General features: G+C 67.7%; 221 protein-coding genes, 1 tRNA gene and 2 other RNA genes (2 of these 224 cut by a window edge). 100 read left to right on the plus strand and 124 right to left on the minus strand.

Features of this window, described 5'->3' with window-relative positions:
* Together ASE95_RS01405 and ASE95_RS01410 are read left to right on the plus strand one after the other, a co-directional pair.
* On the plus strand, window positions 1-90 hold the final stretch of the coding sequence (locus tag ASE95_RS01405; RefSeq protein ID WP_056630433.1) for a hypothetical protein. Its footprint begins 144 nt before the window's first position; 90 of the gene's 234 nt are visible here — the last part of the coding sequence; its start codon lies beyond the left edge, outside the window; its stop codon occupies window positions 88-90.
* Between the two features lie 190 nt (window positions 91-280).
* Window positions 281-700: a SufE family protein gene (locus tag ASE95_RS01410; protein ID WP_056630435.1), complete on the plus strand. Its 420-nt coding sequence runs from the start codon at window positions 281-283 to the stop codon at window positions 698-700.
* A gap of 188 nt (window positions 701-888) precedes the next feature.
* Here ASE95_RS01410 and ASE95_RS01415 read toward each other — a convergent pair whose 3' ends face one another.
* From ASE95_RS01415 to ASE95_RS01425, 3 genes are all read right to left on the minus strand, one after another.
* Entirely contained in the window at window positions 889-2196 is a 1308-nt protein-coding gene (locus tag ASE95_RS01415) for a sensor histidine kinase (protein WP_056630438.1), read from the minus strand.
* A gap of 58 nt (window positions 2197-2254) precedes the next feature.
* Window positions 2255-2920, minus strand: a complete 666-nt coding sequence (locus ASE95_RS01420) for a response regulator transcription factor (protein ID WP_022686661.1) — start codon at window positions 2918-2920, stop codon at window positions 2255-2257.
* Window positions 2921-3036: 116 nt separating this feature from the next.
* The gene (locus tag ASE95_RS01425; protein ID WP_235528121.1) at window positions 3037-3330 is read right to left on the minus strand and encodes a hypothetical protein; all 294 of its coding nucleotides are present in this window, start codon (window positions 3328-3330) and stop codon (window positions 3037-3039) included.
* Window positions 3331-3445: 115 nt separating this feature from the next.
* Between ASE95_RS01425 and ASE95_RS01430 the strand changes: the two genes are divergently transcribed.
* The gene (locus tag ASE95_RS01430) at window positions 3446-5227 is read left to right on the plus strand and encodes an ABC-F family ATP-binding cassette domain-containing protein (protein ID WP_056630444.1); all 1782 of its coding nucleotides are present in this window, start codon (window positions 3446-3448) and stop codon (window positions 5225-5227) included.
* A 67-nt stretch (window positions 5228-5294) separates the two neighbouring features.
* On the plus strand, window positions 5295-6746 hold the full coding sequence (locus ASE95_RS01435) for a globin-coupled sensor protein (RefSeq protein WP_056630448.1): 1452 nt from the start codon (window positions 5295-5297) through the stop codon (window positions 6744-6746).
* Between the two features lie 37 nt (window positions 6747-6783).
* On the opposite strand, the gene ASE95_RS01440 is transcribed toward ASE95_RS01435, so the two are convergent.
* Complete coding sequence (locus ASE95_RS01440; RefSeq protein WP_056630451.1) at window positions 6784-7596, minus strand: ATP-binding protein; 813 nt, start codon at window positions 7594-7596, stop codon at window positions 6784-6786.
* Window positions 7597-7723: 127 nt separating this feature from the next.
* Here ASE95_RS01440 and ASE95_RS01445 point away from each other — a divergent pair, with 127 nt between their 5' ends.
* Window positions 7724-8764, plus strand: a complete 1041-nt coding sequence (locus ASE95_RS01445; RefSeq protein WP_082449434.1) for a mannose-1-phosphate guanylyltransferase/mannose-6-phosphate isomerase — start codon at window positions 7724-7726, stop codon at window positions 8762-8764.
* Window positions 8765-8814: 50 nt separating this feature from the next.
* Here ASE95_RS01445 and ASE95_RS01450 read toward each other — a convergent pair whose 3' ends face one another.
* From ASE95_RS01450 to ASE95_RS01470, 5 genes are all read right to left on the minus strand, one after another.
* The gene (locus ASE95_RS01450; protein WP_056630453.1) at window positions 8815-9267 is read right to left on the minus strand and encodes a DUF3429 domain-containing protein; all 453 of its coding nucleotides are present in this window, start codon (window positions 9265-9267) and stop codon (window positions 8815-8817) included.
* 25 nt (window positions 9268-9292) lie between these two features.
* The gene (locus tag ASE95_RS01455; RefSeq protein WP_056630456.1) at window positions 9293-9856 is read right to left on the minus strand and encodes a Uma2 family endonuclease; all 564 of its coding nucleotides are present in this window, start codon (window positions 9854-9856) and stop codon (window positions 9293-9295) included.
* Window positions 9857-10054: 198 nt separating this feature from the next.
* Complete coding sequence (gene groL / locus ASE95_RS01460; RefSeq protein WP_056630458.1) at window positions 10055-11698, minus strand: chaperonin GroEL; 1644 nt, start codon at window positions 11696-11698, stop codon at window positions 10055-10057.
* A 97-nt stretch (window positions 11699-11795) separates the two neighbouring features.
* Window positions 11796-12083 (minus strand): co-chaperone GroES, encoded by a 288-nt coding sequence (groES, locus tag ASE95_RS01465; protein WP_056630460.1) that lies wholly within the window; start codon window positions 12081-12083, stop codon window positions 11796-11798.
* 131 nt (window positions 12084-12214) lie between these two features.
* A complete protein-coding gene (locus ASE95_RS01470) occupies window positions 12215-13618 on the minus strand; it encodes an MATE family efflux transporter (protein WP_156347841.1) in 1404 nt (467 codons plus the stop codon).
* Window positions 13619-13750: 132 nt separating this feature from the next.
* Here ASE95_RS01470 and sppA point away from each other — a divergent pair, with 132 nt between their 5' ends.
* Window positions 13751-15619, plus strand: a complete 1869-nt coding sequence (sppA, locus tag ASE95_RS01475; RefSeq protein WP_056630463.1) for a signal peptide peptidase SppA — start codon at window positions 13751-13753, stop codon at window positions 15617-15619.
* Window positions 15619-16197 (plus strand): GNAT family N-acetyltransferase, encoded by a 579-nt coding sequence (locus ASE95_RS01480; RefSeq protein WP_056632925.1) that lies wholly within the window; start codon window positions 15619-15621, stop codon window positions 16195-16197. The genes sppA and ASE95_RS01480 overlap by 1 nt, the downstream gene beginning before the upstream one ends.
* Before the next feature lie 53 nt (window positions 16198-16250).
* On the opposite strand, the gene egtD is transcribed toward ASE95_RS01480, so the two are convergent.
* The 5 genes from egtD to gluQRS form a co-directional block, all read right to left on the minus strand.
* Window positions 16251-17228 carry an L-histidine N(alpha)-methyltransferase gene (egtD, locus tag ASE95_RS01485; protein ID WP_056630466.1) on the minus strand — a complete coding sequence of 326 codons (978 nt, stop codon included), beginning with the start codon at window positions 17226-17228 and terminating at the stop codon, window positions 16251-16253.
* The gene (gene egtB, locus ASE95_RS01490) at window positions 17228-18487 is read right to left on the minus strand and encodes an ergothioneine biosynthesis protein EgtB (protein ID WP_056630469.1); all 1260 of its coding nucleotides are present in this window, start codon (window positions 18485-18487) and stop codon (window positions 17228-17230) included. The genes egtD and egtB overlap by 1 nt, the downstream gene beginning before the upstream one ends.
* 53 nt (window positions 18488-18540) lie before the next feature.
* Entirely contained in the window at window positions 18541-19098 is a 558-nt protein-coding gene (locus ASE95_RS01495; RefSeq protein WP_056630472.1) for a cob(I)yrinic acid a,c-diamide adenosyltransferase, read from the minus strand.
* Window positions 19098-19331, minus strand: coding sequence for a twin transmembrane helix small protein (locus tag ASE95_RS01500; protein WP_056630475.1), 234 nt, complete (start codon window positions 19329-19331; stop codon window positions 19098-19100). The genes ASE95_RS01495 and ASE95_RS01500 overlap by 1 nt, the downstream gene beginning before the upstream one ends.
* A gap of 83 nt (window positions 19332-19414) precedes the next feature.
* Window positions 19415-20293: a tRNA glutamyl-Q(34) synthetase GluQRS gene (gene gluQRS, locus ASE95_RS01505; protein ID WP_056632929.1), complete on the minus strand. Its 879-nt coding sequence runs from the start codon at window positions 20291-20293 to the stop codon at window positions 19415-19417.
* Between the two features lie 75 nt (window positions 20294-20368).
* On the opposite strand from gluQRS, the gene ASE95_RS01510 reads away from it, so the two are divergent.
* The 3 genes from ASE95_RS01510 to ASE95_RS01520 all read left to right on the plus strand — a co-directional run bounded on the left by ASE95_RS01510 (window position 20369) and on the right by ASE95_RS01520 (window position 23550).
* Window positions 20369-22429, plus strand: coding sequence for a S9 family peptidase (locus ASE95_RS01510; protein ID WP_056630476.1), 2061 nt, complete (start codon window positions 20369-20371; stop codon window positions 22427-22429).
* 171 nt (window positions 22430-22600) lie between these two features.
* The gene (locus ASE95_RS01515) at window positions 22601-23164 is read left to right on the plus strand and encodes a DedA family protein (RefSeq protein WP_056630479.1); all 564 of its coding nucleotides are present in this window, start codon (window positions 22601-22603) and stop codon (window positions 23162-23164) included.
* Window positions 23161-23550, plus strand: a complete 390-nt coding sequence (locus tag ASE95_RS01520) for an acyl-CoA thioesterase (RefSeq protein ID WP_056630482.1) — start codon at window positions 23161-23163, stop codon at window positions 23548-23550. Before ASE95_RS01515 ends, ASE95_RS01520 begins: the two co-directional genes overlap by 4 nt.
* A 419-nt stretch (window positions 23551-23969) precedes the next feature.
* Here ASE95_RS01520 and tal read toward each other — a convergent pair whose 3' ends face one another.
* From tal to ASE95_RS01550, 6 genes are all read right to left on the minus strand, one after another.
* Complete coding sequence (gene tal, locus ASE95_RS01525) at window positions 23970-25079, minus strand: transaldolase (RefSeq protein ID WP_056630484.1); 1110 nt, start codon at window positions 25077-25079, stop codon at window positions 23970-23972.
* A 105-nt stretch (window positions 25080-25184) separates the two neighbouring features.
* Window positions 25185-27254, minus strand: a complete 2070-nt coding sequence (tkt, locus tag ASE95_RS01530) for a transketolase (protein WP_056630487.1) — start codon at window positions 27252-27254, stop codon at window positions 25185-25187.
* 68 nt (window positions 27255-27322) lie between these two features.
* On the minus strand, window positions 27323-27994 hold the full coding sequence (gene rpiA / locus ASE95_RS01535) for a ribose-5-phosphate isomerase RpiA (RefSeq protein WP_056630491.1): 672 nt from the start codon (window positions 27992-27994) through the stop codon (window positions 27323-27325).
* Between the two features lie 637 nt (window positions 27995-28631).
* Complete coding sequence (locus ASE95_RS01540; RefSeq protein ID WP_082449817.1) at window positions 28632-29495, minus strand: sterol desaturase family protein; 864 nt, start codon at window positions 29493-29495, stop codon at window positions 28632-28634.
* A 115-nt stretch (window positions 29496-29610) separates the two neighbouring features.
* The gene (locus ASE95_RS01545) at window positions 29611-30414 is read right to left on the minus strand and encodes a PEPxxWA-CTERM sorting domain-containing protein (protein ID WP_162234651.1); all 804 of its coding nucleotides are present in this window, start codon (window positions 30412-30414) and stop codon (window positions 29611-29613) included.
* A gap of 308 nt (window positions 30415-30722) precedes the next feature.
* Window positions 30723-31163, minus strand: coding sequence for a hypothetical protein (locus ASE95_RS01550; RefSeq protein WP_162234652.1), 441 nt, complete (start codon window positions 31161-31163; stop codon window positions 30723-30725).
* 155 nt (window positions 31164-31318) lie between these two features.
* Here ASE95_RS01550 and uvrA point away from each other — a divergent pair, with 155 nt between their 5' ends.
* On the plus strand, window positions 31319-34222 hold the full coding sequence (uvrA, locus tag ASE95_RS01555; RefSeq protein ID WP_056630504.1) for an excinuclease ABC subunit UvrA: 2904 nt from the start codon (window positions 31319-31321) through the stop codon (window positions 34220-34222).
* Entirely contained in the window at window positions 34219-34767 is a 549-nt protein-coding gene (locus tag ASE95_RS01560) for a hypothetical protein (RefSeq protein ID WP_056630507.1), read from the plus strand. Before uvrA ends, ASE95_RS01560 begins: the two co-directional genes overlap by 4 nt.
* A 246-nt stretch (window positions 34768-35013) precedes the next feature.
* On the opposite strand, the gene ASE95_RS17165 is transcribed toward ASE95_RS01560, so the two are convergent.
* Window positions 35014-35685, minus strand: coding sequence for a hypothetical protein (locus ASE95_RS17165; protein WP_200918716.1), 672 nt, complete (start codon window positions 35683-35685; stop codon window positions 35014-35016).
* Window positions 35686-35906: 221 nt separating this feature from the next.
* Here ASE95_RS17165 and ASE95_RS01565 point away from each other — a divergent pair, with 221 nt between their 5' ends.
* Entirely contained in the window at window positions 35907-37064 is a 1158-nt protein-coding gene (locus ASE95_RS01565) for a hypothetical protein (protein WP_056630510.1), read from the plus strand.
* 1 nt (window position 37065) lies between these two features.
* Window positions 37066-37503, plus strand: a complete 438-nt coding sequence (locus ASE95_RS01570; RefSeq protein WP_056630511.1) for a DUF3597 domain-containing protein — start codon at window positions 37066-37068, stop codon at window positions 37501-37503.
* A gap of 23 nt (window positions 37504-37526) precedes the next feature.
* Here the strand turns inward: ASE95_RS01570 and ASE95_RS01575 are convergent, their stop codons facing one another.
* Window positions 37527-38234: a glutathione S-transferase gene (locus tag ASE95_RS01575; protein WP_056630514.1), complete on the minus strand. Its 708-nt coding sequence runs from the start codon at window positions 38232-38234 to the stop codon at window positions 37527-37529.
* Window positions 38231-38515 (minus strand): BolA family protein, encoded by a 285-nt coding sequence (locus tag ASE95_RS01580; RefSeq protein WP_056630518.1) that lies wholly within the window; start codon window positions 38513-38515, stop codon window positions 38231-38233. The genes ASE95_RS01575 and ASE95_RS01580 overlap by 4 nt, the downstream gene beginning before the upstream one ends.
* A gap of 47 nt (window positions 38516-38562) precedes the next feature.
* Here ASE95_RS01580 and ASE95_RS01585 point away from each other — a divergent pair, with 47 nt between their 5' ends.
* Complete coding sequence (locus tag ASE95_RS01585) at window positions 38563-39156, plus strand: J domain-containing protein (protein ID WP_056630520.1); 594 nt, start codon at window positions 38563-38565, stop codon at window positions 39154-39156.
* Window positions 39157-39200: 44 nt separating this feature from the next.
* Here the strand turns inward: ASE95_RS01585 and ASE95_RS01590 are convergent, their stop codons facing one another.
* The 4 genes from ASE95_RS01590 to sdhC form a co-directional block, all read right to left on the minus strand.
* On the minus strand, window positions 39201-39770 hold the full coding sequence (locus tag ASE95_RS01590; RefSeq protein ID WP_056630523.1) for a ClpP family protease: 570 nt from the start codon (window positions 39768-39770) through the stop codon (window positions 39201-39203).
* A 66-nt stretch (window positions 39771-39836) separates the two neighbouring features.
* On the minus strand, window positions 39837-41642 hold the full coding sequence (sdhA, locus tag ASE95_RS01595; RefSeq protein WP_056630525.1) for a succinate dehydrogenase flavoprotein subunit: 1806 nt from the start codon (window positions 41640-41642) through the stop codon (window positions 39837-39839).
* On the minus strand, window positions 41642-42019 hold the full coding sequence (gene sdhD / locus ASE95_RS01600) for a succinate dehydrogenase, hydrophobic membrane anchor protein (RefSeq protein WP_056630528.1): 378 nt from the start codon (window positions 42017-42019) through the stop codon (window positions 41642-41644). Before sdhD ends, sdhA begins: the two co-directional genes overlap by 1 nt.
* Window positions 42019-42444, minus strand: coding sequence for a succinate dehydrogenase, cytochrome b556 subunit (sdhC, locus tag ASE95_RS01605; RefSeq protein ID WP_056630531.1), 426 nt, complete (start codon window positions 42442-42444; stop codon window positions 42019-42021). Before sdhC ends, sdhD begins: the two co-directional genes overlap by 1 nt.
* Window positions 42445-42626: 182 nt before the next feature.
* On the opposite strand from sdhC, the gene ASE95_RS01610 reads away from it, so the two are divergent.
* The 4 genes from ASE95_RS01610 (at window position 42627) to ASE95_RS01625 (ending at window position 46408) form a co-directional block, all read left to right on the plus strand.
* The gene (locus ASE95_RS01610; protein WP_235528122.1) at window positions 42627-43982 is read left to right on the plus strand and encodes a methyl-accepting chemotaxis protein; all 1356 of its coding nucleotides are present in this window, start codon (window positions 42627-42629) and stop codon (window positions 43980-43982) included.
* 107 nt (window positions 43983-44089) lie between these two features.
* Window positions 44090-44788: an SDR family NAD(P)-dependent oxidoreductase gene (locus tag ASE95_RS01615; RefSeq protein ID WP_056630534.1), complete on the plus strand. Its 699-nt coding sequence runs from the start codon at window positions 44090-44092 to the stop codon at window positions 44786-44788.
* Window positions 44778-45722: a 50S ribosomal protein L11 methyltransferase gene (locus ASE95_RS01620; RefSeq protein WP_056630537.1), complete on the plus strand. Its 945-nt coding sequence runs from the start codon at window positions 44778-44780 to the stop codon at window positions 45720-45722. The genes ASE95_RS01615 and ASE95_RS01620 overlap by 11 nt, the downstream gene beginning before the upstream one ends.
* On the plus strand, window positions 45704-46408 hold the full coding sequence (locus ASE95_RS01625) for a TIGR02117 family protein (protein ID WP_082449439.1): 705 nt from the start codon (window positions 45704-45706) through the stop codon (window positions 46406-46408). The genes ASE95_RS01620 and ASE95_RS01625 overlap by 19 nt, the downstream gene beginning before the upstream one ends.
* Window positions 46409-46411: 3 nt before the next feature.
* Here the strand turns inward: ASE95_RS01625 and ASE95_RS01630 are convergent, their stop codons facing one another.
* On the minus strand, window positions 46412-46771 hold the full coding sequence (locus ASE95_RS01630; RefSeq protein WP_056630544.1) for a hypothetical protein: 360 nt from the start codon (window positions 46769-46771) through the stop codon (window positions 46412-46414).
* A gap of 45 nt (window positions 46772-46816) precedes the next feature.
* Window positions 46817-47227 (minus strand): hypothetical protein, encoded by a 411-nt coding sequence (locus ASE95_RS01635; RefSeq protein ID WP_235528123.1) that lies wholly within the window; start codon window positions 47225-47227, stop codon window positions 46817-46819.
* 90 nt (window positions 47228-47317) lie between these two features.
* On the opposite strand from ASE95_RS01635, the gene ASE95_RS01640 reads away from it, so the two are divergent.
* Window positions 47318-48220, plus strand: coding sequence for a pirin family protein (locus tag ASE95_RS01640; protein ID WP_056630548.1), 903 nt, complete (start codon window positions 47318-47320; stop codon window positions 48218-48220).
* Here ASE95_RS01640 and ASE95_RS01645 read toward each other — a convergent pair.
* Both ASE95_RS01645 and nusB read right to left on the minus strand, forming a co-directional pair.
* A complete protein-coding gene (locus ASE95_RS01645) occupies window positions 48207-48386 on the minus strand; it encodes a DUF4169 family protein (RefSeq protein ID WP_056630551.1) in 180 nt (59 codons plus the stop codon). The two genes, ASE95_RS01640 and ASE95_RS01645, sit on opposite strands and share 14 nt — an antisense overlap.
* 2 nt (window positions 48387-48388) lie before the next feature.
* Window positions 48389-48844, minus strand: coding sequence for a transcription antitermination factor NusB (gene nusB / locus ASE95_RS01650; RefSeq protein WP_056630554.1), 456 nt, complete (start codon window positions 48842-48844; stop codon window positions 48389-48391).
* A gap of 136 nt (window positions 48845-48980) precedes the next feature.
* Between nusB and ASE95_RS01655 the strand changes: the two genes are divergently transcribed.
* Window positions 48981-49496 carry a YciE/YciF ferroxidase family protein gene (locus tag ASE95_RS01655; protein WP_056630557.1) on the plus strand — a complete coding sequence of 172 codons (516 nt, stop codon included), beginning with the start codon at window positions 48981-48983 and terminating at the stop codon, window positions 49494-49496.
* A 62-nt stretch (window positions 49497-49558) separates the two neighbouring features.
* On the opposite strand, the gene hisD is transcribed toward ASE95_RS01655, so the two are convergent.
* Together hisD and hisG are read right to left on the minus strand one after the other, a co-directional pair.
* A complete protein-coding gene (hisD, locus tag ASE95_RS01660; protein ID WP_056630560.1) occupies window positions 49559-50854 on the minus strand; it encodes a histidinol dehydrogenase in 1296 nt (431 codons plus the stop codon).
* Window positions 50851-51510: an ATP phosphoribosyltransferase gene (hisG, locus tag ASE95_RS01665; protein WP_056630564.1), complete on the minus strand. Its 660-nt coding sequence runs from the start codon at window positions 51508-51510 to the stop codon at window positions 50851-50853. The genes hisD and hisG overlap by 4 nt, the downstream gene beginning before the upstream one ends.
* 46 nt (window positions 51511-51556) lie before the next feature.
* Here hisG and ASE95_RS01670 point away from each other — a divergent pair, with 46 nt between their 5' ends.
* From ASE95_RS01670 to ASE95_RS01685, 4 genes are all read left to right on the plus strand, one after another.
* Window positions 51557-52618 (plus strand): DUF2332 domain-containing protein, encoded by a 1062-nt coding sequence (locus ASE95_RS01670; RefSeq protein WP_056630567.1) that lies wholly within the window; start codon window positions 51557-51559, stop codon window positions 52616-52618.
* 51 nt (window positions 52619-52669) lie between these two features.
* Window positions 52670-53548 (plus strand): thiamine-phosphate kinase, encoded by an 879-nt coding sequence (gene thiL / locus ASE95_RS01675; RefSeq protein ID WP_056630570.1) that lies wholly within the window; start codon window positions 52670-52672, stop codon window positions 53546-53548.
* A gap of 79 nt (window positions 53549-53627) precedes the next feature.
* The gene (locus tag ASE95_RS01680; protein ID WP_056632939.1) at window positions 53628-55814 is read left to right on the plus strand and encodes a sodium-translocating pyrophosphatase; all 2187 of its coding nucleotides are present in this window, start codon (window positions 53628-53630) and stop codon (window positions 55812-55814) included.
* A gap of 180 nt (window positions 55815-55994) precedes the next feature.
* Window positions 55995-57602, plus strand: coding sequence for a DNA methyltransferase (locus ASE95_RS01685; protein ID WP_056630573.1), 1608 nt, complete (start codon window positions 55995-55997; stop codon window positions 57600-57602).
* A 160-nt stretch (window positions 57603-57762) separates the two neighbouring features.
* On the opposite strand, the gene ASE95_RS01690 is transcribed toward ASE95_RS01685, so the two are convergent.
* The 8 genes from ASE95_RS01690 to ASE95_RS01720 form a co-directional block, all read right to left on the minus strand.
* The gene (locus ASE95_RS01690; protein ID WP_056630576.1) at window positions 57763-58005 is read right to left on the minus strand and encodes a hypothetical protein; all 243 of its coding nucleotides are present in this window, start codon (window positions 58003-58005) and stop codon (window positions 57763-57765) included.
* 83 nt (window positions 58006-58088) lie between these two features.
* Window positions 58089-58412, minus strand: a complete 324-nt coding sequence (locus ASE95_RS01695; RefSeq protein WP_056630578.1) for a YbaB/EbfC family nucleoid-associated protein — start codon at window positions 58410-58412, stop codon at window positions 58089-58091.
* Window positions 58409-60037 carry a DNA polymerase III subunit gamma/tau gene (locus tag ASE95_RS01700; protein WP_056630580.1) on the minus strand — a complete coding sequence of 543 codons (1629 nt, stop codon included), beginning with the start codon at window positions 60035-60037 and terminating at the stop codon, window positions 58409-58411. The genes ASE95_RS01695 and ASE95_RS01700 overlap by 4 nt, the downstream gene beginning before the upstream one ends.
* Window positions 60038-60429: 392 nt before the next feature.
* Window positions 60430-60523, minus strand: an RNA gene (ffs, locus tag ASE95_RS17170) — signal recognition particle sRNA small type.
* Between the two features lie 38 nt (window positions 60524-60561).
* A complete protein-coding gene (locus tag ASE95_RS01705) occupies window positions 60562-60888 on the minus strand; it encodes a hypothetical protein (protein WP_056630583.1) in 327 nt (108 codons plus the stop codon).
* Between the two features lie 69 nt (window positions 60889-60957).
* Window positions 60958-61245 (minus strand): 2Fe-2S iron-sulfur cluster-binding protein, encoded by a 288-nt coding sequence (locus ASE95_RS01710; RefSeq protein WP_056630586.1) that lies wholly within the window; start codon window positions 61243-61245, stop codon window positions 60958-60960.
* Complete coding sequence (locus ASE95_RS01715; protein ID WP_056632943.1) at window positions 61242-62321, minus strand: cysteine desulfurase family protein; 1080 nt, start codon at window positions 62319-62321, stop codon at window positions 61242-61244. Before ASE95_RS01715 ends, ASE95_RS01710 begins: the two co-directional genes overlap by 4 nt.
* Window positions 62318-63382 (minus strand): cysteine desulfurase family protein, encoded by a 1065-nt coding sequence (locus ASE95_RS01720; protein WP_056630589.1) that lies wholly within the window; start codon window positions 63380-63382, stop codon window positions 62318-62320. Before ASE95_RS01720 ends, ASE95_RS01715 begins: the two co-directional genes overlap by 4 nt.
* A gap of 73 nt (window positions 63383-63455) precedes the next feature.
* On the opposite strand from ASE95_RS01720, the gene ASE95_RS01725 reads away from it, so the two are divergent.
* Complete coding sequence (locus ASE95_RS01725; protein ID WP_056630591.1) at window positions 63456-64112, plus strand: alpha/beta hydrolase; 657 nt, start codon at window positions 63456-63458, stop codon at window positions 64110-64112.
* 479 nt (window positions 64113-64591) lie between these two features.
* Here ASE95_RS01725 and ASE95_RS01730 read toward each other — a convergent pair whose 3' ends face one another.
* Window positions 64592-64771 (minus strand): hypothetical protein, encoded by a 180-nt coding sequence (locus tag ASE95_RS01730; protein ID WP_056630594.1) that lies wholly within the window; start codon window positions 64769-64771, stop codon window positions 64592-64594.
* The gene (locus ASE95_RS01735) at window positions 64768-65730 is read right to left on the minus strand and encodes a threonine ammonia-lyase (protein ID WP_056630597.1); all 963 of its coding nucleotides are present in this window, start codon (window positions 65728-65730) and stop codon (window positions 64768-64770) included. Before ASE95_RS01735 ends, ASE95_RS01730 begins: the two co-directional genes overlap by 4 nt.
* 149 nt (window positions 65731-65879) lie before the next feature.
* Between ASE95_RS01735 and ASE95_RS01740 the strand changes: the two genes are divergently transcribed.
* From ASE95_RS01740 to ASE95_RS01755, 4 genes are all read left to right on the plus strand, one after another.
* Window positions 65880-67112, plus strand: a complete 1233-nt coding sequence (locus ASE95_RS01740; protein ID WP_056630601.1) for a type III PLP-dependent enzyme — start codon at window positions 65880-65882, stop codon at window positions 67110-67112.
* 109 nt (window positions 67113-67221) lie between these two features.
* On the plus strand, window positions 67222-68277 hold the full coding sequence (locus ASE95_RS01745; RefSeq protein WP_056630604.1) for a 1,9-bis(guanidino)-5-aza-nonane synthase: 1056 nt from the start codon (window positions 67222-67224) through the stop codon (window positions 68275-68277).
* Between the two features lie 62 nt (window positions 68278-68339).
* Complete coding sequence (locus tag ASE95_RS01750) at window positions 68340-68765, plus strand: MAPEG family protein (protein ID WP_056630607.1); 426 nt, start codon at window positions 68340-68342, stop codon at window positions 68763-68765.
* Between the two features lie 119 nt (window positions 68766-68884).
* A complete protein-coding gene (locus ASE95_RS01755) occupies window positions 68885-69838 on the plus strand; it encodes an alpha/beta hydrolase (protein WP_056630610.1) in 954 nt (317 codons plus the stop codon).
* Here ASE95_RS01755 and ASE95_RS01760 read toward each other — a convergent pair.
* Window positions 69819-71540 carry an asparagine synthetase B family protein gene (locus ASE95_RS01760; RefSeq protein ID WP_056630613.1) on the minus strand — a complete coding sequence of 574 codons (1722 nt, stop codon included), beginning with the start codon at window positions 71538-71540 and terminating at the stop codon, window positions 69819-69821. The two genes, ASE95_RS01755 and ASE95_RS01760, sit on opposite strands and share 20 nt — an antisense overlap.
* Window positions 71541-71639: 99 nt before the next feature.
* Window positions 71640-72710, minus strand: coding sequence for a LacI family DNA-binding transcriptional regulator (locus tag ASE95_RS01765; RefSeq protein WP_056630616.1), 1071 nt, complete (start codon window positions 72708-72710; stop codon window positions 71640-71642).
* A gap of 114 nt (window positions 72711-72824) precedes the next feature.
* Here ASE95_RS01765 and ASE95_RS01770 point away from each other — a divergent pair, with 114 nt between their 5' ends.
* Genes ASE95_RS01770 through ASE95_RS01780 form a run of 3 tightly spaced genes read left to right on the plus strand, consistent with a single transcriptional unit; the run spans window position 72825 to window position 77366 of the window.
* Window positions 72825-73820: an alpha/beta hydrolase gene (locus ASE95_RS01770; protein WP_235528124.1), complete on the plus strand. Its 996-nt coding sequence runs from the start codon at window positions 72825-72827 to the stop codon at window positions 73818-73820.
* The gene (locus ASE95_RS01775; RefSeq protein ID WP_327196690.1) at window positions 73817-75880 is read left to right on the plus strand and encodes a TonB-dependent receptor; all 2064 of its coding nucleotides are present in this window, start codon (window positions 73817-73819) and stop codon (window positions 75878-75880) included. Before ASE95_RS01770 ends, ASE95_RS01775 begins: the two co-directional genes overlap by 4 nt.
* Before the next feature lie 37 nt (window positions 75881-75917).
* Window positions 75918-77366, plus strand: a complete 1449-nt coding sequence (locus ASE95_RS01780; RefSeq protein WP_056630621.1) for a flavin-containing monooxygenase — start codon at window positions 75918-75920, stop codon at window positions 77364-77366.
* 410 nt (window positions 77367-77776) lie between these two features.
* Here the strand turns inward: ASE95_RS01780 and glmS are convergent, their stop codons facing one another.
* Both glmS and glmU read right to left on the minus strand, forming a co-directional pair.
* Window positions 77777-79600, minus strand: a complete 1824-nt coding sequence (gene glmS / locus ASE95_RS01785) for a glutamine--fructose-6-phosphate transaminase (isomerizing) (protein ID WP_056630624.1) — start codon at window positions 79598-79600, stop codon at window positions 77777-77779.
* Between the two features lies 1 nt (window position 79601).
* Window positions 79602-80948: a bifunctional UDP-N-acetylglucosamine diphosphorylase/glucosamine-1-phosphate N-acetyltransferase GlmU gene (glmU, locus tag ASE95_RS01790; RefSeq protein ID WP_056632948.1), complete on the minus strand. Its 1347-nt coding sequence runs from the start codon at window positions 80946-80948 to the stop codon at window positions 79602-79604.
* A gap of 61 nt (window positions 80949-81009) precedes the next feature.
* Here glmU and ASE95_RS01795 point away from each other — a divergent pair, with 61 nt between their 5' ends.
* The 11 genes from ASE95_RS01795 (at window position 81010) to ASE95_RS01845 (ending at window position 90861) form a co-directional block, all read left to right on the plus strand.
* On the plus strand, window positions 81010-81681 hold the full coding sequence (locus ASE95_RS01795; RefSeq protein WP_056630627.1) for an HAD-IA family hydrolase: 672 nt from the start codon (window positions 81010-81012) through the stop codon (window positions 81679-81681).
* Window positions 81678-82028 carry a hypothetical protein gene (locus ASE95_RS01800; protein ID WP_056630630.1) on the plus strand — a complete coding sequence of 117 codons (351 nt, stop codon included), beginning with the start codon at window positions 81678-81680 and terminating at the stop codon, window positions 82026-82028. The genes ASE95_RS01795 and ASE95_RS01800 overlap by 4 nt, the downstream gene beginning before the upstream one ends.
* A gap of 58 nt (window positions 82029-82086) precedes the next feature.
* Window positions 82087-83304: an ATP-binding protein gene (locus ASE95_RS01805; protein ID WP_056630633.1), complete on the plus strand. Its 1218-nt coding sequence runs from the start codon at window positions 82087-82089 to the stop codon at window positions 83302-83304.
* A gap of 73 nt (window positions 83305-83377) precedes the next feature.
* On the plus strand, window positions 83378-84442 hold the full coding sequence (locus ASE95_RS01810; protein WP_056630636.1) for a substrate-binding domain-containing protein: 1065 nt from the start codon (window positions 83378-83380) through the stop codon (window positions 84440-84442).
* Window positions 84442-85818: a phosphate ABC transporter permease subunit PstC gene (pstC, locus tag ASE95_RS01815; protein WP_056630639.1), complete on the plus strand. Its 1377-nt coding sequence runs from the start codon at window positions 84442-84444 to the stop codon at window positions 85816-85818. Before ASE95_RS01810 ends, pstC begins: the two co-directional genes overlap by 1 nt.
* A 61-nt stretch (window positions 85819-85879) precedes the next feature.
* Window positions 85880-87088 carry a phosphate ABC transporter permease PstA gene (pstA, locus tag ASE95_RS01820; RefSeq protein ID WP_082449941.1) on the plus strand — a complete coding sequence of 403 codons (1209 nt, stop codon included), beginning with the start codon at window positions 85880-85882 and terminating at the stop codon, window positions 87086-87088.
* Entirely contained in the window at window positions 87088-87855 is a 768-nt protein-coding gene (pstB, locus tag ASE95_RS01825; protein WP_056630643.1) for a phosphate ABC transporter ATP-binding protein PstB, read from the plus strand. Before pstA ends, pstB begins: the two co-directional genes overlap by 1 nt.
* Before the next feature lie 11 nt (window positions 87856-87866).
* Window positions 87867-88553, plus strand: coding sequence for a phosphate signaling complex protein PhoU (phoU, locus tag ASE95_RS01830; protein WP_056630645.1), 687 nt, complete (start codon window positions 87867-87869; stop codon window positions 88551-88553).
* The gene (gene phoB / locus ASE95_RS01835) at window positions 88553-89245 is read left to right on the plus strand and encodes a phosphate regulon transcriptional regulator PhoB (RefSeq protein WP_056630647.1); all 693 of its coding nucleotides are present in this window, start codon (window positions 88553-88555) and stop codon (window positions 89243-89245) included. The genes phoU and phoB overlap by 1 nt, the downstream gene beginning before the upstream one ends.
* Before the next feature lie 120 nt (window positions 89246-89365).
* Window positions 89366-89872, plus strand: coding sequence for a hypothetical protein (locus ASE95_RS01840; RefSeq protein ID WP_082449947.1), 507 nt, complete (start codon window positions 89366-89368; stop codon window positions 89870-89872).
* Window positions 89873-89958: 86 nt separating this feature from the next.
* Entirely contained in the window at window positions 89959-90861 is a 903-nt protein-coding gene (locus ASE95_RS01845; RefSeq protein ID WP_056630653.1) for an SDR family NAD(P)-dependent oxidoreductase, read from the plus strand.
* Window positions 90862-90989: 128 nt separating this feature from the next.
* On the opposite strand, the gene ASE95_RS01850 is transcribed toward ASE95_RS01845, so the two are convergent.
* Window positions 90990-91331, minus strand: coding sequence for a DUF2794 domain-containing protein (locus ASE95_RS01850; protein ID WP_056630655.1), 342 nt, complete (start codon window positions 91329-91331; stop codon window positions 90990-90992).
* Window positions 91331-92023 (minus strand): serine O-acetyltransferase EpsC, encoded by a 693-nt coding sequence (epsC, locus tag ASE95_RS01855; protein ID WP_056630658.1) that lies wholly within the window; start codon window positions 92021-92023, stop codon window positions 91331-91333. Before epsC ends, ASE95_RS01850 begins: the two co-directional genes overlap by 1 nt.
* Before the next feature lie 157 nt (window positions 92024-92180).
* Between epsC and ASE95_RS01860 the strand changes: the two genes are divergently transcribed.
* Window positions 92181-92951: a sulfite exporter TauE/SafE family protein gene (locus tag ASE95_RS01860; protein WP_056632950.1), complete on the plus strand. Its 771-nt coding sequence runs from the start codon at window positions 92181-92183 to the stop codon at window positions 92949-92951.
* A 20-nt stretch (window positions 92952-92971) separates the two neighbouring features.
* On the opposite strand, the gene ASE95_RS01865 is transcribed toward ASE95_RS01860, so the two are convergent.
* Complete coding sequence (locus ASE95_RS01865) at window positions 92972-93493, minus strand: carboxymuconolactone decarboxylase family protein (RefSeq protein WP_056630663.1); 522 nt, start codon at window positions 93491-93493, stop codon at window positions 92972-92974.
* A 176-nt stretch (window positions 93494-93669) separates the two neighbouring features.
* A complete protein-coding gene (locus tag ASE95_RS01870; RefSeq protein WP_056630667.1) occupies window positions 93670-94215 on the minus strand; it encodes a peroxiredoxin in 546 nt (181 codons plus the stop codon).
* Between the two features lie 148 nt (window positions 94216-94363).
* Between ASE95_RS01870 and ASE95_RS01875 the strand changes: the two genes are divergently transcribed.
* Together ASE95_RS01875 and ASE95_RS01880 are read left to right on the plus strand one after the other, a co-directional pair.
* A complete protein-coding gene (locus ASE95_RS01875) occupies window positions 94364-95266 on the plus strand; it encodes a hydrogen peroxide-inducible genes activator (RefSeq protein ID WP_056630671.1) in 903 nt (300 codons plus the stop codon).
* 104 nt (window positions 95267-95370) lie between these two features.
* Complete coding sequence (locus ASE95_RS01880) at window positions 95371-96042, plus strand: energy transducer TonB (protein WP_156347843.1); 672 nt, start codon at window positions 95371-95373, stop codon at window positions 96040-96042.
* A 40-nt stretch (window positions 96043-96082) separates the two neighbouring features.
* Here ASE95_RS01880 and ASE95_RS01885 read toward each other — a convergent pair whose 3' ends face one another.
* The 3 genes from ASE95_RS01885 to pgsA are packed head-to-tail and all read right to left on the minus strand — an operon-like array spanning window position 96083 to window position 97357.
* Window positions 96083-96514, minus strand: a complete 432-nt coding sequence (locus tag ASE95_RS01885; RefSeq protein WP_056630675.1) for a molybdenum cofactor biosynthesis protein MoaE — start codon at window positions 96512-96514, stop codon at window positions 96083-96085.
* Window positions 96511-96768, minus strand: coding sequence for a molybdopterin converting factor subunit 1 (gene moaD / locus ASE95_RS01890; RefSeq protein WP_082449443.1), 258 nt, complete (start codon window positions 96766-96768; stop codon window positions 96511-96513). Before moaD ends, ASE95_RS01885 begins: the two co-directional genes overlap by 4 nt.
* Window positions 96769-96790: 22 nt before the next feature.
* The gene (pgsA, locus tag ASE95_RS01895; protein ID WP_056630678.1) at window positions 96791-97357 is read right to left on the minus strand and encodes a CDP-diacylglycerol--glycerol-3-phosphate 3-phosphatidyltransferase; all 567 of its coding nucleotides are present in this window, start codon (window positions 97355-97357) and stop codon (window positions 96791-96793) included.
* Between the two features lie 129 nt (window positions 97358-97486).
* On the opposite strand from pgsA, the gene ASE95_RS01900 reads away from it, so the two are divergent.
* The gene (locus ASE95_RS01900; RefSeq protein ID WP_056630681.1) at window positions 97487-98782 is read left to right on the plus strand and encodes an MFS transporter; all 1296 of its coding nucleotides are present in this window, start codon (window positions 97487-97489) and stop codon (window positions 98780-98782) included.
* A gap of 3 nt (window positions 98783-98785) precedes the next feature.
* Here the strand turns inward: ASE95_RS01900 and ASE95_RS17915 are convergent, their stop codons facing one another.
* A complete protein-coding gene (locus tag ASE95_RS17915) occupies window positions 98786-98950 on the minus strand; it encodes a hypothetical protein (protein ID WP_162234649.1) in 165 nt (54 codons plus the stop codon).
* A 98-nt stretch (window positions 98951-99048) separates the two neighbouring features.
* Here ASE95_RS17915 and ASE95_RS01910 point away from each other — a divergent pair, with 98 nt between their 5' ends.
* Together ASE95_RS01910 and ASE95_RS01915 are read left to right on the plus strand one after the other, a co-directional pair.
* The gene (locus tag ASE95_RS01910; RefSeq protein ID WP_056632956.1) at window positions 99049-99573 is read left to right on the plus strand and encodes a gamma carbonic anhydrase family protein; all 525 of its coding nucleotides are present in this window, start codon (window positions 99049-99051) and stop codon (window positions 99571-99573) included.
* A 103-nt stretch (window positions 99574-99676) separates the two neighbouring features.
* Complete coding sequence (locus ASE95_RS01915; RefSeq protein ID WP_056630686.1) at window positions 99677-100630, plus strand: NAD(P)H-dependent flavin oxidoreductase; 954 nt, start codon at window positions 99677-99679, stop codon at window positions 100628-100630.
* Between the two features lie 241 nt (window positions 100631-100871).
* Here the strand turns inward: ASE95_RS01915 and ASE95_RS01920 are convergent, their stop codons facing one another.
* Together ASE95_RS01920 and ASE95_RS01925 are read right to left on the minus strand one after the other, a co-directional pair.
* Window positions 100872-101333 (minus strand): DUF1465 family protein, encoded by a 462-nt coding sequence (locus tag ASE95_RS01920; RefSeq protein WP_056630689.1) that lies wholly within the window; start codon window positions 101331-101333, stop codon window positions 100872-100874.
* A gap of 102 nt (window positions 101334-101435) precedes the next feature.
* Entirely contained in the window at window positions 101436-101645 is a 210-nt protein-coding gene (locus tag ASE95_RS01925) for a DUF465 domain-containing protein (protein ID WP_056630695.1), read from the minus strand.
* A gap of 179 nt (window positions 101646-101824) precedes the next feature.
* Here ASE95_RS01925 and ASE95_RS17175 point away from each other — a divergent pair, with 179 nt between their 5' ends.
* Complete coding sequence (locus ASE95_RS17175; RefSeq protein ID WP_082449445.1) at window positions 101825-101983, plus strand: YdcH family protein; 159 nt, start codon at window positions 101825-101827, stop codon at window positions 101981-101983.
* A 47-nt stretch (window positions 101984-102030) separates the two neighbouring features.
* Here the strand turns inward: ASE95_RS17175 and ASE95_RS01930 are convergent, their stop codons facing one another.
* From ASE95_RS01930 to ASE95_RS01940, 3 genes are read right to left on the minus strand one after another with little or no spacing between them, the layout of a single operon-like run.
* The gene (locus ASE95_RS01930) at window positions 102031-102465 is read right to left on the minus strand and encodes a hypothetical protein (RefSeq protein ID WP_056630697.1); all 435 of its coding nucleotides are present in this window, start codon (window positions 102463-102465) and stop codon (window positions 102031-102033) included.
* A complete protein-coding gene (locus tag ASE95_RS01935) occupies window positions 102462-103175 on the minus strand; it encodes a prepilin peptidase (protein ID WP_235528125.1) in 714 nt (237 codons plus the stop codon). Before ASE95_RS01935 ends, ASE95_RS01930 begins: the two co-directional genes overlap by 4 nt.
* Window positions 103176-103208: 33 nt before the next feature.
* On the minus strand, window positions 103209-103457 hold the full coding sequence (locus tag ASE95_RS01940) for a hypothetical protein (protein WP_022686768.1): 249 nt from the start codon (window positions 103455-103457) through the stop codon (window positions 103209-103211).
* Between the two features lie 79 nt (window positions 103458-103536).
* On the opposite strand from ASE95_RS01940, the gene ASE95_RS01945 reads away from it, so the two are divergent.
* Window positions 103537-104724: a thiolase family protein gene (locus ASE95_RS01945; RefSeq protein ID WP_056630702.1), complete on the plus strand. Its 1188-nt coding sequence runs from the start codon at window positions 103537-103539 to the stop codon at window positions 104722-104724.
* A gap of 323 nt (window positions 104725-105047) precedes the next feature.
* A complete protein-coding gene (locus tag ASE95_RS01950; protein ID WP_200918717.1) occupies window positions 105048-106682 on the plus strand; it encodes a Na+/H+ antiporter in 1635 nt (544 codons plus the stop codon).
* A 321-nt stretch (window positions 106683-107003) separates the two neighbouring features.
* On the opposite strand, the gene ASE95_RS01955 is transcribed toward ASE95_RS01950, so the two are convergent.
* Genes ASE95_RS01955 through ASE95_RS01975 form a run of 5 tightly spaced genes read right to left on the minus strand, consistent with a single transcriptional unit; the run spans window position 107004 to window position 111456 of the window.
* The gene (locus tag ASE95_RS01955) at window positions 107004-107366 is read right to left on the minus strand and encodes an L-rhamnose mutarotase (protein ID WP_056630705.1); all 363 of its coding nucleotides are present in this window, start codon (window positions 107364-107366) and stop codon (window positions 107004-107006) included.
* Complete coding sequence (locus tag ASE95_RS01960) at window positions 107363-108208, minus strand: fumarylacetoacetate hydrolase family protein (protein ID WP_056630708.1); 846 nt, start codon at window positions 108206-108208, stop codon at window positions 107363-107365. Before ASE95_RS01960 ends, ASE95_RS01955 begins: the two co-directional genes overlap by 4 nt.
* 10 nt (window positions 108209-108218) lie before the next feature.
* Window positions 108219-108950 (minus strand): SDR family oxidoreductase, encoded by a 732-nt coding sequence (locus ASE95_RS01965; protein WP_056630711.1) that lies wholly within the window; start codon window positions 108948-108950, stop codon window positions 108219-108221.
* Complete coding sequence (locus ASE95_RS01970) at window positions 108950-110155, minus strand: UxaA family hydrolase (protein ID WP_056630715.1); 1206 nt, start codon at window positions 110153-110155, stop codon at window positions 108950-108952. The genes ASE95_RS01965 and ASE95_RS01970 overlap by 1 nt, the downstream gene beginning before the upstream one ends.
* Complete coding sequence (locus ASE95_RS01975; protein ID WP_235528126.1) at window positions 110152-111456, minus strand: aldo/keto reductase; 1305 nt, start codon at window positions 111454-111456, stop codon at window positions 110152-110154. The genes ASE95_RS01970 and ASE95_RS01975 overlap by 4 nt, the downstream gene beginning before the upstream one ends.
* A gap of 157 nt (window positions 111457-111613) precedes the next feature.
* Here ASE95_RS01975 and ASE95_RS01980 point away from each other — a divergent pair, with 157 nt between their 5' ends.
* Window positions 111614-112369: an IclR family transcriptional regulator gene (locus ASE95_RS01980; RefSeq protein WP_056630719.1), complete on the plus strand. Its 756-nt coding sequence runs from the start codon at window positions 111614-111616 to the stop codon at window positions 112367-112369.
* 31 nt (window positions 112370-112400) lie between these two features.
* Here ASE95_RS01980 and ASE95_RS01985 read toward each other — a convergent pair whose 3' ends face one another.
* Window positions 112401-113714, minus strand: coding sequence for a sugar porter family MFS transporter (locus tag ASE95_RS01985; protein WP_056630724.1), 1314 nt, complete (start codon window positions 113712-113714; stop codon window positions 112401-112403).
* Between the two features lie 153 nt (window positions 113715-113867).
* Between ASE95_RS01985 and ASE95_RS01990 the strand changes: the two genes are divergently transcribed.
* The 4 genes from ASE95_RS01990 to ASE95_RS02005 all read left to right on the plus strand — a co-directional run bounded on the left by ASE95_RS01990 (window position 113868) and on the right by ASE95_RS02005 (window position 118837).
* Window positions 113868-117131, plus strand: coding sequence for a glycoside hydrolase family 2 TIM barrel-domain containing protein (locus ASE95_RS01990; RefSeq protein WP_056630729.1), 3264 nt, complete (start codon window positions 113868-113870; stop codon window positions 117129-117131).
* Between the two features lie 59 nt (window positions 117132-117190).
* Window positions 117191-117685, plus strand: coding sequence for a YbaN family protein (locus tag ASE95_RS01995; RefSeq protein WP_443025403.1), 495 nt, complete (start codon window positions 117191-117193; stop codon window positions 117683-117685).
* Entirely contained in the window at window positions 117670-118014 is a 345-nt protein-coding gene (locus ASE95_RS02000) for an HNH endonuclease (RefSeq protein ID WP_156347844.1), read from the plus strand. Before ASE95_RS01995 ends, ASE95_RS02000 begins: the two co-directional genes overlap by 16 nt.
* Before the next feature lie 226 nt (window positions 118015-118240).
* A complete protein-coding gene (locus ASE95_RS02005; RefSeq protein ID WP_056630736.1) occupies window positions 118241-118837 on the plus strand; it encodes a hypothetical protein in 597 nt (198 codons plus the stop codon).
* A 368-nt stretch (window positions 118838-119205) separates the two neighbouring features.
* Here the strand turns inward: ASE95_RS02005 and rnc are convergent, their stop codons facing one another.
* Complete coding sequence (gene rnc, locus ASE95_RS02010) at window positions 119206-119913, minus strand: ribonuclease III (protein ID WP_056632966.1); 708 nt, start codon at window positions 119911-119913, stop codon at window positions 119206-119208.
* 2 nt (window positions 119914-119915) lie between these two features.
* Window positions 119916-120731 (minus strand): signal peptidase I, encoded by an 816-nt coding sequence (gene lepB / locus ASE95_RS02015; protein WP_056630739.1) that lies wholly within the window; start codon window positions 120729-120731, stop codon window positions 119916-119918.
* A gap of 95 nt (window positions 120732-120826) precedes the next feature.
* On the opposite strand from lepB, the gene pgi reads away from it, so the two are divergent.
* The 4 genes from pgi to gorA all read left to right on the plus strand — a co-directional run bounded on the left by pgi (window position 120827) and on the right by gorA (window position 124485).
* Entirely contained in the window at window positions 120827-122317 is a 1491-nt protein-coding gene (gene pgi / locus ASE95_RS02020) for a glucose-6-phosphate isomerase (RefSeq protein ID WP_056630742.1), read from the plus strand.
* Window positions 122318-122361: 44 nt separating this feature from the next.
* Window positions 122362-122571, plus strand: a complete 210-nt coding sequence (locus ASE95_RS02025) for a type II toxin-antitoxin system VapB family antitoxin (RefSeq protein ID WP_056630745.1) — start codon at window positions 122362-122364, stop codon at window positions 122569-122571.
* Entirely contained in the window at window positions 122568-122969 is a 402-nt protein-coding gene (gene vapC, locus ASE95_RS02030) for a type II toxin-antitoxin system VapC family toxin (protein WP_056630749.1), read from the plus strand. The genes ASE95_RS02025 and vapC overlap by 4 nt, the downstream gene beginning before the upstream one ends.
* 166 nt (window positions 122970-123135) lie before the next feature.
* On the plus strand, window positions 123136-124485 hold the full coding sequence (gene gorA / locus ASE95_RS02035) for a glutathione-disulfide reductase (RefSeq protein ID WP_056630752.1): 1350 nt from the start codon (window positions 123136-123138) through the stop codon (window positions 124483-124485).
* 3 nt (window positions 124486-124488) lie between these two features.
* On the opposite strand, the gene ASE95_RS02040 is transcribed toward gorA, so the two are convergent.
* The 5 genes from ASE95_RS02040 to ASE95_RS02060 all read right to left on the minus strand — a co-directional run bounded on the left by ASE95_RS02040 (window position 124489) and on the right by ASE95_RS02060 (window position 129489).
* The gene (locus ASE95_RS02040; RefSeq protein ID WP_056630755.1) at window positions 124489-124929 is read right to left on the minus strand and encodes a hotdog fold thioesterase; all 441 of its coding nucleotides are present in this window, start codon (window positions 124927-124929) and stop codon (window positions 124489-124491) included.
* The gene (locus tag ASE95_RS02045; RefSeq protein WP_056630758.1) at window positions 124926-125387 is read right to left on the minus strand and encodes a hypothetical protein; all 462 of its coding nucleotides are present in this window, start codon (window positions 125385-125387) and stop codon (window positions 124926-124928) included. Before ASE95_RS02045 ends, ASE95_RS02040 begins: the two co-directional genes overlap by 4 nt.
* A 24-nt stretch (window positions 125388-125411) precedes the next feature.
* Window positions 125412-125852, minus strand: coding sequence for a copper chaperone PCu(A)C (locus tag ASE95_RS02050; protein ID WP_056630763.1), 441 nt, complete (start codon window positions 125850-125852; stop codon window positions 125412-125414).
* A 148-nt stretch (window positions 125853-126000) separates the two neighbouring features.
* On the minus strand, window positions 126001-128415 hold the full coding sequence (gene hrpB, locus ASE95_RS02055; protein WP_056630766.1) for an ATP-dependent helicase HrpB: 2415 nt from the start codon (window positions 128413-128415) through the stop codon (window positions 126001-126003).
* 81 nt (window positions 128416-128496) lie between these two features.
* Window positions 128497-129489, minus strand: a complete 993-nt coding sequence (locus ASE95_RS02060) for an adenosine kinase (RefSeq protein WP_056630769.1) — start codon at window positions 129487-129489, stop codon at window positions 128497-128499.
* Between the two features lie 88 nt (window positions 129490-129577).
* Here ASE95_RS02060 and ASE95_RS02065 point away from each other — a divergent pair, with 88 nt between their 5' ends.
* From ASE95_RS02065 to ASE95_RS02075, 3 genes are all read left to right on the plus strand, one after another.
* Window positions 129578-130246, plus strand: coding sequence for an EI24 domain-containing protein (locus tag ASE95_RS02065; protein ID WP_056630772.1), 669 nt, complete (start codon window positions 129578-129580; stop codon window positions 130244-130246).
* Window positions 130243-130614 carry a hypothetical protein gene (locus ASE95_RS02070; RefSeq protein WP_056630774.1) on the plus strand — a complete coding sequence of 124 codons (372 nt, stop codon included), beginning with the start codon at window positions 130243-130245 and terminating at the stop codon, window positions 130612-130614. Before ASE95_RS02065 ends, ASE95_RS02070 begins: the two co-directional genes overlap by 4 nt.
* Window positions 130615-130683: 69 nt before the next feature.
* A complete protein-coding gene (locus ASE95_RS02075; RefSeq protein ID WP_056630777.1) occupies window positions 130684-131985 on the plus strand; it encodes a cation:proton antiporter in 1302 nt (433 codons plus the stop codon).
* 7 nt (window positions 131986-131992) lie between these two features.
* Here the strand turns inward: ASE95_RS02075 and ASE95_RS02080 are convergent, their stop codons facing one another.
* From ASE95_RS02080 to ASE95_RS17500, 3 genes are read right to left on the minus strand one after another with little or no spacing between them, the layout of a single operon-like run.
* Entirely contained in the window at window positions 131993-132286 is a 294-nt protein-coding gene (locus tag ASE95_RS02080; RefSeq protein ID WP_056630780.1) for a hypothetical protein, read from the minus strand.
* On the minus strand, window positions 132279-133823 hold the full coding sequence (locus ASE95_RS02085; protein ID WP_056630783.1) for a PepSY-associated TM helix domain-containing protein: 1545 nt from the start codon (window positions 133821-133823) through the stop codon (window positions 132279-132281). Before ASE95_RS02085 ends, ASE95_RS02080 begins: the two co-directional genes overlap by 8 nt.
* A gap of 20 nt (window positions 133824-133843) precedes the next feature.
* Window positions 133844-134032, minus strand: a complete 189-nt coding sequence (locus ASE95_RS17500; protein ID WP_200918718.1) for a hypothetical protein — start codon at window positions 134030-134032, stop codon at window positions 133844-133846.
* Window positions 134033-134803: 771 nt separating this feature from the next.
* Here ASE95_RS17500 and ASE95_RS02095 point away from each other — a divergent pair.
* The 9 genes from ASE95_RS02095 (at window position 134804) to ASE95_RS02135 (ending at window position 148733) form a co-directional block, all read left to right on the plus strand.
* Window positions 134804-136576, plus strand: a complete 1773-nt coding sequence (locus tag ASE95_RS02095; protein ID WP_235528128.1) for a type I secretion system permease/ATPase — start codon at window positions 134804-134806, stop codon at window positions 136574-136576.
* A 3-nt stretch (window positions 136577-136579) separates the two neighbouring features.
* A complete protein-coding gene (locus ASE95_RS02100) occupies window positions 136580-137932 on the plus strand; it encodes an HlyD family type I secretion periplasmic adaptor subunit (RefSeq protein ID WP_056630791.1) in 1353 nt (450 codons plus the stop codon).
* A gap of 529 nt (window positions 137933-138461) precedes the next feature.
* Window positions 138462-139421 (plus strand): ABC transporter ATP-binding protein, encoded by a 960-nt coding sequence (locus ASE95_RS02105; RefSeq protein WP_056630794.1) that lies wholly within the window; start codon window positions 138462-138464, stop codon window positions 139419-139421.
* Entirely contained in the window at window positions 139418-140638 is a 1221-nt protein-coding gene (locus ASE95_RS02110; protein ID WP_056630797.1) for an ABC transporter permease, read from the plus strand. Before ASE95_RS02105 ends, ASE95_RS02110 begins: the two co-directional genes overlap by 4 nt.
* 166 nt (window positions 140639-140804) lie before the next feature.
* Entirely contained in the window at window positions 140805-144206 is a 3402-nt protein-coding gene (locus ASE95_RS02115) for a TonB-dependent receptor (RefSeq protein ID WP_056630799.1), read from the plus strand.
* 94 nt (window positions 144207-144300) lie between these two features.
* A complete protein-coding gene (locus ASE95_RS02120; RefSeq protein ID WP_056630804.1) occupies window positions 144301-145452 on the plus strand; it encodes a sensor histidine kinase in 1152 nt (383 codons plus the stop codon).
* Window positions 145452-146252, plus strand: coding sequence for a LytR/AlgR family response regulator transcription factor (locus ASE95_RS02125; protein WP_056630806.1), 801 nt, complete (start codon window positions 145452-145454; stop codon window positions 146250-146252). The genes ASE95_RS02120 and ASE95_RS02125 overlap by 1 nt, the downstream gene beginning before the upstream one ends.
* A complete protein-coding gene (gene trhO / locus ASE95_RS02130; protein WP_056630811.1) occupies window positions 146252-147163 on the plus strand; it encodes an oxygen-dependent tRNA uridine(34) hydroxylase TrhO in 912 nt (303 codons plus the stop codon). Before ASE95_RS02125 ends, trhO begins: the two co-directional genes overlap by 1 nt.
* A 481-nt stretch (window positions 147164-147644) precedes the next feature.
* Window positions 147645-148733, plus strand: coding sequence for an AI-2E family transporter (locus ASE95_RS02135; protein ID WP_056630814.1), 1089 nt, complete (start codon window positions 147645-147647; stop codon window positions 148731-148733).
* Between the two features lie 163 nt (window positions 148734-148896).
* Here the strand turns inward: ASE95_RS02135 and ASE95_RS02140 are convergent, their stop codons facing one another.
* Window positions 148897-149625: a hypothetical protein gene (locus tag ASE95_RS02140; RefSeq protein ID WP_156347845.1), complete on the minus strand. Its 729-nt coding sequence runs from the start codon at window positions 149623-149625 to the stop codon at window positions 148897-148899.
* A gap of 282 nt (window positions 149626-149907) precedes the next feature.
* Between ASE95_RS02140 and ASE95_RS02145 the strand changes: the two genes are divergently transcribed.
* Window positions 149908-151776, plus strand: coding sequence for an ABC-F family ATP-binding cassette domain-containing protein (locus tag ASE95_RS02145; protein WP_056630820.1), 1869 nt, complete (start codon window positions 149908-149910; stop codon window positions 151774-151776).
* Between the two features lie 80 nt (window positions 151777-151856).
* Here the strand turns inward: ASE95_RS02145 and ASE95_RS02150 are convergent, their stop codons facing one another.
* Both ASE95_RS02150 and ASE95_RS02155 read right to left on the minus strand, forming a co-directional pair.
* The gene (locus ASE95_RS02150) at window positions 151857-152141 is read right to left on the minus strand and encodes a DUF3297 family protein (protein WP_056630823.1); all 285 of its coding nucleotides are present in this window, start codon (window positions 152139-152141) and stop codon (window positions 151857-151859) included.
* 78 nt (window positions 152142-152219) lie between these two features.
* Window positions 152220-152600, minus strand: coding sequence for a hypothetical protein (locus ASE95_RS02155; protein ID WP_235528130.1), 381 nt, complete (start codon window positions 152598-152600; stop codon window positions 152220-152222).
* Between the two features lie 298 nt (window positions 152601-152898).
* On the opposite strand from ASE95_RS02155, the gene ASE95_RS02160 reads away from it, so the two are divergent.
* Entirely contained in the window at window positions 152899-155223 is a 2325-nt protein-coding gene (locus tag ASE95_RS02160) for a TonB-dependent receptor (RefSeq protein ID WP_056630826.1), read from the plus strand.
* 71 nt (window positions 155224-155294) lie between these two features.
* Here ASE95_RS02160 and ASE95_RS02165 read toward each other — a convergent pair whose 3' ends face one another.
* The 5 genes from ASE95_RS02165 to ASE95_RS02185 all read right to left on the minus strand — a co-directional run bounded on the left by ASE95_RS02165 (window position 155295) and on the right by ASE95_RS02185 (window position 159667).
* Complete coding sequence (locus ASE95_RS02165; RefSeq protein ID WP_056630829.1) at window positions 155295-155990, minus strand: HAD family hydrolase; 696 nt, start codon at window positions 155988-155990, stop codon at window positions 155295-155297.
* An 18-nt stretch (window positions 155991-156008) separates the two neighbouring features.
* Window positions 156009-156731 carry a hypothetical protein gene (locus ASE95_RS02170; RefSeq protein WP_156347846.1) on the minus strand — a complete coding sequence of 241 codons (723 nt, stop codon included), beginning with the start codon at window positions 156729-156731 and terminating at the stop codon, window positions 156009-156011.
* 480 nt (window positions 156732-157211) lie between these two features.
* Window positions 157212-159035 (minus strand): translational GTPase TypA, encoded by a 1824-nt coding sequence (gene typA, locus ASE95_RS02175; RefSeq protein ID WP_056630832.1) that lies wholly within the window; start codon window positions 159033-159035, stop codon window positions 157212-157214.
* Between the two features lie 152 nt (window positions 159036-159187).
* Window positions 159188-159358, minus strand: a complete 171-nt coding sequence (locus tag ASE95_RS02180; protein ID WP_056630835.1) for a metallothionein — start codon at window positions 159356-159358, stop codon at window positions 159188-159190.
* Window positions 159359-159361: 3 nt separating this feature from the next.
* The gene (locus tag ASE95_RS02185) at window positions 159362-159667 is read right to left on the minus strand and encodes an ArsR/SmtB family transcription factor (protein WP_056632974.1); all 306 of its coding nucleotides are present in this window, start codon (window positions 159665-159667) and stop codon (window positions 159362-159364) included.
* Between the two features lie 188 nt (window positions 159668-159855).
* Between ASE95_RS02185 and ASE95_RS02190 the strand changes: the two genes are divergently transcribed.
* Both ASE95_RS02190 and ASE95_RS02195 read left to right on the plus strand, forming a co-directional pair.
* Window positions 159856-161061: a toxic anion resistance protein gene (locus ASE95_RS02190; RefSeq protein WP_056632976.1), complete on the plus strand. Its 1206-nt coding sequence runs from the start codon at window positions 159856-159858 to the stop codon at window positions 161059-161061.
* Window positions 161058-161771 (plus strand): hypothetical protein, encoded by a 714-nt coding sequence (locus tag ASE95_RS02195; RefSeq protein ID WP_056630839.1) that lies wholly within the window; start codon window positions 161058-161060, stop codon window positions 161769-161771. Before ASE95_RS02190 ends, ASE95_RS02195 begins: the two co-directional genes overlap by 4 nt.
* 21 nt (window positions 161772-161792) lie before the next feature.
* On the opposite strand, the gene ASE95_RS02200 is transcribed toward ASE95_RS02195, so the two are convergent.
* The gene (locus ASE95_RS02200) at window positions 161793-162518 is read right to left on the minus strand and encodes an FkbM family methyltransferase (RefSeq protein WP_056630840.1); all 726 of its coding nucleotides are present in this window, start codon (window positions 162516-162518) and stop codon (window positions 161793-161795) included.
* Window positions 162519-162831: 313 nt separating this feature from the next.
* Between ASE95_RS02200 and ASE95_RS02205 the strand changes: the two genes are divergently transcribed.
* Window positions 162832-162907: transfer RNA gene (locus ASE95_RS02205), tRNA-Val, on the plus strand.
* A 21-nt stretch (window positions 162908-162928) separates the two neighbouring features.
* Here ASE95_RS02205 and ASE95_RS02210 read toward each other — a convergent pair.
* The 6 genes from ASE95_RS02210 to ASE95_RS17180 all read right to left on the minus strand — a co-directional run bounded on the left by ASE95_RS02210 (window position 162929) and on the right by ASE95_RS17180 (window position 167499).
* Window positions 162929-163849 carry a winged helix DNA-binding protein gene (locus ASE95_RS02210; protein WP_056630844.1) on the minus strand — a complete coding sequence of 307 codons (921 nt, stop codon included), beginning with the start codon at window positions 163847-163849 and terminating at the stop codon, window positions 162929-162931.
* A 3-nt stretch (window positions 163850-163852) separates the two neighbouring features.
* Window positions 163853-165346 (minus strand): NAD(P)(+) transhydrogenase (Re/Si-specific) subunit beta, encoded by a 1494-nt coding sequence (locus tag ASE95_RS02215; protein WP_056630848.1) that lies wholly within the window; start codon window positions 165344-165346, stop codon window positions 163853-163855.
* A gap of 99 nt (window positions 165347-165445) precedes the next feature.
* Window positions 165446-165742 (minus strand): NAD(P) transhydrogenase subunit alpha, encoded by a 297-nt coding sequence (locus tag ASE95_RS02220; protein ID WP_056630851.1) that lies wholly within the window; start codon window positions 165740-165742, stop codon window positions 165446-165448.
* A gap of 20 nt (window positions 165743-165762) precedes the next feature.
* Window positions 165763-166251 carry a hypothetical protein gene (locus tag ASE95_RS02225; protein ID WP_056630854.1) on the minus strand — a complete coding sequence of 163 codons (489 nt, stop codon included), beginning with the start codon at window positions 166249-166251 and terminating at the stop codon, window positions 165763-165765.
* Window positions 166248-167369 (minus strand): NAD(P) transhydrogenase subunit alpha, encoded by a 1122-nt coding sequence (locus tag ASE95_RS02230; protein ID WP_056630856.1) that lies wholly within the window; start codon window positions 167367-167369, stop codon window positions 166248-166250. The genes ASE95_RS02225 and ASE95_RS02230 overlap by 4 nt, the downstream gene beginning before the upstream one ends.
* Window positions 167370-167376: 7 nt before the next feature.
* The gene (locus ASE95_RS17180; protein WP_082449453.1) at window positions 167377-167499 is read right to left on the minus strand and encodes an aa3-type cytochrome c oxidase subunit IV; all 123 of its coding nucleotides are present in this window, start codon (window positions 167497-167499) and stop codon (window positions 167377-167379) included.
* A gap of 155 nt (window positions 167500-167654) precedes the next feature.
* On the opposite strand from ASE95_RS17180, the gene ASE95_RS02235 reads away from it, so the two are divergent.
* Together ASE95_RS02235 and ASE95_RS02240 are read left to right on the plus strand one after the other, a co-directional pair.
* Window positions 167655-169064 (plus strand): sigma-54-dependent transcriptional regulator, encoded by a 1410-nt coding sequence (locus tag ASE95_RS02235; RefSeq protein ID WP_056632977.1) that lies wholly within the window; start codon window positions 167655-167657, stop codon window positions 169062-169064.
* Window positions 169065-169083: 19 nt separating this feature from the next.
* The gene (locus tag ASE95_RS02240) at window positions 169084-169839 is read left to right on the plus strand and encodes an SDR family NAD(P)-dependent oxidoreductase (RefSeq protein WP_056630859.1); all 756 of its coding nucleotides are present in this window, start codon (window positions 169084-169086) and stop codon (window positions 169837-169839) included.
* A 58-nt stretch (window positions 169840-169897) separates the two neighbouring features.
* Here ASE95_RS02240 and ASE95_RS02245 read toward each other — a convergent pair whose 3' ends face one another.
* Both ASE95_RS02245 and folP read right to left on the minus strand, forming a co-directional pair.
* The gene (locus ASE95_RS02245; RefSeq protein ID WP_056630863.1) at window positions 169898-170785 is read right to left on the minus strand and encodes a bestrophin family protein; all 888 of its coding nucleotides are present in this window, start codon (window positions 170783-170785) and stop codon (window positions 169898-169900) included.
* A gap of 40 nt (window positions 170786-170825) precedes the next feature.
* A complete protein-coding gene (gene folP / locus ASE95_RS02250; protein ID WP_056630866.1) occupies window positions 170826-171884 on the minus strand; it encodes a dihydropteroate synthase in 1059 nt (352 codons plus the stop codon).
* Between the two features lie 239 nt (window positions 171885-172123).
* On the opposite strand from folP, the gene ASE95_RS02255 reads away from it, so the two are divergent.
* Window positions 172124-172363 carry a hypothetical protein gene (locus tag ASE95_RS02255; RefSeq protein ID WP_056630868.1) on the plus strand — a complete coding sequence of 80 codons (240 nt, stop codon included), beginning with the start codon at window positions 172124-172126 and terminating at the stop codon, window positions 172361-172363.
* 72 nt (window positions 172364-172435) lie between these two features.
* On the opposite strand, the gene mdoH is transcribed toward ASE95_RS02255, so the two are convergent.
* The 3 genes from mdoH to ASE95_RS02270 form a co-directional block, all read right to left on the minus strand.
* On the minus strand, window positions 172436-174238 hold the full coding sequence (gene mdoH, locus ASE95_RS02260; protein WP_082449455.1) for a glucans biosynthesis glucosyltransferase MdoH: 1803 nt from the start codon (window positions 174236-174238) through the stop codon (window positions 172436-172438).
* Window positions 174235-175698: a glucan biosynthesis protein gene (locus ASE95_RS02265; RefSeq protein WP_235528131.1), complete on the minus strand. Its 1464-nt coding sequence runs from the start codon at window positions 175696-175698 to the stop codon at window positions 174235-174237. Before ASE95_RS02265 ends, mdoH begins: the two co-directional genes overlap by 4 nt.
* Before the next feature lie 102 nt (window positions 175699-175800).
* Complete coding sequence (locus ASE95_RS02270) at window positions 175801-176595, minus strand: thymidylate synthase (RefSeq protein WP_082449951.1); 795 nt, start codon at window positions 176593-176595, stop codon at window positions 175801-175803.
* 83 nt (window positions 176596-176678) lie between these two features.
* On the opposite strand from ASE95_RS02270, the gene ASE95_RS02275 reads away from it, so the two are divergent.
* Window positions 176679-176912 (plus strand): hypothetical protein, encoded by a 234-nt coding sequence (locus ASE95_RS02275; RefSeq protein ID WP_056630875.1) that lies wholly within the window; start codon window positions 176679-176681, stop codon window positions 176910-176912.
* A 110-nt stretch (window positions 176913-177022) separates the two neighbouring features.
* On the opposite strand, the gene ASE95_RS02280 is transcribed toward ASE95_RS02275, so the two are convergent.
* From ASE95_RS02280 to ASE95_RS02300, 5 genes are all read right to left on the minus strand, one after another.
* On the minus strand, window positions 177023-177748 hold the full coding sequence (locus ASE95_RS02280) for a class I SAM-dependent methyltransferase (protein WP_235528133.1): 726 nt from the start codon (window positions 177746-177748) through the stop codon (window positions 177023-177025).
* Window positions 177749-178876 carry a peptide chain release factor 2 gene (prfB, locus tag ASE95_RS02285; protein ID WP_056632984.1) on the minus strand — a complete coding sequence of 376 codons (1128 nt, stop codon included), beginning with the start codon at window positions 178874-178876 and terminating at the stop codon, window positions 177749-177751.
* Between the two features lie 121 nt (window positions 178877-178997).
* Window positions 178998-181490, minus strand: a complete 2493-nt coding sequence (locus tag ASE95_RS02290; protein ID WP_056630877.1) for a penicillin-binding protein 1A — start codon at window positions 181488-181490, stop codon at window positions 178998-179000.
* 144 nt (window positions 181491-181634) lie between these two features.
* Window positions 181635-181955, minus strand: coding sequence for a DMT family transporter (locus ASE95_RS02295; RefSeq protein WP_056630879.1), 321 nt, complete (start codon window positions 181953-181955; stop codon window positions 181635-181637).
* 128 nt (window positions 181956-182083) lie between these two features.
* On the minus strand, window positions 182084-183013 hold the full coding sequence (locus ASE95_RS02300; RefSeq protein ID WP_082449457.1) for an N-acetylmuramoyl-L-alanine amidase: 930 nt from the start codon (window positions 183011-183013) through the stop codon (window positions 182084-182086).
* Between the two features lie 425 nt (window positions 183014-183438).
* On the opposite strand from ASE95_RS02300, the gene ASE95_RS02310 reads away from it, so the two are divergent.
* The 3 genes from ASE95_RS02310 to ASE95_RS02320 all read left to right on the plus strand — a co-directional run bounded on the left by ASE95_RS02310 (window position 183439) and on the right by ASE95_RS02320 (window position 188470).
* Window positions 183439-186282 (plus strand): Rne/Rng family ribonuclease, encoded by a 2844-nt coding sequence (locus tag ASE95_RS02310; RefSeq protein WP_056632986.1) that lies wholly within the window; start codon window positions 183439-183441, stop codon window positions 186280-186282.
* Between the two features lie 131 nt (window positions 186283-186413).
* A complete protein-coding gene (locus tag ASE95_RS02315) occupies window positions 186414-187763 on the plus strand; it encodes a M48 family metalloprotease (protein WP_056630885.1) in 1350 nt (449 codons plus the stop codon).
* Window positions 187760-188470, plus strand: coding sequence for a DsbA family protein (locus tag ASE95_RS02320; RefSeq protein WP_235528134.1), 711 nt, complete (start codon window positions 187760-187762; stop codon window positions 188468-188470). The genes ASE95_RS02315 and ASE95_RS02320 overlap by 4 nt, the downstream gene beginning before the upstream one ends.
* A gap of 171 nt (window positions 188471-188641) precedes the next feature.
* On the opposite strand, the gene ASE95_RS17505 is transcribed toward ASE95_RS02320, so the two are convergent.
* From ASE95_RS17505 to ASE95_RS02335, 4 genes are all read right to left on the minus strand, one after another.
* Entirely contained in the window at window positions 188642-188794 is a 153-nt protein-coding gene (locus ASE95_RS17505) for a hypothetical protein (RefSeq protein ID WP_156347847.1), read from the minus strand.
* 560 nt (window positions 188795-189354) lie between these two features.
* Window positions 189355-190245 (minus strand): NAD(+) diphosphatase, encoded by an 891-nt coding sequence (gene nudC / locus ASE95_RS02325; protein ID WP_056632992.1) that lies wholly within the window; start codon window positions 190243-190245, stop codon window positions 189355-189357.
* Window positions 190242-191570 (minus strand): serine hydrolase domain-containing protein, encoded by a 1329-nt coding sequence (locus ASE95_RS02330; RefSeq protein ID WP_056630888.1) that lies wholly within the window; start codon window positions 191568-191570, stop codon window positions 190242-190244. The genes nudC and ASE95_RS02330 overlap by 4 nt, the downstream gene beginning before the upstream one ends.
* Window positions 191567-192607, minus strand: coding sequence for an A/G-specific adenine glycosylase (locus ASE95_RS02335; RefSeq protein ID WP_056630891.1), 1041 nt, complete (start codon window positions 192605-192607; stop codon window positions 191567-191569). The genes ASE95_RS02330 and ASE95_RS02335 overlap by 4 nt, the downstream gene beginning before the upstream one ends.
* 26 nt (window positions 192608-192633) lie before the next feature.
* Here ASE95_RS02335 and ASE95_RS02340 point away from each other — a divergent pair, with 26 nt between their 5' ends.
* The 4 genes from ASE95_RS02340 (at window position 192634) to ASE95_RS02355 (ending at window position 198076) form a co-directional block, all read left to right on the plus strand.
* Window positions 192634-193149: a DUF721 domain-containing protein gene (locus ASE95_RS02340; protein WP_235528135.1), complete on the plus strand. Its 516-nt coding sequence runs from the start codon at window positions 192634-192636 to the stop codon at window positions 193147-193149.
* Complete coding sequence (locus tag ASE95_RS02345) at window positions 193146-193814, plus strand: thioredoxin domain-containing protein (RefSeq protein ID WP_056630897.1); 669 nt, start codon at window positions 193146-193148, stop codon at window positions 193812-193814. Before ASE95_RS02340 ends, ASE95_RS02345 begins: the two co-directional genes overlap by 4 nt.
* Before the next feature lie 20 nt (window positions 193815-193834).
* Window positions 193835-194590, plus strand: a complete 756-nt coding sequence (locus ASE95_RS02350) for a thioredoxin domain-containing protein (RefSeq protein WP_235528136.1) — start codon at window positions 193835-193837, stop codon at window positions 194588-194590.
* Between the two features lie 93 nt (window positions 194591-194683).
* Window positions 194684-198076, plus strand: coding sequence for a chromosome segregation SMC family protein (locus ASE95_RS02355; protein ID WP_056630909.1), 3393 nt, complete (start codon window positions 194684-194686; stop codon window positions 198074-198076).
* Here ASE95_RS02355 and ASE95_RS02360 read toward each other — a convergent pair.
* Complete coding sequence (locus ASE95_RS02360; protein ID WP_235528137.1) at window positions 198021-199262, minus strand: hypothetical protein; 1242 nt, start codon at window positions 199260-199262, stop codon at window positions 198021-198023. The two genes, ASE95_RS02355 and ASE95_RS02360, sit on opposite strands and share 56 nt — an antisense overlap.
* A gap of 65 nt (window positions 199263-199327) precedes the next feature.
* Here ASE95_RS02360 and ASE95_RS02365 point away from each other — a divergent pair, with 65 nt between their 5' ends.
* From ASE95_RS02365 to ASE95_RS02375, 3 genes are all read left to right on the plus strand, one after another.
* Window positions 199328-200581 (plus strand): putative DNA modification/repair radical SAM protein, encoded by a 1254-nt coding sequence (locus ASE95_RS02365; protein WP_056630911.1) that lies wholly within the window; start codon window positions 199328-199330, stop codon window positions 200579-200581.
* Between the two features lie 62 nt (window positions 200582-200643).
* Window positions 200644-201129 carry a hemerythrin domain-containing protein gene (locus tag ASE95_RS02370; RefSeq protein WP_056630914.1) on the plus strand — a complete coding sequence of 162 codons (486 nt, stop codon included), beginning with the start codon at window positions 200644-200646 and terminating at the stop codon, window positions 201127-201129.
* Between the two features lie 9 nt (window positions 201130-201138).
* On the plus strand, window positions 201139-202536 hold the full coding sequence (locus ASE95_RS02375; protein ID WP_056630916.1) for a UdgX family uracil-DNA binding protein: 1398 nt from the start codon (window positions 201139-201141) through the stop codon (window positions 202534-202536).
* Window positions 202537-202557: 21 nt separating this feature from the next.
* Here the strand turns inward: ASE95_RS02375 and ASE95_RS02380 are convergent, their stop codons facing one another.
* The gene (locus ASE95_RS02380) at window positions 202558-203352 is read right to left on the minus strand and encodes an aldo/keto reductase (protein WP_056630918.1); all 795 of its coding nucleotides are present in this window, start codon (window positions 203350-203352) and stop codon (window positions 202558-202560) included.
* 82 nt (window positions 203353-203434) lie between these two features.
* Here ASE95_RS02380 and ASE95_RS02385 point away from each other — a divergent pair, with 82 nt between their 5' ends.
* On the plus strand, window positions 203435-204067 hold the full coding sequence (locus ASE95_RS02385) for a DedA family protein (protein WP_056630921.1): 633 nt from the start codon (window positions 203435-203437) through the stop codon (window positions 204065-204067).
* A 6-nt stretch (window positions 204068-204073) separates the two neighbouring features.
* Here the strand turns inward: ASE95_RS02385 and ASE95_RS02390 are convergent, their stop codons facing one another.
* From ASE95_RS02390 to ASE95_RS02430, 9 genes are all read right to left on the minus strand, one after another.
* Window positions 204074-204532, minus strand: coding sequence for a hypothetical protein (locus tag ASE95_RS02390; RefSeq protein ID WP_056630923.1), 459 nt, complete (start codon window positions 204530-204532; stop codon window positions 204074-204076).
* An 8-nt stretch (window positions 204533-204540) separates the two neighbouring features.
* Window positions 204541-205074: a demethoxyubiquinone hydroxylase family protein gene (locus ASE95_RS02395; RefSeq protein WP_056630926.1), complete on the minus strand. Its 534-nt coding sequence runs from the start codon at window positions 205072-205074 to the stop codon at window positions 204541-204543.
* Window positions 205071-205553 (minus strand): disulfide bond formation protein B, encoded by a 483-nt coding sequence (locus tag ASE95_RS02400; RefSeq protein WP_056630929.1) that lies wholly within the window; start codon window positions 205551-205553, stop codon window positions 205071-205073. The genes ASE95_RS02395 and ASE95_RS02400 overlap by 4 nt, the downstream gene beginning before the upstream one ends.
* A gap of 4 nt (window positions 205554-205557) precedes the next feature.
* Window positions 205558-206940, minus strand: coding sequence for a S41 family peptidase (locus ASE95_RS02405; protein WP_056630932.1), 1383 nt, complete (start codon window positions 206938-206940; stop codon window positions 205558-205560).
* A gap of 105 nt (window positions 206941-207045) precedes the next feature.
* Window positions 207046-208125: a murein hydrolase activator EnvC family protein gene (locus ASE95_RS02410; protein ID WP_056630934.1), complete on the minus strand. Its 1080-nt coding sequence runs from the start codon at window positions 208123-208125 to the stop codon at window positions 207046-207048.
* Window positions 208125-208550 carry a 23S rRNA (pseudouridine(1915)-N(3))-methyltransferase RlmH gene (locus tag ASE95_RS02415; protein WP_056630936.1) on the minus strand — a complete coding sequence of 142 codons (426 nt, stop codon included), beginning with the start codon at window positions 208548-208550 and terminating at the stop codon, window positions 208125-208127. The genes ASE95_RS02410 and ASE95_RS02415 overlap by 1 nt, the downstream gene beginning before the upstream one ends.
* 52 nt (window positions 208551-208602) lie before the next feature.
* Window positions 208603-209004: a ribosome silencing factor gene (gene rsfS, locus ASE95_RS02420; RefSeq protein WP_056630939.1), complete on the minus strand. Its 402-nt coding sequence runs from the start codon at window positions 209002-209004 to the stop codon at window positions 208603-208605.
* A gap of 2 nt (window positions 209005-209006) precedes the next feature.
* Complete coding sequence (locus ASE95_RS02425; RefSeq protein ID WP_056630942.1) at window positions 209007-209687, minus strand: nicotinate-nucleotide adenylyltransferase; 681 nt, start codon at window positions 209685-209687, stop codon at window positions 209007-209009.
* Entirely contained in the window at window positions 209651-210913 is a 1263-nt protein-coding gene (locus ASE95_RS02430) for a glutamate-5-semialdehyde dehydrogenase (RefSeq protein ID WP_056632998.1), read from the minus strand. Before ASE95_RS02430 ends, ASE95_RS02425 begins: the two co-directional genes overlap by 37 nt.
* 84 nt (window positions 210914-210997) lie before the next feature.
* Between ASE95_RS02430 and msrB the strand changes: the two genes are divergently transcribed.
* On the plus strand, window positions 210998-211489 hold the full coding sequence (gene msrB / locus ASE95_RS02435) for a peptide-methionine (R)-S-oxide reductase MsrB (RefSeq protein ID WP_056630945.1): 492 nt from the start codon (window positions 210998-211000) through the stop codon (window positions 211487-211489).
* Window positions 211490-211533: 44 nt separating this feature from the next.
* Here msrB and ASE95_RS02440 read toward each other — a convergent pair whose 3' ends face one another.
* Complete coding sequence (locus tag ASE95_RS02440) at window positions 211534-212034, minus strand: CHAP domain-containing protein (RefSeq protein ID WP_200918720.1); 501 nt, start codon at window positions 212032-212034, stop codon at window positions 211534-211536.
* Between the two features lie 414 nt (window positions 212035-212448).
* On the opposite strand from ASE95_RS02440, the gene ASE95_RS02445 reads away from it, so the two are divergent.
* The 3 genes from ASE95_RS02445 to ASE95_RS17985 are packed head-to-tail and all read left to right on the plus strand — an operon-like array spanning window position 212449 to window position 214618.
* Window positions 212449-213594 (plus strand): acyl-CoA dehydrogenase family protein, encoded by a 1146-nt coding sequence (locus ASE95_RS02445; protein ID WP_056630951.1) that lies wholly within the window; start codon window positions 212449-212451, stop codon window positions 213592-213594.
* Between the two features lie 16 nt (window positions 213595-213610).
* Window positions 213611-214399 (plus strand): SDR family oxidoreductase, encoded by a 789-nt coding sequence (locus ASE95_RS02450; protein ID WP_056633001.1) that lies wholly within the window; start codon window positions 213611-213613, stop codon window positions 214397-214399.
* 54 nt (window positions 214400-214453) lie between these two features.
* Window positions 214454-214618 carry a hypothetical protein gene (locus ASE95_RS17985; protein ID WP_200918721.1) on the plus strand — a complete coding sequence of 55 codons (165 nt, stop codon included), beginning with the start codon at window positions 214454-214456 and terminating at the stop codon, window positions 214616-214618.
* A 267-nt stretch (window positions 214619-214885) separates the two neighbouring features.
* Here the strand turns inward: ASE95_RS17985 and ssrA are convergent.
* Window positions 214886-215262, minus strand: a transfer-messenger RNA (tmRNA) gene (ssrA, locus tag ASE95_RS17185).
* Between the two features lie 44 nt (window positions 215263-215306).
* Here ssrA and ASE95_RS02455 point away from each other — a divergent pair.
* Window positions 215307-215738: an RrF2 family transcriptional regulator gene (locus tag ASE95_RS02455; protein ID WP_056630954.1), complete on the plus strand. Its 432-nt coding sequence runs from the start codon at window positions 215307-215309 to the stop codon at window positions 215736-215738.
* A gap of 40 nt (window positions 215739-215778) precedes the next feature.
* Window positions 215779-217935 carry an NAD-dependent DNA ligase LigA gene (gene ligA / locus ASE95_RS02460; RefSeq protein ID WP_056630957.1) on the plus strand — a complete coding sequence of 719 codons (2157 nt, stop codon included), beginning with the start codon at window positions 215779-215781 and terminating at the stop codon, window positions 217933-217935.
* A 126-nt stretch (window positions 217936-218061) separates the two neighbouring features.
* Here the strand turns inward: ligA and ASE95_RS02465 are convergent, their stop codons facing one another.
* The 6 genes from ASE95_RS02465 to ptsP all read right to left on the minus strand — a co-directional run.
* Entirely contained in the window at window positions 218062-219318 is a 1257-nt protein-coding gene (locus tag ASE95_RS02465) for an MFS transporter (RefSeq protein ID WP_056630961.1), read from the minus strand.
* Window positions 219319-219446: 128 nt separating this feature from the next.
* Window positions 219447-221429, minus strand: a complete 1983-nt coding sequence (gene ftsH, locus ASE95_RS02470; RefSeq protein ID WP_056630964.1) for an ATP-dependent zinc metalloprotease FtsH — start codon at window positions 221427-221429, stop codon at window positions 219447-219449.
* Between the two features lie 64 nt (window positions 221430-221493).
* Window positions 221494-222522, minus strand: a complete 1029-nt coding sequence (gene tilS / locus ASE95_RS02475; RefSeq protein ID WP_235528139.1) for a tRNA lysidine(34) synthetase TilS — start codon at window positions 222520-222522, stop codon at window positions 221494-221496.
* The gene (locus tag ASE95_RS02480; RefSeq protein ID WP_235528140.1) at window positions 222500-223375 is read right to left on the minus strand and encodes a hypothetical protein; all 876 of its coding nucleotides are present in this window, start codon (window positions 223373-223375) and stop codon (window positions 222500-222502) included. The genes tilS and ASE95_RS02480 overlap by 23 nt, the downstream gene beginning before the upstream one ends.
* 76 nt (window positions 223376-223451) lie before the next feature.
* Window positions 223452-224300 carry a helix-turn-helix domain-containing protein gene (locus tag ASE95_RS02485; RefSeq protein WP_056630970.1) on the minus strand — a complete coding sequence of 283 codons (849 nt, stop codon included), beginning with the start codon at window positions 224298-224300 and terminating at the stop codon, window positions 223452-223454.
* A 111-nt stretch (window positions 224301-224411) separates the two neighbouring features.
* A protein-coding gene (gene ptsP / locus ASE95_RS02490) for a phosphoenolpyruvate--protein phosphotransferase (protein ID WP_056630973.1) crosses the window boundary here: on the minus strand, window positions 224412-225354 show its 3' portion. It continues 1325 nt past the right edge of the window; the window shows 943 of its 2268 coding nt (coding positions 1326-2268); the start codon falls outside the window, past its right edge — the gene reads right to left on this strand; its stop codon occupies window positions 224412-224414.

The raw sequence follows: 225354 nt of genomic DNA on the forward strand, positions 1-225354 counted from the left end.
GTGCCCGGCGCCGGCGCGCGGATCGAGATCGCCGACCTAAAGGAACGCATCCGCAAGCTTGAGGCGATCGCCGCCGGCGTCGATCTGTGAGCGACCGCGCGGACACGCCGACGGCAACCCGCACTTCGCGGGCCGCCGGTCGCTCCCCGCCCGACGATCCGAACGACATCGTGACGGTGAGGCGTGGAAACGGTATGGCGCACCGCGCGCCGTCCCGGCCCGCTTCCGCGACGACTTTGCGTGGTTGCGGCGATGGCGCGGGAACGGTAGCTCGCGCGTCATGACCGACACCGCTGCAACGCTCGACGATGTCCGCGAGGAATATGCCTTTCTCGAAGGCGACGATCGCTACCGCCTGCTCGTCGATCTCGGCCGTGCGCTGGAACCGATGCCCGACGCGCTCAAGACCGATGCGACGCTGGTGCGCGGCTGCTCCGCCTCGGTCTGGGTCTACCCCGCGGTTCGGGACGATGGCCGGCTGCATTTCCTGGCCGATAGCAACGCCCACATCACCAAGGGGATCATCGCGCTGGTGCTGCTCACCGTCCAGGACCGCACCCCCGGCGAGATCCTCTCCACCGATATCGAGCGCGAACTCTCCGCCTTCAACCTCAAGGCGCAGCTCAGTTCCAACCGGACGCAGGGCATTCCCAACATGATCGCGCTGATCCGCGAAACCGCCGCCCGCTACGCTGCATAGTCTCGCTTGTTACGACCAGGGCCGACCGACATTCAGCCGTATCGCCCCGCAAGCGCCGTCGTTGCGCGCGCGGCCAAAGAGTCCAGCGCGTCGCGCGGAACGCTGTATTGCTTCGCGAAGCTGGAATGGGGAGCGATCCGGCACCCGTAAAAGGCTGAATGTCGATCCGGCCCGGGAAGGAAGCCGCCTCACCCCGCCATCGGCAGCCGCAGCCGCACCAGCAATCCGCCCAGATCCTCGCTTTCTTCCAGCGTGACCGTCCCGTCGTAGATTTCCGCCACGTCGCGCACGATCGCCAGCCCCAGTCCGGTGCCGGGCTTGCCGGTATCCAGCCGCACGCCGCGGTCGAAGATGCGGATGCGGTCCGCCTCCGGTATGCCCAGCCCGTCGTCCTCGACCAGTATCTCGACGAAGCCGGCCTGCGCGCCGACCGTCACGAACACGCTGCCCCCGCCGTATTTGGCGGCGTTCTCGACCAGATTGCCCATGATCTCGTCCAGATCCTGCCGCTCGATATGCGCCACCAGATCCTTCGGCCCCGACATGTCGATGCGCACATGCTGGTACAGCCGCTGCACCGCACGCTCGACCGACTCGACGCTCGGCCATACGTCGGCGCGACTGTGCGCGGAGCCGCGCCGCCCCACCGCGCGTGCGCGCGCCAGATGATGGTCGACCTGCCGCCGCATCGTCCGCGCCTCGCGGATCACCGTGTCGGCCAGATCGTCGGCGTGCGCGGTGGCGGCGTTCATGATGACGGTCAGCGGCGTCTTCAACGCGTGCGCCAGATTGCCGGCGTGCCGCCGCGCTTCCTCGGCCTGCGTCTCGTTATGCGCGACCAGTCCGTTCAGTTCCTCGACCATCGGCAGCAATTCCAGCGGCATCGCCCCGCTGATCCGGTCCGAACGCCCGGCGCGCATCTTCGCAATCTCCAGGCGCAGGCGGCGCAACGGCAGCAATCCGTAGAACGTCTGCAACGCCGCGAGGATAATCAGCCCCAGCCCCAGCAGCACGAAGCTGCGCACCAGCGTGCGGCGCAGCACCGCGATCTGCGCGTCCAGCGACTCGCGGCTGCTCGCCACCTGAAACCGCCAGCGGATCTTCGATCCCGGCAGCGTCACGTCGCGCTCGACCACGCGCAGCTTCTCGTCACGAAATTGCGTGCTGTCGTAAGTGTGCACGCCGCGATCGGTATGCGGCGCGCCATAGGCCAGCTCGCGGTCCCATAGCGAGCGCGAGGGAAACGCCTCCTGCCCTGGCGACGACACTTGCCAGTACAATCCCGAATAGGGCTCCAGAAAGCGCTGGTCGGCCGGCTCGCGGCTGAACCGCACCTCGCCCAGCGGGTCGATCTCCGCCGACACCAATAACGATTGTAGCACATATTCCAGCTGGTCGTCGGCATTGCCGGTCACCGCGCCCACCAGCACGCGATCGAGCGCGAACCCGCCGCCGACCAGCAGCGCGGAAATCCACGCGAAGGCGATCAGGATCATTCGCCGCGAGATCGACCCGCGGGCGCGTGGCTGGGCGGCGACCGTGTCGGTCACGGGTTCAGGCGTCCGGATCTTCCAGGCTGTAGCCCAGGCCACGGATCGTGGTGATGACGTCCTGGCCCAGCTTCTTGCGGATTCGCGTCACGAACACTTCGATCGTATTGGAATCGCGATCGAAATCCTGATCGTAGATATGCTCGATCAACTCGGTGCGACTGACGACCTTGCCCTTGTGGTGCAACAGGTAGCTGAGCAGCTTGTATTCCTGCGCGGTCAGCTTCACCGGCTCGCCCGCCCGCGTCACCTTGCCCGAACGGGTGTCCAGTCGCACGTCACCGGCGATCAGCTCGGAAGAGGCATTGCCAGATGCGCGGCGGATCAGCGCGCGCAGGCGGGCGATCAGCTCCTCGGTCTGGAACGGCTTGGCGACATAATCGTCCGCGCCCGCATCCAGCCCGGCGACCTTGTCGGACCAGCTGTCACGCGCGGTCAGCACCAGGACCGGAGTCACCTTGCCTTCCTTGCGCCAGCGGTCGAGCACGGTCAAACCGTCGATCTCCGGCAAGCCGAGGTCGAGCACGATCGCATCGTAATTTTCGGTGGAGCCGAGGAAATGCCCCTCCTCGCCGTCGGTGGCGAGATCAATGGCGTAACCGGCACCCTCCAGCGTGGATTTCAGCTGTTGCCCGAGATTGGGCTCATCTTCGACGATCAGCACGCGCATCGGTGGCAGGGCTCCTTGGAGAAAACGTGAACGCCGCGGCGCTAGCACGAAAGCCGGCGATTATGGAATGATGCCTGTCACCGCCCTGAACGATTCGGGACGGTAACGAGCCGGGGTCAGCGTCCGGTACGGCCCAGCACCTGCCCGGTACGCCCGTCGACGTCGACCCAGATGACCGCGCCGTCGCGCAGGAACTTCAGCGTGTAGATCCCGCTCGGCATCTCGAGGTCGAAACCGATATATTGTGCGTCGCGCATCGTCGGCACGACCCGCTTCTCGATCTCGGGCAACGGCAGCAGCCGGCCTTGCCGTCGCGCCTGCAACGCCACGGCGCCGTCGCGTACCTGCTCGGGCATCGGTTGGGCCAGCGCGGGCGCGGCCATTCCGCTCAGGAGGAGCAAGGGAACCATTCTCACCTGTGCTGGCATAGCGGGCGCGGATTGAACAGCCTGTGAATGAAGCGATATCGCAAGGCCGTTCTGGCGCAACTTGCCCGCGCCGCTCCGGTTCCCTAGGTCGCGTGCCATGGCCGCACCTGTATTGTCGTATGAAGACCTCGGACTCGTTCAAGGATCCGGGTGGCTGTTCCGCCACCTGAACCTGTATGTCGGGGAACGTGACCGGCTGGCGTTGATCGGCCGCAACGGCGCGGGCAAATCCACCTTGCTGCGGCTGATCGCGGGCGCGATCGAGGCGGACGAGGGGCGGCGCACGATCGTGCCGGGCACCCGCGTGGTGATGCTGGAACAGGATCCGGACCTCACCGGCTTCGCCACGCTGCAGGATTACGTGCTGGCCGGCGAACATGCTCCCGCCGGGTATGAGGCGGATGCGATCGCCGACCAGCTCGGCATCGACCTGTCGCGCGAATCGTCGTCGGCGTCGGGTGGGGAGCGCCGCCGCGCCGCGATCGTCCGCGCGCTGGCGATGGACCCCGACGTGCTGCTGCTCGACGAGCCGACCAACCATCTCGACATCGCCGCCATCGAGTGGCTGGAGGATTGGCTGAAGCGCTTCACCGGCGCGTTCGTGGTCATCAGCCACGATCGCACCTTCCTCACCCGCCTGACGAAGCAGACATTGTGGCTCGACCGCGGCGAATTGCGCCGTGCCGAGGTCGGCTTCGGCGGGTTCGACGCATGGACCGAACAGGTCTATGCCGAGGAGGAGCGCAATGCCGCACGCCTCGATGCCAAGCTGAAGATCGAGGAACACTGGCTGCAACGCGGCGTCACCGGCCGTCGCCGCCGCAACCAGGGGCGTCTGTCCAAGCTGAAGGAGATGCGCGCCGAACGCGCGGCGATGATGGGGCCGCAGGGTGCGGCCGCGTTGCAGGTCGCCAGCGACGACGTGAAGACGAAGGTGGTGATCGACGTCGAGCATGTGACCAAGGCGTACGGCGATCGCACGATCATCGCCGACCTGACGTTGCGCGTCGCGCGCGGTGACCGGATCGGCATCGTCGGGCGCAACGGCGCGGGCAAGACGACGCTGCTGAAGTTGCTGACCGGCGAACTGGCCCCGGACGCCGGCACGGTGAAGCGCGCGCGCACGCTGGACGGTATCGTCATCGACCAGCAGCGCAGCCTGATGGCCCCGCAGAAGACCGTGCGCGACGTGCTGGCCGATGGCGGCGAGTGGATCGACGTGCTGGGATCGCGCAAGCACATCCACGGTTACCTCAAGGAGTTCCTGTTCGATCCGTCGCTGACCGAGGCGAAGGTCGGCACGCTGTCGGGCGGTGAGCGGTCGCGGCTGCTGCTCGCGCGTGAATTCGCCCGCGAATCGAATCTGCTGATCCTCGACGAGCCGACCAACGACCTCGACCTCGAAACGCTCGACCTGTTGCAGGAGGTGATCGCCGATTACGGCGGTACCGTGCTGATCGTCAGCCACGATCGCGATTTCCTCGACCGCACCGTCACCGTCACGCTCGGGCTCGACGGCACCGGTCATGTCGACGTCGTCGCCGGCGGCTATGAGGATTGGGAGCGGCAGCGCCGCCCGCGCACGGCGTCGGCGAAGAAGGCGGCTCCGAAAGCCGCCGCGCCGCCGCCTCCCCCGCCGACCCGCGTGAAGCTGACCTACAAGGACCAGCGCGACTACGATCTGCTGCCCAGGCGCATCGAGGAGATCGATGCCGCGATCGCCGCGGACGAAGCCGCGATGGCCGATCCTGGCCTCTATGCGCGCGACCCGGCGGCCTTCGACCGGCTTGGCCGCAACGTCGCCGCACTGCGCGAGGAGAAGGACGCCGCCGAGATGCGCTGGCTGGAACTAGCTGAAATAATAGAACGATCTTCGTGATTTGGGTGATCTTACTTACGGCGTCTTAACCGCTTTCGATTACCGCTGCCCGCAAGGAGAACAAGCGGTGAGCGGATCGGGTAACATCGACTTTGAACAACGGCTGGCGGCGTTCGGCTACGACGATCGCAGCTACGCGACCTTCCCCGTGGTCAGGCGCGCGATCGAACGCCATGCTCCCACCGCGCTCGTCGCCTTGTATCGCCACATCGCCGCCACGCCGCAGATCAACGCGATGTTCCAGTCGCAGGCGCGGATGGACCATGCACGCGACAAGCAGCTGGAACATTGGCGCAAGCTGTTCTCGGGGCCGATCGACCGCAGCTACGCCACCGCCGCTTCGCACATCGGGCAGATCCACGCGCGGATCGGGCTGGCGCCCACCTGGTACATCAGCGGCTATGCCCGGATGCTGGAACATGTCCTGCCCCGGGTGGTGCTCGGCCGGCTGTCGTGGCCGTTCGGCGCGCGCCGCCGGGCGCGCGCCGCGACCGCGCTGGTCAAGGGGTCGCTGATCGACATGGATATCGCGCTGGCCGCCTATTTCGAGGCCGAGCAGGCAGGCCGCCGTGCCGTCATCGAACGATGCGGACAGGTCTTCGATCGCATGGCACAGGGCGACCTTACCGCCACGCTCGACGGGTTGCCCGGCGAATATCAGGCGCTGGCCGACAGTTTCGAGGCGATGCGTACGCAGATGGCGACCACGCTGGGCGTCGTCACCCGTTCGAGCCAGCAGATCCACAGCGGCTCGGGCAATATCCGCGAGGCATCGGACGACCTGTCGCAGCGCACCGAGCAACAGGCCGCCAGTCTTGAGGAAACCGCCGCGGCGATGGACGAGATCGTCACCACCGTCCGCCAGACCGCCGAGGGCGCATCGCAGGCCAACCGGATCGTCGGCGAGGCGCGCGGCGAGGCGGAGGAATCCGGGCAGATCGTCCGCCGCGCGGTGGAGGCGATGGGCGGCATCGAACGCGCATCGGCGGAAATCAGCGAGATCATCACCGTCATCGACGGCATCTCGTTCCAGACCAATCTGCTCGCGCTGAACGCCGGGGTCGAGGCGGCCCGCGCCGGCGAAGCGGGCCGCGGCTTCGCGGTCGTCGCGTCCGAAGTGCGCGCGCTGGCGCAGCGTTCGGCCGACGCGGCCAAGGACGTGAAGACCCGCATCATGGCCTCCTCCGATCAGGTCGGCATCGGGGTCGATCTGGTCAACGACGCGGGCAAGGCGCTGGAGCGGATCATCGTTCGCATCGGGGAGATCAGCACATTGGTCTCCAGCATCGCGGCCTCCGCCGGCCAGCAGTCGGTCGGGCTACAACAAGTCAACACCGCGGTGTCGGAGATGGACGCGGTGACGCAGCGAAACGCCGCGATGGTCGAGCAGGTCACCGCCGCCGCACGCTCGCTCGCCGCCGAAGCGGAGACGCTGGACAGCGAAGTGGCCCGCTTCCGGCTGGACGCCAGCGGCTCCAATCCGGTCCACCGCCTGCAACGCCGCCTCACCGCCGCCTGATCCGGCGCACCGGTCGTGGTCACGCGAGGGGAAGGCGTTACGCCAGCGCCTTCCCCTCGCGGCCGGCCAGTTCGACCACATATTGCCACGCCACCCGTCCCGACCGGCTGCCCCGCCGCGTCGCCCATTGCACCGCATCGCCGGCATCGAACGGCAGCGCATGGCGCTCGGCATAGCCGCGCACAATCGCCAGATAGGCATCCTGATCGACGACGTGGAAGCCAAGGCTCAGCCCGAAACGATCGGCGAGCGCCATCTGATCGTCCACAGAATCGCGTGGGTTTATCGCGCTGCCCTGCTCGGCGATGTCGCGCGTCACCAGATGGCGGCGATTGGACGTGACGATCAGCCGCGCGTTGCCGGGCCGGGCCTCCGCCCCGCCCTCCAGCAGCGATCGCAGCACCCGCGCGTCGGCCGCCGCATCGAAGCCGAGGTCGTCGAGGAAGATCGCATAGGCGCGCGGCTGCCCCGCCACCGCATCGAACAGCCGGGGCAAAGTGTCGAGCCGGTCGGCCGCCACCTCGACCAGCGCCAGCGCGCCGCCGGCCGCCTGCACTGCGCCGGTCGCCGCCTTCACCAGCGCCGACTTGCCGGTTCCGCGCGCGCCCCACAGCAACGCGTCCTGCGCAGCATGGCCCGCCGCCAGCCGGGTCAGATTGCCGAACAACGCCGCTTTCTGCGCCTCCACCCCGTGGAGCAGGTCGAGCGGCAACGGCCGGAAGTCGCGCGCGGCGACCAGCACGGCGTCGCGCCATACATACGCGGGGTGCGCCAGCGGGTCGGCGGCGACGGGCGGCGGTGGGGCCAGCCGCTCCAGCGCGGCGGCGATCCGGGTCAGGCGATCGGTCATCGCGATTCCGGCTAACCCCCCGATCTCGTTGCCGCAACGCAATAACGCCGATAAGGGAGCCTTGCGCCATTCGGAATGTTGTCGCGTAACGGGCGGTATATCGCCTTGTGGGGGAACAGGAGCGTCAATGACCGAAATCGTGCCGGTGATCCTTTCGGGCGGGTCGGGTACCCGTTTGTGGCCGATGTCGCGGCCCGAAAAGCCCAAGCAGATGCTGGCGCTGACCGCCAGCGACACGATGCTTCAGTTGACGGCGGCGCGCGCGCACGGCGACGCCTTTGCCGCACCGATCGTCGTCGCCAATGCCGCGCACGCCGATGCGGTCGAGCAGCAGCTTGGCGCGATCGGCACCGCGCCCAGCGCATTGATCCTCGAACCGGCCGGGCGCAACACCGCGCCGGCCATCGCGCTGGCGGCGCTCAGCGCCGGTGAAAGCCAGGCGATGCTGGTCATGCCCTCGGATCACGTCATCGCCGATCGCGATGCCTTCCACGCCGCGATCCACGCCGCGCTGCCGCTGGTCGAACAGGGCTGGCTCGTCACCTTCGGCATCACGCCCGACGCGCCGGAAACCGGCTATGGCTATATCAAGGTCGGTGACGAACTCGCGCCGGGTATCCACCGCGTCGCGCGCTTCGTCGAGAAACCGCCGCGCGACCTTGCCGAATCGATGATCGCGTCGGGCGATCATGCGTGGAACGGCGGCATCTTCCTGTTCCGCGCCGACGCATATCTCGCCGCGCTCGACCAGTTCGCGCCCGCGATCGCCGCTGCGGCACGTCATGCCCATGCCGGTGCCCGGCGCGAGGGCGTGCGCGTCTATCCCGATGCCGCCGCCTTCGCCGCATCGCCGTCCGATTCGATCGATTATGCGGTGATGGAGAAGGCCGATCGTGTCGCGGTGGTGCCCGTCACGATGGGGTGGAGCGACGTCGGCAGCTGGGACGCACTGCATGCGATCAGCGACCGGGATGACGGCGGCAATGTCGTCGCGGGCGACGTGGTGATGCTCGACAGCCGCAATTGCCTGGTGCGCAGCGACGGTGCGCGGATCGCCATGGTCGGCGTGGAGGATCTGATCGTCGTGTCCAGCGGCAATGACATCCTGATCCTGCCGCGCGGCCGCAGCCAGGACGTGAAGCTGCTGCTCGACGCGATGAAGAACTGATCGTCGACCGGGAGGACGCGCGTAGCGTCGCCCGGTCGAACCGCGACAGGTCATCCGATCATCAACCGCGCCCAGCACGCCGCCAGCCCTGCGCAGCCCAGCAGTAGCTGTGGGGGTCTCAGCCGGGCGAAATGCGCGGGCGCATTGCCCGCCAGCGCCGCCCGGCGGTCGAGCAACGCGGCCAGTGCGTAGCCGACCGCCAGCAACGCCAGCGCGGTCGGCGCGAACGGCACCACCAACGCCAGCCCGGCGATCGTGACATAGGCGACCGCCGCGGCGATCTCGATTGCCGTCGATGCGCGCGGCGTGGCGAAGCCGAACCCGCGCCGCACGCCGCCGATGAACGACAGGATCAACGCGCCCCAGACGATCGCCAGTCGCACCACCAGCATCCCCCACACCGCCGGCAGCGCCCAGGCACCGATGCCGGCGGCGATGAGCGGAATCATCGGCCCATAGCCGAAGATGATGCTGTCCTTCGGGATATGCGTGCGCTGGTCCATGCGGCCCGAACGCACAGGTCGCGGTTCAGTCGCGCGCGAAGATCTCGATATGCGAGATCGTCAGCTTGAACGACGGCAACGCCACGTCGTGCGGCTGCGCGAACGGATCGTCGCGCCACGACGTCGGTCCCAGCCGCTGGACGACTCTGGTCAGTTCGTTCTCCGGATCGACGAACACGATCGTGTCGACCGAAGGAAGCGCGCGATACTCATCCAGTTTGGCGCCCTCATCCACTTTCGCGGTGGCGGCGGACAAAACCTCGAAGATGACGACAGGATCGTCGAACACGCGCTGCTTCTCGCGCTCCGCCGCCGCCGGGTTGCCGCAGAAAACGGTGACGTCGGGACAGCGCATCGATTCATCCGACAGGCGAACGCCCGTGTCGGAATTATAGGCGCGGCAGCCGGAACCCCGCAGCCGTTGCCCGAGATAGATCAGGATGTTCGTCGACACCCGCGCATGCGCCGGCGTGCCGCCGCTCATCATCCGGATCATGCCGTCCACCAACTCGAACTTCCGGTCCGAACCGAAATCGATGCCGAGGAACTGCTCGACGGTGATGGGCTCATAGAGCGGATCGTCTCGCATCGCTGTGGTATGGCGCTTCGCCGGACGCAAACAAAGGGCCGGCGGCATGCGCCACCGGCCCTTTGATTCCGGGTGACCAACCACGACGAAGCCGCCGCGATCGATCTTCCCGACGCTTGGATCTGGCGGACCGGCATCACCGATCCGCCGGCCTTCCGCCTTCGTGTCGGGCGCCGCCTTGGCCGCGCCCGTCCGAAATCAGAAGTCCATGCCGCCCATGCCGCCCATGCCGCCGCCGGCGGGCATGGCCGGAGCCTTGTCCTCGGGCAGTTCGGCAACGGTCGCCTCGGTCGTGATCAGCAGACCGGCCACCGAAGCGGCGTTCTGCAGCGCGGTGCGCACGACCTTGGTCGGGTCGATCACGCCGGCCTGGACCAGGTTCTCGTACGTGTCGGTCGCGGCGTTGAAGCCCATCGCCGGATCGTTGCCGTCCAGCAGCTTGCCCGACACCACCGCACCGTCATGACCGGCATTCTGCGCGATCTGGCGGACCAGCGAGGTCAGCGACTTGCGGACGATGTCGACGCCGCGCGTCTGGTCGTCGTTCTCGCCGGTGACGCCGTCCAGCGCCTTGGACGCGTACAGCAACGCGGTGCCGCCGCCCGGGACGATGCCTTCCTCGACCGCGGCGCGGGTCGCATGCAGCGCGTCGTCGACGCGATCCTTGCGCTCCTTCACCTCGACCTCGGTCGACCCGCCGACCTTGATGACCGCGACGCCGCCAGCCAGCTTGGCCAGACGCTCCTGCAGCTTCTCACGGTCGTAGTCCGAGGTGGTCACCTCGATCTGCTGCCGGATCGCTTCGGTGCGGCCCTTGATCGCATCCGCGTCACCCGCGCCGTCGACGACGATGGTGTTGTCCTTGTCGATCGTCACGCGCTTGGCGGTGCCCAGCATGCCGAGCGTCACGGTCTCCAGCTTGATGCCGAGATCCTCGGAGATCACCTCGCCCTTGGTCAGGATCGCGATGTCTTCCAGCATCGCCTTGCGACGATCGCCGAAGCCCGGTGCCTTGACCGCTGCGACCTTCAGGCCGCCGCGCAGCTTGTTGACGACCAGCGTGGCCAGCGCCTCACCCTCGATGTCCTCGGCGATGATCAGCAGCGGACGGCCCGACTGCACCACCGCCTCGAGGATCGGCAGCATCGCCTGCAGCGACGACAGCTTCTTCTCGTGGATCAGGATGTACGGGTCGTTCAGCTCGACCTGCATCTTCTCCGGGTTGGTGATGAAGTATGGCGACAGATAGCCGCGGTCGAACTGCATGCCCTCGACGACGTCCAGCTCGAATTCGAGACCCTTGGCCTCCTCGACGGTGATGACGCCTTCCTTGCCGACCTTCTCCATCGCCTCGGCGATCTTCTCGCCGACTTCACGGTCGCCGTTGGCCGAGATGATGCCGACCTGCGCGACTTCCTGCGAACCGGAAACGGGCTTGGACTTCGCCTGGATGTCGGCGACGACCTTGATCACTGCCAGATCGATGCCGCGCTTCAGGTCCATCGGGTTCATGCCCGCTGCGACCGACTTCATGCCCTCGCGCACGATCGCCTGCGCCAGGACGGTCGCGGTGGTCGTGCCGTCGCCGGCGATGTCGTTGGTCTTCGAGGCCACTTCGCGCACCATCTGCGCGCCCATGTTCTCGAACTTGTCCTTCAGCTCGATTTCCTTGGCGACCGACACACCGTCCTTGGTGATGCGGGGCGCGCCGAAGCTCTTGTCGATCACGACGTTGCGGCCCTTCGGCCCCAGCGTGACCTTGACCGCGTCGGCCAGGATGTCGACACCGCGCAGAATGCGCTCACGCGCGTCGCGGCCGAATTTTACTTCCTTGGCTGCCATGTGGCTACCCTTTCTCTATATCCGTCGTTCCAGCGAACGCTGGACGACTTGAATTGCCGGCTGATCCCGGCACGCGCCGGGACGAGGGAACCGATCCTCAGGCGATGATGCCGAGGATGTCCGATTCCTTCATGATGAGCAGGTCTTCGCCGTTCACCTTGACCTCAGTGCCCGACCACTTGCCGAACAGGATGCGGTCTCCGGCCTTGACGTCCAGCGGCGACAGCTCGCCCTTGTCGTTCTTGGCACCGGCGCCGGCGGCGACGACCTCGCCCTCCTGCGGCTTTTCCTTGGCGGTGTCGGGGATGATGATCCCACCGGCCGTCTTCTCTTCCGCCTCGACGCGGCGGACGAGGACACGGTCGTGCAACGGACGAAAGTTCATTGCTCTGAACCCTTCTTGAGGCTTGTGACAAATTTTTGGCACTCGAACATGTCGAGTGCCAGCCACACGCATATGTGGACGTGCCCCGCGCCCGTCAACGGGTGGCGGCGCGATTTTTCGGGAACCCGTCGTCAGTCCGTGCGTGGCATCAGGTGAAGCCGGTCGCGCGCCGACCATCGCCACAGCAACAGGGCGGAGACGACGCCCAGCCCCACGGCCAGCCCCCACCAGATCCCCGCCGCGCCATAACCCATCCCGAACCCGAACAGCACGGCGGTGCCGAACCCCGCGCCCCAATATCCCGACACCTGGATCAGCATCGGCACGCGGGTGTCCTGCACGCCGCGCAGCACGCCCGCCGCCACCGCCTGCGCGCCGTCGACCAGCTGGAAGATCGCGGCGATCCCCAGCAACTGCACCGCCATCGCCGCAACCGCCGTGTCGCGCGCCGGGTCGACATAGACGCGCACCAGCCAGTGCGGCACCGCCCAGAACACGAACGCGCTCAGCACCATCACTGCGATGCCGCACAGGATCGCGACATTGCCCGCACGGCGAATCCACGCCCGGTCGCCCGCGCCATAGGCGAAGCCGACGCGGATCGTCCCGGCCTGCGCCAGCCCGAACGGGATCTGGAATGCGATCGCGGCAATGTTCAGCGCGACCGCATGCGCGTCGATCGCGGTGACCGAGATCAGCCCCATCAACAGCCCCGCACCGCCGAACAGCCCGCCCTCCGCCATCCAGCCGAGCGCGATCGGCGAGCCGAGCCGCGCGATCTCCACCATCCGCGACCATTCGGCGCGCCACCATTTGCCCAGCAGCCGGAACCGCCGCAGCTTGCGGTCGCGCAGCAGGATCACGAAGTACGCGGCGAACGTCGCCACCGACGTCACCACGCTGGCCAGCGCCGACCCCTCCAGCCCCAGCGCTGGGAAGCCGGCATTGCCGAACACCAGGCACCAATTGGCGAACGCCGCGATGCCCAGCGCCAGTCCGGTCACCACCAACGCCCAGCCCGGCCGCCCCAGCGCGGCGGCGGTCAGCCGGATCAGCGCCGCCAGCACCGCGGGCAACACCGCCAGCGACAGGATGCGGCAGAACGCACCCGCGCGCGCCGCCACCACGGCCTCCTGCCCCGCCAGCCGCAGCAACGGCGCGGCGAGATTCAGCACGATCATCACCGCCGCCGACCCCAGCACCGCCAGCCACATCGCCATCCGGAACGACCGGCGTACCTGCCGCACCGCGCCCGCGCGCCGGCCCAGCGACGCGGCGATCAACGGCTCGGCCGCGCCGACCAGCCCGATCAACCCGAACGCGAGGATGTTGAACAGGAAGACGCCCAGCGTGGCGGCGGCGAATTCGGTCGGTCCCAGCCGGGCGACGAACACCACGTCGATCGCGAACACCGCCATCTGCAACAGGTTCGCGCCGATCAACGGTGCGGCCAGCGCCGCCAGCGCGCGCAGCTCGGCGCGCCACGTCGGCGGCGGCGCTTCGGTCAGCGGCGCGATAGCGGCGGGTGCGTGCATGATCGGCCTCTAGCCGAGCCGTTTCGCGATGGCGAGCATGACGACGCGCCGACGTTTACCACCAAACCGTATTGCGGTGGTCATACACGCGGCGCTACGGTCGCCCGACGTAAGGCGAAGGTGGCATTGACGATGAAGCTGGTACGTGGCGCGTGGAAGCTGCTGGTCGGGATCAAGGACGCGCTGGTGCTCGTCGCGATGCTGCTGTTCTTCGCGGCGATCTTCGCCGCGCTTAACGCGCGTCAGCGCCCGGCGACGATCGGCGACGGTGCGCTGGTTCTCGAACTCGACGGCCCGATCGTCGAACAGCCGGAGGAAGTGCCGCTCACCGCGCTGCTCAGCGGGCAGCGGATCGGCAAGCAATACCGGCTGCGTGACGTCCTCCGCGCGATCGACACCGCGCGCGACGACGACCGTGTGAAGGCGATCGTCGTCGATCTCGACCGGTTCGGCGGCGGCTATCCGGCGGTGCTGGGCGAAGTGCAGGCCGCGTTGCTGCGTGCGCGGACCGCGGGCAAGCCGGTGCTGGTCTACGCCACCGCCTATACCGATGGCGCATACCGGATCGCCTCGGCGGGGAGCGAGATCTGGACGAACACGCTCGGCGGCACGATGTTCGCCGGCCCCGGCGGGAACCAGTTGTTCTACAAGGGGCTGATCGACAAGCTCGGCATCAACGCGCACGTCTACCGCGTCGGCAAGTTCAAGTCGGCGGTCGAACCCTATACCCGCACCGATCAAAGCCCCGCCGCCCGCGAAGCGTCGCAGGCGCTTTACGGCGCGCTGTTCGATCAATGGCGCGAGGCGGTGTCCACCGCCCGCCCCAGAGCGCAGCTCGCCTCGTGGCTGACGAACCCGGCGCAACTGATCGCGCAGGCGCGCGGCGACGTGTCGCGCGCCAATCTCGCTACCGGGCTGGTCGACAAGCTGGGCGACCGCGTCGCCTTCAATCGTCGCGTCGCGCAACTGGCGGGCGGCGACGAGAAAAAGCCCGCCGGCTGGTTCAGGACGATCGGCTACGACGCCTATGTCGCCGCCAACCCGGTGCCCGCCAAGGGCAAGATCGGCGTGCTGACCATCGCCGGTGAGATCGTCGACGGAGAGGGCGGCCCCGGCAAGGCGGCGGGCGATACCGTGTCGAAGCTGCTCTACGACGGTCTGGCCGAAAACGACCTGAAGGCGCTGGTCGTCCGGGTCGACTCGCCCGGCGGCTCGGTGATGGCGTCGGAGAAGATCCGGCTGGCGATCATGGAGGCCAAGCGGCGCGGCCTTCCGATCGTCGTTTCGATGGGCGGATTGGCGGCGTCGGGCGGTTACTGGGTGTCGACCCCGGCGGACGTGATCTTCGCCGAACCCGGCACGATCACCGGCTCGATCGGCATCTTCGGGATCATCCCGACGTTCGAGAACACGCTGGCCAAGATCGGCCTGTCCACCGACGGGGTGAAGACCACGCCACTATCCGGTCAGCCCGACGTGCTGGGCGGTACCACGCCCGCGCTGGATTCGATCGTCCAGGCCGGGATCGAGCACGGCTATCTCCAGTTCCTGACCCGCGTTTCGCAGTCGCGCAAGCTGCCGATCGCCCGCGTCGACGAAATCGGGCAGGGCCGCGTGTGGATCGGCGGGGTCGCGCACCAGCTGAAGCTGGTCGACCGCTTCGGCGGACTGGACGATGCGCTGCGCGAGGCGGCGAAGCGCGCCAAGCTCGACGATGCGCAGCCGGTATGGCTGGAAAAGAAGCCTGGCTTCACCGCGCAGATCGCGCAGCAGATCAGCAACCAGGACGACGACGATGCCGGTGCCCCTGCCGACGCGCTGTCGCGGCTGACGTGGCAGCGGCAGCAGGCGTTCGCCGCTGCGCTGGGTGATGCGAAACGCATGCTGACCGGCGCGGCGGTGCGCGTGCAATGCCTCGAATGCGTCGGGCTCGGCCCGATCGCGGCTCGGGCGGAGGATCGCAACCTGTGGCAGATGGTCGTCGCGCGGGTGGGCCTGTGATGCCGCAGGGACCGATCACGATCCGCGGCGCCGCCGCCGCCGATGCCGCGGCCATCGCCGCCATCTATGCGCCGTTCGTGCTGTCGGGCACCGTGTCGTTCGAAAACGAAGCCCCGGACGCGGCGGCGATGCGCGACCGGATCGCCGCGTCGGACGGCTTTTACCCGTGGCTGGTCGCGACGTCCGGCGACGACGGGGATGGCGCAGGCGTGCTCGCCTATGCCTATGCCACCCGCTTCCGCGATCGCCCCGCCTATCGCTACGTCGTCGAAACCTCGATCTACGTCGCGGGCGCGACGCATGGTCAGGGCGTGGGTCGGCTGCTGTACGAGGCGCTGGTCGACACGCTGCGCGCGCAGGGCTTTACGCAGGCGATCGGCGTCATCGCATTGCCCAATGACGGATCGATCACCCTGCACGAAGCAGTCGGCTTCCGCCGCGCGGGCGTTTACCGGGAAGTCGGCTACAAACAGGGCCGCTGGATCGACGTCGGCTTCTGGCAGTGCGAACTGAACCCGTCAGCGATCCCGCCGCTCGAACCGAAGCCGTTCAGCCTGATCGGTGTGCGCCGGGACTAGGGGTGCATCGACGAACGGTGCCTCACGGGTGCCGGATTGTTCGCCGCTAACGCCTAAGGCGCAGGCCGCTCGGGCTGCGCCTCCGCCAGGATCACCGCGAACCGTCCTTCGGCATCGGTCCACTCGCGCACCGGCGTCCATCCGCCCGCCCGCAACAGGATGCGTGCGTCGCGTTCGCCATATTTGTGGCTGTTCTCGGTATGGATCGACTCGCCTGCCGCGATCTCGAACGATCGTCCCTCCACGGTGAAGGCGACGTCGCGCGTCGCGACCAGATGCATCTCGATCCGTGCGCGGTCGTCGTTCCACCGCGCCTCGTGCGTGAACGCCTCGACCGGGATCGTCGCGTCCAGTTCGCGGTTGATCCGCTCCAGCAGGTTGCGGTTGAACGCTGCGGTCACGCCGGCTGCATCGTCATAGGCCGGCACCAGCACCGCCGGGTCCTTGATCCGGTCCATCCCGATCAACAGCATCGCTCCCTCCGCCAGCGACACGCGCATCGCCCGCAACAGGTCGACCGCCGCCAGCGGCGTCAAATTGCCGATCGTCGAGCCCGGGAAGAAGCCAAGCTTGGGCGCACCGGCGATCGCGTGCGGCAGGGTCAACGGACGGGTGAAGTCCGCCTCGAACGGCAACACCAGCAAATCGGGGAACGCGTCCGACAGGTCGCGCGCGGACTGGCGCAGGAACTCACCCGAAATGTCGATGGGCACATAGGACGACGGCTTCACGCCGCGCAGCAGCAGGGGAGTCTTGGTCGACGATCCCGATCCGAACTCCACCACCGCGCGGCCGGCGCCGGTCATCTCCTGCAGATCGGGGCACAACGTGGCCAGCAACGCGGTTTCGGTGCGCGTCGGATAATATTCGGGCAGGTCGGTGATCTGCTCGAACAATTGCGACCCGCGATGGTCGTAGAACCACCGCGCCGGGATGGCGCGCGGGCGGCGTTCCAGCCCGGCCAGCACGTCGGCACGGAACTGCGGATCGGCCAGCGTCGCCTGGCCGTCCTCGGCTTCGGGTTTCAGCATTACAGGTCCTTTGCCAGCCGCACGCCGGTGAATTGCCAGCGCTGGTGAGGGTAGAAGAAATTGCGGTAACTGGCGCGCGCATGGCCGCGCGGCGTCGCGCAGCTGCCACCGCGCAGCACGAACTGCCCGTTCATGAACTTGCCGTTATACTCGCCCACCGCTCCCTCGACCGCGCGGAAGCCGGGGTACGGACGGTATGCCGATCCGGTCCATTCCCACACGTCACCGAAGAATGCCGGGCCGCCGGTCGCCGGTCGCGGCTCCACCGCGCCGCCAGCGTCCAGCTGGTTGCCGCCCGCAGCATCATGCGCGGCGGCGGCGGCTTCCCACTCGAACTCGGTGGGCAGACGCACCCCTGCCCAGCTGGCATAGGCATCCGCCTCGTAGAAGCTGACATGCGTCACGGGCGCGGCGGGATCGACGGCGCGTCGCCCGTCCAGTCCGAAACGGGTCCACATGCCGTCCCGCTCCTCCCAGTAAAGCGGCGCAGCGACCGCCTCGCGCTGCACCCATGCCCAGCCGTCGGCCAGCCACAGCCGCGCGTCGCGATAGCCGCCATCGGCGATGAACCCCGCCCACTCGCCGTTGGTCACCGTACGGTCGGCGATCGCATGGGCAGGTAGCAACGCACGGTGACGCGGACCTTCGCAGTCGAACGCGAACCCGTCGCCGTCATGCCCCGTCTCGACCACGCGCTCCACGCTGTCGATCCACCCGATCGGGCCAGGCATCGCCACGGGCACCTTGCGCGCCGCCGGCCAGATCGCCGGCTCCAGCGGGTTTTCCGAAAACAGGTGCAGCACGTCGGTGACCAGCAATTCCTGATGCTGCTCCTCGTGATGGCAACCCAGCGCGACCAGTTCCCGCGCGGCCCCCGGCAATGTATCCAGCGCCGCCAGCACCGCGGCATCCACCGCCCGTCGATAGTCGAGCACTTCGTCCAGCGTCGGGCGGGTCACCATGCCGCGGCGTCCACGCGCATGCCGCCGCCCTTCCGCCTCGTAATAGCTGTTGAACAGGAACGGGAAGCGTTCGTCGTGCAGCCGGTACGACGCAACGTGATCGCGCAGCACGAACGTTTCGAAGAACCACGTCGTATGCGCCAGATGCCATTTCGCCGGGGAGGCATCCTCCATCGACTGCACCGTCGCATCGGCGTCGGACAGCGGGGCGACCAGCGCCTCGCTCAACCCCCGGACCTGCATGTAGCGCGCGGCCAGCGGTGTGTGCCCGGCGTCGGGCCGGGGGCGGGGTTCCATGGTCATACTCCTGCAGCCACCCGGGAGATCGGGCGTGCACGGGACCGACTATGTTACCGGTTTGCCCCTGCGACCCACAGAACGTCTCCACCTGCGTTAAGGTTCACGGCCCGGCAGGCGACGAACAGAAAATCGGACAGCCTGTTCAGATACATCGACGCCTGCGGATTGGCATGCGGGGCCAGCGCCACCGCCGATCGCTCCGCCCGGCGCACGATCGCGCGCGCCAGATGCAGCGACGCCGCCGCGCCCCCGGGCAATACGAAGCTGGTCAGCGGCGGCACGTGCGCGTTCAGCGCGTCGATCTCCGCCTCGATCCGCGCCACCTGCGCGGGCACGATGCGCAGCGTCATCTCGCCGGGCGCATAATCGTCGCCCGGGGTGGCGAGGTCGGCGCCCAGATCGAACAGGTCGTTCTGCACCCGCGTCAGCTGCGCCACGAGCGCCGGGTCGTCCAGCGTGGCGATCGCCACCCCGATCGCGCTGTTCGCCTCGTCGACGTCGCCGATCGCCTGCACCCGCGCGTCGGTCTTCGCGATGCGGCTGCCGTCGCTCAGCCCGGTCGTCCCGGCGTCGCCGGTTCGCGTGTAGATGCGGTTCAGCTTGACCATCAGGTCCGCCCGGCGGCGAACAGGATCACGACGACGATCAACACCGCCAGCGCCTGATAGAAGATGCGCATCTGCATCATCCGGTTGGATTTCAGCTGCGCCGCGCTCGGCCCCTCGCTCTCGCCGCGCACGTCCGCCGAGGCGGATTGGAGGAAGGCGATGATACCGCGCACCAGCGCGACGACCGTGGCGATCATCGCCGCGACCAGCAGAATGACGAGGAAGGTGTTCATCAAGCGAAGCTAGGGCGCGCACCCGCAAACGGCAATGGCCGTCGTCACCAGGCGTCGCGCCTTTGACGCCGGCACGCGCGCCGTCATGCCGGCACCTCTGGCACGCGCCCGGCGCGCGTCTCTGGCACGCGCCCCGCGCGCACCTCTGGCACGCGCCCCGCGCGCAACGCCGCCGCCACCGCCGCCCCGTCCACCCCGGCCGCGCGCATCGCCGCCAGCGTCGGCGCGCCGTGCCGCTTGGCCAGCCGCTGCCCGTCGGCCCCGGTCAGCAGGTCGTGGTGCCACCATTGCGGTACGGGCAGGTTCAGCAGCGCCTGCAACACCCGATGCACGTGCGTCGCCTCGAACAGGTCGACGCCGCGCACCACGTCGGTCACGCCCTGCGCCGCATCGTCGACCGTCACCGCCAGATGGTAGCTTGCCGGCGCATCCTTGCGCGCCAGCACTACATCGCCCTGCGCGAGCGCCGCATTGGCGACGCGCCCCCCGTGATCGGTCCACGACAGGTCGTCCCCCGTCGCGGTCGCCCGTGCCACCGCCGCCGCCATGTCGAGCCGCCAGCAATGCGGCGCGTCCCGCGCGGCTGCCCCCCGGCACGTGCCCGGATAGGCCGCGACCGCACCATGCGGTGCGCTCAGCGCGTCGGCGATCTCAGCGCGCGTGCAATAACAACGGTATAGCAGCCCCATCGACCGCAACCGCGCTAGCGCCGCGCCATAAAGGTCGAGCCGAGCCGACTGGAACGCCACCTCGTCGTCCCACGTCAGTCCCAGCCATATCAGATCGTCGATGATCGTCGCGACATGCCCGGCGCGGCTGCGTGTGCCGTCGATATCCTCGATCCGCACCAGAAAGCGCCCGCCGGCCGCCCGCGCGAGATCGTGCGCGCGGATCGCCGAAAAGGCATGGCCCATGTGCAGCCGCCCGGTCGGCGACGGCGCGAAACGCGTGACGACGCTCATCCCGCTCTTGTGCGCCGCCGCCGCCGCGCCGACAAGAGGGTGACGGATGGCGATCCCGCGCGTTAGGAGGGGCGCATGACCGATATGAAGCCGCCCGTCGCCGCCACCCGCCCGCATTCCTTCACGATGCACGGCATCACCATCGACGATCCATGGGCGTGGCTGAAGGACCCCGAATATCCCGACGTCACCGATAAGGACGTGCTGGCCTATCTCGCGGAGGAAAACGCCTATTTCGAAGCGCAGATGGCGCCGCACCAGCCGCTGGTCGACCGCCTCTACGAAGAGATGAAGTCCCGCATCAAGGAGGATGAGAGCAGCGTCCCGCAGAAGGATGGCGACCATCTGTACTGGACCGCGTTCGAGACGGGTGGGCAATATCGCAAATGGTGGCGCAGGCCGGTTGCCGGCGGACCCGACGAACTGCTGCTCGACGAACCCGCGCTGGCGGAGGGCAAGGAATATTTCCGCCTCGGCGCGTTCGCGGTATCCAACGATTCGCGATTGCTCGCTTATGCCATCGACGACAACGGGTCCGAACGCTTCACCATCCACGTCAAGGACCTGACCACCGGGGCGCTGCTGCCCGATACGATTCCGGGCATGCTGTCCGACATCGTCTGGGCCGGGGACGACAGCGGGTTCCTCTACGGCCTCGCCAACAAGGAATGGCGCACCGACAATGCGCGTTTCCACCGGCTCGGCACCGATCCCGCCGACGACGTCGAACTCTTTCACGAGGATGACGAGGGCTACCGCGTGGCGGTCGGCGAAACCAGCGATCGCCGCTGGATCGTCATCGGCACCGGCGATCACGTCACCAGCGAGATCCGCCTGCTCCCCGCCGCCGATCCCTTCGCCGAGCCGATCCTGATCGCTCCGCGACAGGCCGGCCGCGAATATGACGTCGACATCCACGGCGACACCCTGTTCATCCACACCAACGACACCGATCCGATGTGGCGGCTGGTCACCGCGCCGATCACCGCGCCGGGCGAATGGACCGAGCGGATCGCCCCCTCGCCGCATTTCTACATGACCGGCGTCGAGTGCTTCCGCGACTTCTTCATCGTCGAGGGGCGGGAGGATGGGCTCGATCAGGTCGAGCTCCATGCCTACGACGGCACGTCACCGCCCCGCCGCATCACCTTCCCGGAAGCGAGCTATACCGCAGGTATTGGGGATAATCCCGAATATGATCAAACGGTTCTGCGTCTCGGCTACGAGTCGATGGTAACGCCTGGCACCGTCTACGACTATGACACCGCCACCGGCGAACTCACGACGCTGAAGGTTCAGGAGATCCCCTGCGGCTATGACGCGGCACGTTACGCGACCGAGCGGCTGAAGATCACGGCGCGGGACGGCACGCAGGTGCCGGTGTCGATCGTCTACCCGCACGATTTCCCGCGTGACGGCTCACGCCCGTTGTTCCTCTACGCGTACGGTGCCTACGGCCACGCGATCCCGCCGGGGTTCTCGACCGGTCGGCTCAGCCTGCTCGATCGCGGCTTCGCCTATGCTATCGCGCATATCCGCGGCGGCGACGATCTGGGCCAGCAATGGTATCACGACGGCAAACTCGCAAAGCGCACGAATACTTTCAATGACTTCGTGGATGTTGCGAAGGAATTGGTCGAACAGGGCTGGACCAGCGCGGGGCGTATTGCGATCGCGGGGCGCTCGGCGGGCGGCGAATTGATGGGTGCGGTCGTCAACTCCGATCCGGGCCTGTGGGGCGCGGTGATCGCCGACGTGCCGTTCGTGGACGTCCTCAACACCATGCTGGACGATACGCTGCCGCTCACCCCTGGCGAGTGGCCGGAATGGGGCAACCCGATCGAGGATCGCGCCGCCTTCGAGCTGATTCATGGGTATTCGCCATACGACAATGTAAAGGCTCAGGAATATCCGCCGCTTTTCATCTCGGGCGGGCTGAACGATCCCCGGGTGACCTATTGGGAGCCGGCGAAATGGGCGGCAAAGCTGCGCGCGACCAAGACGGACGCCAACATCCTGTTGCTGAAGACCAACATGGGTGCCGGGCATGGCGGAAAGTCGGGTCGGTTCGAAAGCTTGCGGGAGGGGGCGGAAGAACACGCCTTCGTGCTGTGGCAACTCGGTGTGGAGGGATGACCGGCGTCGGCGAGCCGGCGGGATCTGCCATCCGGTACGCCGCAACGGTCACACATCGACGCTCCGCCGGCACGTCGCCACCACTGTCGGCGCACGTCCCGGCATGACCCCGGCCGCGCATCCTTCGGCGTTCGGGACGGTGCGCGGTTTCGTCACCGCAACCGGTCGCGCATGACGATCGAGGCGATCGTCGCGCGCTACGGCCTCGCCGCGGTGTTCGCGGGGGCCGCGCTGGAGGGCGAGGCGGCGGTCATCGCCGCCGGCATCCTCGCGCATCGCGATCTCCTGTCGCTGCCGCTGGCGATGGTCGCCGCCGCGCTCGGATCGTTCGCCGCCGATCAGGCGTGGTTCCATGCCGGTCGCCGTTTCCGAAACCACCGCCGTGTCGCGGCGTTTCGCGCCAAACCCGCATTCGCCCGCGCGGTGGCCGCCTTCGAACGCCATCCGATCGGCTTCATCTTCGCCTTTCGCTTCCTTTACGGGCTGCGCACGATCAGCCCGATCGCGATCGGCTCGACCCAGGTGTCGCCGCGCCTCTACGCGATCGTCAACATCGCCTCCGCCGCATGTTGGGCGACGTTGTTCACAACGATCGGCTATGTCTTCGGGGAGGGGTTCGAGTCGCTGCTCGGGCGCTTGCGCAGCAACCATCACCTTTGGTGGCTGGTCGGCGGGTTGCTCGTCGCCGGTCTCGCCTTCGCGGGCTGGCGCTGGTACAGGAACACCCGCGCATGACGTTCACCCACGCCTTCACCGCCCTGCCCGCGGACATCGACGAACTGGGCCACGTCAACAATGCGGTATGGGTGCGCTGGATACAGGATCTGTCGGTGGCGCACTGGACGGCGATCGCTCCCGCCGACCATCAGGCCGCCTATGTCTGGGTCGTGACCCGCCACATCATCGACTATCGCGGCAACGTCGTCGAAGGGGAGACCGTCACCGGTGAGACCTGGGTGCCCGATGCCCCGCGCGGCGCACGGTTCGATCGCCATTTCCGCTTCGTCGGCACCGATGGCCGCGCCCGTGTCGAGGGTGTCACCACCTGGGCGCTGCTCGACCGCGCCACCGGCCGCCTGCTCCGCATCACCCCCGCCATCGCCGCCCCGTTCCTCGCCTGACGCCACGACCTCGCCCGCGTCGATAATCGTCCAGGCTCGATCGACGTTCAGCGTTGTACGGGTGCCCGATCGCCCGTCGTTGCAGATCGTTCATCTGTTCGGCCTGACCGCGCGCTCACGATAGGTCAAACCCGCTCCATCCACCCGTCCTCGCGAGCGTAGCGAAGCAACGACGGCGCTTCAGGGGATGGCTGCATGGCGCTTTGCCCGGGGGGGAGCGAAGCCTTGGAGGCTCCTCACGCACGCGCGGTGTCCTCGACAGCATCATCAGATATGCGCCCAACCTACTGATCGATAGTCGTTTCTGCCATGGCATTCGCTCACACAGCGCGGCTGCGCCCGAGCCTCACCGGCCGCAGACACGAAAAGGGGCGGACGCCGTCCCCGGCTCCGCCCCTTCCGCCACTTCGCGTCAGGCGTTACGCGTTCGCCGGCTGCCGCTCCGAAATTACTTTCAGAAGGTCGTCGAACGATTTGGAAAAGCTGGCTACGCCCTCATCGACCAGCGTCTTCGTCACCCCGTCCAGGTCGAGCCCGAGCCGACCCTGCGCCTCGATCACGCGCCGCGCCTCCTCGACGTCACGGGTCAGCGTCTGCGCCACCGTGCCGCGTTCACGAAACGCGTCCATCGTCTTGGGCGGCATCGTGTTGACCGTCTCCGGCCCGATCAGCTCGTCGACATACAGCGTGTCGCGATAATCGGGGTTCTTGGTGCCCGTCGATGCCCACAATAGCCGCTGCGGCTGCGCGCCCTTCGCCGCCAGCTTCTGCCAGCGATCCGATGCGATGAACTCCTGATACCAGGCATAGGCCAGCTTGGCGTTGGCGATCGCCACCTTGCCCTTCAGCGCCTTGGCCTCCTCGCCGCCGGTCCCGGCATCGATGGCGTCGTCGATCTTGGCATCGATGCGGCTGATGAAGAAGCTCGCCACGCTGGCGATCCGCGCGATCGGCATATCCTTCGACACCCGCTCCTCCAGCCCCTCGACATAGGCGAGCGCGACCTGCTTGTACGCATCGACCCCGAACAGCAGCGTCACGTTGACGTTGATGCCCTTGGCGATCGTGTCACGAATCGCGCGCACGCCGTCGTCGGTGCCGGGGATCTTGATCATCAGGTTCGGCCGGTCGACCGCATCCCACAGCCGCGCCGCTTCCTCGGCGGTCTCGGGACCCTTCAGCGCGAGGTACGGCGACACTTCCAGGCTGACATAGCCGTCCCTGGCGTCCAGCCGGTCGTACACCGGGCGCAGCGTGTCGCAGGCCGCCTGGATGTCCTTCACCGCCTGCGCCTCGTACCGCGCCATCGGCTCGGCACCCGGCGTCGCCTCGTCGAACGCCGCGAAGCCCGCGTCATAGGCGTCGCCCGCGCCCATCGCCTTTTCGAAGATCGTCGGGTTGGAGGTAACGCCGGTCAGGCCGTCCTCGTCGACCAGCTTCTGCAAACCGCCCTGTTCCAGGAACTTGCGGTCGACGAAGTCCAGCCATACCGCGGTGCCGGCCTTGCTGAGTTCCTGTAGCTTGCTCATCCCGATCTCCAAACCCGTCTTCCCCGCATCAGCAGGGGTTCATGTCTCTCGCCCTCATGCGGCGTCGCCGACCGATATAGGGATCGGCCGACGACATCGCGACCGTCAGCCGATCGTTTCGCGCGCCACCTTCACGACATTCTCGACCGTGAAGCCGAACTTGTCCTGCAATTTGGCCAGCGGGGCCGATGCGCCGAACGTCGACATCGTGATCTGCCGTCCCTCGAAACCGACGTAGCGGTCCCAGCCGAGCGAGCCGGCCATCTCGATGGCGACGCGCGCCTTCACCGCGGCGGGCAGCACGCTTTCCTTGTACGCCGCGTCCTGCAATTCGTAACGGTACCAGCTCGGCATCGACACGACCCGCGCCTTCACGCCGCTCGCCACCAGCTGCTCGTACGCCTCAACCGCCAGCGACACTTCGGAACCGGTCGCGATCAGGATCACGTCCGGCGTCTCCTCACCGCCCGCCAGCACGTAGCCGCCCTTCTCGACGCCGTCCGCGCTCGCATATTTCGTCCGATCCAGCGTCGGCAGTGCCTGCCGCGACAACACCAGCGCCGCCGGCGTGCTCGCATCCTTCATCACCGCACGCCACGCCGCGGCGACCTCGTTCGCGTCGCCCGGCCGGAACATGTCCAGCCCAGGGATCGCGCGCAGCGTCGCCAGATGCTCGATCGGCTGGTGGGTCGGCCCGTCTTCGCCGACGCCGATCGAATCGTGCGTGAACACCCACACCGCGCCGATCTCCATGATCGCCGAGAGCCGCACCGGCGCGCGCATATAATCGAGGAATACCAGGAAGGTGGAGCCATACGCACGGACATGCGACAGCGCCATGCCGTTCACCACCGCGCCCATGCCGTGTTCGCGCACGCCGAAGTGGAAGTTCGTGCCGCCGTAGTTCGACGCCTCGAACGACGGCGCACCCTTGATGTCGGTCTTCGTCGACGGCGCGAGGTCCGCCGATCCGCCGAGCAGCCACGGCACCTTCTTGACGATCGCGTTCAACACCTTGCCGCCCGCGTCGCGGCTGGCGACACCCTTGGCGTCGGCCTCGAACGTCGGGATCTCGCTATCCCAGCCCTCGGGCAGCTGGTCCTTGAGCAACAGATCCAGTTCGCCGGCCAGATCAGGGTGTTCGCCGCGATACTTCTCGAACGTCGCCACCCATTCGTCGCGCAGCTTGCCGCCGCGCTCCTTCACCGACTTGCCGAACGCGTCCTTCACGCCCTCGGGCACGAAGAAATCCTCGTTCGGCCAGCCATAGGCTTCCTTGGTCTTCGCGATGTTCTCCGCGCCCAGCGGTTCGCCATGCGCCTTCTCGCTGCCGGCGCGCGGGCTGCCCCAGCCGATCACCGAGCGGACGACGATGAACGTCGGGCGCTCCTGCTCTTCACGGAACGCCTGCAATGCGGCCTTCAACGCACCGACATCGTTGGCATCGTCCACGTGGATCACGTTCCAGCCATACGCCTCGAAGCGCTTGCCGACGTCCTCGTCGAACGCCAGATCCGTGCCGCCCTCGATCGAGATGTGATTGCTGTCGTAGATCCAGCACAGGTTGCTGAGCTTCAGATGCCCGGCCAGCGACGCCGCCTCGGCGGAGACGCCCTCCATCATGTCGCCGTCACCGCACAAAGTGTAGACGTCGTGATCGAACAGCGCGAAGCCCGGCCGGTTGTAGCGTGCCGCCAGCCAGCGCTCGGCGATCGCCATGCCGACCGAATTGCCGCAACCCGCGCCCAGCGGCCCGGTCGTCGTCTCGACGCCGGTGGTGTGGCGATATTCGGGGTGGCCCGGCGTCTTCGATGACAGCTGCCGGAACTGCTTGATATCGTCCAGCGACATCGCGGGCTTGCCGCTTTTCTCGCCATCGGCGCCGATCTCCTCGACCCCGGCGAGATACAGCAGCGAGTATAGCAGCATCGAGGCGTGGCCGACCGACAGCACGAAGCGGTCGCGGTTCGGCCAGTCGGCATGCGCGGGGTCGTAGCGCAGGAATTGCGTCCAGATCGTCCAGCCGACCGGGGCCAGCGCCATCGGCGTGCCGGGGTGGCCCGAATTGGCCTTCTGTACCGCGTCCATGGACAGGGTGCGGATCGTGTCGATTTGCAGCCGCTCCGGGCTGCCGTCCTCATGGATGCCGGTGGGCGACGTGGCGATATCGGTCATGCAGGCCTCGTGTCGGGGGTCAGCGGTCGAACGCACCGGCGCGGTGCCGGTTGCCGAGTCCCGTCTCCTTAACCGCTCGCCTCCCCGCGTTCCAGCCGCGTAACGATTCCATCCGCTGCGATATAAGCCGCATTGACTTCGCTGAGGAACAGCCCGTGTCCCAGCACGCCCGGCGTCGCATCCAGCGTCGCCGCCAGCGTGCCGGGGGCGGGAAAGTCCGCGAACCCGGCATCGAGCACCGAATTGCCATTGTCCGTCACGCCGTCGCGCGCCGCCACCGCCGCGCCCAGCGCCTCCAGCCGCGCCGCGACGAACGCCCGCGCGAACGGCAGCACCTCGACCGGCAGCTTGGCCGCGCCGATCGCCGCGACATGCTTTGACGCATCGGCGATCACCACCATCCGTGTGGAGGCCGCGGCGACGATCTTCTCGCGCAGCATCGCGCCGCCCGCGCCCTTGATCGCCCACAGCCGCGCGTCGATCTCGTCCGCGCCGTCGATCGTCAGGTCGACCTGCGCCACCCCGGCGAAATCGCGCACCGCGATGCCCAGCGCCGCGGCACGGGTCGCGCTGTCGACGCTGGTCGCCACCGCCACGATACGCAGGCCGTCCGCCACCCGCCTGCCCAGTGCCTCGATCGCGAAGCGCACCGTCGATCCGGTGCCCAGCCCGACCAGCATCCCGTCCCGCACCTCGGCAACCGCCGCCTCGGCCGCCAGCCGTTTGTCATCGTCCTGCATGATCGTTCAGCGCTCGAAACGCCGGGATGTTGCGCCCGGCGAGCGTCGACGCGTTTCCGCCAGCGTCATCTGCAAACGGTGACGCCGCCTGTTCGCATGGCGGTTTCTCGCCCGACGCTCCGGCGCGAATGCACCAATGCTCAAGCGGGCGAGAAATCGGCAGGATCGAAGGGGAGTTCCCGACCGGTTCGCCATGCAGTCATGTTTCGGGAAGGCAGCATCGCAGGGGGTGAAAGAGAAGTGCCGGGCCGGGCGGTCCGCGGCTCTCGCGAGGTCCGCACACGCACCCGCAGGACACTTCCGCGATGAAGCAAGCGGCCGCGTCGCCCCACCCGGACGCCGACCCGCTTTCCCGCCGCACCGCCTGCACCGGGGGCCGATCGACATCCAGCCGGACGTTCCGGAAGGACGTGGATGGAGCAACTCCGGCCGATCGAGCGTACCCGGTTCGCCCGAACGGATGAACAATCTACATTGGCGAGCAGTCCGGCGCCCTCGAACTGCCGGATGTCGATCCGGTCCGGGAAGGATAGTTCAGCGCACCGCCGCGCCGATACTCCTGCGCCCGCCGACAGCAACTCCACCGCTGCCAGGGCGCATTCGACAAAGCCTGTCCGACAGGCAGCCACAGGAAAGCCTACCCGCGCTCCTGCGGGGCCGCCTTATCGACCGGTGCTGCCGCAACATCGTCGTCCCGCCGGAACGGATGCAGCAATTCGTCCGACACGCCGCCACGCACCGGCTTGTCGATGCCATAGACCGGCGGCCAGGCGTCGCGCGGCAGATGCAGCGTGCCGAACAGTCGATCGACCCACGGGAACATCGCGGCGTAATTGCGGTCGCGGCCTTCCGCGCCGTTGGTATGGTGCCAGTGATGGAACGCGGGCGTCGCCGCGACCTGCTCCAGCCAGCCGAACCGCCACCGCACATTGGCGTGGACCAGGAACGACCACACCGTTCCCAGCAACGTGACGTAGACCGGGATCATCGTGTCCGCCGCGCTCGCCCCCGCCGCGCCCGGCGTGCTCGCCAGCCCCAGCATATAGACCGGCGTCAGCCCGCACAGCCGCACGAACACGATGTCCAGCGGGTGGGCGCGCGTGTTGGCCAGCCAGTCCAGATGCTCGACGGAATGGTGGATCGCGTGAAACCGCCACAGGAACGGCACCTCGTGGCACCAGCGATGCCCCCAATAGGCGCCGATCTCGCTCACCAGCAACCCGGCGATCAGTTTCGCCACGAAGGGCCAGCTCGCCACCCAGTCGCTGTAGAAGGCCGGCGTCGCCTTCTGCGCCAGCACCGCGATCGTCGCCAGCAACGGTGCCAGCAGCACGCCCGGCAACAACCCGTTGAGGAAGTAATAACCGAGATCGGCCCAGCGCGCCTTCCCCCGGCGCTCGTGCAGCGAGAACAGCCATTCGACCGGCACGAACAGCATCGCCAGCAACACCAGCCAGATGCTCAGTCGCGCCACTTCCATCGTCAGGCTGCCCAGATCCATCCCCGCATCCACATTCGTCGCCCGGCTCGCTTTCGGGCAATTCCTTCAAGAAACGGTGAAGCGGCGGCGGGCACTACGCCCGCCGCCGCCATCATTTCATCACGACCGGTCGGGATCAGACCAGCTGCGGGGTCCGTGCCTTGCGGCGGCGCATCGCGGCGCCGACGACGCCGAAGCCCAGCATCATGGTCATCCAGGTGCCCGGCTCGGGCACGGCGGCCGTCAGCGAGACGTTGTCGAGCAGCAGCGACGGCGGCAGGCCGTTCGGGGTGCCCTGCGCCAGGAACGACAGCTTCTGGCTGGTACCGCCGGCAACGAAGTCGAACGATGCCTTCTTCCAGCCGGAGAAGCCCTTCGCCGGGGTGACCAGCTTCTCGGTCTGCTTGACGATGTTGCCCAGCGACACGTCGAACTGCTGCGTGGTCTGGCCAGGCGTGGTGTACCAGCTCGCGCCGGCCCAGTCGAAGTTCACCGTATAGGTCTTGCCGGCAACCAGTCCGTTGATGGTCTGGCTGATCGCGCCGTGAAAGCCCGTGTCGCCGTCGGCCAGGATGAAGTTGCCGCCGGAGGGGCTGGTGCCCGTGAAGCCGTTGTCGGAATAGTTGCTGGTCAGCTGTCCGCCCTGCGGATTGCGCACCCGGTTGGCGCTGCTGCCGGCCGGGCCGTAGATGTAGTCATGATTGCCGGCGCGCGAATAGAAGCCCGTCGAGTCGGCGGTGTTCGGGCGGATCAGGAAATTGTAGCCGTACTTCGTCCACGACGACGTGCCGGCGTTCGACCAGTCGCTCACTTCGGTCACGAACTGCCGCGACTGGTCGAGGGTCGTGATCTCGAAACCACCGTTCTTGACAAGGTTCTGCGCCGAGGCCGTGCTCGCAACCATCATCGCGGCAACCGCACCGATCAGGTACTTCTTCATGTTGTGTTCCCCCCAAAACATGCCGGCAGAGTGCCGCGTTTGTGTGAGGATCGAATATGCCGGGCGGTGTCAGCGTACAACAATCGTGACAAAACGTTAACCAATACCCAAAGCGCTGGGAATACGCCGCTTTCTTCGGAACTGTTCTATAATGAGACAGATGCCATCCGATGTCCGATCGATCCGGCTGATGAACATCGGATGAAGATACTGCGCGAACCTCCCACATCTCTTGGCCCGTAAAGCGCTAAAGAACATGCATTAGTTTTAAATACATTCAATAACTTGCTCGCGGACATGCGCGAGGCTCAGGGGCGACGCACGAACATCCTGCCGATCAGCGCCTCCGCGGCGCGGGCAAGGGCTTCGCCCGCCTCGGACGCGACGGCCGCGCCGGGCTGCGGCCGGACGGTTTCGCCGGCGCGACTCGTCCCCGCCGCCGTCGCCGCCTCGCGCGTCCCCGCCGCGTTCGCCGCCTCGCGCGTCCCCGCCGCGTTCGCCGCCTCGCGCGTCCCCGCCGCGTTCGCCGCCTCGCGCGTCCCGGCCGCCTTCGCCGACTCGCGCGTCAGCGCCGCCGTCGCCACCGCGCCGACCACCGCGGTCACCGCACCCGCGATCGCCTGCCGGCCCGCCGGCCCCTGCGCTTGTTCGATCAGCCGCTCGCCCGCCTTGCGCCATTCCTTGGGCACCTTCACGCCCAGCACTTCCTTGGGCAGCCTGCCCGCCTTCGTCTTGTTCTTCTTCGCCATCATCGCCTCCAGCTGTTGCATCGATATAAGACACCGACGCGGACCTGCAACCGTCGGCGCGGGCGATGCGTATTGCCGCGGTGGCGCGCCCGCCCCACATCGCGCGACGAAAAGCCGGCTGGACGCAGCCGAACAGATATGGAACAAACTCCCACATGGCATTGACGACGATCTCGGTCCGCGGCGCGCGCGAGCACAATCTCAAGGACGTGAGCGTCGACATCCCGCGTGATACGCTGACGGTCATCACCGGGCTTTCCGGTTCGGGCAAGTCGTCGCTCGCCTTCGACACCATCTATGCCGAGGGGCAGCGCCGCTACGTCGAGTCGCTGTCGGCCTATGCGCGCCAGTTCCTGGAGCTGATGCAGAAGCCCGACGTCGACCATATCGAGGGCCTCTCGCCCGCGATCTCGATCGAGCAGAAGACGACCAGCCGCAACCCGCGCTCGACCGTCGCGACCGTTACCGAGATCTACGATTACATGCGCCTGCTGTGGGCGCGCGTCGGCGTGCCCTATTCGCCGGCCACCGGCCTGCCGATCGCGGCGCAGACCGTCAGCCAGATGGTCGACCGCGTCATGACCCTGCCGGAGGGGACGCGGCTGTTCCTGCTCGCCCCGGTCGTGCGCGGCCGCAAGGGCGAGTATCGCAAGGAACTGGCCGAATGGCAAAAGGCCGGCTTCACCCGCGTGCGCATCGACGGGACGATCCATGAGATCGACGAGGCGCCGGCGCTCGACAAGAAGTACAAGCACGATATCGAGGTGGTGGTCGACCGGCTGGTCGTGCGCGAGGATGTGGCCACGCGTCTTGCCGAGAGTTTCGAGACCGCGCTGAAACTCGCCGACGGCCTCGCTTATATCGACCCCGCCGATCCGGTCGAGCCGCGCACCCCCGAGAGCGTCGTGCTGGGCGACAACGCGCCGCCGGGCCGCATCGTCTTCTCCGAGAAGTTCGCCTGCCCGGTCAGCGGTTTCACCATCGCCGAGATCGAGCCGCGACTGTTCAGCTTCAACGCGCCACAGGGCGCCTGCCCGGCTTGTGACGGTCTGGGGGAAAAGTTGATCTTCGACGAGGATCTGGTCGTCCCCAACCACGAACTGTCGATCAAGAAGGGCGCGGTCGTTCCCTGGGCGAAGAGCAACCCGCCCTCGCCTTACTATATGCAGGTGATGGCCAGCCTCGCGCGCGAATTCGGCTTCTCGCTCGATACGCCCTGGGGCGAACTCCACCCGGAGGTGGCCGACAGGATCCTGTTCGGCACCGAGGGCAAGCCGGTCACGCTGACCTTCATCGACGGCAAGAAGAGCTACGACGTCAAGAAGCCGTTCGAGGGTGTCATCGGCAACCTCAACCGCCGCCTGCTCCAGACCGACAGCGCGTGGATGAAAGAGGAGCTGTCCAAATACCAGTCCTCGCAACCGTGCGAGGTCTGCCACGGCGCGCGCCTGAAGCCGGAGGCGCTGGCGGTGAAGGTCGCGGGCGAGAACATCAGCCACGCCACGCATCTGTCGGTGGTCGACGCGCTCGCCTTCTTCACCGATCTGCCCAACCATCTCGGCGATCAGCAGCGCGCCATCGCGGAGCGTATCCTCAAGGAGATCGTCGAGCGGCTCGGCTTCCTCAACAACGTCGGCCTCGATTACCTCAACCTCGATCGCACGTCGGGCACGCTGTCGGGCGGCGAAAGCCAGCGCATCCGCCTCGCCTCGCAGATCGGCAGCGGGCTGTCCGGCGTCCTCTACGTGCTGGACGAACCGTCGATCGGGCTGCACCAGCGCGACAACGACATGCTGCTCGCCACGCTGCGCCGGCTGCGCGACCTCGGCAATACCGTCATCGTCGTCGAGCATGACGAGGATGCGATCCGCATGGCCGATTACGTGATCGACATGGGGCCGGGCGCGGGCGTCCACGGCGGACAGGTCGTAGCGCAGGGCACCGTCAAGCAATTGCTCAGGAGCAAGACGTCGGTCACCGCCGATTATCTCAACGGCACGCGCCAGGTCCCGCTGCCGACCAAGCGCCGCAAGGGCACCGGCAAGAAGCTGACCGTCCACAACGCCACCGCCAACAACCTCACCGGCGTCACCGCGTCGATCCCGCTCGGCACCTTCACCTGCATCACCGGCGTGTCCGGTTCGGGCAAGTCCAGCTTCACGATCGACACGCTCTATGCCGCGGCCGCGCGCACGCTGAACGGCGCGCGCATCCTGGCGGGCAAGCACGACAAGATCAGCGGACTGCAGCATCTCGACAAGGTCATCGACATCGACCAGTCGCCGATCGGCCGCACCCCGCGGTCCAACCCCGCCACCTATACCGGCGCGTTCACGCAGATCCGCGACTGGTTCGCCGGCCTGCCCGAAAGCCAGGCGCGCGGCTACAAGCCCGGGCGGTTCAGCTTCAACGTCAAGGGCGGGCGGTGTGAGGCGTGCCAGGGCGACGGCGTGCTGAAGATCGAGATGCATTTCCTGCCGGACGTCTACGTCACCTGCGACGTCTGCCACGGCGCGCGCTACAATCGCGAGACGCTGGAGGTGAAGCACAAGGGGCACAGCATCGCCGAGGTGCTGGACATGACCGTCGAGGATGCGGCCAGCTTCTTCGCCGCCGTCCCGCCGATCCGCGACAAGATGGCGATGCTGGTCGAGGTCGGCCTCGGCTACGTCAAGGTCGGGCAGCAGGCGACGACGCTGTCGGGGGGCGAGGCGCAGCGCGTGAAGCTCGCCAAGGAACTCAGCCGCCGCGCCACCGGCAACACACTGTACATCCTCGACGAACCCACCACCGGCCTCCATTTCGAGGATGTCCGCAAATTGCTGGAAGTGCTTCACGCGCTGGTCGAACAGGGCAACACCGTGGTGGTGATCGAGCACAACCTCGACGTCATCAAGACCGCCGACTGGATCGTCGACCTCGGCCCCGAAGGCGGCGTGAAGGGCGGCGAGATCGTCGCGGTCGGCACGCCGGAGCAGGTCGTGAAGGAACCGCGGAGCTTCACGGGCAAGTATCTGGCGCCGTTGCTGGGGAAAGACGTGGCGCAGGCGGCGGAGTGAACCCGCATCGCCCCGAACTGTTGCGCGCGCTGGCGTTGCTCGCGCAGCTGAACGAGGCGATGCACGCACGCGGCCTCCCACGCCCGATCCTCGTCGGCGGGGCGGCGGTCGAATATTTCTCCGGCAGCGCGGTCATGACCGGCGACATCGACCTCACCTCCCCCGTACAGGAAGAACTTGAGCGCGAGCTGGTCGCGCTTGGCTTCGTCAAACCCGCGGGGGTCGGCCATACACTCGGCTGGCTGCACCCGGAACTGCGGCTCGGCTTCGAGGTGGTCGGCACCACGCCACTGGACGGCAGCGTCGATCGCCGCCGCCTGTTGCTGGTCAGCGGCCTCGCACCCGGCTCCGCCTTCGCCGTCATCCCGATCGAGGATCTGATCGCAGACCGAATGGGTCAATACGCCTCTGGCACCGCACCGGAGATGCTGCGACAGGCGCGCACGCTGTTCAGGCTTCATACCGACCTTGATCTGGCGTATCTTGAAGAACGCATCCGCCACGAAACGGGAAACGATCATGGCATCGCCGATCTCGAAGACTGAAAGCTCCGACGATTGGCAAGGCCGAACGTTATCGCATGATGACTTCGCGTCCAGCCTCGCAGAGCGGCGGAAGACGGTTGCCGAGCCGGACATGCCCCGCAATTCGGGCAATCGACGTACCGCGAGCAAGCGCGCCTTGCTAAGCGCGCTGGAGCGGCTCGGCGCCTCGTGGTGATGCAAGTATAAGTTTCTACTGCGCGACCAGCACAAAGACAGTCGATCACATGGAAAATCAGAACCGCGCCATTATCCGTATTCCCGCCGTAGTTTATCCCAGCGATCAAGAGCCGCTACGTACAGGGATCTGAACTCCTCTTCCTCGTTACCTCGCAAGGGATAGCGATCAACAGAGTAGGTTGCCCCGCGGATGACATCGAGAATACGGATTTCTTCGGGTGGCAAACCCGGCAATGAAGATGTTAGCAGCCATAGCCCCAGCCTGGCAGCGCTCTCCGTCAAGACCGGCTCAGGTGAGAAGTACGGATAAACGTAATGCTCAATGCCGTTTCCGTCTCTTAGCGAGAGCACACCCTCAACTTTCACGATTGCGTCGTTCACGCCCGGAAACAGAAAGCGCGCTTTCTGAGTGCTTCCGGGATGAAATGGCGCATTCGTAAAGCGCCTGCCCTCATTCCACCACAAAAGAAATCCGTCTCTAAGTCGTGGATATAAGCCTTCCCTCCCGGCGTTTGCAGCAATTCGCTCTTCGATACTGCGATGCAGATCCGAAACTCCTATGGCATGCGCCTTGGCATCGGACCAGAAGGAAGCATAGAAGTCACCTCCACCACTGCTGCCTTCAGCCTCACGAGCTATTTCATCGCGAATGTCGCTGCGAAGCGCTGCGGTCTGCTTATTCTCTGGAGAGAATAGTATCTTGAGAAGCTTCCTGAGATGAATTGATCTAAGCGACATCATAACTCTCCAGTCGCTATTATTCTAGATCAAGGAAAAACATAAGCAATAGTAATTACGTACAAAGCTATCGCTTGACGGCGAAACCACTTCGCCAGTCGCATCACCGCCACCCCCGCCGCTGGTCTTCGCGCCGATCGCGTCGTTACTGCCTCAGCACGGCCCTCTGTCCTACATCCTCCAACAAACCGCACCCTCGCCGATCAACCGCGAGGCCGCTCCGTATGTCCGACACCGACACCGACATCGCCCCCAACACGATCTCCCGCCGCGCCGACGGCTGGTCCGCCGCCAACCAGCGCGCCTTTCTCGAAGCGATCGCCGAGGGTCATGGCGCGGATGCCGCCGCGGCGCGGGTCGGCTTGTCCGCCACCTCCGCCTACGCGTTCCGCCGCACCACCAAGGGCACCACCTTCGCGCTCGGCTGGCGCGCGGCCACGCTGGTCGCGCGCGAGGTCGTCGCCGAGACGCTGATGGTCCGCGCGCTCCACGGCCAGGCCGACACCTATACCCGCGCCGATGGCAGCATCGTCACCCGCCACCGCCACGACAACCGCCTCGCCGCCAGCCTGCTCGCGCGGCTGGACCGGCAGGTGGAGGGCGCCGCCGATGCCGACCTCCACGCCGCGCGGCTGGTCGCGCAGGATTTCGACTCCTATCTCGATCTCGTCGGGCGCGACGACGGCGCGGCGCGCGCCGGCTTGCTGCTCGCGCGCCACAGCACGCGCATCGCCGCCGCGCTGGCCCGTGCGGCCGTCGACGATGTGGCCGCCCACGATCTCGCACCGCTCTACGCGCTGGCCGCCGCCGATCTGTTCGCACGCACCGGCGTCACCACCACCGCCGACCTCTCCATCGCCGATCTCGATCCCGCCCGGCGCGCGGAATGGAGCGCCGGGCAATGGACCCGTGCGGAGGCGGCGGGGATGGTGACGTTCGCCGCCCCCTCGTTTGCCGCCCCCTCGTTTGCCGCGCCGTCCGCCGATGACGATCGGACGGAGCTTGACGACGATGACGACGGCGCGGACGACGCGCCACCGTCTCAACATTCGCAACATTCGCCCGGCGAGGAGGCGGTGTGGTGGGACGACGATGTCGAGGAGTGGCGGACTCACTTCCCGCCCGCCGACGATTTCGACGGTGAGGAACATGGCGATCCCGGCACCCCCGATTACGAACGCACGCTCAGCACGCGTGAGGAAGCGGCGATGGGCACCCCGCCCGGCCATTGCTCGCCCGCGGAGGTCGCCGCGCTGGCGCAGGCACGCGACCTCTTCTTCGCGCCGCACGGCGAACCACGGCCCCCTGTCGCGGACGCGCCTGAACCTTCGCCGCTGCGCGACGTTGGCGTGTCACCCATCTATGACACAGGAATATCGTGATATGAGCATCTTCGGCGCGATCAAGAAGGCGATCTTCGGCGATCACGGCCCGCTCGGCGGCCAGTTCTCGGGCAAGAAGGATGCGCCCGCCGCGCAGCCCGCTCCCCACGCCGCTCCCGCCGCCACCCCGACGCCCACCGCCGCCCCGGCACAGGCCCCCGCCCCGGCGACCGCCGCGCCCGTCGATGTCGAGGCGGTGCTGACCGGCATCGCTACGTCGAAGGGCAATCCGGATCTCAACTGGCGCTCGTCGATCGTCGATCTGATGAAGCTGCTGGATCTCGATTCCAGCCTCGCCAACCGCAAGGAACTGGCGACCGAACTCGGTTATATCGGCGCGAAGGACGGGTCCGCGGAAATGAACATCTGGCTGCACAAGGCGGTGATGCGCGAACTGGAGAAGAACGGTGGCACGGTGCCGGCCGGCATGAAGGACTGAACGTCGCTCGGGCCGGGCGGCGTTCAGTCGCCGTCCAGCTCGGGATAATGGCGGAAGATGCCATCGGTGTTGAACGCCACCCTGCGGTCGCTTTCCAGATAGGCGGCGATCGCGGGCAATGCCGCCACCGCATCGCGCAGCCGATCCAGCCGCGGATGACGCCCCTGCAACGCGCGCATCCGGCGCGGGAACATGTAGCGAAGCCCTTCGATCACCTGGAACAACGCCATGTCGACCCCGCTCCATCGCTCGCCCGCGACCCACTCGCCATCGCGCGCGCCGGCCGCGCGTTCGAAATGGTCGAGGAACTTGGCGATGCGCTGGTCGCGGAACACCGCCGCCGCCCGCGCCGCCTCGGGACGTTGCTCGTCATACCACGCCATCGCGTCGACGGGGTGGTGGACGGCATGAACCTCCGCGACCAGATCGGCGACGGTCAGTTGCAGCTGGTGCAGCCACACCCGCGATGTCGCGTCCGCAGGACCGATGTCGTGGCGGTCCTGCACGAACTGCACAATCGCCGCGACCTGCCCCACCGCCATCTCGTCTGTCACCAGATATGGCGGCGCGAGTGGCCCGTCCGGCGCACGCGCGGCCATGTCGGCCAGCATCGCCTCGGCCCCGTCCTCGCGCGCGCGGTCGCGATACGCGATCCCGCCCGCCTCCAGCACCAGCCGCACGAACTCGCCGCGCCCCTGCAGGGTCGGCCAATACCACAGGTCGTACGTCATTCGCCCGGTGCCCGCGCGGCGATCGCCAGCGCATGGATGCGCCCGGCCAGCAGATCGGCCAGCGCATGGTTCACCAACCGCTGCCGTGCGACCCGCGACAGGCCGGCAAAGGCGGCGCTTTCGATCGTGACGCGGAAATGGCTTTCGCCGCTGCCGTCGTCGCCCAGGTGCCCGCTATGCTGGGCGCTCTCATTGAGCACCTCCAGGCTGGTGGGGGATAGCGCGGCGGTCAGGCGCGCGGCGATCTCGGCGGCGACGGCGCCGGTGGCAGCTTCACTCATGCCGCCCCATATAGCATCCCTTGTACGTCAAGCGACGAGTTGAGTGCGTGAAGGCCCAGAAAGATCGACCGAATGCGCGTTTCCATGGCCGGGTGGAGGGGGCCGACCGCCCCTGCGACCATCCCGGCTGCCCCGAACCGGGCGAGTTTCGTGCGCCGCCACCCGAAGGCACGGGGCCGCACGACGGCCCGCCCCGCTTCCGCTGGTTCTGCCTGGATCACGTCCGGGCATTCAATGCCGGGTACAATTTCTTCGACGGCATGACCGCCGACGAGATCCACGACGCCCAGCGTCCGCTCGCCGGATGGGAGCGGGAGACGCGCGCCTTTTCGCGGGCGCGAAGCGGGGATCAGGGGCCGCGCTGGTCCGATTTCACCGACCCGCTCGACGCCATCGCCGCCCGCTATGCCCGCACCGCGCCCCGGGCCGACGGCCGCGCCCTGTCGCCTGAGGATCGCCGGCATCTCGACACATTGGGCCTGTCCTACGACGCGGATCGGGGCGCATTGCGCAAACGCTATTCCGAACTGGTCCGACGCTATCACCCCGACCGCAACGGCGGCGACCGCACCCACGAAGCGGCGCTGGGCAAGGTTATCGTCGCCTATCAGCAACTTCGCCGGGCGCGGGCGTTCGCCTGAGCGGGTCCACCTCGATCGACCCGGCACACGGCCGATATCGAAGTCTAGATGATGTCGAGGACCAGGCCCAGGTCGCGTGCCTCGGTCGCCTCGATATACCAATTGTTCGGCGCCCGCTCCCGCAGGTCGTCCAGCGTCACGCTGCTGCCACGCACCAGATCGGCGAAGCCTTCTTCCTGGATGCGGATCGAATCCTCGATCTCGTTCAGTTTGGCCTTCAGAACCGGGGCCAGCGTGTTGAGTGGACCCGACAATTGGATCGTCGAGTTCATGATCCGTTCGTGTATCATGATCCGCGAATTGCGCGTCAGGAACCGCTTGTCGACGGGGAAAGCGGACATGAACGTCGCCCCCGCCGAATAGACTGCGACCTTGCCGAGGAACAACGCCTCGCGCCCGGTATATTCGCGCAGCAACCGGATGGAATCACCCATCGCCCGCGCCATTTCCGGATCGCCGCCCAGCGTGGTGATCGACACCACGATGGGGCCGTCACCCGGCACGGCGGCCAGCTGGTCCTTGAAAATGGCGTACATCATCTCGTTCACGGGGCCGTGAAGCTGGATGTGCGGCGCTGCGAGCAGCGGATAGGCGGCGGATCGATGGTCGGTCATGCCGCGCACAAAGCCGCGACCGACCGCGAGGTTCCGCCGCCCCCTGCAGGAAGCGGCGGAAAGTCGTCAGTACACGCGCTTCTTCGGCTTGATATAGTCGATGTCGTCGGTCAGCGTGTAGTCGTGGACCGGGCGATAATCGATCGCGGTCGCGCCGCCCTTTCCGCCCCAGCCATCGAACGTGGTGATGGTGTGCTTCATCCAGTTCGCATCGTCGCGCTCGGCAAAGTCCTCGTGCATGTGTGCACCGCGGCTCTCCTTGCGGTTCTCGGCGCTCTTCATCGTCACCACCGCCTGGCCGATCAGGTTGTCGAGCTCCATCGTCTCGACCAGATCGGTGTTCCAGATCAGCGAGCGATCGGCGACGCTGACGTCTTCCATCCCCTTGTAGATCGCGTCGATCTTGGTCACGCCCTCGCTCAGCAGCGCGCTGTCGCGGAACACCGCGCAATGCCGCTGCATCGTCCGCTGCATCTCCGCACGCAACTTCGCGGTCGCCGTGCCGCCCTTGGCGTGACGGAAGTGGTCGAGCCGGCCGAGCGCCATCTCTTCCGAACCCTTGGGCAGCGGGTTGTGCGCGGTGTTCGGCTTCAGCGTGTCCTTCAGGCGCAGCCCGGTTGCGCGCCCGAACACCACCAGATCGATCAGCGAATTGGAGCCGAGCCGGTTGGCGCCGTGCACCGAGACGCACGCCGCCTCGCCCACCGCGAACAGGCCGGGCACGACCGAATCCGGGTTGCTGTCCTTCAGCCGCACGACTTCGCCGTGATAGTTACAGGGGATGCCGCCCATGTTGTAGTGGACGGTCGGCGTCACCGGCAGCGGCTGGCGCGTCAGGTCGACCCCCGCGAAGATCTTGCCCGTCTCGGTAATCCCCGGCAGCCGCTCGTGCAGGACCGCAGGATCGATATGGTCGAGGTGGAGGAAGATGTGATCCTTGTCCTTGCCGACGCCACGTCCCTCGCGCATCTCCATCGCCATCGACCGGGCCACGACGTCGCGGCTCGCCAGATCCTTGGCTGACGGGGCGTACCGCTCCATGAAACGCTCGCCCTCGGAATTGGTCAGGTAACCGCCCTCACCACGCGCGCCTTCTGTGATCAACACGCCGGCACCGTAGATGCCGGTCGGGTGGAACTGCACGAACTCCATGTCCTGCAACGCCAGACCTGCGCGCAGGGCCATGCCGTTGCCGTCGCCGGTGCAGGTGTGTGCCGATGTCGCCGACTGGTACACACGCCCGCCGCCGCCCGTGGCCAGCACGACCGCGTGGCTGCGGAAGCGGTGGATCGAGCCGTCTTCCATGCACAGCGCGATCACGCCGCGGCACGCGCCATTTTCCATGATGAGGTCGAGGGCGAAATATTCGACGTAGAAGTCGGCGTCATACTTCAGCGATTGCTGGTACAGCGCGTGGAGCATCGCATGGCCGGTACGGTCGGCCGCCGCGCAGGTGCGCTGCACCGGCGGGCCTTCGCCCATGTTCTGCATGTGGCCGCCGAACGGCCGCTGGTAGATCGTGCCGTTGTCGTTGCGACTGAACGGCACACCGGCGTGCTCCAGCTCGTACACCGCCGCCGGTGCCTCGCGCACCATATATTCGATCGCGTCCTGGTCGCCCAGCCAGTCCGAACCCTTCACGGTGTCGAACATGTGCCACGACCAGTGATCGGGCGAGTTGTTGCCCAGCGATGCCGCGATCCCGCCCTGCGCGGCGACGGTGTGGCTGCGGGTCGGGAACACCTTGGTGATGCACGCCGTCTTCAGGCCGCTTTCCGCGATCCCCATCGTCGCGCGCAGGCCGGAGCCACCCGCGCCGACCACGACGGCGTCATAGGTGTGATCGATGATCTTATATGCGTCGGCGGACATCAGGCTTGGCTTCCGAAAGCGACCTTGAGGATCGAGAAGATGGCGGTACCCGCGGTCGCGACGGTGAACACCGTCAAAAGCACCGTCAGTACGAAGCGGCTTTCCTTATGGGCGTAATCTTCGATCACGATCTGCAGTCCCAGGCGGAAGTGGTAGAAGACCGAGGCGATGAACAACGCCATCGGCACCGCTGCCCATGCCGACGACAGCCACAGCCGCACCGTGCCATGATCGTACGACGGCAGCGTCGCGATCGACGTCATCAGCCAAACGAGCAGCAGGAAGTTGGTGCCAGCGGTCAGCTTGTGGTGCCACCAGTGCTGCGCACCGTGCCCGGCGCTGCCCAGCCCGCGAACGCGACCGATTTCGGTGCTCATCACTTCATCCCCAGGATAAGCCAGAAGCCGATCGTCAGCAGCGTCGATGCGACGAAGGTCAACACGGCCAGACGACGATTGAGCTTCAATTCGAACCCGGCGCCGGTGTCCATCACCAGATGGCGGATGCCGCTCATCATATGCTGGAACATCGCCCAGGTCAGCAGCACGCCCACCACCCAGCCAACTACGTTCAACGCGCCCGACGACGTCGTGAACACATCGAGGAACACGCCATAGGCCGCGGGACCGGCCGCGATCGCCGCCAGCCACCAGACGAGCAGCAGCGTGCCGACGGTGGCCATGCCGGTGCCCGTCGCGCGATGCACGATCGACACGGTCATTGCCGGGCTCCAGCGGTAGTGGATCTGGAGCGGTCCGCTGAACAGATGCGGGCTGCGCGGGCGGGCAGGTTTCGAAGCCAAGCGCGGTATTCCTCGAATGGGGCCGTGGCGATACGGGTTTGCGGCGGTCTATGCGTCCACGGCGCGCGCGATGCAAGCGCAGCAAGCGTTCACCATGCCGCATCGCGCCTTCCTCCCCTAACTCGCTGTTAACCGATGTTCGCTAGGCCGGTCGTCGACAATCCTGTGAACGGAGCAGATTCTTGCCCAACGATTTGCCACCGATCGGATCGGTCGCCGCCGCCGTCGATCTGAATGCGCGCTTCGACGTGTTCGATCTCGACGGCGAACTCGCGCATGCCGCCCGCGACCTCTGGGCGTCGTTGCGCCCGCGCGTGCGCTCCATCGCGGCCGAATATTGGGTGCATTGGAAACGCTGCTTCGGCGCGGCGGTCAGCTATGCACAGCACGAAAACGAGCAGATGATCGACCTTGGGGTCACGTTCCTGGAGAACCGCTTCCTGCACACGCGGGAGCGTACCTGGATCGAGGCGATCGAACGGTCGGTGGCGGCTGCCTACGCCGCCGGCGTGTCGCCGATGGCATTGCTGGCGATGATCAGTGCCAGCGACCGTGCTGCGCTGGACGTGTTGATGACCGAGATCGCCCGCGACGATCCGCGACTGCCGCAGCTGATCGATACGTTGATGCGCCTGTCCGCGCTGGAGGGTGAGATCACCGTCGCCATCTACTCGGTTTACAGCGCGCACAGCGCACAGGGCGCGCGCGACCGGCTGGCCGCCGAGTTTCGTGACGAGATCGCGGCCACGGTGGAGGCGACCACGCACGAGGGGCACGATCTGCGCGCGCAGGCATCCGGCGCCTCGTCGTCGGCGCGCGGCATGCTGGGCAAGACCAGCGAAGTCGCTGCCGCGGCCGAACAATCGGCGGTCGCCATGCGCGACGCCGCGTCGACCGCCGCCGGGCTGATCCGCGCGATCGAGGACGCCCGGGCCGAGGTGGAGGTCGCCGCCGACATCGCTACCCGCGCCGCCTCGCAGGCCGGCGATGCTGTCGTGGTCTCCGGTGCGCTCAGCGACCACGCCAAGTCGATCGAGTCGATCCTCGGGCTGATCCGCGACATCGCCGGCCAGACCAACCTGCTGGCACTCAACGCCACGATCGAAGCAGCGCGTGCGGGCGATGCCGGCCGCGGCTTCGCGGTGGTCGCGCAGGAGGTGAAGAGCCTCGCCAACCAGACCGCACGCGCCACCGACGACATCGCCGCGAAGATCGCCGCGATCCAGGCCGCCACCCGCGTCACCGTCGACACGTCCGCCTCGATCCGCAACACCGTCGCCGAAGTGCAGGATTCCGCGACGCGCATCCGCCACGCCATGGAATCGCAGGCGCAGACCGTCACCGCGATCACCGCGGCGGTCGATGAAACCGCGCTCGCCGCCGATTCGATGTCGCACACCATCGCCACGATCCGCGTCGATACCGAAGCGGTCGCCAGCGAGATCGACCGGCTGGGATCGGGCTTCGAGTCGCTGGCGGGTCGCCTCGGCGACCTTGACACCCGCGCCGGCAATTTCGCCAGTCGCGTCGCCGCCTGACGAACCGCTCGCACAAGCGACGAGAGCGGCCGTTCCGAAGGATCGCGCGAAAGGGATGGTGTCGCCGGCGTAGCCTGATCGCCCCCGCGCCGCTACATGCCGGGGTCATGACCAACATCCTCATTACCGGGGCGAGCCGCGGGATCGGCGCGGCGATCGCCGAAGCCCTCGCCACCGTTCCCGACGTGGTGGTCGCCGGACAAGGCACCACCAGCGGCATCGCCGCCGATTTCGCCGATCCCGGTGCCCCCGATGCGCTATGGGCCGAGGCGTTGGAACGGCTCGACGGGCGTATCGACGTGCTCGTCAACAATGCCGGCGTGTTCGAGGCCAATCCCCTCGACGCCGACGATGCCGACTGGCTGGCGTCGTGGGAACGGACGCAGCGCATCAACCTGACTGCCGCAGCACAATTGTCGCGCCATGCAGTGCGGCAATGGCAGGGGATTGGCGGCGGCCGGCTCATCAACGTCGCCAGCCGCGCCGCCTATCGCGGCGATTCACCTGCCCATTGGCATTACGCCGCCGCCAAGGCCGGGATGGTCGCGATGACCAAGACGATCGCGCGCGGATATGCGGCGCAGAACATCCTTGCCTTCGCGATCTGCCCCGGCTTCACCATGACTGGCATGGCCGACGATTATCTCGCCAGCCGCGGCGGCGACAAATTGCTCGCCGACATACCGCTCGGCCGCGTCGCGCAGCCCGAGGAGGTCGCCGCACTCGTCCGCTTCTGCGCACTGGAGGCGCCCGCGTCGATGACCGGCGCGGTCCTCGACATCAACGGAGCCAGCTATGTCCGCTGACATCGACAGCTGGCGCGTGACCCTGCCATGCACCCGCGCCGAGGCCGAGGCGATCGATGCCGCGGACGATCTCGCGATCGATGCCGTGCTGATGACCACCGAGGAGGTCGAGGACGACCGCGAGCGCTGGCGGCTCGACGCCTATTGCGAGCATGAGCCGGACGCCGCGATGCTGGCCGCGCTCGTCGCACTGGTGCCGAGCGCGTCTGGAACCCCGCCAGCGGTCGTGCCGCTCACCTCGCAGGATTGGGTGACGATGAGCCAGGCGGGGCTGGAGCCGATCCGCGAGGGTCGCTTCGTCGTCCATACCAGCGCGCACCCCGTCGAAACGCCGCCGGGCGGGCGCGCCTTCCTGATCGACGCCGGGCAGGCGTTCGGCACGGGTCATCATGCCACCACTTCCGGTTGCCTTGCGATGCTCGACGGGCTTGCCGCGCGCCCGATCGTCAACGCCATCGATCTGGGCACCGGCACCGGGCTGCTCGCCTTCGCCGCCGCACATCTATGGCCCGCCGCCGCCGTCACCGCGACCGACATCGATCCGGCCGCGATCGAGGTCACGCGCGAGAATATGGCGCTGAACCAGGTCGACGGCATCACGCTGGTTGTCGCGGACGGGGCGCTGTCCGACGCGATCGGCGCGAACGCCCCTTATGATCTGGTGATCGCCAACATCCTGGCGGGGCCGCTGATCTCGATGGCGCCCGAGGTGGCGGCGATCGCCGCACCGGGCGCGGCGATCGTGCTGGCGGGCCTGCTGGAGACGCAACGTCAGCAGGTCGAACGCGCTTTCACCGACTGCGGCTGCACCGTCGTTGCGGTCGATCGGCGTGGCGACTGGTCGATCCTGCGCCTTACCGCCGGCCGCGAACGCCACATTCCCTCGCGGCCGATCGATCCCAAGGGCCGGGACGGATGGGCGCTGGACCTGTAACCCGCACCTCCACGACGCACCCGGTTGGCGCGATCGTCCGCGCCGCCGGGCGTGTTGCGGCGGCGATGCTCGCGCTGGGCGGTGCATATGTGCTCGCCGCGCTGCTGCTGTCGGCCATCCCGCGTAACGCCGGCTGGGTCGCCCCTGCCGCCGGGGTCATGATCTGGGTCGAGGACAATGGTGTCCACACCGGGATCGTCATGCCAAAGCGCGCCGCCGGTGTCGACTGGACCGGCGACTTCCCCGCCCGCGACCTGCCCGACCCGCGCTACGCCGCGCACGATCATGTCGCGGTCGGCTGGGGCGAACGCCATTTCTATCTCGGTACGCCGACCTGGTCGGACGTCCGCCTCGCCACGGTCCTGCGCGCGGCGCTCGGCAGCCCGGACACGCTGCTGCACGTCGAACATGTCCCGCGCCCTACGACGGGGGAGCATGTCCGCGCCGTCACCCTGCAACCGCAGGAGTATCACCGTCTTGTCGCGACCATTCGCGCCAGCCGTGGCATGGGCGCGGCGATACCGGGCTATGCGCGCTACGACGCCTTCTACCCCGGCACCGGACGGTACGACGCGCTGCATACCTGCAACGCCTGGACCGGCGATACGCTGGCCGACAGCGGCGTCCGTATCGGCTGGTGGACGCCCTTCTCCGGCAGCGTCATGCGCTGGCTTCCGCGCGGTTGAGCGTCAGCCGTTACCGACACCCGTCTGGTTCGCCATCTCGCCGCGCGTAGCGGACAACGACGGGCCAGGTCCGGTCGCCGGACGCAAGCCGTCGCGCTCGGACGCGGGCACGGCGGCGGTCGGATCGGGGCGGAATGCGTCCGGGGCACGTGTGGTGCCGGGCGTCGGGGCGTCGGCGGCCAGATCGGGCACCTCGTGCTCGGCATTGCGCGCCGGCAGGAAGCGATCGAACCATCCCATACCGGCCGCCGCGCCAACGGCTGCGACGATCGCCCCGAATGCGCTTGCCGCGACGATCGCGGTCGTCCGCCGGGAGTCATGCGCTGCCACGGCGCGCGATTTCTGCTGCTTCTTTTTGGTCATGTTGCCCTCAACGGTTCCGCTCGCACCCACGTTCCACGTCGTCGCTCAGGCAGCTGCCGGCTCACGCAACGGCCATAGCTTGCCCGTCTGGCGATCCAGCCCGCGCGCGGTCACGACGTCCAGCACCGTCGTACCGATCACGAACGCGATCGCGCCCCAGATCGCGCGATTGGTGGGCGAACGCCGCGCCGCCAGCCCCAGCGTACCCAGGTCGATCGCATCCCCGGCAACCCGGTTCCATACGGTCGCCGACGCCGCCGGACTGGCGAGGATGCCAAGCCCCGCCACCACCTCACGCGCGCCGAAGCCGCGCACGACGCCGGCATGGTCCTCCGCATCAAGTCGCCGCGCGATCCGCTTGGGTGCGAACAGTTCCGCAGCGCCCAGCGCCAGCGAGAACAACCCCAATCCCAAGCTCAACCCTTTGTAATTCATGTCATAATCCCGATCTGGCATTGATGCGCCTTCAACGGCATCACGTGCGGGCAGGTTCCGTCTCCCGCGGATCGCTGCTAGGGCGGCGGCATTGCTGACGGAGTGCACTGAATGTCGACCCGCGATGACCTGGTTCTTCAGACGCTGGAACCCGCCACGCACGATCTTGGCGGCTTCAAGGTTTACCGCACCCTGCCGCATCGCGACCGGACGATGGTCGGCCCGTTCCTCTTCTTCGATCAGATGGGGCCGGCGCACCTGCCGCCCGGCAACGGCGTGGATGTGCGGCCACATCCGCATATCGGCCTGTCCACCGTCACCTACCTGTTCGAGGGGGCGTTCCAGCATCGCGATTCGCTGGGCAGCGACGTCCGCATCGCGCCGGGCGCGGTGAACCTGATGACGGCCGGTGCGGGCATCGTCCATTCGGAACGCTCTCCGGACGACGTCCGCGTCGACGGCCCTCGCCTCGACGGTATCCAGACGTGGCTGGCGCTGCCCGACGGTCAGGAGGATCGCGCACCCGCCTTCGAGCATGTTCCGGCCGATGCGCTGCCGATCATCACCGCCGGCGGCGCGACGGCGCGCGTCGTGATGGGTTCGCTGTGGGGCGCCACCGCACCGGTCACCGCCTATGCCGAGACGATCTACGCCGACATCGTGCTGGAGCCGGGCTCATCGGTGCCGATCGACGACAGCACCGACGAGCGTGCGATCTACCTCGCCAGTGGCACCGCGACGCTCGACGGCCTTACGCTGGAGCCGCAACGGCTGTACGTGCTGCGCCCCGGCATCACCGCGACGCTGTCGTCGCCGACCGGCGGTCGCGCGATGCTGGCCGGCGGGGCGGCGTTCCCGAGCCCGCGGCACGTGTGGTGGAACTTCGTCCATTCCTCCCGCGACGCGATCCGCGAGGCGAAGCGCGCGTGGAAAGCCGGCGAGTTCGCCAGCGTCCCGAACGACAGCGAATGGATCCCGCTACCGGAGGTGCCGAAAACCGTCAGCTATCCGTAAGCTTCGCGCCATCGAGCGCCGTGTCGCGCCGCGTCCGTTCCTGCGCCTCCGCTGCCTTTTCGGCCTTGGTCCGCCCGAACGCGACACGATTGGCGCTCGCCTGCGCTTCTTTAGTGACGCGGGCCTTCGCCTTGCGCGCACCCTTCAGCGACACGACGTCGCCCATGGCTATTCGCGAACCTGTTTGCCGATCGCGTCGAGCAACCCGTTGACGAACCCGGCCTCGCGCTTCTGATAGAAAGCGTGCGCGACATCGACGTACGAACTGATCGCCGCCCCGACCGGCACATCGGCACGCGCCAGCAATTCGTAGGTGCCGGCACGCAGGATCGCCTTCATCGGCTTGTCCAGCCGCTCCAGCGACCAGCCGGTGGTCAGCCGCTCCTCGATCAGCAGGTCGATCTCGCCCTGACGCGCCGCCACGCCGGTCACCACGTCGTCGAAGAACGCGACGTCGGCGTCGGCATATTCGACGTCGTCGATCGTCGCGCCCAACCGATGCTGGTGAAATTCGTGGAGCAGCACCGGCATCGCGGTGCCCTCCATCTCAAGCTGGTAGAGCGCCTGGACGGCGGCGAGGCGCGCGGCGGCGCGGGCCTTGGTTCTGGCGGCGGTGCGGGACATAGGCCGCGCGCTGTAGTCGCTGCGCACGCGTTCGTCACCCCCTGGTGATGATTGACATGCATCAGGCGATTTCCTCGCAACGGACGGCGACCCGTCTCGTTCGATGCCGCGTACCCCAAAACCGAGGAGAACGATCATGGGCCTTTTCACCAAGGACATCGAGACGCTCGACGACCTGTTCCTGCATCAGCTGCAGGACATCTATTATGCCGAGAACCAGATCACCAAGGCGCTGCCGAAGATGATCGACAAGGCCACCGCCCCGGAGCTGAAGAAGAGTTTCGAGACCCACCTGCGTGAAACCGAGGGACAAATCGCGCGTCTGGAGCAGGCGTTCGAGGCGCTGGACCAGAAGCCCAAGGCGGTCACTTGCCCGGCGATCGACGGCATCATCAAGGAAGCCAACGAAGTCGCGGGCGAGGTCGCCGACAAGGCGGTGCTCGATGCCGCGCTGATCGCCTCGGCGCAGGCGGTCGAGCATTACGAGATCACGCGCTACGGCACGCTGATCGCCTGGGCGCAGCAGCTCGGCCATACACAGGTCGTGCCGTTGTTGCAGGCGACCCTCGACGAGGAAAAGGCCACCGACGACAAGCTGACCACGCTGGCCGAGAGCAAGGCGAACCGCAAGGCGGAGCTCGCCGGCGGCTGACCTGATGCGGCGGGGGCGGCAGATCCGCCCCCGCCGTCCCTCCCGACGCCAGGAACGTTCGCCTAGCGGTTCGTCCGGATGCGCAGCGCCACCGATTGCGCGTGCGCCGGCAGCCCCTCTGCACGCGCCAGCGCGATCGTCGCCGGCCCCAGCTCGTTCAATGCGCTCTCGTCGAGCTGCAGGAAGCTGGTCCGCTTCATGAAATCGGTGACGCCCAGCCCGCTGGCGAAACGTGCCCGTCGCCCGGTCGGCAACACGTGGTTCGGCCCCGCGACATAGTCGCCGATCGCCTCCGGCGTGTGTCGCCCCAGAAACGCCGACCCTGCATGACGCAGCAGATCGAACAGCGATCGCGGATCGTCGCACGCGAACTCGACATGCTCCGGCGCCAGTCGATCGACCAGCGGGATCGCCTCGGCCAGGCCCGGCACGATCACCACCGCGCCATTGTCCTCCCACGCCACCCGCGCGACGCCCTGCGTCGGCAACGCCTGCAACTGCCGCTCCACCGCCGCCACGACGCGCTCTGCGAACCCGGCATCGTCGGTGAACAGGATGGATTGCGTCGTCGTGTCATGCTCGGCCTGGCTCAGCAGGTCGGCGGCGATCCATTCCGGATCATTCGCGCCATCCGCGACGACCACGATCTCGCTGGGCCCCGCTACCATGTCGATCCCGACCACCCCGTACACCTGCCGCTTGGCCTCCGCGACCCAGGCGTTGCCCGGACCGGTCACCACGTCGACCCGCGCGATCCGTTCGGTGCCATAGGCGAGCGCCGCGATCGCCTGCGCACCGCCGATGCGCCACACCTCGTCCGCGCCTGCCAGATGCGCGGCGGCCAGCACCAGCGGGTTGACCTCGCCGTCGGGCGTCGGCGTCACCACCACCAGCCGCTCGACCCCCGCGACCCGCGCCGGCATCGCGTTCATCAACAGCGTCGAAGGATAGGCAGCGCGCCCGCCCGGCACGTAGACGCCCGCCGCGTCGACCGCGCGCCACCGCGCGCCCAGCCGGACGCCCGCCGCATCGGTGAAGCTCGTATCCTCGGGGCGCTGCTTCTCGTGATAGGTGCGGATCCGCGCCGCCGCGAGTTCCAGCGCGGCGCGCAACTCCGGCTCCAGCCCCTCGAACGCCGCCGCGCATGCCGCCGCATCGACCCGCCAGCCGGTTTCGTTCAGATCGTGCCTGTCGAGCTTCTGCGTGAACGCGTGCAGCGCCGCATCGCCGTCGTCGCGCACCGCGCGCACGATCGTGGCGACGTCGCGCACCACGTCCACCGATGCCTCGCGCCGCGCATCGACCAGTGTATCGAAACGCGCCGCGAAGTCGCCGTCTCGCGTATCCAGCCGGATCATGCCGCCTGCTCCGCCACCGCGTTGCGGAACGCCTCGACTAACGGAAAGACATGCGCGCGCGTCTTCATCGCCGCCCGGTTGACGATCAGCCGCGCCGACACGTCCATGATCCGTTCCACCTCGACCAGCCCGTTTTCCTTCAGGGTCCGCCCGGACGACACCAGATCGACGATCCGCGTCGCCAGCCCCAGCGTCGGCGCCAGCTCCATCGCCCCGTTCAGCTTGATACACTCCGCCTGCACGCCGCGCGCGGCGAAATGGCGGGCGGTGACGTGCGGGTATTTGGTCGCGACACGCACGTGGCTCCACCCGCGCGGATCATCGCCCGCCGCCACGGCCGCCGGCTCGGCGATCGACAGGCGGCAATGGCCGATGTTCAGGTCGACCGGCGCGTACAGTTCGGCGTAGTCGAATTCCGCCAGCACGTCCGAACCGACGATCCCCAGCTGCGCCGCCCCATGCGCGACGAAGGTCGCGACATCGAACGCGCGAACGCGGATCAGCTCGACGCCGTCGCGGTCGGTACGGAACCGCAGCGCACGGCTGCGCTCGTCGCCGAACGCCGGCTCGGGCACGATCCCGGCGCGCGCAAGCAACGGCAGCGCTTCTTCGAGGATGCGCCCCTTGGGAACGGCGATGACGATTGGATCTGACATGCGCGCGGCTTTACGTGGGCACCTTCGGCGGCGCAATGAGGCGTGGATGGCAGACGAACCCACCAACCGCGCCGCATTCGAGGTGCAGGCACGATATTGCGATGCGATGGCTGCCCCGCGTACCGCAGGATTGTGCCGCGCGCTCGCCCGCGTGCTGACGCGCGACACCCGCACCGGTGACCGTGTACTCGGATGGCCGGGCGAGCCGGTCGCCGACGCCACGGTACTGCGGCTGGTCGGCGGCCTGCACGCTTTGTCCAGGCGCGGCATCGCGGACCCGTTCGCCGACGACGACGCCGCGCTGGCGAAGATCATCACCACTCATGACGACACGCTGCTGCCGTGGCTCGACGGACCGCCGCAAACCAACGAGGCGCAGCGGTCGGCGGGGCTGATGACCGGGCTGCTCCATGTCGCCGCCGCCTTCGGTCCGCGGATCGAGGTGCTGGAGATCGGCTCCAGCGCGGGGCTGAACCTGCTGATCGGCCGCATGCGCTTCGATCTCGGCGGGGTCGATGCCGGTCCAGCCGACTCGCCGCTGACGATCGTCCCCGAATGGCGCGGCCCGCCCCCGCCCGCCGCACCGATCGTCATCGAGCGCGCGCGCGGCGTCGACATCGCCCCGGTCGACGTCCGCGACCCGGCGCAGGCCGAACGCCTCGCCGGCTACGTCTGGGTCGACAATCCCGAGCGGTTGGCACGGCTGTCGTCCGCAATCGACATGGTCCACGAACGCGCGGTCGACCTGACCGCCGGCGACGCGCCCGACTGGGTAGAGGCGCAACTCGCCGCCCCGCAGGACATCGGCACCACGCGCGTCCTGATGCATTCGGTGGTGTGGCAGTATCTTCCGCCCCGGTCGCGCGATCGCATCCGTGCCGCGATGGCGGCGGCAGGTACGCGCGCCACCCGCGATCGCCCGCTCGCCTGGGTCATGATGGAGCCGAACCGCGATCTGCACCGCCACGAGGTGCGTGTGCGATGCTGGCCATCGGACGCGCCGATGCAACTGGTCGCGCTCACCCACGCGCATGGTGCCTGGGTGGAGGGGCTGAGCGCTCCCTACGAAACGCGTGACTATGTGATGCGGCGCGGGGCCTATGAATAGGCCGGTCGTCCCGTCACCCGCCGCTCCCGTGTCGTCGATGCGCGCCGCTCGATGAACGAGGCCGCCTTCCTCGCCCGGCTTCGCGCGATGCCGCTCCATTCCGGCGCGCATGGCCTGACCGACGACACCGCCACGATCGTCGGCCTGACCGTCACCACCGATACCCTGGTGGAGGGCGTGCATTTCCTCGCGTCTGACCCGCCACAGGATGTCGCGTGGAAAGTCGTCGCGACCAATCTGTCCGATCTCGCCGCCAAGGGCGCGCACGTGGAGGGTATCCTCCTCAACTACCCCTTGCGCGACGCCGCGTGGGACGCCGCCTTCCTCGACGGTCTCGCGAACGTGCTGGCGGCACTCGCCTGCCCGTTGATCGGCGGGGACACCGTCACCCTGCCCGCGGGCGCACCGCGCGTCCTCACCGTCACCGCGTTCGGTCGCGATGCCGCTGCCGCGCCCCGCTCGGGCGCGCGGGCCGGGGATGGCCTGTGGGTCACCGGCACGATCGGCGATGCCGGGGCGGGGCTGGCGATCGCGCGGGCCGGCACCGGTGACGCGCTCCTCCTCGCCCGTTATCGCCGCCCTGCCCCGCGCCTTGCGGAAGGACGCGCGCTCGCCCCGCTGGTCCATGCGATGATGGACGTGTCCGACGGCCTGCTGATCGACGCGGAGCGCATGGCCGCTGTCAGCGGTCTGGCGGTGACGATCGACCTCGGCGCGGTTCCGCTCGCCCGCGGCGTCACCGACGCGCTCTTCGCGGCGACGGCGGGCGACGATTACGAATTGCTGTTCGCGGCGTCGCCGGATTTCGCTCCGCCGGTCGCCGCAACGCGCGTCGGCACGTTCGCAGCGGGTGCGGGGCTGACCTTGACGCAGGATAACCGGTTGATCGAGCTGCCCGAACGGCTGGGATACCAGCACGGCTTGCGCTGACGCGGTCGCGTGTTAGCCTCCTCTCCCGCGCGACGTTCCCGGCGACAGACCGGACGCGCCACAAGGAGGGATGAAGGGCATGACGATCGTCTATCTTGCCATCGTCTGCGGCCTGATCGCCGTACTCTATGGCTTCGTAACCAGCCGACAGGTGTTGTCCGCTTCGCCCGGTAACGAGCGGATGCAGGATATTGCCGCCGCCATCCAGGAGGGCGCACGCGCCTATCTCGGGCGGCAATACACCACCATCGCCGTCGTCGGCGTTGTCGTCGCGATCGTACTGGCGATCACGCTCGGCACGCTGTCGACGATCGGCTTCGTCATCGGTGCGTTGCTGTCGGGTGCGGCGGGGTTCGTCGGCATGACGATTTCGGTGCGCGCCAACGTCCGCACGGCGGAGGCGGCGCGCGGCTCGCTGCAGGGCGGCCTGACCATGGCGTTCCGCTCCGGCGCGGTGACGGGCATGCTGGTCGCCGGCCTGGGCCTGCTCTCGATCGCCCTGTTCTTCTGGTATCTGACCGGCCCGTCCGGCTTGCTGCCCAATGATCGCCGGATCGTCGAGGCGCTGACCGCACTGGCATTCGGCGCGTCGCTGATCTCGATCTTCGCGCGGCTGGGCGGCGGCATCTTCACCAAGGCGGCGGACGTCGGCGCGGATCTGGTCGGCAAGGTCGAGGCCGGCATTCCGGAGGACGATCCCCGCAACCCCGCCGTGATCGCGGACAACGTCGGCGACAATGTCGGCGATTGCGCGGGCATGGCCGCCGATCTGTTCGAAACCTATGTCGTGACGCTGGGCGTGACGATGGTGTCGATCGCGCTGCTGATCCAGGCAAGCCCTGCGGAGCTGATGCGATTGATGAGCCTGCCGCTGGCGATCGGCGGGGTATGCATCATCACCTCGATCATCGGCACCTATATGGTGCGGCTGGGCAGGAACGGCTCGATCATGGGGGCGCTGTACAAGGGGTTCTGGACTTCCGCGCTGCTGTCGGTCCCCGCACTTTGGCTGGTCACCAGATGGGTGCTTGGTGATATGAACGCGGTGATCGGCGGCGCAGGCTTCCTCGACGCCGATCGCGATGCGGCGTTCGATGCGATCACCACCGGCATCACCGACAGCGCCGTCGCGGGCGTACCCGCCGCCGCGGCCTTCACCGGCACCGACCTGTTCTGGTGCATGATGATCGGCCTGGCGGTCACCGGCCTGATCGTGTGGATCACCGAATATTACACCGGCACCAATTATCGTCCGGTCAAATCGATCGCGAAGGCCAGCGAAACCGGCCACGGCACCAACGTGATCCAGGGTCTGGCGATCAGTCTGGAATCGACCGCCCTGCCGACGCTGGTCATCGTCGTCGCGGTGATCGCCGCCTACAAGTTCGCCGGGATCATCGGCATCGCGTTCAGTGCCACCGCGATGCTGGCGCTCGCCGGGATGGTCGTCGCGCTCGACGCTTACGGGCCGGTCACCGACAATGCCGGCGGGATCGCCGAGATGGCCGGGCTGGAGGACGAAGTGCGCGCGCGCACCGATGCGCTCGACGCGGTCGGCAACACGACGAAGGCGGTGACGAAGGGCTATGCCATCGCCTCGGCGGGGCTGGCGGCGCTGGTGCTGTTCGGGGCCTATACCACCGATCTGGCGATCTTCTTCCCCGACCTCACCGTCGATTTCTCGCTCAGCAACCCGTACGTCATCGTCGGCCTGCTGCTCGGCGCGCTGCTGCCCTATCTGTTCGGCGCGTTCGGCATGACCGCGGTCGGTCGCGCGGCGGGCGCGGTGGTCGAGGAGGTCCGCGCGCAGTTCCGCGACAACCCCGGCATCATGGCGGGCACCAGTCGCCCGAACTATGGCCGCACGGTCGATCTCGTCACCCGCGCCGCGATCCGCGAGATGATCGTGCCTTCGCTGCTCCCGGTGCTGTCGCCGATCGCGCTGTACTTCATCGTCCGCGCCGTCGACGGGCAGGCCAGCGGCTTCGCGGCGCTCGGCGCGATGCTGCTTGGCGTGATCGTCTCCGGCCTGTTCGTCGCGCTGTCGATGACCAGCGGCGGCGGCGCATGGGACAATGCCAAGAAGTATATCGAGGACGGCAATCACGGCGGCAAGGGATCGGAGGCGCACAAGGCCGCGATCACCGGCGACACGGTCGGCGATCCGTACAAGGACACCGCCGGCCCGGCGGTGAACCCGATGATCAAGATCACCAATATCGTCGCACTGCTGCTGCTCGCCGCGCTGGCCGCGCACGGCGGATAAGCCTCCCGTCACTGCGGGCGGAGCGCGGCGACCCGCCGTCCGCTCCGCCCGCAGTGACGTCCTTTGTCCAGTCGGGATCGATCCGAAACCGCGCAAGTCGCGCGCGCGGCGGCGCAAACCGCACCGCCCCGGATGCACGTTCGCGCGACACCGACGACGCCAGCCGCTTCACTCGCCTGCATGTCCAGTGCCAATCGCCCCGCCAACCACCTCTATTACGGGGACAACCTCGACGTTCTGCGCCGTGACATCCCGCCGGGCAGCGTCGACCTGATCTACCTCGATCCGCCGTTCAATTCGAACGCGACGTACAACATCCTTTTCCGCTCGCCCGCCGGCACCGGCGCCGACGCCCAGATCGAGGCGTTCGCCGACACATGGCACTGGAACGACCGCGCCGAGGATGCTTTCGATCAGGTCGCGCGCAGCGGCCATACCAAGGCGTTCGACCTGCTCAACGCCATGCGCGGTTTCCTCGGCGACAACGACATGATGGCCTATCTGGCGATGATGGCGGTGCGCGTGGTCGAGTTGCACCGCGTTCTCAAGCCGACCGGCAGCCTGTATCTTCACTGCGATTCGACCGCGAGCCACTATCTCAAGCTGCTGCTCGACGGGATTTTCGGGGCGGAGCACTATCGCAACGAGGTCATCTGGAAGCGTACCACCGCACATGCCGATGGCGGGCGTTGGGGGCGCAACCTCGATACGCTGCTCTTCTACACCCGCGGCGCACAACATGTGTGGCACGCGCCGTACACGGCCTATGACGCCGATTACGAGGCGCGGTTTCGCCAAAGCGACGCCGACGGTCGCCAGTGGATGGACGACAACCTGACGGCCAAGGGGCTGTCGGGCGGCGGCTACACCTATGCGTACAAGGGCATCACCTCGCTGTGGCGGATGCCGGAGGAGACGATGCGCCGGCTCGATGCCGAGGGTCGCCTGCATTTCACCCGCGCCGGCGGCATCCGCCTCAAACGCTATCTGGACGAGGCCAAGGGGATGCCGGTTCAGGCGCTATGGGCGGACATTCCGGCGTTGAACTCGCAGGCGCAGGAGCGGCTCGGCTATCCCACGCAGAAACCGCTCGCGCTGCTGGAACGGATTATCGCCGCCTCCTCGAACGAGGGCGATGTGGTGCTCGACCCGTTCTGCGGCTGCGGCACCGCCGTCCATGCCGCGCAGAAGCTCGGCCGCCAGTGGATCGGCATAGACGTGACGCACCTCGCCATTTCGTTGATCGAAAAGCGGATGCAGGCCGCCTTCCCCGGCGTGGCCTTCACCGTGGAGGGCACGCCACGCGATCTCGCCTCCGCCGAGGATCTTGCGCGCCGGGACAAATACCAGTTCCAGTGGTGGGCGGTGTCGATGGTGGACGCGATGCCGTTCGGCGGGCGTCGCAAGGGTGCCGATGGCGGGATCGACGGCATCATCTACTTCAAGCCCGACGGGCGGCGGATGGAAAAGGCGCTGGTGTCGGTCAAGGGCGGCGACCATGTCGGCGTGCAGATGATCCGGGACCTGCATTCGACGATGGAGCGCGAAAAGGCTCCGGCCGGCGTGTTCCTGACCAAGGCGATGCCGACCAAGGCGATGGAGAAGGAGGCCGCGTCGGTCGGCCGCTTTCGCGCCGAAGCGACGGGGAAGACCTACTCCCGCCTTCAGATCATCACGCTGGCCGAGCTGTTCGCGGGCAAGCGCCCCGACCTCCCTTATGTCGACGCCAATGCCGCCTTTCGTCGCGCCGCGCGCGAGGCGACCGATCGACAGGGCGCGCTGCTGTAGAGCCCGGACGAGCCCCCGCCCGCCGCCGATACGGCCCCCCTCGCGGTCCATCACCGCTCCGGGGTGACACCGCCGGTTGGGGAAGCGGCACGATCCGGGTCGGGCACGGCACGGTAGATCGCCGCCCCCCGGCCAGCCGCACCACGCCCGCCGCACTGCATCATTTCGCGTCAGTCGCGCCGTCGATCGCCGATCCCGCCTTGTCGGCGGTACTTTCCACGCTTTTCGCCGCGGAGGTAATGGCGTTGTTCTTCGCGACTTCGCTGTCGTTGCGCACCAGCAGGAAATACGCTGCCACCACGACGGCGATCAGCACCGCCAGTCCGATCAACACGCCACCGCCGCCGCCACGGCGCTCGATGATCGTGGTGTGCGGCGTCTCGGTCACACGGTCGTCACTCATGGCTGGCTCCTGTCCTCGGGAAGCCATGAATGCGACACATGCGCTATTGTTCCGCTACCGCAAGGATCGTCGCGGGGTGGCGATCAGAACGGCAGCTTGAAGCCCGGGGGAAGCGGCAAACCACTGGTCATCTTCGACATTTCGGTCGAAGATACCGCGTCGGCCTTGGTCCGCGCATCGTTGATCGCGGCGGCGATCAGGTCCTCCAGCATCTGCTTCTCGGACGGCACGATCAGCGAATCGTCCAGCGCGACGCCGATGATCCGTCCCTTGGCGGAAGCCTTGATCTTGACCAGTCCGCCGCCGGCGACACCTTCGACCTCGATCGTGTCGAGGCTGTCCTGCGCCTTTTGCAATTCGTTCTGGACGTTCTGGGCCATTGCCAGGATGTCGTTGAGATCTTTCACGTAACACTCCGTTGTGCGGGTTTGGGATCGACCAGTTCGGCCGTGGGGAACGCATCGAAGGCGGCTGCGACGATCGGGTGCGCGCGCGCGGCGTCGTGGCGCGCCTGCACCAGATCCTGCTCGGCCTCCACCATCGTCGGCGCACCGGGCAGGTCGGCCATCGCGATCTTCCACGCCATGCCGGTCGCCTCGCGCAGCACCGCGCCCAGTTCGGTCAGCGTATCCGCCGACAGGGGCCGCGTGCCGCTGAACACCATCTCGGGCGGGGCATAGCGCACCAGGCTGGCGTTACGCCGCAGCCGCGCCAGCAATTCCAGCTTGTGCGATGCGTCCAGCAAAGCCAGCACGCCCGTGAAATCGGCCGGCACGCGGCTTTCTGGTTCCGGCGGCGCGGCGGGGGTCGCGACGATGCCCGCCGGCACCTCGCCACCCGCGATCCGCCGCGCCAGCTCACCCGGATCGGGCAAGGTCGAGGCATGAATAGCGCGCAGGATCGCCATTTCGGCGGTTTCGATCGGCAATGCCGCGCGCCCGACCTCCTCATGCCCCTTCAGGAACAATTGCCACAGCCGGTGCAGCGCCGGGAACGACAATCGGCCCGCCCACTCGCGATAGGCTGCGCGTTCCTCGGCGGGCTGCGCCATGTCGTCGGCCGCGCCCACCTTCACCTGCGTAACGCCGTGCACCGCCTCCAGCAGCGCGCGCAGCACGCCCAGCGGGTCGACGCCCAGATCATATTGACGGCGCAGCGCGGCCAGTGCGCCCGGCGCATCCGCGGCGAGCACCAGCGCCAGCAGGTCGCGCACCGCGTTGCGATCCGACAGGCCCAGCATCTCACGCACCGCCTCGGCCCGCACGCCGCCGCCTTCCAGATCGGCATGCGCGATCGCCTGGTCCAGGATCGACAGCCCGTCGCGGGCGGATCCTTCCGCCGCACGTGCGATCAACGCCAGCGCCTCGGGGTCCGCCTCCGCGCCCTCCGCCGCGACGACGCGCCCGAAATGCTCGGCAAGCAATGTCGCGGGAATACGACGCAAGTCGAACCGCTGGCACCGCGACAACACCGTTACCGGCACCTTGTTCACCTCGGTCGTGGCGAACAGGAATTTCACATGCGCCGGCGGTTCCTCCAGCGTCTTCAGCAGCCCGTTGAACGCCGCCTTCGACAGCATGTGAACTTCGTCGATGATGTAGATCTTGTAGCGTGCCGACACCGCCGAATAACGCGATGCCTCGATGATCTCGCGCACGTCGTCGATGCCGGTGTGGCTGGCGGCATCCATCTCGACCACGTCGATGTGCCGGCCCTCGGCGATCGCACGGCATGGCTCGCACACCCCGCACGGATCGATCGTCGGGCCACCGCTGCCATCGGGGCCGATGCAGTTCAGCGCCTTGGCGATCAGCCGCGCGGTGGAGGTCTTGCCCACACCGCGCACGCCGGTCAGCAGGAAAGCGTGGGCGATCCGGTCGCGCTTGATCGCATTGCCCAGCGTCTGGACCATCGCGTCCTGCCCGATCAGCGCGTCGAACGTCTGCGGCCGGTATTTGCGCGCCAGCACACGATAAGGCTGCGCATGTGCGACGGGCTGTGGCGGCGCGCCGAGGTCGAGGGAGTCGGACATCGCCGCCGATATAGGCATGGCCGGCGCGCTTGTCGAAACATCCCGCATGGCAGACCGTCCTTTAACCCGGCCGGCGTCGGGCCGGTCCCCCACCACAGCCGGCCACCATGTCCGGCATCGCACCGATCATCGCGCAACGCGTCAGGATGGCGGAGGAGGAAGCGCGCCGGCAGGGCCAGCAGATCGGGCCACCGTCTCTGTAGAAGACCGGATCGCGATCGTGCGTGCGCAACGATCGATGACGGTTGGCCGTTGCCATGATCCTACGCCAGCCGCGTAGATCGCGTCGGAAAACAGGAATGCCACGCGTCGGCCCGGGGGTCGTCGCCCCGCCATTCCGTGCCGGCGGCGCTTGCCACCGTCGCGCGGTGGCCGGTTTCGCACTGGCTGCGCGGTGGGAGCCGGGACGACCCGCGGCGAAATCGTTGTGGCTGCTTCCGTCAGGACCTGACCAAGTTGGCGACGACCACGTCCGCCCGACTCCCGCGCGCCGTATGGAGGAGCCGGGCGGCGCAATCAAGTCGTTAGCGACGCACGTTGAAGCAGCGACGCACCGGGCCGTAATAACCGTCCACCCAGCGACACACCGTCCTCACCCGCGGGCCGTTGCTCCAGTTACGCGCATAGCGACGCCGATCGTCATGCCAGCCGCGCCGGTCGTCCCGACCGCGATCGCCGCGCCAGCCACGCCGGTCGTTCCACCCGCGCCGATCGTCCCAGCCACGCCGGTCGTCCCAACCGCGGCGATCGTCCCATCCACGCCGGTCATGGCCGGGCTGGGCCGACGCGGCCATCGGCGTCATCGTCGCCACCGTCATCATCGCGGCGAAGCCCAAGGTCATCAGTTTCATACGCTACACTCCCGAAATCCCCTGCCCTGTCCGCAAGATGCTCGGGTAGCGCTGCACGTTGGCTGAACTCTATGGTAAGGTAACGGACAGCTTGTCTAGCGCGGGCGTCAGGACGATCTGGCACGCCAGCCGGCTGGTCCGCCGTGCATCGCCGACCAAGTCGAGCATGTCCTCTTCCTCCTCGCGGGCGGGCGGCAGTCGTTCGAACCACTCAGCCGCGATAACGACATGGCAGGTCGCGCACGCCAGATCGCCGTTGCACGTGCCCTCCAGCGCCAGCCCGTTGCGCCGCGCGACATCCAGCAACCGCTCACCCGTCGTTGCCGGCCATTCCCGGCCGTCGACCATCACCTTCATGCCGTCACCCGTTGCGCATCCGCCGCCGCCGCCAGTCGGTCGAGCGCCGTCGCCAGTTCCGCCTCGCTCGTATAGCGGCCGAAACCGATCCGGATCGTGGTGCGCGCTTCGGCGTCCGACAGCCCGATCGCGCGCAGCACATGACTGGTCCGCCCCGATCCGCTCGCGCACGCCGATCCCGCCGAGAACGCCACATCGCGCACGTCGCTCATCAGCCGCGCGACATCCAGCCCATCGCGGCGCACGCTGACATTGCCCGGCCAGCGCCCGTCGACCGCTCCGTTCATCGTCCACCCCGCCAACCGCTCGCGCACCACCGCGAACAACCGCGCGACATGCGCCGCATTCGCCGCAAGCCCCGCCTTCGCCAGCACCGCCGCCGCACCGAAGCCCGCGCACAATGCCGGGCTCAGCGTGCCCGATCGACCGCCTTCCTGATCGCCGCCGTGCAGCAGTGGCGCGATCGTCACGCCATCGCGCAGCCACAGCGCGCCGATGCCCTTCGGCCCGTGGATCTTGTGCGCGGACACCGCCACCATGTCGCACGCCTCGGGGATCGCCACCCGCCCGAAGCCCTGCACCGCATCGCACAGCAACAGCGCACCCGTCGGGCGCACCGCCGCCGCGATCTCTTCGACCGGCTGGATCGTCCCGATCTCGTTGTTGACCAGCATCACCGCCACCAGCCGCGCGTCGGTGTCACGTACCGCCTGCGCCACCGCCGCCGGATCGACCCGGCCCGCGCGATCGACCGGCAGCACCACGCGCTTCCGCCCGCTTGCCGCGACCGTGTCCAGCACAGCGGCATGTTCGGTCGCCTGCGTGACGATCGCGCGGTCGCTGCCCTTGATCGCCCAGTTCAGCGCCTCGGTCGCGCCGCTGGTGAACACCACCCGTCCGCCCGACGGCATCAACGCGGCGACATGCGCGCGCGCTACCTCCACCGCCGCTTTCGCCATCCGTCCCGGGCGGTGCGGCGAATGCGGATTTGCGTGGCCGTCGCGCAACCACGGCATCATCGCGTCAAGCGCCTCGGGGGCGAGCGGCGTCGTCGCCTGGTAATCGAGGTACGTCACGCCACGAACCGCGCCGTCGCGCGCGCGACCGCCCGCCACGCCGCGACGAACTGCGCCACATCCTCATCGATGGTCGTCCGCCCGAAGCTGACCCGCACCACCTCGCGCGACGCCTCTTCGGTCCAGCCCATCGCGCGCAGCACGTGGCTGGGCTTCAGGCTGCCGCTCGCGCACGCGCTGCCCGCCGACACCGCCACGCCCTCCATATCGAACCGGATCAGCTGCGCCGCCGATCCTACGCCCGGCATCCGGTACGCCCCGATCGCAGGGTGCCGTTCCGCCTCCCCGGCGACCACCTCGCCCCCGGACCGCCGGATCGCATCGTCCAGTTGCGCGCGGCGTTCGTGATGGTCCGGCTCCGGCTCCGCAAGCGCGGCGGCATGGCCCAGCACGCCGGGTAGATTCTCGGTGCCCGGCCGATAGCCGCGCTCCTGCCCGCCGCTGGGATGCAACAGCGCCACGTCGCGGACCAGCAGCGCCCCGGTGCCCGGCGGTCCGCCACGCTTGTGCGCGGACAGCGCGACGAAATCCGCCACCTCGGCCAGTTCGTCGCCCGCGGGCATCTGCGCGGCGTCGACCAGCAACCATCCGCCCGCGTCGTGCACCGCTGCGGCGATGGCGGCGATCGGCTGCTTCACCCCCGTCTCGCTGTTACACCATTGCACCGCCACCAACGTGTCGCGCACGTCGCACAGCGTGCCCGGATCGATCCGCCCGGACGCATCCACCGCCAGCACCCGCGCCTGCCCCGCGGCGCGCAGCACCGCATCATGCTCGACGGCCGATATCGCGCGCTTCGTCGCGGTGCACCGCCCCAGCGCGATCGCCAGCGACTCGCTCGCCCCGCCGGTCAGCAGCACCTCGTGCTTCCAGCCATAGGCCGTCGCGATCCACTCCCGTGCCGCTTCCAGTGCGGCGCGCGCGCGGCGTCCTGCGGCATGCGGCGAAGAAGGATTGGCCCACATCGCCATGCCTTCGGCCACCGCGGCGATCGCGGCGGAGGTCATCGGGGTCGTGGCGGCGTGGTCGAGATACAGCGGCTCGGTCAAGACACATTCCATTTTCGGCGGTCTGGCTTATATAGCGCGCTTCCCGCCGGCCCCAAACGCCCGCCGCCCCATTACTAAGGTTGCCATGCCCGAAGTCATCTTTCCCGGACCCGAAGGCCGTATTGAGGGGCGCTTCGCTCCCGGGCCGCGTCCGCGCGCGCCCGTCGCGATGATCCTCCACCCGCATCCCAATGCGGGCGGCACGATGAACAACAAGATCGTGCAGGAACTCTACAAGACGTTCCAGCGCCGTGGTTTCGCCACGTTGCGCTTCAATTTTCGCGGCGTGGGCAAAAGCCAGGGCGTGTTCGACAATGGCGTCGGCGAATTGTCGGACGCCGCCTCCGCGCTCGACTGGGTGCAAAGCTTCCATCCCGAAGCGCAGACGACGTGGATCGCCGGCTTCTCGTTCGGCGCGTGGATCGGCATGCAGTTGCTGATGCGCCGCCCGGAAATCCGCGGCTTCATCTCGATTGCCCCGCCGGCCAACCTCTACGACTTCTCGTTCCTGGCCCCATGCCCCTCTTCGGGCATCATCATCCAGGGCGCGGAGGACGAGGTGGCCACTCCGCTCGCCTCGCAGAAGCTGGTCGACAAGCTGCGCACGCAAAAGCACATCACGATCCACCACGACGTGATCCCGCGCGCCAACCACTTCTTCGAACACGAGATGCCGGACCTGATGCGCTCGGTCGACAATTACCTCGACATGCGGCTGGACCCCAACTCGCCGATCAAGTGAAGCCGATGGGCGCGGGTCGGCCACGCCGATCCGCGCCTCGGGTCGGTCGGGCCAGCGATGTCGCGCGCCAACCAACACGGCTGGCTTTGCCCGCGGCGAACTCTCACGTCCGGAGCGACGTGCACCGGCTCGTCGCTCCCGACATGATCCTGTCTCCGCCGTCCCGTGGCGACGTCGCATATCGCGGCGCTCTGCCAGCACGGCGCGCGGCGCGACCGCCCGAAAGCCGCCGTTCGCGCACGCCCTCCCGCAACCGCCCCCCCCCCCGGCTGTCCTACAAGCCAGCGCCTCGCGTACTAACGACGACGATGCTTCGCCCTCGCTCTCGCCGCGCCGCGCACCGCCTGCTTACGTCACCATCGCCTCAACATTCGCAACATTCGCGTCAGCACGACGGTGGCCGGCACCTCGACATGCGCCACTTTCACGCCGGCGCGATACCCGCCACTGTGTCAACATTCGCAACATTCGCGCCGCGCTCACATCGTCCAGATCAGCACGTTGCCGACCAGCACCGCGGCCATTACCAGCATCAACACGCCCTTCCGCGGGTCGCGCCCCTTCACGATCAACCAGCCGCCGCCGATCGCGCAGGCGAACGCCGCCAGCATCGCCACCACCGGCGCGACCCCGGCGATCCCGTCCAGCGCGCCGTTCATGCCGCCTCTCCCGCCAGGACGCGGGCATATGCGGCCATGTCGACGTTACCGCCCGACAGCACCACCAGCATCCCCGGCTCGACCGGCACCCTGCCCGTCAGTACGGCAGCCAGCGCCACCGCGCCGCCCGGCTCCACCACCAGCCGCAGGTGCGCCGCGGCCCAGCGTTGCGCCTCGCGCACGTCCGGTTCGCTCACCGCCACCCCGGTCGCATCGCGGCGCGACAGCACGTCGAACGTCAACGGCGACACAAGCGTCGTCTGCAAGGCATCGCACGCGGTCCGCGGCGGGTTGGCAACGACCGGCTCGATCCAGCTCGCCTCCAGGCTGCGGCGCATGTCGTCCCAGCCCTCCGGTTCGACCACCGTCATCCGCGCATCGGGCAGCGCCAGCGCCATGCCCGCCGCCAGCCCACCGCCTCCGCACGGCACCACCACATGGCGCGGCGCGCCCAGTCCGGCGGCGGTCATCTGCGCCGCCGCCTCGATACCGGCGCTGCCCTGCCCTTCGATCACCCATGGATCGTCGAAGCTGGGCACCAGCGTCGCGCCGCGCGCCTCCGCCAGCCGCGCCGCGATCGCCTCGCGCGATTCGGTGGCGCGATCGTACGTCACCACCTCCGCACCCAGCGCCAGCGTCGCCTCCCGCTTCGCGGCCGGTGCGTCGCCGGGCATTACCACCGTCGCCGCCATCCCCAGCCGCCGCGCCGCCCACGCGATCCCCTGCGCATGATTCCCGGACGAGAATGCCACCACCCCACGGCGTCGCGCATCCTCGCTCAGGGCCGTCAGCCGGTGCCATGCGCCGCGCACCTTGAACGCGCCGACCGGCTGCAGACATTCCGCCTTAAATGCGACATGTATGCCGTTGATTTCAGCGTAGAAGATCGGCGTCGCGGCAAGGATCGCCGCTACCTTGGCCGCCGCGTCGCGGACCCCGGCTCGTGTTGGCTGTCGCATTATCGTCACAAATGAACCTTTCGTCGCAAAGGCCACTTTACAATGCGCCCCGGCGATCATATTTCGCGCCTCCGCTGCCCCATGGGACTTCCAACCGCAAGGCAGCTTTTTGTCACCGTATGCCGAAAGGCAATTGGAGGTCCCTTGAGTTGCACCAGCATCATCGCGCGCTGGGGTTAGCACCCCTTTCGACCGTCTCCGCCGATCACGTCGCCGGGGCCATCGACATCGCTAATCGGCGACCGGTCCAGCCGGTCACGATCGTTCGTCCGCACGCCGCGGCACGGGCCGCCCGCTTCTTTACGGAGAAGTTTCCGGGCCGTACCATGTATGCGGTCAAGGCGAACCCAAGTCCGGAGCTGCTACGCACGCTCTATGACAACGGCGTGACGTCCTACGACGTCGCCTCGATCGCCGAGGTGCGACTGGTCGCCCGCACGTTGCCGGGCGCGACCCTGTGCTTCATGCACCCGGTCAAGGCTGAGGAAGCGATCGCCGAGGCGTATTTTACGCACGGCGTCCGCACCTTCTCGCTCGACAGCATGGAAGAGCTGGCGAAAATCGTCCGTGCCACGCGCGGCGCGGCGGACCTCACGCTGTGCGTCCGGCTGCGCGTGTCGTCGGAGCATTCGAAGCTCAGCTTGGGCGCGAAGTTCGGCGTCGCGCCGGACGAGGCCAAGGAACTGCTGCTCGCCACGCGCCAGGTCGCCGACGCGCTCGGCATCTGCTTCCACGTCGGCTCGCAGGCGATGACCCCGGATGCCTATGGCAATGCGATGGAGCGTGTTCGCCAGGCGATCGTGTCCGCGGCGGTGACGGTCGACGTCATCGACGTCGGCGGTGGTTTCCCCTCGGTCTATCCGGGAATGAACCCGCCGCCGCTGGAGCGGTATTTCGAAACCATCCACCGTGCGTTCGAAAGCCTGCCGATCAGCTATTCTGCGGAATTGTGGGCGGAACCGGGCCGTGCGCTCAGTGCTGAGTACAGTTCGGTCGTGGTGCGCGTCGAGCGTCGCCGGGGCGAGGAACTGTACATCAACGATGGTGCATATGGCGCGTTGTTCGATGCCGCTCATATCGGCTGGCGCTATCCGGTGGCGCTGTTGCGCGAACCCGAGTCGATGGTTCGCGATCATGCGTTCAGCTTCTGGGGTCCGACCTGCGACGACCTCGATCACATGCCGGGGCCGTTCCCGCTGCCCGCGGACGTGAACACCGGGGATTATATCGAAGTCGGGATGCTCGGCGCATATGGCGCGGCGATGCGCACCGCCTTCAACGGCTTTACATCGGACGAGACGGTGATCGCCACCGACGAACCGATGGAGTCGCTCTACATCGCGTTGCCGCAACAGGTTACCGGCAACGTCGTGAAGCTGTAACGCAACGGCTTCAGTGATCCGGTGGCGGCGTGCGGATGTCCCGCGCGCCGCCGTCGTGCGGGTCTTCGCGTCCCCTTTGAACGACGTGTATTTCCCTATGGGAGCACCCATGACCGACACCAAGATCAACGATCATCGCAAGGCCGAGCTGCTGTCCAAGCAGGTCAAGCACATCGATATCAAAAGCTTCGACGCGCGCCCGATCGTCGATGCGATGAGCGACATGAGCTTCACCAGCCGCGACCTCGGCCGCGCGACGAAGATCTACAATCAGATGCTGGGCGACAAGGACTGCACCGTGGTGCTGGTCATCGCCGGGTCCACCTCGGCCGGCGGCTGCATGGATCTCTATGCCGAACTCGTCCGCAACAACATGGTCGACGTGATCGTCGCCACGGGCGCGACGATCGTCGACATGGATTTCTTCGAAGGGCTCGGCCACAAGCATTATCAGGCGCTGGAGGTGCCGGACGACGACACGCTGCGCTCGCTGTACATCGACCGTATCTACGACACGTACATCGACGAGGAGCAGCTTCAGGACTGCGACCACACGATCTACGAGATCTGCAACCGGATCGAGCCGAAAGCCTATTCGTCGCGCGCGTTCATCCGCGAGATGGGCAAGTACCTGGTCGAGAACGGCAAGAAGGAGAACAGCCTCGTCAAGCTCGCCTATGAGCATGACGTGCCGATCTTCTGCCCGGCCTTCGTGGACAGCTCGGCAGGCTTCGGCCTCGTCAAGCATCAGGTCGACAATGCCAAGGCCGGCAAGCCGTACCTGATGATCGACGCGGTCGCCGACTTCCGCGAACTCACCGACATCAAGATCAAGGCCGGCACCACCGGTCTGCTGATGATCGGCGGCGGTGTGCCGAAGAACTTCATCCAGGATACGGTCGTCTGCGCCGAAATCCTCGGTCATGAGGATGTCGAGGTGCACAAATACGCGGTGCAGATCACCGTCGCCGACGTTCGCGACGGCGCCTGCTCGTCCTCGACGCTTCAGGAAGCGGCCAGCTGGGGCAAGGTGAACACCGGCATCGAACAGATGGTGTTCGCGGAAGCCGGCTCGGTCATGCCGCTGCTCGCATCCGACGCCTACCACCGCGGCCTGTGGAAGGACCGCCCGGTCCGCAAGTGGGCGTCGATCTTCGACAAGTGATGTTGCGCCCGCGGGCGGATTGAGACAGCCTCCCCCGGCGACGCTCCGGGGGAGGCTTTTTCTTGCACAGCGACATCCTGCGCCCGATGGTGGTGCTGATCGGCTGGACGCTGGTGATGCTCGCGTGGATGATCGCCACCCGCATGCCGGCGATGAAGGCCGCCGGGATCGATCTGCGCACGCTGATCGGCAGCAAGGGCACCGATGCCGATCGCGCACTGCCCGCACATGCGCAGTGGAAGGCCCACAATTACAACCACCTGATGGAACAGCCCACGCTGTTCTACGCCGTGTGCACCGTCATCGCGCTCGGCGGAACCGGCAACGGCGTCAATGCATGGCTTGCCTGGGGCTATGTGATCGTGCGGGTGGTGCACAGCGCGCTGCAGGCGACCGTCAACCGCGTCGCGCCGCGGTTCGCCTTGTTCCTGCTCTCCAGTCTGCTCCTGGCTGCGCTGACCCTACACGCCGTCATGGCCGTCTTCTGAGCGACCGGATCTATCGTCGCCGCAACGATGCGCCGAACCGCAGTTGCGATACTCCACCGTTGCACCCACGGGCGACCATGCCATAACCCGCACCGACAAAACGACGAAGGGACAAGAGGATGCGCATCGATCGACGGGCGATGATCGGCGGAGCCGCCGGTCTCGTGACCCTTGCCGCCGCCTCCGATGCGCTGGCGCAGGGCACCACCGACACGGCATGGCCGCCGCGCGAGCATTTCCGCCTCTGGCCGAAGCAACCGCCCAACAGCCCGCGCCGCCTCCCGACGCCCAATAACGAGATGAGCGGCCAGCCACCGCGTCGCGAACTCCACCTGCGCGGAGTCGCGGATCCCGTCGTCGCCATCTACCGCCCCGCGAAGCCCGACGGCCGCGCACTGCTCGCGATCCCCGGCGGCGGCTACCGCTTCCTCTCGGTCGAGAACGAAGGCATCAACGTCGCGAAGACCTTCAACCCGCTCGGCGTCACCGTGTTCGTCCTTGCCTATCGTCTACCCGGCGAGGGCTGGCTGGAGCCGCAGGACGTGCCGCTACAGGATGCGCAGCGCGCGATGCGGCTGATCCGCGCCCGCGCCGCTGATTTCGCGATCGATCCCGCCGGGCTCGGCGTCGTGGGTTTTTCGGCTGGCGGGCTGCTCGCCGCCAGCATCGCCACCGCCTTCATCGATCCGGTGTATGATCGCATCGACGCCGCCGACGAGATCCTCGCACGCCCGGCTTATGCCGGGCTGGTCTATCCGGTGATCTCGGGTGACATGATGCGCGTCGGCACGCTCGGCGCGGCGCGCTTCGACACCGATCGCCGTGTGAACCGCGGCACCCCGCCGATCTTCATCGTCCATGCACTGGACGATCCGGTCGTCCCCGCGGCACAGCCGATGGCGATGATGGCCGCCTGCCAGCGCGCGCAAGTGCCGGTCGAGGCGCATTTCCTCCAGCAGGGCGGCCATGGCTTCGGCCCCGCCTACCTGCCGCCCGAACTGCCCGGATCGCATTGGCCGCAATTGTTCGACCTGTGGATCAAGCGCACGCTGGCTACCCGAACAACCGGCTGAGGCTCCGCTCGAGCACCAGCAGCCGCCACAGCAGCATTTGATGGTCGGCTTGCCCGGCGCGATGCTCGGCGACTAGCCGTGCGATCCGGTCGAGGTCGAACCACCCTAGTTCGACCAGCAACCGAGATCGCGCTATCGCCTCGCCTGCCGGCCCGCGCAGCCATGCCCCGATCGGCGATGCCGGCGCGCCGACCGGCATCGGCGGCAAATGCCGCGCCAGCGCGACCGAAAGCGGTGACACCTTCGCACACCGTATCGCCCGTGGCAGGTGCTGTATGAACGTCACCAGCCGATGGTCGGCAAACGGGGCCCGCCATTCCACACCCGCCGCCATCCCGGCGCGATCGGCGATCGTCAGGGCTTCGGCGGGCAAGCGGATCGCCAGATCGGCCCGCATTGCCGCATCAAGCGGATCGCCCTTCGTCAACCACGCTGCAAACCTCGCTTCAGGGCGATGATCCGCCAGCATGCGCCGGCCCTCGACACTCCACACGTCGTTCCGCACGCCGCGCGGCGGCATTCCGGACGCAGTGCCATGATCCCCCTCGGCCGTGCCCAGCAACGTCGCGCCCCAGCGCGGCAGCCATCCCGCACGCCGCACGCGCTCCCGCTGTGCGAAGCCGCGCCACCGCGATCCCCCCATCACCAGCGCCGCACCCGTCCCCGCCATCGCGACCGCACCGTCGCACCGCGCGCCACGCGCCGCCGGCAGCGCGACGATCGCCTCGGCCGCGGCGACCGGCTCATCGAACGCCGCCACCAACGCCGACAGCGACGCTGCCATGTCACCCACCGCCACGATGCGGTGTGCGGTCGCGAACCGCGCCGCCACGCCCGCCGCGGCCTCGTCGACCGCCACGGTGCGCACCGCCTTCGCGCTCGCCTCGGCCAGCAGCGCCACGACCGCCGCATCCGCCGCATCCCCGAGCAGCAACGCACCCGGGATCGCACCGGCCGTAGTACGCGCCACGGCAGCGCGGATTTCGGGAAGCAGCGCGTCTGACGCGCTCGGCGCACCATCGCGCATGTGCCACCACCGCCGCGGTGCCCGCCAGCCGCGCCCACGTTCCACCAGCAGGAAGTGCGCTGCCGGCAGCTTCTGCACGCCGGCAATCACGCAGGCGTCGTCGGGCACATGCCCCAGCGCCAGATAATCGTCGATCGCCGCCGCATCGGGCGCCCGTCGCAACAACGGATGCGCCAGCAAACCCTTCAGCTCGGACGCGAAAGCCAGCGCGCCGTCCGGCAGCACCGCATAATGCAGCGGCTTCGCGCCCAATCGGTCCCGCGCCAGGAACAGCGTCTGCGTCGCCGCATCGTGGACGACGATCGCAAAGGCACCTTCCAGCCGGTCGAGCAGCGCCGGCCCCCATGCCGCGAAACCGTGCAGCACGACTTCCGCATCTCCCCCGCCAGCGATTGCCTGCCCCGACGCCAGCAGTTCCTCGCGCAGCGCGTCGTGGTTCAGGATCGTCCCGTCCAGCATCGCGGCATAGCGCAGGTCGGGTGTCGCGACCGGCTGGCGCGCCCCCGCTCCGCCTACCGTCGCCAGCCGGCGATGCGCGAAGCCGACACCCGGCGCGGTCCACTCGCCCGCCCCGTCCGGCCCGCGGTGCGCCATCGTCATCACCATCGCGCGCAGCCGCGCCGGATCTACCGGCTTGGGCGTGGCCGGATGGAACAGCCCGGCAATCGCTCCCATGTCAGCGCCGCCCCGCCGTCATGCCACCATGCCGCTTGCTCACCGAAGACCCATTCCCACGCCTGCCCATGCGGCGGCGGCTATCACGCGCGGCGGCGTTCAGCGACCCCGTACCGACGGGCGTCGTCGTGGTGCCGCGTCCGACCGCCGCCGCACCAGCGTATAATCCAGCGTGACATGCCTTGCCTCGCTGCGCCCCGCCTCGCGCCGGTCGAACAGCATCGTCGCGAGCAATTGCACGGCCGCGCGACTCATATCGGCGATCGGCTGGCGGATCGTGGTCAGTTCGGGCCAGATCGTCGTCGCCAGCGCGCTGTCGTCGAACCCGCACACCGTCAGATCGCCCGGTACGTCCAGCCCGCGGCGATGCGCCACCGCCACCGCGGCGGCGGCCATATCGTCGTTGCTCGCGAAGATCGCTGACGGCGGATCGCCCAGGTCGAGCAGTTCCTCGGTCGCCTCCAGCCCGGATCGGTAACTGAACAGCCCGCGCACCACCAGCGCATCGTCCAGCGGCTTGCCATGTCCGGTCAGCGCATCGCGATACCCCGCCAGCCGCTCGCCACTGGCATGAATATTGTCGTTGCCGCGGATGAAGCCGATGCGTTCGTGGCCCAGCGCCAGCAGATGCGTGGTCATCTCCCGCGCCGCGGCGCGATCGTCGATCGCGACCGCGCCGACCTGCGGCGGCGGCGCGCCGGTCGCCACCACCACGGTGGGGATGCCCGCCGCCAACAGCACGTCCAGCACGATCGGCGAATCGCACAACGGCGGTGGCAGGATGACGCCGTCGATCCCACCCCGGATCAGCTGTTCGGCCACTTCGCCCTCATGATCGCCCAGGTCGCATTTCTGCACGACCAACTGGATGTCGGATCGGCCGGCCTGATCCAGGCTGCCGAGCAGGAATGCGCTGAGATATGCCTCGCTGGGGTTACTGAACAACAATCCCATGCGCACCTGCGCCGCGCCGGCCAGTCGCCGTGCGGCGGGATTGGGCGCATAGTCCAGCTGGCGGATCGCCGCGTTCACCACTTCGCGGGTCGCGGCACGCACGTTGTTCTCGGAATTGATGACCCGCGACACCGTCATCGGCGACACGCCGGCCAGCCGCGCCACATCGGCGATCGTCGGCACCCCTGCGTGCCGCTTGCGTGTCCCCTCGCTCATCGGCCCCGCTTAGCAGGCTGGCGAACATAGGTAAGCCACTCTCGCCAATTTTGTCGATAGCGTTACCACCCCGCCGCATCTAAGCCACGGAAACGACAAGGCAGAGGGACGATTGTGGATAAGCCAAGCGACGCATTGACCCGCCGCACTATCCTTGGCGGGCTGGCCGCGGCACCGCTGGCATCCGTTCCGCTGACGTCAAACGCCGAGCCGTCCGACGGGAGCACGATCGCGCTATGGCCCGGCACCCCGCCAGGGGCACCGGCGACGCTGCCGGTTCGCAAGGTCGAGCAACGCTCCACAACACCCGGTTTCGACGATCGCTGGCTGACCGGCATCGCGATGCCGACGCTGTCCGTCCGCCGCCCCGCGAAGCCCAACGGCGCGGCGGTGATGCTGGTGCCCGGTGGCGGCTACGGCTTCCTCGCCTGGGACAATGAAGGTGAGGAACAGGCGCGCTGGCTGACCGCGCGCGGCGTCACCTGCTTCATCCTCTCCTATCGCCTGCCCGGAGAGGGCTGGCGCGATCGCGCGTCGGTCCCGCTGCAGGACGCGCAGCGCGGGCTGCGGCTGATCCGCGCCACCGCCGCCGATCACGGGGTCGATCCTGCGCGCGTCGCCGTGCTGGGCTTCTCCGCGGGCGGACATCTCGCCGGCAGCCTGGCGACCCGCCATGCCGAGCGCACCTATACGCCGGTCGACGCCGCCGACCGTCTCTCCGCACGGCCCGATCTCGCCGGGCTTGTCTACCCCGTGGTGTCGCTGGTCGAGCCGTTCACCCACGCTGGCTCGCGCGACAACCTGCTTGGCGCGGGGCCGGGCGATGCCGCACGTCGCAGCGCCTCGGTCGAGCGCCGCGTCGATGCGCAGACCCCGCCGATCTTCCTGGCGCACGCCAGCGACGACGGCCTCGTACCGATCGCCAACAGCATCGCGCTCTACCAGTCGCTGCTCGCCGCGCAGCGTCCGGCGGAATTGCACGCCTTCGATCAGGGTGGGCATGGCTTTGGCGTCCGCCTGCCCGCGACCACGCCCGCGGCCGCATGGCCACGGCTGTTCGCCGCTTACGCAGCGCGCCTCGGCATCTTTCCAGCGGTGGCGGCATCTTGATCCGCGCTACGCACCTCTCGGGCACGCTGCTGCTCGCCGTCCTCGTCGCGCCGCCCGTCGCCGCGCAGCAGGGGGAAGAGGTCGTGGTGCGGGGCCGTGGCCTGGTGCCACGACCGGGTGACAAGGCCGCATCGATCGTCTCCATCGACGCCCGACGCATCGCCGAGAACGCCAGCAACCGGCTCGAAAGCGTCCTGGCCGACGTCGCCGGATTGCAGCAGTTCCGCCGCGCCGACTCGCGCTCCGCCAACCCGACCAGCCAGGGCATCTCGCTGCGCGGCATCGGCGGCAACGCCTCCAGCCGTGCGCTCCTGATCCTGGACGGCGTGCCACAGGCCGATCCGTTCGGCGGGTGGGTGCCCTTCCCCGCTTATGCCACCGACCGCATCGGCGCGATCCGCGTCACGCGCGGCGGCGGCAGCGGTTACTTCGGCCCGGGAGCACTCGCCGGCACGGTCGAGATCGAGAGCGCCGGCCCCGCAGACCAGCCCGCACTCGCCGCCGACCTGGCCTATGGCAGCCGCAACTCGCTCGACGGGAGCGCGTCCGCGTTGCTGGAACGCGGTGCCGGCTTCGCCACGCTGTCGGCGGCCTATGCACGCGGGGATGGTTTCATCCCCACCGTCGCGGGGCAGCGCGGCCCCGCCGACCGTCCCGCCGCCTACGAGCAATTCTCCGCCGCCGCGCGCACCGTCGTCACGATCGCACCCGCCACCGAATTGCAGGCCAACGTCTCCGGCTTCACCGACACGCGCGAGCGTGGCACCGCCTTTACCCGCAACCGCAGCGAGGGGGCGGACGCCAGCGTCCGGCTGGTCGGGCGCGGAGCGCTCGGCTGGTCGGCGCTCGCCTATCTCCAGACCCGCACCTTCGCGTCGCAATTCGCCAGCGTCGATGTCGCACGCCGCACGGCGACGCAAACGCTGGACCAGTACAACACACCCGCGACCGGGGTCGGCGGCCGTCTGGAGATCGCCCCGCGTCTTGCCACCGGACGAGATCTGCGTTTTGGCGCGGACGTGCGGCGCGTCGATGGGCGGACGCAGGAAAACTACACCTATGTCGCGGGCCTGCCCACCCGCCGCCGCGTCGCCGGCGGTGCGGCGCTGACCTATGGCATGTTCGGCGACGCCAGCCTGACGGAGGGCGCGCTGACCCTTACGCTCGGCGGGCGCGTCGATCGTTGGCGATTGACCGACGGCCGCCTGCGCGAGAACACACTTGCGACCGGCGCGGTACTCACGACCAGCGACTTCGCCGACCGCAGCGGCACCGAATGGACCGGGCGCGCCGGTGCCGCCTGGACGCTCGCCGCCCCGCTCACCCTGCGCGCCTCGGCCTACCGTGGCTGGCGGTTGCCGACCCTCAACGAATTGTACCGCCCGTTCCGCGTCGGCCCCGATGCGGTCGCCGCCAACGGCGCGCTCGCGCCCGAGCGACTGACCGGGATCGACGGCGGCGTCACCCTGGCCCCGGCGGGGGGCGTGACGGTCACCGGCACGCTGTTCTGGAATCGCCTCGACAATGCGATCGCCAATGTCACCGCCGGCAGCGGCCCCGGCACCTTCCCCGGCGTCGGCTTCGTCGCCGCAGGGGGCACGTACCGCGTTCGCCAGAACCTCGCCGCGATCCGGTCGACCGGATTCGAACTCGACGCACGCTGGGATCGCGGCCCGTGGTTCGCACAGGCATCGTGGAGCCACGTCGACCCACACGTGCGCGCCACCGGCCCCGCCGCCGCGCTGGACGACCTGCGCCCGGCGCAGACCCCGCGCGACCTGGTATCGACCGCGCTCGGATGGCGACGGGATTCCGCGGCGCTTTCGGCCACGCTCCGCCACGGCGCTGCGCAGTTCGAGGACGATCAGAACACCCGCCGCCTCGCACCCGCCACCACCCTCGACGGCTATGCCGCGCTTCCGCTCACCCGCCGCCTCGCGATTGAGGCCCGGGCCGAGAATGTCTTCGACGCACGCGTGGAGGCCGGGATCAGCGGTGCCGGCATCGTCGAACGTGCGACCCCGCGTACCCTGTGGCTCGGCCTGCGCCTGCGTTCCTGATGACAGGTCGCCCCGCCGGCGCGTAGAGCGCCGCTGCATGAGCGAACATCTCGATGTGCTGATCGTCGGCGCGGGCCTGTCGGGGATCGACGCGGCCTGTCGGATCGGTATGGACGCGCCCGCGCGCCGCTGGGCGATCTTCGAGGCGCGCGACGCGATCGGCGGGACATGGGACCTGTTCCGCTATCCCGGCATCCGCTCCGATTCGGACATGGCGACGCTCGGCTTCCCCTTCCACCCTTGGAAAGGCGAGAAGGCGATCGCCGACGGCGCGGACATCCGCGACTATATCCGCGATACCGCGCAGGCGTTCGGGATCGATCACCACATCCGCCTGCGTCACCGCGTCGTCGCCGCGGACTGGTCCTCGGTCGACGCCAGATGGACCGTCACCTACGAAAGCGACGGCCAACGCGCAGACCTCACCTGCGCCTTTCTCTATCTCTGCTCCGGCTATTACGATTACGATCGCGGCCACGCCCCCGAATGGCCGGGCATGGCCGACTTTGCCGGCGGTATCGTTCACCCGCAGTCATGGCCCGCGGACACTTCGGTGGCGGGCAAGCGGGTGGTGGTGATCGGATCCGGGGCTACCGCGGTCACGCTGCTTCCCGCGCTTGCCGCACAGGGCGCGGCGCACGTCACCATGCTCCAGCGTTCGCCGACCTATATCGTGGCGATGCCCTCCCGCGACACGCTAGCCACCGTGCTGCGCCGTTACCTACCCGAGGCGCTTGCCGAACGCGCGCTGCGCTGGAAGAACATCGCTTACGGCATCGCCACCTACACGCTGGCGCAGCGTCGCCCGGCGCTGGTCAAACGACAGATCGCGCAGCGGCAACGCGCCGCACTCGGTGACGCCGTCGACATCGCCACCCACCTCACCCCGCGCTACGATCCATGGGACCAGCGGCTGTGCCTCGTTCCCGACGGCGATCTGTTCACGGTGCTGCGCGACGGCCGGGCGACGATCGTCACCGATCGCATCGACCGCTTTGTGCACGACGGCATCGCGCTGCGCTCCGGGGAAAGCCTTCCCGCCGATCTGATCGTCACCGCGACCGGCTTGAACTTGCAGATGCTGGGTGGGGCAACGCTGGCGGTTGACGGCGAGGTCGTCGATCCCGGACGCCTGCTGCTCTACAAGGGCGCGATGCTCGCCGGCGTACCGAACATGGCGTTCGCGATGGGCTATACCAACGCATCGTGGACGCTGAAATGCGACCTCACCGCACGCTTCGTCCGCCGCCTGCTGGATTACATGACGGCGCACGGGCACGACAGCGTCGTGGCGGTCGGTCGCCCCGAAGACGTTGACCACGCACCGACGCTCGATCTCAAATCCGGCTACATCATCCGCAGCCTGTCGCTCCTCCCCCGTCAGGGCAAGCGCGCGCCATGGCGCACTCACCAAAACTACGCCCGTGACGTCCTGACGATGCGCACCCGCCTCGACGACGGCATCTTGCGGTTCGGACGGCGATGAGCAGCCACGGCGGCCTAGGGCGGATCGATAGCCAGCAGTGTTTCCTGAACGTGCCGTCATCGCGAGCATAGCGAAGCGATCAAGGGCGTCGCGCGGAACGCCGGATTGCTCCGCCACGCTCGCAAAGACGGATGAATGGAGCATATCTCGCCGCGCACGCGAGCGTCGTTCGCCCCGAGCAGATGGATCATCTTGACCGGCAAGCAGTCCACCCGTGAAACGCTGAATGTCGATCCTGTCTAAAGCGAAAGGGGATCGACCGGCCGCGCGACGGTGGCGAAGGGCGAGTTACCGTCGCGGTGCCGTCTCGCCGACTAGACGGGTAGCACGGGACCGGCGGCGCTCACCGACGACGGCAAGCTGACCCAAAGCGGCGCGAGGCAAGGCAACCCATGGCGAGTCGCCCCGGATCACTCCACCGTTACGCTCTTGGCCAGATTGCGCGGCTGGTCCACGTCCGTGCCCTTTGCGACGGCGACGTGATACGCCAGCAACTGCACCGGCACCGCATAAACGATCGGCGCGATCAGCGGATGCACCTTGGGCATCGTGATCGTCGCGACGCAGCCCTCGCCCGCCGCCTGCACGCCGTCGTAATCGCTAATCAGCAACACCTTGCCGCCGCGTGCCTGCACTTCCTGCATGTTGCTGACGGTCTTGTCGAACAACGGCCCGGATGGCGCGATCACCACCACCGGAACGTTTTCGTCGATCAGCGCGATCGGCCCGTGCTTCATCTCGCCCGCCGCATAACCTTCGGCGTGGATGTAACTGATCTCCTTCAGCTTCAACGCACCTTCCAGCGCCAGCGGATAATCGGTGCCACGTCCCAGGTACAATACGTCGCGGGCCACGGCGATGAACCCGGCGATCGCCTCGATCGATTCGTCATACGCCAGCGCGCCGTTGATCGCGGCGGGTGCCTCGGCCAGCTGGCGGACGATGTTGCGCTCCTCGCTCTCGCTCAGCCGCCCCTTCGCCTTGGCGAGGTTGGCGGCCAGCGCCGCCAGCACCGCCAGCTGGCAACTGAACGCCTTGGTCGATGCGACGCCGATCTCCGGCCCGGCGTGGGTGGGCAGCAACAAGTCGGCCTCGCGCGCCATCGTGCTGGTCGGCACGTTGACGACCACCGCGATCGTCTGCCCCTCGGCGCGCGCATGGCGCAGCGCGGCCAGCGTGTCGGCGGTCTCGCCCGACTGGCTGATGAACAGCGCCAGCCCGCCATCCTCCATTACCGGTGCGCGGTAACGAAACTCGCTGGCGACATCCAAATCGACCGGCACGCGCGCGAACTGCTCGAACCAGTATTTTGCGACCATTCCGGCGTAGAAACTGGTTCCGCACGCCACGATCGTGACCCGGCGGATGCCCGACAGGTCGAAATCGGGGATCGGCAGCACGATCTTCCCCTCGAATCGTTGAAGGTAGCTGCGCAGCGTCTGCGCGACCACGATCGGCTGTTCGTAGATTTCCTTTTGCATGAAGTGGCGGTGGTTGCCCTTGTCGATCAGCGCGCCGGTCACGCCGGAGATCGTCACCGGGCGCTCGACGGCCACATTGTCGCGATCGAACACCTGCGTGCCGTCGCGCGCGCAGACGACCCAGTCGCCCTCTTCCAGATAGGCGATGCGCTGCGTCAGCGGCGCCAGCGCCAGCGCGTCCGACCCAAGATACGTCTCGTCCTCGCCATAGCCGACCACCAGCGGGGATCCGAGCCGCGCACCGATCAGCAGGTCGGGGTGGCTGCGGAACAGGATCGCCAGCGCGAACGCGCCATGCAGCCGGGGCAGCACGTCGCGCACCGCTTCCTGCGGCGACTTGCCCGCTTCCACCTGCTCGCTGATCAGATGCGCCACCACCTCGGTGTCGGTCTCGCTGGTGAACACACGGCCCCGCCGCTGCAATTCCTCGCGCAGCGGCTTGAAGTTCTCGATGATGCCGTTGTGGACGACCGCCACTTCGTCGGTCGCATGCGGGTGGGCATTGTTGGTGGTCGGCCCGCCATGCGTCGCCCAGCGCGTGTGCGCGATCCCCGTCGTCCCCGGCAACGGATGCGCCGCCAGTTCCTTGCCCAGATTGACCAGCTTGCCCGACGCGCGACGTCGCGCGATCGCGCCATCGACGATCGTCGCGATCCCCGCGGAGTCATAGCCACGATATTCGAGCCGCTTCAGCCCGTCGAGCAGGCGATCGGCCACATCGTCATGGCCGAGAATACCGACGATACCGCACATCTTACTTGCCCTTTTTCCTGGCGATCATCGCGTCGCGAAAACGCTTCGCCCACCCGCCGCGCTCTTCCTGCCGCCCGCGCGCCAACGCAAGTGAATCCGCCGCGACGTCGCGCGTCACCACCGAACCCGCTGCGACGATCGCCCCCGCCCCGATCGCGACCGGCGCGACCAGCGCGCTGTTCGATCCGATGAACGCACCCGCGCCGATCACCGTGCGGTACTTGAAATATCCGTCGTAATTGCAGGTGATCGTGCCCGCGCCGACGTTGGCGCCGGCCCCGACCTCCGCATCGCCGATATAGGTCAGGTGATTGACCTTCGCACCGACGCCGATCGTGGCTTTCTTGATCTCGACGAAATTGCCGACCCTGGCATTCTCTGACAGATCCGCCCCCGGACGCAGCCGTGCATATGGCCCGACCGTCGCGCCACTGCCGACCGTGGCGCCCTCCAGATGGCTGAATGCATGGATCGTCGCGCCGTCCGCGACGGTGACGCCGGGGCCGAACACCACGTTCGGCTCGATCGTCACGTCGCGTCCGATCGTGGTATCGTGCGCGAACCACACGGTTTCCGGCGCGATCAGCGTCGCACCATCGGCCATCGCCCGCGCCCGTCTCACCTGTTGCCACGCCTGTTCGACAGCGGCCAGTTCGCCGCGGCTGTTCACCCCTGCCACTTCGCCGGCATCCGCCTCGATCACCGCTGCGGCGCCGGACAGTTCGACCACGTCGGTCAGGTAATATTCCCCCGACGCATTGTCGTTGCCCAGCCGCGCGAGCAGATCGAACAACGACTCGCCACGGGCCGCCATCAACCCCGAATTGCACAGCGTCACCGCGCGCTCCCGCGCATCGGCATCCTTGAACTCGACGATCTTCTCCAGCCGGTCGCTGCCGTCCGCGACGATCAGCCGCCCATAGGCTCCGGCCTCGGCGGGCCTGAACCCCAGCACCACCACCGCAGGAGCATCGGCGGCGTTCAGCCGTGCGATCATCGCGCGCATCGTCTCCGCGCGCACCAGCGGCACGTCGCCGTAGAGGATCAGCACGTCGCCCTCGAACCCGGACAGCGCCTCGCGCGCCTGCATCACCGCGTGACCGGTGCCCAGCTGCTCCGCCTGCACCGCGATCCTCGCGCCCCGCGGCGCGACCGCCGCCTCCACCTGCGCGCGCCCCGCGCCCGTCACCACCACCGTCCGCTCCGGCGACAGCGTGTCGGCGGCGGCCAGCAGGTGCAGCAGCATCGGCCGCCCCGCGATCGGGTGCAGCACCTTATGCAGGTCGGATTTCATGCGGGTGCCCTTGCCCGCGGCGAGGACGACGACGGCGATGTTGCGGCTCGACATGGCGCCGCCCTGCCACCCTTTGCTTGCCAATTCCAGTATCGCACGGCAACGCGCCGAACCGATGACCGACTTCCCCTTCGCCATCGTCGGGTTCGACCTCGACGGCACGCTGCTCGACACGTCGGGCGATCTCGCCGCGGCGCTCAACCACGCGCTGGCCAGCGCCGGCCGGCCCACGCTGCCGGTGGAGCGGGTCAAGCCGATGATCGGCGGCGGCGCGCGGCACATGCTGGCGCAGGGCATGGCGGCGACCGGCGGTTGCACCGATGCCGAGCTGGACGTGCTGCAACGTCGCCTGCTCGATCATTATGCGGCGAATATCGCCGTTCTCACCCGCCCCTTCGCACACGCGATCGACGCGCTGGACCGGCTGGCGGCGATGGGCGTGACGCTGGCGATCGTCACCAACAAGCTGGAGGCGCTCGCCCGGCAGATCCTTGACGAGCTGGCCCTGACCCATCGGTTCGCCACCATCATCGGCGGCGACACGATGGGGCCGGGGAATGCGAAGCCGTCACGGCTGCCGATCGACGCTATGGTGGCCCGTTGCGGCGGCGGGCGTGCCGCGTTCGTCGGCGATTCGATCTACGACATCCGGGCCGCGCACGCCGCGGGGCTGCCGGCGATCGCCTGTTCCTTCGGCTTCCTGATGCAACCGGTCGAGGAGCTTGGTGCCGAACTGGTCATCGAGGGATTCGACCAACTGATCCCCGCGCTGGAGCGGCTGGCATGACGCAGGTGCGTGCGCTCTGGTTCTTCGCGCTGATCGCCGCGACGGTGTTCGCGGTCGGCATGGCGTTGATGCCGCACCCCGTTCCCGTCGTCGAGATCGGCGACAAGTGGCAGCACATGGCCGCGTTCGGCACGCTCACCCTGCTGTCCGTCCTCGCCTTCCCGCATGGATCGTTGCTGCGCATCGGGGAGCGGCTTTCGTTTCTGGGCGCGATGATCGAGGTGCTGCAATCGATCCCTGCGCTGCACCGCGACTGCGACGTCATGGACTGGGTGGCGGACACCGCGATCATCGTCGGCGTGCTGGTGGTGGTACGGGTGGCGCGCGGCACTGGGCGGCGGCGCTGAGCATCCGCTTGGCCGTCCCCCCTGCCCTTGCACGCGTCGCTCCGCTATCGACACGAACGTGATCGACGAAATCTCCTTGCGCACCTGGCTGGCGGTCGCGATCGCGGTGGCAACCGCGCTGGTGGTGCTGGCGCTGTCGCACGACGGACAGGCGACGCTTGCCGCGCTGGCGGGCGGTACGGCGCTCGTCGTCATCATCGCCACCATCCCTGAGGAAGAGGGCGAGCGCGCGCAGGATGAACCCGCCACGCCCGCATCCGACCTGTCGGCTACCGCAATGGTGGAGGCGATCGCCGAGCCGGCGCTGGTCCTGCGTGGCGGGCGGGTGGCGCTGGCCAACGCCGCCGCGCGCAAGCTGCTGGGCGAACATATCATCGGCGAGGATGCGCGCGTCGCGATCCGCCACCCCGGCGCGGCGCAGCATCTGTCCGAAGGCTCGGTACACCCCGTCGACCTGGTCGGCATCGGCACGCTCGACCAGCATTGGCAGATGCGCACCGCGCCGGTCGGCGACGAGGCGCGGCTGGTGCAGCTGGTCGATCGCACCGGCCAATATGCGACGGAGCGGATGCGCGTCGATTTCGTCGCAAACGCCAGCCACGAATTGCGCACGCCGCTCGCCTCGATCCTTGGCTATGTCGAGACGCTGGCGGACGAGGCGGGCGACGAACCCGTCTTGCGCAAGCGATTTCTGGGCATCGTCTTCGACGAGGCGCGCCGCATGGAGCGGCTGGTCGAGGATCTCATGAGCCTGTCGCGGATCGAGGCGGAGAAGTTCCGCGAATTGCGCGACGCGGTCGATCTGCGTGCGGTCGCGACGGAGGCCCGTGACGCACTGGCCACCAGCCATGGCCACCGCGGGTCCGATATCCGGCTGAAGATGGACGACGCGCTGCCCCCCGTACTCGGCGACCATGCGCAACTGTCGCAACTGGCGCACAATCTGATCGGGAATGCGATGAAGTACGGCCGCGCCGGTACGCCGGTCGAGGTGTCGTTGTGGCCGGAGGCGCAGAACGTCTGCCTGTGCGTGACCGATCACGGTGACGGCATCCCGCCCGAACACCTGCCGCGCCTGACCGAGCGCTTCTACCGCGTCGATCCCGGTCGCAGCCGCTCGATCGGCGGCACCGGACTGGGTCTGGCGATCGTCAAGCACATCGTGGAACGCCACCGCGGGCGGCTCGACATCGCCAGCACCGTTGGGGTCGGCACCCGGGTTACGATCACGCTCCCGGCCGCAGTGCCGGCCTCGTCCCGGGTTCCGGTGTCATGAAGGCGTAACCTCTATGTCACACGGCGCGGTGGATGAGGGCCGCCGTGTCGGTGATCGCCCGTCCGGGGAAACCATGTCGCGTTACGTTCAGGCGCTTGCGGCCGTGCTGTCGCTCGCTGGTGCGGGCGGACTGGCGGCGTGCGTCGATCAGGCGGCGGGCGGCGGCGCGGGTGCCCGCGATCAGATTACGGCGGTCGGCTCGTCCACCGTCTACCCCTTCACCACGATCGTTGCCGAGCGATACCTGGCCGACGCGCCGCGTGCACGGCCGCCGGTGATCGAGTCGACCGGCACGGGCGCGGGGATCAAATTGTTCTGCGCCGGTTTGGGTGCCGCGCACCCCGACATCGTCGATGCGTCGCGCCGGCTGCGCCGTCACGAATATGCCGAATGCGCACGCCACGGCGTCGATGCCATATTGGAGGTGCAGATCGGCATCGACGGCATCGCCTTTGCCGAGGCGCTGGACGGGCCGCGCATGGCGCTGACACCGGCCGACATCTACCGCGCGCTCGCGCTCGCTCCCGGTGGCCGGCCCAACCGGGCGCGATTGTGGCGCGACGTCAATCCGTCGCTGCCCGCGATACCGATCCAGGTCTACGGTCCGCCGGCGACCAGCGGCACGCGCGACGCGCTGGCCGAGCTGGTCATGGCCCGCGGCTGTGAGGTGGTCGAACCCGACACCGTCGGGCTGCAGGAGCGCGATCCCAACGCCTTCGCCACCCGCTGCCAGCGGATCCGCGAGGATGGCGCCTATGTCGACGCGGGCGAGAACGACAATCTGATCGTGCAGAAGCTGCGCGCGAACCCCGACGCGCTCGGCATCTTCGGCTACGGCTACCTCGAACAGAATGGCGACGTGGTGCGCGGCGTGGCGCTGAACGGCGTGCGGCCCGGCTATGCCACGATCGCTTCCGGCCGCTATCCCGGTGCGCGCGCGCTGTACGTCTACGTCAAGAAGGCACATCTGCGCGCCATCCCCGGCTTGCGTGCGTTCCTGCGCCGCTACGCCGCGCTGTGGGGGACCGACGGCCCGCTCGTGAAGCGCGGGCTGATCGCCTCGCCGCCGAACGTCCAGCGTCGCGCCGCCACGATCATCGCGGGCGAGATCGCGCTCGACCCGCGCGAATTGCGTTGATGTCGGCGCTGACGCTCCTCTTCCTGATCGCGGCGCTGGGGCTGATCGGCTGGGTCACCGCGCGCGCGCGCGCCGGCCGCTTCCGCAGCACCGCCGCGCGACGTTTCAGTTCCCTGCCGCAGCATCACGGCTGGTTCGTCGCGATGTGGACGCTGCTGCCGGCGTTCGTGTTCCTTGCTGTCTGGCATTTCGTGTCCCCCGCGCTCGTCACCGATGCGGTGCTGGCCACTCCGGACGCCGCGGCATTGCCGCCGCCGGGGCTGGATCGCGCCGCGATCCTGTCGGAGGCGCGCAACCTGGCCGGCGGGGACCCGTGGGGGGCGTTCCACCCGCTCGCCGAGCGGCTCGCTCCCGCTTATGCGCGCGCGCAATCGCGACATGACGTGATCGCGACCGCCATCGCGCTGCTGCTCGCCTTCGGCGGCGGCGCGCTCGCCTTCCTGCGCGTCCGCCCCGGCTTTTCGGCACGCACGCAGGTCGAACGCGTGGTGATGGCGCTGCTGCTGGTCGCCTCGTTGATCGCGATCCTCACCACGATCGGCATCGTCGCCTCGCTGCTGGTCGAAAGCGCGCGCTTCTTTCGCATTGTGCCGATCACCGAGTTTCTGTTCGGCACCCACTGGAGCCCGCAGGTCATCGACGCGCGCGATCCCGGCGCGACGCTGGGGGCGGTGCCGCTGTTCTGGGGCACGTTCTTCATCGGTGCCGTGATCGCGATGGCGGTCGCCGTGCCGCTCGGTTTGATGAGCGCGATCTACCTTACCCAATATGCCCGTCAGAGCACGCGCCGCTGGATGAAGCCGATGCTGGAGGTGCTCGCCGGCGTCCCCACCGTCGTCTACGGCTATTTCGCCGCACTGACCGTCGCGCCGGCGGTGCGCGACCTGGGCGTCGCGCTCGGCGTTCGCTGGGCCTCGTCGGAAAGCGCGCTGGCCGCGGGCGTCGTGATGGGGGTCATGATCATCCCGTTCGTCTCGTCGATGGCCGACGACTCGCTTTCGGCGGTTCCCGCCTCGATGCGCGACGGCAGCCTGGCGATGGGTGCGACCAGTTCGGAAACGATCCGCAAGGTTCTCGTTCCCGCCGCGCTGCCCGGCGTCGTCGGCGGCGTGCTGCTGGCGGTCAGCCGCGCGATCGGGGAGACGATGATCGTCGTCATGGCCGCCTCGGGCATCGCCACGCTGACGCTCAACCCCTTCGCCAGCACCACCACCGTCACCAAGCAGATCGTCGACCTGCTGACCGGCGAGGCGGCGTTCGACTCGGCCAAGACGCTCGCCGCCTTCGCGCTCGGCCTGACGTTGTTCGTCATCACCTTGCTCCTCAACGTCGTCGCGCTGATCGTCGTGCGCCGCTACCGCGAAGCTTATGAATAACCCCGGCACCCCCACCCCGGCGCCGGCTGGACGCCGTCCGACCGACTGGCAGACGCCGGCGATGCAGCGCCGCGTGCGTCGCCGCTATGCCGCCGAACGCCGCTTTCGTCTGCTCGGGCTGGCGGCGGTCTTCACCTCGGCGGCGTTCCTCGTCTACCTGCTCGCCACGATGGTCGCGCAGGGAGCGAGCGGGTTTACCGAGACCCGCCTCGCGTTGCCGATCGACCTGCGTCGCCATGTCGCGATCACCCCCGCGCAACTGGACGGCAGCGGCGCGGACCTTGCGCTCGCCGCTGCCGGTCTTGAGCGCGCCGTTGAGGCCGCGGCCGACACCGCTTACACGACGCAGGGCGGCGCGACCTTGCTCTCCGACGGCGCATGGCTGCGCGTGCGCGACGCGATCAAGCGCGACCCGGCATTGCTGCGCACGCGCGCCACCATCGACGTACCGGTCGCGACGGAGATCGACATCGCGCGCAAGGGCGACGGCGCGCGTGAAAGCGAGGCGGCGGTCGCCGCGCTCGGCCCGCACCTGTCGCGCGGGTTGAACACCAGCTTCTTCACCGGGGCCGATGCCACCGATCCTACCCGCGCAGGCATCTGGGGCGCGCTCAAGGGATCGTTGCTGACGATGATCGTCACACTCGGCCTCGCCTTTCCGATTGGCGTGCTGTCGGCGCTCTATCTGGAGGAATATGCCCCCCGCAATCGCTGGACCGACCTGATCGAGGTGTCGATCAACAATCTTGCCGCCGTTCCCTCGATCATCTTCGGGTTGCTCGGGCTGGCGGTGTTCCTCGGCACCTTCCACATGCCGCGTTCCGGGGCGATCGTCGGCGGGCTGACGCTGGCGCTGATGACCATGCCCGTTATCGTCATCGCCGCGCGCAACGCGATCACCGCCGTCCCGCCCTCGATCCGCGACGCCGCCCGCGCGCTCGGTGCCTCGCCGATCCAGGTCGTCTTCCATCACGTCCTCCCGCTCGCGTTGCCCGGCATCCTGACCGGCACGATCATCGGCATGGCGCGCGCGCTGGGTGAGACCGCCCCGCTGCTGATGATCGGAATGCGCGCCTTCATCGCCGCGCCGCCGGGCAAGCTCACCGATCCCGCCACCGTCCTGCCGGTGCAGATCTTCCTGTGGTCCGACGACGTGCAACAGGGGTTCGTGGAGAAGACCTCGGCCGCGATCATCGTCCTGCTGGTCGTGCTGCTCGCGATGAACGGCGTCGCGATCTACCTTCGCAACCGATTCGAGACCCGCTGGTGATGACCGACCTGCCGCCCAAGATGACCGCCTCCGGGGTCAACGTCTTCTATGGTCGCAAACAGGCGATCCGCGACGTGTCGATCGATGTGCGGCGGGAGGATGTCACCGCCTTCATCGGCCCGTCCGGCTGCGGCAAGTCCACCTTCCTGCGCACGCTCAACCGCATGAACGACACCATTCCCGGCGCGACGGTCGAAGGCGACATCCGTCTCGATGGCGAGGATATCTACGCCCGCGCGATGGACGTGGTGCAGCTGCGCGCGCGCGTCGGCATGGTGTTCCAGAAACCCAATCCCTTCCCCAAGTCGATCTTCGAGAACGTCGCCTATGGCCCACGCATCCACGGCCTCGCGCGGTCCAGGGCGGATCTGGCGCATATCGTCGAACGCTCGCTGACCCGCGCCGGCCTGTGGAACGAGGTGAAGGATCGTCTGGCCGACAGCGGCACCGCCTTGTCGGGCGGCCAGCAGCAGCGGCTGTGCATCGCGCGCGCGATCGCCGTGGACCCCGAAGTGATCCTGATGGACGAGCCGTGCTCGGCGCTCGATCCGATCGCCACTGCCCGGATCGAGGAGCTGATCCACGAACTGCGCGGGCGCTATGCGATCGTGATCGTGACCCACAACATGCAGCAGGCCGCGCGCGTCAGTCAGCGGACCGCCTTCTTCCACCTCGGCCATCTGGTCGAATATGGCGACACCTCGGACATCTTCACGAACCCGCGGCAGGATCGCACCAAGGATTACATCACGGGCCGCTACGGCTGAGGATCGGGACGATGGGGATCACACAGGAACATACGGTCAAGGCGTTCGACCAGGACATCGGCCAGCTGCGCGGTCTGATCTCGCAGATGGGCGGACTGGCCGAAAGCGCGGTGGCCGACGCGATGGTCGCGCTGCAACGCGGCGACGCCACGCTCGCCGCGCGCATCGCCGCCGACGACAAGCGGATCGACGCGATGGAGGCCGAGGTGGAGCGGACGGCGGTGCGCATCATCGCGCTGCGTGCTCCGATGGCCGACGACCTGCGCGAGGTGGTGGCAGCGCTCAAGATCGCCAGCGTCATCGAGCGCATCGGTGATTACGCCAAGAACATCGCCCGCCGCGTGCCGCAGATCGAAAGCGAGCATCGTATTGAACCGCTGTCGATCCTGCCGGCGATGGGGCGGATGGCAGCGGCCATGGTCCACGACGTGCTCAACGCCTTTGCCGCGCGCGATCCGGAAGCGGCGCTGGCGGTGTGCGAAAGCGACAATGCGCTGGACGATTTCTACGACAGCATCTTCCGCACATTGGTGACCTACATGGTCGAGAATCCCAAGACGATCAGCGAATGCGCGCAATTGCTGTTCGTCGCCAAGAACCTCGAGCGGATCGGCGACCACGCCACCAACGTCGCCGAGATGGTATATTTCGCCGCCACGGGCGTGCGGTTGGTGGAACGCGAAAAGGGAGTCGATTGATGGCCAAGGCGCGCATGTTGCTGGTGGAGGATGACGCCAGCCTCGCCGAACTGCTGGTATGGCATTTCACCCGCGAGCATTTCGATGTGCAGCACACCATCGATGGTGAGGAGGCGCTGCTGCTCGCACGCGAAACCCCGCCGGACATCGTGCTGCTCGACTGGATGGTGGAGGGCATTTCCGGCATCGAGGTCTGTCGCCGCCTTCGTCGCGCGCCCGAGACGCAGAACGTGCCGATCATCATGCTCACCGCGCGCGGCGAGGAGGAGGATCGTGTGCGCGGGCTGGAAACGGGCGCGGACGATTACGTCACCAAGCCGTTCTCGCCGCGCGAACTGGTCGCCCGCGTCGGCGCGGTGCTGCGTCGCGTGCGGCCGGCCCTGGCCGGCGAGCAACTGACCTATGCCGATCTCGAGATGGACACGGTCGGCCACAAGGTGCGCCGTGGCGGGGACGTGGTGGCGCTCGGCCCAACGGAATTCCGTCTTCTCAAGCACTTCCTCGAACATCCCGGACATGTTTTCTCGCGTGAGCGGCTGCTAGACAGTGTCTGGGGACATGACAGCGACATCGAAAGCCGTACCGTCGACGTTCATATTCGTCGGCTGCGTAAGGCAATCAACGAAGGTGGCCGTCCGGACATCATCCGCACCGTCCGCTCGGCCGGCTATGCCTTGGATACCGGTCACTGATCTTGTCGGCCATCGATGCGGCCCCGCAACGATGGACCTTTTTTCTGTCGTGATGCGTTGCCCGGACCGCGTGAAAAGAACGTGTTTCTGACCGAGCGCACACGGCAGGAGAAAGAAAAGATGAAGACCATCCTTCTCGCAGCAGCGGCCGTCATCGCCTTCCCGACGATGGCCATTGCCCAGGAAACGCCGCAGACGACCACCACTGCTCCCGACACCGGCACGACGGCCGCGCCGGACGCAGGCGCGGCTACTACCGCCGATCCGGCGGCCGCCGCACCGATGGCGGACACTGCGACGGCACCGATGACGCAGGCCGATCCGGCTGCGACCACCTCGCCGCCGGCCGAGGCCACCGCGCCGGAGGCAGCCGCTCCGGCCGCGCCGATGGCCCCCGCCGCCGGCGATGCCGCCGGTGCGGCCAGCGCAGGTGGCTACCAGCCGTCGCAGCCCGCCGTGTCGGGCACGCCGCAGCCGGGGGCGACCGTACGCTTCCAGCCGGCCGCCTCGCCTTCGCAGGCATTCCCGCCGCCGGCCGCCAAGGAAAGCTACCCGATCTGCAAGAAGGGTCAGTATGACGGCTGCATGCAGGCCAGCGACCGCAAGTCGGCGCGTCGCCGCCGCTAGGACGTTCCGCCTGTGACGGGCATTGCGCCCGTTCGAAGGTGCAGTATGGAAGGCGCTTCATCCATTGCGGAGGGAGCGCCTTTTCCATGTCGATCCGTTTCGACGATCGCGTCGCCATCGTCACCGGAGCCGGCGGCGGGCTGGGCCGGCACTATGCGCTGGAACTGGCCCGGCGCGGCGCACGCGTGATGGTCAATGACCTCGGCGGTGATCGCGACGGTGCGGGCGCGTCCGACGCCGCGCTGACGGTCGTCGACGAAATCCGCGCCGCCGGTGGCGTGGCGATGGCGGACGGCGGCAACGTCGCCGATTACGGGCAGATGGCCGAGATGGTCGCCCGCGCACGGGCGGCGTGGGGTGGCGTCCATATCCTCATCAACAATGCCGGCGTACTCCGCGACAAGAGCTTCGCGAAGATGTCGCCGGAAGACTTCGCTTTCGTCGTGCAGGTCCACCTGCTCGGCAGCGCCTATGCCACCAAGGCATGCTGGGAGCTGTTCCGCGAGCAGAATTACGGCCGGGTGCTGATGACCTCATCGTCATCGGGGTTGTTCGGCAATTTCGGTCAAGCGAACTACGCCGCCGCCAAGCTCGGCATCGCCGGGCTCGCGCGCACGCTCCACCTGGAAGGCGCGAAGCACGACATTCGCGTCAATACGATCGCGCCCACCGCCGGCACGCGCATGACCGAAGGGCTGCTGCCAGACGCGGCATTCACGACGTTCGCCCCCGAAAAGGTCGCCCCCGCCGCACTGTTTCTCGTCTCCGACGATGCACCTTCGGGCCAGATCATCGGCGCGGGCGCGGGCGTGGTGCAGGCCAGCTACATCACCCTTACGCCCGGCGTCGCGCTGCACGGCGACGATCTCTCACCGGAAGGCGTCGCGCGCCACTGGGCCGCGATCATCGACCGCTCGAACGAGATCGTGCCCGGCTCTGGCGCGGAACAGGCGATGCTGATCGGCCGGGTGCTCGGGGCTTACGACTGAACGCCCCCGCCCTCTTGAGCCACATCGCCCCACGCGCCCGTCATCGCGAGCGCACGAAGCAATCCAGAGCGTCCGGGTGCGGCGCTAGGCCGGCGTGCTCGCGGCTGCAACAACGGTCGACGACCCGATCAGTCGACCAGCTTCATCAACCGCCGCTCGACAGGCGCCAGCACCGGCCCCAGTTCATGTCCGCGCCGGATCACTTGGCCTGCTTCACCGACCAATGCCCAAATTCCCTGGCGGTTGCGTAACGCGGGGCGTTTCTCGATGCGAAATTCCGGCCGCTCGGTGGCGCGACGGAACATCGAGAAGATCGCCGCATCGCGTCCCATGTCGATCGCATAGTCGCGCCAATGGCCGGCGGTGACCATCCTGCCATACAGGTCGAGGATACGCATCAATTCGGCGCGGTCGAACCCTACTTGTCCGGTCCCGCGCGCATCTGCGGGGAAGGGTGTCACGATCCCCATCAGGCGCGGTCACGCTCCCGCTCGTCGCCGGGCGACTGTTCGGCGATCAGCGCGTCGAGCCGCTTCTTCATCGCCTCCAGTTCGCAGCGCAGCGCCTCCACCTTCTGCGTGGCCGGATCGAACATCTCGCGGCAGGGCGTTCCATACGGCACGAAGCGCGGCTCGGGCGCGGCGCCGCCTTCCACCACCGTCGGCCGTGCCGGAATGCCGACCATCACCGCCCCGGCGGGCACGTCGCGCGTCACGACGGCGTTCGCCCCCACCCGCGCCCGTGGACCGACCGTGATCGGCCCCAGCACCTGCGCACCCGATCCGATGATCGCGCCGTCGGCGATCGTCGGATGGCGCTTGCCCGCGACGCCGTTGTCCGGGCTGGTCCCGCCCAGCGTGACGCATTGGTAGATGGTAACGTCGTCGCCGATGTGCGCCGTCTCGCCGATCACCACGAAACCGTGGTCGATGAAGAAGTTGCGGCCGATCGTGGCGCCCGGATGGATATCGATCGCCGTCGTCATCCGCGACAGATGGTTCACGATGCGCGCCGGCAGGTACAGTTTCGCGCGGTACAGCCGGTGCGCGACGCGGTGCCACGCCAGCGCCCATACGCCCGGGTAGGTCAGCACTTCCCAGCGCGAATGCGGCGCGGGGTCACGCGCGCGGATCGAATCGAGGTAATCGGTCAGTCGCGCCATTCGCGTTCCCTTGGTCTCTGTCCCCAAGATAGCCCGTCCACCCGCCGGTTTCCATAAGCAGCGCTATCGGACGGCAAACCGGATTTTCCTATCGCCGTTATGGGATATGATCGATGACGGAGTGACGCGGGTGATCCGGCCCGCGCAAGGAGACCAGATGCAGGCGCTGACGCAACTCGATCTATCCGCCTTGTGGCCGTTCATCGCCGTCGGGTTCGGGGCGCAGCTGGTCGACGGGGCGATGGGCATGGCGTTCGGCGTGATCTGCAACACGTTGCTGGTCGCGGTCATGGGGCTACCGCCGGCACGCGCCTCCGCCAACGTCCATATCGTCGAGACCTTCACCACCGCGATTTCGGGGATCAGCCACGCGATCACCGGCAATATCGACAAGTCGCTGTTCCTGCGTCTGCTGGTGCCCGGCGTGGTCGGCGGCGTGGCCGGCGCCTATCTGCTCACCAACATCGACGGCGCGACGATCAAGCCGTTCGTCCTCGCCTATCTGATCGGCATCGGCATCTACCTGCTGGTACGCGGGATCATGTTTCCGCCGCGGATCAGCAAGGCGAAGGTGGTCGAGCCGCTGGGGCTGTTCGGCGGCTTCATGGATGCGGCGGGCGGCGGCGGCTGGGGGCCGATCGTCACTTCTAACCTGCTGGTGCAGGGGGTGGAGCCGCGTAAGGTGGTCGGAACGGTCAGCGCGGTCGAGTTCTTCCTGACGCTCACCGTTTCCGCGACATTCCTGTACCACCTCGGCCTGCGCGATTTCGCCACCGCCACCGTCGGACTGCTGATCGGTGGCGTCATGGCGGCGCCGTTCGGTGCCTATTTCGCGAAACGCATCCCGATGAAGGTGATGCTGGTGCTGGTCGGGACCGTGCTGACCATCACCAGCACCTATGGCTTCATCAGCGCGGTGCTGATGTAGCGTGCCGCATCGCGGTGAGCTTACGCGCTTACCGCATGGACGGTGGCCACTGCCTTCATCACCGATGCGATCCGCGCCGCGGTCTGGATCACCTCGGCGGTCGTGCCGGCCTTCTTCAACACCTGCTCGTGGCTGTCGATACACATGCCGCAGCCGTTCATCGCGCTGACCGCAAGGCTGAACAGTTCGAAATCGACCTTGTCGATCCCCGGCGCAGCGATCACGTTCATGCGCAGCTTGGCCGGCATGCGCGCATATTCCTCGTTGCTGGCCAGGTGCGTGAAGCGATAATAGACGTTGTTCATCGCCATCACCGCCGCGGCGGCGCGCGCTGCATTCGCCGCTTCCGGCGACAGCTTGCCCTCGACCTCGGCCTCGGTTGCCTCGACCAGCGGCTTGTAGCCCGACCCGTGCGCACAGGCCAGCAGCGTGCCGTACTTGCGCTGGTCGTTCAGGACCGTCTCGTTCAGCAACGAGCCGACGTTCAGCCGGATGTCCTTGGCGAAATCGGGCAGCTTGCCCGCGAAATCCTTGAGTGACATTCGTCTTCTCCGAAGATTGGGTCCGAAACGCCCGCCTTGCGCGCACGGCGAAGCGGTCCAGCGCGTAACGCACTGGACTCCCGCTTGTCCGGCCATGCTCGCCATGACGGCCGGTCGCTCCGGCGTCATTGGATGTAAAGCGCGGGCGGGACGCGAACGCCCCGCCCGCGTCTGGATCAGGCCGCGACCTGCAGGACGTCGTCGCCCTTGTTCCAGTTGCACGGACACAGCTCGTCGGTCTGCAGCGCGTCGAGGACACGCAGCGTCTCGGCCGGGTTACGCCCGACGTTCAGCCCGTTGACCTGCACCGCCTGGATGACGTTGTCGGGATCGACGATGAACGTGGCGCGAAATGCGACATGCTCGTTCTTGTCGACGATGCCCAGCGCGTCGGCCAGCTTGCGCCCGTTGTCCGCCAGCCACGGGAAGTCCGCAGCCGCCAGGTCCGGGTCCGACTTGCGCCACGCCAGATGGACGTGCGCGGTGTCGGTCGACGCGCCGATCAGCACGGCGTCGCGGTCTTCGAAATCGCCCTTGATCTGGCTATAGCCGACGATCTCGGTCGGACACACGAAGGTGAAATCCTTCGGCCAGTAGAACAGCACCTTCCACTTGCCGGGATAGGCGGTGGTCAGGTCCAGCGTCTCGCCATTGGGCAGCGCGCCGGTGCCCTGCTGCACGGGAACGGTCAGGACGGGGAAGGTATCGCCGATGGTCAGCATAATCTGGCTCCTGTCAAAATGGGAGTTCCAGCCATCCTCTCTGCCGGGGCCGCGTCTCGCACAGCCTCTCGTTGCATGACGGATATAGGGGCTTCGCGTGATCGAGCCAATCATCTATTCTTACATCCGTGATCGCCGGAGACGATGAATGGCCGCCACCTATCTGCCGACGTTGAAACAGCTGCAATATCTCGTCGCGCTCAAGGAACATGGCCATTTCGGCCGCGCGGCGGAGGCGTGTTTCGTCACCCAGTCGACGCTGTCGGCGGGGCTGCGGGAGCTTGAGACGCTGATCGGCGTGATCCTGGTCGAACGGACGCGACGCGTCGTGCGCTTCACGCCGCTGGGCGAACAGATCGCGGCCAAGGCGCGGATCGTGCTGCGCGAGGCGGAGGAGCTGGGCGACCTCGCCCGCGCCGCCGGCCGGCCGCTGTCGGGTGAGATGCGGATGAGCGTCATTCCCACGATTGCGCCGTTCCTGTTGCCGCGCATCCTGCCCCGGCTACGGCGCGACTATCCCGATCTGAAGCTGTTCCTGCGCGAGGAACCCAGTGGTCCCGCGTGCGAGGCGCTGCACAACGGCCGGACCGATTGCGTGCTGCTGGCGCTCCCCTATGCCTGCGGCGAGGTGACGGTGCTCAAGCTGTTTGACGACCGTCTCTTCCTCGCTTTTCCCGAGGGGGAGATGCCCGGCGGCACCGCCGCGATCCAGCCCGCCGACATCGACGAGACGCGGCTGCTGCTGCTCGAGGACGGGCATTGCCTGAAGGAACATGCGCTGGCCGCCTGCAACCGCGCCGAATTGCGGGCGGAGGCGACGATGCTCGGCACGTCGCTGCATACGATGGTGCAGATGGTCGACAACGGTCTGGGCGTCACGATGCTGCCCAAGATCGCCCTTGATGCCGGCATCCTCGACCATACCAACGTCATCGCACGGCCCCTCGACGCCGCTTCTCCCGTGCGCACGCTGGCGCTGGTCTGGCGTCGCGCGTCGCCACGCGAACGCGACTTCCAGTTGCTCGGTGAGGTGCTGACGGCCGCCGCCTGATCGCGATTGACGCGGGATCGTTACGGGCGCAGCTTCTTTACCCGGAGCTCGCCATCGGCTCGCATCGTGCCCGCCACGGCGCCTCCGGTCGGGAGGTGCGTCTCATGACTTATGCGGCTCATACGGACAATTCACGGCGTCTCGGCACGATCGCCGGCGTCGCCGCGATCCACGGCCTGCTCGGCTACGTCTTCATCAGCGGCATGGCGGCCAGCTTCATGGAGAAGGTCACCGATCCGTTCACCGTCAGGAACATCCCGATCGAGACGCCGCCGCCCCTGTCCGTTCCCAAGCCACCGACCCTCGACAAGGTGCTGCCGCAACAGCCCACGGTTGCGCCGCCGACTCCCATCGTCATGCCGACCATGCCGACCGATGTCGGTAGTCCCGTCGTCGTCGTGCCACTGCCGCCGCTGACCGGCACGTTCGGCCCCGGCACGGTCACCGTCGATCCGCCCGTCTTGCCCAGGGCTGCCAGCCAGGCGGCCGGCGTCGCCGCACGTGGCAATCGCAACGACTGGATCAGCACCGACGATTATCCACCCTCCGCCCTCCGCGCCGGGGAACAGGGCGTCGTCGGCATCGCGCTGCGCATCGCGGCCGATGGCCGGATCGATTCGTGCACGGTTACCGAATCCAGCGGCCATGCCACGCTCGATCAGGCAACCTGCCGCCTCTATCAGCGCCGCGCGCGTTTCACCCCGGCGCGCGACGACGGCGGCACGCCGATCATCGGCACGTTCAACGACCGCGTCCGCTGGCAATTGCCGATGTAGGCCGGACGGGGCGGTACGGAACCGCCCCACCGCCCCCCCCTCAACTCCAGCGCGCCGCCGCATCGTCGTCGGCGGCGCGCGCCTCCACCCACCGGGTCTCGCCATCGATCGTCTCGCGTTTCCAGAACGGCGCATCGGTCTTCAACCGGTCGATCAGGAACGCGCACGCCGTCAGCGCGGCGGTGCGGTGCGCGGAACAGGTACCGACGAATACGATTCGTTCGCCCGGCACCATCGGCCCGATGCGGTGGACGATCGTCGCCGCCGTCAGCGACCAGCGCGCCGAGGCCTCCTCCGCCAGCCGCATCAGCGCTGCTTCGGTCGCGCCGGGATAATGCTCTAGTTCCAGCGTCGCGACCCCGTCGTCGGCGCGCACCAGGCCGGTGAACGTCGCCACCGCGCCGCCCTGCTCCAGCGTTATCAGCTCGGCCGGGACATCGATCGGTGCCCGCGAGACGTGGACGCGGATCATCCGCCCGTCACCGGCGGGAAGATCGCGACCTCACGCGCGCCCGCGATCGGCGCATCCATCGCCACGAACGCCTGATCGACCGCGGCGCGCAACCGTGCCGGATCGGCGAAGGCAGCGGCATGTCCGTCGCTGCGCCCCGTCAACCACGCGACCAGATCCGCGATCGTGACGATCCCGACCGGCGGCGTCACGTCCTCCTCGCCCACGCCGATCCGCTCGCGCACCCACGCGAAATACACCAGCTTCATCCGCATCCTCCGATGGCGACGGCGTCGCTCAATCCATGTGCCGCAAGCCGACGCGCAGGTAATCCCATCCCGTCACGATCGTCAGCGCCGCCGCGCCCCACAGGCTCGCCAGCCCGGCCACCTTGATCCACGCCTCGCCCGGCAACGCGCCGGACAGGATCAGCGCACCCAGCGACACCAGTTGCAACGTCGTCTTCCACTTCGCCAGTCGCGACACCGGCAACGAGACCTGCAACCCGGCCAGGAATTCGCGCAGCCCGCTGACCGCGATCTCGCGCAGCAGGATGACCAGCGCGGCGATGATATGCACTCCGGTGATCGCCGCGACGTCGTCGTGGCGGGTGCCGACCAGCATCAGGATCACCGCCGCCACCATGATCTTGTCGGCGATCGGGTCCAGAAAAACGCCCAGCTTCGATACGGTGCCCTGCGCGCGCGCCAGGTAACCGTCGAAATAATCGGTGATCCCCATCAGGCAGTACAGCGCGAAGGCGATGCCGAAGCCGAACCGCCAGCTTGGCCACCACAGGAAACCGACCAGCAGCGGCAGCGCGACGATCCGCGACAGCGTCAGGATGTTGGGCAATGACATCATGATCCGCGAAGTGGACCCGCCCGCGTGGCGACGCAAGCGCCGGACGCGCTAAAAACGTCGTTGGAACGCGGGCGGGCAGCCGCTATGCCCCCGCGAAGTACCAACTATCCGGGGGCGTGGTCCCGCGTCATGATAAATGCCCTCGGGCTTCTCAAACGACGGCACTTCATGCCGCTGTTCACCACGCAATTCCTTGGCGCTTTCAACGACAATCTTTTCAAGACCTCGATGGTGCTGTTCGCCACCTACGAGATCTTCGCCGACGAAACGCAGGAAAGCTTCTTCAACGCGCTCAGTGCCGCGCTCTTCATCCTGCCGTTCTTCATCCTGTCAGCCCTGTCGGGGCAGCTGGCCGATTCGTCGGACAAGGCGCGGATCATCCGCATCGTGAAGACGGTGGAGATCGCGATCATGGCGGTCGGCGGTGCCGGGCTGATGCTGGCGCGCACCGGCGCGGTCACGCTGCCACTGGTGCTGATGCTCGCCGCGGTGACCGGGCTTGGTGTCCACTCGACGTTCTTCGGTCCGATCAAATATGCGATCCTGCCGCAGCATCTCGACGAGGAAGACGTGCTGGGCGGCACCGGGCTGGTGGAGGCGGGCACGTATCTCGCCATCCTGCTCGGCACGATCGTCGCGGGCTTCGTCTATCGCTCGCCGCTTCTGGTCGTGCTGCTGACGTTCGGCGCGGCGTTGCTCGGCTTGCTCACCGCCCGCGCGGTGCCGCCTGCGCCACGGCTCGGGCCGAAGCTGACGCTCGATTACAACCCGGTACGCGCGTCGTGGCGGCTGATCGCGGGCACCATGCACATCCCGCGGCTTTTCCTGGCAATCTGCGCGATCAGCTTCTTCTGGACGATCGGCTCGGTGCTGATCATCGCCTTCCCGCCGCTGGTGAAGAACGTGCTGACCGCCGATGCCAGCGTCGCCAGTCTGGTGCTGGCGGTCTTCTCGATCGGCGTCGCGATCGGCTCGGTGGTCATCAACCTGATGCTGCGCGGGCAGATTTCGGCGCGCTTCTCGCCTGCCTCGGTGATCGCGATGGGGGTGGCGGTGCTCGCCTTCTGGTGGGTGGTCGGGCTATGGATTCCCGCGCCGCCGGGCCATCTGTTCGACATGCTCGAATTCATGCGCCAGCCGCATGCCGTGCCGGTGCTGCTCGCGCTGCTCGGGGTCGCGATCTTCGGCGGCATGTTCGTGGTACCGCTCTACGCGTTCCTGACCACCACGGTCACCAAGGACCACACCGCCCGTACCGTGGCGGCCAACAATGTCGTCAACGCCGGCGCGATGACCTTCGGTTCGATCGCGGTGGCCGGGATCACGGCGCTCGGCGTCACGCCGTCACAGTTGTTGCTGGTGGTCGTGGGGATGTGCGGCATATCCGCGCTGCTCGCACAGCGCCTTCACCACGCCTGCGACTGATCGTCAGAAGATCATCGTCGAAAAGCTGACGAAAAACGCCGCGAAGCTCAGCAGGAACAAGCGCACGTCGTTATCGCCACTCCGCGCACCGTCGTCGATGACCGGCGACGGCGGCGGCGGCAGCGTACGGCGGAAAGGGTGCCCGGCACCCTCGTTCGTCAGGACCAATCGTCGTTGCATCATTGCTACTTAACGTATCGTTTACGATTTCGGCCACTTGCGTCGGTCCGCGCCCATGTATCATGACGGGACATCAGGAGACCGCGATGCCGCTCTACGCCTTCAAGGGGCAGCGCCCCACCCGTCATCCCACCGCATGGGTCGCGCCCAGCGCCGACGTGATCGGCGACGTGGTGCTCGAAGAGGGCGTGGGCGTGTGGTTCGGTGCGGTGATCCGCGGCGACAACACCACGATCCCGATCGGCGCGCGCAGCAACATACAGGAAGGCGCGATGCTTCATTCCGATCCCGGCGCACCGTTGTCGGTGGGTCGGGATTGCACGATCGGCCACCATGCGGTGCTGCACGGCTGCACGATCGGGAACCGCGTACTCATCGGCATGGGGGCAATCATCCTCAACCGCGCGGTGATCGCCGATGACTGCATCGTCGGCGCGGGTGCGTTGGTGACGGAGGGCAAGACCTTTCCGCCGCGCTCGCTGATCGTCGGCAGCCCGGCGCGCGTCGTCCGCGAGCTGGACGATGCGGCGATCGCCGCGCTGAAGTTGTCGGCGGCGCACTACGTGGAAAACGCCCGCGCCGCTGCGCAGGGTCTCGAACGGGTCGAGTAACCGCTCCCTCGACCCGCGCACCTCGGAAAAACGACGGAACGATGCCCGGGGTGACGTGGCGTCAACCTTGCAACGCCTTCCGGGAACGACCTAACCTGCGATCATGTCGATCCCCCCGCTCCTGTCGCGTCTGCGGCTGCCCGTCATCGGTTCGCCGCTGTTCATCATCTCCAACCCGGATCTGGTGATCGCGCAGTGCAAGGCGGGCATCGTCGGCGCGTTCCCGGCGCTCAACGCGCGGCCTGCGGCGCTGCTCGACGAATGGCTGCACCGCATCACCGAAGAGCTGGCCGCGCACGATCGCGCCCACCCCGACGCACCCGCCGCGCCTTATGCGGTCAACCAGATTGTCCACAAATCGAACGACCGGCTGGAGGCCGATCTCGCCACCTGCGCCAGATGGAAGGTGCCGATCACCATCACCTCGCTCGGCGCGCGCGAGGAATTGAACCAGGCCGTCCATGGCTGGGGCGGCATCACCCTCCACGACGTGATCGACGATCGATTCGCACGCAAGGCGATCGACAAGGGGGCGGACGGGCTGATCGCGGTGGCGGCCGGGGCGGGCGGCCACGCCGGGCGGCTGTCGCCGTTCGCGCTGGTACAGGAAATCCGCCAGTGGTTCGACGGCCCGCTCGCCCTGTCCGGCGCGATCGCCAGCGGCGGGGCGGTGCTGGCCGCGCAGGCGATGGGCGCCGACTTCGCCTATGTCGGCTCGGCGTTCATCGCCACCGAGGAGGCTCATGCTGACGCCGGCTACAAGCAGGCGATCGTCGACGGCCGCGCCGCGGATATCGTCTATTCGGACCTGTTCACCGGGGTCCACGGCAATTACCTGCGTGCCTCGATCGTCGCGGCGGGGCTCGACCCCGACAATCTGCCGCAGGGCGATCTCAAGACGATGAGCTTCGCATCGGGCGGCGCGGCCAAGGCGTGGCGGGATATCTGGGGCTCCGGCCAGGGCATCGGCGCGATCGACAAGGTTCTTGCCACGGCCGCGCTGGTCGAGCGGATGGCGGAGGAATATCGCACCGCGCGCGCGCGCCTGATCGGCTGATCCGCGTATCACTCCGTTCGACGAAGGCGCGGGACGGTATGACCGTGGCGAAGGCGGACTGGTAGCGCTTGGCACCGTCCGAACTTGGGGCCGGTCGATATTCCGCCGGCTCTCCTCCCACGGGCGTCATTGCTTCGCCACGCCCGCCATGAGCTGTATAAAACGAATCTGCGGGAGCGCGGCTTGCCCGAACAGTTGCCGCGCAGTCGGCATCCGTGAAGCGTTGAACGTCGATCCGCCGCTAGAACGCCATCGACAGCCGGTCGAGCATCGATCGGGCCGGGCTCGCCACCGGCCGCTCGCCGGCATGCGCCGCGTCCAGCAACGCGACACGCCGGTGCAGGTCGATGCTGCTCGCGATGACGCCGCGCGCCTGCAACGGGAATCGCTCCAGTACATGATCCTCGGTCGCCGGTGCCGCGCCAAGCCGCCGCGCCGGGTCCAGTGCACGCGACGACGGCAGTTCGCCCGCCGCGACGGCACGCTGCGTCAGCAGCCACGCGATCACGTGCATCAGCCGCGTCGTCACCTTCAGCGATTCACAGCTGAACGCGACCCGCTCCATCGGGGCCAGCGCCTCGCGCTCCGCACGCCCGCCCTCGTCGAAATAATGACGCGCTTCGTCCGCCAGCACCATCGCTTCCGTATAAAAGGAATCGATGAGCCGTCGTTGCAATCGCGGGTCATGGACGTGGTCGGCCATGGGGTCCGTTTGCCACGGTGTGCAGCCGCGCCCAAGCGCGTTCATCACGTTTATGGCCGCTATGGTCGCTGAACTGTCCCGTTATGCGCCGCCTGCGGCAAATCAGGCGATGATATCCGGAATCATGTCGTCTTCGAGCGCCGCGATCTCGTCGCGCAGCCGCAGCTTGCGCTTCTTCAGTCGCATCAGCTGCAACTGGTCCGATCCCCCGCCGTCCGCCAGCGCCGCGATCGCCGCGTCCAGGTCGCGATGTTCGATGCGCAGCACGCCCAGCCGCGCCGTCGCTTCCGCATCATCGCCAACGTCGTTCATCGCGTACGCCCCAAGTCCCGAGTCGCGCCTGCATAGCGCAGCATGCCGCGCCGCGCTGGCCCTTTTCGCGGTCCATCGCAGCACAGCGGCGCATGGACGATACCGGGCAAAAGTCGCGGGACATATCGAGCGTTTCGTGGTTTTCTACCTACCCCTCTCAACCAAGAAGGAGACTGCCCATGCAGACCGCGCACATCTCGGCCCTTGAGGCCAAGCATGCGACGCTCGACCAGCGGATCGCCGCCGAGGCGCAACGTCCCGTGCCCGATACGATCGTGATCGCGGAGCTGAAGAAGCAGAAACTGCGCTTGAAGGAGGAAATTTCCTCCTCGCATTGAGTGGAGCAGGCCGGCGCCCGGCGGACCCGCTTCCGCCGGGCGCCTCTTCAGCCCGCGCAACCGACCAGCCCGGCCAGCGGCACCACCACCGTATCACGCCCCTCGCGGTCCAGCCGCAGCGTGGCGCTCGGCACCGCCGCACCGGCGGTCAGATTCTGCCGCATCTCGATCGTCATCTGCACCGTCGCGACCATGTCGCCCGTGCGATAGACGGTTTCGGCGTTCAGCCCCAGCATCGCGCTGCCCGTCGCGCCGGTGCGCGGCAGGTCGATCGGCCGTCCCTCGATCGTCAGCCGCAACGTCGCCGGATCGGCGGTCGCCATTGCCGCCAAAGTCCGCGTCGCTCCCGTCGAGAACAGATACGCCGCGCACCCCCGCGCCGGCAGCGCTTGCTGCGGCAACGCGCCGATCGGCAGGCCGTCGATCGTGGCGGCGGCGGAAGCAGCGGCCTGCGCCAGCGCGAGCAGATACGCGAACATCATGCCGCCGCCGTTATCATGAGCAGCCACGCCGGGTAAGCCGCGATCGCCAGCAACGTGCCCAGCGGCAGCGCATCGTCGGCAGCCAGCCCGCGCCCGCGCAGCCGCTCGAACGCCACCCATCCCAGCCCGATCAGCCCGGCGACCAGCAGCACCGCCGGCAACATTCGCCACCCCAGCGCCAGCCCGATCGCACCAAACAGCTTGGGGTCTCCCCCGCCCAGTCCCTCGCGCCCGCGCCACCGCCGGTATCCCGCAGCCACCAGCCACAGCAATACGAACCCGCCCGCCGCACCGATCAGGCGCTCGATCGGATCGGGCGGCGCCACCCATGCCCCGGCCAGCGCCACCAGCGCCAACGCGGCGACCAACGGGTCGGGCAACCAGAAATCGCGCGCATCCATCACCGCCAGCAACAGCAACAGCCATCCGAAGGCGGCCCCGGCCAGCGCCGCCGGCCCCGGCGCGACGATCGCCGCGGCGATGCCCACGCCCGCGCATCCCGCCTCGATCATCGGGTGCAGCCTGTCGATCCGCGCGCCGCACGCGGTGCACCGCCCGCGCGCCGCGATCCAGCTGACCAACGGCACCAGTTCATGTGCGCGCAGCCCCCGCCCGCATCCGTCGCAGGCCGATCGCCCGCGCAGCACCGATCGTCCCTGCGGCCAGCGTACCGCGATCGTCGCCAGGAAGCTGCCGATGATGGCGCCCATGATCGCTAACGCCGCCACCCACATCGATCGTTCTCAGTCGCGTTTCCGAATCAGATAGCGATACACGCCGAAGCCGTTGATGCCGAGCAAGACGCCGTTCTGCACGCCCAGCGGCTCGTCGCCGGTCAGCCACGCGCCGGTGATCCACGCGATAGAGGATGTGACGAAAATCGCCATGCCCCACCCGGTCACCCGGCGGCCATTGTCCAGCGACACCATGAACGCAGCGGCGATCCCGCTGATCGCGGCATACCATTTCAGTGCTTCGTCAATGCTTTGCATAAAGCCGCGCGTAGCGGTTTGCGCATGGGGGGACGAGTGCCTAGATGGCGATCAAGATCAAGAGAGGAACCGCGGAACCATGGCCACCGATCCCATCGTCATCCTGTCCTACGCACGCACCCCGATGGGGTCGATGCAGGGCAGTCTCGCCGCGCTGTCGGCCGCCGAACTGGGCGCGGTCGCGGTAAAGGGCGCGGTGGAGCGTGCGGGCGTCGACGCCGCCGCGATCGAGCGAATCTATATGGGCAACGTCCTGTCGGCTGGCGTCGGTCAGGCACCGGCGCGCCAGGCGGCGATCCGCGCCGGGCTTGGCGAACACGTCGAGGCGACGACCCTCAACAAGGTCTGCGGTTCGGGGATGCAGGCGGCGATCCTCGGGGCCGAGGCGCTGGGCGCCGGCTCGATCGACCTGCTGGTCGCAGGCGGCATGGAGAGCATGACGAACGCGCCGTATCTGTCCAAGGCGCATCGCGGCGGCGCGCGCTTCGGCCATGATCGCCTGTTCGATCACATGGCGCTCGACGGTCTGGAGGACGCCTATACGCCGGGCACCGCGATGGGCGTCTACGCCGACGAAACGGCGCAGGAATATCAATTCACCCGCGAGGCGCAGGACAGGTTCGCCATTGCCTCGCTCACCCGCGCACAGGCCGCGCAGAAATCGGGCGCGTTCGACCGCGAGATCGTCAGTGTCGAGGTGACCGGACGCAAGGGCACCACCACCGTCTCCACCGACGAGCAGCCGGGCAAGAGCGATCCGGCCAAGATCCCGACGTTGCGCCCCGCCTTCACCAAGGACGGCACGGTCACCGCCGCCAACGCCTCGTCGATCTCGGACGGTGCCGCCGCGCTGGTGCTCACCCGCCTGTCGGTCGCCGAGCGGCTGGGCCTCACCCCCGTCGCGCGGATCGTCAGCCACGCCGCGCACGCCCATGCCCCGGCGCGCTTCACGACCGCGCCGGTCCCGGCGATGCGCAAGGCGCTCGAAAAGGCCGGCTGGTCGATTGGCGACGTCGATCTGTGGGAAGTGAACGAGGCGTTCGCCTGCGTCGCGATGGTCGCCATGCAGGAACTGGCGCTCGATCATGAGAAGCTGAACATCAACGGCGGTGCCTGCGCGCTCGGCCACCCGATCGGCGCATCGGGCGCACGCATCCTCGCCACCCTGCTCGGCGGCCTGCAGACCACCGGCCAGAAGCGCGGCATGGCCTCGCTGTGCATCGGCGGCGGCGAAGGGGTCGCCATGGCCGTCGAACTGATGGACTGACTTGCCGGCGACCCGCTCCTTACCGGATGCGGGTCGCCGCTTTCCCGTCATTGCGAGCGTAGCGCAGCAATCCGGGGCATCCTGATCCGGCTCTGGATCGCGTCGCCAGGCTCGCGATGACGGACGGTTTGGGAGGCTGAGCGTTCTGGGACGGGACGCTCGTGACGCGCTGAACACCGCGCCAGCGATGCGCTCCCGGCCGCTACCCGCCGCCCTCGACCCGCATCACCCGCGTCGCCGACATATATCGTCGGCAGCGGTTGCGCCGTCCGCCACTTCCGGCAATCCCCTCATCCATTCCGTCACGAAGGAGGTGAAGCGCGTTGGAAGTGGTATCGATCGTCCTGCTGTTGTTGTTCGCGGTGGTCGTCAGCGGCGCGATCGCGCGCATCCTGCCCGTCAATGTCCCTGCCCCGCTGGTCCAGATCGCGTTCGGCGCGGTGATCGGCATGGTGGCCGACCTGCGCGTCACGCTCGTGCCCGAACTTTTCCTGCTCGTCTTCCTGCCGCCGCTGCTGTTCATCGACGGCTGGCGCATCCCGAAAGATGAGTTGCTCAAGGACGTGCCGGTCGTCGTCGAACTGGCACTCGGCCTCGTCCTGACCACCGTCGTCGGTATCGGCTTCTTCATCGACTGGCTGATCCCGGCCATGCCGCTGGCGGTATCGTTCGCGCTGGCCGCCGTCGTTTCGCCGACCGATCCGATCGCCGTGTCCGCCATCGCGGCGCGCGTCCCGATCCCGCGACGCATGATGCACATCCTGGAGGGGGAGGCGCTGCTCAACGATGCATCCGGTCTGGTGTGCCTGCGTTTCGCGATCGCCGCGGCGTTGACCGGAACCTTTTCGCTGGCGCAGGCGGCGGGCAACTTCGTGTGGCTGGCGGCGGCCGGCATCGCGATCGGCGTCGCGACGACGCTGGCGATCACCCGCGCCAAGGCGTGGGTATCGCGCCGTTTCGGTGAGGACATCGGCTCGCAGGTACTGGTCAGCCTGCTGATCCCGTTCATCGCGTATATCGGTGCCGAACATGTCCACGCCTCCGGCATCCTCGCGGTCGTCGCGGCGGGGGTGACGATGACCTTTGCGGAAATGTCGCGACAGGCGCTGCCCGCCACACGAATGCGGCGCAATTCGGTGTGGGACACGATCCAGTTTGCGCTGAACGGCATCATCTTCGTGCTGCTTGGCGAACAGCTTCCGGTGATCCTCTCCGGTGCACGCGAAACGGTGAAGCTGACCAGCCACGAAAACCCGTGGTGGCTGGCGCTGTATGTGCTGGCGATCGTCGCGGTGCTGGCGGGGCTGCGCTTCATCTGGGTGTGGCTGTCGTTCCGCCTGTCGGTGATGCGGCGTGGCACGGCGCCGGGGCCGTACAGCCCCGATTGGCGCGTGTTCGCCGCCATGTCGCTGGCGGGCGTGCGCGGGGTTATCACGCTGGCCGGCGTCCTGACGCTGCCGCTCGCCATGGCCGACGGCTCGCCATTTCCCGCACGCGATCTGGCGATCGCGCTAGCGGCCGGCGTCATCATCGTCTCGCTGGTCGCCGCCAGCATCGGGCTGCCGCTACTGCTGCGCGGCCTTGCCATGCCCGCCGAACCCTCCCGTCAGGAGGAGGAGAACCGCGCGCGCGTCGCCGCGGCGGAGGCGGCGCTCCGCGCGATCGACAAGGTCCAGCGCGAGCTGACCGAAAACGAGCGCGACGGCGACATCCACGCCGAGGCGGCGGAGCGGATCGCCGACCTTTATCGGGAGCGTATCCGCGTGCGTGTCGACGGCGGCTCCTCGCTCCGCGCCGTTCGGCAGGGCGAGCGTATCGATCGTGCTCTACGGCTGGCCGGGATCCGCGCCGAACGCGAAGCGGTGTTCCGCCTGCTCCGCGCGCGCCAGATCGGCAGCGAGACCGGACGCAAGCTGACGCGCGAACTCGACATGCTGGAGGGCCGGCTGCGCACATGACGCCGGGCTGACGTCGCGGGAAGGCCAGCCGGGGTCGCCGTCGCGGGTGCGAAGCCGCCGGTCAGCCTCTCGGCTCACACCGGACGCTATCGGGATCGGCTCCGACGGCGGGCGGCAAACAGGAGCCGATATCTGAACGACGCGCACTGACGCCCTTCACGTCACCCCGGACTTGATCCGGGGTGACGCTGCCGAGGCGGGCGGCAAACGAGAGAACCGCGGATCAAGCCGAACCCGCCAACTGCCAGAACCGTCCATCGTCCGCCCCACCCGTGGATCGTCATCGCGAACGCCACGCGACGCGCGCGATGACGAACGCCGCTACGGCTGCTCGTCCAGCGAGAAGAGCCGCGCCGCTTCGGTCCACTTCGCGCCCGGCGTCGCCCAGGGCAGCGGCCGCTGCACCGCGTCCATCTGCGTCTCCCACGCCTGCACTGCCGGATCGGCGGTGTCGGCCGCCGCCTTCGCCGCGGCATCGAACGACGCATCGGTGTCCATCACCATCACCAGCCGGCCGCCGCTGCGGTAGATGTCCATCGCGGTGATCCCCGCCGCGCGGATGCTGGCGACGATCTCCGCCGGCACCGCACCTGCGGCATGCCACGCTTCATACGCCGCGATCGCCGCCGGCTCGTCGGCGATGTCGATCAGCAGGACGTGGCGGTTCGCCCCACTCCGCGTCATCCCTCGTATGCTACGACGCTCTGCCGCTGCCGGCCCAGCCCTTCGATGCCCAGTTCCATCATGTCGCCGGCCTTCAGGAACACCGGCGGCTTCTGCCCCATGCCGACGCCGGGCGGCGTGCCGGTCGAGATGACGTCACCGGGTTGCAGCGACATGAACTGGCTGACGTAGCTGACCAGAAACGCCGGCTTGTAGACCATCGTCGCGGTCGATCCGTCCTGATAGCGGTGGCCGTTGACCTCCAGCCACATGTTCAGCGCGGTCGGATCGGCAATCTCGTCACGGGTGACCAGCCAGGGTCCGGTCGGGCCGAACGTGTCGCACCCCTTGCCCTTGTCCCACGTCCCCTGTCGTTCGAGCTGGAAAGCGCGTTCCGACACGTCGTTGATGACGCAATAGCCCGCGATATGCTTCAGCGCGTCGGCCTCATCGACGTAACGGGCGGCGGTGCCGATCACGATCCCCAGCTCGACTTCCCAATCGGTCTTCGTCGATCCGCGAGGGATTTCAACGTTGTCGTTCGGCCCGACGATTGCGCTGGTCGCCTTGGTGAAGATCACCGGCTCGGTCGGCACCGTCGCGCCGGTCTCGGCGGCATGGTCGGAGTAATTCAACCCGATGCACAGGAACTTGCCGATCGCGCCGACGCACGGTCCGAACCGTTCGCCCTCGACCAGCGGCAGCGTCGTCGGATCGATCGCGGCCAGCTTCGCCAGCTCCGCATCGCCCAGCACCGCGCCCGCGATGTCGGCGACATGCGCCGACAGGTCGCGCACCTTGCCGTCGGCGTCGATCATCCCGGGCTTCTCGGCGCCCGATGCTCCGTAACGTACCAGTTTCATGTGGATTTCCTCAGTTTACCCAGCCGCCGTCGATGACGTGCACCGCGCCGGTCGTGAACGCCGCTTCTTCGCTGGCCAGATAGGTCGCCAACGCAGCGACCTCCTCGGCCCGTCCCAGCCGCCCCATCGGCTGCCGCGCCACGAACGCGGCCTGCGCCGCTTCGTAATCGCCGGTGTCGCGCAGTCGCTGCTGCAACGACGGCGTATCGACCGTGCCGGGGCAGATCGCGTTGCAGCGGATGCCTTGTCCGACAAAATCCGCCGCCACCGACTTGGTGATCCCGATTACCCCCGCCTTGGTCGCGGTATAGGCGAACCGATTGGGGATGCCCTTCACCGAACTGGCGATCGACGACATGTTGACGATCGCGCCGCCGCCCGCCGCCAGCATTCCCGGCAGCACCGCACGGATCGTGCGCGTCATCCCGGTCATGTTGATTGCGATCGCCTGCGCCCATTCCTCGTCGGTGCAATCGAGGATCGTGCCTGCATGGACGACGCCCGCAATGTTCGCCAGCACGTCGATGCGTCCGACTTCGCTAACAAGATCAGCGACTTGCGTGGCATTCGTAACATCCAGCACGCGATGTTCGCATCCGGCAAGGCCGACAAGCGCGCCCGCGTCGATGTCCGTCGCGATCACCCGCGCGCCTTCGGCGGCATAGCGTTCGGCCGCCGCCCGCCCGATCCCGCGCGCCGCCGCAGTGACCAGCGCCACCTTGCCCTTCAACCTGCCGTCCATCAATTGCTCCGTGCTGCGACCGGAAGGCAGGCCGGCCCGACCGGGTCGAACGCCTTGTAGGTCAGGATGAATTCGCGATGTCCCAGCTCCTCGGACACGCTGCGCGCGCCGCTTGCGACCGCCAGCACCGCGTCGACGATCTCTTCGCCGACCTCGTCCAGCGTCGCCGCGCCCTCAAGGATGCGGCCCGCGTTGATGTCCATGTCCGCCGCCAGCCGTCGCGCGGTTTCCGGGTTCGCGCAGATCTTGATGACCGGCGCGATCGCCGAGCCGACGACCGAGCCGCGGCCGGTGGTGAACAACGTCAGGTGACAGCCGCATGCGATCATCTCGACGATTTCGGCATTGTCGGAAATGTTGGGGAAGCCGAACCGCGGCTCGCCGTCGGGCACCACGTCCAGCAGGTACAGCCCGCCCGCCGGCGGAACGTCGCCGGGCTTGATGATCCCGCTGATCGGCGACGATCCTGACTTGGAATATGCCCCCATCGATTTCTCTTCCTGCGTCGTCAGCCCGCCCTCGGCATTGCCGGGCGCGAAGCTGCCGAAGCCCATCACCGTGTAATATTCCTCGGCCTTGCGGACGCAGGCGACGATCTCGTCCCCCAATTCGGGGGTCAGCGCACGATCGGCCATGATCCCTTCGCAGCCGACCAGTTCGCCGGTCTCCTCGAAAATGCACGTCGCGCCCTCGGCCACCAGCCGGTCGAATGCGCGCCCGACGGCGGGGTTTGCGGTGATGCCGCTGGTCCCGTCCGACCCGCCGCAGATCGTACCGACGATCAGTTCGTCGACCCGCATGTCGACCCGCTCGACATCGGCGATCCGCGCCTGCACGCGCGCCACCGCCGCCAGCCCGGCATCGATCGTCGCCTTAGTGCCGCCCGCCTGCTGGATCACCAGCAATTCGACCGCACGACCGCTGGCGGCGATGACTGCCTGCAATCGCTCGCGATCGAAACTTTCGCAGCCCAGCGACACGATCACCACGCCACCGACATTGGGGTGAGTCGTCACCGCCTCCATCACCTTGGCGGCATAGGCGTTGGGGTAACATCCGGGAAAGCCGATCAGGTGCACGTCCGGGTCGTCCGTCTTGTCGACGATCCGCCGCGCGACGTGATGCGCGCATTCGACGAGGTATGCGACCGCCACCGTGTTGCGGATGCCCTTGCGTCCGTCGGCGCGCTGGTACGCCCGGATCATGCGCGCTGCTCCGTCACCGTGCTGCGGGTGTGGCTGGCGATATAGTCGCTCTTCATGTTGTGCATATGAACCCATTGCCCGGCGCCGGCAGCATCGGTCATCGAACCGATCGGCGCGCCGTATTTGATGACCTTGTCCCCCGCCCGCAGGGGCGTGCGCGCGATCTTGTGCCCCACCGTCACTCCCTCCCGTGCGGGGATCGTCCCGCCGGACACCGGCAACAGGTCGCCCGCCGCGATCGGCGCGACGCAGATCATGACGTTGTCGTCGGGGTGCAGCAGGATCAGCTGCTGTTGCGCTCGGCCACGCAGAGCGGGCCACAAGGCGTCGGGCACCGGCGTTTCGATCCGCTCGCGCAGGTCCGCCACCTCGCTCGCATCGCCCAGCCCGGCCAGCACGCACGCCACCGCCGGATGCCGCAACGGGAACTGGATCGCGGCGGCGGGCAGCGACACGCCGTGCGTCGCGCAGGTCGCCGCCAGCGTCCGTGTCCGCGCCACCAGCTCGTCGGAAGGTGCGGCATAATCGTAACGCGCCGTCGCCGGGTCGGCGTCCGCCGGGTCGCGCGCCAGGATGCCGCTATTATACGCTCCACCAATGATGACGCGCACGCCCTGCGCATGGCAACGATCGAGCAGCGCCGCCGCGCTCCGGTCCAGCAACGTATAGCGTCCGGCGAGCAGGATCACGTCGAGCGGCACACGGTCAAGCAACTCGTCGCAGATCGCGACCTCGTTCACCCCGATGCCGATCGCGCCGACAACACCGGCCTCGCGCAGCGCCACCATCGCTGCATAGCCACCGTCCAGAAAGTCGCGCAGTTGCCGCGCGTGGTCGTCGCCATGCGTCACCGCACCGAGGTCGTGCGCCAGCAATACGTCGACCCGCTCGCGACGCAGCCGTGCCAGGCTGGCGTCGAACGAACGCCGCACGCCGTCCGCGCCATAATCGAACGTCGGCTCGAACGGGTCGGCATCGACGAAGCCGTGGCGCGTGCCGCGCGCCGCGGTTGGCGTCAGCAGCCGTCCGACCTTGGTCGACACCACGCACGACCCCGCAGGATCGTGCCGCGCCAGTGCCGCGCCCAGCCGCCGCTCCGCCAGCCCGAAGCCATAATGCGGCGCGGTGTCGAAATACCGCAGGCCGGCCGCGATCGCCGCCGCCACCGTCTCTTCGGCAGTGGTATCGCGGATCGCGCGGTAAAGATTGCCGATTGCCGCCGTGCCCATGCCGAACCGGGGCAGTTCCCCGCTGGCGAAGCCGGCGGTCGTCGATGCGTCGGAACGCGACGGCTCGATCATGTACGCTTCATCCTCAACCGACACGCTGCCTCATCCCTGTTCAGGCGGACAACGTAGCCCGGCAGAGGCTCGATTAAAATGTGAAATTGCATTTCACCTGCGCGAAAATGGTCTTGCTGGCGTCCGATGGTGCGTGCGGCTAAAGGCTCCAACGATCATGAACAGCACGTCCCGCTACCAGGCGCCTGCCCTCAAGAAGGGTTTGGAAATCCTCGAATTGCTCGCCGGGTCCGAACGGGCGTTGTCGATGTCCGACATATCGGGGGCGCTCGGTCGATCGGTCGGTGAGATCTTCCGGATGCTGCAGGTGCTGGAGGAGAACCGCTACATCGCGCGCGACGAAGAAGGCTATCGGTTGACCAATCGCCTGTTCGCGCTGGGCATGGGCCGTCCGCCGATCCGCGACCTGACCGTCACTTCCTTGCCGATCATGCAGGATCTGGCCCGCGCCACCGGGCAAAGCTGTCACCTGGCCGTTCCATCAGGCGCGGAAATGGTCGTGATCGCCGGGGTGGAGGCGCCCGGCCTGTCGGGCTTCGCGGTGCGCGTCGGCTACCGCCGTCCGCTGCATCGTTCGGCATCGGGGCGGGTGTTGCTCGCTTTCCAGCCCCCGGCGGTGCGCGCGGCGATGCTGGCCGAGATCAGCGCGGCCGGCGACGATCCGGAGATCGAGGCGCTGTCGCCGCGGCTGGACGCGCTGCTGGCGGACGGCGACAGCATCACGCCCAGCCCGGTGCTGGACGGCATCACCGATCTCTCCGCGCCGATCCTGGAACACGACGCCGCCCGCGCTGCCCTGACCGTGCCGTTCGTCGCCGGACGCGCGGCCCGCGCGACGCTGGACGACAGCCGCGCGCTGCTGCGCGGCGCGGTGCGCGCGATCGGCGAACAGCTGCAACCCACGCTCGACTGACCCGCCGGGCGCGGGCCGCCTGAACGTGGGATCAGGTGCCGGCGCCGATCGCCTCCAGCGACCGCCGCTTGGTTTCGGGAAAGAACAACAGCACCACGACGAACTGCACCGCCATCATGATCGCGAACACCACGAACGGCAGCCCGCGGGTGTGCGCCGCGACGATCGGGAACGCCATCGCGATCACCGCATCCATCGCCCAGTGCGTCGACGATCCCAGCGCCTGGCCGCGCGATCGCACATCGGTCGGGAATATCTCGCTGATATAGACCCAGATCACCGCGCCCTGGCTGAACGCGAAGAAGGCGATGAACGCGATCAGCAACGCCAGCAGATATTGCTGCCCCTGCCCGCTCAGGAACACCGCGGCGGTGCCGCCCAGCGCCAGCGTCAGCCCGACCGACCCGATCAGCAGCAGCGTTCGTCGCCCCAGCCGGTCGATGACCGCCAATGCCAGCGCGGTGAAGACGAAATTGCACAATCCGATCGTCACCGCCTGTCGGTCGGCGGACACCGCATCATACCCGGCTGCCGCGAAGATATCGTTCAGATAGTAAAGGATTGCGTTGATCCCGGAGAGCTGGTTGAACGCCGCGATCCCGAAGGCGAGCAGGATCGGCTTGCGATGCCGCGTCCACGACAGCCGCGGCGCGCTGCCCACCGCGACGGCGGCCGACGCGCGCGCATAACTGTCCAGTTCGTCACGCGGATCGGCGACACCCAGCCGCATCAACACCGCTTCCGCCTCCGCCTCGCGCCCCTTGGTCGCCAGCCAGCGCGGGCTGTCGGGGATCGCGAACATCAGCGCCAGCAGCACCAGGGCCGGCAGCGCGCTCACCCCAAGCTTGACCTGCCAGTCGCCGGCCCCGAGCGCGAAGCCGCCGACGATCGCGTTGCTGAGATAGGCGACCAGGATGCCGAGCACGATGTTCAGCTGAAAGGTGCCGACCATCAGCCCGCGTCGCTCGGCCGGTGCGATCTCGGCCAGGTACACCGGGGCCAACACCGACGATGCGCCCACCGCCAGCCCGGCCATGACCCGAAACGCGATCAGCGCGGGCCAATCCCACGCGATCAGGCACCCCAGCCCCGACACGCAATAGAGCAGCGCGATACCCTTCAGCGCGTTGCGCGCGCCGTATCGGTCTCCCGGAAATCCGGCGAGCAACGCGCCGGCCAACGTACCCCACAAAGCCGCCGACACGGTGATCCCGACGCCCCCGGCGTCCAGTCCGAAAGCGGCACGTATCCCCTCGGTCGTGCCCGCGATCACCGCGGTATCGAACCCGAACAGCAGGCCGGCAAGCCCGCCGACCAGCACGCCGCGCAGCAAGGTGGTATTCAAGGGCTCGATGCTCCGTCCGCTGGCCCGCACCCTGCGCAGACCTGATCGCGCGAACGGACCGGAAAGCGGCCCGCGCGTCAAGCCGCAGCGGCGCTTGGCAAAGCATCTCGGCGAAGTTAGTTGTCTTACAAAATAACATCGGGGAGGAATATCGTGCATCACGTCGGTCACCGCCGGACTGCCGCTGCCGCGGCGGCACTGCTCGCCAGCGTATCGTCGCATGCCGTCGCGCAGGAACAACGTCCTGGCCCGCCGGCCCCGCTACAGCCGCAGGTCGACGCCTCCCGCCCCGACTGGGAGAATCCCTCGGTCAACGACATTGGCCGGATGCCCGCGCACGCCACCGGCTTCCCGTTCGAGACGCGCGACAAGGCGCTGGCAGGACATCGTACGCAATCCGCGCGCTTCCTGTCGCTGAACGGGCAATGGCAGTTCAGCTTCTCGCCCGATGCCGACAAACTGCCCACCGGGTTCGAGCGTCCCGATTTCGACGCATCGCAGTGGAAGACGATCAAGGTTCCCGCCGACTGGCAGGCCGAGGGTTATGACCAGCCGCGCTACAACAACATCGCCTATCCGTTCCCCGCGAACCGCCCGCTGATCCCGCACGCGACCAACCCGGTCGGCTCGTACCGCCGCACGATCGATCTGCCCGCGGGGTGGCGCGGTCAGGATGTGGTGCTGCACATCGGCGCGGCCGGATCGGCCTATAAGGTGTGGGTCAACGGGCAGCAGGTCGGCTATGCCGAGGACAGCAAGCTGCCGTCCGAGTTCGACGTCACACGCTTCGTCAAACCGGGGGCCAATACCGTCGCGATCCAGGTGTTCCGCTGGTCGGACGGCAGCTATCTGGAGGATCAGGATTTCTGGCGCGTCTCGGGGATCGAGCGCGAGGTCTACCTAATGGCCGCGCCGGCCACGCGCCTTCGCGATTTCTTCGTCCACGCCGCGCTGGACGATACATATCGTGACGGCAAGCTGTCGATCGACATGAAGGTTGCCCCCGGCGCGGCGGTTTCTGCGCGCTACGTCCTGATGGACGGGAACCGGATCGTCACGCAGGGCCGCTCCGCGCTTGCCGCCTCGCAGGCCGAACGCACCGCGCAGCTCGCCGCTACCGTCGCAGGGGTCAAGCCGTGGAGCGCGGAAACTCCCAACCTCTACATGCTGCTGGTCGAACTCTACGACACGCGCGGCGCGATCATCCAGTCGACTTACCAGCGGATCGGCTTCCGCACCGTCGAAGTGAAGAACGGCCTGGTCAGCGTCAACGGCAAGCCGATCACGATCCGCGGCGTCAATCGCCACGAACACGATCCCGAAACCTTCCACGTCGTCAGCCGGGAGTCGATGGAACGCGACATCGTCCTGATGAAGCGCAACAACATCAACGCGCTGCGCACCTCGCATTACCCCAACGATCCATATCTCTACGAACTCGCCGATCGTTACGGCCTGTATGTGATGGACGAGGCGAATATCGAGAGCCACGCCTATATGGAGTTAGGGAACAACTTCCCCGAACAGCGCAGCGCGTATCAGCTCGGCTTCGATCCGGCGTGGAAGGCGGCGCATGTCGACCGCGTGCTCAACATGGTCGAACGGGACAAGAACCATCCGTCGGTGATCTTCTGGTCGCTCGGCAACGAGGCTGGCATCGGCGCGAACTTCGCCGCCGCGGGCACCGCCGCCAAGGCGCGCGATCCCGGCCGCCTCATCAGCTATCTCGGCTGGGGCACCTTCGAAGGCGTGCAACAGCATCGCCCCAACTGGTTCGCCGACATCTATGCACCGATGTACGATCCGGTCGCCAAGATGAAGGATTACGCGACCAACTGGAACTACAAGCAGCCGATGATCCAGTGCGAATATGCGCACATGATGGGCAATTCTGGCGGCAATCTCAAGGAATATTGGGACACGATCTATGCGCACCCTGACAAGCTGCAGGGTGGCTTCGCATGGGACTGGGTCGATCAGGCGATGTACCGCACCACCGCCGACGGTCGCCGCTATTGGGGCGACGGCGGCGAATACGGGCCGAACTCGGGCGGTGACATCGAGTTCGGCGATGGAATGCTCCAGGCCGATCGCACGCCCAATCCGCAACTGTATGAGGTACGCAAGGTTTATGCACCGGTCCAGTTCACCGGTTACGATGTGTCCACCGGACAGCTGACCGTTGCCAACCATCACGATTTTCTCGGTGCCGATGCCTATGATTATAGCTGGGAATTGCTGGAGAACGGCGCGCCGGTCGCGCGCGGTGCGCTCACCGCGCCAGCCGTCGCCGCGCATGGCACCGCGCGCGTCGTCCTGTCGCCGGACGGGTACACCCGCCGCCCCGACGCTGAATACTTCCTGACGGTCAGCTACCGCGCGAAGGCAAACGTCACTCCCGGCGTCGCAGCCGGCACGCTGGTCGGTTGGGAGCAGTTCGCGCTGAACGCCGCATCGCCACCCGCAACACCGGGCGCTGACGGTGCGGTCACCCTCAGCAGTCGCGGCGGCACCGTCCGCCTGACGGCGCACGAGGCCGAACTGGTGATCGATCGGAAAACCGGCCTGATCGAACGCTATGCCCAGGGTGGACGCCTGTTGCTGTCGGGCGGCGCGCCCAATTTCACCCGTGCGCTGACCGACAACGATCTCGGCGTCGGCAGCGAAAGGCGCAACGTGCCTTGGCAGCGTGCCAGCACCGAACGTGTCCTCGAAGGTGTCGACACACAGAAGCTGCCGGGTGGCGGCGCAGCGGTGACGGTGCGCTGGCGGACCGGCGGCAACGTCGCCCGCTTCTCCGCGCGCTACCAGATGGCGGCCGACGGCAGCGTCGCCGTTACCGCCGACTTCCAGCCGCTCGACACCACGCTTGGCGATCCGCTGCGCGTCGGCCTGTCCTACGTCACGCCGCGCGATTTCGGCACCGTTCAATGGTATGGCCGCGGTCCGCACGAAAGCTACAGCGATCGCAAGACCTCTGCGCCGATCGGCCTGTGGCGCGGAGAGATCGCCGGCCAGAACCACGATTACATGCGCCCGCAGGAAACCGGCAACAAGGTCGACGTGCGCTGGATGGAACTCGTCCGGGGCGCGGGCGGCGGACTACGCGTTGCGGGCGACCAGCCGTTGTCGATGAACGCGCTCGCCTTCCCCTATGCCGAACTGGACCGTCGCGCGCCGGGTACGCGCAAAAGCAGCGACATCGTCCCCGGCGCGAATGGCAGCCTGCTGGTCGATGCGGTGCAGTCCGGTGTCGGCGGCGATACGCAGTGGAGCGATTGGGGTCGCCCGCTGGAACAATATCGTATCAAGGTCGCACCGCTGCGCTACGCCTTCACGCTGTCGCCGGTGGCGAACGACGCTCACGGTGCCCGCGCCCGCCCGGCCAGCGCCACGGGGGAGAGTGACGGGGGATAACAGGCCGGCATGGCGGGGCACCATCCCGGCCACGCCACCGCGCCGCTAGAACGGCAAACGTGTTTGTTCTTGCACGGCACCCTGGCTTGATCAGAAGCGTTGTGAATGGCCAGCGGATGAAAGGACGGCGAACGATGCATCGGGCCGACCCATCAAGGCCGAACCGTCTGCGCGCCGCGTTGCGGTTCGGTTGGCTCGCGCTGGGTTTCCTGTGCGTGGCGCTCGGGATCATCGGGGCGCTGCTGCCGCTGATGCCGACCACCATCTTCCTGATCCTCGCCGCCGGCTGCTTCGCCCGCTCCTCGCCCCGGCTGGAGGGATGGCTGCTTGATCATCCCCGCTTCGGCCCCGGCCTGCGGGCGTGGCGGCGCGATCGAGCCATCTCGCGTCGCGCAAAGGGAATGGCATGCACGGGCATGGCGGTGGGGTATGCGATCTTCCTCATCACCGCCGCGCCGCATCTGCCTCTGGCGCTGATGGTGGCAGTGGCAATGGCCGCCTGCGCGCTGTTCGTCGTCACGCGGCCCACCGCTGGCGCATGGTCGGACGCGTAAGGCGCAAGGCGGGGCTGGCGCAGGCCGCCGCGCTCGCCGGGCACCGCGAAGCCGCTGCCGACGTTTGCGCGCTTTGCGGGCGTCCGCTCGGCGCCCGGACCGAATGGCATCACGTCGTGCCGCGTAGCGAAGGCGGGACGGAAACGGTGCCGCTGCACCCGATCTGCCACCGCGCGATCCATGCCGCCGCCGACAACGCGGCCCTCGCGCGTGCCGGAACGCTCGACGCGATCCGCGAAGATCCGGCGGTGGCGCGATTTCTGCGCTGGATCGCCGACAAGCCGGTCGACTTCCACGCGCCGACCCGCCGCACCCGCGGTCACTCGTAATAAGGCGGGATTGCGGCGCTTTCGCCGGAGTGTGGCGGCCATGCGGCGGCATATTCATAAAGGTGACAGGAAGCGTGGTTTTCGGGCAACAGTAAATTTGCTCCGTGCCGTTTCGATCGTTTTTCGGGCAACCAAGCACGCAAGGGGTGGTTAGAGCAGTCCCCGGCCCGGTCGCACCCATCGTGTTGCGATAAACCGGGCAACGAAACTGTACTTGAGGTTCTATATGCGTAAGCTCGTTCTTGCGGCCGTTGCCGCGTCCGCCGCGTTCGTCGCCACCCCGTCGCTGGCGCAGGATGCCATGACGACCGATTCCACGACCGCCACGGCGCCTGACGGCACCCGCGCGTTCGGTATCGAGCCGTATGTCGCGATCCGCGGCGGCTGGGAAGAGTTCCAGAGCGACAGCGTTCCGGGCGCGCCGCGTTCGAACAAGCTTAACGGTTCGCTGGTCGAGGGTCTGGCCGGCGTCAACCTGCCGCTGGGTCCGGTGTTCGTCGGTGCCGAGGGCAACGTCGCCAAGGGCGTGTCGGGCGACATCGACTGGCAGTACGGCGCCGCCGGCCGCTTCGGCTTCCGCGCCGGCGACAGCGGCCTGATCTACGGCAAGGTTGGCTATCAGTGGGTCAACTTCGACAAGCGCGTGAACACGGACCGCGACTTCCACGACATGACCTACGGCATCGGCTTTGAAGTCGGCCCGAAGGACATCGGTCTGGGCGGCATCACCAGCAACTCGGGCATCCGTCTGCGCGGCGAAGTGTCGTCGTTCGGCTGGACCAACAGCTTCCGTCCGACGCTGGGCATCGTCGCGCACTTCTGATGCGCTGACGAACAAAGATTCCGGTCGCCAAGGGAGCACCAGGCGACCGGCCGCACCAGTAGCGTTTCGTGCGGGTAGCAAAGGGCGTGGCCACAAGGCCGCGTCCTTTTCTTTTGCCGATCGGTGCAAGAAGCGCCTTCTGACCCGTCCCGCGGGATTGCGGAGGTACAGGCAGCCGCGTTGCGAACGACCTTCGCGTTGGTAGCCCCGATTACCAATCAAACGGACCGCCTCGCACGGCCGGCGCCGCGCGAGTTTCCAGACCTTGGCCCATGGCGATCCACCTCGCCACCGTGTCCTTCATGCAGACGCCGGTCTCCCGACGCTCGCCTGGGCAGCATCGTCGGCGCTACCCTCGCCCATGCCGCTCAGCGGCGGCGCACCCGACGCTTCGGGGTCTGTGCGCTCAGCAGCGCCAGCAGCGCACGTGCCGCGGCGGTTTCCGCTTCCTGCTTGCTGGTGCCCTCCGCCGTCACTTCATCGCTGCCCACCGCTGCACGGATCGTGAAGCGTGGCGCGTGGCCCGGACCGGACCGGTCGACGATGCTATACGCCGGCACCCCGCGCCGGTTCGCCGCCGCCCATTCCTGCAACGCCGATTTGGGATGCTGCGGCACGCTGTCGTCGGCGTGGATGCGATTGGCCCACAATCGCCGCACCGCGCCGCGCGCCGCCTCCAACCCGGCGGTCCGGTACAGCGCGCCCAGCAACGCTTCCATCACATCGCCAAGCAGATTGTCGCCATGCTGCGCACCGTCGTCGCGCGCCTGCTTGCCCAAGCGGACATGCGCCACCGCGCCGATCTCACGCGCGACCTCCGCACATACTGCACCGGTAACCAAAGCATTGAAACGCCGGGACAATTGCCCCTCTGGCTCGTCGGGGAACAATTCCCACAGCCATTCGGCCATCACCAGCCCGAGCACCCGGTCGCCCAGGAACTCCAGCCGCTCGTAACTGGAACCCGCCTGCCCCGCGGCGTGGCTGGAATGGGTGAGCGCGCGCACGAACGGCGCGACGTCGTCGGGCCAGACGCCCAACGTCGCCTCGATCCACGCCGCCACCCCGTCGCTCACGTTCAGAAGCCGTGTCCGATCCGGCTGAACCGCGCCGCCGATGGCCAGGTCCACGGCTTCAGCCACTCGGCCGATCCATCGGTGGACCAGAACGTCACCAGCGCCTTGCCCTCGATCCGCTCCATCGGGATGTAGCCCATGCCCTCTGGCGGGGCAAAGCGGCTGTCGGCGCTGTCGTCGCGATTGTCGCCCATCAGGAACACGTCACCAGCGGGCACGCGGTACACGTCGGTGTCGTCGGCGATCGGCAGATTGCCCTGATCGAGCACCTCGTAGCTGCGACCGCCCGGCAACGTCTCGCGGAACCGTGGGTAACGGCAGATCGGCTGCGCGGTCGCATCCACGTCCTGGAACTGCGGCTCACATTTCTCGGCCGGAAAGTTCGCGGTCAGCGGTACGATGAAGTCGGCGATCCGCTGCTTCGGGATCGCCTTGCCGTTCAGGAACAGCTGACCGGCGCGCATCTGGATCGTGTCGCCCGGCAACCCGATCACCCGCTTGATGACGTCATGATCGTCCGGCCCCAGTGAGCGGAACACCACCGTGTCGCCGCGGACGGGATCGCTGGCGAAGATGCGTCCCGGAATCAACGGCACGCCCCACGGCAGCGACCAGCGCGAATAGCCGTAGTTCCATTTCGACACGAACAGGTAATCGCCGATCAGCAGCCGGGGCAGCATCGATTCCGACGGGATCGAAAAGGGCGAGAAGATAAAGCTGCGCAGGACGAAGACGAACAGCGCCAGCTTCAGCAGGAAGCGGATCGTCTCGCTGGTTTCCGAACGCGCGGGCTTGCCGGGGGCTGTTGGGGTGGCCATGAAGCACCGCGTCGCGCAATGCCCACGCTTCGTCAAGCGGAGCGTTGCGCGTTGCAGACGGTTGTGACCCGCAAATGGTCGGAAGGAACGTACACATGGCGGATTGGTCCAGGATCGAAGCGCTTCCGCAGGAACGGCTGGAGGCGTTGTTCGCGAACGACCCCGACCGGTTGGCGCGGCTCTCGCTCGACGTCGCCGGCATTCACTTCGACTGGTCGAAAACGCATCTGACGCCTGACGCCGTCGCCGCGTTCGAGGCGCTGGCCAAGGATGTCGATCTCGCCGGCAGGCGGGAGGCGATGTTCGCCGGCGAACACGTCAACGTCACCGAGGATCGCCCGGTCGAGCACACCGCCGAGCGCGGTGAAGGCAAGCCGGAAAGCGTGTCGCGGGCCGCTGCCTATCACGCCCGGATGCGCGCGGTGATCGACGCGATCGAGGCGGATGCGTTCGGCCCGGTTCGCCAGATCCTGCATGTCGGCATCGGCGGCTCGGCGCTGGGACCGAATCTGTTGGTCGATGCGCTCGGCCGCGACAGCGACCGTTACGAGGTGGCGATCGTCTCGAATATCGACGGCATGGCGCTGGACGATGTGTTCGAGCGCTTCGATGCCGCCACCACGCTGCTGGTTATCGCCTCTAAGACCTTCACCACCACCGAGACGATGATGAACGCCGAGAGCGTCATCGAATGGATGACCGGTGCCGGGGTCGAAGACCCCTATGGGCGCGTAATCGCGGTCACCGCCTCGCCCGACAAGGCGATCGAATGGGGCGTCGACGAAACCCGCATCCTGCCGTTTTCCGAGGGGGTGGGCGGGCGTTATTCGCTGTGGTCGTCGATCGGCTTCCCCGCCGCGATCGCGCTGGGTTGGGAGCAGTTCCAGGAATTGCTCGATGGCGCTGCCGAGATGGACCGACACTTCCGCCTTGCCGCGCTCCACGAAAACGCCCCCGCGCTCGCGGCGTTTGCGGACCTTTATTATACGCAGGTGCGCCATGCCGAAACGCGCGCGCCTTTCGCCTACGACGAGCGACTGCGCTTGCTGCCGAGCTACCTCCAGCAGCTGGAGATGGAGTCGAACGGCAAGGGGGTCACCGTCGACGGACAGCCAGTCGGGCGTCCGACCGCGCCGATCACCTGGGGTGGCGTCGGCACCGACGCACAGCATGCGGTGTTCCAGCTGCTCCACCAGGGCACGCACCTGATCCCGGTCGAATTCCTCGCCGTGGTCGAGGCGGGCGACACCCTGCCCGCCGAACACCACCGCCAGTTGCTGCTCAATGCCTTCGCGCAGGGCGCGGCGTTGATGAAGGGCAAGCAGGTGGACGATCCCGCGCGCAGCTACCCCGGCGATCGCCCGTCGTCGACGCTGCTCCTGGATCAGCTCGACGCCCGCACGCTGGGGGCGCTGATTGCCTTCTACGAACACCGTGTGTTCGTGAACGGGGTGCTGCTCGGCATCAACTCCTTCGACCAGTTCGGCGTCGAACTGGGCAAGGAAATGGCGAAGGCCGCCGCGCAGGGTGGCGGAGAGTTCGACCCCTCCACCGCCGATCTGATCGCCCGCGCCGGGCTGGCCTGAAGCAACCTTCTCCGTTACGTGTATGGCTCGACGGAGCCATACACATGCGGACCGACATCGATATCGATGACGCGTTGATGGCGGAGGCCATGGAGGCGTTGGGGGTGACGACCAAGCGCAAGGCGGTGACCAGGGCGTTGCAGGATGTCGTGCGCGTGAAGCGTCGGTTGCAGGCTTGGGATGGTCTGCGCTGGCTCGGCTGGCATGGCGACCTCGACGAGATGCGGACCAGCAAGTACGTGACGGCTGAATGAGCTTCCTTATCGATACCAGTGTCTGGATCGACTTGCTTGCCGCCCGTGAAACGCCACAGACGCCACGCCGGCGCGCGCTGATCGCGGCTCATCACGAACTCCTGATCGGCAATCTCGTGCTCACCGAAATATTGCAGGGAACGCGAAGATATCGCGATCACGACCGCAAACTGACATTGCTGGATAGCTTTTCCTACCTGACGATCGTGGACCGTCGCGTCGGGATCAAGGCGGCACGCAACTATCGTGCGCTGCACCAGCTGGGCGTGACGATCCGCAAGACCGTCGACATGTTGATCGCCGTCCGCCCCATCCTCGATGGTATCGCGCTGCTGTGCAGCGATCGCGACTTCGATCCGTTCGTCCGGCACCTCGGGCTGCGCTCCGCAATGCACTGACCCCGCTGTCCTGCGTCGGGGCGCGCTGCTAGTGCCGCGGGTTGTAACCCGGGGTCCCCGTCTCAACATTCACGTCTCAACATTCACGTTCCAATATCCTGCGTCTCAACGTTCGACGCGCCACCGTCTCAACATTCGCAACATTCGCGCCTTCCGGAGCCCAAGCATGTCCGACCACGACTACGACCTTTTCGTCATTGGCGCCGGTTCCGGCGGCACCCGCGCGGCGCGCGTGTCCGCGGCGCATGGCGCGAAGGTGGCGGTGGCGGAGGAATATCGCGTCGGCGGCACCTGCGTCATCCGCGGCTGCGTGCCCAAGAAGCTGCTCGTCTACGGCGCCCATTTCGCGGAGGATCTCCGCGATGCCCGGCACTTCGGCTGGGATGTGCCGGATGATTGCGCCTTCAGCTGGCCGCGCTTGCGCGACAACGTCATGAAAGAGGTGGACCGGATCAATCAGGCCTACACCACCACGCTCGAAAGTTCGGGCGCGGAGATCATTCATCAGCGCGCCACTGTCACCGGTCCGAACGAGGTGACGCTCGCCGATGGCACGAAGAAGACGGCGAAGACGATCCTGATCGCGGTCGGCGCGCACCCGGCGGTGCCGGAATGTCCGGGCCACGAACACGGCATCACCTCAAACGAGGCATTCCATCTCGACGCCGTACCCAGGCGCATCCTGATCGCGGGCGCCGGCTACATCGCCAATGAATTCGCCGGCATCTTCCACCAGCTCGGCAGCCACGTCATCCTGCTCAACCGCACCAAGGAGATCCTGCGCGGCTACGACCTGCAGATCCGCGATCGGCTGCTGCAGATCAGCTTGATGAAGGGGCTGGAGTTCCGCTTCGACGCCGCCTTCCAGGGCATCGACAAGGGCGCGGACGGCTGCCTGACCGTCCATATGTCGCATCACGATCCCGTCACGGTGGATGCGGTCATGTTCGCCACCGGGCGCAAGCCGAACACCTACCGGCTGGGGCTGGAGAATGCCGGGGTTGAGCTGGACGAACATGGGGCGATCAAGGTCGATGGCGACAATCGCTCCACCTGCGCGTCGATCTATGCGGTGGGCGACGTCACCAACCGCATCCAGTTGACGCCGATCGCGATCCGCGAGGGTCAGGCGTTCGCCGACAACATGTTCGGGGGCAAGAACACGAAGCTGGATTACGACTGCGTGCCTTCCGCGGTGTTCAGCCACCCACCGATCGCCGGGGTCGGGCTGACCGAGGCGCAGGCGCGTGCGACGCTCGGATCGGTGAAGGTCTATTCGTCGGATTTCCGGCCGATGAAGAACGTGCTGGCGGGTCGCGACGAACGCGCGCTCTACAAGATGGTGTGCGATGGTGAGACCGACCGCGTGGTCGGCATCCACATGATCGGCCCCGACGTGCCGGAGATCATCCAGGCCGCGGCGGTGGCGGTCAAGGCCGGGCTGACGAAGGCGCAGTTCGATGCCACGGTCGCATTGCACCCGACCATGGCGGAGGAACTGGTGCTACTGAAGTAAGCGTCAGCCGAGGGCGCCGCGATCGACCGCGATCACCGCCGCGGTCATCCGCGCGATGCAGACCAGTCGATCGGCATCGTCGGTGATGCGGATCGTCCAAACCTGCGATGTACGCCCCCGCGCTTCGCTGATGGCGGTCGCATGGACGAAACCGTCGCCGACCGGTCGCAGGTGGTTGGCGTTGATTTCCATGCCCACCGCGGCGAAGCGCGCCGGGTCGACGGTCGCCATCGCCGCGACCGAGGCGACCGTCTCGGCAAGCGCCACCGACGCGCCGCCGTGCAACCGCCCATATGGCTGGCGCGTGCGCTGGTCGACCGGCATTCGCGCCCGCAACCAGTCATCCCCCGCGTCGACGAATTCGATTCCAAGGAAGCCGGGCATCGATCCGGCGCACGCCGCGGTAAGGGCAGGCAGGTCGAGCGGAGTGTGCCAGATACTCATGTCGTCTCTCCGAACGGCAGGATCGATTCATACTGGCCACGCGGCGGCGCGCCGGGCACGATCGCCCCGTGCCGCAGCAGAAAGGCGTGCCGGACGATTTCGGCCTGTTGCTCGATACCGTAGCGTTCCAGCCGCCATCCAGGCCGGATGGCATAATGGTAACGGCAGAACGGATGCCGCTTCAGCGGCAGGAACACGCCCCGCTGATGCTGCCAGACATGGCACATCTCGTGGATGAACAAACCCTGCCGGTCAAGCGACGCGTTCGCGAAGTCCTCGCACCACAGATCGCCGCGCGGATGGAAGTGGATGCATCCGCGCGGCGCCATCACCGTGTCGCGCGGCTGGAAGAACGCCCATTTCGTGCGCGCCAGCGCCACCGGCGCGTAATCGATCGCATCGCCATACACCGACCGCGCCAGGGCCATCTCGCCCCCGGTAAGCCCACGCCGGATCATGCCGCGTCGGCCTGGGTGTCGGGATCAGTCCGGTGCCGCATCGCCGGCCGCGATCACCTTGGCCAACACGTGCACCGCCTCTCCGTCGGCGAAGCGCAGCGTCAACGGCAAGGCCGTTCCCGTTGCCACCGTCGCGGGCACGTCGAACAGCATGACGTGCCGCCCGCCGGGTGCGAAAGCGACATCCGCGCCCGCGGGAACCGGCACGTTGGGCAACGAATCCATCGTCGCCATGCCGTTTCCGGTCATGCGGCTGCCGTGCAGTTCGGCGCGCGGCACGCCGCGCGCCTCGACCCGCACCAGCGTCGCGTCTTCCACGCCGCCCTTCAGCATGAAATATGCCGCCGCCGGTCGCCCAGGCACCGCGGCCAACCGCACATAGGCATCGCCAGCGACCGGTGTCTTCGGCTGCGCGGAACAGGCCGCGATCAGCAGCAGCGGCGGCATCGTCCAGCGGCGGTTCATCACATCTCCTCGGTTGCGCGATATGGTGTAGGTGGGCCACGCCATTGCGGCAAGCTAGAGCGGTTTCCAATCATGTTGCGGCATCGCCCCGCCGCGTAGCGGGCGCCCAAAGGGCGATGACGGTGGAGCAACGTGGTCGGAAACCGCTCTAGCGGCGCGCGTCCGCATTCTTCGTGCGCAGCGTCGGTGTTGCCGCGGCCGGGTCTTCGGGCCAGGGGTGACGTGGATAGCGACCGCGCATCTCGCGCGCGACATCCCGCCAGCTACCCTGCCAGAACCCGGGCAGGTCACGGGTGGTCTGGATCGGTCGACCGGCCGGGGAGGTCAGCGAAAGGACCAGCGGCACGCGCCGGTCGCCGACCACCGGGTGGTCCGCCAAACCGAACAGCGCCTGCACCCGCAACTCGACGGTCGGCCCCGCTTCCGCACCATAATCGATCGCATGGGTCGATCCGGCCGGGCTGGTGAAGTCGGCCGGCGCGAGCCGATCGATCTGTCGCATCGCGTCCCATCCGATCAACTGGCGCAGCGCGTCGGTCAACGCACCCGGCGCGATCGCATCGAGCCGCCGACGCCCCGCCACCAGCGGTGGCAGCCACTCGTCGATCCGCTCCAGCAGATCGGCGTCGCTCAACGACACGCCGGCGAACGCGGCCCGGGTCCGCAGCGCCAGCGCCCCGTCGGACCACGGCAGCATCGCGATGCCAAGCGTTCGCACGCCATCCACCAACGCGGCTGCCAGCACCGCCGCATCGGCCTGCGGGTCGGGTCCGCTCGACAGGCGGATCGCGCCGATACGCCGTTCGCGAAGCGGCTGGACGGCTCCGGTCGCGGCATCGAAGCTGGCGGTACGATGCGTTACGATCCGTTCGGCGAACAAGGTTTCGATTTCACCGGCTTCGATGGCCGCCGCGGACAGGATGCGCGCGCCCGCCGCCATTCCCTGTGTCTCGGCCACGGCAAGCCACTCGACCCGTGCCAACGGCGACGTCGCATCAAGCCGAAAGCCCCGCCCGCCCGAAGACACCCAGCGTTCGCCACTCGCATCCCGCCGCCGTGCGAGACGGTCCGGAAACGCCAGCGCGACGCACGCGGCGATCGATTCCGCCGCACCGCCACGTCCGGCCATCCCCGCCCACCGTCTGGCGAGGGCACGCGCACTCTCCGCCTTCGCAGAGCGATCGCCTCGCCACCGTCGCAGGCGCACCTCGAGGTCGGCGTCCGGCCCACCCAGGCCACGTTCCTGCAACAACACCGCGATCTCCGCGGCAAGCCGCTTGTCGCCCGCCTCAAGCAGCATGTGCGCCAGCCGCGGCGTCATGGGCAGCGTGGCGATACGCCGGCCGTGCGCCGTCGGCCGTCCGGCGTCGTCGATCGCTCCCAGCGTCGACAAGCGCGCCCGCGCCTCGGCCACCGCGACCTCCGGCGGCGGATCGAGCCAGCGCAAGGCCCGCGGATCGGCCACGCCCCACATCGCACACGCCAATACCAGCGCGGACAGGTCCGCCTCCAGGATTTCCGGCGGGTCGAAGCGCGGCGTGCCGGCGGTCGCCGCCGCCTCCCACAAGCGATAGGCGACGCCCGGCTGCTGTCGCGCCGCGCGTCCGGCGCGTTGCGTCGCCGAAGCCTGGCTCGCGCGCTCGGTCACGAGCCGCGTCATGCCTGCCGCCCTGTCGTAGCGTGGTCGGCGGGCCAGCCCGCTGTCGATCACGACGCGGATACCATTAAGCGTCAGGCTGGTTTCCGCGATCGACGTCGCCAGCACCAGCTTGCGCAGCCCGTCCGGCTCGCCGTGGATCGCCGCCCGCTGGGCAGCTGGATCGAGGCTGCCGTGCAGCCGGTGCAGGCGCACGCCCGGCACGTCGCCTATCCGCTCAGCGGTTCGTTCGATTTCCGCGACGCCGGGAAGGAACGCCAGCACGCCGCCATGTTCTTCGGACAGTGCACGGCGGACCGCCGCCGCCACCGCATCCTCGATCCGCCCATCGGCCGAACGACCGATGTGACGTAGCTCAAGAGGATGGCTTCGCCCCGCGCTTTCGATGACCGGCGCGCCGTCCATAAGGCTCGCGAACCGCGCGCCGTCTAGGGTCGCGGACATCGCGACGATCCGCAGGTCGGGGCGCAACCCGCCTTGCGCATCGAGCGCCAGCGCCAGCCCGAAATCACCGTCGAGACTGCGTTCATGCACCTCGTCGAACAGAATGGCGGATACGCCGGCCAGCTCGGGATCGTCCTGCAACCGCGCGGTCAGAATACCCTCGGTCAACACCGTGACGCGCGTCGCAGCGGAACGTTTGGTGTCGAGGCGGGTCGCATAACCGAACGTCCGCCCGACCGGTTCGCCCGCCTGCGCCGCCATCCGTTCCGCCGCAGCGCGCGCGGCGAGCCGGCGGGGACTGGTGACCAGGATCTCGCCATCGCACCACCGTGCGCCGATCAACGCAGGGGCAACCGCCGTGGTCTTGCCTGCGCCCGGCGGTGCAACAAGCACCGCTGTCGGACCGGCTGCCAGCGCGGCGAGCAGATCGGGCAGGACGGCATGGATCGGCAGCGTGCTCACGCTTGGCCCTTGTCAGATCGGTGGCGGAGTGAACAGCGCCGCCGCTTCCGGATCACGTCGAAGCGGGCGGCGACGAACGCCTCAGATCGCCGCGGCGATCGCCTTCAGGTCGACGATCGGGCGCGCACCGAAATGCTGGATCACTTCGGCGGCGCAGATCGCGCCCAGCGTCAACGATGCCTCCAGCGACTTGCCGCGTGACTGACCGTGCAGGAACCCCGCAGCGAACAGATCGCCCGCGCCGGTCGTGTCGACCACCTTCTCGATCGGCTGCGCGGGCACGGTGACGCGCTGACCGTCCGCCACCGCCATCGCACCGCGCTCGCTCAACGTCACCACTACCAGCGGCACCTTGCCGGCTACGGCGGCAACCGCCGCATCGACGTCGGCCGCCCCGGTGAGCGATACGATCTCCGCCTCGTTGGCGAACAGCACGTCGATCAACCCGTGTTCGATCAGTTCGTGGAAAGCGTCACGGTGACGGTCGATCACGAATTCGGCGGAAAGCGTGAAGGCGATCTTCCGCCCCGCCCCCCGCGCGATGTCGATCGCGGCGCGCATCGCAGCGCGCGGCTCCTCCGGATCCCAGAGGTAACCCTCGAGATACAGATAGCGCGCATCCGCGATCAGCGCCGCGTCCAATGCATCGGCCGGCAGATAATGCGAGGCGCCGAGGAAAGTGTTCATCGTGCGCTGTCCGTCCGGTGTCACGAAGATCAGGCAACGGCCGGTCGTCGGCGCACCGGGACGCGCCGAGGTATCGAAGCGAATGCCGGCAGCTCGAATGTCATGCGCGAACACCTCGCCAAGCTGGTCGTCCGCGACCTGGCCGATGAAGGCGCAGGCGCTGCCCAGTGCCGCCATGCCGGCGATCGTGTTGGCAGCCGATCCGCCCGACACCTCCTGCCCCGGCCCCATTTTCGCGTATAGCGCGTCGGCTTCCTCCGGCGAAAAGACCAGCGCCATCGCACCCTTGGTCATGCCGTTTTCGGCGATGAAGGCATCGGCTGCGGGCGAGAGGATGTCGACGATGGCATTGCCGATCGCGACCACGTCGTAGCGGGGTTCGGTCAAGGTGATGTTTCCTGGAAGCGCGGGAAAGCGCCGGCCTAGAACGCCACCGCGGCTTGCGCAACGTCCAAGCGGGGCGCATCGCAGCCCGATGTTCCGCGCGTTCCTGCTTTCGATGCGACAACTTGGCGATCCGCCGATCCTGCGGGTGCTGGCGCTGTCGCTGGCGATCACCTTCGCCATCTTCGCCGTTCTGGGCGGTTTCTTATGGTGGTCGATCGATGCAGCGCTGGCGAACTGGCGCTGGCATGGTGCGCTGGCCGGGATCGCCGCCACCCTGACCATCGTGCTGGGAACGTGGCTGCTGTTCCGGGCGGTGGCGATGCTGGTGGTGGGATTGTTCGCCGACACGATCGTGGCCGCGGTCGAGCGGCGTCACTATCCGGATGCGCTGGCCAGTGCCCACCCGGTTTCGTTCGCACGAGGGATGCGGATGGGCCTTGCGTCGGGCGCGCGCTTCATCGCCATCAACCTGCTGTGCGCGCCGGTATATCTGGTGCTGCTGGTCACCGGCGTCGGGACGGCCGCGGCGTTCTTCGTCGTCAACGGCTGGCTTCTCGGTCGCGACCTCGGCGAGATGGTCGCCGCACGGCACCTGCCCGCTGCGGCGATGCGAGACTGGCGTGCGGCCACTTCGGGAAGGCGCTTCGTGCTGGGGCTTGCCGCCACCGGGCTGTTCGTGGTTCCGCTGCTCAACATCCTCGCGCCGGTACTCGGCGCGGCGATGGCAACGCATGTTTTTCACAGGACCCGCCGATGAAGCCTTTCGCCCCGGCCGCCCTCCTCCTGCTCACGCTGGGCGGTTGCGCCACAACCTCCGTGCCACGCCCGACCGTGTCGCGCGCCATCCCGGTCGCGCTGCCGACGCTCGGACTGGAGGCGGTGATGGGGCAGAATGCCGCGCATCTGACGCAAACCTTTGGGCAACCCGATGCCGACGTGCGCGAAGGAACAGCACGGAAGCTGCAATTTTCCAGCGCGATCTGTATCCTCGACGCGTATCTCTATCCCTCGAACGGGCATGCGGAACCTCGCGTGACCTGGGTAGACGCGCGCCAGCGTGATGGCAGTAGTATCGACCGGGCCAGCTGCGTCGCCGCGCTTAATCGGCGCACCGGCGGCAAGTAATGCGACCACAAGATCGTTGAGCAGGTGAGCCGGTCAAGCTAACCGCGACAAAACGGAGGGGAATTTCGTATGGCACCCGCGCAGCTCAGCGTCATCTTCTTCATGCAGCTATTTGCCATCGTCGCGGTGTCGCGGGTGGTCGGTTGGCTGGCGAAACGCTATTTCGGCCAGCCGCAGGTCGTTGGCGAGATGATCGCAGGTGTGCTGCTGGGACCGTCATTGCTCGGCTTGCTGGCACCAGAGTGGCAGGCGATGCTGTTCCCCAAAGAGACGCGCGGGCTTCTCTACGCCGTCGCTCAATTGGGCGTTGGGCTGTACATGTTCATCGTCGGGCTGGGTTTCCGCGCCGATCACTTTCGCAGCAATGCGCGAAGCGCCACGGCGGTATCCCTGTCGGGCATGATCGCACCGTTCGTGCTCGCGATCGCGATCGCACCGTGGCTGCAATCCATTCCCGGATTGTTCGGACCGGATGTGACCCCGATGCAGGCGGTGCTGTTCACCGGTGCGTGCATCGCGATTACTGCCTTCCCGATGCTGGCGCGGATCATTCACGAACGCGGCCTGTCCGATACGCCGCTCGGAACGCTGTCGCTGTCGTCCGGCGCGATCGACGATGCCGGGGCGTGGACGGTACTGGCGGTGGTGTTGGCGACGTTCGGGGATGGTCCTGCCGTCGCGGTAAAGGCGATCGGCGGCGCGGCCCTGTTCGCCGTGCTGGTGCTGGGGGTCGGCCCGCGGCTGCTGCGTCCATTGGGCGAACGTGCGGAACGCACGGGCCGGATCGGGCAGAGCGACACCGGCATTGCCCTGTTGCTGTTCCTGCTCGCCGCCTTCGCGATGGATGCGGTCGGCATGCATGCGGTGTTCGGAGGCTTTCTGCTGGGCGTGGCGATGCCGCGCGGGGTATTTGCCGACGGATTGAAGCGTCAGTTGGAGCCATTGACGGTACTGCTGCTCCTGCCGTGCTTCTTCACCTTCTCGGGTCTGAATACGCAGCTCGGGCTGGTGGCGGACCCGGCGCTGATCGGCGTAACGCTGGTGGTGCTGGTGGCGTCGGTGCTGGCGAAGGGCGGCGCGTGCTGGGCGGCGGCTAGGCTGACCGGACAGGACAATGCGACCGCGATGGGTGTCGGCGCGCTGATGAACGCGCGCGGGCTGATGGAACTCATCATCATCAACATCGGCCTTGCCCGCGGCATCATCGGCCCGGCGCTGTTTTCGATGCTGGTTCTTATGGCGATCGCGACCACGCTGATGGCCTCGCCGCTGTTCGAAGCGGTCTACGGACGGAAGGCGCGCGCGCGCGGTGAGTTGGGGACGCTGGATGACGCGGAGGAAGGGGACGTACACGAACGCGTCCGTTCCTGACCTTGGCTTAGCGGCGAAGAAGCGCCCGACGTACGGGATAGAGGATCGCACCCGGCGCAACCGACAATGCCAGCACCACCACCACCGCCGCGATCGAAGCGCAGGTCAGCAACCGGACCCAGCGCTCGCCATCCATTGGCGTGCCTGCTCGGATCAACGCGAGTCCAATCAATACTGCGGCCCCGCTGCGCAGCGTACGAACCATGCGTTCGCCGGACACGCCGGCATCTCGCCGGAACTTGTATGACGCCGCCGCCAGCAGCACGAAGGCCAGCGCACACAAGAACACGCCCTCACACATGCACCATCTCCCTTGTGTGCCTGGACGCGCGAGCCACGCGTGGCGGACGACTGGCGCGCCACGCCGCCGCGCCGAGCAGCGCTGCGGTGACCAGCATCGCCAGATCGAAGCCGACGAATAGCCAGTCGCCGGCCTGCCACGACGGGATCAACCCGCGCGTCGTGGTCACCGCATTCGCGACGGGGATCGCAACAAAGATCGCCGCCCCGGTGGCGAAGAGCAACGGCCACGCCTGCCGCGCGGGCCGAAGCAATTGCAGCAACGCCGCCGCGCCCCAGGCGTAGAACATTGCTGACACTTCGGCGTCGGCGCGCCCGATCGCCTCTGCCGGAATCAGGCGATTGGCGAGCAGATAGGCGCCCATGCCGATCGGCAACCCGGCAATCGCCGCGATGTTCAGCCGTTCGACCAACCGTAGCCCGAAGAACGGTGGTGCGCCCGGGCGTCGTCGCGCCGCCGTCCACAGCAGCAATCCCGTTCCCACCATCGCTGCGCCCGTCAGGCCAAGGAGGAACAGCACCCACCGCAACCCCGGAGCAGCAAAGTGGGCGACGTGCAGCCCCAACATCACGCCCACCGTGGACACAGCCGCACCACTGCGGCTGGGCGTGTGCAGCAATGCGCCGGTCGCGCCGGAATACACGACAGTACCGGTGCGTGCGTTCAGGGCACTGACGGCCGCTGGCGTAATCGCCACGGTTGCGGCGGTATCACCTGGGTTGCGCACCACGACGCGGGCCACCGGCGCACCGAGCCGGGCGGCCGCGTCACGAACGAGCGGGGCGATCCGCACCAGCGGCGCGGCGCGGCCGCTCGCCTCGGCATCGACCGGCAACCCGTAGGCCTCGCGGCCGAAATCCAGCGGTTGCTTGTAGTTGATCGCGATCGGATACGGCAGGTACATCAAGACCAGCGTCATCAATCCGGTGTAGGTGATGACCGCGTGGTAGGGCAGAGCCAGCACCGCCGAAACATTATGCGCGTCCAGCCAGCTACGCTGCCCCTTGTTCCAGCGCAGCGTAAAGAAATCGACGAATATCCGCTTGTGCGTCACGACGCCCGATACGATCGCAGCCAGCATGAACATTCCACATATCCCCGCCAGCCACCTTCCCCACGGGTGTGGCAGCTGCAACTGGAAGTGGAAGCGGTAGAAGTGCTCACCCCCGCGGGTCTCGCGCGCGTGGATCGGAGCACCTGTCGCGGGATCGAGTTCCAGTTCGCCGCCCCGCTTGCGGCGCTTGCCGGGCGTGGCATCCTTCACCGTGGCATCTGGCTGCGGGATCGTGAAGACGCGCGTGGTCGCGGTCCGATCGTCGGGGAGCATGATGAACCATTGCTGGTCGCCGCCGTTGGTCCGCGACAATCCGGCAACTGCCGCCTGCGCGGCGTCGGCAGCCGACGCGCTGTTCATGGGCAGTTCGGGCTGCATCCATCGCGTGATCTCTGGCCGGAAATAGCTGGCGGTGCCGGTAAGGAACATCGCGAACAATATCCAGCCAGCCAGCATCCCCAGCCAGCCGTGAATCCACGCCATCGACTGTCGCATCGAACGGGTCACGTCCGCACACCCAGCAACCATAGCGTAAGCCCGACGACTAGCGCGCTGCCCCAGACCCATGTCGCCGCACGAAGGGCGCGTGGTTCATGGAAGCACCACAGCGCGACCACCGCATAGAGAAGGAACGAGGGTACCATCGCCCACACGGTCGCCTCGACACGCTCGATCGGCAGCAATCGTGCCACAAGGGTCGCAACGGCCGCCGTTAAAGCATAGCCGCCAAGTAAAGCCGTAAAACACCGCAGCAGCATCGCCACTGCACCGCGACGAATACGGCGGGCAGGACGCGTCGGCTCCCGCGCAGGCTCGATCCGCTGCATCAGCATTCGACGCTTTCTCCTATGCGGCGCGATCAGGGCTATAGCGGCGATTGCGACTGACTAGCAATAGTGATTGGCGGTAACTTAGGTTGCGAGCGACAGCCCTGAAGATGATCGTGGTGACTCTCCGCGCAGCGTCGCTCCCGCTCGCAGTAGCAACCGACGATAGCGCGTAGTAGCGGGCCGGCGTTCGTCTAAATTCCATGAGCCGGGTAGCGCCGGTGAGATCGCATGACGCCTCAACCTGATCGTGGCGGCAGCCATACCGACCGGCGCACATAAACGGCAATCCCGCGAGCCGCGACGGCGGCAACGAATCGGGCGGCAGGACTGATGAAGCCCGGGTGCAGGGCTTATCCGGACATGATTCGGCCGACCCGACATGTCTCGACATACGCGCAAAACGGCCCAGAGATCTGCGCGCGTGATGCAAGCCACTCCGGTCGGTCACACGGAACCGATGCCGCAGATCCGTTCGATGCAAGCCACGTCAGTAAGCGTTTCTTTAACGATAGCTGCTACTTCGACGTACCGCTGACGGTCGATGCGACCGCCCACATAATCCGGTGACGCGATTTATCCTCAGCTAGGGGAAATCGTCGCCAGCACGTGACAGTGATGCTAGGTCATGGTTCCATGAGGCACCCCACGAATCCCGTTTCCGAAAGCCCGATGCGCGCGGCACTGGCGCTGTGTCGTCGCCATGTTCTGGCGGCATTCGGGTTCAGCGCGCTCGTCAACTTGCTGTATATCGCTCCGACCCTGTACATGCTGCAGGTCTACGATCGTGTTGTGCCGACGCAGGGGCGGCTGACGTTGGTTTTCCTGACGGTGGTCCTGCTGTTCGCCCTCGTCACGCTGTCGCTACTCGACCGGGTGCGCACGCGCCTACTGGTGCGGGCGGGCGTGGGGCTTGATGCGGCGCTATCCCCGGTCTTGCTCAACGCGACGATCGGACGCCCGGACCAGCCGGTCGCACGCCAGGCGCTGCGCGAATTCGATACGATGCGTCAGACGCTGAGCGGCCCTGGCGTGCTGGCGCTGTTCGACGCGCCATGGACGCCGATCTACGTCGCGGTGTGTTTTCTTGTCCATCCGGTGCTCGGGGTCGTTGCGCTGGTGGGCGGCGCGATCCTGCCGATCCTGGCTTGGCGTAACGAGAAGGCGACGCGCGGGGCGATGGAACGAGCGCAAGTCGCTGCGGCGACAAGCTATGCCAGCCAGGAAGCGATGCTGGGTGGGGCAGAGGCGGTTCGTGCGCTGGGAATGCGCCGCGCCATGGTGACGCGACAGTTACGGTACCGTGAAACGATGCTGGCGTTGCAGACGCGGGCGGGCTTCACTGGTGGCAATTACATGACCGCGACGAAGTTCGTGCGTCTGGCGCTGCAGAGCCTCGCGCTGGGACTTGGCGCGCTGCTGGCGATCGACAATCAGATTTCGGGCGGGGCGATCTTCGCCGCGTCGTTCCTGATCGCCCGGGCTCTGGCCCCGATCGAGATGCTGATCGGCAGCTGGAAGGGAATTGCGCAGGCGCATGGCAGCTACTTGCGGCTCGACAAGCTGTTGAGCGAGGCGCAGGCCAGTGGCCCGGTAACGCAGCTTCCCGCACCGAAGGGTGCGCTGGGGCTGGAGCACGTCACGATCCTCAACGACACGCGTGACGGCGCGATCGTCAACGACGTGACGCTGACGATCGCCGCAGGCGAGGTGATCGCGATCGTCGGGCCAAGCGGCGCAGGCAAGTCGACGCTGGCGCGCGCGATCGCGGGAGCGATCCCACCCGATCGCGGCCGCGTGCGCATCGACGGTGCCGATGCAGCGGACTGGGATCCCGAACAGCTGGCCCGGCATATCGGATACCTTCCCCAGGACCCGTCCTTGTTCGCAGGCACCGTAAAGGAGAATATTGCGCGTTTCTCGACCGAGATCGACGATGACGACGTCGCCATCGATTCGGCTGCCATCACCGCCGCCGAACGCGCACGTGCACGCGAATTGATCCAGCGCCTGAGCAACGGCTTCGACCACGAGCTGAAAGCCGGCGGGCGCGGGCTGTCGGCCGGACAATCCCAGCGGGTGGCACTCGCACGTGCGATGTTCGGCGACCCCGCGGTGCTGATCCTCGATGAACCGAACGCGCATCTCGATGCCGAGGGCGACGGTGCGCTCCTCGCCGCGATCGATCATTACAAGAAGGCCGGGCACACCATCCTGGTAGTCAGCCACAAACTCGGCATTCTGCCCGTGGTCGACAAATTGCTGGTGATGCGTGCCGGCAGGGTAGAAATGTTCGGGCCCCGCGACGAAATCCTTCCGAAGATCGCGCCGCAGCGGCCGCGTGCGGTGCCCGCACCTGGCGCCGCAGGTCCCGCCACCTCCATCAACGCACCCACCGCGAGCGCCTGAACCATGGCCACCCTGCCCCTTCCATCGATCGCCGATGACAAGGTCCACTTGCCCGCCGACCCAAAGGGCGACATTCGCAACGGCCTGATCGTCGCGGCGGTCTTCTTTCTGGGCTTTCTTGGCTGGGCCGGCTTCGCGCGGCTGGACGCGGCGTCCTATGCCGAAGGCGTGCTGGCGGTGTCGGGGCAGCGCCAGTCGGTGCAGCATCGTGACGGCGGCGTGGTCGAAAAAATCTTCGTGCGCGACGGTCAGCGGGTTCGACAGGGGCAGTTGCTGATCCGGCTTGGTTCCCCGGAAGTCTACGCCAGCGAACGTGCGCTTGCCTCGCAGGCGATCCGCCTGCTGGCGCAGCGCGCGCGCCTGGAGGCGGAGCAGCTTGGCCAGACCCGCGTGCCCGAGCCGCGCGAATTTGCGACCCTGAAAGACGAGGATCGTGCGGAGGCGCGACTGGCGATGCGGCTTCAGCAAACCGAGCTGAGTGCGCGCAATGCAACACTTTCTGCCCAACGCGACGCGCTTGGGCAACGCGGGGCGCAGTCGACGGAACAAGGACGCGGTTACGGCGAGCAGGTAGCGTCCGCGCAAGAGCAGCTAAAGTTGCTGGAAGCGCAGCTCGACGCGCTGCGTCCGGTCGCTGCCAAGGGCTTCGTGTCGCAAACCCGGCTGCGCGAGCTTGAGCGGATGCGCGCCGAATTGCAGGGCCAGCGTGGGCAATATGCCGCCAGCGTGGCGCAGACGCGCGAAGCGGAGCGCGAAAGCCAGATCCAGCGCCTGGAAGCCCAGCGGACCTTTTCCGAGCGCACCGCGGCTGACCTTCGCGACGTTGAAGTTCGCCTTGGCGAGTTGCTGCCCAAGCTGGGCGCTGCGCGCGAGCAGCTGGCCCGTACCGAGATCCGGTCGCCGTCCACCGGTGCCGTGGTCGGGTTGACGGTGTTCACACCCGGCGGCGTGATCCAGGCCGGACAGAAGTTGATGGACATCGTACCCGAACAGGCGCCGCTACGCATTCAGGCACGCATCTCCCCCGACGATGCTGACGACCTTAGGGTTGGCCAGATGACGCAAGTGAAGTTCCCGAGCCTGCACGAACGCGACATCCCGCCACTCAATGGTGCGCTGACCCGCCTCTCGGCGGACAGCTTCACCGACGAAAAGAGTGGAGCCAGCTATTTCACGGGCGAGGTGACCGTGGCGCCGGAAGAACTCCACGTCCTCGCACGGTTCCGGGGCGAGCAGTTCAAGCTTCGCCCGGGCATGCCGGCGCAGGTGTTGATCCCGCTGCGCAAGCGCACGGCACTCGACTATGCACTGGAACCGCTGGTCGGCAGCTTCTGGTCTTCGTTCCGCGAACACTGATGCCCTCGCGCCGTCTGACAATCAAACAAACGTGTGGGCTGCACGAGCTGCCTTGATGATGCTTCATGCATGGCATCGGAGCCCGGCGAGACTTGTTCGCGCCGATCGAACATAGCTGCTCAAATCGTTATTTTCGCCGGAAGGTAGGCAACGGAGCGCGATGCCTCTGCGCTGATCAACGGCGCGCGCAGCTGAAATGCCGATCTTGGCGGAGAGATCGCATGCAGATGGACCGCGGACGTTGTCCTGCGAACGCGGTCGGTCAGCGAGTTGACCGTGGCGACCGACTGGAACGACGAACGCCTTCGTGACGCCGGGTTCGTGTGTCGGTCACCCCTCGCTGGACAATAGCTTCCGTATCTCGGTCAACGGCAGCGGTTAGATCGATGGCCATACCGCACGGGCGCAGAACGTCGCCGAAGTTGGCGCCGCCGGTTCCGACGCTCCGACGTCATTTTCTGCGCGGGTTTGAAAGTGCGGTTCGGACGATAGCGATTGGCGCACGGCACGCGCACCGCTAAGCTGATGGATGAACGGGGACAAATGCGTGGCATCCAGTGAATTCGCCGTCGTCGCCGAAGGCCTGATGAAGCGATATGGCGAGCGATGGGTCGTGGACGGGGTCGACCTGACCGTGCCCGGCGGCGCGATTTACGGCGTGCTGGGGCCGAACGGCGCGGGCAAGACGACGACCCTGCGCATGATGCTGGGGATCATCGAGCCGGATGCGGGAACGCGCAGGCTTCTGGGGGCCGACCACCCGCGCGATGTCGGCGACCGCGTCGGCTATCTTCCTGAAGAACGCGGGCTTTACCCATCGATGACTGCGCGCGACGCGGTGGCCTTCATGGGGGCGCTGCGCGGGCTCGACTGGCAGACCGGACGGACACGCGCCGCCGAGATGATGGAAGCGGCCGGGCTGGCCCACGCGGTGAGCGAGAAAATACGCAAGCTGTCGAAGGGCATGGCGCAACTGGTGCAACTGCTTGGCGCGGTGGTGCACCGGCCGGACCTGCTGGTGCTCGACGAGCCGTTTTCCGGCCTCGATCCGGTCAACCAGGAACGGCTGGAGGCGCTGATCCTCGCCGAGCGCGACCGGGGTGCGACGGTGCTGTTCTCCACCCACGTCATGCAGCATGCGCAGCGGCTGTGCGACCGGCTGGCGATCATCGCCGGTGGCAAGCGGCGCTTCGAGGGAACGGTCGAGGAAGCACGCGGGCTGTTGCCGCAACAGGTCCATTACGTGCCGAATAACTCAGACATGCACCTTGCGCAGATGTTGCCCCCGCAAGCTTTGCCACAGGCGGAAGGATGGCGTTTCGAGTTGCCGAAAGAGGGCATCGAGACGCTTTTGACGCGGCTCATCGCGGCGGGATACGGCATAAAGGGCCTTTCTATCGAGCGACCCGGATTGCACGACGCGTTCGTGCGGATCGTCGGCCAGAGCGCCGGCCCGGCTTCCGTCCCAGAGACGGCGACCAGCGCGTGACGCCGCTCCGTCGCCAGTTGCGGCAGACGCTGACGATCGCGCGCCGCGATTTCACCGCCACCGTCTTCACCCCGATCTTCCTGCTGTTCCTGTTCGCGCCGGTCATCATGGCGTCGTTCGGCGCGATCGGCGGACTGGGGGCGGCATCGGCGACGCAAGGGTCGGTAGACAAGGCGCGGCTGGTGGTGATGCTGCCCCCGGACGCCGGCGAGGCGGTGCGCGACGCCGATGCGCGGTTGCGCCCGCTGTTCCCGGGCGAAGCCCGCCCGCCGGCGCTGGACCATCGCGCCCCCGGCCCCACACCCCGCGCCGCGCTGCACGACCGGAACGTGGACGTGGCGGCGGTGCTGCACGGATCCCTGTCGACGCCGGCGATCGTCTATGCCGCGGGGCACCGGCGCGAGGCGCGCTATCTGGCGGCAGTCGCCCGCGCCGCTGCGCTGGGTGCGCAGGCGCACGCCGTGCCGCCCGAGGCTGTCCTGGAACGGGTGGACGACGCCGCGCCATCGTTGGGCGGCCGGAGCACCGCGTCGTTCTTCGCGGTGTTCGGCATCTTCTTCCTGACGCTGTTCCTGTCGGGGCAGGTCGTCGGGACGATGGCGGAGGAGCGCAACAACAAGGTCATCGAGATCCTGGCGGCAGCGGTGCCGCTGGAAAGCGTGTTCCTGGGCAAGCTGCTGGGCATGTACGGAGTGGCGGTGCTGTTCGTCGCGTTCTGGGGGACGGTGCTGAGCCAGATCGGCATGTTGCTGCCCGGCGACATGGCGGGGGCGTTGCAGGACCTGCGCCCGGCGATCGGCATCGTGCCGTTCGCGATCCTGTTCGCCGCATATTTCACCACCGCCTATCTGCTGCTGGGATCGGTGTTTCTGGGCGTGGGCGCACAGGCATCGACGATGCGCGAGGTACAGATGCTGTCGCTGCCGATCACGATCCTGCAGGTGGGGATGTTCGGGCTGGCATCGTCGGCCGTGTCGCACCCCGGCAGCTGGCTGGCGACCGCCGCCGAGCTGTTCCCGCTGTCCTCCCCGTTCGCGATGGCCGGACAGGCCGCCGGATCGCCGCGATGGTGGCCGCATGTCGCGGCATTGGCGTGGCAGCTCTTGTGGGTGGCGATCTTCATCACGATCGGCGCGCGACTGTTCCGGCGCGGGGTGCTGCAATCGGGCAGCGCGATGCCGGCGTGGCGGCGGATGTTCACACGCCGCCGCTCATGAAACGGGCCATCGCCGCTGTCGCTTTTTTGCAACGCCGAACCAAAGTGTTGCAGCGCACCCTGTCGCGACTCGCAAGTGTCACGCAACCGACATATTGAACCGTCATCGCCGCCCCGACGACGAAGCCGTCGCGGATAGCGCAGCGGCTTGAAGGGGACAATTTTCGATGCGAAACAACCTGTTCGTGGGTGTGGCTGCGGTCGCGCTGGTCATCCCGGCTGCCGCCATGGCGCAGGAAACCACGTCCGCGATCCGCGGCACGGTAACCGGCAACGGCGCACCTGTCGCGGGGGCGACGGTGACGATCGTGAACGTGCCGACCGGCGGCACCTCCACGGTGACGACCGATGCCAGCGGCAGCTTCAACGCCACCGGCTTGCGCGTCGGCGGCCCCTATACGGTGAGCGTCGCGGCCCCGGGTTTCGCGAACACGCAGGTCACCGAAATCCAGACCGTCGTCGCGCAAAGCTTCGAGTTGCCGATCGAACTGACCGCCGAGACGGCCGGTGGCGCTGACATCGTCGTCACCGCATCGCGCCTGCCCAACGCCCGGAACCTGAGCCAGGGCCCGGCCACGGTGCTGTCGGCGGCGCAGATCGCCAGCGTCGCCTCCGTCAACCGCGACGTCCGCGACCTGATGCGCCGCGACCCGTTCGCGCGCCTCGACTATTCCGAAGGCAGCGGCCGCGCCGTCAGCTTCGCCGGCCAGAACGCGCGCTTCAACCGCTTCTCGGTCGACGGCGTGCCGGTGACCGACAATTTCGGTCTGAACCCCGACGGGCTGCCGACCCGCCGCTCGCCCGTCCCGTTCGATGCGATCGGCCAGTTCCAGACCAAGGTCGCGCCGTACGACGTGCGCGAGGGCAACTTCCAGGGCGGCGCGATCAACGCCATCCTGAAGTCGGGCACCAACGAATTCCACGGCACCGGTTTCTACGCCTATTCGGCGGATGAACTGACCGGCAAGCGCACCAAGGCGGGTCCGGGCGTGCCGACCGGCCGAGTGACCATCCCGAACTTCAAGTATGAGAATTACGGTGCCGAAATTTCAGGCCCGATCATCAAGGACAAGCTGTTCTTCATGGTGGCGGGCGAGCGCATCCGCGCCGGCACGCCGATCACGGAAGGTACACCGGGCAATAATGCCGGCACGATCATCCCGAACATCACCGACGAAGCGGTGTCGCAGATCCAGCAGATCGCGCAGAGCCGCTACGGCTATGACACCGGCAGCGTCCTGAACAATTCGGACGATCAGGACGACCGCCTGGTCGCCAAGCTGGACGCGAACCTGTCCGACACGCAGCGCGCGTCGGTGACGTACATGTACACCAAGGATTCGATCCGCTTCAACCAGAACACCCAGGTAGGCCCGGCAAGCGGCACCGCCAACGCACCGGGTCTGGGGCTGGAATCGAACGGCTATATCGGGTCGAACCGGCTGCACGCCGGTGTCGTTCAGCTGAACTCCGACTGGTCCGACGACTTCTCGACCGAGGTCCGCGGCTTCTACAAGGATTACAAGCGCGGTCAGGACCCGATCATGGGGCGTGGATTCGCCCAGATGCAGGTCTGCACCGCCGCGCAGTCCGATCGCGGCGGGTTCGCCGGGGTCGGCAGCACCGCGACCGGCATCGACCTGTCGACCAATTGCGCCAACGGATCGGGGACCGTGTCGTTCGGGCCGGATATCTCTCGTCAGTCCAACGAACTGACCAGCAGCACCTGGGGCGGCACGGTGCAGGCGCGCCTGACGCGTGACGACCACGACCTGCGCATCTTCGGCGAAATGTCGGATACCAAGATCGTCAACCTGTTCGTGCAGCGCACCGCCGGCGATTACTACTTCGACTCGATCGCAGACTTCGCGGCGGGCAACGCGCAGCGTCTGCGGTACCAGAATGCGGTGCCGAGCCTCGACCCGATCAACGGCGCGGCCCGTTTCCAGTACCAGTCTTATGCCTTCGGCATTCAGGACAACTGGCGGATCAGCGACACGTTGTCGCTGTCCTATGGCGCTCGTTACGACATGTACGGCGGCAAGAGCCGTCCAGAGCTGAACCCGAACTTCGTCAACCGGTACGGCTTCACCAACACGACCTACATCTCGGGCCGGGGGGTGTTCCAGCCGCGGATCGGTTTCGACTTCAAGCCGACGACACAGCTTACCTTCCGCGGCGGCATCGGCATCTTCTCGGGCGGATCACCGGACGTCTATGTCTCGAACAGCTTCTCGAACACCGGCTTCCTGACGAACAGCATCGACGTGACGCAGGCGAACAACGGCAGCTATTCCGTTCCCACCGGCGCGCAGATCCTGACCGGTGTCAACGGGGCCACGATCCCGGCGGCAGCGAACACGGAACTGAACAACGCAGCGTCGGCGGCGAACTCCCCGACCAACGCGCTGGATCGCAACTTCCGCCTTCCCTCGCAGTGGCGCGGCACGCTGTCGGCGGATTACGATAGCGACTTCGGCGGCTTCCTGGGCGGCGGCTGGCACTTCGGTGCCGACTTCCTGTGGTCGGGCGTACGCGATCAGGTGTATTTCACCGACATCCGCGCGGTGCCGGGCACGTCGACGACGCCGGATGGCCGCACGCGTTACCAGTCGGTGACGACGTTCGCCGACCGGTTCCAGGATATCTTGCTGACCAACACCGGGCGCGGCCGCTCCTATGTCGGCGTAGCGCGGTTCGACAAGTCGTTCGACGCGGGGCTGAGCCTTTCGGCAAGCTACACCTATCAGGACGTCAAGGATAAAACCCCGGCGACGTCCTCCACCGCAGGGTCGAACTACGCCAACGGCGCGTTCTTCGATGGTGGCGGCGCGGCGTATGGCGTGTCGAACGATCAGGTCCGTCACCTGATCAAATATGGCGTGACGTTCGACCGGGCGTTCTTCGGCGACTACAAGACGAACATCGCCGTGTTCGGCGAGACCCGCATCGGCAAGCCCTACAGCTACACGATGCAGGATACGTCATCGAACCGCAGCCCGATCTTCGGGAACGTCGGCACGCAGGCGCGTTATCTGATGTACGTGCCGGTTTCGACCACCGATCCACTGGTCAGCTATGGCGACACGATCGTGAACGGGCGGGTGACGCAGACCGCGGCGCAGACCGCGTCCAACCTCGACGCGCTGATCAATTCGAGCGGCCTGTCCAAGTTCCGTGGCAAGATCGCGCCGCGCAATGCGTTCAACTCTCCGTGGTTCACCAAGATCGATCTGCACGTATCGCAGGAGATCCCGACCGGGCTGGGCAGCAGCCGCGTGACGTTGTTCGCGGACGTGGAGAACGTCACCAACCTGATCAACAAGAACTGGGGCCAGATCCGCGAATACGCCTTCCCGCTCACCGCCGCGGCGGTGCGCGTGCAGTGCTTGCAGGCACCGGTCGCCAGCGGCACGACCCCGACCAGCGCGCAGACCACGCAGAACACCGCGCAGGCATGCGGCCAATATCGCTTCACCGCGCCGTCGGTGTCGCCCGACCAGCAGAACGTGATCTCGTCGCGTCAGTCGCTGTACTCGGTCCGCATCGGCGCGCGTTTCACTTTCTGATCGCACGCACCTGACCGGCAGGGCCGTCGTTCCTTCGCGGAGCGGCGGCCCTTCCTTTTTGCGCCGCGCCCGCGGGCGGTGTAGGGAGGGCGCGATGGCGACTTCCGTGACTTCCGTCTCCGCTGCTCCCGCCCCGTCCGCTTATGCCGGCACGCCGGAGCGCCCGCTGTTCGTGCGGCCGTTCTTCGAGAACAAGGCCTCGGCATTCTGGAAGCTGCAGGCGGCGGGGTGGACCGGCTATCTGGTGCTGCGGCTGGTGTCGTCGCTGAGCAGCAATGCGTCGTTGCAGGTGATCGTCTCGGTCCTGATCGAATCGATCATCGGTTATTGCATCACGCTGCTGCTCTCGACGCTGTATGGCCATTACCGCCGGCTGCCGCGCGTCACGGGCATCCTGCTGTCGATCTTCACGCTGGCCGCCGCGACGTTCCTGTATGCGACGCTCTATGCGTTTTCGTTCAGCCTGATCCGGCTGGCCGCGCCGGGTGTGGACCTGTCGCTGTTGCTGGCGGCGCTGTTCCTGAGCTTTACCGTGCTTGCGGGCTGGTCGGCGCTGTATTTCGGGATCAATTTCTACCTGATCCTAGAGGACCAGATCGACCAGATGGAGCATCTGGAGAATCAGGCGTCCTCGGCGCAGCTGGCGATGCTCCGCTATCAGCTGAACCCGCACTTCCTGTTCAATACACTCAACTCGATCTCGACGCTGGTGCTGCTGAAGCAGACCGAGCGCGCCAACGCGATGCTGAGCCGGCTGTCGTCGTTCCTGCGCTACACGCTCGCCAACGAGCCGACCGCGCACGTCACCGTGGCGCAGGAGGTCGAGACGCTGAAGCTGTACCTGGAGATCGAGAAGATGCGGTTCGAGGACCGGTTGCGGCCGAAGTTCGACATCGATCCGGCCGCGGAGAAGGCGCGGCTGCCGTCGCTGTTGCTCCAGCCGCTGGTCGAGAACGGGATCAAATATGCCGTCACCCCGCAGGAAGACGGCGCCGAAATCTGCATCACCGTTCGGCTCGTCGGTGACAGGGTGCTGCTCGGCGTATCCGACACCGGACCGGGTTTGATGCCGACGAAATCGCGGCCAAGCCTTTCAACCGGCGTGGGCATCGCCAATATCAGGGAGCGACTGGCGCAGGCTTACGGGCCGGACCACCGCTTCGATGTGCGCGCCATGCCGACGGGCGGGTTCGGGGTCGAGATCGAGATCCCGTACCAGCTCGAAGTACCCAATAGAGAGGTGTGATGACCATTCGTACCATCCTCGTCGACGACGAGCCGCTGGCGATCCAGGGACTGGAACTCCGGTTGCAGGCCCACGACGACGTCGAGATCATCGCCAAGTGCCAGAACGGCCGCGAGGCGATCAGCGCGATCAAGACCCACAAGCCCGACCTCGTCTTCCTCGACATCCAGATGCCGGGCTTCGACGGTTTCTCGGTCGTGCAGGGCCTGATGGACGTCGAGCCCCCGCTGTTCGTGTTCGTCACCGCATATTCCGACCATGCGATCCGGGCATTCGAGGCGCAGGTGACCGATTATCTGATGAAGCCGGTGGAGGAATCGCGGCTGGCCGACACGCTGGACCGGGTGCGGCAGCGCCTGTCCGAACGGCAGAGCGCCGGCGAGGCGGAGAAGCTGAAGGAGGCGCTGGCCGAGCACGCGCCGGAGGCGGCGGCGGAAATGGCCGATGGCGGCGATGCGGTGAACGCCAGCCGGTTCGAGAAAATGATCAACATCAAGGATCAGGGCCAGATCTTCCGCGTCGACGTCGACACGATCGAGCGGATCGACGCCGCGGGCGATTACATGGTGATCTATACCGGCGATCGTAACCTGATCCTGCGCGAGACGATGAAGGATCTGGAGAAGCGGCTCGACCCGCGCCGGTTCCAGCGCATCCACCGGTCGACGATCGTCAACCTGGATCTGGTCAAGGAAGTGAAGCCGCACACCAACGGCGAATGCTTCCTGGTGCTGGGATCGGGCGCGAACGTGAAGGTCAGCCGCAGCTATCGCGACGTGGTGGCGCGCTTCGTCCATTGATGAAGGTCGCGGCGCTATACCGGTTCGCGCGGTTCGACGACCCGCATGCGTTGCGTGAGCCGTTGCTGGCGTGCGCGCGGGCGGTGGAGGTGAAGGGCACGCTGCTGCTGGCCGGCGAAGGCATCAACGGCACGATCGCCGGTCCGCCCGCCGGGGTCGATGCGGTGGTGGCGCACATCCGCGCGCTGCCCGGATGCGCGCAGCTGTCGCTGAAGTTCGCCGAGGCCGCGGCGATGCCGTTCCACCGGCTGAAGGTGAAGGTGAAGCGCGAGATCGTGACGATGGGCGTTACCGTCGATCCGCTGACCGACGCCGGCACCTATGTCGCGCCGGCCGCGTGGAACGCGCTGATCGCCGATCCCGAGACGCTGGTGATCGACACCCGCAACGATTACGAAGTCGCGGTCGGCACGTTCGCCGGCGCGGTCGATCCGCACACCGCGGGCTTCGCCGACTTTCCCGCGTGGTTCCGCGACAATCGCGAGCGGTTGATGGCAGGCAAGCGGCGGGTGGCGATGTTCTGCACCGGCGGCATACGCTGCGAGAAATCGACCGCCTTCCTGAAGGCCGAGGGCGTGGAGCAGGTCCACCATCTCGATGGCGGCATCCTGCGCTACCTGGAGGAGACGCCGGCTGCGGAAAGCGCGTGGGCGGGCGAGTGTTTCGTCTTCGATCAACGGGTCGCGGTGGGGCATGGCCTGACGCCGGGCACGCACGTGCTGTGCTTCGCGTGCCGGATGCCGGTAAGCGCCGCGGATCGCGCGCTGCCGTCCTATGTCGAGGGGGTCAGTTGCCCGGCGTGCGCCGACGCGCGCACCCCGGAGGAACGGGCCAGCTATGCCGAGCGGCACCGGCAGGAACAACTGGCCAAGGCCCGCGGCGAGACGCACGTCGGCCGGGCGTTCGACTGACGCGGGCAGGATCGGCGGTCGACGCCGGCCGGGGTGCCCGATCGCCCCGTGATCGCGCTGATGTGGATCGCAGGGCGCTCCGGACACGATGCTGTTTTCCGCTCGCAGCGGTGCACTGAAGAAGCGAGGTGAAACGACCAAGGTTCGACCAGTGGCGGGCTGGATCGACATTCAGTGGTTCACGGGTATCGAATTGCTCGCCGATGAAGGTGATCCATCTGTTCGGGCGATCCGCGCGACATCGCTCGCGTCGCGCAGAGACAGCGGACGACGCGTTGCAAGTTCACGCAGGTTCACGATGACGCGATCACACGTGGGCTTCCCAAAGGGACAGGGTCGCGCGGGGGGACGAAGTTGTCGCGCGGAGCAGGCCGGTAACTCTTCCCCTGCCCTGCGGACCCAATCGACATCAATGGCGTTACCCTTGCGCAACGACATCGCCCCGATCGCGCGGCGTGTGCATAGCCCGAGGACTTCGTAGATGACCATACGCCGACAACACGTCGAAAACGGCGGGTTGATCCTGTTCCTCACGCTCATCACGATCGGGTTGTTGCTGGTCGTGTCGGGGTTCATCGGCGCGTTGCTGGCAGCGCTGCTCGCTGCGCTGCTGTTCCAGCCGATCTTTCAGCGGTTCGCCCGGCGCTGGCCGGGGCGGCGCAATATGGCGGCGGCGCTGACCCTGCTGGTCATCACCGTGGCCGTGGTGATCCCGGCGATGATCCTGGCGAGCATGGTCGTCGATCAGGCGGCAGGCGTCTATGCGCAAATGCGTAGTGGCCAGATCGATTTTGCTAGTTACTTCAAACAGATGCATGACGCCCTGCCGATGCGGTTGCAGCAATGGCTGGACAGCGCCGGGCTGAACAGCCTGGAGCGGGCGCAGGCGCGCGTCACCGCGACGCTGAGCGACAGCGCAAGCACCCTGACACGGCAGGCGCTGTCGATCGGCGCGAACGCCGCGGCATGGCTGCTGGCGTTCGGCGTGGGGTTGTACGTCACCTTCTTCCTGTTGCGGGATGGCGAGCGGATCGGGCCGGCGGTGGTGCGGGCGCTGCCGCTGGAGCATTCTGTGGCGACGCGGCTGGCCGAGAAGTTCGTGGCGGTGGTGCGCGCCACCATCAAGGGCTCGGGGGTCGTCGCGCTGGTTCAAGGTGCGCTGGGGGCGGTGACATTCTGGATCGTCGGGCTGCCTGCCGCGCTGCTGTGGGGAGTATTGATGGCAGTCGCGGCGTTGCTGCCCGCCATCGGGCCGGCGATCATCTGGGGACCGGTGGCGATCTACCTGCTGGCGACGAGCGCGGTGTGGCAGGCCGCGGTGGTAATCGCATCGGGCGTGTTCGTGATCGGGCTGGCCGACAACGTATTGCGGCCGATGCTGGTGGGTCGCGATACCGGCCTGCCCGACTGGCTGGTGCTGGTCACGACGCTGGGCGGCATCGATCTGCTGGGCTTGAGCGGGATCGTCGTCGGCCCCGTGGTAGCGGCGTTGTTCATGACCGGCTGGGAAATCCTGAGCGAGCAGCGCGGCATCGGGGCTTCGGCGGCCGGGGACGGAGATACCGTTTGAACGAGGGGCTTAGCCGCACGCCGGGGTGGCATACGGCGCTTGCGCAATCAGCCGCTCGTTCGACGGTGCCTCTCCGGTTTATTCGCCTCCGGACAGCGAAGAGGGACCGCCAACGACCGTCACCAGCGTCGGGCATGAGGCCCCGACAAGGGTGTCCGGCGGCCTACCCCGCCGGCTTCCTCGACTTGACGAGCGGTTCATCACGCTGGGGAGCCGGAACCGAAACCAGACCCGAGTTTCCGGTTCTGGTGTTGACGGCACTGACGTAGATCTGCGCCTTGGTGGACGATGGTACGTCGACCGGGCCGCCGAACACGCCCGGTGATTCCTTGAACGGCAGCGGCGTTTCCGTCAGCTTCCTGCCACCCGACCAGACGGTGGCGATCACCTTATACTCAGATGCGTCCCACTCACCGCCTGGAGTGATCGGGCAGCCGCACATCAACTCGACCTTGGCCCGGACCATCACGGCGCTGCCATCGCGCGATGCGGTAGGGGTGATCGCAAGGCCCGGCAGCTCGACCATCCAGCCGTTGCCGACATCGACCGGCTCGCCCGGCACGATCCACCGCCGGGAGGTCACCTTAATAAGCGACCAGGGCCGACCGAGCGGCCCCGCTGCCTCAAGGTCGACGAGCGTCGGCTCCACGATGTCGACGATCGCATCGAACGTTGCTGCGCCGTCGGTCTGAATCAGCGGAGAGCGGCCGTTGGCTCGCATGATCCGGTCGGTGTCCCCGGTGCCGCCCTTCGTCACGCCTTGCGCCAGCGTCCTGCCGGACTGCGCATCGCGCAGCGTCACGCGCGCACCGCCGGTGTGATCGCCAACGAACTTGCCATCCTGACTCAAAACCCGGACCACCACGCGGGTCGGCTCGGCGAAGGCGGGCATCGCGGCGGCCAGTCCGAAAGCCCACAGCAGGATTGCAACTTTCATCCCAGTCTCCTTGCTGGTGCCGATTTCGACGCGGCCAGCGTTTCAGTCGTGGCAGATACGCGCGACGCGCCGTTCTACCATCGTTTTCAGATACCGTCATAATTGGTGGTGGCGCCCCGAAGAACGGAGAGGTCGCGATTACGCCTCACGCCCCCCCGCGATGAAGCGTCGACGGCCATGTCGGGCGGCGCTCCCGCTCCCTTCCCCCCTCCCCCGCATTCCGCTACAGGCGCGCGCATGCTTTCTCTCAATGGAATCACCGTGCGGCTTGGCGGGCGCACGATCCTCGACCGCGCCACGGCTGCGCTGCCGCCCGGTAGCCGCGTCGGGCTGATCGGGCGCAACGGCGCCGGCAAGTCGACGATGGTGCGCGTTATCGCGGGTTTGCTGGAGCCCGACGAGGGCTCCGCCGACATGCCGCGCGGCGCGCGGATCGGCTATATCGCGCAGGAGGCGCCCGCCGGTGACTCGACGCCGCTGGAGACGGTACTCGCCGCCGATACCGAGCGTGCGGCGCTGCTGACCGAGGCCGAGGCGTTCGACGGCACCGGGTGCATGGACCGGCTGGGTGAGGTGCACGAGCGGCTGATCGCGATCGACGCCTATGCCGCGCCGTCGCGCGCGGCGCGCATCCTCGTCGGGCTCGGCTTCGACGAAGAAGCGCAATCGCGCCCGCTCGACAGTTTCTCGGGCGGGTGGAAGATGCGCGTGGCGCTGGCCGCGCTGCTGTTCTCGCAGCCCGACCTGCTGCTGCTCGACGAACCGAGCAACCACCTCGATCTCGAGGCGGTGATGTGGCTGGAGGACTTCCTGCAAAGCTACCGCGCGACGATCGTCGTGGTCAGCCACGAGCGCGACTTCCTGAACAACGTCGTCGACCATATCCTGCACCTGCAAGGCGGCAAGATCACGTTGTATCCGGGCGGCTATGACGCGTTCGAACGGCAGCGTGCGGAGCGCATGGCGCAGCTGGCGGCGGCAAAGGCCAACCAGGACACGCAGCGCGCCAAGTTGCAGGAATATATCGCCCGCAATTCGGCCCGCGCCTCGACCGCGAAACAGGCGCAGAGCCGCGCCAAGATGCTGTCGAAGATGCAGCCGATCGCCGAGGCGGCGAACGATCCCACGCTGTCGTTCGACTTCCCGAACCCGACCGAATTGCGCCCGCCGCTGATCACGCTGGATCATGCCGCGGTCGGTTATGGCGGCACGCCGATCCTGTCGCGGCTGAACCTGCGGATGGACCCCGACGATCGCATCGCTCTGCTGGGCCGCAACGGCAACGGCAAGACGACGTTCGCGCGCCTGCTGGCGGCGCAGCTGGCACCGCTGGACGGCGAGATGAACGCGACCGCGAAGATGAAGGTCGGATATTTCACGCAATATCAGGTCGAGGAGCTGGAGGCCGACGACACGCCGCTCGCGCATATGACCCGCGTGATGAAGGATGCCTCGCCCGCCGCGGTGCGCGGGCAGCTGGGGCGGTTCGGCTTTTCCGGTGACCGTGCGACCGCGCGGGTCGGCAGCATGTCGGGCGGGGAGCGCGCGCGGCTGGCGCTCGCGCTGGTGACGCGGGAGGCGCCGCATCTGCTGATCCTCGACGAGCCGACCAACCACCTCGACGTCGACGCGCGCGAGGCGCTGGTGCAGGCGCTGAACGCCTATACCGGCGCGGTGCTGCTGGTCAGCCACGACCGGCACATGCTGGAGCTGACCGCCGACCGACTGGTGCTGGTCGATCATGGCACCGCGCGCGAATACGACGGCAGCCTCGATGATTATATCGCGATGATCCTGTCGGGCGACGGCAAGGGCGCGGAGAAGGCGAAGGGCGGCACCAAGCAGGAGCGCAAGGCCGCAGCCGGACGACGCGAGGCGGACAAGGCGCTGAAGAAGGAAGCCCGCGATGCCGAGGCGGAACTGGGCAAGCTGACCGCGGAGCGCGCGGCGGTGGACCGCGCGATGTTCGATCCGTCGACTGCCGACGCAACGCTGGGCAAGCTGACAATGACCGAGCTGATGAAGCGGCGGGCCGACCTGAACGACCGGATCGAGGCGAGCGAGGCGCGCTGGATGGCGGCCAGCGAGGCGCTGGAAACCGCTTAGACCAAGGCACGACGGCACGGTCCGGGTGGACCGTGCCGCCAATGCCGGACCGCCGGCGACGACCGCCGGATGTCGGTGGTTTACGGCTGGACGGCGTCTTCGCCGTCGCCGTCGCTCTCGGCGGCGGTGGCATCCTCGAACCATGCCTCTACCGGGCCGGTCAGCTTGATGGTCAGCGGCCGACCGTTTCGATCGACCTTCTTGCCGAGCGCGACGCGGATCCAGCCCTCGGTCATGCTATATTCCTCGACATCGCGACGCTGGACGCCCTTGAAACGGATGCCGACGCCGCGTTGCAGCGCCGCCTGATCGAAGAACGGGCTCGACGGGTCGATCGACAGATGGTCTGGAGGAGTATCGCTCATGCGCCCGCCCTTGCCGCAAAGCGGCGCGCCCGGCCACAAAAAAACGGCGCGGGGGCCAGCCCCGCGCCGTCGGTCGCGTCACCAGCGGTAATAGCCGGGCGCATCATAACCCCGATAGTAGCCGCGCGGCTCATAATAGACCGGCGGCGGCGGTGGCGGCGCGTAATAACGGTCGCGGTAGTAGACGCGCGGCGGCGGGGCGTAATACGCGCGGTCGTCATAATAGCCGCGCCGATCGTAGTTGTAGCCGCGGTCATAGTAACGATTGCGGCTGCTCGACGCGATCGCCGCGCCCAGCCCCAGGCCGATCACGCCGCCGATCAGCGCACCCGCCGCCGTATCGCCGCCGCGATCGCGGTAGCGGCGGTAGCGCTGCGCCTCGGCGGGCGCGGCGCTGGCCAAGGCGGTGGCCGCAAGGCCGGTCGCCAAGACGGTCTTCTTCCAGAACGCAGACATCATCGGACCTCCTGTACCCGCCCGCCGCCGCCGGTGACGCCGACCGGTGCGAGCCTGTAGCGACGCTATGCCGCCACGGGGCTGAACCGCGACGGAATGCGCCATTCATGCGTGGTTTAGCGCGCGAGCGCGCGGACCGGACCGGCGTAGAGGAAATACTTCGTCACGTTTCATGATCCCGACACATTCGCCCCCTAGCGGCGCGACGCCGGGCAGCAGCGACCATCGGCACCGGGACAAGCACCGCACGAGTCGGCGCGACCGGTGATCGCGCCTTCCCGCCAGTCTCAAAGGGGTTCCCATGCGTCGTTCCACGAAATCGATCCTGCTGGCCGGCATCGCCGCCGCCACCGCCGTGCCCGCGATGGCGCAGACCGGCACCGCCCCGGCGACCGACACCAGGAGCGCGAGCGCTGCGGACGCGGGCGATGCCGGACTGGGCGAGGTGGTGGTGACCGCCGAGCGCCGGTCCGAGAACATCCAGCGCGTGCCGGTATCGGTGGCGGTGGTGACCGGCGACGACCTGCGCACCTTCCAGGCGGGCGGCGAGGATGCGCTGGCGCTCGCCGGGCGCGTGCCGGGCCTTTATGCCGAGACGACCACCGGCCGCATCTTCCCGCGGTTCTACATTCGCGGCCTCGGCAACATCGACTTCTACCTCGGCGCGTCGCAGCCGGTGTCGATCATCCAGAACGATGTCGTGCTGGAGCATGTCGTGCTGAAGTCCAACCCGGTCTACGACGTCGCCAATGTCGAGGTGCTGCGCGGGCCGCAGGGGTCGCTGTTCGGGCGCAACACCACGGCCGGCATCATCAAGTTCGACACGATCCGCCCCGGTCAGGTGTGGAACAGCCGCTTCAACGCATCCTACGGCACGTACAATACGGCGACGTTCGACGCCGGCGTCGGCGGGCCGATCGTGCAGGACAAGATCGCAATCCGCCTGTCGGGCCTGTACCAGCACCGCGACGACTGGATCGACAACACCTATACCGGCGTCAGCCGCGACGGGACACGCGGCGGGCGCAACGTACTGGGCGGCTTCGACGAGCGCGATGCACGGCTGCAATTGCTGTTCACGCCGACCGAGACGCTGTCGGTCAACGTCTCCGGCCACGTCCGTTCGTATGAGGGCACGTCGACGGTGTTCCACCGTGGCGCGCTGATCCGCGGGCAGAACAACATCAACCTGGAACCACGCGACCGCATCGCCCTGGACGAAGCCGCCAACAACCCGCAGGGTTACAAGACCTATGGCGGATCGGTGAACGCGGCGTGGGATTTCGGCGCAGCGACGCTGACCTCGATCACCGCCTATGAGACCACCTCCGGCTACAGCCGCGGCGATACCGATGGCGGCGCGGCGACGAACTTCGGCGGGGTGGGCTCTGGTGAAAGCGAAGGGCGCGTCCGCGATCTCGACCAGTGGACGCAGGAACTGCGGCTGGCGAGCAGCGGCGAAGGCGCGTTCAAATGGCAGATCGGCGGCTTCTATTTCGACACCCGCGACGTGACGGAATTCTATCAGCGCGGCTTCTTCCTGTTGCCGGGCGATCGCGATCGCAACCCGAACAACTGGGTGCGGCTGCGCAACGTCAACACCAGCTGGGCGGTGTTCGGGCAGGCCAGCTACCGCCTTGCGGAGCGCCTGACGCTGACGGCGGGCGCACGTTATACCGAGGACGACAAGCGCACCCGGCTGGTGCGCGCCGGACGCAATGCGGCGGGCAGTGCCGACACCTTCCCCGCCGCGTCGCGCGACGTGACGCTGACCGGCAAGGAGCCGAGCTGGGACGTGTCGGCATTGTACGAGATCGATCCGACCGCCAACGTCTATGCCCGCATCGCGCGCGGTTTCCGGGGGCCGACCATCCAGGGACGATCGGCGGTGTTCAACACGCCGTTCTCGACCGCCGACAGCGAGACGATCATGTCGTACGAGGCCGGCGTGAAGACGCAGCCGACGTCGAAGCTGCGCCTGAACGCCAGCGCCTTCACCTACCGCGTGAAGGACATCCAGCTGAATGGCAACGACGCCAACGGCAACGGCACGTTGTTCAACGCCGACCATGCCGACGCATATGGCGTCGAGGCCGAGCTGGACTGGCGCCCCATCCGCAACATCACCTTTTCGCTGGGCGGCAGCGCGATCCATACCGAGATCAAGGACAAGCGCGTGTTCGCGCAGGTCTGCGCCTTCGGTGGACAGGTGACCTGCACCGTGCTGGACCCGACGGTGCCCGCGACGATCTTCGGCCAGCCGGCGGTATTGGCGCAGATCGACGGCAACCCCCTGCCCAATGCACCCCGGTGGCAGATCGACGCGGCCGTCCGCTACGACATACCACTGTCGGATCGCGGCAATTTCTTCGTGGCGAGCGACCTGAACATGCAGGGCTATACCAACATGGTGCTGTACCGGACGCGTGAATTCTACGCCGACGGCAATCTGGAACTGGGGCTGAAGGCCGGCTTCACCACCGCCGACGGCCGGTACGAAGTCGCCGCCTTCGCCCGCAACATCACCAACGAAAAGAACCTGAAGGGCGTGATCGAAAACTACAATGCCGCGGTCTTCAACGAACCGCGCATCGTCGGCATCTCGTTGTCGGGCCGGTTCGACTGAGCGACCGGAGCGATCCGGTACGCGGCGCATGACGCTCCGGATCGCTCCGCTCCGCCAGCCAAAAGGCGCGGCTAGTCGATCGTCGCGAGCCAGTCGGGCAGTTCGGCCAGCCGCGCCAGCTGGCGGAAGCGCGGGTGGTCGACGGGCGCGCTCGCCGCCTCGTGCGCCCAGGCCAGGGGTTGCGGGATGTACGCGCCCCACGCCCCCGCCTCCAGCGCGGGCAGCACGTCGGAGCGCATCGAATCGCCTGCCATCACCGCACGTGCGGGCGAACAACCGTAGCGGTGGAAGACGCGGACGAACGTGTCGGCGCGCTTGTCGCTGACGATCTCCACGCCCGCGAACAACCGCCCCAGCCCGGAAGCCGCCAGCTTCACCTCCTGATGCAGCAGGTCGCCCTTGGTCACCAGCACCAGCCGCGCCATCCCCGCCAGCCGTTCCAGCGTGTCGCCGATGCCGTCGAGCAGCTCGACCGGGTGCGCCAGCAAGTCGCGCCCGATCGCCAGGATGCGGCGCACACTGGCGGCAGGCAGATCGTCACCGGCCAGTTCCAGCGCGGTCTCGATCATCGACAACGTAAAGCTCTTCGCACCATAACCGTAATGGCGCAGGTTGCGGACCTCGATCGCTTGCATCCGCGCCCTTGCCGCGGCATCGTCGGCATAAGGCGCGACCAGTTCGGCGAAGGCGTGTTCGGCGGCGGCGAAGAAGCGCATGTTGTGCCACAGCGTATCGTCGGCATCGAGGCAGATGAGGTCGATCGGCATCGATGCCACGTAAATCGATCAGAGTTCGCGCACCAGCCGCAATCCCAATGCCGGGCGGACGCGGCGGTGATGCTCCTTCTCGACACCGGCGGACGCCTGGACGTTGACGCGGTGGGCCAGCCGCTGGTGAAGCTGCGGCGCGACGCGCACCATCTTCGCACGGCCGCCCGCGACATTGACTTCCACGCCCGCGACGGTGCCGGGCTGCACGTCGTAGAAGGTGGCATGGTTCAGCAGCAGTGCGTTGCGCCCGGTGCGGCGGCGCAGCGCGATATCGTCCAGTCCGGCCATGTTCATCATGCTCCAGCGCGGCGAGAAGCGGTGCCCGGCCATGTACAGCAGGCTGTTGGTGTAACGGCCGGTATCGCGGTCGTAGATGCCGAGATATTGCACGCCGTGCGCGCTGCGCCCGTCCGACGATGCGCCGAACGCGGCCTGCAACCCCAGCTTCAGCGCCTCCAGCCGCGCGCCGTTGAACGGCAGCTCGACCTCGATCGCCTTGCCGTCGGCGAAGGCATATTCCACTTCGGGCGCCCATTCCGCCTCGCGCGGGCGGAACGGCGAGGACGTGGTGGCGAGCGCGTTGACCTCCATCTCGCCCTTGGCCGCGCCGAGCGGACGCATCATGTCGAAGATCATCGGTTCGGGGATCACGGGATAGCCGGTCTGCGCCGCGGCACCGGTGGCGATCGTGGCGAGCAGGACGGCGGCGAACGGGATCGTGGCGGGGGCGATACGCATGAAGTGCTCCGCGAGGTAGGGGAGCGGGCACCGTAGCGGTTGCAGGGGCGGCAGGGTGTAGACGAGGCGTGATGTTATATTGCTGCGACAATGACTTGCGCCGCGAATGTTGCGAATGTTGAGCCACTGGCGCGTCGCAGCGCTGGCGGTCGGCACCCGGTCGACAGGCCGGTGCCATGGTCGCGGAATCAAGTGGTGGAGCACAAGTCGCTGCATGGGCGCAACGTAACGCGGCATGCGCGTTGTAGGACAGCCGCACCGTGGCGGCGGCTGTCGGGTCGCGGCGGCAGGAGCGCCACCGCTCGCGCGTTGCGATCGGCAGAGGACCAGACGCGAACGGCCGCCCGGTTGGGGCGGCCGTTTCGTTTTTGCCATGGTCCGCCGCGGCGAAGCCCGCGTCGTCGGCGGCGCCTTGCGCGCCGTCGGCCGGGCAAGGCTGAAGCTTGCGGGCAGCTTGCGCCGCCCGCTTGCCGCCCCGCCTTATGCCGCCTGCTTCGAGCGGCTGGCGCGCTTCCGCTCGTTGGGGTCGAGGTGGCGCTTGCGCAGCCGGATCGACTTGGGCGTGACTTCGACCATCTCGTCGTCGTCGATATAGGCGATCGCCTGCTCCAGCGTCATCTTCTTGGGCGGGGTCAGGCGGACCTGATCGTCCTTGCCGCCGCTGGCGCGGAAGTTGGTCAGCTGCTTGGCCTTCATCGGGTTGACCTCGAGGTCATCCGTCTTGGCGTTTTCGCCGATGATCATGCCCTCGTACAGCGCCTCGCCGTGGCCGACGAACAGGATGCCGCGATCCTCGAGCGGGCCGAGCGCATAGGATTGCGCTTCGCCGACACCGTTCGAGATGAGCACGCCGTTCTTGCGCCCCTCGATCGCGCCGCGGTGCGGGCCGTACTTCTCGAACAGCCGGTTCATGATGCCGGTGCCGCGCGTGTCCGACAGGAACTCGCCGTGATAGCCGATCATGCCGCGGCTGGGCGCGGAGAAGGTGATGCGCGTCTTGCCGCCGGTCGACGGCCGCATGTCGGTCATCTCCGCCTTGCGCAGGTTCATCTTCTCGACGACCGTGCCCGAATGCTCCTCATCGACGTCGATGATGACGGTTTCGTACGGCTCGGTCTTCTTGCCGTTCTCGTCCTCGCCGAACAGCACGCGCGGGCGGCTGATCCCCAGCTCGAACCCCTCGCGGCGCATCGTCTCGATCAGCACGCCCAGCTGGAGCTCGCCGCGGCCCGCCACCTCGAAGCTGTCGCGGTCGGCCGCCTCGGTCACCTTGATCGCGACGTTGGTTTCGGCCTCGCGCATCAGGCGATCGCGGATCATGCGGCTGGTCACCTTGCTGCCCTCACGCCCCGCCATCGGCGAATCGTTGACCGCGAAACGCATCGACAGCGTCGGCGGATCGATCGGCTGGGCATGGATCGCCTGCGTCACGCTGGTGTCGCAGATCGTGTGCGCCACCGTCGCGACCGCAAGGCCGGCAAGCGAAATGATGTCGCCCGCGCGCGCTTCCTCGACGGGCACGCGCTCCAGCCCGCGGAAGCTCATCAGCTTCGACGCGCGACCGGTTTCGATGACGTTGCTGTCGTCGTCCAGCGCGTGGATCGGCTGGTTCACCTTCACCACGCCCGACTGGACGCGGCCGGTGAGGATACGGCCGAGGAAATTGTCGCGGTCGAGCAGCGTCACCAGGAAGCTGAACGGCGCATCCTCGTCGAGGTTCGGCGGCGGCACGTGATCGACGATCTTCTGGAACATCGGGGTCAGCGTGCCCTCACGCCGATCCATGTCCTCCGAGGCATAGCCGTTGCGGCCCGATGCGTAGAGGACGGGGAAGTCCAGCTGCTCGTCCGACGCCTCCAGCGCGACGAACAGGTCGAACACCTCGTCCAGCACTTCCTGGATGCGCGCGTCCGAACGGTCGACCTTGTTGACGACCACGATCGGGCGCAGGCCCAGCGCCAGCGCCTTGCCGGTCACGAACTTGGTCTGCGGCATCGCGCCCTCGGCCGCGTCGACCAGCAGGATCACGCCGTCGACCATCGACAGGATGCGCTCCACCTCGCCACCGAAATCGGCGTGGCCCGGCGTATCGACGATGTTGATGCGCGTGCCTTCCCACTCGATCGACGTCGGCTTGGCGAGAATGGTGATCCCGCGCTCCTTTTCGAGATCGTTCGAGTCCATCGCGCGCTCCTCGACGCGCTGGTTGTCGCGGAACGTGCCGGACTGACGAAACAATTGGTCGACGAGGGTGGTCTTGCCATGATCGACGTGCGCGATGATGGCGATGTTGCGCAGGTTCATACGGGTTCCTGAGGGTGGCCCGCTGATACGCAGGCAGTTTCGCCGGGGCGCATAGCGGAAAGTTCCGCGCGACGCCAGCCTTGGCCGACACGAACAGGCCGGCCGCTCAAAGGAGCGACCGGCCCGTCCCCGTCAATACGATCGTGAGGCGATCAGCCGTGGCAGGCGCAGCCGGCATGTTCGCAGCCGTCGCCATCGGCATGATGCCCGGCGCACGAATCGCTGCAGAAGCTGCGGCCCTCGGCCTCCACGGCCTTGCCGGCGGACACGATGCACACGCAGTCGGCGCAGGCGCACTTCACCATTTCAACGATAACGCTCATGTTTCAATCCTCGTGGCTATGGTCTTCGGGTTCCAGAATGTGGTCCATCATATTGGTCAGCATGACCCGGACGTGACAGTCGGGCAGCGCGTAGAACACGTTGCGCCCCTGACGGCTCTGGCGGAGCAACCGCCCCGCCCGCAGCAGGCGGAGATGCTGCGACACGAGGCTTTGGCTGATGCCCAGTTCCTCCGTCAGATCCCCCACCGACCGCGGCCCACCAAGGCACGCCGCGACCAGCCGAAGCCGGTTCGGCTCCCCCAGCAGCCGGAACAGTTCCGACAATTGCGCACTTTCGTCCGGAGACATGCTTTCACTCATATGAACTAACGCTCATATATTCATATAAGCACATTCCGGCAAGCGAAATAACGTGGATCAAGAACGTGGCGGACTGCGGCTCTTGTCCGGGGCATCGCCGTGTTATATTGGCAATACAGTTGAAAGTGCAGGCGCATCGCGGGACAGTGCCGCGCAGGATAGAGGATGACGTGACGATGGCGACCGCTCCGAACGACGCGACCGAGCCGACGCTGGTCCTGACCCCGCCCGATCCCGTGCCAGAGGTACGCGCCGAAAAAGCCGCGGGGCTGGTGCCGGTCGACGAGGGTAAGCGCGACGAGCTGGAACGGCGGGTCGACGCTTTCGTCGAGCAGTTGGTGGCCGAGGACGTCAACTCGCCCGAGTTCGGCAAGCGCGTCGATGCGATCACCGCAATGGGTCAGAAAGAGATCCGCGATGCGGCGGGACAGTCCAACCGCTTCCTTGATCGACCGGTACGCGCGATGGATCAGGAGGCGGGTGTCGGCAAGGATCTGGCCGAGCTGCGCCGCGTCGTCGAGGACCTCGATCCCGGCAAGCGCGGCAAGCTGACCACGCCGCAAAAGCTGTTCGGGGTGATCCCGTACGGCAACAAGATGCGCAATTATTTCGACGGCTACAAATCGTCGCAGACGCATATCGCCTCGATCCTGAAGAGCCTGGGCAGCGGCAAGGACGAGCTGCTGATGGACAATGCGACGATCGATACCGAGCGCGCGAACCTGTGGTCGGCGATGGGACGGCTGGAGCAGATGATCCATCTGGCACGGACGATGGATTCGCGGCTGGAGGAAAAGGCCGACGAGCTTGACCACAGCGATCCGGCGAAGGCCAAGGCGATCCGCGAGACCGCGCTGTTCTACGCGCGGCAACGCACGCAGGACCTGCTGACGCAGATGGCGGTGACGGTGCAGGGCTATCTGGCGCTGGACCTGGTGAAGAAGAACAACGTCGAGCTGATCAAGGGCGTCGATCGTGCCAGCACCACGACGGTCGCCGCGCTGCGCACCGCCGTGACGGTGGCGCAGGCGCTGACCAGCCAGAAACTGGTGCTGGAGCAGATCACGCAGCTGAACGCGACGACCGCCGGGCTGATCGATTCGACTGGCAACCTGCTGCGCCAGAACACGGCGCGCATCCATGAGCAGGCCGCCGCCTCGACCATCCCGCTGGAGACGCTGCAACGCGCGTTCCAGAACATCTACGACACGATGGATGCGATCGACACGTTCAAGCTGAAGGCGCTGGACACGATGAAGGTCACCGTCGACACGCTGGGCAACGAGGTGGAGAAATCGCGCGGCTACATCGCGCGGGCGGAGGGCGCGTCGCAGAACCGCGTCGCGGGCGGGGCCGAGCAGTTCAAGCTGGAGGCGCTGTGACCCCCGCCCCGCCTTCCGACGTCGACGATGCCATTGCGGTCGCGCGCATCGCGCAGGAGCGGCGACGCGGCGGCGCGGTCATCCCGCTCCAGCGGCGGTCGCGGCGCGGGCGCGGCGGGCGCAAGGCGCGCATGGTCGTGGTGGCGGCGGGCGCAGGCGTGATCCTGACGATCGCGATGCTGATGGGACTGGGTGCGTTCGGGCTGGTCGCGGTGGCGGCGTTGATCCTGGCCATGACGATGCTGGTGCTGTTCGCGCCCGCGACACCGGTGCCGACCGCGGAGCTGATCGCGAAATCGGAACTGAAGGCGTTGCCGGCGCAGGCGGCGCGGTGGCTGGATGCGCGCCGCCCGACGCTGCCCGCGCCTGCGCTGACCGTGCTGAACCAGCTCGACACCCGGCTCGATATGCTGGGCGTACAGGTGGCGGCGCTCGACGAGGACGGCCCGATGGCGGACGAGATCCGCCGGCTGGTCGGCGAACAATTGCCCGGCTTCGTCGAGGATTATGCGCGCGTGCCCGCGGCAATGCGCACACGCGCGCGCAACGGCACCACGCCGGACCAGCAACTCGTGGAGGGGCTGGCGGTGATCGAGCGCGAACTGGGCGAAATCAGCGAGCGACTGGCGCAAGGCGATCTCGACGCGCTGGACGCCAAGCGGCGCTTCCTGACGATCAAATACGAAGAGGATGCACCATCGGGCGGGTGAGCGCCGCCCGATGTTCCACCCTCAGCGGACCAGATCGTTCCTGACCGCATAGCTGTTCAATTCCAGCGGGTTCAGCACACGATCGGCATGAACCGGCATCAGATTGACGAAGCTGAAGCCGCCATCGATGATCGCGTTGATGCTGTCCGGCATGGCCGGGCTGTCCTTGTACAGCCGTCGCACCGCGATTTCGCTCGACAGGCCGACGAAGTCGGCGAGCCGTGTTCCGGCACCGCGCAGCACCTCCAGATCATAGCCCTGGGTGTCCATTTTCAGGAACGGCCGGCGGAACCCGAACGTCTTCGACCATTCGTCGAACTTCTCGTCGATCCGCGCGACCGGCACGTCGATGACGGTTTCGACCTGATTGTCGTCGGCCAGCGAACTGTCCTCGTCCCGGCTGGGTGCCTTGAACGAGGAGAAGACATCGCATTTCATGACGTTGAGCGGCAGGGTGCCGGCCTCTGCGCCGAGCGCCATGTTGAACGTGTGCCAATTGCCGTCACGAAGGCCGGCTGCTTCCAGCTCCCTGAACGGTACGATCCCGGGCTCGAACGACACGATCATGCCGCGATAGCCGCTGCGACGCAGCAGCCCGCCGTACTGGCCGCGATTTGCGCCGACATCGAACACGCAATCAACATCCAGCGCGGTAAGCAATTGGCCGAGAAAGCGCTTCTCGATCCAGTCGCCGGTGCCGTCACGACGAAATATCTCGACGTCCAGGCTCCGCGCGAGCGCGTCCATGACTCTTCTCTTCAACGACATCGGCACAGCCCCCCTGCCCAATTCAACGATCCCGCGCGCCCCTCCCGGTCGTACCATCGCGAGCCCGGCACCTTGCGGCGGGGCATCGCGCGGTCGTCGACCGAACGCGCCGCAACGAGCATGGCAGAAGCCGCGCCTCGCACAAGCGACCGCGACATACCGACCTGTCCCTAAACAGGTCGGAACGTCACGCCTGCGAGCGACGCCGACGTTCGACGTCGCTGCCCCTTGATCCCGCCGCGCGGCCGTGTAGAGAACAGCCACGGCAATGTTGCGGGCTTCCCGCCGCGCCGGGCGCTTAGCTCAGCTGGTAGAGCGGCTCGTTTACACCGAGTAGGTCGGCGGTTCGAACCCGTCAGCGCCCACCATCCTACATCCTCCGCGCGACGCTACACCAACGGCAGCCGCGCTTCCGCGAGCGTCGTGATATAGCGGTGCATCGCACTCGCCGCGTCGTCGGTCAGCGCGACGAAGGCCCGGCGGCGATCGGCGGGATCGGGCGCGCGATCGAGCAGGCGCACCGACGTCAGCTTGGCGATCCAGCGCAGCGCGGTGGTCGGCGCGACCGCCGCGGCGATGCAGAGGCTCGACACCGACACGCGTCCGCCCTCCAGCCGGGCGGCAAACAGATCCAGCAGCATATCCCACGCCGGATCTTCGAACAGGCCGTCGCCGAAGAAGCGATCGCGCAGCCGTCGCGCCCGCAGCACGTCCCGTACCGCACCGGCGGTGACGTCCGCCTCGGTCGGTGCCGCGGCGAACGTCATGCGGCGATCTTCCGCACGCCCGCCGCCATCGCGCTCGCCGATCCTTGCGAGCATCTCGGCGATGCGCGCCACCTCGGCGTTGAGACGGGCGAATCGTTCGCGTTCCTCATCGCCCGTGCGCACCGCGCGTCCACCGCGTGCGGCGGCGACCGCCAGCGCGCTGATCCACTCCGCCTGGTCCGGTGCGCAGAGCAATTGCACATCGTCCGCGGCATCGCCCAGCGCGGCGACGACAAGATCGATCTGCGCGACGTTCATCGCCACGATACTGCGCCAGGCGCGACCGCGCACCATGGCGCCGACCGCGCCGACCACGTCATGCGCCAGATCGTCGGCCGCCCCCTCCAGATCGATGACGACCACCGGTGCCGGTTCCTGCACGGCGGAGAGCGCGGCGGCGGCATCTTCCAGCGCGACATGCGCCGTGACCTGTCCGCCGATCAGCGCGATCGCCTCCTGCGCGGCGGTCGCGCCGCCCGCATCGACCGTGGCCAGCACGAACGGCGCGGCGCGCGCGCCGTCGAACACGAAATCGCCCGTCATCGCTCAGTCCAGCGCCTTGACGATTTCTTCCACCATCTTCTTCGCGTCGGCCAGCAGCATCATGGTATTGTCCCTGTAGAAAACGTCGTTGTCGACGCCGGCATAGCCGACCCCGCCCATCGAACGCTTCACGAACAGCACCGTTTTGGCCTTTTCAACGTCGAGCACCGGCATGCCGTAGATCGGCGAGGTCTTGTCGGTCTTGGCGGCGGGATTGGTGACGTCGTTCGCCCCGATCACGAATGCGACATCGGTCTGCGCGAACTCGCTGTTGATATCCTCCAGCTCGAACACTTCATCATATGACACGTTCGCTTCGGCGAGCAGGACGTTCATATGCCCCGGCATTCGGCCCGCTACCGGATGGATGGCGTATTTGACGCGCACGCCTTCCGCCTTCAGCTTGTCGCCCATTTCGCGCAGCACGTGCTGCGCCTGCGCCACCGCCATGCCATAGCCGGGAACGATCACCACCTGTTCGGCCTGGCTCATCAGGAAGGCGGCGTCCTCGGCCGAGCCGCGCTTCCATGGCCGGTCCGTTTTGGCGGCGTCCGCACCGCCGGCGGCGGTCGCCGCGCCGAACCCGCCGGCGATCACGCTGATGAAGCTGCGGTTCATCGCGCGGCACATGATGTAGGACAGGATCGCGCCCGACGAACCGACCAGCGCGCCGGTGATGATCATCGCGCTATTGTGCAGCGTGAAGCCCATCGCCGCCGCCGCCCAGCCCGAATAGCTGTTGAGCATCGACACCACCACCGGCATGTCCGCGCCGCCGATCGGCACGATCAGCAGGAAGCCGATGACGAAGCTGAGCGCGGTGATCGTCCAGAACACCCACGGGTTTTGATCGAGGGTGAAATAGGCCACCAACGCGATGATCGCGGCCAGCACGGACAGGTTGATGACGTGGCGCGCGGGCAGCAGGATCGGCGCGCCGCCCATGTTGCCGTTCAGCTTGAGGAACGCGATGACCGAACCGGAGAAGGTGATCGCGCCGATCGCGATGCCCAGCCCCATCTCGATCCGGCTGACCGGGTTGATGAGCGCGAACCCGCCGTCAGGCGTCAGCACCGGCGTCGCGATCCCGAAGGCGACGGGATTGAGGAAGGCGGCGGCGGCGACCAGCACCGCGGCAAGACCGACAAGGCTGTGGAAGGCGGCCACCAGCTGCGGCATCGCGGTCATCGCGATGCGGCGCGCGGTGGTGATGCCGATCGCCGCGCCCAGTGCGATCGCGGCGACGATCTCGAACACCGCGAGCGTATCGACGGCCGACAACAAGGCGGCGTAATCATATCCTTCGACCAGCACCGTGATCGTCGGCACGTGCGTGACCAGCGTGGTCACCACCGCGATCCCCATGCCGATCATGCCGAAACGGTTGCCGCGCTGGCTGGTCGTGGGCGAGGACAGTCCGCGCAGCGCGAGGATGAAGCACACGCCCGCGACGAGGTACGCCAGGGCGACCCATGGATTGACGGCGACGTGTTGCATGATGCTCCCCCCCTATGCGTCACCCCGGCAATCGCCGGAGCCTTATCGCTCGCGTCGCGGACCGGCGGCGCGAGATCCCGGCCTGCGCCGGAACGACGGTCAGTGCCTGGCCGCCGGACGGTCTTTTTTCTTGTACATCGCCAGCATGCGGTGCGTGACCGCGAAGCCGCCGAAGATGTTGATGCTGGCCAGCACCACAGCCAGCAGACCCAGCCACTTGCCGCCGACGCTGCCCGCCGCCGCGCTGGCGATCAGCGCGCCGACGATGATGACGCTGGAAATCGCGTTGGTCACCGCCATCAACGGCGTGTGCAGCGCGGGCGTGACCGACCAGACCACGTAATAACCGACGAAGCACGCCAGCACGAAGATCGACAGGATCGCGATGAAGTCCATGGTTGCTCCCTTTCGGCCGGTCAGTCGCGCGGCGTCGCGGCGGCGCGGTCGCGGATCGCGACCATCTCCGCGAAGATGCGGTCGGCCTCGGCGAAATGTTCCTTGCGGTCGCGCGCGGCCTGATCGGCTTCGCGGCGCGCCTCCGCACGCTCGGCCCGGCGGCGTTGCGCAGCGGTTTGCACCAGCCCCGGCGGGGGCGGCGGCAACGGCGGACGCGCGCATTCGTAGATGGTGTTGCGGTCGTGCTTCTCGCGCTCGGCGACCGCATTCGCATACACTTTGGCCAGCTTCGTGCCCGCCAGCGAACGGACGAACCCGGCGTCGCGCGCATCGTTCAGCGCGCGATACGCCGCGACCGTATCAGGCGCGCAGTGCGCCACGACGAACATCTGGTAGCGATCGACCAGATCGTAGAACGCCTTGCGATCGGCCTCCGCCGGGGAGTCAGCCGCCGACGCCGCGCCGGCGATCAGCAGCCCGAGCGCCATCGCGGCCGCGTGCCACTTCACGTGAGCAACCGCGCGTTGACGACCTGACCGCCCTTCGTCAGCCGGATCGCGTCCCCGATTTCGTCGTCCAGCACCGGGCGGCCCTGTTCCTTGTCCCAGAAGGTCGAGAGGAAGTTGTAGAGGTTGCGCGCGAACAGCGCCGAGGCGTCCGCCGGCAAGCGACCGGCGACGTTGCGGTGGCCGACGATCTTCACGCCATGCCGCTCCACCACCTCGCCCGCGACCGCGCCCTCGACGTTGCCGCCCTGCTCCACCGCGAGATCGACGACGACCGAACCGGAGCGCATCGACGCCAGTTGCGAATCGGTCACCAGCCGCGGTGCGGGGCGACCGGGGATCAGCGCGGTGGTGATGACGATGTCCTGCTTCGCGATGTGCGCCGACACCAGCTCGGCCTGTGCCGCCTGATATTCGGGTGACATCTCTCCGGCATAGCCGCCAGCGCCCTCACCCTCGATCCCCGCGACATTCTCCACGAAGATCGGCTTGGCCCCGAGCGACTGGATCTGTTCCTTCGTCGCCGAGCGCACGTCGGTGGCCGACACCTGCGCGCCCAGCCGCCGCGCGGTGGCGATGGCCTGAAGACCGGCGACGCCGACGCCCATCACGAACACGCGCGCCGCGCTGACGGTGCCCGCCGCGGTCATCATCATCGGGAAGGCGCGGCCATATTCCGATGCGGCGTCCAGCACCGATTTGTAACCGGACAGGTTGGATTGCGAGGACAGGATATCCATCGACTGCGCGCGGGTGATGCGCGGCATGAACTCCATCGCCAGCGCCTCCAGCCCGGCGGCGGCATAGCCGTCGACGCGGGCGCGCTCCCCGAACGGGTTCAGCCCCGCGACCACCCATGCACCGGGTGCAACGGCGGCGAGCGAAGCGGGCTCGGGCCCCTGGACGCCCAGCACGATATCCGCGCCCGACAGCGTCGCGGCGCGATCCCCGATCGTCGCGCCGGCCGCGGCGTAATCGGCATCGGCATAGGAGGCCGCGGCGCCAGCGCCCGCCTCCACCGCCAGCGTGGCCCCCAATGCGGCGAATTTCCTCACCGTCTCCGGCGTCGCCGCCACCCGGCGCTCGCCCGGCGCCTGCTCCCGCGCGACCGCGATCTTCACCGCGAGGTTACGAAATCAGCCAGATGACGAGAGACGCGAGCAGAAAGCACGCGACCGCGCCGTATTTCAGCATCCCGATCATGCTGGTGTAGGTCGACTCATGCGCCTTCAGGTTGGCTGGATCGGCCATGGTGGTCCTCTTATCGTTCTTCGTTCCGTCGCGATGGTAGTAAAGCCGTCCGCAACAGGCAATACGGGGGGCGCATTGTGACAGTTAGATTTAAGCTCGCCTTTACTCCGCCGCATTAGAGCAGCATCGGACGAAACATGGGGCCGGGCCTGAACATGACGCGCAACGGACAACGTCTGCTGATGCTGATCGACGCGGATGCGGCGCAACGGCGCACCGTGTCGACCATCGCGACGCGCGGCGGCTGGCGCACGATCACCGCCGACGATGCGGAGGCCGCGCTGGCGACGCTGGCCACCGAGGACGGCATGCAGCTGGACGCGATCCTGCTGGACCAGAGCGCCGAGGAGGTCGACCCCGCCCCCGTGATCGCGCAGTTGCGCGCGTACCGCCCGCAGCTGCCGATCCTGTTGCTGACCGCGCACGCCTCCGTCAGCAGCGCGGTCGACGCGATGCGGTCCGGCGCGACCGACTATCTCAGCAAGCCCCTGGCACCGGAGCGATTGCTCCACGCGCTGGACGCGGCGATCGGCGCGACCACCAGCGGCGAGCTGCGCCCGCTGACCGAGAAGATCCCGGCGATGCTGGGCTTCGACGAGATCGTCGGGACCGCTCCGGAATTCCGCGCGGCGATGGGCATCGCGGCCAAAGCGGCGCGCGCGCGCGTCGCGGTGCTGATCGAGGGCGAAAGCGGGGTCGGCAAGGAAGTGGTGGCCGAGGCGATCCACGCCGCCTCCCCGCGCGCGCAATTCGAGCGCATCACCATCAATTGCGCGGCGGTGGCCGGCAATTCGATCGCCAGCGAATTGTTCGGGCACGAACCGGGCGCATTCGCCGGGGCGTTCGAGCGGCGGCAGGGGCGATTCGTCGCCGCGCACGGCGGCACGCTGTTCCTGGACGAGGTCGATTGCCTGCCGCTGGATGCGCAGGCGCTGCTGATGCGAACGCTGCAGAGCGGCGAGGTCCTGCCGCTGGGCGCGCGCCACACGCAGGCGGTGGACGTGCGCGTGATCGCCGCCACCAACAAGCGGCTGGGCGACGAGGTGGCCGCCGGGCGGTTCCGCGAGGATCTGTATTTCCGACTGAACGCCGTGACCGTGCCGATCCCGCCCCTGCGCGAGCGGGCCAGCGACATCCCGGCGCTGGCCCGCCACCTGCTGGAGCGGATCGCGGGCCAGCCCGGGTTGCGCCACCTGAAGATCACCGACGACGCATTGACGTTGCTGATGCTGTACGACTGGCCCGGCAACGTCCGCCAATTGCAGAACGCGCTGTTTCGCGCCGCCGTGCTGTGCGAGCGCGATACGCTGACCCGCGCCGATTTCCCGCAGATCGCGGCGCTGGGCAGCCGGGCGGCGCCCCGCCCGCGCGACGGCGCGGCGGGGGTTGCGTTGTTCTGTGCCGACGGCCACCTTCGCCCGCTGGAGGAGATCGAGGCCGATATCATCCGGCTGGCGATCGCCCATTATCGCGGGCGCATGACCGAGGTGGCACGGCGTTTGGGGATCGGGCGCTCCACACTGTACCGCAAGCTGAGCGAGCTGGGCATCGACACCGCAGCCTGAGCACGGCATCGTCCGCGGCATGACGCCGCCCTTTGCCAACCGCCGCTATCTCGTCACGGGGGCCGCATCGGGGATCGGGCTGGCCGTGGTGCACCGCCTAGCGGAGGGCGGCGCGGCCCGGCTGGTGCTGGTCGATCGCGATGCAGCGGCGCTGACGCGCATCGACGTCCACTGCCCGCTCGACCTGCTGCACGGCGACGTCGCCGACGCGGCGCTGTGGGACGAAGCCGCGCCGATGCTGGCGGGGATCGACGGCGCGGTGGTGAACGCGGGCGTTGCCGGCGTCGGCGCGATCGTCGACCTGGCTATCGCCGAATGGCGGCGCATCCTGTCGGTCAATCTCGACGGCGCGTTCCTGACGCTGCGCGCCACGTTGCGGGCGATGGCCGGGCGATCGGGCGCGATCGTCGTGGTCGCCTCCGCCGCCGGGATCAAGGCCGAACCGGGAATCGCGGCCTATGCCGCATCGAAGGCGGGGCTGATCCAGCTGGTCAAGGTGGCGGCGAAGGAAGGCGCGGCGCAGCGGCTGCGCGTCAACGCGATCGCACCGGGCGGGGTGGAGACGCCGGTGTGGGATGCGGTGCCGATGTTCGCCGCGCGTGCCGCCGCGATCGGCCGGGACGCGGCATTCGCGGAAATGGCGGGGACGGCGACCCCGCTCGGGCGTTTCGCGACGGCGGACGAAATGGCCGGGCAGGTCGCCTTCCTGCTATCCGACGCGGCGGCAACGACGACCGGCGCGGTGCTGGTCAGCGACGGCGGCTACACTTTGTAGAGGCTTCGCGCCGTTCACCGTCCGCGCGCATCCGGCACGTGCGTCAATCGGATGACGCTCACCACAGCACCCCGGTCTTGTCGGCGACGAGCGGTTCCGGTGCCTCGTCGCCGATCGACTGAAGCAGGTCGATCTCGATCGTACGGCACATCGCGTTCAGCGGCAGATCGTGAACGGTGTTCGCGAACGGATCGACCAGATCGTCGCCGATCGCCAGCACCGCCAGGAACATCAGTCCCGCCACCGTCGAGCCGAGCGGCGTCGCGAAGCCCAGCGTCTCGACCAGGCCGATCGGCAACAGGATGCAGAACAGGTGGGTGAAGATCGTCGGGAAGAAACGATATTGGTTCGGCAGCGGCGTGTTCTTCAACCGCTCCATCCCGCCTTGTGCATTGGCGATGTCGATCAGCACGCTTTCCATCGACGTCTGCTGGATCGTGTCGATCCAGCCGTTGCGGCGGGCGAGATCGATGCGACGACCGGTGCCGTCGACGATGCCGTTGGCGGTGTTGGTGCGCGACAACGCGAAATCCGCCTCGCCCTTCGACAGGAAGCGCAGCACCTCCGCATCCACCTTCTGCTTGCGCAACTGACAACGCAGCGCATTCACATAGGCGATCTGGCGCAGCACGATCGTGCGCTTCATGTCGCGCGCCTCCGGATCAGGCAGGAAGTTGCGCGCGGCACGCGCCAGATTGCGGCTGGCGTTGATCATCAGCCCCCAGAGCGAGCGACCTTCCCACCAGCGCTGGTAAGCTGAATTGCTGCGAAATCCGAGGAACAGCGCCAGTGCCGAGCCGAACAACGTCAGCGGTAGTTCCGGCGCTTGAAACGGCAGGACGAGATAAGTGGCGGTCACGATCACGTCCCAGATGAACAGGACGGCAAGCGGCTTCCAGACTTCGCGGGCGATCTGGGCAACACGGGGAACGGCGGTTACGATCATGGGCTGCCAACGCTTGTTAGTGGGGTTCGTTTCATTCGCGTCACGAAGTGCCGGCGAGCGAACGGTCGCGCATGCCGCGCCAGACCCGTAGCGCCTGGACCGTGGCGGCGACGTCATGGACGCGGATCAGTTGCACGCCCGCCTGCGCACCGGCCACTGCCAGCGCGATCGATCCGCCGAGCCGGTCGGCCACGGACGCCTCGTTGTCGAGCGCGCCGATCAGTCGCTTCCGACTGACGCCGAGCATGATCGGGCAGCCGAGGCCGTGGAAAGTCGCCAGTCCGTTGAGCAGCGCCAGATTGTCGGCCAGCGACTTTCCGAAGCCGATGCCGGGATCGACCATGATGCGCGTGCGCTCGACCCCGGCGGCGACCACTGCGTCGACGCGCGCCTCCAGCCAGTCAAACACCTCGCCCACGACGTCACGGTACATGGGGCGGCCGTGCCCGCCGGCCTTGGGATCGGGTGAGTGCATGAGCACGACGGGGGCACCGGATCGCACGACCAGATCAAGCGCACGATCGTCCCACAGCAGTGCCGAGACATCGTTGACGATGCCCGCGCCTGCCGCCAGCGCGGCCTCCATAACCGCGGCCTTGCGCGTGTCGACGGAGACGAGCGCCCCGCCCCGCGCCAGCCGTTCGATAACCGGCACGACGCGGCGTGCCTCGTCCTCTTCCCACACCAGGGCCGCGCCGGGACGCGTCGACTCGCCGCCGACGTCGATCACCGCCGCGCCCGCCGCCGCCAGCGCCATCCCTGCGGACGCCGCGCCCGCCGGATCGTCGACATGCGCACCACCGTCCGAGAAGCTGTCGGGGGTGACGTTCAGAATACCGGCGACCTGCGGCTGGTCGAACCGCAAGGTGCGTTCGCCCAGCACCCAGGACGAACGCGGCGCGGTGATGCGCGCATGAAGCGTGGCCGCGCGGCTGCCCAATTGCGCGATATCCGCGACGGGAACGACTCGCCGGTGACCATGGTCATGCGCTTCATAGGCGGCGAACCGCTGCATTCCTCCTGCCAGTCGAGCGACATGGCCATCGGGGTAGGCGAAGGGAGCATCGACAAAATGAACCGGGCGAAGATGGAGCGTCATGCGGCGGGCCTAGCCGCCGCGTGAGGACTTGGCGAGTATCGGCGAGTAATTCGAATGACGTAGCCAAAAGTGAGTGCGATGCAGCAACGTTGCAGACAAACACCAGCGCGACGAAGACGTGACAGGCGCGGCGCTGCCATCATCGCAGGCAGCGACCCCTTCGTCGCATTGTAACAATAGTGCCGTTGCATGATGCAGCGCGGCATGACATGGCCGCCCCTCTTGAGGGAGATGTATCAATGAAGAAGTTTCTGTTGGCGGCTGCGGTCGCTTCGCTCGCGACCGTTCCGGCCGTCGCAGCTCCGGTGAACTCGGCAGCCAGCCTGTCGGTCGCCAAGGCGGCGCGCGCATCGGCGCCGACCGCCAAGAAGAACGAGCTGGCCGGTGGCGGTCTGATCGTTGCGGCGGTCGCGGCCGCTGCGGTCATCGCGGGCATCATCATCATCGCCGACGATGGTGACGATTCGGACAGCAACTGAGCCTTTAGCCAGTTGGACGAAGGGGGGGGAGCGACGGCAGCGTCGCTCCCCCCCTTTTTCGTGCGTGCCGGATCAGCCCGCCACCACCAGCGGCTCGGCGCGCGGCTCCTCATCCCCGGCGTCGGTGACGAACATGCCGACGCGGGCCGCGCGCCGTCCCCAGCGTTCGCTCGCGGTCCATTGCACGATCAGCGGCGACAGCAGCAGACCGGCGGTGACCGGTGACAGCCACAAGGCCGCAGTCGGCATCAGCGGCGACAGGGCGAGCAACGCCGCTCCCGCCATGACATGCCAGCGATAGCGCGGGACGATCGCCGCCATCGCCAGACTGTCGCCGCGGCGGTTCTGCGGCTGCCATTCCGCCTTGCGCTGCCGCGCGATGCCGAGCAGGTCGATCGTCTGGGTCAGCGCGATCGCAGGGGCGGCCAGCGTCGATAGCGGCACATCGAGCAACACCGAGCGCAGGATCGCGCCCGTACCGCCCAGCGCCCGCCGTCGGCGCGCATCCGCCAGCGCGTGAATGACGCCCAGCAGCTTCGGCCCGAACAGCAGCGCCAACGTGGTGCCCAGCACCATGCCGGACGGATCGCCGGACATCAGCCCTGCCTCGCCCCGCACCGCTTGCACCACGCTGACCACGATCAGCAACAGCCACAGCGGCGAGGCAAGATAGCCCGCCGCGCCGAGCAGCAATTGCAGACGGTTGATCCAGTGGAACCCCGATGCGTGCAGCAGCCCGAGATGCTGGAGGTTGCCCTGCGCCCAGCGCCGGTCGCGCACCGCCGCGTCGATCAGCGTCGGGGGATATTCCTCGAACGTCTCCTCGGTCATCACCATGTGGACGCGCCAGCCACGGCGTCGCAGCAGCGCGGCCTCGACCACGTCGTGGCTCATGATCGTGCCCCCGAACGGCGGGGCGCCGGGCAAGACCGGCAATCCGCAGCATTCGGCGAAGGCATGGACGCGGATCAATGCGTTATGGCCCCAGAAGGTCGCCTCCGCGCCCGACCACCAGACCAGTCCGGCGGTGGCCGCCGGACCGTAGATGCGGCTGGCGAACTGCATCCACCGCTGGAACAGCGTGGTCGCGCCGATCACCTGCGGCACGGTTTGCAACAGCGCGACGCCGGGCCGGCGATCCATGATCTGCGTCATGCCCACGATCGTCTCGCCGCCCATCAGGCTGTCGGCATCGAGCATCAGCATGTAATCATATGCCGCGCCGTGCGCGCGCAGCCAGTCCGCGATATTGCCCGGCTTGCGCCCGATATTCTCGACGCGGCGGCGGTAATAGACCGCGCAGTCGCTGCGCGCCGCAAGCAAGCGCCACGCGGCGACCTCCGCGGCTTCGTTGTCGGCCGACGAGTCGCTCAGGATGAAGAAGTCGAACGCGCCGCAGGTGCCGGTCCGTGTCAGCGCATCGGCCATGTGCGACAACCGGCCGCACACCTCGCCGATATCCTCGTTATGGACCGGCATCAGGATGGCGGTCCGACCCTTCAACGGTTCGGACCAGCGCGGCATCGGCGTGAAGCCCGGGTGCAATCCGGTCGCCAGTACGATGAACCCGACGACCGCGTTGATGAACCCGAACGCCAGCAAGGCGAACAGCGGAAAGAACACCGTCAGCAACAGCATGTCGCTGACCGCCAGCCCGTCGGTCAGCACCGATTCCTTGAGGGCGGTGGACGCAGCGAGCGCCAGCACCAGCGTCAACAGCACCAGGATCGCCCGCCGCGCGAACGTATCCGCGGGCGATCCGATCGCGCCGTCGAACGGGTCGGGCGCACGGCCGCGGGGCGGCGGCCCGTCGAACCGCTGCTCGGGCATCTCCAGCGGCGCGGGGGCCGGCAGGCGGGGGTAAGCGTCCGTCACGGGCGATGCAGCGGCATCAACAGCGTCTCGCCAAGCACCGCCGCGCCGCGTTTCAGGAACAACCGCACGTCGGCTGGCCCGGCGCCGTCCGGCGCGACGTCGGCGGTGACCCGCCAGCGGTTGCGCTGACCGACCACGGGATAGGCCGCGCTTTCCAGCAGCTTGCCCCGCGAAACCCCGATCTCTGCGGTGACCCCGCTCTCCCGCGTCAAACCGGCCAGCCCGTCACCGACGAAATCGGCGACCAGCTTTACAGCGCCCGCGATCGCCGCCGCGCCCGGTCGTCCCGCGCTGCCGGTCCAGGTATCGACGACATGCGCGATGCGGCCGACGCTGGGATCGGTGGAGCCCCATGTCAGGCGATAGTCGAAGGCCAGCCGCTGTCCGGCCGCGACCGGCGCACCCGGCGTCCAGAAGCAGACGACGTTGTCCGTCGTCTCCCCCGCCGTCGGAAAGGCGTAGAGGATCACCCGCCCCGCGCCCCATTTGCCCTGCGGCTCGATCCACAGATTGGGGCGGCGATCGTAGAACGCGCCGTCGTCCTGATAATGGTCGAACGCACGGTCGCGTTGCAGCAGGCCGAAGGCGCGCACGTCATCGGCGGCGAAGCTGTCGGTGGTCGGCTGCGCCGGGTTGCGCAGCGGGCGCCAGACATGTTCACCGCCGGCAGTCCGCATCGCCAGACCGTCGGAATCGTGGATCTCGGGACGCCAGTCGGTCGCGGTGCGGTGGCTGCGGTCGTCGTACCAGAACATGCTGGTCGCGGGTGCGATGCCGAGCCGCGCGACCGGACGGCGCAGGAACAGCACCGACGACACATCCTGCACCACCGCGCCGGGATGGCGCGTGACGAAGCGGAACGCGCCGGTGAGGCTTTCGCCATCCAGCAGTGCGTAGATGGTGTAGCCGCCACCGCTCTGTCGCTCGATCCAGAAGTGGGTAAAGGTCGGAAACTGCTCCTTCTCCAGCCCGGTATCGATCGCGATGCCGCGCGCCGACAGGCCGTATTGATCCTGCGAGCCGGCGGAGCGGAAGTAGGAGGCACCCATATAGGCCAGCCAGTCGCTCTCGCGTCCCGGCTCCATCACCCGGAACCCGGCGAAGCCCGGCGCGGGGATGACGCCGTTCTTCGTCTCGAACAGGTCGGGCGCATAATCGACGCGAGTGGCGCTGCCGTTCGCGACGACGTGGAGCGTGACCGGCACCGGCGCATATTTGCCGAGCGGAAACGGGCGGACCCCGCCGGCCAGCGTCTTTTCCGGACGGTAGCGGATGCCGCCGACCGCATCGTAATCCAGCGCGGCGGCGGCGGCGACCGGTTGAGGCGCGCGATACGGCTGCTTCGACAAACCCTCGGCACGTTGCTGGAGCAGCGCCCAGGAAAACGGCGCGGCCTCACCGCCGCCGCGTTGCGCCTGTGCCAATGCCGGCCACAGCGCGGTCGCGCCCGTCGCCAGCATCGCGTCTCTTCGACTGATCTTCATCATAGCTGCGAAACAAGCTACGCGGCCGATTGTTGCAACGCAAAATAGCCGTGCCGAGCCGCCGCTGCGGCGGGATGGTCAGACCGAGACGGCGGCGCGAATGTGTGGTTGCGCCTCGTAGCCGTGCAGGACGAAGTCAGCGGGCTGATAGGCGTCGATCGACGGAGCGCGTCGCGCGATCTCCAGACGGGGCAACGCAGTCGGCTGTCGCGCCAGCTGCGTCTCCGCCTGTTCGAGATGATTCAGGTAGAGATGGCAGTCGCCGCCGGTCCAGATGAACTCCCCGACTTCCAGGTCGCATTGCTGCGCGAGCATATGGGTAAGCAACGCGTAACTGGCGATGTTGAACGGCACGCCCAGGAAGATGTCCGCCGAACGCTGATAAAGTTGCAGCGACAGCTTGCCGTTCGCGACATAGGTCTGGAACAGGCAGTGGCACGGCGACAGTGCCATGGCGTGCAATTCGCCCGGGTTCCACGCTGTGACGATCTGCCGACGCGATGCGGGGTTGGTGCGGATCTGTTCCACCAGACCGGCGATCTGGTCGATATGACGCCCGTCCGCCGCCACCCAGTCACGCCATTGCTTGCCATAGACCGGGCCGAGATCGCCGTCGTCGCCGGCCCATTCGTCCCAGATGCTGACCTTGTGCTCCTGCAACCAGCGCACGTTGGTGTCGCCGCGCAGGAACCACAGCAGCTCGACGATGATAGAGCGTAGATGCAGCTTCTTGGTGGTGAGGACGGGGAAGCCCTTGCCCAGGTCAAAGCGCATTTGATGCCCGAACACGCTGAGCGTGCCGGTGCCCGTCCGGTCGTCCTGCCGTGCACCCGAATCGAGCACGTGGCGCATGAGATCGAGATATTGCTGCACGCGCGCGGTCGTAGCGTGGCCGGGCTCATCGCGCCACCGCGCGAAACATGCCAAAGGCAAGCTGACGGACAAAAGAGGTCCACATGCCGATCAAGGATCTGGAAGAATCGCCCGTTCCCACCCCACGGGAAGTGGCGCTCACGTTCGAGCTGCTGGTGCGGTTCAATCCCGAACTGGACTGGTGGCCGAAGTGGCGCGATCGGGGCGACGACGCGGCAACCGATGCTCCTGGCCGCGGCTGGCCGCCCTCGCTCCCCGGCAGCGCGAGTGCTGCTATCCCGGACGACCAGACCGGAGCGACATCAGGTCGGGCCTAAACCGGAGCACAATCCACCATATATCGCTATTCTGCCCTATCCCGGCTGCGAGGTCGACTTGTTCCGCGATCGCGGGCCGAATGATCGCCCGATCCTCGCCGATAACGTCGTCACGCCATCCGGCACGCCCTGATTTCCGCCGGATCGGGTCGTCGCCCGGCGGCGCGGAAGGTCGCGAGGTAGCCGCCGGCCGAGCGCAATTCGCGGAAACCGACCTGCGCATAGCCGACGGCGGCGAACTCGCAGCGCAGGAGGCGCGGCGGGGTGCCGTGCTGCTTGGTGGGACGGTTCGCGTCGACCACCACCACCAGCCCGTCACGCCGCAGCGACGGGCGCATCCGCCACAGGAACGCGTACGGCTGCTCGATCTCGTGGTACATGTGGACCATGAAGATGCGGTCGAAGCTGTTGGCGGGCAGCCGTGGGTCGGCGGGCAGCCCCAGCCGCACGCTGACGTTGTCCAGCCGTTCGCGCGCCACGCGATTGGCCAGTCCCTCATGCACCGCAGGCACCACGTCCTCGGCCAGCACGCGTCCGTTCGGGCCGACCCGCGCGGCGAGGCGGATGGTGTAATAGCCCTCACCCGCGCCGAGATCGGCGACGGTCATCCCGTTGCGGATGTCGGCGAATTCCATCACCCGCCCCGCCTCGCCCAGTCGGTCGCGCGCCTCCTCGGTCGACCAGCGCGGCGAGACGATGCCGGCGACCGGACGGTCGGCAGCGGGGAACGGCCCCGGCTCCTTCTCCTTCTTGCGGATCAGCGGCTGCGACCCGTCGCACGCCGCCAGCAGCAGGGTGGCCACCGCCAGCAGCGTCACGGGCGCGCGTGTCGCCACTTAGTCGACATCCTCCACGACGACCGCCTCGCCGCTCACGCGCTGCGACAGCGCCGCGGCCATGAAATCGTCGAGGTCGCCGTCCAGCACGTCGCCCGGCGACGTCGAGGTCGTGCCGGTGCGCAGGTCCTTCACCAGCTGATAGGGCTGGAGCACGTAGCTGCGGATCTGGTGGCCCCAGCCGATGTCGGTCTTGGTCGCATTCTCGGCATTGGCCACCGCCTCGCGTTCGGCCAGTTCACGCTCGTACAGGCGGGCGCGCAGCTGGTTGTACGCCTCCGCCTTGTTCTTGTGCTGCGATCGCTGATTCTGGCATTGCACGACGATCCCGGTCGGCAAGTGCGTGATGCGCACCGCGGAATCGGTGGTGTTGATGTGCTGACCACCCGCGCCGGACGCGCGATACGTGTCGATGCGCAATTCGCTTTCGTTGATCTCGACTTCGATATTGTCGTCGATCACCGGATAGACCCACACGCTGGAAAAGCTGGTGTGGCGGCGCGCGGCGGAATCGTAGGGGCTGATCCGCACCAGCCGGTGCACGCCCGATTCGACCTTGGCATAGCCATAGGCGTTCTCGCCCTTGACCAGCAGGGTCGCGCTCTTGATCCCGGCCTGTTCGCCGGCATGATAGTCGACCAGCTCCACCTTCATGCCGCGCCGTTCCGCCCAGCGCGTGTACATGCGCTGGAGCATCTCGGCCCAATCCTGGCTTTCGGTGCCGCCCGCGCCGGCGTTGATCTCGATATAGCTGTCGTTGGCATCCGCCTCGCCCGCCAGCAGCGCCTTGACCTTGTCGGCCTGCGCACGATCGGCGAGCGCCTTGAGCGCCAGAACGCCTTCGTCGGCCATTTCGGCATCGCCCTCGGCATCGGCCATCTCGATCAGTTCGGCGGTGTCGGACAGCTCGCGCTCGATGTCGCGGGTGGCGGTGATCGCCTCGTCCAGCCGGCGACGCTCGCGCATCACCGCCTGCGCCTCCTTGGGGTTGCTCCACAACGCCTGGTCCTCGACCCGCGCGTTCAGCTCGTCCAACCGGCGGAGCGCGCGGTCCCAGTCGAGGAAGCGGCGCAACAGCGCCAGCGCCTCGTTGATGCTATCGACATGGGCCTGCGCTTCGGCGCGCATCTTCATTCTCCACACTGTCGTCATTCCGGCGCAGGCCGGAATCCCGTGCGGCAAGCGGCAAGCCTTACGAACCGGGAGATCCCGGGTTTCGCCGGGATGACGTAATTTCTGAAACGACGACTTAGTAGATGCCCCCCTGCCTCTGCAAGAAGTCGCTGTCGCTGGCGGTGTTACGGGTCGCGCTGGCGGTCGGCCGCGCCGCCGGGGCGGTCGATGGTGCAGCACGGCGGGCACGTCGCACCTCGCCCTGCGGCTTGAACGCTTCCCAGATCACCGCCGGCTTGGGATCGCTGTCGGTCGGGAAGGTCCCGAACACCGGCCGGCCGCTGCCGCGATCGATGCGGACCATGCGGATCCCGGGCGGCGCGCGGAACGGCAGCGGCGGCAATCCGGCATAGGCCTTCTGCGCCCATTCCTTGAACACCGGCACCGCGACCGTGCCGCCCTGTGCATAGCCACCAAGGCTGCGTGGGCTGTCGAAGCCCATGTACAGCCCGGCGATCATCTGCGGCGTGCCGCCGATGAACCACACGTCGGTCGGGCCATTGTTCGTGCCGGTCTTGCCGAACATCGGGCGGTTCAGGTCGCGCAGCGCGGTGGCGGTGCCGCGCTGGATCACGCCCTCGGTGATGTGCACCATCTGATACGCGCTCATCGCGTCGAGCACCTGCCGCCCGCCCGTCGCCGGCCGCGGCATCGCGCGACCGTTCCAGTCGGGCAGGTTGCAGCCATCGCACGCCCGCCAGTTCTCGGGCCAGATCACCTTGCCGTGGCGATCCTGCACCACGTCGATCAGCGACGGATCGTGCCAGCGGCCCCAATTGGCGAGTACGCCGTACGCGTTGACCATCTTCGTCACGGTCGTCTCACCCGCGCCCAGCGCGTAGGAGAGATAGGGCGAGTAATCGCCGACGCCCATCGCCTTGATCAGCTTGACGACCCGACCCATGCCGGTTTGCGCCGCGGTACGCACCGTCATCAGGTTGCGCGACTGTTCGATGCCCCAGCGCATCGTATGCGGCCCGGCACCGCGCATGTTACCGAAATTGCGAAAGCATTTCTGCCCCAGGCGCGCGCCCTGATCGACGCAGAACGGCCCGTCGACGATGATCGACGCCGGGGTCATGCCGTTTTCCAGCGCGGCGGAATAGACGATCGGCTTGATGGTCGATCCCGGCTGACGAAACGCCTGCGTCGCGCGGTTGAACGATTGCACGCTCGATTCGAAGCCGCCCTGCATGGCGAGGATGCGGCCGGTGGCGGGTTCCTGCACCACGAACCCGCCCGAGATGCGCGGCACCGAACGCAACGCGAAGCCCGTGCCGGCGGGGGCGACCGCGATGATGTCGCCCGCCTCGATCGCGGCGAAGGCGGCGCCGCCCTGGTTGCGCACCGGCATCTGCGCCGCCGCGCGCGCCATCGTGCCGGTCGAGCCATCGGCGAAGCCCAGCCGCCATGCGTCCCCATCACGCGCAATCGCGATGGCGGCGCGCCAGTCGGCATGGTCGATCATGATGTTGGAGCCGATCAGCGGCCCCTGCCACGCCTCGCCGTCGATCTCGACATGGCGAAGCGGCCCCGACCAGCCGCGTCCGGCATCGAAGCGCAGCAAGCCGTTGCGCAACGCCTCCGCGGCGTAACGCTGCACATCCTTGTCGAGCGAGGTGCGCACCCACAGCCCGCCGCCATAGACGCTGTGCGGTCCGTCCTCCACCTGCTCTCCGAAGCGCGCGATCAGTTCGCGGCGCACTTCCTCGACGAAATAACCGCCGACTCGCTCGAACTTCGGCGTCCGCCGGGTGATCGCGCCGATCGGCTCGGCAGCGGCCTCGCGCGCCTGCGCCGCGGTGACGAAGCCGTTGCGCACCATCTCGCGCAGCACATAGTTGCGGCGTTCGAGCGCGCGTTCGGTATCGCGGAAGGGATCGTAGTTCGACGGCCCCTTCGGCAGGATCGCGAGATAGGCGAGCTGCCCCAACGAGAGTTCGTCCAGTTCCTTGTCGAAATAGGCGTGCGACGCCGCCTCCACGCCATATGCGTTGCGGCCGAGGAAAATCTGGTTGAGGTACAATTCGATGATCTGCTGCTTGGTCAGCGTTTCCTCGATCTTGTACGCCAGCAATGCCTCGCGAATCTTGCGCGTCGGGGAATAGGCATTGCCGATCAGCAGGTTCTTGGCGACCTGTTGCGTGATGGTCGAGCCGCCGCGCGCGCGCTGCCCGCTGCCGAACTTGCGCGCGTAATCGAACACCGCGCCGGCCAGCCCGGGAAAGTCGACGCCGTGATGCTCGAAGAAGGTCTTGTCCTCGGCGGCGAGAATCGCCTTCACCAGCAGCGGCGGATATTCGCTATACGCCAGCTCGACCCGACGTTCGCGGGCGTAGGAATAGATCGGCGCCCCGTCCGCCCCGCGCACGTTGGTGGGCAGCGGCGGCTCATACGCCTTCAGCTTGTCCACCGAGGGCAGGTCGCGTGCGAACACCAGCCAGAAGACGCCCATGGCGACCGCCAGCAGCCCCAGCAGGTAGACGCCCCAGCGCACCCACCAGCGCCGCCACAGCGCGCGCGGGGTGAAACGCCGATCGGGCACGGCAGCGGTCGGATCGGAAGCCATGTGGCGTCGGTGTTTACGGGCTTGCCCGCGAAACGGCAACGCCCAGCGCGTGTCGACCTTCGACGATCCGGTACCCGACTGTCACCACGGCCCCTCACCCCGCCCCCTCACCCGGCGCGCGTCCCGGGCGGGGAACGGCGTGGGTCAGGCGGTGGCGAAGAACTTGGTGCCGACCACGCCGACGATGATGAGGGCGATAAAGCCCATCTGCGCCGGGTTCAGCTTTTCGCCGAACAGGATGACGCCGAAGATGGTGACGCCCACCGCGCCCAGCCCGGTCCACACCGCATAAGCGGTGCCCGCCGGCAGACCGCGCATCGCCAGCGCCAGCAGCCCCATGTTGACGAAGCTGAGCGTGATCGGGACGATCGACGCCAGCCACGATCCTTGCGTCGCGGCCCATTTCAGGCTGAGCGCCCAGATGATTTCGGTGACCACGGCGATGCCGAGGATGAACCACGCCATTGCGAGGATCTCCTTATTATTGCGGGCTCGGTGAACAGAGCGGCAGCCGGAAACCCGTAAGAGGCGCGCGCGGCGGCCCCGTTACGGGATGTTACCGAATGTGTCCACCCGGCGGCCGCACGGGTGGCCTATCGCTCCGCCATGCGGCGCGCGAAATACACGTCCACCGCGCGCCGTACACTTTCGGCGATCTTCTCGCGGCCTTCGTCGCTGTCGAGGAACGCCGCGTCGGCGGCGGTAGAGATATAGCCGGTCTCGAACAGGATCGACGGCATGTCCGGCGCCTTGAGCACCATCAGCGACGCGGTGCGATGGAAGTTGCTCTTGGTCGGGATCAGCGGTCGCGCCTCCCGCCCCAGCAACCGTGCGAAACCGGCGGAGGCGTTCATCGTCTCGCGCTGCGTGAGGTCGATCAGGATCGAGGATACGTCGGGATCGCGGTCCAGCGTGACCCCCGCGATCACGTCCGCACGGTTCTCGCGCGCCGCCAGTCGTGCCGCCTCGCGGTCGGATGCGACATCGGACAGGGTATAGGCGGTCGCGCCGGTCGGGGTGCCGGTGCCAACGCTGTCGCAATGGACGGATATGAACAGGTCCGCCTTCAGCCGGCGCGCGATCCCGAACCGCTCGCGCAGTACGATGAAGCGGTCGTCGTCGCGCGTCAGCGCCACGCGCACCCGGCCGCTTTCGACCAGCGCATCGCGGATCGCGCGCGCGATCTTGAGCGTCACGTCCTTTTCGCGCAGCCCCGCCGCCGGATTGACCGCACCCGGATCGACACCGCCATGCCCGGCGTCGATCACCACCAGCGGCCGCCCCGCCGCGCCGTGCACGCGCGGCAATCGCACCCCGCGCGCCACCGGCGGCACCGGCACGGTCACCTTGCGGGGCGCGGCCTGGCGCTGCGAACGCCACGGCAGGAAATCGAGTTGCGGCAACGGAACGCCACCGCACGCCGGCGCTGCCAGCACCATCGCCCCCGCTGCTGCGATCGCGCTCCACCGCGCGCCCGGCCTGCGTGCCGTCATTGCCCGTGCCCCGTCGCTTTTCCTTGCCATCCCGCGGCCCTAGCGGGTGCGGCTTCCCGCATGGTTAACGGCTTTATCGCGGGAAAACGAGCCTGTTGAAGCGCGGGCGCGGCAATGCTACGTGTCTACATGACCGGAATGTTGCGCGAAGGTCGCGCGACAAAGCTCCGGTGCCACCGCCCGCCCGGCGACACGCCGGCTCCGGGTTATCAGGTTGACGCTCGCAATGCCGTATTCCGCCCGATCGCTGTTCCGCCCGGCCCGTGCCGGCGGCGGCACGATCGCGGCCGGCACGTCCCGCTCGATGGAGCGGGCGGCATCGCGCGCCGCAGCACGAACCACCATCATCATCCGCGCGGCTGGCCCCATCGGGCGGCCGCCCGCGCCTTATCGTCGCGCCCATCCCCCGTTCGCGGGCAGATGCGGCGCGTGGAGAGTTTTCAATGACCACGCGTATGCTGATCGACGCACGCCACCGGGAAGAAACCCGGGTAGCAGTCGTCAAGGGTAACCGGATCGAGGAATTCGATTTCGAGAGTGCCGAGCGCAAGCAGCTCAAGGGTAACATCTATCTTGCCAAGGTGACGCGCGTCGAGCCGTCGCTGCAGGCCGCGTTCGTCGATTACGGCGGCAATCGCCATGGCTTCCTGGCGTTCAGCGAGATCCATCCGGATTATTACCAGATCCCCAAGGAGGATCGCGAGGCGCTGTTGCGCGAAGAGGCGGAGCATGCCGCCGAGGAAGCCGCGCTGCGCGCCGAGCAGGACGCGCTGGACGACGGCGATTTCGATGACGACGCCGACCGCGACGATCACGATCACGATCACCATGACGACGCTGATGGCGAGGAGGCGGAGGGCGAAGCGCCCGCGCCGCGCCGCGGCCGTGCCGGCACCAACGACGATCAGGTCGAGGCGCTGCGCCAGCGCCGCATGAACCTGCGCCGCCGGTACAAGATCCAGGACGTGATCCATCGCCGCCAGGTCCTGCTGGTGCAGATCGTCAAGGAGGAGCGCGGCAACAAGGGTGCGGCGCTGACTACCTATCTGTCGCTCGCCGGGCGTTATTGCGTGTTGATGCCCAACACGTCGCACGGCGGCGGGATCAGCCGGAAGATTTCGAACGCGGCGGATCGCAAGCGGCTGAAGTCGATCATGGCCGATCTGGCGTTGCCGTCGTCGATGGGCTGCATCGTCCGCACCGCCGGGCTGCAGCGCACCAAGGCCGAGATCAAGCGCGACTTCGACTATCTTGCGCGGCTGTGGGACGAGATCCGCGAGAAGACGCTGACGTCCAGCGCACCCGCGCTGGTCTATGGCGACAGCGACCTGATGAAGCGCGCGATCCGCGACATCTACAACAAGGATATCGACGAGGTCATCGTCGAGGGTGACGACGGTTATCGCCAGGCGCGCGAATTCATGCGGCTGCTGATGCCGACCCACGCCAAGAAGGTGAAGCATTACAGCGACCCCGTGCCGCTGTACCAGCGCGCCGGCGTCGAGGATCAGCTCGCTGCGATGTACCATCCGGTCGTGCAGCTGAAGTCGGGCGGCTATCTGGTCATCAACCCGACCGAAGCGTTGGTGTCGATCGACATCAACTCCGGCCGGTCCACCCGCGAACACAATATCGAGCAGACCGCCACCGCCACCAACCTGGAAGCGGCGCAGGAAATCGCGCGCCAGCTGCGGCTGCGCGACATGGCCGGGCTGGTGGTCATCGACTTCATCGACATGGACAACGGATCGAACGTCCGGAAGGTCGAGAAGGCGATGAAGGAGGCGCTGAAGAATGATCGCGCGCGCATCCAGGTCGGCCGCATCTCCAGCTTCGGGCTGATGGAGATGAGCCGCCAGCGGCTGCGCACCGGCGTGCTGGAGGCATCCACCCGCCCCTGCCCGCATTGCGAAGGCACCGGTTTCGTCCGCACCGCGTCGTCGTCGGGCTTGTCGGCGCTGCGGCTGCTGGAAGACGAAGCGGCACGCGGTCGCGGCTCGGTGCTGACGCTGCGGTGCAGCCAGGAAGCGGCGTTCTACGTCCTGAACCGCAAGCGTGCCGACATCGCCGAGATCGAGGATCGCTACGGCGTGCAGGTCGAGATCATCCCCGATGGCGAGGAGGAAGGCGCGCGCATGTCGGTGGAGGCCAGCGGCCCGCCGCCGGCGCATCCGCCGAAGTTCGACCGCCCGATCATCGAGGAGGCCGAAGACGATCTGGTCGAGGACGAGATCGAGGAAGAGGAAGAGCTGGACGAGGAGGACACCGTCGAGCAGGTCGCCGCGCCCGAGGGCGAAGGCGGGCGCAACGGTCGTCGTCGCCGTCGTCGTCGTGGCCGCCGCGGTCGCGACAGCGTCGAGGGTGCGGAGGAATCCGGCACCGAAGCCGACGAAGGTGATTCCGAGGGCGAGGAAGACGCCGACGAGACCGCCGCCGCAGAGCCGGCCGAAGCCGAGCGCGAGGGTGGCCGCCGCCGCCGCCGCGGGCGTCGCGGTCGCGACCGGATCGTGGACGAGCCGTCCGCCGGGCTGGTGGCCGATGTCGACGTGATCGGCGAAAGCGATCTCGACGAAGCCGAGGAGGCGATCGTCGCCGAGCCGGTCGATACCGATGCCTCGGAGGAAGCGGAGCGCGAGGGCGGTCGCCGTCGTCGTCGCGGCCGTCGCGGTCGTCGTCGTGAGGGCGATCGCACCGCCGAACCGGAAACCGCGACGGACGTCGACGCTTCCGACGAAGCGACGCTCGCCGCAGAGCCGGTCGAGGCCGATGCGGAGATCGAGGAAACGGCAGCCGAGGAACCGGTCGCGGCAGAGCCCGCCCCGGCACCCAAGACGCGTCGTCGTCCGCGTGCCCGGGTCGCCAGCGAACCGGCGGCTGCGCCGGCACGCACCCGCGCGGCGGTGAAGACGCCGGCCGCACCCGTCGTCGAGGAAGCGGCAGCGCCCGCTCCAGTCGAGGCACTTGCCGCGGACGAAGCGCCCGCCAAGCCGAAGCGTACCCGCAAGAAGAAGGTCGCCGAGCCGCTGGTCGACGCCGGTGATGCGGGGCCGATCAACGACGGCCTGTCGGCACCCGAGCCGGTGGCGGAGGAAGCGCCGGTCAAGCCGAAGCGCACGCGCCGCAAGAAGGTCGCCGACGATGCGCCCGACGGCGGAACCACGCCGGTCGCTGCGGAGGAAGCCGCGCCTGCCGAAGCACCGGCGGGCGATGACGCCGCAACGGACAGCCCGGCAGCGGACGATGCCGGGGCGTCCGGCCAGCCGCGCCGCGGCTGGTGGCAGCGCACCTTCGGCGCGTGAGGCGATCGGCCGGGCTTTCAGCGGCGGTTCAGACGAACCGCCGCACAAGCCCGGCCGATGCCCTTCGCATGTCACCCATTCCACCCGCACCATTGCGGACGACACCGCGCAATGACGGCCGAGGCCGGTCGATGAGGCGGCTGATCGCGGCGGCGACCACCGCGATGCTGCTGCTCGCGCAGCCCGTGCAGGCACAATCCCTGCTCCGCGATGCCGAGACCGAGGCATTGCTGAACGATATGTCCGCGCCGCTGGTCACCGCAGCGGGCCTGCGCCCGACCGATGTGTCGTTCGCGCTGGTCAACGACGATTCGATCAACGCCTTCGTGGCGGGCGGACAGACGGTCTACGTCCACACCGGGTTGCTGCAGGCCGCCGACAGCGCCAATCAGGTGCAGGGCGTGATCGCCCACGAACTGGGCCATATCGCCGATGGCCATGTCATCACCAGCAGCCAGGGGCAGAAGCCCGCGATGGGCGTCTATCTGCTGTCGATGGTGCTCGGGCTGGCCGCGATGGCGGCTGGCGGGGGCGAGGCGGGCGCGGGCATCCTGGCCGCCGGGCAACAGGTGGCGATGGGCAAGTTCCTGGCCTTCAACCGCGTGCAGGAGTCGACCGCCGACGCGTCCGCGGTCCGTTACCTCGACACCGCGGGCATCACCGGCAAGGGGATGCTGGAGTTCTTCAAGAAGCTTCAGCAGCAGGAATATCGCTACGGCACGAAGAACATCGATCCGTTCATGCAGTCGCACCCGATGTCGGGCACGCGCGTCCAGACGCTGACCGCCGATGTGCAGGCGTCGAAGGCGTGGAGCAAGCCGTCCGATCCGAAGATCGAGGAACGGTTTCGCCGCGTGAAGGCGAAGCTGGACGGTTACCTGTTGCCGCCACCTCAGGCGTTGCAGAAATATCCCGACAACGACCAGACGCTGTATGCGCATTACGCACGCGCCTACGCCTATCACCGCGCCGGCTATCCGCAGAAAGCCGATGCGGAGGCCGAGGCGCTGGTCGCCGCGCAGCCCAACGATCCCTATTTTCAGGAGATCATGGGGCAGATCCTGCTGGAGGCGGGCAAGCCGAAGCTGGCGCTGGCGCCGCTGAAGCGCGCGACGGAGGGGTCGCGCTCCAACCCGCTGATCGCCACCACCTATGGCCATGCGCTGATCGCGACCGAGGATGCGGCGAATTACGACGAGGCCAAGCGCATATTGCGCACCGCCGTCGCGCGTGACGACGAGAACCCGTTCGCCTGGTTCCAGCTCGGCACGGTGTACGAACTGACCGGCGACGAGGCACGCGCCGCGCTCGCCAGTGCGGAGCGCGCCAGCATGATGGGCGACGATCGCACCGCCGCCGACCGCGCGCGCTACGCGATGGCCGGCATACCGAAGAACACGCCCGACTGGATCCGCGCGCAGGATATCGCGATGACGGCCCAGAACGAGGTCGACAAGCACGGAAAGAAGAAGCGCCGTTGAACCGGTTGATGGTGTTGGGGCTGGTGGCGATCGGTCTGCTCTTCGGTGCCGGCGGCATGTGGCTCGCCGAGCGCGCCGCGCCCACGGCTGCGATGGACGAGGCGCGCGTCGGGCGGATCGTGCGCGACTATGTGCTGGCGCATCCGGAACTGATCCCGGAGGCGATCGAAAAGTTGCAACAGCGCGAATCCACGCGCGCGGTGGCCAGCAATCGCAGCCGGATCGAACAACCCTATGGCGACGCATGGATCGGCAACCCGAACGCCGATGTGACGCTGGTCGAATATTACGACTATAATTGCGGCTTCTGCCGGGCCACCCTGCCGACGATCGAGAAACTGGTCGCTGCCGACAAGAATCTGCGGGTGGTGTTCAAGGAGTTGCCGGTTCTGGCGGACAGCAGCCGCGCCGCCGCCCGCGCCTCGCTGACCGCGGCGGCGCAGGGGCGGTTCAAGTCATTCCACGACGCGCTCTACGCCGCCGGGCCGGTCAGCGCCGCAACGATCGCTCAGGCGGCCAAGGCGAGCGGCGTCGACCTGACCAAGGTGCCCGCCGACACCGAGGCGACGCTGCGCGACAACCTCGACATCGCCGCCAAGCTGGGGGTGACCGGCACCCCGGCGTGGGTGGTCGGCGACCAGTTGCTGTCCGGCGCGCTGCCGCTCGACCGCCTCCAGGACGCCATCGCCAAGGCGCGCGCCTCCTGAGGCATCAGGCCTTCCGTCCCGGCCGCCAGCGGAGCATACGCACGAACGGTTCGGGATCGTCGAGACGGAACGCCACCCGTTCGATCGTCGGCCTGCGCCGCAACCCGTTCGGCGGCGGCGATGGTGTCCCCCGTCGCGACACGACGTTCGGCCGTGCCAGCACCGCCGCGTTCATCGTCGCAGCGTCGTCGGCATGATCGCCAATTCGGCCACCACCTCGGTCCGCATCCGACCGCTCGTTTCCCACAGCGCCACCGCCTCGCGCTTGAACTCGTCCGTCACCGACGCTTCGAAGAAGCTGGAGCAGCCGGTCTGCCATAGCATTTCGGACTATTTCGCGGACGGACCATCGGGACGGAGGAGGGCTTCGTGCGGTTATTTGATCGCGGTCGCCGCGCGGATCGCCAGCCCGAGCGCGGCGATCGGTGAGATCGTAGGGCGCGTGCTTGCAGCGTGCCTAGACGACGGTGGCGACGCTTGATGATCGGCCGCCCGGGATACGCCCATTGTCGGACATGACGCTGACGCTGCACAGCTTGCCGCGCTGACGGTGCGTGCGCGCACCGTGGTGTGACGCTTACTGGAGTGCACGTCGGTCGACGTGACGTGGGTCGACGTGACGTGGGTCGCTTCGGATCGCTTCACTACGCGCGCGATGACAGCCGGCCGAGCGCGGGTAGCGTGCTTTCTGCAGCAATGAAAGATCGATCGCCCGACCGATCTTCGCGCGTGACAGGCTTTCGGTTACGGTCGAGCCATTGCATCGAGCCGTCACCCCGGACTTCGCCCGACCCTCCACCGCCTGCGCCGACGACGGCGGAAGCGTCCAGTGGAGCGCGGCCAGGCGACGTACCGGTTCGACCCGGATGGGAGGACCGTGCGCTCTACGCCCCCTCGTCCATCCATGCGCGCAGCAGCGAATGGGCGATCGCATATGGCGGTGGGGCGCCGAACGCGGCGGGTTCACCGGACAACGCGGCGCGCACCTGATCGCGGGTGACCCACATCGCGTCTTCCAGCTCGTTGCCGTCCAGCGTGATCCGATCATGTTCGGCACGCGCGATGCAGGCGATCATCAATTGCGAGGGAAACGGCCATGGCTGGCTGGCGACGTAGCGAACGTCGGTAACGCGGATGCCGGCCTCCTCGGCGATTTCGCGCGCGACCGCTTCCTCGATCGATTCACCGGGTTCGAGAAAGCCGGCGAGCGCGGAATATCGGCCGGGAGGGAACGCTGCCTGCCGCCCGACCAGCGCACGGCCATCATGTTCGGCGATCATGATGACGACCGGATCGACGCGCGGAAAATGTTCGGTCGCGCAGGCGGAACAGCGGCGGCCCCAGCCGGCGCGGAACGGCGCGGTCGCGTGGCCGCACCGCGCGCAGAACGGATGGCGCGCATGCCAGTCGATCAACGCCCGCGCCGCTGCGAAGGTCGCCGCCTCCCCTGCGCGCAGCCGGTCGAGCAGCGCGAACAGCGTCGGCGACCGATAGGGCGCCAATGGCGGCTGCCCGGGTAAGACGGCGGCGAAATGCGCGCGATCGTCGGCAAGACCCAGCAGGACGAATTCCGCCCCGTCCGGCGCATCGCCGAGCGCGCCCCACGTCAGCAGGCCGTCGTCGCCGACGACCGGCTGGACATCATCAAGCAGCAGCAGACGCGACGCGGGGTCGCGCAGCAGCGCGGCCAGCGCGTCGGGATCGCTGCGCAGGGCATCGGCACGATCGAGGGTGCCACCGGTAAAGCCGGTACGGATCACGCCGGTTCGCGTCATCGCATCCCGCCGTGCAGCCGCGCCGCGTCGCCGCGGATCGCAGCGAAGGTTTCGCGGGCGAGCGGCCATTTTTCGGCCGGGAAGTAATTGACCATGATCGTGCTGCGAAAACGCCTGACCGGATCGACGATCGCCAGCGTACCCGCCGCGCCGGCCCAACCGTAGCTGCCCTTGCTTGCGCCCGCGGGATCGTCGGCAAGGTAGACGACGCCACCCGCGCCGAAGCCGCGTTGCTGCCCGTCGCTTTCGAACGTGACGCCCGCGGGCATAAGGTTGGACATCGCCAGCCGCGCGGTGTCCTCCTTCATCACCCGTGCGCCGTCCAGCATGCCATAGTTCTGGAGCATGTGCAGGAAACGATCGTAATCGCGCGCACTGCTGACCAGCCCCGCACCGCCATAAGGGAAGCTGGGCGGTTGCAGCCACGGCGAGCGCGCGGCGGGATCGAGCGGCGACAGATCGTCCTCGACGAAGACGTAATTGCTGGCGAAGCGTGCAACGTCGCGCGGCGGAACCTGCCAGAAGGTCGAGGTCATGCGAAGCGGCGCGAACAGCCGCGTCTGCACGAAACGCTCGAACGACATGCCGCTCGCCTTTTCGACCACCGCGGCGAGCACGTCGAGCCCCATCGAATAATGCCATTTCGTGCCGGGTTCGGCGACCAGCGGTGCCTGCGCCACCCGCTCGGCGAAGGCGGCGAGCGACGCGGGGCGAGCGCGGCGCGCCTGCGCCTCGACCTGAGCATTGACGGTGGCGGGCACGAGGCCGAGCCGCTCATATTCCTTGAGCAGCGGCCCCTTCGCATTGATCTGGTAGCCGATACCGGAGGTGTGGGTCATCAACTCACGCAAGGTGATCGGTTTCTTCGCGGGGCGCGTGTCGAGCGTTGTGTCGGGGCTGGTCAGCACGCGCATCTTCGCGAAGGCCGGGAAGTATTTGGACAACGGGTCGTCGAGCGACAGCCTGCCATCTTCGACCAGCAACATCGCCGCCATGCCGGTGACCGGCTTGGTCATCGAATAGATCCGCCACAACGAGTCCGGGCCGGCGGCCGGTGCGCCGGGATCGAGCGAGATGGCACCGGCCGCGACGAACGCGGTCGGCAGGTCACCCAGCCCGAACGCGCCGACGATGCCGGGCATCTTCCGCGCGCGAACGTAACCGTCGTATAGCGCCTGCGTTTGCGGAAGCAGCGACGATGCCGTTTGTGCGCCACGCAGCGCAGGTTGCGGGGCCGGTCGCGGCGCAGCTTGCCGGGCGGGTGCGCCGGTGGTCGCCAGCAACGCGACCGTCAGGGTCGCCAGGGTCCATCGCTTCGTCGTCATGCCCGTCTCCTCGCCACAACCGCCGCCTTGGCGAACACCGTCGGCAACCCGGCGTCGTCCAGCCGTGCCAACGGCCACCATTCGCCATCGTTGCTCGCCACATGCGTTCGCGCCACCGCGATGCGCAGGTCAATCGTGAAATGCGTGAAGCCGTGCGCGACCTGCTCGTCGAGGAACCGCCAGTCGACGGCGGCGGGCGCACCGGTCAGCAGCGGCGGCACATCGGCCCACGGGCCGGTCGGCAGCGCGCGCATTCCGCCGAGCAACCCCTTGTCGGGGCGGCGCATCAGCAGCACGGCATCGTCGCGCTGCAACCAGAAGATCGTGCCGTGGCGGTGCGGACGTGCCGCCCTGGGCTTCTTGACCGGAAAGCCGTCGGGCGTGCCCGTCGCCTGCGCGGCGCATCGATCGCCTAGCGGGCACAACAGGCAGCGCGGGCGGCGCGGGGTGCAGATGGCGGAGCCGAGGTCCATCATCGCCTGCGCGAAATCGCCGGCACGGGCCTCCGGCGTGATCGTGTCGGCGGCGGCGCGGATCGGCCGGCGGGCGGCGGGCAACGGCATGTCGATCGCGAACAGCCGCGCGACCACGCGCTCGACATTGGCATCGACCACCACCGCGCGGCGGCCGAATGCGATCGCAGCGACCGCGGCGGCCGTATAGTCGCCGAAACCCGGCAACGTGCGCAGCGCCGCTTCGGTATCGGGCAGCCGTCCGCCATGATCCGCGGCGATCGCGCGGGCGGCGGCCAGCAAATTGCGCGCGCGGGCATAATAACCCAGCCCCGCCCATGCGGCCATCACGTCGGCCTCTTCGGCGGCGGCGAGATCGGCGAAGGTCGGCCAGCGCCGCGTCCATTCCGTAAAACGCGGGCGCACCGTGGCGACGGTGGTCTGCTGGAGCATCACCTCGCTCAACCACACGCGGTACGCATCGGGCGTATCCCCGGCGGCGGCGCGCCACGGCAGGTCGCGGCGATGACGATCGTACCATGCGAGCAACGGCGTCGCGATATCGATCCGGTGCTTGGCGTCCATGCCCCGGCTATGGCATGGGTATCGGAATGAGCAAGCGCGCCGGCGTACCCCCTTCCGAATCGCCGCGCCACAACCGTTCGCGGCAGGTCGCCGAACTGTTGCCGAGCGTGGGCGGCGCGGCGTTCCGACGCTTCGGCTTCGTGCAATCGGCGGTGGTCTCGCGCTGGCCGGAGATCGTCGGCGAGCGGCTCGCCTCGGCCAGCACGCCCGAATCGATCCGCTTCCCGATGGGCAAGAAGCAGGACGGCGTGCTGACGCTGACCGTGCGTGGTGCGCATGCCCCGATGATGAGCCATTTGACCACCGAGATCATCGAGCGGGTGAACCGTTTCTTCGGTTATGCCGCGGTGGTGCGCGTCGCGATACGCCAGGGTGAGGTGACGCGCCGGCCCGAACGCCGCGCGCCGCCGTCGCTGCTCCCCGCCCCGCCGGAGATGGGGCACAGCCTGCGCACCATCGCCGATCCCGAGTTGAAGGCGGTGCTGGAGGCATTGGCCTCCGGCGTCGCTGCCCCCCGCCCCGTGCTGCCGAAGGTCCGATGACGCGCTTTGCCATTTTCGCCGCCCCGATCGTCGTAGGCGCCTTGATCGCGGCCAGCGCGCCGCGCCCGTGGACGGCGGTCGCCACGCCGGTCACCAACGGCGGCTATCTGGTCGGCAACCCGCAGGCGCGGGTGAAGCTGGTCGAATATGTCAGCTACACCTGCCCGCATTGCGCGCATTTCGAAAAGGATGCCGGCGACACGCTAAAGGCGATGGTGCGATCCGGATCGACCAGCGTCGAGGTGCGCAGCCAGGTGCATGACGGCGTGGATCTGGCCGCGGCGACGCTGGCGCGCTGTTCGGGCGCGGCGGCGTTCCCCGCGGTGCATGCGGCATTCTTCACCAGGCAGGAAGAATGGACCCGACGCGCCACGCAATGGGTCGAGGGCAACCGTGCGCGGGTGGAAAGCTGGCCGCAGCTGGCGCAGATGGCGGCGGTGGCCGAGGGCGCGGGGCTGCCGGCGATCGCGCGCGCGGCGGGTGCGCCGGCCGCGGCGATCAAGGCGTGCTTTGCCGACGATGCCGCGATCAAGCGGACGATCGCGGCATCGGAGCGGACCAGCAAGGTGCCCGGCACGCCCGCGTTCGAGATCAACGGACGGCTGATCCAGAATGTCGGCTGGGCGGAATTGCAGCCGCAATTGCGCGCGGCCGGCGCGAAATGAGTGACGGAGTGACACGAACCATGAAGCATATGGCCCTTCCCGTCGTCGCGGCGGTCGCGCTGCTGACGGCATGCAGCGGCGGTGCCGGCGACGGCAACGGCAGCACGCCGAGCGCACCCGCCGGATCGGTGAAGGCGGTTGCCGCACCGGCCGGGCAGGACTGGACGCAGGTGGTCTCACTCACCCCGGCGGGCGGGTATGTGATGGGCAACCCGGACGCGGCGCTGAAGCTGGTCGAATACGGATCGCGCACGTGCCCGGCGTGTGGCGCGTTCGGCCAGACCGGGATGCGCCCGCTGGAGGAGACATACGTCAAGAGCGGCAAGGTGTCGTACGAGTTCCGTGACTTCCTGGTCCACGGCCCGCCCGATCTGGCCGCGGCGCTGTTGGGGCGCTGCGCCGGGCCGCAGCCGTTCTTCCCGATCCTTGAGCAGATGTACATCGACCAGCCCAAGTTCCTGGATACGCAGATGAAGGTCGCGCAGGACGAGGCGTTCCTGCGGCAGACGCAGACCGCCACACCGGCGCAGGTGGCGACGGCCTGGGCGGAGCGGATGGGCTATCTGGAGTTCATCAAGCAGCGGGGCGTTCCCGAGGCGCAGGCGCGCGCGTGCCTGACCGATGCCAAGACGATCGATACGCTGACGAAGATCATGCAGGATGGCACCGACAAGAACGGCGTCACCGGCACGCCGACGTTCATCCTGAACGATGCGAAGGTGGATGGCGTGACCTGGGCGCAGGTGGAGGCGGCGCTGAAGAACGCCGGGGCATAGGCGCATGGGCGTCCGTCGCCACGGACGCCTTGATGCGGGCGGGTGGCCTTGTGCCACCCTTCCCGGTGTGCGTGTGGCGCGGAGGCGTCCGCGATGCGGATAAAACGGCTGCGCCTGTCGGGCTTCAAAAGCTTCGTCGATCCCGCCGACCTGCGGATCGAACCCGGCCTGACCGGCGTGGTCGGGCCGAACGGCTGCGGCAAATCCAACCTGCTCGAAGCATTGCGCTGGACGATGGGCGAGAACTCGCCGCGATCGATGCGCGGTTCAGGGATGGAGGATGTGATCTTCGCGGGGACGGCGACCCGCCCGCCGCGCGACTTCGCCGAAGTGGCGTTGCTGGCCGAGCGCGAGGGCGCGGACGGGCCCGAGGAAAGCGAGATCGTGCGGCGGATCGAGCGCGGCGCCGGCTCCGCCTATCGCATCGACGGTCGCGAAGTGCGCGCGAAGGACGTGCAACTGCTGTTCGCCGACGCGGCGACCGGCGCGCATTCCCCCGCGCTGGTCAGCCAGAACCGCATCGGCGCGGTGATCTCCGCCAAGCCGGCGGAGCGACGCGCGATGCTGGAGGAAGCCGCCGGGATCGCCGGGCTACATGTGCGCCGCAGGGATGCCGAGACACGGCTGCGCGCGACGGAGGCCAATCTGGTGCGGCTCGACGAATTGCTCGCCGATCAATCGACGCGGATCGCTGCGCTGCGGCGGCAGGCACGCGCCGCCGAACGATACCGCTCGTTGTCCGAGCAGATCCGCGTTGCGGAGGCGCGGATGATCTTCGCGCGCTGGCGCGATGCCGCCGCTGCCGCCACCGTCGCGAAGGACGAGGCGGATGCTGCGGGGATGTTGGTGGAGGCGGCGACCGCAACCAGCAACGCCGCGCGGGACGCGCAATGCGAGGCCGCCGCCCACCACGCAGCCGCACGCGATGCGGCGCTGGCCGCGCGCGACGCAGTGGCGGACATCGCGCACCGGCTGACCCGCGCCCGCGAGCAACGGCATGGCCTGGAACGACGGCTGGCAGAGCTGCAGGCGGCGCGGACGCGGATCGACGAGGACCGTACCCGCGAGGATGCGCTGGCGCACGACGCCGCCGACGCGCTGGCGCGGCTGGCGATCGAGGCGGACGATCTCAATCACCGCATCGCGCAGGGCAATGCGGAGCTGCCGTCGCTGGACGCGGCGTTGGCCGAGTCCGAACGCCGTGCGCGCGACGTGGAGGTCGCGCTGGCGCAGGCGATGTCCGCCGAAGCGGCGGAGGCGGCGGAGCGACGGGTGGCGATCGCTGCGCACGCCGCCGCGGCTGCACGGCACGAACGCGCGCGGCGCGAGGCGATCCAGCTGGCGGAGGCGATCGAAAGGCTGGACGATCCGGCGGTGCTGGAAGAGCAACGCGCGATCGCGGTCGCGGCCATCGCGGTGGCGCAGGAGCAGGCGGTCAAGGCGCAGGCAGCGCTGACATGGGGGGAGACGAGCGAGGCGGGCGCGCGCGAGGAGCGCGACCCGGCCGAGGCGGCACGCGCCGCGGCGCTGGCGGCGCGCGCCGCGCTGGATGGAGAGGTCGCGGCGCTGACGCAGGCGACCGGGCGAACGGGCGACCGGTTGCTGGATGCAGTGCGCGCCGAGCCGGGATTCGAGCGGGCGCTGGCGGCGGCGATGGGCGACGAACTGGAAACCGCCTTGTCGGAATGGAGCGGCGCGGTGCTCGACCCGGCCGATCCCCCTGCCCCGATCGGCACCTTGCCGCTCGCCGCGCGGGTGACCGCGCCCGCCGAACTGGCCCGACGGTTGTCGCAGGTGTTCGTGGTGGAGGCGGATGCCGCGCAGGTGCTGCGCGCCGGGCAGCGGCTGGTGACCCGCGACGGGCGGGTGCGTCGCTGGGACGGTTATGTCAGCGACACCGGCGGGGCGGCGGCGGCGGAGCGATTGCAGCGGCTGAACCGGCTTGCCGAGTTGGAGGAAGCACGACCGGCGGCGGCGCAAGCGGTCGAGGCGGCGGAGGCGCGGCGCAACCGGCTGGACGAGCGTATCGCGCGAGCGCGCACCGCAGCGCAATCTGCACGCGGGTTGCTGACGCAGGCCGAGCGCGAGATGCGCGAGGCGCAGCGCAGCGAAGATCGCGCGGTGGCGCTGATCGAGCGGCTGGCCGGGCAGCGTGCCGATCTGGCGCTGCGCGCGGCACGGGTGACCGGCGAGGCCGACGAGGCGCGGGCGGCGCTGGAGCAGGCGGCCGACGCGGTGGCCGCGCTGCCCGATGGCGCGGCGGCGGCAGGAGCCACGGCGCGGCTCCGGGGTGAAGCGGAGGCGGCGCGCGCGCATGTCGCGCTGGCGCGGGCGGACCGCAGCACGCAGGAGCGCACGTTGGGCGAGGCACGGGCGCGGCGGGCGGCCAGCGTTACCGAAGCCGAAGGATGGCGTACCCGCGCGGGCGAGGCGACGCGGCGGATCGGCGCGATGGACGAGCGGGCCGACGCGCTGGATGCCGAGCTTGGCGAACTGGCCGGACGACCCGCCGTGCTTGCGGGTGAGATCGACGCGCTGGACGTGCAGCATGGCACGGCGCGGGTCGCCGCCGATACGACGCAGAACGAGGAGCGCGACGCCGACCTTGCGCTGCGCGATGCCGACGCGGCAATGGCACGTGCGGTCGAAGCGCTGTCCACCGCACGCGAGGCGCGGGCGGGGGCGACGGCGCGGGCCGAAAGTCATGAGTTGCGCCGCGTGGAAATGGGGCGCGTGTCGGGCGAGCGGTTCGAGTGCCCCGCGCCGTTGCTGCCCACCAGGGCCGGTTTCGACGCCGACACGGTCGCGACCCCGGCCGAGGAATCGGCGTCGCACGAACGACTGACGATGGATCGCGAGCGGCTTGGCCCGGTCAATCTGGTTGCCGAGCACGAACTGGCCGAACTGGAGAACGCCGGCACCGCCACCGCGGCGGAACGCGCCGAACTGGGCCAGGCGGTGAACCAGCTGCGCGGATCGATCGGGACGCTCAACCGCGAGGGGCGACAACGGCTGCTGACGGCATTCGAGGCGGTCGACGGCCATTTCCGACGCCTGTTCACGACATTGTTCGACGGAGGGCAGGCCCATCTGGCGCTGGTCGATTCGGACGATCCACTGGAGGCGGGGCTGGAGATCATGGCGCAACCGCCGGGCAAACGGCTGCAATCGCTGACCCTTCTATCGGGGGGCGAACAGGCACTGACCGCCATCGCGCTGATCTTCGCATTGTTCCTGACCAACCCTGCGCCGATCTGTGTCCTGGACGAGGTCGATGCGCCGCTTGACGATGCCAATGTCGAACGATTCTGCGACCTGTTGGACCGTATGACGCGCGAGACCGACACCCGTTACCTGATCGTCACGCACAATGCGGTGACGATGAGCCGGATGCACCGCTTGTTCGGCGTGACGATGGTCGAAAAAGGCGTCAGCCGGCTGGTGTCGGTCGATCTGCAGGCGGCGGAACTGCTCGCAGCCGAGTGACCCAGGCGGGTGCAGCATCGTGCACCGCGCCGTGGATCAGCCACAGCATCGCAGCGCCGCGAACGATCGCGGCGGCGAGAATATCGGGCTGGGTCGCCGATGGCCACGCCCCCTCCATCCCGGCGAACAGCCAGAATTCGGCGAAATAGGCGGCGAGATCGCCGAGCAGGAACAGCGCCATCGCGCGCACCCGCGTGCCGGTGAGCACGATCATCGGCCACAGCCACAGGTCGAATTGCGGCGAATAGACCTTGCTCGTCAGCAGGAACCACGCCAGCACCGGCATGAACAACAGCCATGGCCGGTCGCCATGCCGTCGCCATCCCACGGCGACTATCGTCACCGCACCGCCCACGAACAGGACGAACGACCAGAAATTGCGGGTGGGTATATCGGCGATCCACCAGCCGAACTGACCCAGCAATTCCCACACGCTGGCCGCGGTGCCGGCACGTGCGCCCGAAAACGCGTAGAATTCACCCCAATTGTCGAAGGCCAGCGCCGCGACCGGCACATTCACCGCAGTCCAGGCGACGATCGCCACGGTGGACAGCCACGTCGCGCGCCCGATCCGTTCCGGCCAGGTCCGCCCGGAGCGGAACAGCGCGCCAAGCCCGAGCAGCGGGAGGATCAGCACCGGAAACAGCTTCGCCGCGCCACCCAGCGCGGCCAGCGCCGTGGCGCGCACCATCGCCCGGCGCCGGGCGGCGAGCAGCGCAGCGACCGCGAAGGAGACGGCGAGCAGATCCCAATTGTGCCCGAGGTACAGGATCAGCGGCGGCGCGAGCGCCCAGCCATATTGGCGCTGCACGTCCACACCGGCGGCGCGCATGAACTCCAGCACCACGAAGGCGAGGATCGCGTTGCCGAGCGTCACCGTGTTCAAAAAATCGCCGGCGTCCGCCCCCGCACCGCCGACGAGTCGCGCGATCAGCCCCTCGATCCAGATCAACGCGCCGGTCAGCACCGGATATTCCATCCGTGCCTCGAAATACGGGATTTGCCCCGTCGCGACGTCGCGCAGGCCCCAGAAGGGTACGGCGTCGCTGTAGCAGCCGGTGGTATATTGCTCCGCACCGGTCCAGCCGGCACCGCAATGCGCCTTGAATCCCCAGCCGAACAGGCACGTCAGCGCCAGGGCGAGATACGGGCCGTTCGGGCCGAGACGTTGAATGATCCGCTGCACGGGGTTGATCCATGGCAAAGCGATGCGCCCTCGACAAGCGCCCTTTGCGAACATACATCGAACACATGGCGCAGCTTGATGTAAGACAGAAGCTGGAAATTCTCGCCGACGCTGCGAAATATGACGCATCATGCGCGTCGTCGGGAACGGCGAAGCGTAACTCGGCGGATGGCAAGGGGCTGGGATCGACCGAAGGCATGGGCATTTGCCACGCCTATGCGCCGGATGGACGCTGCATCTCGCTGTTGAAGATCCTGCTGACCAACAGCTGCATCTTCGACTGCCATTATTGCATCAACCGCAAGAGCTCGAACGTGCGGCGGGCGCGGTTCACGGCGCAGGAGGTCGTGAACCTGACGCTGTCCTTTTACCGCCGCAATTATATCGAGGGGCTGTTCCTGTCGTCGGGGATCATCAAATCCTCCAACTACACGATGGAGCAGATGGTGGAGGTCGCGCGATCGCTGCGCGAGGATCATCATTTTCGTGGATATATCCACCTGAAGACGATTCCCGATGCCGATCCCGAACTGGTGCATCAGGCGGGGCTGCATGCCGACCGGATGTCGATCAACGTCGAACTGCCGACGATCGGCGGGCTGAAGCGGCTGGCGCCCGAAAAGGACAATGCGCGGATCGAGGGAGCGATGGGCGATGTCACCGCAGCGATCGCCGATACCGCCGACGCGCGCACCCGCTACAAATCCGCGCCGCGCTTCGCACCGGCGGGGCAATCGACGCAGATGATCGTTGGCGCAGATGCGGCGACCGATGGCGACATCGTGAAGAAGGCCTCGTCGCTTTACGATCGGTTCGGATTGCGGCGCGTCTATTACTCGGCGTTCAGCCCGATCCCCGATGCGTCGAGCGTGCTGCCGCTGCAACGCCCGCCATTGATGCGCGAACACCGGCTGTACCAGTCCGACTGGCTGATGCGCTTTTACGGGTTCCAGCCGAGCGAAGTGGTGGCGGCGGCCGACGATGCGACGGGGATGCTGCCGCTGGATATCGACCCCAAGTTGGCTTGGGCATTGAAGTTTCGCGACCAGTTTCCGGTCGACGTCAATCGCGCGCCTCGCGAATTGCTGTGGCGTGTGCCGGGGCTGGGCACGAAGGCGGTGAAGAGCATCCTCGCGGCGCGGCGCTGGCGACGGTTGCGGCTCGACGATGTCGCGCGGCTGACGGTGTCGATCGCGCGGGTGCGGCCGTTCATCGTCACCGAGGATTGGCGGCCGGTGGTGCTGGCGGATCGTGCGGAGCTGAAACCGCTGGTCGCGCCACGCCCGGCTCGCCAACAGCTGGAATTGTTCGGCGCGTGAGAATGAATCGCGGGTGAAACGTGCGGCCTCGCCGTGCGCTTGGGGGCGCGAGGGAGACGATCATGGCGCATGCGGATATCTATGCCGAACTGAAGCACGACCACGACAAACAGCGCGACATGCTGAAGCGGCTGGACCAGTTGAGCGGTGCCGCCGACGAGCGCCGGACGCTGTTCGAGGCATTCCGGCTGGAAGTGCAGAGCCATGCCGCCGCCGAGGAGGAATCGCTTTATGCGACGATGCTGGGCAACCCGGACCTGCGCGACGAGGCACGCCATTCGGTGGCCGAGCACAAGGAGGTCGACGATCTGCTCGGCGAGCTGCTCGACATGGAGTTCGGGTCGAGCGCGTGGGACGAGAAGTTCGCGCATATGCGCCATCGCTACGAGCATCACATCGACGAGGAGGAGGAAGAGATGTTCCCCGCCGCCGATGCCAAGCTGGACGATGCGACCGAGGCGCGGCTGGCGGAGACATATGAGGAGCGCAAGCCCGCCGAACTGGAGATCGCGCGCGCCAACCCGCCCGGTGGCGACGAGCGCGAGTAGAAGCGGCCAATGCGCGCGGTTACCCTCCCCGCCCCCGACGACATGGATGCATGGCGGGAGGCGGCGCGCGGGCTGATCGCCGACGAGGTGCCGCCCGATCGCGTGGTCTGGCAAGTCGGCACAGTGGCGTCCGATCTGTTCGCCGCGTCAGCCGATCCGGTCGAAGCACCGCGTGCGGCGGCGTCGCCCCTGCGGGTTTCGCGGGGGTTCATCGCCCTGGCCGGCGATGCGGTGCTCCATCATGACCCGGAGCGGTTCGCGCTGCTCTACGCCTTGTTGTGGCGGTTGCGCGATGCGCCGCGGCTGGTGGAGGATCATGCCGATCCGCTGGTGCGACGGCTGGAGGGGCTGGCGAAGGCGGTGCGGCGCGACATTCACAAGATGCGCGCCTTCTTGCGTTTTCGCAGCGTGACCGACGACGCAGGCGAGCGGTATGTCGCGTGGTTCGAACCGGAGCATCATATCGTTCGCGCCAATGCCGCGTTCTTCGTCAATCGCTTCGGCAGCATGCGCTGGTCGATCCTGACACCCGACGTGTCGATCCACTGGGATGGTGCCGCGTTGAATGAGGGGCCGGGGGCGGCGCGCGGCGACGCACCGGATGGCGACCCGATCGAGGAGGTCTGGAAGACCTATTACGCCAGCATCTTCAACCCGGCACGCGTCAAGGTGAAGGCGATGCTGAAGGAAATGCCGCGTAAGTATTGGAAGAATATGCCCGAAACGGCATTGGTGCCGCAATTGCTGGCAGGCGCGCAGGCACGGGAGAGCGGGATGATCGAACGCGCACGCGACCGTGCCGAAATCGGCGGCAATACCCAGATCGCGTGGGAGGCGCTGCGCGAGGAGGCGCTGGCGTGCACCCGCTGCCACCTGCACAAACATGCCACGCAGACGGTGTTCGGCGAGGGGCCGGTCGACGCGACGATGATGTTCGTCGGCGAGCAGCCGGGCGATCAGGAGGATCTGGCCGGCCATCCGTTCGTCGGCCCTGCGGGGCAGGTGTTCGATCGCGCCCTGGCGGCGGCGGGGATCACGCGAGCGGAAACCTATGTCACGAACGCGGTAAAGCATTTCAAATTCGAGCCGCGCGGCAAGCGGCGCATCCACGCCAAGCCGGATGCCGGCGAGATCGAGGCGTGCCGGTGGTGGATAGAGCAGGAGCAGATGCTGCTGCGCCCAAAGGTCACGGTGGCCTTGGGCGCGACGGCGGCGCGGAGCCTGTTCGGCAAGGTGATGACGATCGGGCGTGAACGCGGGCGCGAGCAGCGCCTGCCCGAGGGGGGCGCGGCGTGGATCACGGTACATCCCAGCTACCTGCTGCGCCTGCCCGACGAAGATGCGCGAACGGCGGAGTTCGCGCGGTTCGTGGAGGATCTCAAGATGGCGCACGCGACGGTCGGGTAGCCGCCCCGCGCTGCCGCTGGATCAGAGTTCCAGCGGATCGGGACCCATGCGACCGTCGGGATCGTCCATCGCATCGATGGCGGCGATCTGTTCCTCGGTCAGTCGCACGTGCTGCGCCTGCCAGTTGCTTTCGAGATGCGCGAGGTCGCCCGCCTTGGGGATGACCGACCAGCCCCTGGCCAGGTGCCAGGCAATGATGACCTGCGCCGGGGTGGCGCCTGCCGCCTCGGCGATCGCGACGATACGTTCGTCCTTCAGGGCCGCCCCCTGCCCCAGCGGACTCCAGCTTTGCGTGACGATGCCACGCTCGCGGTTCGCCGCGTCCACGTCGCGTTGCTGGAAGCGCGGATGCAGTTCGATCTGGTTGACCGCCGGCGCGACACCCGTCGCGTCGATGATCGCGTCGAGATGTTCGGGAAGGAAGTTCGAAACGCCGATCGAACGCGCCAGTCCCGCTTCGCGCAGCGCGACCAGCGAACGCCACGCATCGACAAACTTCCCGCCCGAAGGATGCGGCCAGTGGATCAGGTAAAGGTCAACGTGATCGCGCCCGAGCAGCGCAAGGCTGGCGTCCAGCGCCGCGGCCGCGTCACCATGCTGATCGTGCCACAATTTGGTGGTGATCCAGACGTCGTCATGGCCAAGCCCTTCGCCGACGCCACGTTCGTTGTGGTACAGCGCGGCGGTATCGACCAGGCGAAAACCAAGGTCCAGCCCGGCGCGCACCACGCCGGCGACCTGCGCGTCGGGGATCTGATACGTGCCCAGGCCGAGTTGCGGCATGGCGCGTCCATCGTTCAAGGTAAGATCGCTCATGTGCGACGAACCGTTGCCGGACGGGCGCGGTTCCCGTTTTCGCGCTTCCCTTTATCGCCGCCGTGCCGCAAGCGCGAAACCTATGGTCGAGAAGATCCTTGCCGCGCTTGCCGGCTTCGCCATCGCCGTGATCTCCGCCGGCGGTTACTGGGGCATCGCGCTATTGATGGCGATCGAGAGCGCGTGCATCCCGCTGCCGTCCGAGATCATCATGCCGTTCGCCGGTTATCTGGTGTCCACGGGCGAGTTGAACCTTTGGATGGCGGCGACGGCCGGTGCGCTGGGTTGCAACCTCGGCTCGATCGTCGCCTATGAGATCGGCCGGCGCGGTGGACGGCCGATGGCGGAGAAGTTCGGACGCTACGTGCTGATCGGTCCGGGCGAGCTGGACCTTGCCGACCGCTTCTTCAACCGCTGGGGCACATGGGCGATCCTGATCGGGCGAATGCTGCCGGTGATCCGGACCTTCATCGCCTTTCCGGCCGGCGTGGCGCGGATGAAGCTGATCCCGTTCCACGTCTACACGTTCATCGGATCGTGGCCGTTCTGCCTGTTGCTGGCATGGGTCGGCATGACGCTGGGCGACAAGTGGAACAGCGATCCGCGCATGAAGGCGTTCTTCCACCGCGCCGATGCGGTGATCGGCGTCGTGCTGGTCGCCGCCGTCGCCTTCTACATCTGGCACCGGGTCAAGGGGCTGCGCAAGCAGCCCTGACCGCCGTTACGGCAGATCGGGGGTGTCGCGCTTCGCGGCGGCACGCCGCTCCTTCTTCCAGCGAGTTGCGTTCTGCGTCACGCATCCCGTGGCGCTTGCCGCGCCGACCGTCGAGCAACTGCCGACGCCGACCGCGCCGACATCGTTGTTGGCCTGCACACGCGCCGCCCAATTCTCGTTCTCGGGCGTGATCTCGAAATTGCGCAATTCCTTGGGAATGCGGAATTGCTCCTCGGCCGGGCGCCGGGTGCAGACCACTACCTCCGCACCGTCGCTGTTCGTGGGGCAGCGTTCGTTCCCGTACAGCACGATCACACCATTGACCGGCGCGCTGCGCGACATACCCTCCGCCGCGGTGGTGCGCGCGACGCGCGGCATGCCGGGCGCGGGCGGACCGCTCTGCGCCGCCACCGGGGTCGCGGCGATCGCCAGCAGGAACAAGGAGATAGTGGAAGGCTGCGCCATGGGGCTCCTCAGATACGCTTGGCGGTGGCGATGGCCACGCGGCATCCGAGCCGAATGACCGCCGACATCAGCGGATAGGCCGGCGCATCTTCCGCGCCATTCGCCAGGGCGGTGTCGCGGTGCTCCAGTTCCTCCGCCTGAAACTCGCGGATCGCGTCGGATAATTCGGGATCGCTGTCGCCCAGCGCGACCAGCTGCTCCTCGTAATGTTTGTCGATCTCGGTCTCGACCGCAGCGGTGCAGGCCATCGCGGCTTCCGGGCCGATCGCAGCGGTCACCGCGCCGAGCGCGAAGCCGGCGACATCCCATAGGGGCTGGAACAGCGTCGGGCGTACGCCACGTTCGACGATCATCCGGTCGAAAAATGCGCGGTGCCGCTCCTCCTGCAAGGCCATTGCCGAGATCTTGCGCGCCATCACGGAGCGCTGTCCCATGATCGCCAGCTGCCCTTCGTAGATACGCGTCGCGCCAAACTCGCCCGCCTGATCGACGCGGATCATCGAACGGGCGGCAGCAGGCCGGTCACCGGGCTTCCAGGTCATGAACGGCTCCTCAATTGCAGCGCGATCAACAACGCACCGATCAGCGACATCAGCGCATTCCAGCCCGCCAGCGATATGCCGAGCAGCGACCATTGCGCCGCGTCGCATCGAACGATGGGGGCGGCGAGCAGGTCCTTCAAGGCCTGGTCGGTCGACAACCCGTGCAGGCTGGTGGTCTGCGTGCAGGCGGTGATGCCCTGCCACCAATGATATTCGACGCCGGCATGGAAGATGCCGATCAGCCCCGACACAGCCACCAGCGCGGCCGCGCCGGCGACCAGCGTCGACTTCACGCGTCGCCCGCCGGCGACGAAGGCGAGGCCGGCCAGCACCAGCGCGCCGTAATGTGGCCACCGCTGCCAATGACACATCTCGCACGGGTATAGCCCGCCCAACAGCTGAAAGCCCCAGGCACCCGCCAGCAGCGCGGCGGGGATCAGCAGCGCCAGCAGGCGCGCGTTGCGCAGGCCGTTCGTCATGCGGTCACTTCGCCGCGGGCGTCGGCTTGGCCGTAGCGGCGACAGTCGGCTGGACCGTCATCGCCCGCGTCACCGCCGCCACCTGCTGCGGACCGCCCAGCCGGGCAATCGTCTTGAGCGCGTACCACAGCTGGAAATCCTCGATCCCCTGCTTCTTCAGCGTTTCCGGTGTGGTGGAGAAGCGCGGGTCGTCCTTCACATCCTCCTCCAGCACCGCATTGTCGGGGGACTTGATCTCGTTGATGAGATGACGACGCAGGTCGGCTTCGCGGAACACCGGACGCGACTTGTAGTCAGGATCGGAGATCTGCGGCACGCGGATGTCCGGTTCGATCCCGCCCTCCTGCACGCTGCGCCCGGACGGCGTGAAATAGCGTGCGGTGGTAAGGCGCAGCGCGGTACGCGGGCCGACCTGCAGCAACGTCTGCACCGATCCCTTGCCGAACGTCCGCTCCCCCATCACCAGCGCGCGGTGATGATCCTGCAGCGCGCCGGCGACGATCTCGCTGGCCGAGGCGGTGCCCGGGTCCGTCAGCACGATCACCGGCAGGCCGTGCGCATCATCGCCCGCACGTGCGAAATACCGCTCGATATCGTCCTTCTCGCGCCCGCGCTGGCTGACGATCTCGCCCCGGTCGAGGAACGCGTCCGACACCTCGATCGCCTGTGTCAGGAGCCCGCCGCCATTCTCGCGCAGATCGACGACATAGCCGAGCGGACGATGGCCCAGCGACTTGTCGATCGCAGCGATGGCGGCGCGCGTGTCGGCACCGGTCTTCTCGGAGAACGTGTTGATGTTGATATAGCCGACATCGCCCTTCACTTCCCATTTCACCGGGCGCTGGACGATCACTTCGCGCGCCAGCGTGACGACGATCGGCTTGTCACGGCCCGGACGGATCAGCGTCAGCGTGATCTTGGTGCCAGGCTTGCCGCGCATCTGGGCGGTCGCCTCGTCCAGAGTGCCGCCGTAGATCAGCTTGCCGTCGATGTGGGTGATGAAGTCACCGGATTTGATCCCGGCGCGACCGGCCGGCGTATCCTCCTGCGGCGCGATCACCTTCACCGCGCCGTCCTCCATCGAAACGGTCAGGCCGAGGCCGCCGTAATTCCCCTCGGTCTGGATGCGGAGATTGTCGAAGTCGGAGGCGTCGACATAGCTGCTGTGCGGATCGAGCGCGGCAAGCATGCCGTCGATCGCGCCCTTGATAAGCTGTTCGTCGGTTACCTTGTCGACGTAATCGGCCTTTACCCGATTGTAGACGTCGAGAAACTGATCGAGCTGGCGATAGGTGGCGGTGTCCGACGCGGCCATCGCCCCGGTGGCGAGCGGCACGGTGGCGATGGCGGTGACCAGCGCGACGGCCGGGAGCAGCGTTGACTTCATGGCGGGCGAAACTGTTCCTGCGGTGGGTCGATCCATGGGTGTAGCGGAAACGCCGGAGCGATCAAAGCGCCCGTGCGGCTGAACCGCGGCTGAGCGACGACGCGGTCACCCGATCAGTTGCGCGATATCCACCGGGTGGCCGCGACGGCGCAGTTCGACGGTGACACGCGCGCCTTCCACGGCGGGTGCGGTGCCGAGCAAGGTGCCTGCGGCGACCATGACGCCGGGGCGCGCGCCGACGGTGCCGAGGCCGGTGAGCAAGGTGGTCCAGCCCGCGCCGTGATCGATGATGACGATCCGCCCGAAACTGCGAAAAGGACCGGCGTAGCGGACGCGCCCCGCGGCCGGCGCGACGACCGGCGCGGCCGCGGCGGTCGCCAGCGTCAGTCCGCGCGCGCGGACGCCGTTGCCGGACACTTCGCCCATGCCGGTCACCAGCCGCCCGGCGAGCGGCAGGCGATATGGCGCGCCGGGAGTTGGCGATGCGGCGGATGGCGGCGGCGCCACCGTGAGCGCCAGCAGGTCGGCGAGCACCGCCTGTTCGCTGCCGATCGTCGCCAGCCGCTCGGCGGTGTCGCGCACCGCCTCCTCCATCGCGAGCGCGGCGTCGTCATCGCCGCTGGTGACCGCCGCGAGCCGCTCGCGCGCCTCGACCAGCCGGGCACGTCCGGCGCGGAGCTGGCGCTCGGCCGACCGCGCGCGCGCCTGCATCGCCCGCCCCTCGGCGACCTGCTGCCGCAGCGCCGCAGAGCGGGCTCGCAGCATCGGCAACGTGGCATCCAGCACCGTGCGGACGTGGATCAGATCGGCGATGCTGCCGGACTGCGCGATCGTCAGCACTTCCGGGCGGCGCGCCAGCGTGGTCATGGTGGCGAGCAGCCGCGCGACGGGTGCCTCACGCAGCGCAAGGGCGCGGCGTTGCGTGGCAAGCCGGGCTGCGATCGCAGCGGCGCGGGCGCGCAGCATCGCCATGTCCGCCTCCGCCGCAGCGACGCGCGCCGCGACCGCCGCCTCGCGCAGCCGTGCACGCCGGGCGGGATCGGCGGCGGCATCGGCACGCGCCTCCAGCACGGTGGCGCGTTGCCTGGCCTGTGCGACGCTGCGTGCCTCCGGCGACGATACAGCGGTCGCCCCGCCGACGAGCGTCGCGGCGACGGCGAGCGCGCAGAGCGACGCGCCGCGCATCACCCTTCGCGGTGGTAGGGGTGGTTGGCGAGGATGCTGGTGGCGCGGAACAATTGCTCCGCCAGCATCGCGCGCGCCAGCAGGTGCGGCCAGGTGGCGCGCCCGAACGACAGCAGCATGTCGGCCTCCGCACGGTCGGCATCGGAGAAGCCGTCCGCCGCGCCGATCAGGAACCGCGCCTCGCGCACGCCATCGTCGCGCCAGCGCCCGAGCCGTTCGGCGAAGGTCGTGGAGCCGAGCACTTCGCCCTTTTCATCCAGCAGGATGCGGCGGGCGTGCGCAGCGGGCCGTTCCGGTTCGCGGCCACCGCGGTCGGGCAACTCGCTGATCCGGGTCGGCCAGGCGATCCGTTTCAGGTAGCGATCGACCAGTTCGGATTCGGGCGAGCGCCCGATCCGGCCACGCGCGACGATGTGGAGCAGCATGGCAGGGGTCCAGAATGTCGCGGCGGACGTACCGGTCCGCCCGCCGCACCGGTCAGTTCGGCGTGCCGGGCGCAACCGGTGCGGCGGGCGCGTCGCCAAACGACCACATCCGTTCCAGGTTGTAGAAGGTGCGCACCTCCGGCCGGAACAAATGAACGATCACGTCGCCGCCGTCGATCAGCACCCAGTCGGCGCTGGGCAACCCCTCGATCCGGGAAGGGCGGCCGGTTTCGGCCTTGATGCGCTCCGCCAGCTTTTGCGCCATCGAGGCGACCTGACGCGTGGAGCGGCCACTGGCGATCACCATGTAATCGGCGATCGACGACTTGCCGGCGAGCGGGATGGAAATCGTGTCCACAGCCTGATCGTCGTCCAGCGATTGCAGGACCAGCCGATGCAGCGCCTCGACATCCGATGGATCGGACGAGCGGCGGGCGGGTTCGTTGGCGGGCAAGGTTACTCCTGGGGTTGCCGCGGCCACGCGGCGGGGGTTGACGGCGCGAATGTGGGGTCGGCAAAACGAACGTGCCAGTCGGGATCAACGGCGCGTAGCTGCGTCGCGGATGTCCGGTCGGGGCGGAAACGCAGCAGCACCAGGGCTGGCACACTCCATTCGGCCCAGTTCGTCGCCTGGCGCGCGGGCCGCCGATAGCGCCGCAGCCAACCCATCGCGGGAGCCGCGAGAGCATCGTCGTCATAACCCGGCCGGGTCAACACCGCAATCGGCATCGTGCGTGCAATGCCACGCCATTGACGCCATTCGTGGAATTGCGCGAGATTGTCGGCCCCCATCACCCACACGAAGCGGTGGCGGGGATAGCGGCGCACGACGCGACGCAGCGTGTCGACAGTGTAGCGGGTACGCAACCGCGCCTCCAGATCGGTGGCGCGGATCGGCGCGCGGCGCGACATCGCCCGTGCGGACGCCAGCCGTGCCGCAAACGGCGCCATGCCCGCATGCGGCTTCAGCGGGTTGCCGGGCGAAACCAGCCACCACATCTCGTCCAGCGCCAGCGCCGCGATCGCCTCCAGCGCGACATGCCGGTGGCCGGGATGCGCGGGGTTGAACGACCCGCCCATCAGTCCGATGCGGCGGGCGCTCAACCGCGGACCTGACCGCTGCCGCGCCCGATCCATTTGTAGGTGGTCAGCCCCTCCAGCGCGACCGGCCCGCGCGCGTGAAGCCGCCCGGTGGCGATGCCGATCTCCGCGCCCAGCCCGAACTCGCCACCGTCGGCGAATTGCGTCGAGGCATTCCACAGCACGATCGCCGAATCGACCCGACGCAGGAAGTCCTCCGCCACCCCGGCATCCGCGGCGACGATCGCATCGGTATGGTGCGAACCATGCGCGGCGATATGCGCCAGCGCGCCGTCGAGATTGTCGACCATCGCGACCGCGGCAATCGCGTCGAGATATTCGGTATCCCAGTCCGCATCGTCGGCAGGGGCGATCCCCGGCACCAGCGCGCGGGCCGCCGCATCGCCGCGAACGACGCAGCCGGTATCGGCGAGTGCGCCGATCAGCGCCGCGGCATGCGGCCAGTCGCGGTCGATCAGCAGCGTTTCCATCGCGCCGCACACGCCGGTGCGGCGCATCTTGGCATCGACGACGACGGAAATGGCCATGTCCGGCGTCGCGGACCGGTGCACGAATATGTGATTGATGCCGTCGAGATGGGCGAGCACCGGCACGCGTGCGTCGACCTGCACCCGCTCGACCAAACTGCGTCCGCCACGCGGGATGATGAGGTCGATCGCGCCGGCCGCGGCGAGCATCGCGCCGACGGCGGCGCGATCGGTGACCGGCACCAGTTGCACCGCATCGACCGGCAGACCGCCGGCGAGCAGCCCGCGTACCAGCGCAGCGTGGATCGCGCGGTTGCTCTCGACCGCCTCCGAACCGCCGCGCAGGATCACCGCATTGCCGGAACGCACGCACAGCGCGGCCGCATCGGCGGTGACGTTGGGGCGGCTTTCATAGACGATGCCGATCACCCCGATCGGCACCCGCACGCGGCTGAGCGCCAGCCCGTTCGGGCGGGTGGCCGCGTCTATCACCTGTCCGACCGGATCGGCGAGATCGGCGACCGCCGCGATCGCATCGGCGACCCCCGCCAGCCGCGCGTCGTCGAGACCGAGGCGATCGAGCAGCGCCGCGGACAGGCCAGCGCGACGCGCGCGGTCGAGATCGATGGCATTGGCCGCCAGAATCGCCGCGGCGTCATCCCGCAACGCGCGCGCGGCCTGATGGAGCGCGGCGGCCTTGTCCGCGTCGGTGGCCGCGGCGAGCGTGCGCGCGGCATCGCGGGCGCGCCGCGCCATCGCGGCGATCAGTTCGGCTGGCGGGATCGTGTCGGACATGCCCGCGCCGTAGCACGGGCGTCGCAGCGCGCCCAGCGAGTGCTGGCGCGTGGCAAGCCGGCGCCCCATATCCGCTTCATGGACATGCCAACTTTCAATCGTCGCCGCTTCCTTGCCGTCGCGGGCGGCGGGCTGCTTACCTCCACGCTGCTGGCGTGCGGATCGCGTCCGGCGGAAGCGGCCGAGCATTTCCCGATCACGCGAACCGATGCGCAATGGCGTGCGCAACTGGGCCCGGCGGCGTTCGGCGTATTGCGGCGGGAGGATACCGAGCGGCCGTTCACCAGCCCGCTCAATGACGAACACCGCACCGGCACCTTCGCGTGCAAGGGCTGTACCCAGCCGCTGTTCGCGTCGAAGACCAAGTTCGAGAGCGGGACGGGCTGGCCCAGCTTCTATGCCGCCCTGCCGCGCGCGGTAGGTTACCGTCGCGACTCGACTTTGGGGATGACGCGCGTCGAGGCGCATTGCAGCCGCTGTGGCGGGCATCTGGGCCATGTGTTCGACGACGGGCCGCGCCCGACCGGCAAACGTTATTGCATGAACGGCATAGCGATGACGTTCCGCCCAGCCTGAGGACCGTGCCTGATGCCCGTGCCCGACGATCCCGCCTGGCGACCTCAGTCCGCGTCGAGCGGCAACGCACCCGCCAGCGGCGCGGCGGCGGCCGTGGCGATCGTCACCGGCGGCAGCGGTGCGCCAGGCTCGGCAACGGTGGGTGCCTTGCCGGCGTAGATGAAGCCGGCAAGCGGATAGCTGCTGGTGCCGAGATCGCCGACCCCGGCGAACCACACCCGCACCGCGCTCCAGTCACCCGCCGACGACACGTCGATGGCGCGCACGTCGCGCTCGATACCGCCGCGACGCGACCAATTGGCGTGGGTGAGCAGCACCTCGCGCTCGCTGACGATGCGGCTGACCATCGCAACGTGGCCGACGGGCATCGAACGGGTCGACTTGAACGCCATCACGGCCCCGACCTGCGGCGCGGTGCCGCGATCGTAGCGACCGGCGGCCTGCCCCCACCACGTATTGGCGTTGCCGTGGATGTCGATGCCCGACACGTCGCGGGCGAATGGCGCGCACTGCAGGAACCGCGCCTGCGCCGGAGCAGTCGTCATCAGGACGCACGAAACCACCAGCGCAAAACGCGCTGTCCATACCTTGACGTTCACGGGCGACCCCCCGGTCAACAACTGAATTGATGACCCTCGGCTAACCGCAAAGGTGTGAACCAACAAATGCCGCGGGAACCTTTTCAGATGAACCGCACATGACTGGCGACGAACCGAACGCCCGGCCCGAAAACAGGGCAATGTTGCTGTCATGGAGTCTTACCAGGGAGTAAATTTTCGGCGTTTTTCGGCCCTCGTGACGATTCGACCATGGGACTCAAGTGTTCTTCGGGGGCAGAGTATGCCGCCCGCCTTCCAGCTTTCTTTGCATCTTCGAAGAACGGGTACCGACCCGCCGCTTGTCGCGCCGGTCGGGGCGGCCTACACCGTTTTCGTTTCCTCAATGAAAGCGGCACCCCCATGGCCCTCGATCCGGACACGTTCGATGCCCTGCTCTCCACCGTGCGTCGCTTCGTCGCCGAGCGACTGCGGCCGTTGGAAGCGCAGGTCGAAGAGGATGATGCGGTGCCCGATGCGATCGTCGCCGAGATGCGCGAACTCGGATTGTTCGGACTATCGATCGATCCGGAATATGGCGGACTCGGCCTGACCATGGCGGAGGAAGCGCGGGTTGCGGTCGAACTGGGCCGGACCACCCCCGCCTTCCGCTCCGCATTCGGCACCAACGTCGGCATCGGCAGCCAGGGGCTGGTGATCGCCGGGACACCCGAACAGCAGGCGGCGTGGCTGCCGCGGATCGCCAGTGGCGAGATCATCACCAGCTTCGCCTTGACCGAGCCCGACGTCGGGAGCGATTCGGGCAGCGTCACGACACGCGCGGTGCGCGACGGCGACGTCTATCGCCTGTCGGGCACGAAACGCTACATCACCAATGCCGACCGCGCCGACCTGTTCACGGTCATGGCGCGCACCGGCGAGGACGAAGGTGCGCGCGGAGTCTCCGCCTTTTTGGTGCCGCGCAATCTGCCCGGCGTATCAGTGGGCGCGCCCGAGAAGAAGATGGGACAAAAGGGCGCGAAGGTTGCCGATGTCGTCTTCGACGACGTGCCGGTGCCTGTCGCCAACCGGCTGGGCGCGGAGGGTGAGGGCTTCCGGATCGCGATGCGCGTGCTGGATCGCGGGCGGCTGCACATCGCCGCGGTGTGCGTCGGCGTGGCGGAGCGGCTGATCGTCGACGCGGTGGCTTATGCCGGCGAACGCCGGCAGTTCGGCAAGCCGATCGCCGAGCACCAGCTGATCCAGGCGATGATCGCCGATTCCAAGACCGAGGCGCTGGCGGCGCGTGCGCTGGTGCTCGACACCGCCACGCGCAAGGATGCCGGCAACGACGTGATCCTGGAGAGCGCCGCCGCCAAATATTTCGCGAGCGAGATGGTCGGCCGCGTCGCCGACCGCGCGGTGCAGATCCTGGGCGGGGCCGGCTATATCGCCGATTACGGCGTCGAGCGGCTGTACCGCGACGTGCGGCTGTTCCGCATCTACGAAGGCACCAGCCAGATCCAGCAGATCATCATCGCACGCGAAACGATGAAGCGCGGCGGATAGAGGGAGAGCAGCAATGATGGACACCACCAACCTGTTCCGGCTTGACGGCCGCGTCGCACTGGTCACCGGAGGCAGCCGCGGGATCGGCCGGATGATCGCCGCAGGCTTCGTCGCGCAGGGCGCGCGCGTCTACGTCTCCAGTCGCAAGGCGGCGGCGTGCGAGGAGACCGCCGCCGAACTCGGGCCGAACTGCATCGCCCTGCCGCAGGATATCGCCACGGTCGAGGGATGCCGCGCGCTGGCGGCGGCGCTGACCGAGCGCGAGGAGCGGCTCGACATCCTCGTCAACAACGCCGGTACGGCGTGGGGCGTGGCATTCGAGGACTTTCCCGAATCCGGGTGGGACAAGGTAATGGACCTGAACGTGAAGTCGCCGTTCTTCCTGACCCAGTCGCTGCATGCGCTGTTGAAGGCGGGGGCGACACGCCATGGCCCGGCCAAGGTCATCAACATCACTTCGGTCGACGGGCTGCGGCTCAACCCGTGGGAGACGTACAGCTATCATGCGTCGAAATCGGCGCTGATCTACCTGACCAGGCGACTGGCGGCGCGGCTGGTCCGCGACGGGATCAACGTCACCTCGATCGCGCCAGGCGCCTTTCCCAGCGAGATGAACCGGGCGGCGCGCGACCACGGGGATGCCGTCGCCAAGGCCATCCCGTCGCGGCGGATCGGAACGGACGAGGATATGGCCGGAACCGCGATCTACCTGGCAAGCCGCGCGGGTGACTATGTGGTCGGCGAGACGATCGCGGTGGACGGCGGGCTGGTCCACGCCACGCTGGGAGGCAGTATCGACGGCTGAGGCCGGGAACGGCGACGCAAGGCGGGCCGTTGGTGGCGGCGAAGGAGACGATCCATGGACGAAGACGCGATCCGACCGACGACCGAAACCGAGCGGCCGAACCTTTCCACCGAGCACCAGCAGGACGGGGATGCGCGGCGTCCGTCGGACCAGCTCGACAAGGGTCAGCCGCAACGGGAAACGATTCCGCGCAAGTCGTCGCTGCTCGGCGACGACTGACGGCGACGCGCGGCACGATCGGTGACGGTCGTGCCGCACTCTCGCGATGTAGATGCGCGTTCCCTCACCGGATCGCCGGTGAATGGCTGCGTCGGCGAATCGCTGGCGGCTGACGATCTGGTCGATGGCACCATCCGTGATGTGCCGCCGTTCGCGATGGCTGGAATTCACCTGCCGATACCGGCGGCGAGAAGGTCGTCGGTGCAGCCCGTGGCGGTGGATGTGGTGAGTGGGGAGCTTCTGTTGCCCGGTGCTCCCCGTACCGCTGGTTTCCCCTTCTGTTGCCCGGTGGGGTCCAACCGCGCTCTTTTGGGGTAACGTCAGGCCGTTAGGCCCTCAGTTACGCCGCAATCGCGAGTGCTTCGTTATCGTTGGCACTTGTGTAATGGGCCGTTGCGGTGGTCCCATTCCGAGCGAAAACAGCGCCTTTCAACACACGTCGATCCTAGTTCGGCCCCGTCAGCGTAGCTGGATCGGACGGCGGCACGCGTGATGCATATCGTCGTCCGGCACAGCTGCGGTGGTGGAGCCGCCGGGTACCGCCCCCGGGTCCGCTGCGTCTATTTTACGCCGCAGTTTATCGCCATAGCCGGGTGGAACCCGACGCGAGCCATATAGGGCACGCAAAGCGTTTGGCAAAGGGCATCGCGCCATTTGCGCGCCACAATATCCCTGTATATACTCGGCTATGCTCACCCAGCGCTCCCGTTACGCCCTGCGTTCGATGTTGTTTCTGGCCGGCGCGCCCGCGGGATCCGCCCCGATCCCGATGACCCGGATCGCCGCGGAGGCGAACGTGCCGCGCAAGTTCCTGGAATTGATCCTGGCCGATCTTCGCGATGCCGGATTGTTGCACAGCTATCGCGGCAAGATGGGCGGCTATGTGCTGTCTCGCCCCGCACAACTGATTTCGCTGGGCGAGGTGATCCGCGTGATCGAGGGGCCGCTGGCGCTCGTCCCGTGCGTCAGCCGAACGGCATACCGCCCGTGCAAGGATTGCAAGAGCGAGGCGGATTGCGCGATCCGGCTGGCGATGATGCGGGTGCGTGACGAAACCGCCCGCATCCTCGACGGCACCAGTCTGGCGGACGCGACTGCGCAGAGCCTCGCCGCGGCCTAACGGTCTGGACGGTCGCGCGGCGGTTGCCTAACCCGGCACGATGACCGATGCGCCGCTGCCCGCGAACGACAATGAAGCCGCTGCCGAACTGGAGCGGCTGAGTGGCGAAATCGCCTATCACAACCGGCGCTACCACACCGATGACGCGCCCGAGATCAGCGACGCCGAGTATGACGCGCTGGTGCGCCGCAACACCGCGATCGAGCGCGCCTTTCCGGCGTTGATCCGCGCCGACTCGCCGGGGCGTCAGGTCGGCGCGGCGCCAGCCGGGCATTTGACCAAGGTCGCGCACGCACGACCGATGATGAGCCTCGACAACGCGTTTTCGGATGAGGAGGTGGCGGAGTTCGTCGCGCGGATCAGACGCTTCCTGAAGCTGCCCGCCGAAGAGCCGGTGGCGATGACCGCAGAGCCGAAGATCGATGGCCTGTCCTGTTCGTTGCGGTACGAAGAACGGCGGCTGGTGCAGGCGCTGACGCGCGGCGACGGCACGACCGGGGAAGACGTCACCGTCAACGTCCGCACGATCGACGACATTCCGGCCACCCTGCCCGACGATGCGCCAGACGTATTCGAGGTGCGCGGGGAGGTCTATATGGAGAAGGCCGCCTTCGCGGCGCTCAACCGGCGGGTGGCGGAAGAGGCCGCGGCTGCCGGCAAGGAGGCGCGGCAATTCGCCAATCCGCGCAACGCGGCGGCGGGATCGCTGCGGCAAAAGGATGCCAATGTCACCCGCGCGAGGCCGCTGCGCTTTTTGGCGCATGGCTGGGGCGAGACGAGCGCAATGCCCGGCGACACACAGGCGGCGGTGGTCGCACGGCTGCGCGAGTGGGGCTTCCCGGTGGCGGACGCGTTTGCCCGGTGCGACGATGCCGGCGGCGCGTTGGCCGTCTATCGTACGATCGAGGCGCGGCGTGCGGACCTGTCGTTCGACATCGACGGCGTGGTCTACAAAATCGACCGGCTCGACTGGCAGCAGCGACTGGGCAATGTCGGGCGCGCACCGCGCTGGGCGATCGCGCACAAATTCCCTGCCGAGCGCGCGCAGACCACGCTGGAGCGGATCGACATCCAGGTGGGGCGCACCGGCAAGCTGACGCCGGTCGCGCGGCTGACCCCGGTGACGGTCGGCGGGGTCGTCGTCACCAACGCCACGTTGCACAATGCGGACGAGATCGCGCGGCTGGATGCGCGCGAGGGCGACCGGGTGGTGCTTCAGCGTGCCGGCGACGTCATCCCGCAGATCGTGGAGGTGTTGCCGCGCGACACCGAACGCGCGCCGTTCGCCTTCCCCACGCACTGCCCGCGCTGCGACAGCGAAGCCGTGGCCGAGGAAGGTGAGGTCGACGTGCGCTGCACCGGCGGGCTGGTCTGCCCGGCGCAGCGGCTGGAACGCCTGAAGCATTTCGTCGGCCGGGGTGCGCTGGACATCGACGGGCTGGGCGAACGGACGCTGACCGAATTGATCGACCTCGGCTGGATCACGGAGCCTGCCGATATCTTCCGGCTGGCGGCGCACCGCGACGAACTGATCGCGCGCGACGGGTGGCAGGCGAAATCGGTCGACGCGCTGCTCGCCGCGATCGACGCGCGGCGCACGCCCGATGCGGCGCGGCTGCTGTTCGGGCTGGGTATCCGTCATGTCGGGATCGTCACGGCGCGCGACCTGCTCAAGCGCTATGTCACCTTGCCCGCCGTCGCGGTGCTGGCCGACGACCTGATCGCGCTTCGCGAGGCGACCGTCGCGGTCATCGGTGAGGATGACGCGAAGCTGCGCACGCGGCTGGACAAAACGTTGGCCGAGTCGATCGGCGTGGAGAACGTCGGCGCGGCGGTCGGCCACGCGCTGGCGGATTTCTTTCACGAGCCGCACAATCGGACGGTGTGGGTCGACCTGATCGGCGACGGCGAGCGACCGGGTCAGGTGGCCCCGCCCCCGTTCGTCGTCGAGACCGTAGCATCGGAAGTGTCGGGCAAGACGGTCGTGTTCACGGGTTCGCTGGAAACGCTGAGCCGGGACGAAGCCAAGGCGCAGGCCGAGTCGCTCGGCGCGCATGTTTCCGGTGCCGTGTCGAAAAAGACCGACTTGCTGGTCGCGGGACCGGGTGCGGGATCGAAGGCGAAGAAGGCGGCCGATCTGGGCATCCGGGTGATCGACGAGGCGGGGTGGATCGCGATCGTGCAGGCGGCTGGCTGACGAGAACCGCTTCGCGGGCGTCCCCCTACGGATCATGCTATCAGCAAGCTCCCCGCCCCGCCCGCGCGGCGTCCTGCTGACGGCGTGGTCGGCAGGATGGGGGTGCGGAAACGCCAGCGGCTGGCTCTATGTGGTCGCGCGCGTTTCCGGCATCGCCAGAACGTAGAGGGCGAGTCCGGCGAGCGCGACCGCGGCCAGGGTCAGGAAAGCGGCGGAATAGCCCGCGCCGACGATGATCGTGCCGGCCAGCGATGCGCTGATCGCGGCCCCTATCCCCTGCGCCGTGGCCACTGCCCCCTGCGCGACGTTGAAACGGCCGCTGCCATGCGTCAGGTCGGCGATCACGACCGGGAACAACGCGCCGAAGATGCCTGCGCCGACACCGTCCAGCGCCTGCACGCCGACCAGCCACCACGGATCGCTGGACACGGTGTACAATGCGCCACGCACCGCCAGCACCACGAAGGCCGCGACGAACAGCGGCTTCGTGCCCCAACGATCGACGCGTCGCCCGACCAGCATCGCCATCGGCACCATCACCAGCTGCGCCGCGACGATGCACGCCGCGGTCAGCGACGTTGCCGCGTCCTTGCCGGCGGTGCGCGCCAGCAATTGACTGACCGACGTGAGCATCGCGGCGTTGGCAAGGTGGAAGAGAAAGGCGATGACGGCGAACAGCAGCAGCGGGCGGTTGTCGATCAGCACGCGCCAGCCGCCGGGCTGATCGCAGTCCCGATCGCGGTCGTCGTCGCAATCCAGCCCACGCGCCACGTCGTTGTCGATCGCGTTATTGTCGATCCGCCGCGCAACGAACACGCTGGCGATCGTCAGCCCTGCCATCAACCAGAACACGACCTCCGGCCCGTACCGCCATGCCAGCGCACCGGCGAGGGCCGCCGACACCGCATTGCCGGCATGGTTGAACGCCTCGTTCCGGCCCACCCGCGCCGCGAACAGCTTCGGTCCGACCAGCCCCAGCGTAATCGCGGTGATCGCCGGCGCGAACGCGGCCCCCGCCGCGGCGGCGATTGCCTGTGTGGCGGTCACCAGCACGGCCCCGCTGACGAACGGCAACGATACGCTGGACACAGTGACGAGCAGCGCGGCGACGATGACGACCATCGGCTTGTTACGAACGCGGTCGATCAACGCGCCGGCAGGTGCTTGCGATAGCAACCCCACGATCGCGGCGACGGTAAGCGTCACCCCGACCGTCGCCTCGTTCCAGCCATTCGCAGGGCCGCGGACCGCAAGAAGGTATATGGCCAGATAGGGGCCAAGGCCGTCGCGAACGTCAGCCAGAAAAAAGTTCAGCCAGTCCAACCGTCTTTTCGGAGCAGCGTTCCCGGTGCGGTGGGTCACGGCAAGCGTCACACTGGTCATACGGCCCTCTAGACGGGCGCGCTCGTGCGCCGTCGCGTCTGAACGGCAGCGCTAATGAATTGCTCCAGATCGATAACATAAAAAAGGGCGACCCGCAGGCCGCCCTTTTACTCACCGATGTCGCTTTGTCAGGCCCCGGCGGGCGACGGGTTGCCGAAGGGCCCGGACGGACGCTTGGTCTTCGGGATCGACGTACCGACCGACGGGACCGACGGCAACTTCGGACCACGATCGACCCGGTCGATCTCCTCGCCCGCGATCAGCCGCTTGATCTCGTCACCGCTCAGCGTCTCATATTCGAGCAGCGCACCGGCCAGCGTATGCAGCTGGTCGAGATGTTCGGTCAGCACATGCTTGGCACGATGCAGGCCACCCTCGACGATCGCCTTGATCTCGTCATCGATCAGCTGCGCCGTCGCGTTTGACATACGCACCGGCTGGCTGGACGAATAACCTAGGAAGCTCTCGCCTTCAGGCTGGGCATATTCGACCGGGCCGACACGGTCGGACATACCCCATTTGGTGACCATGTCGCGCGCCAGCCCGGTGGCATACTGGATGTCGCCGCTGGCACCGCTCGACACCTTGTCATAACCGAAGATCACTTCCTCGGCTACGCGCCCGCCCATGGCCACCGCCAGGTTCGCGTACATCTTGTCGCGATGGTAGCTATAGCTGTCGCGCTCCGGCAGACGCATGACCATGCCCAGTGCACGACCGCGCGGGATGATCGTCGCCTTGTGGATCGGGTCAGAAGCCGGCTCGTGCAACGCGACAATAGCGTGGCCCGCCTCGTGATAGGCGGTCATGCGCTTCTCGTCCTCGGTCATGACCATGCTGCGACGCTCGGCGCCCATCATGACCTTGTCCTTGGCCTCCTCGAATTCGGCGTTTGCGACCAGCCGCTTGCCCTTGCGCGCCGCCGTCAGCGCCGCTTCGTTGACCAGATTGGCGAGGTCGGCGCCCGAAAAGCCCGGCGTGCCGCGCGCGATCGTGCGTGCATCGACGTCGGGAGCCAGCGGAACCTTCTTCATGTGCACTTCGAGGATCTTCACGCGTCCGTCGATATCCGGGCGCGGCACGACGACCTGCCGGTCGAAGCGGCCCGGACGCAGCAATGCGGGATCCAGCACGTCGGGGCGATTGGTAGCCGCGACGATGATGATGCCCTCATTGGCCTCGAACCCGTCCATTTCGACCAGCAGCTGGTTCAGCGTCTGCTCGCGCTCGTCGTTGCCGTTGCCGAGACCTGCGCCGCGATGACGACCGACGGCGTCGATCTCGTCGATGAAGACGATGCACGGCGCGCTCTTCTTGGCCTGTTCGAACATGTCGCGCACACGGCTCGCGCCGACGCCGACGAACATCTCGACGAAATCCGAACCCGAGATGGTGAAGAACGGCACGCCCGCCTCGCCCGCGATCGCGCGCGCCAGCAGCGTCTTGCCGGTGCCAGGCGAGCCGACCAGCAGCGCGCCCTTCGGGATCTTGCCGCCCAGGCGCGCGAACTTGGTCGGGTCCTTAAGGAAGTCGACGATCTCGACCAGCTCCTCACGAGCCTCGTCGATGCCGGCGACATCATTGAAGGTAACCTTGCCTTCCTTCTGCGTCAGCACCTTGGCGCGGCTTTTGCCGAAGCCCATCGCACCGCCCGCCCCGCCGCCCTTCTGCATCTGGCGCAGCACGAAGAAAGCGATGCCTAGAAACAGCAGGAACGGCAGCGACTGGTACAGCAGCACCATCCAGATCGACGGCCCTTCCTCCGGCTTGCCCGCGACCTCGACGCCCGCTTTGCGCAGGCGATCCATCAGCCCGGAATCCTGCACCGGATAGGTGCGGAACTTGTCGCCGCTGGAGAAGGAGCCCGAGATCATGTCCCGGCTGACGTTCACGTTCTTGACCGTACCCTCGTCGACCTTGTCGAGGAAGGTGGAGTAAGCGATCGTGTTGCCCTGCGCGGTGGTCGTGCGACCATCGAACAGCGTTACCACCACCGCAAGCGAGAGCAGCACGCCTACCCAGATCAGCAGGCTCTTCATCCATGGGTTCGGACCGCCCGAACCGCCGTTGTCGTTGCCGCCGTTTCCGGGCTGCCTGTCGTTATCGTTCATCGGCTACCTTTCCGTCGGCTACAATGTAGGCTCGGACAGGTTAATGGCAATGGAACAACCGCGGTCAGAGTGATCGGCGCGGCGGTGCGGGACGAAATAACCAGCCATCGCGTGCCGGCCGGACCAGAACACCGGCCTGCGTGCCGCCGCGCCCAGCCGTCAACGTGTCGAGCAGCCCCTCGACATTGGCCGAGTCGGAGAACAGCGGCAGAACGATACCGTGTCGCGTACGTGTGTCGACGAGCGCGCGACGCAGGAGGCGACGGCGGATCTCACGCGGCTCGTCGGCGATCGCAAAGCCGCGGTCGCCGCCGTGCCAGCGTTCCGACCACATGATATCGGCATGGCGTGCGATCACCTCTTCCGCTTCGGCGAGGAAGCCGGCCGAGGCGGCGAGCGCCGCCGGATCAAGCGTCGGCGTGGCGGCGAGCAGCGCGCGGATGCGGGTACGATCGTGGCGCGGATCGGCGTTGGACGGATCATCGACGAATGGCGTCCCGCTATCGAGCGCGAGCGCACGCAAGCTCGCACGCCGCCAGCCCAGCAGCGGGCGAAGCACCACGCCGAACGAAGCGGAGCGGACTGCACGGATCGCTGACAGGCCGGCCAGCCCGGAGGCGCGTTGCAGGCGCATCAGCAACGTCTCCGCCTGATCGTCGGCATGATGCGCGGTGAGCAGAAACGACACGTCCGCCGCGGCGGCCCATGCGCCCAGCCCTTCGTAACGCGCGGCACGTGCGCGCATCTGGATACTGTTTCCGGCGATCGGCGTGGCCGGCAGCAGCGTGTCGTGCGGGACGCCGAGTCCGGCGCACACCGCGGCGACCATCTCGGCCTCCGCGGCGGAAGCGGGGCGCAGCCGATGGTCGAACGTGGCGGCGATTACCCGCCCAGGGAAGGCCGCCGCGCCAAGCCGCAGCATCGCCATGCTATCCGCACCGCCGGACACAGCCAGCGCAAGGCGCGCTTCCTGCTTGAGGGCAGCCCCGTCGAACGCGCGGGCGACCAGTCGTTCGACCTCCGCACGGAACCGCGCCACCGCCGCCTCCGGCAGCGGGCGCAGCGTCACCTCACTTGCACTTGGCGGCGACACGCGCCTTTGCCACATCTGCCTTCATCTTCGCCGAGACGGTCCCGCCATAGACGTCGATCAACTCGCCATAGACTTTGCAGGCGTCCGCCGCCTTGTCGAGCTTCACCAGCGCGCTGCCGAGATAGTAGAGGCTGTCGGGTGCGCGCTCCCCATCGGGATATTTCTTGTAATTGTCGTAAAAGGCGATCGAGGCAAGACTGGGCTTGCCGTCATCCAGATACGTACGGCCGAGCAGATTTTGCGCATAGCTGGCACGGCGGTGCTTGGGAAAGTCGGCGACGACCTTCTTCAGCTGTGCTGCCGCCTCGCCATAACGCTTCGCCTCCCACAGGCGGAAACCATACAGATAGCCGTCCTCACCCGCGTCGCCGCTACTCGGTTTGGCGATGTCGCCTGCCGCCGGCTTGTCCGCCGGTCGCGGCGCTTCCGGAATCGTCACGTCGGGGCCGCCGACCGGCTCCACCGGGGTGGCAACCGGCGGCGCGGCGAACTTCGCGTCGGTCGCCTTGCGATATTCGGCGAACTGATCCTCAAGCTGACGCAGGCGATGCTGGCCCTGCTCGATTTCGCCGGTCATCGACGCCAGTTGTTGTTCCAGCGAGGTGACGCGCGCGGTAAGATCGGTGATCGCGCCCGAGGCCGGCACGCCGGCCGCCTCGACCGAAGTCGGCGCGGCCGGGGCGATCTGCGGTTCGACCATCATGCCCGCACCGCCCGGAAAAACCTTGCGTTGTACGGCGCGCATTTCGCTTTCCAGCTTGCCGACGCGTGCCTCGACCGGGGCATCGCGCTGCGCCAGCGCGGGGCCGGCAACCGAGAGCGCGAAGACGGCGCCCAGCAGATACTTCGTCATCATGTCACCCCCCGATGCTTCGCCGCACCGGATCTAGCCTTATCAACATTCGCTGTCGCCAGCATGAAGCAGCCGGTCACTGCGCGGCAGTGTCCGCCGGCGCACCGACCAGCGGTGCCCCCGGCGACGAGACGCCGGCGAACCGCTCCGCCAAGGCGGGGGCGCTGACCCCGACGTCCTTCATCGCGCGCTTGCCGTCGCCCAACGGCGGCAGTGCGCGACCGTCGACGGTGATCGCCAGCTGATCGGGGCGACCGATGTTGAGCATCGGGCGTTCGGTACCGGCGGGCACCTCGAACGTCTGGCCGGGCTGCAGCGTGCCGGTGAACAATGTCTTGTTCGCCCCGTCGTAGACGCGCATCCACACTTCGTTCTTCGCGGTAAGCACCACCTTCCCGAGTGCGGGCGTCGGGCTGGGCGTCGGGACCGGCGCGGTGCGCGTCGCGCCGGCGGGACCGGAAACGGCGGCAACCTCGGGCACCTCCTGCGTGCCGCGGAACATGCCGGTCGTCAGCCACAGCACCCCGAGGACCAGAACCGCCAGCGCCACGCCGGCGGCGACGATCACCAGCCCCCGCGACGGCCCGCGCGACGGATCGGCGATCTCCTCGATATGGTGCTGCCGCATGGGCATCGCGCCCCGCGCCAGTTCGCTGCGGATGCCGCGCCCGATTTCCGCCTGATCCAGCCCGACCGCACGGGCATAAGCGCGCGCAAAGCCGGAGGCGTAGGTCGGCGACGGCAGCAGATCGAGCCGGTCGTCCTCCAACGCCTCAAGGAAGCGCTGCGTGACGCGGGTGCGCGCGGCGACTTCCGCCACCGTCAGTCCCTGCGCCTCGCGGGCGGCGCGCAGTCGGCCACCCACCGTGCCCGGCTGTGAAGAGCCGGCCGGGGTCGCCTGCGCGGGATGCTCGCCTTCGCTCATTCCTATCTCCGACCCGGGCGTTTACCGCATTTCCGTTCGCATCGTCTTTCAAAGCGGCACCGGAGTGTCAACCGATCCCGCTTCCCCAGCCCTGTTCGGCCCGTCCGATCGTTAAGCCAGTTCGACGCCCTGCGCCGCCGCCCAGCCTGCGAGCGCACCGCGCATGTCGCGCGGTGGATTCGCCAGCAACGTCGTCATAAACGCCGTAATTGCAGCGAGATCGAGCGAACGGATCATCGCCTTGACCGGGCCGACCGCCGCCGGCGTGATCGAGAGGCGGTCGATCCCGATGCCGATCAGCGCCATCGCCTCCAGCGGACGTCCGCCCATTTCTCCGCACACGCTGATCGGCACCCCCGCCTGCGCGGCGGGCACCGCGACGCGGCGCAGGAACCGGAGAATCGATGGCGAGAGCCAGTCGTAGCGTTCCGCCAGCTTCGGATTGGCGCGATCGGCCGCGAACAGGAACTGCGTCAGGTCGTTGGTGCCGATCGACAGGAAATCGACGTTCGGCAGCAGCAGGTCGAGCTGAAAGGCGAGCGCCGGCACCTCCAGCATCGCGCCGTAACGAACCTCCAGCGGCAGACGCTTGCCCCGGCCGTGAAGAAAATCGCGCTGCTTCTCGAACAGGGCGCGCGCTTCGTCGAACTCCCACGCTTCCGACACCATCGGGAACATGACGTAAAGCGTGCGTCCGGCCGCCGCCTCCAGCAACGCGCGCGCCTGCGCCTTCATCAATCCGTCACGTTCGAGCGCCAGGCGCAGCGCGCGCCAGCCCATCGCGGGGTTTTCCTCGTCCTCGGCATGCACCAGGTACGGCAACGCCTTGTCACCGCCGATATCGACGGTGCGGAAGATGACGGGCCGCGCACCGGCGGCATCCAGCACCTCGCGGTAGAGCCGCTGCTGGCGCTCGCGCTGCGGCAGGGTGGCCGAGACGAGGAACTGAAATTCTGTCCGGAACAGTCCGATCCCGTCCGCGCCGGTGACGTCGAGTGCGGCGACATCGTCGCGCAATCCCGCGTTGACCATCACGGTGACGCGATGGCCGTCC

This window comes from Sphingomonas sp. Leaf231, from assembly GCF_001421995.1.
GTDB lineage: Bacteria > Pseudomonadota > Alphaproteobacteria > Sphingomonadales > Sphingomonadaceae > Sphingomonas.

Excerpts from the sequence above, each read along its gene's own strand:
- ASE95_RS01410 (WP_056630435.1), top strand. The coding sequence starts at position 281 with ATGACCGACACCGCTGCAACGCTCGACGATGTCCGCGAGGAATATGCC.
- ASE95_RS01415 (WP_056630438.1), bottom strand. The coding sequence starts at position 2,196 with ATGATCCTGATCGCCTTCGCGTGGATTTCCGCGCTGCTGGTCGGCGGC.
- ASE95_RS01420 (WP_022686661.1), bottom strand. The coding sequence starts at position 2,920 with ATGCGCGTGCTGATCGTCGAAGATGAGCCCAATCTCGGGCAACAGCTG.
- ASE95_RS01425 (WP_235528121.1), bottom strand. The coding sequence starts at position 3,330 with ATGGTTCCCTTGCTCCTCCTGAGCGGAATGGCCGCGCCCGCGCTGGCC.
- ASE95_RS01430 (WP_056630444.1), top strand. The coding sequence starts at position 3,446 with ATGGCCGCACCTGTATTGTCGTATGAAGACCTCGGACTCGTTCAAGGA.
- ASE95_RS01440 (WP_056630451.1), bottom strand. The coding sequence starts at position 7,596 with ATGACCGATCGCCTGACCCGGATCGCCGCCGCGCTGGAGCGGCTGGCC.
- ASE95_RS01445 (WP_082449434.1), top strand. The coding sequence starts at position 7,724 with ATGACCGAAATCGTGCCGGTGATCCTTTCGGGCGGGTCGGGTACCCGT.
- ASE95_RS01450 (WP_056630453.1), bottom strand. The coding sequence starts at position 9,267 with ATGGACCAGCGCACGCATATCCCGAAGGACAGCATCATCTTCGGCTAT.
- ASE95_RS01455 (WP_056630456.1), bottom strand. The coding sequence starts at position 9,856 with ATGCGAGACGATCCGCTCTATGAGCCCATCACCGTCGAGCAGTTCCTC.
- groL (WP_056630458.1), bottom strand. The coding sequence starts at position 11,698 with ATGGCAGCCAAGGAAGTAAAATTCGGCCGCGACGCGCGTGAGCGCATT.
- groES (WP_056630460.1), bottom strand. The coding sequence starts at position 12,083 with ATGAACTTTCGTCCGTTGCACGACCGTGTCCTCGTCCGCCGCGTCGAG.
- ASE95_RS01470 (WP_156347841.1), bottom strand. The coding sequence starts at position 13,618 with ATGCACGCACCCGCCGCTATCGCGCCGCTGACCGAAGCGCCGCCGCCG.
- sppA (WP_056630463.1), top strand. The coding sequence starts at position 13,751 with ATGAAGCTGGTACGTGGCGCGTGGAAGCTGCTGGTCGGGATCAAGGAC.
- ASE95_RS01480 (WP_056632925.1), top strand. The coding sequence starts at position 15,619 with ATGCCGCAGGGACCGATCACGATCCGCGGCGCCGCCGCCGCCGATGCC.
- egtD (WP_056630466.1), bottom strand. The coding sequence starts at position 17,228 with ATGCTGAAACCCGAAGCCGAGGACGGCCAGGCGACGCTGGCCGATCCG.
- egtB (WP_056630469.1), bottom strand. The coding sequence starts at position 18,487 with ATGGAACCCCGCCCCCGGCCCGACGCCGGGCACACACCGCTGGCCGCG.
- ASE95_RS01495 (WP_056630472.1), bottom strand. The coding sequence starts at position 19,098 with ATGGTCAAGCTGAACCGCATCTACACGCGAACCGGCGACGCCGGGACG.
- ASE95_RS01500 (WP_056630475.1), bottom strand. The coding sequence starts at position 19,331 with ATGAACACCTTCCTCGTCATTCTGCTGGTCGCGGCGATGATCGCCACG.
- gluQRS (WP_056632929.1), bottom strand. The coding sequence starts at position 20,293 with ATGAGCGTCGTCACGCGTTTCGCGCCGTCGCCGACCGGGCGGCTGCAC.
- ASE95_RS01510 (WP_056630476.1), top strand. The coding sequence starts at position 20,369 with ATGACCGATATGAAGCCGCCCGTCGCCGCCACCCGCCCGCATTCCTTC.
- ASE95_RS01515 (WP_056630479.1), top strand. The coding sequence starts at position 22,601 with ATGACGATCGAGGCGATCGTCGCGCGCTACGGCCTCGCCGCGGTGTTC.
- ASE95_RS01520 (WP_056630482.1), top strand. The coding sequence starts at position 23,161 with ATGACGTTCACCCACGCCTTCACCGCCCTGCCCGCGGACATCGACGAA.
- tal (WP_056630484.1), bottom strand. The coding sequence starts at position 25,079 with ATGAGCAAGCTACAGGAACTCAGCAAGGCCGGCACCGCGGTATGGCTG.
- tkt (WP_056630487.1), bottom strand. The coding sequence starts at position 27,254 with ATGACCGATATCGCCACGTCGCCCACCGGCATCCATGAGGACGGCAGC.
- rpiA (WP_056630491.1), bottom strand. The coding sequence starts at position 27,994 with ATGCAGGACGATGACAAACGGCTGGCGGCCGAGGCGGCGGTTGCCGAG.
- ASE95_RS01540 (WP_082449817.1), bottom strand. The coding sequence starts at position 29,495 with ATGGATCTGGGCAGCCTGACGATGGAAGTGGCGCGACTGAGCATCTGG.
- ASE95_RS01545 (WP_162234651.1), bottom strand. The coding sequence starts at position 30,414 with ATGAAGAAGTACCTGATCGGTGCGGTTGCCGCGATGATGGTTGCGAGC.
- ASE95_RS01550 (WP_162234652.1), bottom strand. The coding sequence starts at position 31,163 with ATGGCGAAGAAGAACAAGACGAAGGCGGGCAGGCTGCCCAAGGAAGTG.
- uvrA (WP_056630504.1), top strand. The coding sequence starts at position 31,319 with ATGGCATTGACGACGATCTCGGTCCGCGGCGCGCGCGAGCACAATCTC.
- ASE95_RS17165 (WP_200918716.1), bottom strand. The coding sequence starts at position 35,685 with ATGATGTCGCTTAGATCAATTCATCTCAGGAAGCTTCTCAAGATACTA.
- ASE95_RS01565 (WP_056630510.1), top strand. The coding sequence starts at position 35,907 with ATGTCCGACACCGACACCGACATCGCCCCCAACACGATCTCCCGCCGC.
- ASE95_RS01570 (WP_056630511.1), top strand. The coding sequence starts at position 37,066 with ATGAGCATCTTCGGCGCGATCAAGAAGGCGATCTTCGGCGATCACGGC.
- ASE95_RS01575 (WP_056630514.1), bottom strand. The coding sequence starts at position 38,234 with ATGACGTACGACCTGTGGTATTGGCCGACCCTGCAGGGGCGCGGCGAG.
- ASE95_RS01580 (WP_056630518.1), bottom strand. The coding sequence starts at position 38,515 with ATGAGTGAAGCTGCCACCGGCGCCGTCGCCGCCGAGATCGCCGCGCGC.
- ASE95_RS01590 (WP_056630523.1), bottom strand. The coding sequence starts at position 39,770 with ATGACCGACCATCGATCCGCCGCCTATCCGCTGCTCGCAGCGCCGCAC.
- sdhA (WP_056630525.1), bottom strand. The coding sequence starts at position 41,642 with ATGTCCGCCGACGCATATAAGATCATCGATCACACCTATGACGCCGTC.
- sdhD (WP_056630528.1), bottom strand. The coding sequence starts at position 42,019 with ATGAGCACCGAAATCGGTCGCGTTCGCGGGCTGGGCAGCGCCGGGCAC.
- ASE95_RS01615 (WP_056630534.1), top strand. The coding sequence starts at position 44,090 with ATGACCAACATCCTCATTACCGGGGCGAGCCGCGGGATCGGCGCGGCG.
- ASE95_RS01620 (WP_056630537.1), top strand. The coding sequence starts at position 44,778 with ATGTCCGCTGACATCGACAGCTGGCGCGTGACCCTGCCATGCACCCGC.
- ASE95_RS01625 (WP_082449439.1), top strand. The coding sequence starts at position 45,704 with ATGGGCGCTGGACCTGTAACCCGCACCTCCACGACGCACCCGGTTGGC.
- ASE95_RS01630 (WP_056630544.1), bottom strand. The coding sequence starts at position 46,771 with ATGACCAAAAAGAAGCAGCAGAAATCGCGCGCCGTGGCAGCGCATGAC.
- ASE95_RS01635 (WP_235528123.1), bottom strand. The coding sequence starts at position 47,227 with ATGCCAGATCGGGATTATGACATGAATTACAAAGGGTTGAGCTTGGGA.
- ASE95_RS01640 (WP_056630548.1), top strand. The coding sequence starts at position 47,318 with ATGTCGACCCGCGATGACCTGGTTCTTCAGACGCTGGAACCCGCCACG.
- ASE95_RS01645 (WP_056630551.1), bottom strand. The coding sequence starts at position 48,386 with ATGGGCGACGTCGTGTCGCTGAAGGGTGCGCGCAAGGCGAAGGCCCGC.
- nusB (WP_056630554.1), bottom strand. The coding sequence starts at position 48,844 with ATGTCCCGCACCGCCGCCAGAACCAAGGCCCGCGCCGCCGCGCGCCTC.
- ASE95_RS01655 (WP_056630557.1), top strand. The coding sequence starts at position 48,981 with ATGGGCCTTTTCACCAAGGACATCGAGACGCTCGACGACCTGTTCCTG.
- hisD (WP_056630560.1), bottom strand. The coding sequence starts at position 50,854 with ATGATCCGGCTGGATACGCGAGACGGCGACTTCGCGGCGCGTTTCGAT.
- hisG (WP_056630564.1), bottom strand. The coding sequence starts at position 51,510 with ATGTCAGATCCAATCGTCATCGCCGTTCCCAAGGGGCGCATCCTCGAA.
- ASE95_RS01670 (WP_056630567.1), top strand. The coding sequence starts at position 51,557 with ATGGCAGACGAACCCACCAACCGCGCCGCATTCGAGGTGCAGGCACGA.
- thiL (WP_056630570.1), top strand. The coding sequence starts at position 52,670 with ATGAACGAGGCCGCCTTCCTCGCCCGGCTTCGCGCGATGCCGCTCCAT.
- ASE95_RS01680 (WP_056632939.1), top strand. The coding sequence starts at position 53,628 with ATGACGATCGTCTATCTTGCCATCGTCTGCGGCCTGATCGCCGTACTC.
- ASE95_RS01685 (WP_056630573.1), top strand. The coding sequence starts at position 55,995 with ATGTCCAGTGCCAATCGCCCCGCCAACCACCTCTATTACGGGGACAAC.
- ASE95_RS01690 (WP_056630576.1), bottom strand. The coding sequence starts at position 58,005 with ATGAGTGACGACCGTGTGACCGAGACGCCGCACACCACGATCATCGAG.
- ASE95_RS01700 (WP_056630580.1), bottom strand. The coding sequence starts at position 60,037 with ATGTCCGACTCCCTCGACCTCGGCGCGCCGCCACAGCCCGTCGCACAT.
- ASE95_RS01705 (WP_056630583.1), bottom strand. The coding sequence starts at position 60,888 with ATGAAACTGATGACCTTGGGCTTCGCCGCGATGATGACGGTGGCGACG.
- ASE95_RS01710 (WP_056630586.1), bottom strand. The coding sequence starts at position 61,245 with ATGAAGGTGATGGTCGACGGCCGGGAATGGCCGGCAACGACGGGTGAG.
- ASE95_RS01720 (WP_056630589.1), bottom strand. The coding sequence starts at position 63,382 with ATGGAATGTGTCTTGACCGAGCCGCTGTATCTCGACCACGCCGCCACG.
- ASE95_RS01725 (WP_056630591.1), top strand. The coding sequence starts at position 63,456 with ATGCCCGAAGTCATCTTTCCCGGACCCGAAGGCCGTATTGAGGGGCGC.
- ASE95_RS01730 (WP_056630594.1), bottom strand. The coding sequence starts at position 64,771 with ATGAACGGCGCGCTGGACGGGATCGCCGGGGTCGCGCCGGTGGTGGCG.
- ASE95_RS01735 (WP_056630597.1), bottom strand. The coding sequence starts at position 65,730 with ATGCGACAGCCAACACGAGCCGGGGTCCGCGACGCGGCGGCCAAGGTA.
- ASE95_RS01745 (WP_056630604.1), top strand. The coding sequence starts at position 67,222 with ATGACCGACACCAAGATCAACGATCATCGCAAGGCCGAGCTGCTGTCC.
- ASE95_RS01755 (WP_056630610.1), top strand. The coding sequence starts at position 68,885 with ATGCGCATCGATCGACGGGCGATGATCGGCGGAGCCGCCGGTCTCGTG.
- ASE95_RS01760 (WP_056630613.1), bottom strand. The coding sequence starts at position 71,540 with ATGGGAGCGATTGCCGGGCTGTTCCATCCGGCCACGCCCAAGCCGGTA.
- ASE95_RS01765 (WP_056630616.1), bottom strand. The coding sequence starts at position 72,710 with ATGAGCGAGGGGACACGCAAGCGGCACGCAGGGGTGCCGACGATCGCC.
- ASE95_RS01780 (WP_056630621.1), top strand. The coding sequence starts at position 75,918 with ATGAGCGAACATCTCGATGTGCTGATCGTCGGCGCGGGCCTGTCGGGG.
- glmS (WP_056630624.1), bottom strand. The coding sequence starts at position 79,600 with ATGTGCGGTATCGTCGGTATTCTCGGCCATGACGATGTGGCCGATCGC.
- glmU (WP_056632948.1), bottom strand. The coding sequence starts at position 80,948 with ATGTCGAGCCGCAACATCGCCGTCGTCGTCCTCGCCGCGGGCAAGGGC.
- ASE95_RS01795 (WP_056630627.1), top strand. The coding sequence starts at position 81,010 with ATGACCGACTTCCCCTTCGCCATCGTCGGGTTCGACCTCGACGGCACG.
- ASE95_RS01800 (WP_056630630.1), top strand. The coding sequence starts at position 81,678 with ATGACGCAGGTGCGTGCGCTCTGGTTCTTCGCGCTGATCGCCGCGACG.
- ASE95_RS01810 (WP_056630636.1), top strand. The coding sequence starts at position 83,378 with ATGTCGCGTTACGTTCAGGCGCTTGCGGCCGTGCTGTCGCTCGCTGGT.
- pstC (WP_056630639.1), top strand. The coding sequence starts at position 84,442 with ATGTCGGCGCTGACGCTCCTCTTCCTGATCGCGGCGCTGGGGCTGATC.
- pstA (WP_082449941.1), top strand. The coding sequence starts at position 85,880 with ATGCAGCGCCGCGTGCGTCGCCGCTATGCCGCCGAACGCCGCTTTCGT.
- pstB (WP_056630643.1), top strand. The coding sequence starts at position 87,088 with ATGACCGACCTGCCGCCCAAGATGACCGCCTCCGGGGTCAACGTCTTC.
- phoU (WP_056630645.1), top strand. The coding sequence starts at position 87,867 with ATGGGGATCACACAGGAACATACGGTCAAGGCGTTCGACCAGGACATC.
- phoB (WP_056630647.1), top strand. The coding sequence starts at position 88,553 with ATGGCCAAGGCGCGCATGTTGCTGGTGGAGGATGACGCCAGCCTCGCC.
- ASE95_RS01840 (WP_082449947.1), top strand. The coding sequence starts at position 89,366 with ATGAAGACCATCCTTCTCGCAGCAGCGGCCGTCATCGCCTTCCCGACG.
- ASE95_RS01845 (WP_056630653.1), top strand. The coding sequence starts at position 89,959 with ATGTCGATCCGTTTCGACGATCGCGTCGCCATCGTCACCGGAGCCGGC.
- ASE95_RS01850 (WP_056630655.1), bottom strand. The coding sequence starts at position 91,331 with ATGGGGATCGTGACACCCTTCCCCGCAGATGCGCGCGGGACCGGACAA.
- epsC (WP_056630658.1), bottom strand. The coding sequence starts at position 92,023 with ATGGCGCGACTGACCGATTACCTCGATTCGATCCGCGCGCGTGACCCC.
- ASE95_RS01860 (WP_056632950.1), top strand. The coding sequence starts at position 92,181 with ATGCAGGCGCTGACGCAACTCGATCTATCCGCCTTGTGGCCGTTCATC.
- ASE95_RS01865 (WP_056630663.1), bottom strand. The coding sequence starts at position 93,493 with ATGTCACTCAAGGATTTCGCGGGCAAGCTGCCCGATTTCGCCAAGGAC.
- ASE95_RS01870 (WP_056630667.1), bottom strand. The coding sequence starts at position 94,215 with ATGCTGACCATCGGCGATACCTTCCCCGTCCTGACCGTTCCCGTGCAG.
- ASE95_RS01875 (WP_056630671.1), top strand. The coding sequence starts at position 94,364 with ATGGCCGCCACCTATCTGCCGACGTTGAAACAGCTGCAATATCTCGTC.
- ASE95_RS01880 (WP_156347843.1), top strand. The coding sequence starts at position 95,371 with ATGACTTATGCGGCTCATACGGACAATTCACGGCGTCTCGGCACGATC.
- ASE95_RS01885 (WP_056630675.1), bottom strand. The coding sequence starts at position 96,514 with ATGATCCGCGTCCACGTCTCGCGGGCACCGATCGATGTCCCGGCCGAG.
- moaD (WP_082449443.1), bottom strand. The coding sequence starts at position 96,768 with ATGCGGATGAAGCTGGTGTATTTCGCGTGGGTGCGCGAGCGGATCGGC.
- pgsA (WP_056630678.1), bottom strand. The coding sequence starts at position 97,357 with ATGATGTCATTGCCCAACATCCTGACGCTGTCGCGGATCGTCGCGCTG.
- ASE95_RS01900 (WP_056630681.1), top strand. The coding sequence starts at position 97,487 with ATGATAAATGCCCTCGGGCTTCTCAAACGACGGCACTTCATGCCGCTG.
- ASE95_RS01910 (WP_056632956.1), top strand. The coding sequence starts at position 99,049 with ATGCCGCTCTACGCCTTCAAGGGGCAGCGCCCCACCCGTCATCCCACC.
- ASE95_RS01915 (WP_056630686.1), top strand. The coding sequence starts at position 99,677 with ATGTCGATCCCCCCGCTCCTGTCGCGTCTGCGGCTGCCCGTCATCGGT.
- ASE95_RS01920 (WP_056630689.1), bottom strand. The coding sequence starts at position 101,333 with ATGGCCGACCACGTCCATGACCCGCGATTGCAACGACGGCTCATCGAT.
- ASE95_RS01925 (WP_056630695.1), bottom strand. The coding sequence starts at position 101,645 with ATGAACGACGTTGGCGATGATGCGGAAGCGACGGCGCGGCTGGGCGTG.
- ASE95_RS17175 (WP_082449445.1), top strand. The coding sequence starts at position 101,825 with ATGCAGACCGCGCACATCTCGGCCCTTGAGGCCAAGCATGCGACGCTC.
- ASE95_RS01930 (WP_056630697.1), bottom strand. The coding sequence starts at position 102,465 with ATGATGTTCGCGTATCTGCTCGCGCTGGCGCAGGCCGCTGCTTCCGCC.
- ASE95_RS01935 (WP_235528125.1), bottom strand. The coding sequence starts at position 103,175 with ATGGGCGCCATCATCGGCAGCTTCCTGGCGACGATCGCGGTACGCTGG.
- ASE95_RS01940 (WP_022686768.1), bottom strand. The coding sequence starts at position 103,457 with ATGCAAAGCATTGACGAAGCACTGAAATGGTATGCCGCGATCAGCGGG.
- ASE95_RS01945 (WP_056630702.1), top strand. The coding sequence starts at position 103,537 with ATGGCCACCGATCCCATCGTCATCCTGTCCTACGCACGCACCCCGATG.
- ASE95_RS01955 (WP_056630705.1), bottom strand. The coding sequence starts at position 107,366 with ATGACGCGGAGTGGGGCGAACCGCCACGTCCTGCTGATCGACATCGCC.
- ASE95_RS01960 (WP_056630708.1), bottom strand. The coding sequence starts at position 108,208 with ATGAAACTGGTACGTTACGGAGCATCGGGCGCCGAGAAGCCCGGGATG.
- ASE95_RS01965 (WP_056630711.1), bottom strand. The coding sequence starts at position 108,950 with ATGGACGGCAGGTTGAAGGGCAAGGTGGCGCTGGTCACTGCGGCGGCG.
- ASE95_RS01970 (WP_056630715.1), bottom strand. The coding sequence starts at position 110,155 with ATGATCCGGGCGTACCAGCGCGCCGACGGACGCAAGGGCATCCGCAAC.
- ASE95_RS01975 (WP_235528126.1), bottom strand. The coding sequence starts at position 111,456 with ATGATCGAGCCGTCGCGTTCCGACGCATCGACGACCGCCGGCTTCGCC.
- ASE95_RS01980 (WP_056630719.1), top strand. The coding sequence starts at position 111,614 with ATGAACAGCACGTCCCGCTACCAGGCGCCTGCCCTCAAGAAGGGTTTG.
- ASE95_RS02000 (WP_156347844.1), top strand. The coding sequence starts at position 117,670 with ATGGTCGGACGCGTAAGGCGCAAGGCGGGGCTGGCGCAGGCCGCCGCG.
- ASE95_RS02005 (WP_056630736.1), top strand. The coding sequence starts at position 118,241 with ATGCGTAAGCTCGTTCTTGCGGCCGTTGCCGCGTCCGCCGCGTTCGTC.
- lepB (WP_056630739.1), bottom strand. The coding sequence starts at position 120,731 with ATGGCCACCCCAACAGCCCCCGGCAAGCCCGCGCGTTCGGAAACCAGC.
- pgi (WP_056630742.1), top strand. The coding sequence starts at position 120,827 with ATGGCGGATTGGTCCAGGATCGAAGCGCTTCCGCAGGAACGGCTGGAG.
- ASE95_RS02025 (WP_056630745.1), top strand. The coding sequence starts at position 122,362 with ATGCGGACCGACATCGATATCGATGACGCGTTGATGGCGGAGGCCATG.
- vapC (WP_056630749.1), top strand. The coding sequence starts at position 122,568 with ATGAGCTTCCTTATCGATACCAGTGTCTGGATCGACTTGCTTGCCGCC.
- gorA (WP_056630752.1), top strand. The coding sequence starts at position 123,136 with ATGTCCGACCACGACTACGACCTTTTCGTCATTGGCGCCGGTTCCGGC.
- ASE95_RS02040 (WP_056630755.1), bottom strand. The coding sequence starts at position 124,929 with ATGAGTATCTGGCACACTCCGCTCGACCTGCCTGCCCTTACCGCGGCG.
- ASE95_RS02045 (WP_056630758.1), bottom strand. The coding sequence starts at position 125,387 with ATGATCCGGCGTGGGCTTACCGGGGGCGAGATGGCCCTGGCGCGGTCG.
- ASE95_RS02050 (WP_056630763.1), bottom strand. The coding sequence starts at position 125,852 with ATGAACCGCCGCTGGACGATGCCGCCGCTGCTGCTGATCGCGGCCTGT.
- ASE95_RS02065 (WP_056630772.1), top strand. The coding sequence starts at position 129,578 with ATGTTCCGCGCGTTCCTGCTTTCGATGCGACAACTTGGCGATCCGCCG.
- ASE95_RS02070 (WP_056630774.1), top strand. The coding sequence starts at position 130,243 with ATGAAGCCTTTCGCCCCGGCCGCCCTCCTCCTGCTCACGCTGGGCGGT.
- ASE95_RS02075 (WP_056630777.1), top strand. The coding sequence starts at position 130,684 with ATGGCACCCGCGCAGCTCAGCGTCATCTTCTTCATGCAGCTATTTGCC.
- ASE95_RS02080 (WP_056630780.1), bottom strand. The coding sequence starts at position 132,286 with ATGTGTGAGGGCGTGTTCTTGTGTGCGCTGGCCTTCGTGCTGCTGGCG.
- ASE95_RS02085 (WP_056630783.1), bottom strand. The coding sequence starts at position 133,823 with ATGGCGTGGATTCACGGCTGGCTGGGGATGCTGGCTGGCTGGATATTG.
- ASE95_RS02095 (WP_235528128.1), top strand. The coding sequence starts at position 134,804 with ATGAGGCACCCCACGAATCCCGTTTCCGAAAGCCCGATGCGCGCGGCA.
- ASE95_RS02100 (WP_056630791.1), top strand. The coding sequence starts at position 136,580 with ATGGCCACCCTGCCCCTTCCATCGATCGCCGATGACAAGGTCCACTTG.
- ASE95_RS02105 (WP_056630794.1), top strand. The coding sequence starts at position 138,462 with ATGAACGGGGACAAATGCGTGGCATCCAGTGAATTCGCCGTCGTCGCC.
- ASE95_RS02115 (WP_056630799.1), top strand. The coding sequence starts at position 140,805 with ATGCGAAACAACCTGTTCGTGGGTGTGGCTGCGGTCGCGCTGGTCATC.
- ASE95_RS02120 (WP_056630804.1), top strand. The coding sequence starts at position 144,301 with ATGGCGACTTCCGTGACTTCCGTCTCCGCTGCTCCCGCCCCGTCCGCT.
- ASE95_RS02125 (WP_056630806.1), top strand. The coding sequence starts at position 145,452 with ATGACCATTCGTACCATCCTCGTCGACGACGAGCCGCTGGCGATCCAG.
- trhO (WP_056630811.1), top strand. The coding sequence starts at position 146,252 with ATGAAGGTCGCGGCGCTATACCGGTTCGCGCGGTTCGACGACCCGCAT.
- ASE95_RS02135 (WP_056630814.1), top strand. The coding sequence starts at position 147,645 with ATGACCATACGCCGACAACACGTCGAAAACGGCGGGTTGATCCTGTTC.
- ASE95_RS02140 (WP_156347845.1), bottom strand. The coding sequence starts at position 149,625 with ATGCCCGCCTTCGCCGAGCCGACCCGCGTGGTGGTCCGGGTTTTGAGT.
- ASE95_RS02145 (WP_056630820.1), top strand. The coding sequence starts at position 149,908 with ATGCTTTCTCTCAATGGAATCACCGTGCGGCTTGGCGGGCGCACGATC.
- ASE95_RS02150 (WP_056630823.1), bottom strand. The coding sequence starts at position 152,141 with ATGAGCGATACTCCTCCAGACCATCTGTCGATCGACCCGTCGAGCCCG.
- ASE95_RS02155 (WP_235528130.1), bottom strand. The coding sequence starts at position 152,600 with ATGATGTCTGCGTTCTGGAAGAAGACCGTCTTGGCGACCGGCCTTGCG.
- ASE95_RS02160 (WP_056630826.1), top strand. The coding sequence starts at position 152,899 with ATGCGTCGTTCCACGAAATCGATCCTGCTGGCCGGCATCGCCGCCGCC.
- ASE95_RS02165 (WP_056630829.1), bottom strand. The coding sequence starts at position 155,990 with ATGCCGATCGACCTCATCTGCCTCGATGCCGACGATACGCTGTGGCAC.
- ASE95_RS02170 (WP_156347846.1), bottom strand. The coding sequence starts at position 156,731 with ATGCGTATCGCCCCCGCCACGATCCCGTTCGCCGCCGTCCTGCTCGCC.
- typA (WP_056630832.1), bottom strand. The coding sequence starts at position 159,035 with ATGAACCTGCGCAACATCGCCATCATCGCGCACGTCGATCATGGCAAG.
- ASE95_RS02180 (WP_056630835.1), bottom strand. The coding sequence starts at position 159,358 with ATGAGCGTTATCGTTGAAATGGTGAAGTGCGCCTGCGCCGACTGCGTG.
- ASE95_RS02185 (WP_056632974.1), bottom strand. The coding sequence starts at position 159,667 with ATGTCTCCGGACGAAAGTGCGCAATTGTCGGAACTGTTCCGGCTGCTG.
- ASE95_RS02190 (WP_056632976.1), top strand. The coding sequence starts at position 159,856 with ATGGCGACCGCTCCGAACGACGCGACCGAGCCGACGCTGGTCCTGACC.
- ASE95_RS02200 (WP_056630840.1), bottom strand. The coding sequence starts at position 162,518 with ATGGACGCGCTCGCGCGGAGCCTGGACGTCGAGATATTTCGTCGTGAC.
- ASE95_RS02210 (WP_056630844.1), bottom strand. The coding sequence starts at position 163,849 with ATGACGGGCGATTTCGTGTTCGACGGCGCGCGCGCCGCGCCGTTCGTG.
- ASE95_RS02215 (WP_056630848.1), bottom strand. The coding sequence starts at position 165,346 with ATGCAACACGTCGCCGTCAATCCATGGGTCGCCCTGGCGTACCTCGTC.
- ASE95_RS02220 (WP_056630851.1), bottom strand. The coding sequence starts at position 165,742 with ATGGACTTCATCGCGATCCTGTCGATCTTCGTGCTGGCGTGCTTCGTC.
- ASE95_RS17180 (WP_082449453.1), bottom strand. The coding sequence starts at position 167,499 with ATGGCCGATCCAGCCAACCTGAAGGCGCATGAGTCGACCTACACCAGC.
- ASE95_RS02235 (WP_056632977.1), top strand. The coding sequence starts at position 167,655 with ATGACGCGCAACGGACAACGTCTGCTGATGCTGATCGACGCGGATGCG.
- ASE95_RS02240 (WP_056630859.1), top strand. The coding sequence starts at position 169,084 with ATGACGCCGCCCTTTGCCAACCGCCGCTATCTCGTCACGGGGGCCGCA.
- ASE95_RS02245 (WP_056630863.1), bottom strand. The coding sequence starts at position 170,785 with ATGATCGTAACCGCCGTTCCCCGTGTTGCCCAGATCGCCCGCGAAGTC.
- folP (WP_056630866.1), bottom strand. The coding sequence starts at position 171,884 with ATGACGCTCCATCTTCGCCCGGTTCATTTTGTCGATGCTCCCTTCGCC.
- ASE95_RS02255 (WP_056630868.1), top strand. The coding sequence starts at position 172,124 with ATGAAGAAGTTTCTGTTGGCGGCTGCGGTCGCTTCGCTCGCGACCGTT.
- ASE95_RS02265 (WP_235528131.1), bottom strand. The coding sequence starts at position 175,698 with ATGCTGGCGACGGGCGCGACCGCGCTGTGGCCGGCATTGGCACAGGCG.
- ASE95_RS02275 (WP_056630875.1), top strand. The coding sequence starts at position 176,679 with ATGCCGATCAAGGATCTGGAAGAATCGCCCGTTCCCACCCCACGGGAA.
- prfB (WP_056632984.1), bottom strand. The coding sequence starts at position 178,876 with ATGCGCGCCGAAGCGCAGGCCCATGTCGATAGCATCAACGAGGCGCTG.
- ASE95_RS02290 (WP_056630877.1), bottom strand. The coding sequence starts at position 181,490 with ATGGCTTCCGATCCGACCGCTGCCGTGCCCGATCGGCGTTTCACCCCG.
- ASE95_RS02295 (WP_056630879.1), bottom strand. The coding sequence starts at position 181,955 with ATGGCGTGGTTCATCCTCGGCATCGCCGTGGTCACCGAAATCATCTGG.
- ASE95_RS02300 (WP_082449457.1), bottom strand. The coding sequence starts at position 183,013 with ATGGCAAGGAAAAGCGACGGGGCACGGGCAATGACGGCACGCAGGCCG.
- ASE95_RS02310 (WP_056632986.1), top strand. The coding sequence starts at position 183,439 with ATGCTGATCGACGCACGCCACCGGGAAGAAACCCGGGTAGCAGTCGTC.
- ASE95_RS02315 (WP_056630885.1), top strand. The coding sequence starts at position 186,414 with ATGAGGCGGCTGATCGCGGCGGCGACCACCGCGATGCTGCTGCTCGCG.
- ASE95_RS17505 (WP_156347847.1), bottom strand. The coding sequence starts at position 188,794 with ATGCTATGGCAGACCGGCTGCTCCAGCTTCTTCGAAGCGTCGGTGACG.
- nudC (WP_056632992.1), bottom strand. The coding sequence starts at position 190,245 with ATGACGCGAACCGGCGTGATCCGTACCGGCTTTACCGGTGGCACCCTC.
- ASE95_RS02330 (WP_056630888.1), bottom strand. The coding sequence starts at position 191,570 with ATGACGACGAAGCGATGGACCCTGGCGACCCTGACGGTCGCGTTGCTG.
- ASE95_RS02335 (WP_056630891.1), bottom strand. The coding sequence starts at position 192,607 with ATGGACGCCAAGCACCGGATCGATATCGCGACGCCGTTGCTCGCATGG.
- ASE95_RS02340 (WP_235528135.1), top strand. The coding sequence starts at position 192,634 with ATGAGCAAGCGCGCCGGCGTACCCCCTTCCGAATCGCCGCGCCACAAC.
- ASE95_RS02345 (WP_056630897.1), top strand. The coding sequence starts at position 193,146 with ATGACGCGCTTTGCCATTTTCGCCGCCCCGATCGTCGTAGGCGCCTTG.
- ASE95_RS02350 (WP_235528136.1), top strand. The coding sequence starts at position 193,835 with ATGAAGCATATGGCCCTTCCCGTCGTCGCGGCGGTCGCGCTGCTGACG.
- ASE95_RS02355 (WP_056630909.1), top strand. The coding sequence starts at position 194,684 with ATGCGGATAAAACGGCTGCGCCTGTCGGGCTTCAAAAGCTTCGTCGAT.
- ASE95_RS02365 (WP_056630911.1), top strand. The coding sequence starts at position 199,328 with ATGGCGCAGCTTGATGTAAGACAGAAGCTGGAAATTCTCGCCGACGCT.
- ASE95_RS02370 (WP_056630914.1), top strand. The coding sequence starts at position 200,644 with ATGGCGCATGCGGATATCTATGCCGAACTGAAGCACGACCACGACAAA.
- ASE95_RS02375 (WP_056630916.1), top strand. The coding sequence starts at position 201,139 with ATGCGCGCGGTTACCCTCCCCGCCCCCGACGACATGGATGCATGGCGG.
- ASE95_RS02380 (WP_056630918.1), bottom strand. The coding sequence starts at position 203,352 with ATGAGCGATCTTACCTTGAACGATGGACGCGCCATGCCGCAACTCGGC.
- ASE95_RS02385 (WP_056630921.1), top strand. The coding sequence starts at position 203,435 with ATGGTCGAGAAGATCCTTGCCGCGCTTGCCGGCTTCGCCATCGCCGTG.
- ASE95_RS02390 (WP_056630923.1), bottom strand. The coding sequence starts at position 204,532 with ATGGCGCAGCCTTCCACTATCTCCTTGTTCCTGCTGGCGATCGCCGCG.
- ASE95_RS02395 (WP_056630926.1), bottom strand. The coding sequence starts at position 205,074 with ATGACCTGGAAGCCCGGTGACCGGCCTGCTGCCGCCCGTTCGATGATC.
- ASE95_RS02400 (WP_056630929.1), bottom strand. The coding sequence starts at position 205,553 with ATGACGAACGGCCTGCGCAACGCGCGCCTGCTGGCGCTGCTGATCCCC.
- ASE95_RS02405 (WP_056630932.1), bottom strand. The coding sequence starts at position 206,940 with ATGAAGTCAACGCTGCTCCCGGCCGTCGCGCTGGTCACCGCCATCGCC.
- ASE95_RS02410 (WP_056630934.1), bottom strand. The coding sequence starts at position 208,125 with ATGCGCGGCGCGTCGCTCTGCGCGCTCGCCGTCGCCGCGACGCTCGTC.
- ASE95_RS02415 (WP_056630936.1), bottom strand. The coding sequence starts at position 208,550 with ATGCTGCTCCACATCGTCGCGCGTGGCCGGATCGGGCGCTCGCCCGAA.
- ASE95_RS02425 (WP_056630942.1), bottom strand. The coding sequence starts at position 209,687 with ATGGATCGGGCGCGGCAGCGGTCAGGTCCGCGGTTGAGCGCCCGCCGC.
- ASE95_RS02430 (WP_056632998.1), bottom strand. The coding sequence starts at position 210,913 with ATGTCCGACACGATCCCGCCAGCCGAACTGATCGCCGCGATGGCGCGG.
- msrB (WP_056630945.1), top strand. The coding sequence starts at position 210,998 with ATGCCAACTTTCAATCGTCGCCGCTTCCTTGCCGTCGCGGGCGGCGGG.
- ASE95_RS02440 (WP_200918720.1), bottom strand. The coding sequence starts at position 212,034 with ATGACGACTGCTCCGGCGCAGGCGCGGTTCCTGCAGTGCGCGCCATTC.
- ASE95_RS02445 (WP_056630951.1), top strand. The coding sequence starts at position 212,449 with ATGGCCCTCGATCCGGACACGTTCGATGCCCTGCTCTCCACCGTGCGT.
- ASE95_RS02450 (WP_056633001.1), top strand. The coding sequence starts at position 213,611 with ATGGACACCACCAACCTGTTCCGGCTTGACGGCCGCGTCGCACTGGTC.
- ASE95_RS17985 (WP_200918721.1), top strand. The coding sequence starts at position 214,454 with ATGGACGAAGACGCGATCCGACCGACGACCGAAACCGAGCGGCCGAAC.
- ASE95_RS02455 (WP_056630954.1), top strand. The coding sequence starts at position 215,307 with ATGCTCACCCAGCGCTCCCGTTACGCCCTGCGTTCGATGTTGTTTCTG.
- ligA (WP_056630957.1), top strand. The coding sequence starts at position 215,779 with ATGACCGATGCGCCGCTGCCCGCGAACGACAATGAAGCCGCTGCCGAA.
- ASE95_RS02465 (WP_056630961.1), bottom strand. The coding sequence starts at position 219,318 with ATGACCAGTGTGACGCTTGCCGTGACCCACCGCACCGGGAACGCTGCT.
- ftsH (WP_056630964.1), bottom strand. The coding sequence starts at position 221,429 with ATGAACGATAACGACAGGCAGCCCGGAAACGGCGGCAACGACAACGGC.
- ASE95_RS02480 (WP_235528140.1), bottom strand. The coding sequence starts at position 223,375 with ATGACGAAGTATCTGCTGGGCGCCGTCTTCGCGCTCTCGGTTGCCGGC.
- ASE95_RS02485 (WP_056630970.1), bottom strand. The coding sequence starts at position 224,300 with ATGAGCGAAGGCGAGCATCCCGCGCAGGCGACCCCGGCCGGCTCTTCA.